Origin of the sequence: Gluconobacter sphaericus NBRC 12467, assembly GCF_006539125.1 — a bacterium.
Taxonomy (GTDB): Bacteria; Pseudomonadota; Alphaproteobacteria; order Acetobacterales; family Acetobacteraceae; genus Gluconobacter; species Gluconobacter sphaericus.
Map to the genome: position 1 here is coordinate 1 of NZ_BJMK01000005.1, position 190,258 is coordinate 190,258.

Sequence of the window (190,258 nt, forward strand, 5' to 3'; positions counted from 1 at the left end):
AATGCAGAGTGTCAAACAGAATTCACAAGGCACTTATCAACAGGGAAAATGCCGGTTTTCTGGGACAAAAGAGACTAACCCCCGTTATTCATTGCGAATCGCACTCGAAAAAAGGCGGTTTTTTCTCAATTTTTCTGCTCTTCTCAGAAGTCCGGCCAGTTGGGAGCCAGGTGCCCACCCATCCGCAGCGGAGCGACCTTCCGGGCCAGGCCGGTTGCGTCATCTGTCTCCACCATCAGCCCACAAACCGTCGCCTCCCCTTCTGCCGGCTGCGGCCGATCCCCGGGAATCTTGCGAACTAGTCTGTGCAATGAGGCGGGCTTCCCCATTCCGATCACGCTATCGTAGTCGCCGCACATTCCAGCATCCGTCTGATACGCCGTGCCCGCAGGCAGAATACGGTGATCGGCTGTTGGAACATGCGTATGCGTCCCCACCACGACAGAAGCCTTGCCGTCGAAATAAGCCCCGAAGCCCATTTTCTCGCTGGTGGCTTCTGCATGAACATCGATCAGGATCGCATGGACCGTCACTCCCAGACGATGCCGGGAGAGGATTTCGCTGACGACGCGGAAGGGGTCATCCAGCGGATCCATGAAGATGCGACCCATCACATTAATGACCAGTGCCCGGCGCCCACGGCTGATTTCGACGATATGACTCCCCTGCCCCGGTGTTCCGGCAGGATAATTGGCAGGTCTGACGATGTGGGGGGCCTGATTGATGTAGCCGATCATGTCCCGCCGATCCCACGCATGGTTGCCCAGCGTGATCACATCGATACCGGCATTGTGCAGGTTCTTGGCAATATCGGGAGACAGGCCATATCCGTGTGACGCGTTCTCTCCATTGGCGACCACCAGATCAAGCGAGAGTTTCTGGCGCCAGTCGGCCAGGTTCCGGATAATGGCTTCACGCCCGCTACGCCCGATAATGTCGCCAAGAAACAACAGTCTCAACAGTCAGTCTTTCATAGTGATTTTGGAAAAATCGGTCCTGATGATTCCGCGCTCGGTCACGATCGTCGGGATCGGAATATCGTAAGGACCTCTGGGAACACGATCGACCTGTTGTCCGGCAAAACCGAAACCGATTGCCGTTACATCCAGCATGGCCAGAGTACGATCATAGTAGCCGCCCCCATATCCGAGCCGATAGCCAAAAACATCGAAGGCCAGAAACGGCACCAGAACCAAATCCGGAATATCGATTTCACCCTCGGGATGCGATGTACCAAAGCGACCTGCCACCATGATGCTGGCAGGCGTCCATCGCCGGAAGATCAGGGGGGAGCCTTTGCGCGTGGTTTCCGGCAGCAAAACCTGCCGTCCGGACACAGAAAGAGCATGGCAGAGGGGGCGGAGATCCACTTCTCCGGCCAGTGGCCAGACCGCCGCGATCTTGCGAGCCGGTCGTGCCCGAATTTCTCTCAAGAGGAATTTCTGCAATACCGCCTCGTCATCAGGAGAAGCGGCCTGCCGCAACTGGGCCATTTTCAGGCGCAGGTCTTTTTTTAAAAGGTCGAGGTCAGAAATCTGTGGAGCCGCCAAAGCCGTTGGTCTTTTCAGCCCTCCTAGACCTGCAAGTGCAGGTGGGCACCGGTTAACGTGACCAGGGCCACGACAGAGCCAGTTCCCTAAGGAATGCTTATCGGCCCGGGGGATGATTTGCCTGACGCACCAGGCAGCTCCACCACCTATATTAGACTGTCCAGCCCGATATTCAATGTAAAGGTTGCAGAATTAGGGGGTGCGCTCGAGTTCCGCAGCCAGAAGCTCCGCCTGCCCCGCCAGACGTGCCAGACGGTCCTGCCTTGCCCCTTCAAGCCGAAGGAACTGCTTGGCCTGCTGGATCTGCGCCTCAGCCTGGGGTGAGATCTGCCGACGTTTCAGCTCAAAGATCTCATCGGCCATCAGCAGGGCGGCCATCATGAGCGTCTTGGATTCGCTTGCGGCCCCACCCAGAGTCCGCGCCCGCTGAAGCCAGCCTTCTACATGACGAGCCATGTCATAAAGATGCGCTTCCTCGCCATCCTGACACCCGACATTATAGACGTAGCCATTGAGACGAATGGATACCTGTCCCATCGGTCAGTCCTCCTTCCTGTCAAGCACGCCCTGAATGCGGGCGCACAACGCATCGATATTGGCCGCGAATTCCGAAAGATCCGGAGCAGAATGCAGCGCACGCTCGCAGGCTTCCTTTGCCAGCACATGACGCTCGGATGCAGCGGCGATCCGCATCATCGCTTCCTCAAGACGTTCAACCGTCTTATCGTCCTGCACACTATCTGTCTCTGTCTCGTTTACCGCCACGATCTTTCCGTTCATGCACTCATTCTGCCAGTAAATGCCCGATTAAAATGCCCAATACAGATCCGCTCCGGCAAGACCATCAGGAAAGACCCGATCCCGGCATGGGGTCAAGGACATCACTACCTGCTCACTACCCTGTTTTCATAATTCCGTCCCGTCAGGAGATGGATCAACTTCTTCTGTCCTGGGATAAACCGTTTCTTGCCCTCTCCGCTGAAAGTGCGGGTAACGCGTTCGGCATCCGATGGTGGCTTGAAGTTGTGAGATCATGGGCCGGACGATCCATTCTGGACTGCGGCGCATCACCCACAATTGCCCGGCAGGCACTGGATGCAGGAATTGGCTGGGCCATCTGCCGGGTCAGCGCTGCCCAGTTCCGGGCCTTGGAAACATATAATGATTATCGCGGACGTATCCTGCCTCTCCGTCCGCCTAGCTCCTGCCGCCACAATCTGCGAGAACGTCCCCATGACAGCTTGTGATCTCTACCCCGTTCTGCCCGCTGGTTTTAAGACGGACGCTGCCCTTGAGGTACTCCGCGACATCCTCGGGCTGCCCACAATAACGGCTCTTCGCATCCCCGCCGGATGGACCCCGGAGGCAACACAGCTTTCACAGCTCGTGGACCTACTCCATGCTAATGGTGTCGCCATGATCCTGGAAGTCGCGGGATCGCTGGCTGACACACCAAAATCTCTTCTGGGGATCTGTGACGGACTCCATGCAGCCAACGTCGAAGAGCTTGTAAACCTGCGTAAGACGGTTGGAAGCGACATGCCTGTTGGCTGTCTGTGCACCAATCGCGACGACGCCATGAAGTCTGGCGAATCGGGGGCCGATTACGTCGCATTTCCGCCCGGCGATCTGGAGCTAGTGAAATGGTGGAGCTCCGTCATGGAGCTACCAGTCATCGCCGAAAATATCCGAAATACGGAAGACGCCTCGTCTGCCATTACGGCAGGCGCCGACTTCCTTGCCATCCCACTTCAGTTCGATGGCAAGGATGCGGAGCGTTTTTCAGCGATGACCCTTCTTGCTGCCGGCTGACGCCGGTTTCAGCACCGGCACAGGCAGAAGTGTATCCTGCGTGAAGTAGAGAACGCCGTTGGATTGGGGGAAAGACCTACTCCCCAGACGATTGGTCTGACCTGCCGTATTTTCAAGGATCAATTCGCCCGTCTGCGGGGAACGCAGCACGCCCAGCAGATCACCATACAGGGTCTTCAGCCCGATAGCGCGACCATGATTGCGTTGGATGGCCTTGCGCAGAGCCGCCTCATCCCATTTCCCATATGCAATCGTATAGCCCAAAATGTGAGCGAGCTGCCCACGATTGGCGGGCGCAAGCAGTCCACCCGGCCAGCGGGCGCTCAGACGCTCCATGGCGGCGTTGGGAATGGCAAAGAGCGTGTAGGGGCCCGGACCACTGATCCAAGGATCGAGTTTCGCAACCTGCATGGCCTTGACGTAATCGGAAAGTTCCAGCGATCCCGCAATGTTTTCATTGAGCGGCCGGTCCTCATAGGACAGCATCGGCGGCGAATGATAGGCAACCGGGCTGTTGGGAGCGCCGTCCGGGCTGGGCTGATATGCTTGGACGGCGCTCCCAGGCATGAGGGCCGCGCGAGCACTGATCTGGGCCTCGAAGCTATCCTGGTAGTTCTTCGTCCAGTCGGTACCCTGCCAGTCAGGATCGCCGCAAGCGGAGAGCGAGACCCCCAAAAGAAGCCCCACGCCGAGTTTCAGTCCCTTCCCCCAGCGCGGAAACCATCCTGACGAGAAAACATCGAGTCGCACATCCATGCCTGATCGCACCATCCTGTGAGCGGGAGAAACGACCATAGAGCAGGTTGGCCGAATCAGCACCCATCCCCGCGCATGGTCCATCCGACGACCTTGCCGCTGACCAGCTCAAATGTCGTCTGACAGCTGGTGTTGTAATAGGTCGCCGGGAAACCGCCGCCCCATCCACCCATGCCACCCCAGCCGCCACCCCAGCCGCCCATACCACCCCAGCCGCCGCCCCAGCCGCCCATGCCGCCTCCCCAGCCATCCCAGCCCCAGCCACCACCGCCGGAATACTGGGTCTGGTTATCAATATAGGCGAGGAACGTATGGCCCTGGGCGTCGTAGTTACGGGTGGGCACACCGAACTGACGCAGCACGTCCACTTCGGACTTGCCAACCATGGAATCCAGAACCTTGCGCTGCTGAAGGGTGGGGACTTCACAGGCCGAAAGGCCCAGCAGCGCCAGGACGGACAGCAATCCAATTTTTTTCATCATCATTTTCCCCGACTGTGCCGCGGCAATGCGGTCATGTTCCTCTTTCGACACGTTCTAGCCCTTCTGACGCAAAAGAAGGATTAAAACTCCTGCAAGTTCTGAAAAGATCAGGCCAACCACAAAATGTCACTGATCCGCGGCGCTCCGGTTGCCAGCATGACCAACCGGTCAAACCCGAGCGCAATCCCTGAACAGGGCGGCAGATCCGGCAAAGCCGCCAGAAACGCCTCGTCCACTGCCCAGTCCTGATCCGGCGACAGTTCCATACGACGCTTACGATCCGTTGCAAAACGCTCCCGTTGTTCCACCGGATCGGTGAGCTCTTCAAAAGCGTTCGCCAACTCCAGCCCGCCCACATAAAGCTCGAACCGCAGAGCCGCACGCCCGTCTTCGGGGTCCCGGCGTGCAAGCGCCGCCTGTTCCGCAGGCCAGTGCGTCAGGAACGTCGGACGCGTGCGCCCGATCGCGGGCTCGACACGCTCCAGAAGAAGCCGGAAAAACAGGTCCTCCCAGCTCTCCCCGTTCCGCAGGCCAACACGCGCCTGCCTGGCGAGAGCTTCGGCATTTCCCGCTGTCCCCAGCAAATCCGCCCCCACATAGCGGGCGAATGCAGCCTGCATCGTCAAACGCTCGAAGGGGAGTGACAGATCAATGACATCCATCCCCCGATGCACCACGGGCGGCAGAAGCACGCGCAGGAAGGATTCGGTTTCATCCATGAGAGACGACAAATCCGCGCCCGGACGATACCATTCGAGCATCGTGAACTCCGGGGCATGCGTATTGCTGGCCTCACCGTTGCGCCAGACGCGCGCCATCTGGAACACCGGCCGCCCCGTCGCCGCGACAATCCGCTTCATCGCGAATTCCGGACTCGTATGCAGGAAACGCGCCTCACGGGAGCCGTCCGGCCCTTCAAGCTCCGTCCTAAAACAGCGCAGATGGACTTCTTCGCCCGGAACAGGAACCGCGAACGGCGTTTCCACTTCCAGGTATCCGCGCTCTTCAAAGAAGGTCCGGACCGATCTGACCATCAGCGTACGGCGCTCAAGCAGGGGCAGGCGCTCGGCAATCCGGCCCGGATCAGCAGACAATACGGTCATGACGTCTCTCGCTCCTGTTGCAAAACCGGGACCCGCACCGCTAGAGGCATCACATGGATGACATGGTCAAGACAGCCCCACAACATTCCGCGAAACGTTCTGCAAAACGTCACACACTTCGCACACCGTCCGACCTGATCGAGGCAGGGCTGGCGGCGGAAGCCGACCGCGCAACGCTCGAAGCGGTGGGCGAACGCTTCACAATGGCCATTCCCCCCGCCTTTCATGACCTGATCACGCATCCGGACGATCCCATCGCCCGACAGGTCATTCCCGATGCGCGCGAACTCGTCACGCTACCTCACGAAGACGCGGACCCGATTGGCGATGACGCCCTGTCCCCCGTCCCCGGCATCGTGCACCGCTATGCAGATCGTGCCCTGCTCAAGCCTTTGCTGGTCTGTCCACTTTACTGTCGGTTCTGTTTCAGGCGCGAACATGTCGGCCCCGGCGGTGGACTGCTTAGCGATACACAGCTTGAAGCCGCACTCGACTGGGTGCGACAGCATCCCGATATCCGCGAAATCATCCTGACAGGCGGCGATCCACTCATGCTGGCTCCACGCCGACTAAAGCATATCGTGCAGTCCCTGTCCTGCATCCCGCACATCGAAACCATCCGCATCCATTCCCGCGTTCCCGTCGCCGACCCGGCCCGTATGACAGAAGACCTTCTAGATGCGATGGAAACCGATCGCGCCATGTGGCTGGTCGTTCACGCCAACCATGCCAGCGAGCTGACTCCGCAGGCGGCAAAGGCGATCCGCGCCGTCCTGTCCCGGGCCATTCCGGTGCTCTCGCAATCCGTCCTGCTGCGCGGGGTCAACGATACGGTTGAAAGTCTGGAAGCCCTACTGCGGGCATTCCTGAAAGCGCGGGTAAAACCCTATTACCTGCACCATCTCGATGCCGCCGCAGGAACAGGACATTTCCACGTTCCCGTCGCGGAAGGGCAAGCTCTGCTGAGGCAGCTACGCGGGCGCGTGACTGGCCCAGCCTGGCCGACCTACGTCCTCGATATTCCTGGTGGCCGGGGCAAAGTTCCGATCGGGCCGGAATATCTGGACTCTGCATCTCCGGGCACGGTCTCAACGCCTGACGGAGAGGCATGCAGCTTCACCTGACACACCTCATAAAATGAAGCCGCCTTATTTGGCGTCGAACATGTGAGTGGCATGGGTGATGGCCCCACCCGCACGGATGGCGGCGGCCACAAGGGCGATCTCGGAGAGCTGCGCATCTGTTGCGCCGGCCTCGCGGGCTGCCTTGACGTGAAGCTCGATACAATAAGGGCACTGCGTCGTCAGAGCGACGGCCACGGCGGCGAGCTGCTTGGTCAGTGCGCTCACTGCACCTTCCGCGAAGGCCGCACGGTCGAACTGCCAGAACGCATCCATACCCTTCGAGGCATTGGCTTCAAGATCGGAAATACGCGAGAGGTTCTTCATATCATACATGCGGCTTCTCCTTGCCTTTCGCTCTGAGCATCAGGGCAGCGACATATTCTGACATGACCTATCCGGAGCCCGGCCCCAAGCCCCCTACCCTTCACACTTTCCTGAAGACACAAACCGTCCAGCGCCCCTTGGCCTTGCTTCCAGCCCCCGTGCAGCGCTAGAAGCCCACAAGACGTGACAGAAAATCCCTTACCCAGGGTCATCAGGACACAAGCATGAAACAGCAAGCCAACCTTATCCGGGCCGGCCAGGTCATCGAGCATGACGGTCGCCGCTGGACGGTTCTCAAGCAGCAGATCATCACCCCGGGCAAGGGTGGCGCCTTCATTCAGGTCGAAATGCGCGACCTCAAGACGGGCAACAAGACCAACGAGCGTTGGAGAACGGCTGACTCCGTCGAGCGTCTGATGACGGAAGACAAGGACTACACCTATTCCTACATGGATGGTGACAATGTCGTCCTGATGGACCCGGAGACGTTCGAGCAGCTGATCCTCGCCAAGGACATCTTCGGCGACCAGTTCGCCTTCCTTCAGGACAACATGCCGCTGAACGTCAAGCTGGTCGAAGGCGACCCGGTTGGCGTGGAACTGCCGCCTCATGTGACCCTGGAAATCACGGAAGCTGATCCGGTGGTCAAAGGTCAGACGGCCAGCTCGTCCTACAAGCCCGCCGTCCTGTCCAATGGCGTCAAGACGCTGGTCCCCCCGTTCATCGAAGCCGGTGAGCGCATTGTTGTCCGCACGGAAGACGCCTCCTACGTCGAACGCGCGAAGGACTGATCCACCATGCGTCTCTCCCCGCACATGGCCGTCATGCAGGGCGCGGCACAGAAGGCTTCACGCCGTCTGCTCCGTGATTTTGCAGAGGTCGAACAGCTTCAGGTCAGCATCAAGGGCCCAGGAGATTTCGTCTCCCAGGCTGATCTGCGCGCCGAAACCATCCTCCGCGAGGAACTGAGCCGTGCGCGGCCGGGCTACGCCTTCCTGATGGAAGAAAGCGGCGCTTCGGGCGGGGACAACTGGACCTGGCGCTGGATCGTCGACCCGCTGGACGGCACGACGAACTTCCTCCATGGCATTCCGCACTGGGCCATTTCCATCGGCCTTCAGCGCAGATTGCCGGACGGATCAGTCGAACTGGTCGCGGCGGTTGTCTACAACCCGGCTGCCAACGAAATGTTCTGGGCCGAAAAGGGCGTGGGCGCGTTCCTTAACGAGCGTCGCCTCCGCGTCTCCGGTCGCCGCAACATGCTGGAAGCCGTTTTCGCAACGGGCATTCCCTTTGCGAAGGTCCCTAGCAGCAGCCGTCTGCCGTTCGCCCGCGTTCTTGGTGCCCTGATGCCGCAAGTCGCGGGGATTCGCCGCTTCGGTGCCGCTGCCCTCGATCTCGCATGGGTGGCAGCAGGCCGCTACGAAGGCTACTGGGAATTCGGCATCAAACCATGGGACTGCGCAGCCGGTCTGCTTCTCGTCCGCGAAGCAGGTGGTTATGCGACCGACCCGGATGGCAACGAACTCCATGATTTGCCGGATGACGTGAATGTCGTTGCCGGAAACACCAACCTGCACGGCACCCTGCGCGCGCTCGTGCATGAGGCCCTGAACCGGGGTTGATCTACCGGAGCTGACGAAACTGCCCTCACGCCCCATTGCGGGAGTCGTGAGGCGTCGTCTAGGATCGGCCTGACATGAACAGGCCGATCCTCTCCTCCCTTTCTCTGGCGGCCTTTCTGGCCTGCCTCTCGCTGCCCGCCGCACAGGCACAGGTCACCAGCAATCTGGATGATCTGCCTCAGGGCAAGCCAGCTCCCACAGCAAAAAAACCGGCTGCGGCGCTACAGACGGCCCACACCTCGGCCGCACACAGCAACACGAAGCCGGTCTCGCAGAAACCTGCCCCGACAGCCACTCCGGTCAAATCTGCTCCGGCGCATGAGACGGTTCCAGGCGTTCCCCCCGCTCCGCCGCCGCCCGTCGTGCTGCCCCCGCCATTCGTTCCAGTCCAGCTCCATCCGCCCGCTCCTCCGGCGGACGTGACAGCTGTCGCCGATGCCGCAAGCCATACGGAATCGCTGCCTGACGGTGGATTGCGGGTTCTGTTCGCATCCGGAAGCGACGCGCTGAACGCCGACAGCCTCAAAACGCTGCAGACCTATGGAACCGAACTCTCCCATCACCCGGAAGAGCGGGTGGTGCTGATCGCTCATGCTACCCTGCCGGGCGATGACGTCTCCATGCCACGTCGCATCGCGCTGGCCCGTGCGCTCACCGTTCGTTCGATCTTCATTCACGCAGGCGTGGCCACGACCCGTCTCTATCCCCGCGCGCTGGGACGTCCGGACGCCGGAGACAGCGCACCTGCCGACCGGCTGGATATTGTCATCGAGACAAATCCCGCAGCCCCCTCACCTTCCGCAAACGGCCTGCCAAAATAACATCAGGAAAGACACGCCGTGACACGTCCTACGACCTATCTGCTCCGAATGGCCGTTTTCCTTGTCGCGGTCGGCCTTCTGGCCGCGACAATGGGCACGACCCTGCTTCATGCTTTCAACGCGAACCCCAAACTTGATGCCATCATCCTCGGCGTACTCCTGCTGGGCATCCTGTGGAACCTGCATGTCGTCCAACGCCTCATGCCGGAAGTGCACTGGGTTGAGCTCCTGCGTCAGCCCCGCGCCGGTCTGGCCGCTCCCAAGGCGCCGCGCCTGCTCGCCCCCATGGCCAGCATGCTGGCGGCCCGCAACCGCACGGACCGCCTGACGCTTTCCACCCAGACGACGCAGGCCATGCTCGACAGCCTATCTTCGCGTCTGGATGAAAGCCGGGAAATCTCCCGCTACATGACGCAGCTCCTGATTTTTCTGGGACTTCTGGGGACGTTCTACGGTCTTCTGCTGACGGTCAGCTCCATCGCATCCGTCATCGGCGGCATGTCCGCAGGCGGCGGCGATATGGACGTCATGTTCAACCAGCTCAAGACCGGATTGGCCGGACCGCTGGCAGGTATGTCTACAGCGTTCTCAGGTTCGATGTTCGGTCTGGCCGGCGCACTGGTTCTCGGCTTTCTGGATCTGACGGCCGGTCAGGCCCAGACACGCTTCTTCAACGAGCTGGAAGAATGGCTGGCCGGTGTAACGCGCGTCAGCGGCAGCACGGCCATCGACAGCGACGGCGCACCTGTCCCGGCCTATGTTCAGGCCCTGCTCGAACAGACCGCCGAAAATCTGGAAACGCTCCAGAACGCCGTCTCCCGCAGCGAGGAAAACCGCGTCCGCGAACTACACATGCTCGACAGCCTCCAGGAGCGCCTGCGCGGCATGACGGATCTTCTGGCTGCAAACCAGACGCTCATGACTCGCACCGCCGAAACCCAGACTGCGCTCCTGCGCCATATGGGCGATGACGGTCCGGGCTCGCAGGGCACAGCGCTCATACGAATTGAAACGCATCTCAGCCGACTGATCCAGGAACTGCATGAAGGCCGCGCCCAGACGATCGGAGAGCTCCGCAACGATCTCCGTGTTCTAGCCCGCACGATCGCCGCGGCTTCTGGCAGCGCAACGCCCCCCCCCGGCAGGCAGGACTGATCCATGGCCCGGCGCAGACGCGGATCTCACAACGCCCTCGATGCTTGGCCCGGCTATGTGGACGCTCTGTCCACCCTGCTGATGGTCGTGACATTCGTCCTGCTGGTGTTCGTCGTGGGGCAGCAGTTCCTTTCGGTCTCGCTGTCACGACGCGAACACACGCTTGACGCCCTGCAAAAGCAGCTGGCCGAGCTGTCTCACATGCTGTCGATGACAGAAGACAAAAACAAAAGCCTCTCCTCGACCGTTGCCACCCTATCGGACGAAAAGCAGCACAATCAGGTCCAGCTCCAGACTCTCTCGACCCAGATCGCCGCCCTAACAGGGCAACTTCAGTCAAAAGATCAGGCTCTGGCCTCGGCTGATGACACGAGCAAACAGCAGAATAGCAAGATCTCTGACCTGCAGGCCCAGATCGAGGAACTGACCCGTCAGCTTCAGGCGATCAGTAACGCTCTCGATATTGAAAAGAAGGCCGAACAGGGCAAGGACGCCCAGATTGCAGACCTTGGCAACAAGCTCAATCTTGCACTTGCCGACAAGGTCAATCAACTCAAGCGCTACCGCTCGGAGTTCTTCGGGCGCCTGCGCGACCTTCTGAAAAACCAGAAGGGCGTAAACGTCGTGGGAGATCGCTTCGTTTTCCAGTCGGAAATCCTGTTCCCGCAGGGCAGTGCCGATCTGACGCCGGAAGGCCGCAAGGAAATCACGACGCTTGCCCATACCTTCAAACAGGTCGCCTCAACGATTCCGACAGATCTTCCGTGGATTCTGCGTGTGGACGGTCACGCCGACCGCCAGCCGATCCACAGCGCCTTTCCCAGCAACTGGGAGCTGTCTTCCGAACGTGCCATCACCGTGGTCAAGCTGCTCATTGCCGAAGGTGTGGACCCGCACCATCTGGCCGCGACAGGCTTTGCCGACTACCAGCCTCTGGACGCTGCCAGCACACCGGCGGCCTATGCCAGAAACCGCAGGATCGAATTCCGTCTGACGGACCGCTGATCCCACTCCCGCCTGTCTTGTCACAAAGGCAGGCTTTTACGCAGATCTACTGACATTTCTGCGATAATCCCTTATGTAGCACCCATGACCGATACCCCGCTCTCTCTTATCCGCAATTTCTCGATCATCGCCCACATCGATCACGGTAAATCGACGCTGGCCGATCGCCTGATTCAGGCCTGTGGTGCCCTGACCGCGCGTGAGATGAAAAACCAGGTCCTCGATTCGATGGAACTCGAGCAGGAGCGCGGGATCACCATCAAGGCGCAGACCGTCCGCCTGACCTATCCGGCCAAGGACGGCAAGGTTTACACGCTGAATCTCATGGACACGCCGGGCCATGTCGACTTCGCCTACGAAGTCAGCCGCTCGCTCGCTGCCTGTGAAGGCTCGCTTCTGGTGGTCGATGCCTCTCAGGGCGTGGAAGCCCAGACGCTGGCGAACGTCTATCAGGCCCTCGACGCCAACCATGAAATCGTCCCGGTCCTGAACAAGATCGACCTTCCGGCTGCTGAGCCCGAGCGCGTCCGCGCCCAGATCGAAGACGTAGTTGGCATTCCTGCCGATGACGCCGTCGAAATCAGCGCCAAGACCGGCATCAATATCGAAGGCGTACTCGAAGCCCTTGTCCAGCGCCTCCCTGCCCCTACGGGTGATGCCGAAGCCCCGCTTCAGGCCCTGCTGGTCGATAGCTGGTACGATGCCTATCTTGGCGTCATCATTCTCGTCCGTATCAAGGATGGTCGCCTCAAACGTGGTGACCGCATCCGCATGATGCAGACCGGCGCAACCTATCATGTCGATCAGGTCGGCGTGTTCCTGCCCAAAATGCAGTCGGTCGATAGCCTCGGTCCGGGCGAAATGGGCTACATCAACGCTGCCATCAAGACCGTCGCGGACTGCAATGTCGGCGACACTGTCACCCTTGACCGCCGCCCAGCCGAAAAAGCTCTGCCGGGCTTCAAGCCCTCCATTCCCGTAGTGTGGTGTGGCCTGTTCCCGATTGATGCCGACGATTTCGAAAAGCTGCGCGACAGTCTTGCGAAACTGCGCCTGAACGATGCGTCATTCCACTTCGAAGCCGAGACCTCTGCGGCGCTGGGCTTCGGTTTCCGCTGCGGCTTCCTTGGTCTGCTGCATCTGGAAATCATCCAGGAGCGTCTGTCCCGCGAGTTCAATCTGGACCTGATCGCAACAGCCCCGTCCGTAGTTTACAAGATGCACATGACGGATGGCACGGTCGAAGATCTGCACAACCCGGCCGACATGCCGGAACTGAGCAAGATCGAAACCATTGATGAGCCGTGGATCAAAGCCACCATCATGGTGCAAGACGAGTATCTCGGTCCTGTCCTGACGCTGTGCTCCGAGCGCCGTGGCATCCAGGTCGATCTGACCTATGTCGGCAACCGCGCCATGGCCGTCTACCGCCTGCCGCTGAACGAAGTGGTGTTCGATTTCTACGATCGCCTAAAATCCATCAGCCGCGGCTATGCCTCGTTCGACTACCAGATGGATGGCTACGAAGAGAGCGATCTCGTCCGCATTTCCATCCTCGTAAACCACGAACCGGTCGATGCACTGTCCTTCATCTCGCACCGCACCGTCGCAGAACAGCGCGGACGCTCCATCTGTGCGAAGCTCAAGGACCTGATCCCCAAGCAGCTGTTCAAGATCGCCATTCAGGCCGCCATCGGCTCCAAGGTCATTGCCCGTGAGACCATTGGCGCGCTGTCCAAGGATGTGACGGCCAAGTGTTATGGCGGTGACATTTCCCGCAAGCGCAAACTTCTGGATAAGCAGAAGGAAGGCAAAAAGCGCATGCGCCAATTCGGTAAAGTCGAAATCCCCCAGAGCGCCTTCCTCGCTGCCCTGAAGATGGACTGATCCCTGCCTTATGTCGAAAAGCGCTGCCATCCTGTTCGTTCACAATGAAGTCGACACGATCGGATGGTGGCTCGCACATCATGCGACCATCGGATTTTCAACACTGATCGTCTGTGACGACAATTCGACTGACGGAACAGCCGCGATTTTGTCTAACGCGGCCACACTCTACGACATCCGCGTCCATTCTTCCGATACGACCCTGACCGAACGGCTGGACCGTCAGACCCGCTTCCACGCAATGGCTCTGGAACAGGGCAAAAACGAATTCGACTGGATGATGATCCTGGCGGCGGATGAATATCTGCATTTTGAAACCGCCAGGTCCGTCGCCGAGTTCACTGCCGCCGCATCTGCCACCATGCTTCCGATAAACTGGTGCCTGTTTGGCTCGTCAGGCCGCACGGTTCCATCCCCCTTCTCTCCGGTTGAAACCTTTACACGGCATGGTCTGCTGAGCCTGCCTGATCATCGCATCGTTCGGCACCTCGTTCAGCCCCGCCAAATCGGCAACAATCTGCCCGACCCGTTTTCAGCACTTGAGAAAAGTGCAACCTGGGCCGACAGTCGTATCCTTCATTTCGCCGCTGGCGATCATGAAAGCTTCCTGCGGCGCAACTCCAGCACCACGCCGGACAAAGCCTGGCAGAATTTCGACCGCAACGACGCCGAATATACAGGCGCGAGCCGCTGGCTGCCGGAAAGCCGCCGAATTGCCTCTTCCGTCGTACAGGCGTCGCTGACGGATCTTTACTGGCACCTCAAGGCCACCGTTACTCATGCAGATCGGTCCGTTTTGCAGGATCTCGGCCTAACACCGGCACAATTTTCCACGCCATCATCCCGCCAGCCCCCTCCGCAGTTCCATTTCTGCACACTCGGCCAGACGAAGCAGCTGATGAAGGACATGCAGACGGGATCTCTCGTGTCTGTCGGGGCGGGAGATATGAATTTCGGCCGTTACAACCCCCTGATCATGGCCCTCGAAGTATCGGATGGAGATGTCTGGAACGCTTGCCTCTTCACGGAGAACCCACTCCCCGGGCGCTACCTTTCCCTTCCCGGTTCGCCCACGCTTCTGCCGATGGTGCCGCTTCATGTCATGATCGCAGAAAATAAGGTCCTGTCGCCCATCAGTGGCGCAGAAATCCGGATTGCCATTCCCGACCATGCTCTGACCAAAATCGACGCCACTACGGCACTCTACACGCGGATGACATCATTCATGGTGCTGACGGCGGAAGGTCATGGTCTTGCCGATCTTTTGCGGGGGATCGACCGGCTGCCAGCGCCAGACGCCAGCGCGCTGGGCTGTGCCATTGCGATGCTTGCCCCCGACGACGCCGAACGCCTCGCGCAGGCCTTCCCTGGCCTGATCCCACGAAGCCTCATGCCGCTGCGTCCCCCTCAGCCCTGAAGCGACACTCTTCCGGAACAGCGCAAACATGATGAGGCGGCGCATGTTGTAAAATATACATGCTGGCCCGGGTGATACCGACAGTTTGGACGACCAATTCCGTCTATGATTTCTAGTCGGCAAAGACATACTCGACACGCGAGCAGATCACCAAGCTCGTTCAATCGAGCGAGCCACTCTTCAACAGCAAAAAAAACCAGAGAGCTCTTCGAACCCTCCAGAACCGAAAAAAAATCGAATCCGAAATGAAAAGATATGATCCGGCCCGTGGCAGGAACGGCTTTTTTGACTATAGCTTGGCCCAGCCATTACCTGCCCCCGGAGCGTCCGCTTGCTACTACCCAGACTCGACCGCTGGTTTCATATCACGGCCCGCGGTTCAACGATCCCACGTGAGATCATTGCCGGACTGACGGTTTTCGGGGCCATGGCCTATATCGTGGCCGTCAATCCCGCCATCCTTTCGGCAGCGGGTCTGGACCGCCATGACATGGTCATGACGACCATCGCCGGCGCAGTCGCCGGCACACTCCTGATGGCTCTCTGGGCCAGACTGCCCATCGCCCTCGCTCCCGCCATGAGCAGCAACGTCCTGTTCGCACAGGTCGTCGTCCAGCAGGCCCATGTCAGCCCGCGCACGGCCTTCACGGTCGTTCTGTTCAGCGGCCTGTGCTTCACAGCTCTTTCCCTCAGCCAGATCCGCCAGCGCATCATCCGCGGATTCCCGCCTTCAATCGTCCTCGGCATCCAGATCGCCCTCGGCGCTTTCATTGCCCGGATCGGCCTGACAACAGGCGGGATCGCCGTCCCCTCATCTGAAGGCCTGACATTTGGATCCCTGCACAACCCGTCCGTTCTACTCAGCATGGCAGGTGTTGCCCTAAGCGCCATCCTCGTGGTGCTGCGCATTCCGGCAGGTCTGCTCATCGCCATTCTGACCATCACCATGGCCGGCCTTTTCATCCAGACACCTTCCGGCCCGATCACTCATCTACCCGCCCAGCTTCTGGACTGGCCGCACTACCCGACCAACCTCTTCCTTCCATTCGATTTCCACGAATATTTTTCCCATCTCGGACTGCTCGTCCCCATCACCCTGTACTTCCTGCTAAGTGATTTCTTCGACGCAACCGCAACCATGATGAGCGTCGCCCATCGCGCCGGTCTGGACGGAACAGTCGAAAAACCCGCTCTGGACCATCGCGCCTTCGGTTCCGACGGTGCCGCAAGTATCATTGGTGCCTCGCTCGGAACATGCACAGTCTCCGCCTATGTCGAGAGCCTTGCAGGCGTTGAAGCCGGTGGTCGCACAGGCCTGAGCGCACTGGTCGTCGCCGTCCTGTTCGCCCTGTCTTCGGTATTCTGGCCGCTCATCACCGCTATTCCGGCCATTGCCACGGCCCCCGTGCTCATTCTTGTGGGCCTGAACATGCTCGGCAGCCTCAGTCGGGTCGCCGAAACACCCTCAGAAGCCATCCCGCCTCTGACCATGCTGCTCATCGCAGGTGTGACGGGGAATTTCATGCTGAGCCTGTCATGTGGCCTGCTGATCTACACCGCGCTCGCTATCGCCACGCGCCGGTTCCAACGCCTGACGCCCATCGTTCTCGGCCTGGATGCCGCCTTCGTCTTCTACATGATCCTTCAGGCCCACATGGGCGCATGACTACTTTCGAGATGCAGTTTTAACTCTTTCTTTATGACTTCCGGGCAGGCTGTCTGTCATGACTTCCTGCCCCGCCGCCCCCCGCCACGTCTTCATTGCCACACCCTGCTTCGGTGGCACCGTCACACTAAACTACATGCAGTCCCTGATCAGCTGCATGGCCGCAGCCCCAGCCCATAACCTGCAACTGACGCTCTCGACCATCGGAAGTGATGCCCTTATCACACGGGCCCGAAACACACTGCTGCATCAGTTCGTAACCATGACCGATGCGTCCCATCTTCTCTTCATCGACAGTGATATCGGCTTTTCCATCACCGATATTCTCGCCCTTCTGGATGCAGATCGTCCCCTGATCGGCGGGACTTACCCTCTGAAATCCCATTACTGGGACAATGATACGGACCGTTTCATCGCCGCTGGAGAACCCGCCGCCACGGCCAGCTTACGTTATGTCGGCGACTGCACTGCGCTTCACGACGGCAGTGCACCAAGCGAAATAGCGCCCGTCTCTTATATTGGCACCGGCTTCATGCTCATGACGCGCCAGATGGTGCGCGACATGATCACCCATTATCCGGAAACGCGTTACAGCCGCATCGACGCCAGAACCGAAGGCAGCAGTCCGGACGTCCCCTCCTCAGACGCCTACGCCCTTTTCGACTGCCTGATCGATCCTGAAACCCGTACCTATCTTTCCGAAGATTTCGCGTTCTGCCGACGCTGGATCACGATGGGCGGAAGCGTCTCTCTACACCGCCGCCTTTCCCTGACACATACCGGCAGCACGACGTTCAAGGGCAACCTGGCCATCCGAACCCTATCCCTTTCCTAACCCCCCAACCGACCCAATCCGATTTCCCACGCCCCTTGCCACTATTCGGTCATATTGAAACGATTTAAGTACTCATGCGGTGTCGGGAGCGTGATGCATACATTCCCCGACACCGCTCCCCCATATTCAGACCATAGCCGCCTGCCGGAAATACGGAATATTACTTAGCGGGTCCGCCGCACCCGCAGCCGTATTGTAATACTGCTTGTGAAAACGGCTGAGAGCGGCCGGATCACTCGTCGCCGGCAAGGCCGCTGAAACCCTATAATACCGGATACGCGCCATCGCAGACGCATATCTCAGGTTTGAAACCAACTGTGCACTCCTCGGCAGATCCTGCGAAAGCATCCCCTGTAGAATCCGTCCAAACCGCTTTCCGGCCGGATAACACAGAAAATTGACCCAGCAATCGTCATGCGTCGCGGGCTCCATCTGCCACAGTCCCAGAGCCGGTCCCCCACCAATCTGTCTTACATAAGTGCCCCGACTCTCCGCCAGAGCCGTTCCCGTCACCAGATTGACCGCAACATCCCCATCAAGCCCCAGCGCCGCCAATGCCGGAGCAACCACCAGATGCTTGAGCTGGCCCACATCAATTCCGCTCATGCCGCCCCCTCACTTCGTGCTCAGGGACAAGGCAAAATGCACCATACCCGTTCCCAGAATGGATGTTACCAACGTGATGATCCCGGTAATGACCGCCCGCCCCCCGATCAGGCGGTCCAGTTTGCCGTTGACGACACGATTCCCCTCGTCAACCTTCGCTTCCAGCAACTTCATCTGATCCCGCAACGACGAAATTTCCTGCCGCATCTCAGTACGCAGTTCCTCGTATCGATCCGACAGCCCTCCTGCGATCGTCTCCAGCCGCAGCACCCGATCCTCAAGCATCCGAAGCGTATAAGCCCGTCTCTCATTTCCATCAGCCAGACTGATTGCCAGGCCTTCCCTGTCCGACATGCCGTCCCCCAAATAAAAAAAGCGCTCCCCGAGGGGAACGCTTTTGTGGCATTAAGCCATTAATATAGAAACAAACATGCCGTTTATCAACGAAAACCTAAAACCCACCATCTGACACAGGAAAAGCCGCCTTGGCCCTCCTGCCAGATAGGCGCATAATAGTGCCCCATGAGCGTTCCCACGACAGAAACACTCCTTGATCTGCGCGGTCTGGCCTGTCCGATGCCCGTCCTTAAGGCTAACCGCGCCCTGCGCGACATGCCGCCAGGTGCGAAGCTCCGTATCCTCGCGACAGACCGCGCATCCGTGGCAGATTTCCAATCCTACTGCCGCGAAACCGGCCACGCGCTCATTGCGTTTACAGACACCGCAGGCGTTCTTTCCTTCATGATCCGGCGACGTGCAGAAACGTCACCGCCCTGAAGAAACTCCAGCGTTCCCATGCTCGGGGCTGGCAAAACCTGTCTTCTGCCTGTAATCCCCTCGCTACCTTGTTCCAAAGTGTGCCTTGAGGCTTTTCATGCCCGAACCCATTGATGCCATGTCTTTCGAGGATGCTCTCTCCGAACTGGAGCGGATTGTCCGCGGCCTTGAAGGCGGCCAGATGAAACTCGAGGACGCTATTTCCGCCTATGAACGCGGTGCTGCCCTGCGCAAACACTGTGATGCGAAGCTGGGAGAGGCCGAGATGCGTGTCCGCGCCATCGTGCAAAACGATGACGGCACGACAGGCACGGAGCCTCTTGCCGATACCGGAGAGTCCGGCCGATGAATGCCCCTACCACGTCTGTTTCCCTGAAGGACGCGCTCGCCCGCGCCTGTTCCGAGATCGAAAACACGATCGAAAACCTGCTGCCTATGGTGCCGGGAGACGAGTCCATTCTTATTGAAGCCATGCGCTACGCAGCCCTCGGCGGCGGCAAGCGTCTGCGTGGTTTCCTGGCTGTCGAAGTGGCCACTCTGTTTGGCGCCGACCGCCAGGCCGCCCTGCGTGTCGCTGCATCGGTCGAACTACTTCACGCCTACTCGTTGGTACATGATGACCTGCCGTCCATGGACGATGACGACCTGCGACGTGGACAGCCGTCCACGCACAAGCAGTTTGACGAAGCCATCGCGATTCTGGCCGGTGACGCCCTTCAAACCCGCGCTTTTGAAATTCTCGTCGAGCCTGAAACCAGCCCCAACGCGACCGTTCGCGCCAATCTGGCGCTTGCGCTTGCACAGGCTTCCGGATCGGCCGGTATGGTCGGCGGTCAGGTCATCGACATCCGTGGCGAAGGCCGTGCCCTCCCGCTGGACCAGGTCCGTCGTCTGCACGCCCTGAAGACCGGTGCCCTCATCCGCTATGCCGCCGAGTCTGGTGCCATTCTCGCCGATGTGGACGACGCCCGTCGCGCCGCCATCGTCGCCTATGGGCGTGATCTCGGGACCGCCTTCCAGGTTGCAGACGACGTACTGGATTCCACAGCAACCGCCGAGGAACTCGGCAAAACCGCGGGCAAAGACGAAGCCAGCGGCAAATCAACCTACGTCTCCCTGCTCGGCATTGATGGTGCCCGTGCCGAAGCCCGTCGCCTGAGCGACCGGGCCCGGGAGGCCCTTTCATCTTTCGGTGCACAAGCCGACGCCCTCAGGGCTCTGGCAGATTATGTCGTCGAGCGCAGGAACTGATCCCATGAGCAAGAATTCCTCTACGATTCCTACCTATGGCCGCTATCCCGAACTGGATCGCGTCCGTTTCCCTGCCGACATGCGGAACCTGTCCGTCGATCAGCTCAAGCAGCTTGCCGAAGAACTGCGCTCTGAAACCGTTGACGCCGTATCCACCACGGGTGGCCATCTCGGCGCCTCTCTCGGCGTAGTCGAGCTGACCGTCGCCCTGCACGCCGTTTTCAACACACCCGACGATCGCATCATCTGGGACGTCGGCCATCAGGCTTATCCGCACAAGATCCTGACCGGCCGTCGCGACCGGATCCGCACCCTGCGTCAGCCCGAGGGCCTATCGGGCTTTACCCGTCGTTCGGAAAGCGAATACGACCCGTTCGGCGCTGCCCACTCCTCCACCTCGATTTCAGCTGGCCTCGGCATGGCCGTTGCGCACCATCTGCGTGCGGAAGAAGACCCGAGCTATCACGAACGCAACGTCATCGCTGTCATCGGCGACGGCTCGATTTCGGCTGGCATGGCCTATGAAGCCATGAACAACGCCGCAGTCGCAGGCCCCGGCGCAAACCGCCTGATCGTGGTGCTGAACGACAACGAAATGTCGATCGCTCCCCCGGTCGGTTCGATGTCGGACTACCTGTCGCGTCTGATGTCCTCCCGCCAGTTCTTCAGCCTCCGCGATCTCGCTGGCAAGGTCGCCAAGCGCCTTCCGGGTAAAATCGAGCGCACCGCCAAGCGCGCCGAAGAGTATGCCCGCGGCCTGATTACAGGCGGCACGTTGTTTGAAGAGCTTGGCTTCTACTATGTTGGCCCGGTCAACGGCCACGACATGAGCCAGCTCGTGCCGATCCTGCGCAACCTGCGCGACGCCGACGATCAGGGTCCGATCCTGCTGCACATCATCACCGAGAAAGGCCGCGGCTACAAACCCGCCGAAGCCGCCGGTGACAAGTATCACGCCGTCAGCAAGTTTAACGTCGTCACGGGCGAGCAGAAGAAGGCCCCGGCCGGACCGCCGAGCTATACGTCCATCTTCAGCCGCGAACTGATGCGCCGTGCCAAAACCGACGATAAGCTGATCACGATCACGGCCGCCATGCCGTCCGGCACAGGCCTGAGCGCCTTCGCCAAGGCCTATCCGGACCGCTTCTTCGACGTCGGCATTGCCGAACAGCACGCTGTCACCTTCGCGGCCGGTATCGCGTCCGAAGGTCTGCGCCCATTCTGTGCAATTTACTCGACCTTCCTGCAGCGCGCCTACGATCAAGTCGTCCATGACGTCGCGCTTCAGAACCTGCCAGTCCGTTTCGCCATTGACCGCGCCGGCCTGGTCGGTGCCGATGGCGCCACCCATGCCGGTTCGTTCGACCTCAACTACCTGTGCTGCCTGCCGAACATGGTGGTAATGGCACCGTGCGACGAAATCGAACTGCTGCACGCCACAGCGACGGCCTGTGAATATGACGCCGGACCGATCGCCTTCCGCTACCCGCGTGGCAACGGCATCGGCCTTGATCTGCCTGAAAAGGGCGAAGTTCTGGAAATCGGCAAAGGGCGCATCGTCCGCGAAGCCCGTCGCGCGCCGAACGCTCGCGGTGGCGTCGCCATCCTGTCGCTTGGCCCGCGCCTGCATGAATCCCTGCGCGCCGCTGACCAACTGGCCGCACAGGGTGTTCCAGTCACGGTTGCCGATGCCCGCTTCGCCAAACCGATCGACAAGGGTCTAGTGGAAGATCTGGCAAACCAGCACGAAGTCTTCATCACGCTTGAAGAAGGTGCCATTGGTGGCTTCAGCAGCCTCGTCGTTCAGCACCTTGCCGAAACCGGTCTGCTCGACAAGGTGAAGTTCCGTCCGATGGCCCTGCCGGATCGTTACATCGATCACAACACGCAGGACGCACAGTACGAAGAAGCCGGCCTGACCGCACCGCATATCGTACGCACCGCGGCAGACGCCCTTGGCGTCGAAGTCGCCCAGCAGTCCGCCTGAACGACTGATGGCTAAACGCCGTGCCGACCAGCTCCTCGTTGACCGGGGACTGGTCGAAAGCCGGACACGGGCACAGGCCCTGATCATGGCGGGCCTCGTCTATACGAGTGACCGCCGGATCGCGAAAGCCGGCGACCAACTCCCCGAAGACGCGCCCCTCGCCCTCAAGGGGCAGGACCACCCTTGGGTGTCGCGTGGCGGGCTCAAGCTGATCCACGCGATTGAACATTTCGGGCTGGCCCCGAAAGGCCGCGTCGCCATCGACGTTGGCGCTTCGACCGGCGGCTTTACGGACGTCCTGCTCACGCATGGGGCTGCGAAGGTCTATGCCGTGGACGTCGGACATGGGCAGCTTGCCTGGAAAATCCGCTCGGACGAACGCGTCGTCGTTATGGAAAAGACGAATGCCCGCGCCCTGACGGCCGCACAGATTCCCGAACCAGTAGGGATCGTGGTCTGCGATGCCAGCTTCATCGGCCTGCGCACCGTCCTGCCTGCCGCCCTTGAGCTCACGACGCCGGATGCCTGGGCCGTAGCCCTCATCAAGCCCCAGTTCGAAGCAGGCCGCGGGGAAGTCGGCGCAAAAGGCGTCGTCCGGGACCCGGCTGTCCACGACCGTGTCTGCGAAGAAATCCGGGAGTGGTTCGCAGCCCTCCCCGGCTGGGAAATCCTCGGGATCGAAGCCAGCCCCATTACCGGTCCGGAAGGCAACCGTGAGTTTCTGATCGCAGCCAGAAAAACCGGCACGGCACAGGCTACTGCAGAATAGTTTGCTAAAATAGTTTTCCGGGGAAGACCGCGCTTTTCCTTTGGAACTGCAGGTCTCCCCCGTGCTATGGCTCCGCCGCCATGACAGCCGTAATCCATCCCGATATCCGCCCCCGAATCAATTCCGTCGCGTCCGACGATCTGAACGCTGCCGAGCGCGAGCGCATTCACGCGAAATCCGCCCTGTTCGCACCGCCCGAAGCACGTCTCACGGACGGGAGGCGCGATCTAGTAGGCCTGTCGCGCGAAGAATTGGCCGCACTCATGACGGAAATCGGCGAGAAGCCCTTCCGCGCCAAACAGCTCTGGCACTGGATCTACCATCAGGGCGCAACCGATTTCTCGGCGATGACAACCATCGCCAAGCCCATGCAGGCCAAGCTCGCGGAACATTTCGTCGTCAGCCGCCCCACGACCGCGACCGAACAAACCTCCGTGGACGAGACGCGCAAGTTCCTCTTCCGCTTCCGCGACGGCCAGGAAGCCGAAACCGTCTACATCCCGGATCGCCGGGAAGACCGGGGCGCTGTCTGCATTTCCTCGCAGGTCGGCTGCACCCTGTCCTGCACCTTCTGCCATACCGGCACCCAGAAGCTCGTCCGCAACCTCGGCCCTGCCGAGATCGTCGGCCAGTTCATGGCAGCCCGCGATAGCTACGGCGAATGGCCCAGCCCGAGCGCAGACATGCCGCGCTACCTGTCCACCATCGTACTGATGGGCATGGGCGAGCCGCTCTACAATTACGAAAACGTCGCCAAAGCCATGCGGATCATCATGGACGGCGAAGGCATCGCCCTATCTCGCCGCCGCATCACCCTTTCGACGTCCGGTGTGGTCCCGATGATGGATCGTTGCGGCGATGAACTTGGCATCAACCTGGCCATCTCGCTGCATGCCGTAACTAACGAACTGCGCGACCAGATCGTGCCGCTCAACCGCAAATACCCGATCGAGGAACTAATCGCCGCCTGCCGACGCTATCCGGCCGCATCCAACTCACGCCGCATTACTTTCGAATACATCATGCTCCGTGGCGTGAACGACAGCGAAGCCGATGCCCGCGAACTCGTGCGTCTGATCCGTGACTTACCGGCCAAGGTGAACCTGATCCCGTTCAACCCCTGGCCCGGCTCGGATTTCCAACCCTCGACCCGCCAACAGCTCACGAAATTCGCCAACATCGTGATGGGCGCCGGCTTCGCCTCGCCCATCCGCACTCCGCGCGGTCAGGACATCCTTGCGGCCTGCGGTCAGCTCAAGACCGAAAGTGAGCGCCAGCGCCGTTCCGCCCCCCCCGAAGCCTGACATTCGCCCGGTTTCCCTCTTCTCCCCGAGATGCTAGAAACGCTTCTCAAACGAAACACACCAAGGACCACGCAGTTATGAGCGCCCACCAGGACGTCAAGAAAGTTGTGCTCGCCTATTCTGGCGGCCTGGACACTTCGGTAATCCTCCGCTGGCTCCAGAAGACCTATAACTGCGAGGTCGTCACCTTCACCGCCGACCTCGGCCAGGGTGAAGAACTCGAACCTGCCCGCAAGAAGGCCGAAATGTTCGGCGTCAAGGAGATCTTCGTCGAGGATCTGCGCGAAACCTTCGTCAAGGATTTCGTGTTCCCGATGTTCCGGGCCAACACGCTCTATGAAGGCCAGTACCTGCTGGGCACCTCCATCGCCCGTCCGCTGATCGCACAGCGCCAGATCGAGATCGCCGAAGCCGTCGGCGCCGACGCCGTGGCGCATGGTGCAACCGGCAAGGGCAACGACCAGGTCCGCTTCGAACTCGGCTATTATTCGCTCAAGCCGGACGTAAAAGTCATCGCCCCCTGGCGCGAGTGGAACCTGACGTCTCGCACGAAGCTTCTTGCTTTCGCCGAAGAAAACCAGATCCCCGTCACGAAGGACAAGCGCGGCGAAGCTCCGTTCTCCGTGGACGCGAACCTCCTGCACTCCTCTTCCGAAGGCAAGCTGCTTGAGGATCCGTCGATCGGCGCGGAAGAAATCGTCTTCCAGCGTACGATTTCACCGGAAGCCGCACCCGACGTCGCAACCGAAATCACCATTGATTTCGTCAGCGGTGACCCGGTCGCCATCAACGGCGTGGAGATGACCCCGGCAACCCTGCTGACCCGCCTCAACGAACTGGGCCGTGACAACGGCATCGGCCGTCTCGATATCGTGGAAAACCGCTTCGTGGGCATGAAGTCCCGCGGCATCTACGAGACGCCGGGTGGCACGATCTTGCTGGCTGCCCACCGCTCGATCGAAAGCATCACGCTCGACCGTGAAGCTGCCCATCTCAAGGACAGCATCATGCCGCGCTATGCCGAGATCATCTATAACGGTTTCTGGTTCTCGCCCGAGCGTCGAATGCTTCAGGCCCTCATCGACACCAGCCAACATTCCGTGACCGGCCGTGTCCGCATGCGCTTGTACAAGGGCAATGTAACCTGCGTGGGTCGTGAAAGTCCGCACAGCCTGTATGATACCCGCGTCGTGACTTTCGAGGACGACGAAGGCGCCTATAATCAACAGGATGCCCAGGGCTTCATCAAGCTCAACGCCCTGCGCCTGCGGCTTGGCGGCCAGATCGGCCGTCGCGGCGGTACGCTCTGATTTCTCAACAGACTCCCCGGGGGACCATGACCAGTCTGATCCGTCTTACATCCGCTTTCGCCCTGTGTGGCGCCCTCGCCCTGACAGGGTGCGCCGGTGGCCGCAAGCAAGTGGATGATTCCGACCTGACGCCCGAACAGTTTATGGCGAAAATCCATGCTGAACCCGGCGTCAAGACCCTGCCGGACGGCCTGTCCTACAAGGTTCTCCAGTCGGGTCCCAAGGATGGTGAAAGCCCGCATCATGGCTCCACCATCATGGTCATCTATGAAGGCCGTCTCCCCGATGGTGGCATCTTCGACAGCTCTGACCAGCACGGTAACGGCGCCTATATGGAAATGCCGCTCGACGGCCTCGTACAGGGCTGGCTTGAAGCGCTGCCCATGATGCATGTCGGTGACGAATGGATGCTCTACCTTCCGCCGAACCTCGGCTACGGCAAGCGCTCCATGGGCATTATCCCGCCCAACAGCCCGCTGATTTTCAAGATCCGCCTTCTGGGCGTCAATAACGGCGGCGGTCAGCAGTAAAAGCCGTCACCTCTGCCGGAGCAGCATTCAGGACTGTTCCGGCAGAGTCCAATGCGCCTCGCAACGCGCTTCATAAAGCTCCTGGTCCCCCGTCTCCAGAAGATGACCGGTGTCATGGGTTTTCGCGGTCCAGACGGCAGGCGCGCCACAAACATGACAGCGCGCCGTCAGGACAATAACCTCGTCCGCATCTTCCCTTAGCCGCTCCATGACGTCGAACGGAACGCGCCGGTAATCGGTATCCAGCCCCCCGACGGTCACATCCACGCCCCGCGCCCGAACATCCCGGATATCCTCAACGATATCGCCCTGATAATGCGGCGCAACCCAGAATTGCCCCTCATCCAGAACGATATGACCGTACAGGTCCGCATCTTCGGGCCATGTGTTCACCGACATCGCAGCGAGATGAGATCCATCCCGGCTAACGAGCTCTGCGCCATCGCGCGTATCAAAGCCGGGCTTGAGGGCCAGAACATCCGTCTGCTTTTTCGCGGCAGCAATCAGATGCGCGGATTTCCCCGCAAACATCGGCCCCACATACAATACAAGACGGCCTCTAACGGTCATGGCTTCTCCTTCCGATAGCGCCATGAGCCCTATTACAGCCGATTTGCCAAGCCCCGGACTTGCTGAAACGGCTCTGAAAATGCGACAACGACGCTGTGATCAGAATTGACCCAGCCGTCCGACTGCCTCTGTTTCTCGCCATTTTCATGGTGGCGGTCTTCGTTGTCGGTCACGCTTGGGAAAATCGCGCTCAGGCCCCGCGCGAATACGCCAATGAATGCAGCACCTGCCACCACGGCGGTCATGGTCAGGTTTCTGAAGTCGCCCCGATTTTTGGCCGCGTTGGCCCGATCGCACAAACTCCTGCCGGGCATCACTACCTGGCCGACGTCCTGCTTTACGGACTAAACGGCCCCATTACGGCGGGAGATGGCCATTACAACAGTTCCATGCCGTCTTTTCACCGCCTCTCCAACGACGAGATCGCCCGCATCCTGACATTCGTCGCAAGTCAAGAAATACCCGCAGACGCCCCGACATTCACCGCCGCTGACGTCGCAGCCGCACGGGCTCATCCGATGTCGGCGACGGAAGTTTTGCAAGAACGGCAGAAGCTCGACCTGCAAACACCCGTTCATTGAAGCCGTTCGCTTCCCCTTTCCCAACAAATGAAGACAGAACCCATGCAGCGCGTATTTTCCGGCATTCAGCCAACCGGCATTCCCCATCTGGGCAATTATCTCGGAGCAATCCGCAACTGGGTTACGCTGCAGGAAGACCATGACTGCGTCTTCTGTCTGGTGGACCTGCATTCCATCACCATGCCCTGGGACCCGCAAACCCTGCGTGAACAGACGCTCGGTTCGACAGCCTGCCTTCTGGCGGCCGGAATCGAACCCACACGCCTGTACAACCAGTCTGCCGTCAGCGCGCATGCCCGCCTCGGTTGGATTTTCAACTGCGTCTCGCGCCTCGGCTGGCTCAACCGCATGACCCAGTTCAAGGACAAGGCCGGCAAGAACCGCGAGAACCATTCGGCGGGCCTGTATGTCTATCCGAACCTGATGGCCGCCGACATTCTGGCCTTCCACGCAACCCGCGTCCCCGTCGGCGAAGACCAGCGCCAGCATATCGAGCTCACCAACGACATCGGCCAGAAGTTCAATCACGACATGGGCGTGGAGTTCTTCCCGCAGGTGGAGGCCTTCATCCCTCCCGCCGCAGCCCGCGTCATGAGCCTGCGCGATGGCAGCAAGAAGATGTCCAAGTCCGACCCGTCAGAACAGAGCCGCATTGTCCTGACCGACACCGCAGACGACATCGCCCTGAAAATCCGCCGCGCCAAGACCGATTCCGAACCGCTCCCCAGCGAAACGGACGGTCTGAGCGAACGTCCGGAAGCCCGAAACCTCGTCTCCATCTATGCAGCTATGTCGGATGAAACACCGGCAGACATTCTGGCCCGCTTCAGCGGTCAGGGCTTTGGCCCGTTCAAGAATGCTCTCGCCGATCTTCTGGTGGAACGTCTGGCCCCGGTCGCCAGCGAAACGCAGCGCCTGCTTCAGGACGAAACGCATCTGCTCTCGGTCCTGCGTGCCGGTGCCGAACGTGCAAACAGCGTTTCGGAACCGATCGTTCAGGAAGCCGAACGCCTCGTCGGCTTCCTGCGCTAGGATTTCAAATGCTGGACGACCGGGAAACCGGCTCGTTCAGCAAATCCATGATCTCCGCAGCAGCTGCATCAGCGGGCGTCCCCACAGGCGGTGCGAGCATCTCAAGCACGTCAGCAAACGCCATACGCTGCTTTTCCACCATCTGCGGATCACTCAACAGCTTCGAGACCATCTCGGTCAGTTTCTTTGGCGTGCAATCTTCCTGAAGCAGTTCCGGCACCACTTCTCGTCCGGCCAGCAGATTGACCATCGCCACATGCGGCACTTTGATCAGACGCCGCGCAATCGTCGCCGTCACCGGGTTGACGCGATACGTCACCGCCATCGGCACATTACCCATCGCAAGCTCCAATGTGGATGTCCCTGACTTGGTCAGGGCGCACTGCGCTGCCGCAAAGGCGTCGTGCTTGTCATGGATATCCGTGACGATATGGGGCTGAACCGGCCATTTACGGATCAACTGACGGATCGTCGGCGCAATCACAGGCGCAACCGGGATCACAGGACAGATATCCGGATACTGCACCCGCAACAGATCCAACATCTTGCGAAAAACAGGCAGAAGCCGGGGGGCTTCCGAACGCCGGCTACCCGGCATCAGGATCACAACGGGCGCATTGGCCGGAATATTGTGCCTCAGCCTGAAGCGCTGCGCATTCCCCTGCCGCACGCCCGACTGAAGCACCGGATGCCCGACAAACCGCCCCTCAAGCCCGCGCTTTGCAAACCACTCAGGCTCAAAAGGCAGGAGGCAAAGCAGCCTGTCCCAGAGCCCCGGAAACTCCTTGACCCGGTTTTCGCGCCAAGCCCAGACCTGAGGCGCCACATAATGAACGCGCTTAATCCCGGAACGCTCAATCTTTTGCAACAGACGCAGAGCAAAACCTGGGCTGTCGATCGTCACAACAAGATCCGGCTTACGCAACTCAATATCCTGAACGGCCTCCAGAAGCCGCTGCGACAGATGCCGCAGACGGGGCAGCACTTCGACAAGCCCCATGACCGCCAGATCGCTCATGGGAAACAGGCTGTGCAGCCCGAGCGCTTCCATACGCCCGCCCCCGACACCAGCAAAAACCAGCGAAGGGTCCTGCGCATGGAGTGCCTGCATAAGACGTGCACCGATCACGTCTCCACTGGCCTCACCCGCCAGAATCCAGATTACCCGCCCGTAACGGGGCAAAAGCGTGGCTTTTTGGGAAGGGTCCGTCGAGGACTGTCCGTCAGATCCGGATTCTGGAAGAGAGTTCATCGACGCAGCACAGCCCCTGTTGCCTTGAGCACCGCAGCTTCCACCGATTTGGAAACCGCTTCAAGCTGCGCATCCGTAAGACTCTCGCTCTGTGGCTGCAAGACCACTTCCACCCCGAGCGAACGATGTCCTTCCGGCAGACTGCCGCCCTCAAACACATCAAACAGCCGGACATCCTGCACCAGATTGCGATCCGCCATCCGCGCGGCCTTCAGAACAGCCTGAATTTCCACATCCGATCCCGCCACGAAAGCGAAATCACGGCGGACAGGCTGCAGCGGAGACAGAACAGGCGCAGCTTTGCGCTTAGCCTTTGGCAGCGGTACCTGATCCAGATAGGCTTCGAACGCCACCACGGTTCCGCTCAGTCCCAGCGCCCGCGCGACACGCGGATGCAGTTCACCAAACGTCCCCAGCACCATCTTCGGACCCTGCCGTACCTGGCCAGACCGGCCCGGATGATAGAAACCCGGAGCATCAGCCGTGACCGACAGCGCTGCTTCCGGCACTCCCAGTGCCACCAGAGCGGCAGTCAGATCCGCCTTCGCCTCCCAAAGCGTTGCTTCATGCGCCGCAACACCAGGCTCACGCGCCGTCAGACCAGCCCGCAGACCCGCCAGGCGCAGATGCTGTCCGGTTGCATCGAAGCTCGGTCCAACCTCGAACAGCGCCCCTTCACCCGACAGACCCAGACCGCGGGCCAGATTACGTGAAAGAGCCCGCGCCAGATTGATCAGTGGGGTCGGACGGAGCTGGTCCAGATCAGTGGCAATCGGATTCAGCAGATGATGCGCTTCCGACACGTCACCGAACAGAGCCGCATCATCCTGCGCCACGAACGAGAAGCCAACCGTCTCGGTCAACCCGCGTGCCGCACAGACACGACGCAACAGGGCCGCACGCGCCTGAAGCGGCGTTACAGCCGGAGCCGGCACAACCGTCGTCTGCGGCAACGCAACCGCCGGAACATTGTCCAGCCCGTAAAGCCGCAGCACTTCCTCAAGCAGATCGCATTCCGCTTCCATTGCCTGCACATGGCTGGCAGCCCGACCCGCCACGTCTTCATCCAGCGTCGGGGCCTGCGCCAGAACCTGTCCCGAGGCAATGTCATTGCGCCAGGACGGCACCAGGAACGTCGCGGCGTCTTCCGTCCGTTCCGTCACCTCAAAGCCCAGATGCTCAAGGGAGCGGACGGCATCGTCAGCCGCGATATCTACACCGCCCAGCGTCTTCAGACGCTCGAACCGCAACGTCGCCGTCCGTTCCCAGTCCGGCAGAGCACCAGCCTCGGTGATCTCGCTGACTTCACCGCCACACAGATCGCGGATCATGATCGTAGCGGCTTCAAGTCCATTGAGAACCTGTGCCGGATCGATCCCGCGCTCGAACCGCTGCCGCGCGTCGGTGTGAATGGCCAGACGACGTCCTGTCAGAGCAATCCGTACAGGATCAAAGAGAGCGGATTCTACAAACACATCAGTCGTGTTTTCATCCACGCCACTGCTTTCACCGCCAATCAGACCGGCAAGCGACTGCACACCGGCTTCATCGACAATGACCATATCCTCGGTGCCGAGCACATATTCGCGCCCATCAAGGCCCGTAAAGGTCTCTCGAGCCGCAGGCGTCACCGTAAGCGTATCGCCTTTAAGTTTTGCAACATCAAAGACATGCAGCGGACGGCCGAGATCATAAGTGAGGTAGTTCGTAACATCGACAAGCGCCGAAATCGGCTTGACCCCGACAGCCTCCAGACGACGCTGCAGCCAATCCGGGCTCGGCCCGTTCTTCACGCCCCGGATCACACGCCCAACAATATACGTGCAAGCCGGATGTTCGGTCTTCCACGCCAGCGGAGACGGAAAATCCCCTTCCACGGCTTCCGTAAGCCAGGACTTGAGACGTCCGATGCCTCCCGCGGCCAAATCGCGCGCAATGCCACGAATGCTCAGCGCATCGCCGCGGTTGGGCGTAATCGCGATTTCGATAACCGGATCATCCAGTTCCGCATAGGCCGCATAGGACTCCCCGATCGGAGCTGCTTCGGAAAGCTCGGCAATCCCGTTACTTTCCTCACCCAGTCCCAATTCCTTCAGAGAGCACAGCATTCCGTTGCTGTCCTGCCCGCGGATTTTGCCCTTCTTGATGGTGATATCAAGCCCCGGGACATAGGTTCCCGGCGTCGCGAAAATCACATGCAGACCCGCACGCGCATTTGGTGCGCCGCACACGACCTGCACGTCTTCAAAACCAGCGCCAGCCGCCACACGACAGACCTGAAGGCGGTCTGCATCAGGATGACGATGCGCTTCGACAATCTTGGCCGTCCGGAAACCCACCAGACGGTCGGCAGGGTTCTCAACGCCTTCAACCTCAAGCCCGATGACATTCAGCCGGGCGCAGATGTCTTCAACAGAAGCTGTAAAATCAAGATGTTCACGCAGCCATGAGAGAGAGAACTTCATGTCACACGCCCTCCGTCAGCGTAGCAGGCGAAAATGCCGAAAATCCGTAATGACGCAGCCAGCGCAGATCGCTTTCGTAGAAAGACCGCAGATCGGGGATGCCGTTCTTCAGCATCGCCAGACGCTCGATCCCCATTCCAAACGCAAATCCCTGCCATTCGGCCGGATCAAGCCCACAGTTCGCCAGAACCCGTGGATGGATCATCCCCGATCCCAAAACTTCCAGCCAGTCAGAGCCAGCACCGATCTCGCCAGTCGCCTTCGACCAGCCGATATCAACTTCCATGGAAGGCTCGGTGAACGGAAAGTAAGACGCACGAAACCGCACAGGCAGGTTCGGCTTGTCGAAATAGACGCGCAGGAATTCGATCAAGCAGCCCTTAAGGTGGCCAAGCGTGATGTTGCGATCGACTACAAGACCTTCACACTGATGGAACATCGGCGAATGGGTCGCATCATGATCAGCGCGATAGGTACGGCCGGGTGCAATGATGCGGACCGGAGGCTGTGAACCGAGCATTGTACGGATCTGCACACCCGAGGTCTGTGTGCGCAGCACCCGTGGCTCCCCACCCTCATTCTTCGGAGGCAAATAGAACGTATCGTGTTCGGTCCGGGCGGGATGATGCTCGGGCGTATTCAGGGCCGAGAAATTATGCCACTGGCTTTCGATATCCGGCCCTTCGGCGACGGAGAAGCCCATTGCGCCGAAAATGGCCGTCATTTCCTCAATGGTCCGGCTGATGGGATGGATGGTGCCTGTCACAACTGCGGGCGCCGGCATCGTCACATCCACGCGCTCAGAGCGCAGACGCGCCTGAAGCGCCTCTTCCTCGATATCGCGACCACGGGCCTCAATAGCTGCCGTCAGTTCATCGCGCAGACCATTCAGCGCCTGACCGCGCTCTTTGCGCTCCTGCGGCTCCAGCTTGCCCAACTGTTTAAGCAGAGCCGTCAGCGCACCAGACTTCCCCAGCGTCCCGACGCGGATCGCGTCCCACTGGACGCGGTCCTGCGCTCCGGCCAGCGCAGCCAGCGTGTCATTCCTGAGTATATCGAGATCGTCAGCCATACCGCCCATCCCCTGCAGCACAAAACAAAACGGGCCGTCCTGATAACAGGACGGCCCGCCAGTCACCAGACCCCCGAAGGGATCAAGCCGGAAAAGCTCAGCCGAGAGCGGCCTGGGCCTTCTTCACGATTTCACCGAAAGCAGCGCTATCGTCAAAAGCGATGGCGGCGAGGACCTTACGGTCGATCTCGATGCCAGCCTTGTCCAGACCATTGATGAAGCGGCTGTACGTCAGACCATGCTCGCGGACAGCAGCGTTGATACGCTGGATCCACAGGGCGCGGAAATCACGCTTCTTGTTGCGACGGTCACGATACGCATAACGCAGCGCCTTCTCGACGCGCTCCAGAGCAATACGGTAGTTCGTGGACGAACGGCCGCGATAGCCCTTGGCGAGCTCGAGAACCTTCTTGTGACGGGCGTGCGACGTTACGCCCCGCTTGACACGTGCCATTTACCTTATCTCCTCAGAGCCCGTAGGGCGCCCACTGCTTGATTGTCTTCGCATCCATGTCCGTCATGGTCTGAGGACCGCGGTTGGTGCGCTTCATCTTCTGCGGACGGTTGATAAGGCCATGGCGCTTGTTGCCCGGGCCGCACATCACTTTGCCGGTCGCGGTGATCTTGAACCGCTTCTTGACCGACGACTTGGTCTTCATCTTGGGCATTTCGGTCTCCCTCGCCGTAAACGATTGGTCCTGCACACAGTAAGGACTCTGCACGGCCGGGCATGCCACTCGTGGCCCGGACGCGTGCGCGGAAGCGGTGTCCTTATCGGAGACCAAAGTATTCTGCAAGCGCATTATTTTCTTGAACGCTCAATCATAAGTTCCCCCTTTCCTCAAGTCACGACGACGTGAATGCCCTCACAGTGACGTGAGCGAGATGAACCTTCTGACATCTTGACCCTTGATATCCTTCCATGTGCTTTGTCCGGAAGTCACCGTGCTGCACCAGAACAACATCTTCAGGAACATCATGAGTACAACATCCCGGCCAGGGCTCTGGGCCCTGATAACGGCCGCGGTCTTCGCGCTTTGCGGCGCGATCCTTACCGTTGGCGGCGCATGGGTCGCTGCCATCGGCGGCCCTCTTTATTATGTCCTCCTCGGTCTGGCGCTCCTCGCCACGGCTTTCCTCTCATTCCGGCGCAATCCAGCTGCCCTTTACCTGTTCGCAGTTGCCGTTTTCGCAACGGTCATCTGGGAACTCACGGTTGTCGGTCTCGACATCTGGGCCCTGATCCCGCGCTCGGACATCGTCATCATCCTCGGCATCTGGCTGCTGCTGCCGTTCGTCTCCCGCCAGATCGGTGGTACGCGGACGACCGTTCTGCCGCTCGCCGGCGCCGTTGGCGTTGCGGTTCTGGCCCTATTCGCCAGCCTCTTCACCGACCCGCATGACATCAGCGGCGAACTGCCGACGCAGATCGCAAACGCCTCCCCCGCCGACCCGGACAACGTCCCGGCCAGCGAATGGCACGCCTATGGTCGTACGCAAGCCGGTGACCGCTGGTCCCCACTGAACCAGATCAACGCATCCAACGTCAGCAACCTCAAGGTCGCATGGCATATCCACACCAAGGATATGATGAACTCCAACGACCCCGGCGAAGCGACGAACGAAGCGACCCCGATCGAGTTCAACAACACGCTTTACATGTGCTCCCTGCACCAGAAGCTGTTTGCGATTGATGGTGCCACCGGCAACGTCAAGTGGGTCTACGATCCGCATCTCCAGATCAATCCGGGCTTCCAGCATCTGACCTGCCGTGGCGTCAGCTTCCACGAAACGCCGGCCAATGCCACGGATTCCGATGGCAACCCTGCTCCGACGGACTGCGCCAAGCGCATCATCCTTCCGGTCAATGATGGCCGTCTGGTTGAAGTCGATGCCGACACAGGCAAGACCTGCTCCGGCTTCGGCAACAACGGCGAAATCAATCTGCGCCTTCCAAACCAGCCTTACACGACGCCCGGCCAGTACGAGCCGACGTCTCCGCCGGTTATCACGGACAAGCTGATCATCGCCAACAGCGCCATCACCGATAACGGCTCGGTCAAGCAGGCTTCAGGCGCCACGCAGGCATTCGACGTCTACACCGGCAAGCGCGTCTGGGTGTTCGATGCGTCCAACCCGGATCCGAACCAGCTTCCGGATGACAGCCACCCTGTCTTCCACCCGAACTCCCCGAACTCCTGGATCGTGTCGTCCTACGACAAGAATCTGAACCTCGTGTACATCCCGATGGGCGTGGGTACTCCCGACCAGTGGGGCGGTGACCGCACGAAGGATTCCGAGCGTTTCGCTCCAGGTATCGTTGCGCTGAACGCAGACACGGGCAAGCTCGCCTGGTTCTATCAGACCGTTCATCATGATCTGTGGGACATGGACGTTCCGTCCCAGCCGAGCCTCGTGGACGTAACACAGAAGGACGGCACGCTTGTTCCGGCCATCTACGCTCCGACCAAGACCGGCGACATCTTCGTCCTCGACCGTCGTACCGGCAAGGAAATCGTCCCGGCTCCGGAAACCCCGGTTCCCCAGGGCGCTGCTCCGGGCGATCACACCAGCCCGACCCAGCGGATGTCTCAGCTGACCCTGCGTCCGAAGAACCCGCTGAACGATTCCGATATCTGGGGCGGCACGATCTTCGACCAGATGTTCTGCAGCATCTATTTCCACACCCTGCGCTACGAAGGCCCCTTCACGCCGCCGTCGCTCAAGGGCTCGCTCATCTTCCCGGGCGATCTGGGCATGTTCGAGTGGGGCGGTCTGTCCGTCGATCCGCAGCGTCAGGTGGCTTTCGCCAACCCGATCTCCCTGCCGTTCGTCTCCCAGCTCGTTCCCCGCGGACCGGGCAACCCGCTCTGGCCCGACGAAAACGCCAAGGGTACAGGTGGTGAAACCGGACTGCAGCACAACTATGGCATTCCGTATGCCGTCAACCTGCATCCTTTCCTGGATCCGGTGCTGCTGCCGTTCGGCATCAAGATGCCCTGCCGCACGCCGCCCTGGGGCTATGTCGCCGGTATTGACCTGAAGACCAACAAGGTCGTCTGGCAGCACCGCAACGGCACACTGCGTGACTCGATGTACGGAAGCTCCCTGCCGATCCCGCTGCCACCGATCAAGATCGGTGTCCCGAGCCTTGGTGGCCCGCTCTCCACGGCTGGCAACATCGGCATCCTGACGTCGTCCATGGATTACTACATCCGGGCTTACAACCTGACGACGGGTAAGGTCCTCTGGCAGGATCGCCTGCCGGCTGGCGCCCAGAACACTCCGATGACCTATGCCATCAACGGCAAGCAGTACATCGTAACCTATGCAGGCGGACACAACTCGTTCCCGACCCGCATGGGCGACGACATCATCGCCTACGCCCTGCCCGATCAGAAATGATCTGACAGGACCCTTTGGGCTATAGAAAAGGGGAGATGCCATTAGGCATCTCCCCTTTTTTCATTCCGGCAGACTGGCGGAAGATACAATAGTTACATATAGTAACAAATTCATTTCCCGATGAGAGACATATCTTGAGACTGTCCGTCATCCACCCACTTCTGACTCTTACCCTTTTCTTTGCGGGCAGCAGCCTGCCCGCAAAGGCCGAAGACCATCCTCTCGGCGCGATGCTGGATCCCCACCATCACAGCACCCTCATTTACCCGCCCGCCGAACTTGAATTTCACAGAAGTGGAACGGCCCATGTCCGCTGCGTCATCAGCGCTTCCGGAATAGCCACCGACTGCCAGTCTTCCGCCTCACAACCGGATTTCGGCCTCGCAGCCGAGCAGATGACCTACAGCTCAACGTTCCTGCCCGCATACCAGAACAACGTGGCCACTCCCGGCACCTGGGAGAAAACCTACACCTTCCATGCCTCGCCTGACTTAACGACACCGATGCTCGACAAGGCCCATACGCCCCCACCCCATTATCCCGAAGCCGCCGACGCTGCCGGAATTAGCGGTCACATCACTGTCCTCTGTCAGATCGACCAAATAGGCGCCGCACATGACTGCATAGTCAGCGACGGCCCACCCATCCTAAAACGCGCTTCGCTCGCCTATTTCAGCCTTGCCAGATACTACCCGGCCCTCAGGGACGGAAAACCCGTCACAGCACAGTACCGGGGGAACATCACCTGGGACACGACTCATCCCGTGGACCAGCAAGGCTTCCATTAGCCTGCCAGTACAAGACAGCTTGCACGCCGCTCTCAACATATGCATGCTTTTCCGAGAACCGGGCTTCGTTCCCCGTAACCCGGCACCGCTCTGGAGATCATACCCCATGCTGTTCCGTCGTCTCTCCGTTGCCTCACTCGCCGTTCTGGCGCTCGGTACCCAGATAGCCCATTCCAAGCCCTGTCGCGACGACAAAGGCAAATTCACAAAATGCGAAGCTCCCCAGAAGCCGAAGCCCTGCCGGGACGCAAAAGGGAAATTCACGAAGTGCCCGACGACTGCCAATGGCACAGCAGCTGCGACCAGTACCGCTCCGTCGGTAAGTCACCCGCAGTAAGATTATAATTTCTGCATAAAAAACCCCGCTGGCGTTGAGCCTGCGGGGTTTTTGCTTTCTAGTGTGATGCGCGCTTTTGAATGGCTTGCGCCATGGCCTCAACCCCATTACCGCGGTTCGTTGACAGCGCCTTAACCAGCCCCATATCATGCAAAAACACCGGTCTTGTTCCCAAAATTTCCGATTTCGGGCGGCCGGAATAAACCCTTAGCAAAAGGGCCACGAGCCCCTGAACGATCGCGGCATCCGACGCCCCGGCGAAAAACAGCTTTCCATCCCGTTCGACCGCTTCAAGCCAGACCTGGCTCTGACAGCCCGGAACACGATGGGCATCATCCTGCCATTTTTCCGGAAATGGCGGCAGCTTGCGTCCCATCTCAATGATGTACTGATACCGTTCCATCCAGTCATCAAACAGACCCAACTCAGCCTCGATCTCCTCGATAGCCGCAGCAGCCGTGTCCTCCTGGGGAACAAGATAGGCATCACTCACGTGTCACAATCTCCAATTCACAGACTCATTGCCGCCAACCCATGCAAAACCGGCTTCTTATGACGCGCCAGCGTCAACAGAACGCATGGTTTCAGCCACAGCCCTCTGCAGGCTTTCCTGCGTAAAGGGCTTCGGCAAAAGAAGCCCGTTTTCAGGGGCCGGCATATCATCTGTGTGCCCGCTGATAAACAGCACCCTCAATCCGGGCAGGGCCTTCAACAATGCTTCCGCACAGGCCAGACCATCATGATCCGGCATCCTCATATCAATGATCGCCAGCGCGAAAGGGGACGCCGGATCAACACGCTTCAGCGCATCTGCCAACGAGGCAACAGCCGTCACCTCATGGCCATCCTGGGCCAGGAATCCGGCTGTCACCATTCGCACTGGCGCTTCATCATCCAAAACCAGAACTTTCAGGCGCTGTTCAAGCTTCACACCCTGAAGCGGCCGCACAGAAACCCGCTCCTGGCTATCCCGCGCCACGGGAAGCAGCAGCGTCATGCGCGTCCCCTTGCCCACGACACTGTCAACAACGATTTCGCCATAACTCCGACTCAGAAAACCATACACACTGGACAGACCCAGCCCGGTCCCACGCCCGACATCCTTGGTCGTAAAGAAGGGATCAAAAATTCTTGCCACAACCTCCGGCGGCATACCTTCGCCTTCATCAACGATCTCCAGCGCTACGGCCCGGTCCGGACAGCATTCCGCGGGAAGACCCGTCCGCTTCTGCTCGACGACATGTGCACTGACTCGCACCGTGCCACCATCCGCCATGGCATCCCGTGCATTCACACACAGGTTCAAGAGCGCCATTTCAAGCTGGTCTGCATCAGACCAGACCAGCGGCAGATCCGACGGCACATCTTCCACACACAGCGCGCACGGAGCCGCCGATGCCGATACACCCCGCTTTTTGAGGCTCTGGCGCAAAAGATCCGTCAGCCCCGGCAGCAACTGCCCCAACGACACCGCCGACAAACGCGCCTCACGCGGGCGTCCGAACTGAAGCAACCGCCGCGTCAGAACGGCCCCGCGCTGGGCAGAATCCGTGGCATTGCGAAGCAGCGCCATAGATGCCTCATCAAACTCCGCAATATCTTCCAGAAGTTCGAGAGACCCTGAAATCGCCGCCAGCAGATTATTGAAATCATGCGCGATACCGCCAGCCAGCGTCCCAAGCGACTGCAGCTTTTCAGCCTGACGCAGTCGTGATTCCATAGCGACACGGGCCGTCACATCCCGGTCCATGCTGACCTGCCAGGCATCCGCCCTGGAAGCACCTTCCGGCCAGGCAAGAGCCAACCGCGTCAGCTCATGCCAGCGCACAACAGAACGCCCCTCTCCTTCCGTAAGAACCTCGCTGACCAAACGCTCTTCCTGCCCGGAAACACGGACATCTTCACGCATGGCGGTGATCTCGGGCCATAGCTTTTCAGGAAAATGAGCCTGCTCGTTCTCAGCCCCGCTCTCGGATTCATTCCGGACATTGCTGCGGATGCACCGCCCGTCCCTATCCGAAAAAACAAGCCCGATTGGAAGAGCTTCCATCAGTCCACGCAGCAACGCCTGCTCGGTCTTCAATGCTCGCTGCGCCAGACAGTGCTGCGTGACCTCGCCCACCAGAGAGCGCAGCGCATCCGAATCCCACGGCTTATGCACATAAGCCTGTACCTGGCCCTGATTCAGCGCAGATACGACGGCCTCCAGATCCGCATATCCCGTCAGCAGAATACTACGCGCGTCCGAAAAAGCCCGCGCCTGCATCAGCAACTGGTCCCCGGTCAGGCCAGGCATCCGCTGATCAGAAATAATGGTCGCAACATCCCGATATTCCCGCAACAGATCCAGCGCCCGCAGCGGGTCCGTCGTGGACAGGATTTCATACTGGTCTTCCAACAGATCCGTCAGGGCAACGAGGATTTCCTCCTCATCATCCACCAGCAGAATTAGAGGACGCGACGGCCCTTTTGCGCTCCAGAAAGTCATGCTGCGCGGCCAGTCGCCACCGGCCCCTCCTCGGTCATGCGAACGGGCAAACTCATCCGGAAACACGCTCCGACCCCGCGCCCGTCCGGCAGATTGGCGTCCGTTACCTCAATCACCCCGTCATGCGCCTCCATAACGCTATAAGCAATGGCCAGCCCCAGACCTGTCCCGGTTCCAACGGGCTTGGTCGTGAAGAACGGATCGAAAATTCGCGTCCGCAAGTCAGGCGGCAACCCCGATCCGTCGTCACTCACACTCATTTCGTAGCGCCCGTTTTCCAGCCGCGAGGCAATGACGATCCTGCCCCGCACGATATCTCCATCCGTAGACATGTCCGCCATCGCATCAGCCGCATTGGAAATGATGTTCATGACAGCCTGATTGAGAAACGCTGGCTGACAGACCAGTTCGGCCGGCGCCTGAAGATCTTTCTGCACGATGATCCCCGGCCCCAACTTGTGCGCCAGAAGAGCCAGCGCCGTTTCCAACGCTGCCGGAACATCGACCTTCTGGAAGGAGCTCTCATCCAGCCGTGAAAAGCGGCGCAGACTCAAAACAAGGTTCTGGATCCGCTGCAAGCCGAGCTTCATCGAGTCCAGACGCGACATACCTTTTTTCGTCAATGACATCGCCTCGTCGGACGCATTGACACCCTGCAGGCGTTTGAGCGTCCGCGCTACCGTATCGGCATGTGCAATCGTGAAAGCGAGCGGGTTGTTGATCTCATGCGCAATCCCCGCCACCAGTTCACCCAGCGAGGCCATTTTTGCCGTCTGAACGAGCTTGGACTGCGCCTGAAGAAGCCGCTCATTCGTCCGCGCCAGTTCCATGTTGGCCTGCGCCAAAGCTTCGGCCATTTCCGCCTTGGCTCGCGCCGCTTCCAATGTCAGCGCGTTCTGCTGACGCTCGATTTCCTGCTGGCGGAACTCGTCCTGCGCCATCCTGCGCTGGGCCAACGTACGGATTCGCATCGCGAGCGCTTCAAGCGCGATATCACTCGGTACCAGATCGTCGATTCCTGCTTCGAAGAACTCGCCGGAAGACTGCCGCCTGAACCGTGATGCTTCCACGATCCCAAGGGTCCGGAACGGAATGCCACCGGCCTCCAGAACAGCCTGCCGCCGCGCATCCAGAAGCCGGCAGAACTTCAGATCCTCGTCCCCGCTGCCCAGTTCCAACACCAGACAGTCCGGACTGTCCGCCCCCCGAAGCCACCCTCCCTCAATCAGATCGTCGGACCGCTCGATCGAGGTGACAGTATGCCCATCACGCCAGAGCAGTTCTCCCAAAGTAGTCTCGGGAACATCCTCGACAACTTCTTCCCCCTCTTCATCATCACGCGGAGAATTAACGATCACGATCCGCGCCCGGCGCAGACGGGATGCCTCATCGACCTGAAGGAGTTCCGGCCCTTCGCGAAGAAGAGCGCGCATCCGCAGCACCATGAGATCCGGATGGGCTGACTTGGAAATATAGGCGTCCGCACCACTCTCCAGCCCCTCACGCTCCACACCTGGTGACGCATCTTCCGTCAGCATCAGGATCGGGATGTTCCTGGTCAGCGCATCCAGACGCAACCGCCGCGCAAGCTGGCCACCACTCATGCCCGGCAGTTCGGTACAGGCAACCACCAGATCCGGCATGGCCTCCTCGATCGTGCCCAGCGCCTCTTCGCCACTCATGGCGCAGGTCAGCGCAAACCCCTCCTTAACCAGAACCTGGGCAATCTGTCTGGCATGGTCACAGTCGGGTTCCACAAGGACCACCCGAGGCATGTTGGACGTCACCATAGGCATCTCGAACTCAGGAAAAGGCATGACAGCACGGGAAAGTTTGCATTGGCGTTCTCTTGCAGCTAGTCCGAAGTGAACCATTCGTCCGTTTTCAGGGGCGAAGACTAACTCCCGTTGCCGGACCACTGGAAGCCATATCTATGGACATGCAGCCCCCATCCCATATCACGGACCGCCTTCTGGGCCGCAGCAGCCGCAGCGATTCATCGCTCACCACGTCCTCCATGATCAGGACGGGCATCTGGTCGGTCTGCTATTTCGCCTTCTACCTGGCCCAGCAGATCGCCGAACTTCTGGCGCCTCTCCTTCTGATTCTCGGAGCGGGCTGGTACATCCTGCCACATATCGTCAATGCGATCACCACGAGCGCTGCTACAGCAGATCCACAAGCGCGTGACATCATGAACCATGTCGCCGGGACTCTCCCGGACCATCTGCAGATCGGTTCTCACCTCGTTACGCCGGGCTCCCTGATTTTCGACGGTATCCTCCTCATGGCCATCGCCGCGATCGGAGCCACGGTCTCGGCCCTCGCCGCCCGCAACATGTAAGATGCGTAGGGGTCAGGAAAAATGTCCGACCCCAGGCAGAAAGCCGAAAACTCCTGCGCCCTTGCAGTACCACAGTGCAGCCACCCCAGATCCTGCCAACACAAGACTGGCGCCCCAGGCCGCAATCCAAGCTCCCGTAGACCCGATCATCGACAAAGCAGCCGTGTCCGTGGGCGTCTGTACCTCTCCGGTCGAGCGCGAATGCAGAACCGCGGAACGGCGGCCATCGCTGCGACTGGCCATCGCCCCGGTCGCCCGGAACGCGCCTTCGCCCCCTGAAGCCGGCGACTCCGCAACGAAAGGCGCAGCCTCCTCTTCGGGCACCTCGAAAGCTTCAGGCGCGGCAACAGCCCCTGAGGGCGCCTCTTCCGGTTTCGAAGCTACGGTCACGCTCAGCTCCCAGCTCTCTCCGCAGTTGGCACAACGCAGACGTTTGACTCCTTTTGTCAGCGCCTCCGGAACCTCAAAGACTGCATGGCAGTGGGGGCATTCAATGCGCATTCAATCAATCCCTTCGACAGCCGGCTCCGATCCGGCCTAGCCTGATCCGTGTGCTTGCCTGTTATGACGAAATGATCGTTATTAAATGGTTAATAAATTACCTACCTTTTCAATGAAGGCATCATGATTCGCCTCCTGAATGTCTCGATGATGCCCCCCGACGTAGGACAGCCCGTTCTGCGAAATCTGACGCTCACCGTCCCGCAGGGAGAATTCCGCTGGCTCCTCGGGGCGTCCGGAGCAGGAAAGTCGAGTCTACTGCGCCTCCTGACACTCGAAACACGCCCTTCGGCCGGTCAGATGGACCTGCTTGGCGTGTCCATCAGTCAGGCCAGCCGGACCACGTTACGAAACCTGCGGCGAAGGATCGGGTTTGTTCCCCAGGACTATCGCCTGATCGGGGAATGGACTGTGTTCGACAACGTGGCTCTCCCGCTGAGACTGCGCGGCGCCTCCGAACGCGACACCAGACGCGAGGCCTTCGCCGTTCTGGAATGGCTGGACGTTGCGCATCTCGCTGACAAGCGCCCTGGGACCCTTTCCGGCGGTGAACAGCAGCGCGCCGCCATCGCCCGCGCCCTGATTGGCCGTCCGGAAGTCCTGCTGGCTGACGAACCCACCAACGCCCTCGAGGACGCGCAGGCCCGTCGCTTGCTGGCCACGTTTCAGGAACTGGTGGAAATGGGCACGACTGTCATCGTTGCCACCCATAATGAAGCGCTGATCCGCGAAACTCCGGCCGCGTCCATCATCCTCCAGGACGGCACACTCGCAGGAACCGATATTCAGGACGGAATTGCCGCACTCCGGAGCAATAAAGCATGAGCGCGCCTGTCTCCCCCGGCCTGCGCTCCGGCAGCCTGCCGCTTCTGGTCGCACTCATGACCCTACTAGGCGGACTTTCGCTCGCCGGACTGACAGGCGTTCAAACTCTGGCCGAAGGCTGGGCCGGCGCCGCGCGCAACGCCACCACAATCGAGATCCCGTCCGATACGCCCCAGCTTGAAGACCGCACCCGCACGCTCATCCAGACGCTCCATAAGACACCAGATGTCACCACCGTTCGAGAACTTTCTCCGCAGCAGGTACAGACCCTTCTCGCCCCCTGGCTCGGGCAGATCTCGGACAGCGGACATCTCCCCGGCCTTTCCCTGCCCGTCGTTCTGATCATCGCCCATACCGGAACACCTGATTTGGGTAAGATCGTCCATGAGACCCTGCCAGAAGCCGTTGTGGAAGAAGACCGTCGCTGGGGAGAGCGCCTTAACGGTCTGGGAATCAGCCTCGTCGCCTGCGCCTGGCTTGCGGTCAGCCTTATCGCCGCCATCGCAATCCTTTCAGTCGGCATGACCGTCCGCCGCTCCGTAATGGCCCAGCGCAAGGCCGTCGAGATCGTCCATTTCCTCGGTGCCGGAGATATGATGATCTCCAGTCGCATTGCTGGCAGGGCCGCCCTTCTGAGCCTCGCCGGGGGCCTCACTGGATTGTTCTTCCTGAGCCCGGTCATCACCATGCTCGCTCGAAAACTGGCACCCTTCTCACGTGACGCTGGACCAATCGCGCTGCCTGCAACAACATGGCAGAGCATGCTGGTCAGCGAGTGGAACACCCTGCACGTCCTACCCCACCTTCTACTCGAAGAGCTTGGCGCCCTGCCTCTGATTGCCGCCTGCCTGGGCTGGCTTACCGCTCAGACCGTCGTGCTCGTCTGGCTCCGGCGGCTGCCATGAAGCGCCTGTTTCTGACATGCCTGGCTCTAGGCGGGCTCTGGCTTGCAGGATTCACTTGGTTCATTCAGGACGCGAGCAAGGCTTCCGTCACGGCCCCCGTCTGCGACGGCATCGTCGCCCTGACCGGTGGAGAGCAGCGCGTCGATACGGGCATCACGCTCCTGCGGGGCGGATACGGGCACCTGCTCCTGATCTCAGGAGTCGGCCCCCATGTCACGTTGCAGCACATCCTGCATCTCCAGCAGGAGTCTCTTTCCTCCCCCCTGGCAGAGCGAATCACGCTCGGCCGCCGTGCCACCAGCACGATCGGCAACGCCCACGAAACCGCCCAGTGGGCCCGTGACAATCACCTCCACCGCCTGCTGATCGTCACAGCCGGCTACCATATCCGCCGAGCGGTTCTCGAAATCCATCGCGTGGCTCCGGATCTAGCCCTCGTACCCTATCCGGTCGTGCCCCTTGCCCTTCAGGCGCCCCTTTCCCGCCGGATCCTGTTCTTGATGTTCCGCGAGTACAACAAATTCATCGGCGCGGAAATCTGCGTCCTCACCGGCCTTCCGGATGGCCGGGAAGGACTGGATGGCGCCTGACAGCCCTTGTGTCCGAACCGCTTTTCTGGTGTGCAGAACACCATGATGAGCATTCTTCGCGGCGTCCTTTTCAATCTCTATCTTTTCTGGATCACCCTGTTCATGGGCCTCGGCACCGTTCCGATCCGCCTCATGAAAAATCAGGATCTGGCCCTGTCCTACGCGAAACTTTGGGCACGGGCCATTCTGGCCGGATTTACTCGGATCTGCTCGGTCCGCATCGAAGTCACGGGGCGCGAGAACCTGCCTTCCGGTCCGCTGCTGATCGCCTCGCAGCACCAGTCCTTCTTCGACGGCTTCATCTGGATGACTCTTGTCGACCGGCCCGACTACATCATCAAGTCCGAACTGACCCGTATCCCCGTCGTAGGCCCGATGCTGCTCCTGACCGGCATGATCGCCATCGACCGGAAGGCCGGCTCAAAAGCCCTCCGCAACATGATGCGGGACAGCAAGGCAGCCCATGCCGACGATCGTCAGATCATCATTTTTCCCGAAGGAACCCGTACCCTTCCCGGAGAGCGTCATCCGATCCAACCCGGCATCGTCGCCCTGGCACGACAGACAGACGTTCCCATCGTGCCCGTCGCAACCGATTCAGGTCTATTCTGGGACCGCAATGCCTGGTTCAAGCGTCCGGGAACCCTGCACGTCGTCATCGGTCACCCCCTGCCGCCCCAGCAGGAGCGCAAGGCCTTCACCCAGGCTCTGGAGAGCGCGTGGGATGAACTGTGCACAACCCATACCCTTCCCCGCGATCCTGTGGATAACTCTGTGGACCCAGAAAATGCATGACCAGGCTGCAAAAAACTGAAATTTTTCAGAAGTATTCCAGACCCGACGCCTTCCTGACGCCCTACCTCTGACAGAATCTCCGAATTCCTTGATTTTCTGACACTTTCAGCATTTCACGCTTCCAGAAGCCCCGTTTAAAATCACACGTTCGTGAGCTTTTTCCAACGCTTTGGAGCTTCTTTCAATGGTTGGGGATAAAACAGATGGGACTTGACCAATCCCGCAGCCACACCTGAAAAGATATGCTCAATGGCTCGTCCATTCTTTACTGTGCGTTACGGTCGATCTGCTGTGGTATTGATTGCCGTACTCGCAATAGCTGCAGTGCTGGATACAGTCTTCTGGCTCTGTACGATCCACAGGCTGGACGTTACGGCCCAAACCACTCTGACTTCCGCGCACGAAAATGGCTGGAGGGTTGAGACGACTCCTCTGCGTAAGGGCGGCTGGCCCTTCGGGGCCTGGGTGGAAATCGACCGCCTGAACGGTACACACCCAGCCTCGGCCGCATCGCCTTATGATGCGGGATGGGCCGGTGAGAAAATCCGTCTGGGCGGATCATGGCTCTCCCTGCTCCATGCAGGGCTTCTGCTCTCCCTGACAGGACATCAGGCCGCCCGCCTCGTTGTGAATAAGAATGTTCTGACCGTGCTGACGTCTGGCCTTCAGATCGGCTTCCGCACTCCGGAACACCTGATCTTTTCGGCGCCCCGGCTTCAACTGGCCTTTTCCGGCAGATGGCCGGGCAGACAATTCTCCGTACAGACCCTCTCCGGACGCCTCATCCGGTTTCCCGCTGCCCGTCCGGATGCCACACGCCTCGGCCTCATCGCGGATGCCGCCACAGTTAATGGTTTTCCCCTGCCCTATGGCCTCTCCAGCGATCTGCGCAACGGACGTCTGGCAATCGCCCTGACAGCATCGCAGTCATCACCCAGCCTTTCACTGCTCGATCCCACCTCTTACGGACGCTTCATCCTTCAGGATGCATCCGCGTCTCCCGTTCCGGCCTCCTCAGACAACCGGATCACCCTGACAGGCGCCATCTCCCTGCCAGAACAGAATGGCACGCTCACCCTCACCATGACCCACTGGCAGGAACTGGCGGCCCGGCTGCTTAATCGTCCGGAAATAGAGTCACATCTTGCTCCTGACCTTCAGTCGGTACTGCAAAAATTGCTGCAAAAAACATCCAGTATCCCGACCATGAAGCAGCGCGCCCTTTCTCTCTCCATGCCAGTCATCAATGGTCAAATCCTTCCGGATGCGCAGACAGTTTCAGCGCTTATCAGTCATGGCTTCAGAGCCCCCTGAACGCCTTGGAAAATTCTGGATGCCGCATTGATTTTTATCAAAATAATGCTCAGCGCATCAAACTTTTCTGGCAAAATACGTTTAAAGGGTTCAAAAGACGGCAACACACGAAGAAATCACAACTTCGTTACCCTGTTGTGTGTGCGTGAGGCCCCTGAGGAGCCGACATCCTTCCTCCTGGCCTTTGCGTTTCGCCATCTACCCAGAAGGTAATCGACATGTTTGGCTTGTCGGCTCTATTCTTGGCGCGTTTCCAGTTCGCATTTACGGTCGGGTTCCATATTGTATTCCCGGCTTTCTCGATCGGTCTCGCAGCCTATCTCGCAGTCCTCGAAGGCCTGTGGCTCAAAACGGGGCGCAGCGCCTATCTGGACCTCTTCAAATACTGGCTGAAGGTCTTTTCCGTCGTCTTCGGCATGGGTGTGGTCTCCGGCCTCGTCATGTCCTACGAATTCGGAACGAATTGGTCGGCCTTCTCGCAGAAAGCCGGTCCAATCCTCGGTCCAATGCTGGCCTATGAGGTCATGACGGCCTTCTTCCTTGAAGCCGGCTTCCTCGGCGTCATGATGTTCGGCCTCAACCGCGTCGGCAAGGGCCTGCATTTCGCAGCCACCTGCATGGTCTCGATCGGCACGCTGATTTCCATGAGCTGGATCCTGTCCTCCAATTCCTGGATGCAGACACCCCGCGGCTACCGCATCGACGAGGCGACCGGCCGTTTCCTACCTGTTGACTGGTGGCAGATCGTCTTCAACCCGTCCTTTCCGTACCGCATCGTGCACATGGGCCTCGCAGCCTTCCTGTGCGTGGCCTTCATTGTGGCAGGTGTGGCCGGATGGCATCTGCTCAAGGCCCGTCGTGAAGGCCGTCAGGCGTCCGAACAAGTCCGCTTGATGTTCTCCATGGCCATGTGGATGGCCGCCATCGTCTCCCCGATCCAGGTTCTGGCGGGTGATACGCAGGGCCTGAATACGCTTGAATATCAGCCTGCCAAGATTGCCGCGCTCGAAGGGGACTGGGAATCCGAAAGCCGGGCACCAGAGATCCTGTTCGGCATTCCGGACATGGAAAACGAGACCACGCATTACAAAATTTCCATTCCCTACATGGGTTCGCTGATCCTGACGCACAGCCTGAATGGCAAGGTCCCGGGCCTGAAGGACTTCCCGAAGGAAGACCGCGCCTATTCCCCACTGCTGTTCTTCTCCTTCCGCATCATGGTCGCCCTTGGCATGCTGATGGTGCTGGTTGGTCTGTGGTCGCTGTATCTGCGTTGGAAAGGCAAGCTGTACGATACGCCGCTTCTGCACCGTATCGCGCTGTTCATGTCGCCTGCGGGCTTCCTCGCCCTGCTCTGCGGCTGGATCACGACTGAAGTCGGTCGCCAGCCCTTCACGGTCTACGGCCTGCTGCGGACCTCCGACAGCGTCTCCCCGATCGCTCTGCCGAGCATCGCAACGTCGATGATTGCCTTCATCGTCGTCTATTTCATCGTGTTCATGGGTGGCATCACCATCCTGCTGCGGACCTTCGCCGAAGAACCCCATCCAGGCGAACACGGCCCCGCTGAAGACCAGCCCCAGCGTGCCGCAGGTACAACACAGGTCTCCCATCAGCCCCCGTCCAGCCCGACGGCCGGCGCTGGCATGGCGGAGTAAGAACCATGACAGAAACAGCCGGCTTCTGGCTCCCGGTGGTCTGGGCGCTGCTCGCAGCAACCGCCATCTTCCTCTATGTCTGCCTTGATGGTTTCGACCTCGGTATCGGCATCCTGTTCCTCAAGGAAAAGGACCACGATCACCGTAACCTCATGGTCAACACCGTCGCTCCAGTCTGGGACGGCAACGAAACCTGGATGATCTTTGGCGGAGCCGCACTCTATGGCGTCTTCCCCGTCGCCTACGGCACGATCCTCCCGGCCCTTTACCTGCCGATCCTGTTCATGCTGCTGGCCCTGATCCTGCGCGGCGTGTCATTCGAGTTCCGCTTCAAGTCGGAATCGCCCATGAGCCAGTTCTTCTGGGACATTTCCTTCTGCGGCGGCTCCATCGTGGCGGCCTTCATGCAGGGCATCATTCTCGGAACGCTCGTCCAGGGCATCAAGGTCGAGAACAACGTGTTCGTCGGTTCCAGCTTCGACTGGTTCTCACCGTTCTCCCTGTTCTGCGGCCTTGCCGTGGTCATCGGCTACGCACTTCTCGGGGCGACCTGGCTGCTATGGCGCTGTGAAGGCGAACTGCACGACACGATGCGCAGGATTTCCTTCACTCTTGCCGGTCTGATGCTGGTCACGATCGCCCTGGTCTCCGTCTGGACGCCGATGCTCCACGCCACATACATGCAGCACTGGCTGGACATGCCGCAGCTCGCTCTGGTGGCGCCGGTTCCGGTTGCAGTCGTCGTTCTCGCAGCAACGCTATTCCTCGGACTGCGGAACCCGCGCTCGCACCTGCTGCCGTTCATCGCGACGCTGGGCCTGTTCTTCCTGTGCTTCAGCGGTCTGGGCATCAATGTGTGGCCCTATATCGTACCGCCGACCATCACCATCTGGCAGGCCTCCTCTCCGCCGGAGAGCCAGACCTTCCTGCTGGTCGGTACGATGTTCCTTTTGCCGCTGATCCTGTCCTACACGGCCTATTCGTACTACGTGTTCCGCGGAAAAATGTCCGCCGAGCATCACTACCACTAAGAACAGGGAGTCCGGCCCATGCGGATCGAATACGGACAGCCCGACCAAAAACCGGGTTTCCTGAACTGGATGAAACGTGTGGGCTGGTTCATAGCGATCTGGGCCGGCGGCGTTATCGTCGTCGGCCTCGGAGCCGAACTGCTCAAGAAGATCATCTTCGGCTGGTAACGGTCGGACGACCTTTCAAAAAAGCCCCGCCTCTTTCGAGCGGGGCTTTTTTTTGTGTGTGCCTTCAGAACGTATCCTTTTCCCTGCGCAAGCGCGCAAACGTCGCCACATCCGGCGCAAGCAGAAACGGATTTGTCTGGCGCTCCACTCCGAGTGTCACCGGCAACGTCGGCCGCCCGGCTTCCAGCAGACGCTCGACTTCCCCGGCCCGCGCCTTCAGGGCTGCGTTGTCCGGCTCGACATGAAGCGCAAAGGCCAGATTGGAGCGGGTATATTCATGTCCCGCACAGACAAGCGTCTGATTCGGCAGACTGTCATAACGACGCAAACTGTCGAACAACTCTTGCGCTGTCCCTTCCAGCAACCGCCCGCATCCCAGACTAAACAGCACATCCCCGCAAAAGAGCGCCGGAACCTCGGGCACGACATACGACACATGCCCTACAGCATGGCCCGGCGTGGACAGAACCCGGATCTTCACACTCTCCAACGAGAAACTGTCTCCATCTTCCAGGTCATGATCCAGCGGGGGCAGCCATTCCTTTTTCTGCCGGGGTCCATAGACCTTTGCGCCATAGCGCTCCCGCAAAGCATTCGTGCCCGCCGTATGGTCGGCGTGATGATGGGTCAGCAGGATCATGTCGAGCCGCCCTTCCCCGATTTCGTCCATGATCGGCCCCGCTTCACCGGGGTCGACGACGGCGCGCTGACCTGCTGTCGCGGTCAGAAGCCACGCATAATTGTCAGAGAGAACCGGAATCGGCTTGATATCGAGTGGCATGACTGTTCCCCTTGGAGTGTCCTGCTGATGAGGTAGCTGCATGCTGACGTCCCTGGCCCGCATCCGTTCCGATGATGCCGCCACTTTCTACGAAAGCCGACAGGGCCAGCGCACGGCGCTGCTTCTCAACGACCGCCTGCAGAGCATCATGCCCCCCATGCGCGGCCGAAGGATCCTCGGGATAGGCTATACAGCCCCCTATCTTCCGGAAAGTGCGGAATTCGCCGTTTCGGGTCGCCTCCTGCATCCACAGACGCAGAGAACCAGCCGAAGCAACATCCCCTGGGCGGACTGCATCGTCAGCAGCGGACGTCTGCCCTTCGACGACCTCTCGATGAACGCCGTCCTCGTGGTCCACGGTCTCGAATTCACCCGCTTCGCTCCAGATTTCCTCCGCGCCATCTGGCGCACCCTCAACGATGACGGGGTCCTGACGCTGGTCGTTCCCAACCGCTCCGGCTATTGGGCCCACACGGATGCCACACCCTTCGGTCATGGCATCCCATACAGCAGCGGCCAACTAACGCGCCTGCTCGATCAGGCCCTGTTCCGGATCGAACACCATTCCTCTGCGTTGATGCCTCCGCCCGCCGCGCTGTCAGTCACGCAGGGGCGCCTGATAGAACGGGCGGGCCATACACTTCGCCTCCCCTGCGGCGGAGTGCACGTCGTCACGGCCCGCAAGAACGTCTATGCGGGAACGCCTCTGATCGACGAAAAACTGCGCACCCCGCTCCCCCGACAGATAGCCAAGCCCGCCTGAAGACGGAGAAAGCAGAAAACCTGCCCGAAAAACGCCTTCTTTGTGGCGAATTCTTGACCCTCCCGCCGTGTGCCGTAAGAGTGCGTTCCATGTCGCTGATCCAGTCCTTCAAGCTTGTCCTGTCGCCGCCGCACCGTGCCGCGACTCCCTTCCTCCTCGCGGGCTCGCTCGTCGGGCTGCTCGGACGGGCCACGCCCTGGCGCGCCACCCGTCTACTGGGCAACGCAGGCATCGCCTTCACGGCTTTCTGCCTCTATTTTTTCCGCGACCCCAAGCGCACGCCGCCGCCACGCACTGATCTGGTGCTGGCCTCCGCTGACGGTCGCGTTACATCCGTCGCGCTGGTCACCCCGCCTGCCGCTCTGGAAATGGGTCACACTCCGGTCTGGCGCGTCTCAACGTTCCTCTCCGTGCTGAACGTCCACATCAACCGCATGCCCGCCGCTGGTGAAGTCACAAAGATCGCCTATCACGCCGGCAAATTCCTCAATGCCAGCCTCGACAAGGCTTCCGAGCACAACGAACGCAACGAACTGCGCCTGACGCTGCCAGACGGTCGCAACATCGGCGTTGTCCAGATCGCCGGGCTGATCGCACGCCGCATCCTGTGCTTTGTCGAAGAAGGCGACCGCGTAGAAGCCGGCGAGCGTTTCGGCCTGATCCGCTTTGGCTCGCGCACCGATGTCTACCTGCCGCCTGGCGTCGAACCCCTGGTTGTGGAAGGGCAGACCATGGTCGGTGGCGAAACTGTCCTGGCGAAGCTCTGAGCCAGACGCCGTTCATGACCACACCGCCAACGGTTGAACCCATCCGCCCCACCAAAAGACGCCGCATCCGACGCAGGCTCCGACGCATGGGGCGCAATCCCCGCACTCGCGTGCGTGGGCCGTCGTTCAACCGCCTCATCCCCAACATCATGACGATGCTCGGCCTCTGCGCCGGGCTCAGCGGCATGCGTTTCGCGCTCGAACACCAGTTTGAGCCTGCGGCCGTAGCCCTACTGATCGCCGCCTGCATCGACGGTCTGGACGGGCGGATCGCACGGTTACTCAAGGGAGCCACCCGCTTTGGCGCGGAGTTCGACAGCCTGTCCGACTTCGTATGCTTCGGTGTGGCCCCCTCCTTCGTGTTGCTGATGTGGTCGCTCGAACATGCCGGACGCTATTCTTTCGTCCCGTGCATTCTGTTCACGGTCTGCATGGCGCTGCGTCTGGCCCGCTTCAACGCGAGCCTCGATGACGACGACAAGCCAGAATATTCCTATAGCTTCTTCACAGGCGTTCCCGCCCCTGCCGGAGCCGGACTGGTGCTGTTTCCGGTTTTTTTGGGACTTGAGGCCGATCGTCTCCACGCCGAAGGTTTAGCTACCTTTGCCCGCCTGCCCCTCGTCTCAGCTGTCTGCCTGATTTTTACCGGACTACTTCTTGTCTCAACGCTGCCAGTCTGGTCGTTCAAGAACTTCAAGGTTCCGGCGCGCTACGTCCTGCCCCTGATGCTCGGAACAGGACTATATGCCGCCCTTCTGGTCGCTGACCCCTGGGGTGCCCTCGCAGGTGCGGGATTACTCTATATCGCAATCCTCCCTTTCTCCCGCCGCTCTTACCATCGCCTGAAATTGGCGGCGGAAGAAATGTCGGAAACGGTTGAAGAAGAACCTGCCTGAGAGCAGGAAATGCCAACAAAAAAGGCCGCCCGGAAAACCGGGCGGCCTTTTTCATATCCAATTACGCGACAGACTTATTCCGTCACGTCCCACAACCATGCCGCGCCACGCACGCCAGAGCTGTCACCATGCTTGTTCTTAACGATCGGCGTCGTGCAGACCGGCGTAATGACATGCTTGGCCAGAAGCGGCGGCACGCGCTCATACAGCGTATGAATATTGGAGACGCCACCACCCAGAACAATCACATCCGGATCAAGGAAGTTGATGACCATGGCACAGGCCCGGGCAAAACGCTCAGTGTAACGGCCTAAAGCCGCAATCGCCGCCTGATCACCATTGGCCGCAGCCTCTTCGATCCCGGCCGTATTACGGTTACCCGGCCCTTTCCAGTCCGCGGCAAGTGCCGGCCCCGAAAGGTAGCGCTCCATGCAGCCCTTGTTCCCACAGAAGCACTCGCGCGCCGGCGCATCTTCTTCCGTCGGCCAAGGCAGCGGCAGATGCCCCCATTCGCCAGCAATATGATGACGCCCTTCAAGAACGCGGCCGTTATTGACAATGCCCGCACCCATGCCGGTCCCGATGATGACACCAAACACCGTCAGCATACCCTTGGCCGCGCCATCGGCCGCTTCGGACAAAGCAAAGCAGTTCGCGTCATTTTCCGTCCGGACCGGGCGCGCCAGAGCGGATTCCAGATCATGACCGAAAGGCTGGTTGTTCAGCCAGGTCGCATTGGCGTTCTTGATCAGCCCGGTTTCCGGGGAGATCGATCCCGGAATGCCGATGCCCAGCGTAGACGTATGCTGCCCGGCCGACACACGGTGGCTCGGCACCGCACCCAGACGGCGGTCCACATCCGTCACCAGATCACGCATAGCCAGAACGGCTTCATTATAGATACCGGGATTGGGAATGCGTTCGCGCAGGACGAGATCGCCCGAACGGTTCAGAACGGCAATTTCGATCTTCGTGCCACCAAGATCAATTCCAAGGCGATAATCAGCCATCTCTAGCCCTGTGCTCTATACGGTGACCTGAACGACAGGCGACCGAACCTCATGGGAAACGCATCCAGTGCGTCCGTCTGCTTTAACGCGAAACCGTGTCACGACAAGCCGTCCGAAGACAAAACTTCGTTGTTTCAGGCAATTTCCAGTTTCAGAATATCGCGATCAGACCCGCGCCAGTTCCTCAAGCGCGTGCAGGATCTCCTGCGGCGCTGGTGGACAGCCCGGAATCGCACGCCGCACCGGCGTCAGGGCCTGCAAGCCTCCCAACGTCGCATAACCGGCCGGAAACGGCCCTCCATCGACTGCACAAGCCCCAACCGCAATCAGGCTCCGGCCCGGCGGCATAGCCCGCCACACCCGGTCTAACATTTCAGCACAGACCCGCGTCACCGCCCCGGTCAGCAGCAACCAGTCCGCATCCGCCGGATCGCTCACACAAACAAAACCCGCCTGCTCCAGCGCGAACGCACTGCCATTGAGGGACTCGACCTCCATGAAGCATCCCTCGCAGCCACCGGTCTCAAGAATATACAGCCCGATCGGACGCTCCCGCCGCGGAATTTCCCCGTTCACAGACGCCCGCCCACGCGTTGCATCCATGAAAGCGTAAAGCAGGCTCAGAGGCCCCGTCCGTTGTACAGCCTTCACAGCGCAATCCCCGCCGGTGAAATCCCGATCGAACCCAGAGCCGCCGGCACCCGGCTGATGGGATAACCCCGCAGCATCGCGCCCAGAACCGGCAGAAGCGATACACCCGGATCCCTCACATGCAGGCTCTCGATCCGCCCGTCTTTCAAACGCACCCAGTACCACACATCTCCGCGCGCGCCCTCGGCCACGCCAATGCCCTCATCCGTCCGGTCCGGCGCGGGCTCGTCGTCTTCCAGACCGATACTCCCCAGAATCCGCTCCAGCAGCTTGAGAGAGTCGCGGATTTCGGCAAGCCGCAGCCCTTCTCGCGCCCGAGCATCCCCCTGGCTCGATCCTGTCGCCCGCAATGCCTCCAGCCGCATCCCGGCCTCCCGCCGCCGCATGTCCATGCTGCGGCCACTCGCCCGCCCGCTCACGCCACCCACGGCAAAGCGTTCGGCCAGCCTCACATCCAGAACCGCAAATCCGTCCAGCCGCGATGCAAAAACCCGATGAAGCTCTTCCAGCGCTGCAAGACGCGGTTGCATTACCGCATGAACGGCCTGAGCCAGCGGCACGATCTCGAGCCCATCCCGAAACCCGTCACAAGTCACCATATCCATCAGACGTCGCGAAACACCCTGCTCCGCACAGGCCCGCGCGATGGCTTCCCGCGCATGATCGCAATGCGTCGCGAGCAACTCCGCATCCACACCCCGCGCCGTCCTAGCCATGTCGAACAGATGGAGCGACATCCGCTCGATCTCCAGCAACACCATCCAGACATCCCGAATGCCGGGCCCCGGAACCAGCCCGCGCGCCTGCGCCACAGCCCGCGCGAAAGCCAGAGGATGCGCCACGAATCCACCCGCCGTCATCCGAGACACCAGCGGCATGGCCTCTTCCGGCGTCCGCCCCAGCAGGCGCGACACAACTCCGCGATGCGCGCCTCCCGCACAAACCTCCACACTCCGGACTTTGCCCTTCCGAACCTCAAAGGACAGTTCCAGCGGTCCGCTCAGCCCCGTCTGCTCAGGACGCAATAGATGACTTCCCGCCAGCGGCCGCAATCCTCCTGCCGCTGGCCCCGGACGGGACGACAGCGGCCAAGTGGACGTCCAACCGCCTTCATCCAGCGCCGACGCTCCATTCCCATGGGCATCCATCGCTTCCACGCCATACAGATCATACGCCACGCGTTCGCCCCACTCGGCCCCGGCAAAACGCGAGGACGGCGCAAGATAACGCCGCTCTTCCACTGCCGTGCTCGTCAGAAGCGGACGATCCCCCTCCAACAGCAGCACGTAGGCACGGGCATCATCCGCCCAGCAGGATATTAATGGCAACGTCGCGCCCGGCGCCGACAGCATTGCGCTCCACTGTTCGGCATCAAGATGATAATGCGACAACGCAACCCGCTCGCCGCTGCGGATGATCCGTCCCATCCCCATCATGGCCGCCACCCCGTCACCGGATGCCAGGCCAAAAACAGCGGACCACACAGCCCCCCCAGAAGCAAAACTGCCTGCATTACGACCACCATGCCCCGCTCTCCCCGAGCAAACGCTGGCAGAAGCGTCCTGTGCCTCACAGACCACAAAGCAGGCAGCAGACACACCATCAGCAGAACCAGCTGCCCGGTTTCAAGCGACCGCCCGATCCCGACAAGCGCACAAAACACCGGCCAAGGCGCAGCCCCGGCCGCAATTCCATCCTCGCCCTCTGCACCGCGCAGGTCCAGAACCGCAAGCCCAAGCGCCGCAAGCAGCAGCAGGATCAGCGCCGTGCCTTCCGCAGTCGCAGCCGCCAGAGCCCCGAAGGCAGACAGCATCGGCAGGGACATATTCCGGCCTGAGGAGCGTGACGAGACGAGCATGATGATCGTCCCGAACCCCGCGATCAGCATCAGCAGATGAACCAGCGGATACGCACTCAGCCGGAACATCAGCATGAGTGCCGAAAACCGCAGCCCCGTATCCAGAAGCGCTGCCTCAGGCGCCGAAGTCGGCGAGGGCCCAAGCCCTGCCAACATGCACAGCCCCACTGTCAGCAGCACCGCACCAAGCGACGACTGTTGCATCGGCAGAAGCGAAGCCCCCAGAAGCCCCAGCACCACACCGCCCAGCCGGCTGCGCGCCATATCCCAGACAACAAGCGCCTTGCGAGGCCCACGCCCCTCACGCCAGGCCAGCAGAACCGTTCCCGCACCACACAGAACCGTCACGGCAAAAGCGGAGTGAATGTTGAGTGCCAGAAGCGCACAGCCAGTCACCAGAAACGGCAGGATGCGCCCGGTCCGGTCCTGAGCCTGCGGCAGAAGCAGCGGAATTGCCGTCACGATACAGGAACACGCTGCTGCCAGCGCATCCGTGCCCGGCATGAGCCAGACAGCCAGCGGCGTAATGACGAGCCCGGCCACAGCGAAAGTCAGACTACTGGCAGGCTGGCGGTTTTCTGGCGTCAGAAGAAGCAGCAATGCCGCCAGAAGCGGCCAGACCGTTACGGCAAACAGGGTTCCAACAGGAGCAAGCGGATGCATCAGACGTCCTCCACCCTGCGCCACGCCAAACGCGGCAGAAGCGTCACACCGAGCGCCGCCAAAACACCCCACAGGCTCAGCGCCGCTGCAAAAAGCGGCCATGAATGAAGCACGCAGGCCACGACGACCAGCCCGTCCGCAGCCCGTAAAAGTCCCGTGAACTGAACCAGCGGCGCCCCCCATGCCGCACCGCAAAGACCGGCCAGAACCGCTCCAGCCCCCAGAACAGGCGCAAGTCCCAGACCCGCACCCGATAGTCCGAGCGCGAGCAGCAACACAAGCGTCCCGACAACCGGCAGAACAGCCGCCCGATCCGGCGCTTCCGGCGCAAAGCGCCGCAGCCAGACCCAGGCAAGAAAATTCAGCCCGACCAGGGCCGCAGACGTCAGAAGCGCCATCACCCCCGAACAAACCGTCGCCCCCGCAAAGGCACAGACCGCCCCATAGAGCGGCAACCCCCGCCCGTCCTTGCCCAGACCCGCCAGCGCCAGAAGCAGCAGTAATCCAAACCCCACGATCATGTGCCAAACCTCCCCGCCAGAGCCAGAAGGAGCGCCACACCCGCAAACAACGCCGTCAGCCGCGCACTCCGCTCCTGCGCCATCAGACGCAGCCCGACCGCCACAGCAACCGTCAGCGCCAACCTTCCCCCCAATGCCAGAAACCCGAGCCACCAGCCCTGCACACCGCCCTGCGCAAGTCCGACACTCACCGGCAACGCCAGATCCGCCAGCAGCAGCAGCCAGCCACAATTCAGCACATCGGCAATACTGCGCGTGGCCTCACGTTCATGACGATCCTGAAGGCCGGACAGCATCTGCGTCACATCATCCGAGCGCAAAGGCGGACATGCAATTCCAAGCGCCAGCGCACAGGCTGCAAGCGCACCCTCCAGGCCCGGCTCAGGCTCGATATGCAGCATCGCGCACAGGCCCGACAAACCGTCCGTCCCCGGTGCGGCCAGAGCAATGAGGGCCTCGGTCAGACACAGGAGCAGAACTGCAGGCACCAGACGGCCCCCTTCACCCTGCACCAGGCCCGGCCCCAGGAATCCGCGCCCCAGCAGCACGACCAGCCCGACAACAAGCGGATCAGCCAGCGACGACAACGCCGAGCCCGTTGTAACTGTCGGCAGACACACAAGCGTCAACACACCCGCCGTCAACGCCATCGCCGGACGTCCGCCTAGTGGAGCCTGAAACAGCGCTCTCCAGACACGCGCCGCCTGTAACAGACGGAACCGCACGCTCCCGACTGACCGTCCCGCCAGCCAGAGCGGCAGGCTGTCCAAACACCAGCCCATCACCGGCGCCAGAACGAGAAGCAGCCCCACTTGAAACAGCGCTTCCAACACGGACAGCAGGATCAGTCCGATCTCATGCCCCATCACGCCATCACTCCCAGTACCGCCAGAACGAGACCAAGAAGCACAAGCCAAAGCCCCACCGCGCCCTGACGCAAATCGGGAAGAACAGGAGCCTTTACGTTTCGAAGCACTCTGAGCCGGCGCCGCCCTGCCACGATGACGCTACGCATTTTCCACCCCAGGGAGGGTGCTTCCTCAAACAGACCGTCCCCGACCGAAAGCAGATTTCCCAGCGCAGGAAGAAGCGTGGAGGCCGCCTGCACAATCCCTCCGACAACCCGCCAGGGACGCACCAGAACACACCACAGAATAGCCCCTGTAAGCACGAAAGCTGGCAACCGCAGAGAGGCGCCATCCCCACCGCCCATGCGCCAGACAGGCCAGACCCACTCTCCACTTATGAAATGCAGAACCGGACTCGCCATCCCAAACACCAACGCAGGCAACAGCAGACTTGCCGCCCCTATGAAGAGAACAGAGGTGCCCGGAACAGTCCCCTGCCACGCCCGCAAAACCCGTCCCACAATGAGAATATCCGAGAGAGACAGCAGCCCCAGCAGCAGGGCAACTACGACACCCAGCACGCTCCAGCCCTCGACCCCTGCCGCCATACCGAGCGCGGCATGAATCCCAAGCCATAGGACAACGAGTCCGGGCAAAGGTGGAAACGGCAGCCGTAACACCGACAACGCCGGAAACACGCGTCCCAGTACGGCCGTCAAAACCAGCAGTGACAGATCAAGAAGTGTGGCTTCCAGCGCAATCCGGGCACAAACCGCCAGACCTTCCGCCTGCGCTGCCACGACCAGAACCATCAGCAGAACAGGCCGCAAAAGCCCCAGATCTCCCGGACGACAGGCCCCAAGGACAGACCGGCCCAGCAATGCGATCACAGCCGCCCCAAGCCCTGCGACGAGCTCAGCCGGAACCGACACAGGCGCATGCCAGACCAGCGATACGCCCAGAATGCCCATCACGGCGGGAAATGCCCCGCCTTCCTTCTCCTCGTCAGGCTGGCGCACCAGCGCAGACCAGAACAGGACTGGCAACACTGCCAGCACCAAGAATGTCTGGGCCGGAAACAGCACAGAAAGCAGCAGAGCCGGAACACTCCACACTGCCGGACAGGCCTCCCGGTCCTGAGCCGCAATCACGCCCAGCGCGACAGCCTGAACGGCTGGCGACAGGCCCAGAACCGTAGCCAGCGCCGCCACACAGAGAACCGCGGCTCTCCCTGCACGCCCCGGCTGTATCGCCTGCACACAGGCAGGAACGACCAGAAACGCCAGGCAGAGAGAAACCGGATCAACATGAAAAAGGGAGTCGAAAATATGCAGGGCGCGGTCCGAACAAGAAGTGAAAACGGACCGCAATCATCACGACCGTCAGATCATGGCGAGAGATACCTTGCGTTTCGGCGGAGGGAAAGCACTGTCCAGCGTTTTGAGATCCGCATCCGTCAGACTGATCTCCAGACTGGCCAGATTTCCGGCAACATGCTTCGGCGATCCGGCCTTCGGAATGGCCATCACATTCGGCCGGCGCAGCACCCAGGCCAGCGCAATCTGCGCCGGATCAGCAGGCCCCAGGGACGTCTCATGGCGCGACGCCACATCCTTCAGTGCCGGATGCTCCAGCAGCGCTCCGCCCTGCCCGAGCGGCGAATATGCCATCGTGACCGTATCGGTACTCAAATCATGATCCAGAAGATCGAACTCTGTCCCGCGATGCTCAAGATTATACAACACCTGATTGACCAGACAGTTTCCCGACAGGCTCTCAACTTCCTCCATGTCATCGACATCAAAGTTCGAAACACCCCAGCCCCGGATCAACCCGTCATCCTTCAGGTCTTCGAACGCGCGGATCGTCTCCTCAAGCGGCGTGCCCCCGCGCCAGTGCAACAAGTACAGATCCAGCCAGTCCGTATCGAGATGCTTCAGTGAACGCCGGCAGGCCTTGCGCACACCATCATACGACGCATTGGACGGCACCACCTTACTGACGAGGTAAACGTCATCGCGCACATCCGAGATGGCCTCGCCCACAAGCTTTTCTGAACGACCATTGCCGTACATCTCGGCCGTATCAATAACCCGCAAACCAGCCTCAAGCCCCTTGCGCAGGCTCTCAACCTCATGCGTATGCCGGGCCGCACTGTCGCCGACATTCCAGGTCCCCATTCCAAGCGCGGGAACTGTGACACCGTTCCTGAGCGTGACTGTTTTCATGATTATTTCCTGTCTGTGTCTTCAGACAACGATAGGATCAGCCGGCTGTTCCCTCGAAACTTCAGTCTGCGCCCCCATATCCGTCTTCGGCGCTACACCATTTTGCGCCAGAAGACCCCGCAGTTTCCGCACGATCGGGAAGACCTCGACGTTATGATCACCGCCGAGTTCGCACCAGGCGTTCTGCTCCAGTTCCATGATTTCGCGGTCTTCTTCAAAGATCCGGTGCGTGAAGATACCCAGCGCAGGCCAGATTATGTCGATCAGGAACGGCGTTTTAGGCCGCAGCACCGACAGTAGGCCGAAACACTGCGTACTCATGCCATCCGCCGTATTCGGCACATAAACGCTGAACAATTCCATGATCAGGTCGCCATCCTTGTCATGGATTTTCAGGCTCTGATACGGATAGGCCGTGCGGATACTGACGATTTCCTCGACCGGCTGCTCCCGGTTCGGATCATCATGATGCTTACCAAAAATCAGACGTTCCGCCAGTGGCTGCTGATTTCCACTGCGCGCAAAGCTGTAGCGTGCCTCGATGAAGCCCTCACCGGCATCCTGCCCCAGAAAACGTGCCCTGATCTGCCCCATCTGACGGCGGTGCAGGAACTGATGGTTCATGTCCATCAGGTTCTCATGCATGAACGTGTAATGGCACTTCACGACAGGGCTGAAGCGCCGTGTTTTGAAGGCCGGATTGTCCACCTGAGCCAGAGACGGCAACGGCACGCTCTCCGCCTTTTTTGCATCGCCCGGAAAAATGAAGATCATCCCACCGGCCTCACGACAGGGATACGTCTTCACGCCATTCGGCAATTTGCCTTTACCCAGATACGGCACATCAATGCACCGCCCGGACCGGCCATAAGCCCAGCCGTGATAGCAGCACTGGACCACCTCACCGCTAACCTTCCCCAAACTGAGCGGAACCTGCCGGTGCGCACAGCGGTCCTCGAGCGCGAAGACACGTCCTTCTTCGGGCCGCACCAATGCAACAGGAAAGCGCCCGAACCGTCGTCCGATCGTCTTGCCGCGCTTGAGATCCTTTGACCAAGCCAGAGGATACCAGAAGTCGGGATTAATATCGACGCGACGAAGATCAGTCTTCAAAGGCGCAGGGGAAGAATTCGCGGGCTCTGTCACAGTCAGGTATCCTCTCCAGTGGAATGAACAGCACCCCGGTTACGGAGCGTCTTCCATCAAGGGAAACGGATACAATTTGAAACCTTACCCCGCCTTTTTCCAACCCCGCTCTTCCTGTTTCCAATACACGAGATTGTGACCGGAAGATTTCATCGCCACCCAGCGTTGTCTTGCCCGCTGAACGGATTGTGGATTTCCGCCATCGAACAGATCAAAAACCCGCGTAAAAGACGCAAACTCATCGCTCCCCGCACCATCCACACGGAACAGGAACCGAGCCTCGTTCGGCACATCCTCACCCTCGGTCAACCAGATCGGCTGCCGAGCCGCATGACTGCTCTTTGCAGTGCCATGTGGCAACCAGACCGGGTCCCGGCATGCCCACAACGCCGCATCCAGCGCCATGACCGCAGCCGCATCGGGACAACGCACAACCGCACGCTCCCCCGCATCCAGCGTCCGACCCAAAAGAGCCGGAAGCGCTTCTTCAAGCGGCGTACGAGTCAGATGATAGAACCCGACATCCACAGCGTGATCCTGCTCCTCAGGCGCTGGCTTCATGCACCTTCACGAACCGGTCCAGCAGACGCACACCAAAGCCCGTCGCACCCTTCGGCGCGATAGCGGACGCCTTGGTCTTCCAAGCCGTCCCCGCGATATCCAAGTGCGCCCAGTCCGTGTCACCCACGAAGCGCTTGAGGAATTCCGCGGCAAGGATCGCACTGCCCGGACGCCCACCGATATTCTTCATGTCGGCAATATCGGAATCGATTTCGCGGTTATAGGCCTCGCCCATCGGCATCCGCCACAGGCCTTCGCCCACCTGAGCCCCAGCCTCGGCCAGCCCCTTCGCCAGCGCATCGCTATTGCTGAACAGACCGGCATTTTCATAGCCCAAGCTGACCACGATCGCGCCTGTGAGCGTGGCGAGATTGACCATCAGCTTCGGGCTGAACCGCTTGCGCGTGTAAGACAGCACATCCGCCAGAACGAGACGCCCTTCCGCATCGGTATTGAGGACTTCGATCGTCTGCCCATCATAAGCCCGCACGATATCACCCGGACGCTGCGCCCCGCCGGACACCATGTTCTCAACCAGCCCGACCACACCGATCGCATTAACCGGTGCCTTACGACGGGCCAGCGCACTCATGAGGCCAATCACAGTCGCGGCCCCGCCCATGTCGGTCTTCATCTCGTCCATGCCAGCCGCAGGCTTGATGGAAATGCCACCGCTATCGAATGTGACACCCTTACCGATGAACGCCAGAGGCGCCTCGCTGCCACCGCCATCGTGACGGACAATCACCGTCCGGGGCTTGTGAACGCTACCCTGTGCTACGCCCAGAAGCGCGCCAAAACCCAGCTCCGTCATGGCCTTCTCGTCGAGAACCTCAACCGTGAGGCCAAGTTCCCGCAGTTCCTCAATACGCTGCGTAAAGGTCTGGGGATAAAGCACATTCGGCGGCTCGCTCACGAGGTTCCGCGTCAGGATCACACCCTGCGAGACCGCATCCAGAGCCACCCACCGCGCCTGCGCTGCCGCGACGTCGGAAACCGCAACATGCAGCGTTTTCAGAACCGGCCGGCTGTCGGATTTTTTCGTGCGATACAGGTCGAAATCATAGGATGCCAGACGCGCTCCCAAAGCCGCGTCCGGAGCAAACTGCTCCAGCCCTTCAGAAAGGGCCAGCACCGCGCTCTCAACACCATCCAGCAAACGAACGGCCCGACCGGCCGCATTTTCGATAGACACGGCATCAATCGCCGCACCACCATTGGGTTTCACGCCCGCAAGTACGACCTGCGCCAGCCCCTCGGCTGGAGCAGGGAGCACCACGCTCTGCCCGGCCTCACCCTTGAAACCTTTCAACGCAGCAGCGCGCGAAACCGCCCCGGCTGAAGCCTTGTCCAGTGCGGCAAACGTCTCGCCAGATGCCGCAGCGCACAGCAGGACAACAGCTCTGGGCGCATCCACAGAAAAAGCTGGAAGGGAATCGAAAATCACTGAAAGCATGATGGTCCTGTCGTCTGGAACATGAAGTCGTTGCCTCCGTTATCGGGAACACCAGCCGCCCATACAAGTCCTCCCCTCACCCGACATGAAGAAAGACCACGTGATGCGCCGTTCTATCCTGACGCTGATGCTCTGCTCCGGCCTCACTTTCGTACCCCCACAGGGACATGCCAGCCCTGCCAGTACCAAACCGACCTCAAAAATTACGAACATCCAACCGATCCTGATCGGCAACAGACCCGTCACAGTTCACCCCACAGGGTTTCCCCCTATGACAGTCACCCCGTTCTGGCGGGAAAACGGCAACGCATGGGGCTATACCCTGTATGCCGTCAGCATCCCCGAAGCTGAGGAACCGTACCGCACGGCCCTCGTGGATACGGAGGACGCAGACCATAATGGCCAACTTCTCGACATGTTGCAGGACATTCCACACACCGGCGAAGACGCGCTCCAGACCATCCATTTCGCGTCTGCTCGCATGGACGGAAAACCGGCCTTCCTGCTGTTCATAAGCACCCGCGACAACGGCACCAATCCAGCCCCCCAGCTGAGCCCGGCACATATCCGCGTCTATCAGTTGACGGCAGGAGACGGAGAACCGGGCAGCACGCTGTTCTATTTCGCGCTCCGCACCACGCTCCGGCCCCCCGTGACGACATGCCACGCGGATATCGCCCTGAGTGCGGCAACAAAAATCCCGTTTGCAAAATGGAACGGAGATCAGGAGCCTGTCCCGACCTGCCTGCAATAACGGGTGTATCAGCACATGACGCAAAAGCCATCTTGGAGTAGTCTGGGCAAATGACTTCTGCCTCCCCCATCATCGTCCGTGCGGACGATGACCGTGCCCTTTTGGCCCTGGCATTCCGGCTTGCATCCGAAGCCTCGGACATCATCAACGCCATCCGCGAACGCGGCTTCCGGACAGACATCAAGGACGATGCCTCCCCGGTTACGGAAGCGGACCATGCCTCCGAGCAGCATATCCTGTCCGGCCTGCGCGCGGCCTGCCCGTCCATTCCCGCCATTGGTGAAGAAGAAATGTCGGCCGGCATCCGGGTGAGCGCGGAAGACTCCTACTGGCTGGTCGACCCGTTGGACGGAACGCGCGGCTTTGCATCGGGGGGAAAGGACTTCACCGTCAATATCGGCCTGATCCGTCATGACAGGCCGATTCTGGGCGTGGTCGCCCTTCCCGGTTACGGCCTGATCTACAGCGGCGGTCAGGGCCTCGGCGCGCACCGTTCAGACGGCACCAATAGTACTCCAATCCACACCGCTACGCCCTCTGAAGAAGGCCTGCGCGTGTTGGCCTCCAGCCATCACGGCAATTCTGAACTACTGGAACGCTGGCTCGCGGGACGCAAGGTCGCCTCGATCGACAAGCTGTCGTCATCGGTAAAGTTCATGCGGGTCGCCGAAGGGGCTGCGGATTTTTATCCCCGTTTTGGTCCCACGATGGAATGGGATACGGCCGCCCCCCAGGCCATTCTTGAAGCCGCAGGCGGTGCCCTGCTCGACGAGACCGGCGCGCCCCTGCGCTACGGCAAACCCGATCGGCTGAACGGCTCCTTCTACTGCACGGGAGGTGCATTTTGAGCGACACACGCCACACCGAACGCCTGACCGCCACACCTGAAGGCATCCGCCGCGCCGCCGAACTTCTGAAAGCTGGCAAACTGGTCGCATTCGGAACCGAGACCGTCTACGGCCTTGGGGCCATCGCCTCGTCCGACACCGCTGTCGCAAGAATTTTCGCCGCCAAGGGGCGCCCGCGTTTCAACCCGCTCATCAGCCATCTCCCCGATGCTGAAAGCGCCTTCGCGCAGGCCTCGCTGAGCGGCAGGATGGAAGAAATCGCGCACGCACTGGCCAAACGTTTCTGGCCCGGCCCGCTGACCATGGTGCTTCCCCGCTCACCGAATTCAACCGTGTCCGATCTTGCTGCTGCAGGCCTGTCCACGCTGGCGCTGCGTGTTCCACGCGGCAAAACGGCTCTGGCCCTGCTCCGCGAAGTCGGCGCCCCTGTTGCTGCACCATCAGCGAATGTCTCGGGCACGGTCAGCCCGTCCGATGCGTTCCACGTCCTGCGCTCGCTGGACGGACGGATCGACGCGGTTCTGGATTCCGGGCCTTGCTCCATCGGCGTGGAAAGCACCGTGCTGGACCTGACCCGTGAGGTACCTGTTCTCCTACGTCCCGGCGGTGTAACGCTTGAAGACCTCACCGAACTGTGCGGCCCCATCCGCCATCCGGACGATTTTTCCGAAATCGCCCCGGCCTCGCCCGGCCGGCTGGCATCGCATTACGCTCCGAACCTGCCCGTCAGACTGGACGCGGCCTCAATCGCGCCCGACGAAGCCCAGCTTGCCTTCGGCACGCCTCTTCCCGGCGCCGGACTGACATGGAACCTGAGCGAAAGCGGCAATCTTGAAGAAGCCGCAGCCCGCCTCTTCGCCGGACTGCGCTTTCTGGATGCGGAAGGCACCCGTCGTGGACTGAAAGCCATCGCCGCCCAGCCGATCCCCCGTCACGGGCTTGGCCTCGCCATTCGGGACCGTCTTCGCCGCGCCGCCGAACCGCGCACCCATAACGCAACCCTAACCTGAGCATGACCCGCGCCCCGGACCCTAAGGAAATCAAGATTCTGTCGGACATTCTGGCGCTGGTGCTGGATGAACAGCCGGGGCATGCGGCGACCGCTCTGGAACGGGTCCGTCAGATGGCCCGACGCGACGGCGTTACGGGCGGCGCGCTGAAAAACCTGTTCACCACCCGCATCGGAACAATATCCGGCAACAACGAAACCGAGCGCGAAAAACGTCTCCGGGAGCAGATATCCAGGCTGGAACGCCGCCTTGGCCAAAGCGAGTCCGACACCCGCACGGCACAGGCGCGCCTGGGACGCTGCCAAACGGATCTGGGGCTGATCCAACTGGAACTGGCAACCCTGCGTATGCAACGCCCCTGGCGCTACATCGCCATCATCTTCGCTGCCGCTGCGGGTCTTCTGGTCGGTATTGCCGGAACACAATTCTATCACAGCCTGTCCGTTACAAGGGCGCCCATCGACCGGGCCTCCTATCTGCGATAGAAACTGTTTCGTTTTTTCGCCTTCCTCCCGCCACGCGCTAGGGATAGATGAAGGACCATGGCCTCATCCTCCGGAACCTCCGGGCGGCAGATCCTGCCTCTGCTCGACCGCTACATTCTCCGCCAGCTTCTCATCGCCCTGCTGGCGCTGACGGGAGGGGCAACGGCACTGATCTGGCTGACCCAGTCCCTGCACTTCGTCTCAATGGTGGTCCAGCACGGCCTTTCACTGCGGGTTTTCATCCAGCTCACCTCGCTGATGCTACCATCCTTCATCGCCGTTATCCTGCCGATCACGACCTTCCTTGTAGTACTTTTCATCTATCAGCGGATGGTCGGTGACCGGGAACTCACGGTCATGCGCGCAGCCGGCCGCTCCCCGCTGGAACTGGCAAGGCCCGGACTGCTCTGCGCGTTCTTCTCTGTGATCCTGTGCTACGTCCTGACCCTGTGGCTCGCGCCCGTCTCGTATCATGCGTTCCATCGCTACGAATTCCAGATCCGCAACCGTATGGCGGCCTTCCTGCTTCAGGACGGCGTCTTCACCAGCCTGTCCAACGACATGACGGTGTATGTGCGCGGCCGCACCAGCGACGGTCAGCTGCATGGTGTGCTGGTCGAAGACGACCGCGACCCCGTTTCCCACACCACGATCCTCGCGGAACGCGGCACTATGGTCGTAGTCAACGACCAGCCGCGCGTCGTCCTGTATGACGGCTCACGCGAGGAAATCGACCGCCATACAGGACGATTGAATGTCCTGACCTTCGGACGCAACACAATCGATCTCACCTCATCGCGCCAGCACAACCATGAAGACCGGGATCCGGACGAAATGTCCCTGCGCGAGTTGTTCCATCCTGACCCCCACGAAGTCTCAGAGCGCGACCGTGGCAAGAACATCGTCGTAGGATGGCGTCGGCTAACCTCGCCACTGACGGCATTGTCCTTTGCGATGATCGGTCTGGTCACCGTTCTCAGGGGCGCCTTCTCCCGTCACGGCAACATCACACGCCCCCTGATCGCCATCCTCACGGTCGTCGGGCTGCTGGCCGTCTCACTCATGCTCCAGAACCTGGCCGGACGGCACCTCGCGCTGGTGCCCCTCATCTGGCTTGAGGCCATTCTCCCAGCCTTCGTCTGCGCCGCCATGCTGTTTCTCGAACAATGGACAGGCACTGCGCGCCAGACCGCCCCGGCCTCCGTGCCTTCCGCAGGGTCCGCCCGATGAAAGCCATTCCGTCTACTCGCCGAAGCCCTTGGCTGACATCCCTGTTCCAGGCACTCAGCACCCGCGACGAACATGCCGGGTTTTCCACGACTCTGGCGATCTACATCGCGCGGCAGTTCATGCTCAGCACCCTGTCCATGGTGCTGGCCCTGACCGGACTGGTCTCCCTGTTCGACTTCATCGACCTGCTACGTCGCGCGGCAACACGACCCAACGTCCCGACCAGCCTCATCGTCAAGATCGCAGCCCTGCACGTTCCGTACTACATCATCTACGTCCTGCCCTTCGGCATCCTGCTGGGCGGGATTGTATGCTTCTCCCGACTGACACGCTCCTCCGAGCTCATCGTGGCGCGTGCTGCCGGCATTTCTGCCTGGCAGTTCCTCGCAAGCCCGCTGGCCTGCGCCCTGCTAACTGGCCTGCTGACGACAACCGGCATTTCGGCTCTGTCTTCAACCATGTTCCGAAGCGCAGAAATGCTCGACCAGACCTATCTGCGTACCGGCGGCGGCCCCCTGACGCTCAATGGCGGCGCGTTGTGGCTTAGACAGTCTGATGACGGGCTGGTGCCTCACGGTGTAGCAATCCTGCATGCTCAGGATGTCCATCTCATCCACGGCGAACTGAAAGTTTCAGGCGTCTCGATCTTCCGCCTTGACGACCGGGACCGCCTGATAGTCCGCGTCGAAGCCCCCGAGGGTGCGCTGGGCGATCACCAATGGATCCTGCACGGAACCTCAGTGCTCCACCCCGATCATCTACCGCAGCAGATCGGGGACATGACCCTGCCATCCGATCTGTCGGTCGGACGCGTTCAGGAAAGTTTCGCATCGCCGGATACCCTCTCCGTCTTCGCACTTCCGGGCTTTATCAACCTTCTGGAGCGCTCGGGATTCCCCTCGATCCGGCACAGACTTCACTTCCAGTCGCTACTGGCCCTTCCCATTCTGGCCGGGACCATGGCATTGGTATCTGCAGGCTTCTCGATGCGCCCCACACGGCGCGGCGGCGTAGCCCGGATGCTGGGATCGGGAATCGCCGCAGGCTTTGCGCTGTTCACCATCTCGAAAGTGGCCGAACAGTTTGGTGAATCCGGCGCCCTGCCGCCGGTTCTTGCTGCATGGGCGCCGACAGGTGCGGGGCTCTGCCTCGCGGTGGCCCTTTTGCTGCACATGGAGGATGGTTGATGACGGTGCCCCTGTGGCTTCCAATGCGCGCCCGCAGACGCGCTTCGCTCGTCAGTGCCACGCTGATGGCTGGAACCGCGCTCGTGGCACCGCAAAAGGTGTCTGCCAACACGATGCAGCGCGACAACTCTCATATCATCGTCATCGGCAAACCAACATCGCAGACCGATCCCCTGACCTATCTTGCGGATAGCGAAAGCTATGCCAAAAACGGCCTGATCACATGGGAAGGCAATGTCCGCGTCTGGCAGGGCGATCACGCCATGCGCGCCGACCGCGTGACCTATGACCGCAGCACCGGCATCCTGTCAGCCAAAGGCCATGTCGCCGTCGTCGAACCCGATGGCAGCACGACCTATGCCGATTATGTCGAATTCAGCCATGGCATGCATGATGGCATCGGCAGCGGCATCTACATCCGCATGCAAGACAATGCCAAGCTCGCCGGCAACGGCATGCGCCGCACGAACGGAATGCTTAACGATCTGACGCATGCCGTCTATACGGCATGCAAGATCTGCGAGAAGAACCCCGACCTCCCCCCCTTCTGGCAGTTTCAGGCCTTCGATGCGACACAGGACGTCCAGCACAAACGCCTCGAATTCGATCATGCCTGGCTGAAAATTCTTGGCCTTCCCGTATTCTATTTCCCGTTCTTCTCCATGACCGATCCGTCCGTCAAACGGCAGAGCGGCTTCCTGATGCCGGGCATCAGCCCGCATGACCGCTATCTCGGCACCTATTTCACGCTCCCCTATTTCTGGGCCATTGACGAGCAGCAGGACCTGACCGTCCGCGGCCTCGTCTCCACCAAGACCGGCCCTGAACTGACGGCGCAATACCGCAACCGCATGAACTTCGGCTCCGTCGATGTCACAGGCGGCGTGGCCTACGACACCAATAACGAAAGCAGGTATACCAATACCTTCGGAGACAATGTCGGCTCATCCAGCGAATATGGCGTGCAGGGCTATGTGTTCGGTCGCGCCAATTTCGCCCTGGATCGCAACTGGCAACTTGGCGCCAACATCAACGTCGCCAGTTCCGCCAACTACATGCGCGACTACCGCGTCCCCGGTTACGGTCAGGAAATACTGAATTCCAACCTGTTCCTCGAAGGATACGGCATTGGCTCCTATATGCGTCTCGACGGACAGGCCTATCAGGGCCTGAACCAGGGCACCATCCGCAACTCGGACCTGCCCTGGGCACTTCCGCGGTTGACCTATGCCTTCCAGGGACAGCCCGACATGTTCGGCGGCCGTCTCAGCGTCCAGACAACGGACTTCAACCTGTACCGCAAGAACGGCATCAACGATCAGCGCGGCGAAGCGGCCATCCAGTGGGACCGTCCGTTCCACAACAAGCTCGGCCAGCAGTTCCTGCTGACGGCCCGACTTGATTCCATGGTCTATCACGCTACCCGAGCCTACCAGCAGCCGACCTACTATACGAATGCCGGCGGCAACCATCTCGTCGGGCAGGTCCAGCCGACCATCGCCCTGAAAATGAGCTGGCCGTTCCTGCGTGGCTTCGCCAAAGGACATGGCTCGCAGCTCCTGGAACCAATCGCCCAGATCATTGCTGCTCCCAACACCGGTAACTCGCAAAACCGCAACATCCCCAACGAAGACAGCCTGGCCTACGAATTCACCGACACCACGCTGTTTTCCCTCAACCGTTATCTCGGTACGGATCGTCTCGACGGTGGCCTCCGCGCAAATGTGGGCATCCATCAGAACTGGTCCTGGAACGGCCACGCCATCGACATGCTTGTCGGCGAAAGCTTCCAGGAACATATCGACCACAACCGCCTGCCCTATTCCGGCCTCGACCATCACCTGTCGGACCCGGTGGGTCGCTTGCGCGTCAGCCCGAACCAGTATGTGGATGTCACGGCCCGAGGCCGCTTCAACCCGTGGACCCACCAGTTCGATTACGGCGAAGGCCTCATCAGCACCGGCGTTCCCATGTTCCGCCTGACCGGTGGCTACGTCTTCGCGCCCGTGACACCGTATTATTACTATGCAACGAACTTCCGCGAATCCGGTCCGAACGCGCCATATCTGGTCAAGACCAGCGAAGTGACAGGCGGATTTTCAACCCACTGGCGCAATTACCATGCGTCCGGTTTCTTCCGTCGCAGCCTGTCCAGGAAACAGTTCGTCGCAAACGGTGGCACGATCGGCTATTCCAATGACTGTTTCGGGCTGGATATCATGTATATCAAGCAATACACCCGTATCGGCGGCGAACAACGTAACGAGACGATCCTATTCAACTTCACGTTCAAGACGATCGGCACCTTCGGAATCAACGGTTGAGCATGTCCAAGACCCACTGCATCGCCTCTACGGCCCTGGCTGCCCTTCTCGCCTTCTCGGCAGCCCTCCCCGCCACGGCAGCCCCGCATCACAAGGCAGACCCGAAAGCGGCTTCGAAAACTGCGGCGACCAAGCAGGACGCTCCTCCAGCCAAGCCGCCCGAGGATCAGATCCTGGCTGTCATCAACGGACAGGTCCTCACGCAGCGTGACGTGGACAACCGTGCAAAGCTCTTCGTGCTTTCGACCGGCCTGCCCATAAGCCCGGAAATCATGAAGCGCATGCGCGGCCAGATCATCCACCAGTTGATCGACGAGCGCCTGAAAACGCAGGAAATTCTGAAGCTCCACATCAACGTGGAGCCGGATCAGATCGCAGGCGCCATCTCGAACATCGAACAGCGCAACGGCATGCCCAAGAATGCCCTGCGGAGCCGTCTGGCCTCGGATGGCGTGTCACTGACGACGCTGATCGACCAGATTCGGGTGCAGATCGGCTGGATGCAGGTCCTGCGTGAGAAGCTGGGAGAAGAAGGCCGGATCACAGCCACCCAGATCAGCCAGCGCGAGCAGGCCCTTCAGGCCGAGCAGGGTCGCCCCCAATATTTCATGAGCGAAATCTTCGTGCCCGTGGCCGACCCACGTCATGACGAAAACGAACTCGCCTTCACCAAGACGATCATTTCCCAGCTCCGTGAAGGCGCGCCATTCCCGATCGTAGCCGCCCAGTTCTCGCAGGCCCAGTCGGCTCTCGATGGCGGCTCCATGGGCTGGATGCAGGAGGACAATCTTGATCCGCAGGTCGTCAACATCGTCCGCCAGATGCCGATCGGTGCCATTTCCAACCCGATCCAGGTTGCAGGCGGGTTCGTGATCGCGACCGTTCAATCAAAGCGCGTGGTTGGAAAACAGATGGGCACCCAGCTCGACCTGCGGCAGGCTTTCTTCCCGTTCGATACGCCCCTGAACCCGCAGAACCCGACCGAACAGCAGCGTGCTGCCTTGCAGAAAGCCACAGCAGCCGTGCAGACGGTTCATAGCTGTGACGCCATGGAAGCGCTTAACAAATCTCTTGGCGAAAAACGTCCCAGCAATCCGGGTTCGCAGATCCTCGAGCGCCTGATGCCCCAGATGAAAGCAGTTCTCGACGCACTCCCCCCCAACAAGGTCAGCCGTCCCCTGGTCTCGATGGACGGTATTGCCCTGCTCATGATCTGCAACCGGCAACAGAAAAACCTGGCCCAGCAGAGCCCGAGCGAAATCGCTGATCAGCTTATGAATGAGCGTGTCGAGCAGGCCTCCCGCCAGCTTCAGCGCGACCTTCAGCGCCGTGCGATCATCGAGATGCGTCCCGCTGCCAAGACGGCCTTCAACTGACGTGTCCCTTCCTTCACTGCGTGACACCATCCAGGCCCATGGCCTTGATGCAAAGAAATCCCTCGGCCAGCACTTCCTGCTCGATCCGGGCATCTGCGCCCGGATCGCAGCTCTTGGCGGCGATCTGACAGGACGCAGCGTCGTCGAAATCGGCCCCGGTCCCGGCGGCCTGACCCGCGCCCTGCTGGACACCCCTGCCAGCCGTGTCGATGTCGTAGAAATCGACGAACGCGCCTGGCCCCTGCTGGACGAACTGGCCACCTACTACCCGGACCGCCTGCACGTCGTCCGTCAGGACGCCCTGAAGCTGGACGCTGCGGCTCTGGCCCCTGCTCCACGCCAGATCATTGCGAACCTGCCCTATAACGTTGCCACCCCCCTGCTCGTGGGCTGGTTGCGTCAGGCCTCGCAGTGGGAACGACTCTCGCTGATGTTCCAGCTCGAAGTCGCGGAACGTATTTGCGCAGCTCCGGGAAGCTCGGCTTACGGACGCCTCGCAGTACTCTCTCAATGGTGCGCCTCGTGCTCGGTTGCCCTGCGCATCCCTCCGGCCGCGTTCTCACCACCGCCCAAGGTCCATTCCGCAGTCGCCGTCATCATACCCCATGCCGAACAGCCTTCTCCGCAGTTGTTCCGCGCCATGGAGCAGGTCACGGCAGCAGCCTTCGGCCAACGTCGCAAAATGCTGCGCTCTTCACTGAAATCCATCGGCGGCGAACGCCTGCTGGAACAGGCCGAAATCGAACCAACCCGCCGGGCCGAAACGCTTTCGGTCGCCGAATTCGCGCGACTGGCGGAACTGAATCTCGCCAGCCGCTGAAGGCTCTTACGACTTCGCGCTTTCCCGTTCACGCTCGAACATGTAGTCCCGCGTGAACGGCACAGCGTCGATCGACCTGGTCAACTGAAGCTGGAAGTTCATGTGCCCCTGCACGCGGAACGCCAGCTCGGCCCCTACGAGATAGAACTCGAACATCCGGACAAATCGCTCGTCATAAAGTGACTGGATCTTATCGCGGTTGGCGTCAAAACGCTTGCGCCATTCCGCCAGCGTGCGTGCGTAATGCAGGCGCAGCACTTCGCAGTCCGTCATCCACAGCCCCGACCGCTCAATCGCCGCCAGCGTCTCGCTCAGCGCAGGCGAATATCCACCCGGGAAAATATATTTCTGGATCCAGGGATTGGTCGTCCCCGGCCCGTCCATACGCCCGATGGAATGGATCAGCGCCACGCCATCCGGCTTGAGGCAGGCTTTCAGCTGTTTGAAAAATGCCTCAAACTGTGGCGGCCCAACATGCTCAAACATTCCCACCGAGACGATCCGGTCGAACTGCTGATGCAGGTTGCGGTAGTCGATCAGTTCGAAGCGCACCTGATCCTCAAGCCCCTCGTCCTTCGCCCGCTTCCGCGCCACCTCGAGCTGCTCGCGTGACAGCGTGATACCCAGAACCTTCGCGCCATAATCCTTCGCCAGCGTCAGAGCCATGCCACCCCATCCACAGCCGATATCAAGCACCGCGAGCCCCGGACGATCCAGATTAAGCTTGGACGCAATATGCCGCTTCTTGGCGACCTGCGCTTCTTCCAGCGTCATATCCTCGCGCGCAAAATAGGCGCAGGAATACTGCCGGTCCTTGTCCAGGAACAGATCGTACAGTGCCCCGTTCAGATCATAGTGGTGAGCGACATTACTGCGGGATTTCTTGAGAGAATTGAGCGTCTTCCACGCCCGCGTCACATAGCGCAGACGGTCTTCAATTTCTTCGAAGACATGCCCGTGCCCGTTGATGTTTTCCATCAGGACCGTCAGCAGCGTCTCAAGCGTACAGCCGTCAGGCACGATACTGCCCGCCATGTATTCCTCGCCGAACGCCAGACCGGAATTGATGATCAGGGCCCGCTCCGCCTGTTTGGTGAGTAGATGAAGTCCGGCTTCAAGTCCCGGCTTGCGGCCACGATAGGTACGGACAGTCCCGTCACTGAACGTGACCCTCAGGCTTCCTGTCTGGATGAACTTCCTCAAGACAAAACCAAGAATCCGTCTCATTCCGATCTCCTGTTTCCAATACTGGGAAAAAACCCGAACAGGTCTGAAGTTGTACTCCTCCGGAAGAACAGAGACAAAAAAACCCGGCCGGGAAGAATCCCGGCCGGGTTTTTCAGGACAAGGTCCTCGGTAAAAGCCTCAGGCTTCTTCCGATGCCTCGGCAGCTTCAGCAGCAGCCTCTTCGGCGGCATTCTCAGCCTGCAGTTCGCCAAGGATATTCTCATCCTCGTCCTGCTCGCCAATGGCTTCGCCACGAGCCTGACGCTCCGCTTCTTCACCGGAACGGGCAACGTTGACCGTCAGCGGGATGGACACTTCCGGATGCAGCACGATACGTGCTTCCGTCAGGCCAAGATGCTTGATCGGGTGTGCCAGGACAACCTGCTGACGCGAAATCGTCAGACCGGCTTCCGTAGCGGCCGCCGCGATATCGCGGGTGCTTACGGAGCCGTACAGGCTTCCGCTGTCACCAGCCTGACGGATGATAACGACGGACAGTTCATGCATGCGCTCAGCAAGACGCTCGGCCTCTTCACGCTTCTTGAGGTTCTGGGCCTCAAGCTGGGCGCGCTCGGTCTCGAAACGCTTCTTGTTGGCAACCGTGGCGCGCATGGCCTTGGCCTGGGGCAGCAGGAAGTTACGGGCATAACCCGGCTTCACGTGCACCAGGTCGCCCATCTGGCCGAGATGCTCGACCCGCTGCAGCAGGATCAGTGCGGTCTGGGACATGGTGCGCTCCTCAGCTTACGACGTAGGGGAGCAGGGCGAGGAAACGGGCACGCTTGATCGCCTGTGCCAGCTCACGCTGCTTCTTGGCCGAAACGGCCGTGATGCGGCTCGGCACGATCTTGCCACGCTCCGAAAGGAAGCGGCTCAGCAGACGCACGTCCTTGTAGTCGATCTTCGGCGCGTTGGGGCCGGAGAACGGGCAGGACTTGCGACGACGGTAGAACGGACGACGTGCGCCAACTGCCGTGCGACGAGCAGCCGGGTTCACTTCGTTGACGTCGGGAGTGATGGTCTCGGACATGTTTCTTACTCCGCTCCGGCCGTCTCACGAGCATCGTCCTGCTCGCCACGTGCACGATATTCCTCACGGTCTTCGCTGCTGCGACGGGGACCGCCACGGCCGCTCTCGAAACGACCGGCCGGCTTGGAGCCGCCACGGAAGTTGCCGCGGTCACCACGGTCGTCGCTCTTGCGAGCCAGAACCGGAGACGGGTTCTCGTCGATCTCGTCAACGCGCAGCGTCAGAACGCGCAGCACGTCTTCGTTCAGGCCCAGCTGACGCTCCAGCTCGCGCAGCGTGTCAGGGGTGCAGTCAAGACCCAGCAGGACGTAATGGCCCTTGCGGTTCTTCTTGATGCGGTATGCGAGCGAACGCAGGCCCCAGAACTCACGCTTCTGGATGGAACCGCCGTTGTCCGTGAGCAGGGTTTCGATGGTCTCGACCAGGGTTTCCACCTGAGCCTGCGACACATCATTACGTGCGATAAGCACGCTTTCATACAATGGCATGAATACTCCCTTCGGATGAGGTCAACCCGAGACTGGCTCCGGCCCATGCCGGAAACAGGGCCCATGTTTCAGGGCGCGGGTATAGCCGGCGCGATGCCACATCGCCCGGCAGGGAAAGGCGGCATTAATCACACCATGCGTCTCAAGGCAAGTCCTGCCTCAGAGTCGCTTCAGCTTTTGCGGCACATATTCGTCGGGAACGTCCCAGCTTTCCGGCACGATATACCGGAGTTCAAATCCTGCCCGCCGGTAATTCGGCAGCGCGTGAGGATGATCGAGCGTGCAGGTATTAACCCGCAGACGCCAACTTCCGGCCCCAAAGGCCCGGGCCACGGCATGATCCAGAAGCGCACGCCCCAGACCGCGCCCCATCCCCTGCGACAAAAGGCCGAAATAGGCCAGATTGGCATCCCCGCCCTGCCTCAGATCCAGTTCGTAAAACCCGAGCGGCTCACCGGAGCCATCACGCAGGACCATGAACTGAACGGCAGGATCATAAAGAATTTCTGCCAGTTCAGCATCTGGCATCGACCGCCGCATCCACCAGCAGTAATCCTGCCCCACCCCCGCATACAGAACGCGATAAAGCGGCACGGCCTCATCCCCGGTTACACGGGACAGAGAATATCCTGCCGGCAAAACAGGCGACGGACGGGGCGAGCGTGTTTCCAGAAAGATGACATCCACCGCAAGACGGGTGGATGTCCCTTTCGGCTTAAGCCAGTCCGGCAGCATCGCTCCGGTCCCGCGCCCGGCGTTCAGTTGTCGTCGAGGAAGGAGCGCAGCTTGCGCGAGCGGCTCGGGTGCTTGAGCTTGCGCAGCGCCTTCGCCTCGATCTGACGGATACGCTCACGGGTCACGTTGAACTGCTGGCCCACTTCCTCAAGGGTGTGGTCCGTATTCATACCAATACCAAAGCGCATCCGCAGCACGCGCTCTTCACGCGGCGTCAAGGACGCCAGAACGCGCGTCGTGGCTTCACGCAGGTTCGTCTGAATCGCAGCATCCAGCGGAATGACGGCCGTCTTGTCCTCGATGAAATCACCGAGATGGCTGTCCTCCTCGTCACCAATCGGCGTTTCGAGAGAGATCGGCTCCTTGGCGATCTTCAGGACCTTACGGACCTTCTCCAGCGGCATGCCGAGCTTCTCGGCCAGCTCTTCCGGAGCCGGTTCACGCCCGATCTCATGCAGCATCTGGCGCGACGTCCGGACGAGCTTGTTGATCGTCTCGATCATATGGACCGGAATACGGATCGTCTTGGCCTGATCCGCGATGGAACGCGTAATCGCCTGACGGATCCACCAAGTCGCATAGGTCGAGAACTTATAACCGCGACGGTACTCAAACTTGTCCACGGCCTTCATCAGGCCGATGTTGCCTTCCTGGATCAGATCCAGAAACTGCAGTCCACGGTTCGTGTATTTCTTGGCGATCGAAATCACCAGACGCAGATTCGCCTCAATCATTTCCTTCTTGGCACGCGTGGAATCACGCTCGCCACGGGAAACGGTTGCATAAACGCGGCGGAACTCACCAACCGGAAGGCCCGTCTCGTGCGACAGAGCCGCAATCTCGCCACGCAGATTGCGCAACTGGTCCATGTGCTTGGTCGTCAAGTTCTTCCAGCCCTTGCCCGGCAGCGCAGAAATGCTGTCCAGCCAGGTCGGATCAAGTTCGCGGCTGCGATACTTGATGAGGAAGTCATCACGCGAGATCTTGCAGCTCTCGGCCAGACGCATCATCCGGCCTTCGACATTGTTCAGCTTCTGAACCTGCATCTTGATCTGCGCGACCAGCTCTTCAATCCGGTTGTTGTGCAGATGCACCTGCTCGACGATGCTAACCAGTTCATCGCGCAGCTTCTCGTAGGTCTGTTCAGACTTGTCCGAATGATCCTCACCACCCGTCAGGGCCTCGATGCGCTTGATCTGAAGCTTGCGAAGCTTGTGATACAGCGGCTCGATGGCTTCGAAACGCGCCAGGATTTCCGGCTTCAGCTTCTCTTCCAGAGCGGACAGGGACAGGCCGCTACCTTCCTGCTGGTCGCCTTCACCTTCTTCGTTCTCGTCCTCAGCCGTATCGTCCTCTTCGGACGCCTCGTCATCTTCCTCGCCCTCGACCGCCTCAGGGTCCGGACCACCGCCCTGGCTGGCCTCAAGATCCACGATGTCACGCAGGAGCATCTCGCCGTCCTTGAGGCGCTCATGCCAGGAGATGATGGCGCGAATCGTCAGCGGGCTCTCGCACAGGCCGCCGATCATCTCGTCGCGACCAGCTTCGATCCGCTTGGCAATCGCAATCTCGCCCTCGCGCGACAACAGCTCGACCGACCCCATCTCGCGCAAATACATGCGGACCGGATCATCCGTGCGGCTGGCAGCCTCGGCATCGACGTTACCGCCCTGCGGACCTTCGGCCTCCTCGGACTCGCCTTCGGCTTCCTTTTCCGCAGGAGCTTCGGCGTCATCCTGCTCTTCGTTTTCGAGGACCTGAATGCCCATTTCGGACAGCGCCGCCATAACGTCCTCGATCTGCTCGGAAGACATCTGGTCCTGCGGAAGGACAGCGTTCAGTTCGTCAAAAGTGATATGCCCGCGTTCACGCCCTTTGGCGATCAGCCGCTTGACGGCAGCGGACTGCGTATCGAGGAGAGTGGTATCCCCCTCCTGCTCCTGCGCGTTCCGATCCGTTCCAGAGGCTGTTTTCGTCGCCATTCGTCTCTCCGTCAACTCCGCCGCGAGTTAGCAATCCGGCAGCGTGCAGGTGGTCGATCCTGCGCCCGAAGTCAAGATTGGCACCCCAAAGAATACAACCTTTCGGGAATAAAATTCATTCCGGAATCATTCCTTCCCATATGACGGAGCAATCTCCGGGGCCCCTTATTCGCCAACCCTCTCTCCGCTTTTCAGGGCATCGCGAACCCGCAGACGGGTCATGAGTGCATTGGGAAAGCGAAGACCGCTCTGCCCGTTTTCATCCACGAAAGACTCCATATCCCCTTCAATCACGGCCCGGGTCACGTCCTCCTCCAGGGTCCGCTCGAAGGTCTGGAAATTGACCAGGGCATAAAAATGCCACCAGCTTTCAATGACATCCACTTTCAGGATCTCATCTTTGACCTTCCCGTCGCCCACACCGCGCGGCAACGGACCGCCTTTCACCCTTCCCGCCAGATCTGCCAGCCCATGCTCTTCCAGCCAGGACATGCAGCCCTCTTCCGTCAAGGCATCCCGCTCCTCTTCCTGACAGGACCAGTCCAGCAGCGCCGAACGCAGATGATCCAGTTCAGACGGTAGATGCAAACCGCTATACGCCTGTTCCACCTCCGGAAGGATATCGGGATGGTGAAGCAGCATCGCCGTCATGATGTTCAGCCTCTCCAGATTTCCCGACTCCACATCACGCATCGCTCCGGGCGCCTGCGTGGACAGCCGCAGGCTCTCGCCCCCCTTGCGCTGAAAGTTTTTTTTCCGCCGGAAACGCGCAAAGAACATGTCCAGCAACGTACTGCGATATTCCGACGCCAGAGCCTTGTCCGGAATAAGCCGCGACAGCGCCACCAGCTTTTCGCGCAAGGCCGCCCTCTGGTCCGGCCCCGGGTCCACCAGCCCCGCTGTCAGCAGCCCGAACAACTCCTCCGCCATCGACGTCGCGCCGGACAGTGCCTCCTGCATAGCCCGCGGCCCGCGGCTTCGGATCAAACTGTCCGGATCATCCTTCGCATCCAGCCGACAGAACCGGATCGTCCGCTCGGGCGACAGAAGCGGCAGCGAAACTTCACAGACCCGCAATGCCGCCCGCGCGCCCGCCGCATCACCATCAAGACACAGGATCGGCGACGGCGACATGCGCCACAGCAGTTCAAGCTGCTCCTCACCCATCGCCGTACCCAGAGGCGCCACAGCCCCACCAAATCCCGCCTGATCCATGGCGATGACGTCCATGTACCCTTCGACCACCACAAGATCCGCCCCGCGATGCACCGCCTCTCGCGCCAGGTCGAGATTGAACAACGTCCGCCGCTTGGAGAACAGGGCCGTCTCCGGGCCATTGAGATATTTGGGCTGCCCATCCCCGAGCGTCCGGGCGCCAAAGGACATCATGCGCCCCCGCCGGTCCCGGATCGGAAACGTCACACGATTGAAGAACAGCTCCCCTTTCGGAGCCCCCTGCTCATCCACGCGTATGACCCCAGCGCGGATCAGCATCTCGACCGTCACGCCATGCGGGCGCAATTCGTCCAGCAGCTGCCGCCCGTCGCCGGACCAGCCCAGACCGAACCGCTCGATCGTTTCTTCCGTCAGCCCGCGTCCCCGCAGATAGGCCAGCCCTTCGCGTCCTTCCGGACGATACAACCGGCGGCGATAGCTCTCCTGCACGAGGTTGAGAACGTCACCCAGCGACTGTGCTTCCCGGGCACGAGCTTCCGACCGCGGGTCGGCTTTCGGAACCTCGAGTCCCGCCTCAGACGCAAGCTGTTCAACGGCTTCAGGGAAACTGCGCCCCTCGCTCTGCATCACGTAACTGATGGCATCGCCGTGTACGCCGCAACCGAAGCAATGAAAATGATCGTCGTAAATGTAGAAAGATGGCGTTTTTTCGCCATGGAACGGACAGCAGGTTTTCCAGTTCCGACCGGACCTCACCAGCTTGTTGCGCCGCCCGATCAGCGACGGCAGCGGCGTCCGGTTCCGCAGTTCGTCGAGAAAAGCAGCATCAATTGCCATGGGCAGGAAGAGCCTTTCATGCGGGTTGGTAAGAAGGTCCACGAGCGCATACAGCGCCAGCCCTTCTGTTTAAAGGAAACTTTTTCCCGAAATCCACCATGTGCCCCTTCATGACGGAGCACAGACAAGTGACCGATAAGTCAATTCGAATAATTCCCATTTAGATATAATTTTTTCCTTTTAATATCCCATCAATGGTTTCCACCCCGAAGAAGCGTCATGGTGACGCTGAACGGGACATGGCTTCTCTTTCTCTTAACCTACCCTTGGGCAACAAGCCGCACCCGACGTACAAACACAGGGTCGCAGCCAATAACTGTTAAAACTTCAGTGCTGAAAGAACGCGGGGAAGGTGGAAAGCGCCACGTCGTCCTCATTCTTCAAGTCGCTGAGACACTGGCCTCGCCAGGGATCGCCTTCGCCATAAAGACACGTCGAGGCGTCGCATCATCCTGTCCCGACAGTACCTACAAGGACGTGGCTTTCTCGCCAGCCCCCAGCACCCTCGTCGCCGCTACCGACATCGTTCCTCATCGTCCTGCCGTTGACGCTGAAAACAGTGGAGGACATGAAACTCGGCGCCCGTCATCATCGATCGCGGCGCCGAAGGTGGCGACAACTATGAAGGCACGTAGGCCAGACAGAGCGTGCAGGTCGGCCCCACGACCATCATCGGCCCCGTCGACGTCCTGTCCACGCTCACCGAACAAGCCAGCGAACTCTATTCCAAGCACGTCATGCATCTGCTCCAGCAGATCATCACCAAAAACAAGGGGCTGGTACCTCTGCTCTTCGCCGGAATGATCGACTGACGCTACATGAACAAGGCTGGTAACGGCAAAAAATCGGGCTCTACAACTTCGACGCCGCCGCCCATATCATTACATTCGACGATGCCGCCGTATTGCTGCCCTGATCTGCGCTAAAAGCAGGTTTCAGAAAGGTGAATTTTCAGGATATATTATTACGCAGCGCGACAGAAAATATCGCGCATGGATCCTGAAACCATCGCAATACTACGCGCTACTATCAGAATAGAGATATGGGACAGACACAGACCGCCCCACCTGATATTTTCTGCACCGCCTTCGACCTGCTGCCTGATCTGATCTGCATGGAGCCTGGCAGCAGCCCAGGCACCATGCACTTCAACATGGCCTGGAAACAGCAGGCCGCTGCGCTTGGTGTGCCGCTCGCTTTTTCAGAATGGCTTCCGATCGTTGTCCCCGCCGATCAGGCGGAGATCACCCGCATCCTCCGCGATACCACCCCCTCAGATCAACTCCGGAGCATAAGCTTCCGCATTCTGAATCCTGACGGACACACCCGCTGGTTCCTCCTGCGCCTTGTCCAGCGCCTGCCCACCAACGGCGAGGACACCATTCGCCTCCTCATCCTGACCAATATCCACGAACAGAAACGCCACGAGGAAGATCTTCTCCAAAAAGCCGATATCCGTGACCGCATGCTCAATGTCAGCGTGGACTGCATCAAGGAAATTGCAAAAGACGGCACGCTGGTTCACATGAATACCGCAGGCTGCAGTGCCCTCGGCGTGGACAGCACCTCAGGCTTCGGCATGCGCTGGCTCGGCCTGCTCCCGCCGGAAGCTCATACCCCAGGCCGCGAGGCCCTGAAGGACGCCACCAAAGGACGGAACGCCCGCTTCATGGGCGTCAGTCAACTCCCCGGCCAGCCCATCCGGCATTGGGACAACATGCTGACCCCGCTTCTGAATCCCGATCAGAGCGTCGAAGCCATTCTCTGCGTCTCGCGCGATGTAACGACCCAGCACGAAAATGAGCAGCGGATCGCCCTGTTGCTCAACGAACTGAACCACCGCTCCAAAAATATGCTCGCGATCTTTCAGGCCCTGATCCGACGCACCGTCCCCGACCCCACAGCTCCTTTCGTCAAGGTTCTGGAAGAGCGCATCACCTCCATCGCCAGAAGTCAGGATCTTCTGATCCACGGCGAATGGACAGGTGCCACAGTCTGGGACGTCGTCACGTCCCAGACTGTTGTCGCCGGCGATTTTCCAGCCACACGCCTGCGGATCGAAGGCGATCCGGAGCTTCAGTTCATCCCCGACACCGCCGATCGCATCGGCCTGGCCATTTACGAGCTGACCACCAACGCCATCAAATATGGCGCCCTGTCGAACGACACCGGAACCGTGACCGTCAGCTGGGGTCTGCACGACGAAGAGGACAAGCCAATCTTCCGGATGCACTGGAAGGAGACCGGAGGCCCCACCGTCGCCAGACCCGAACGCCGCGGTTTCGGCTCGATCGTCATCGAACACAATCCCCGCTCGATCCCAGGCGCCAGTAGTGCCTGCTCCCATGAACCAGACGGCACCGTCTGGACCTTCTGCGCCCCAGCCGAAAATGTCGTACGCTGCCCCCTCCGATTGTTCTGAACGCAGGATTGGGGCATGCTCGGCTCCGTCTCTCTGCTACCGGGTGCCCCGGCAGCTTTGGAAAACAGGAAGCGTTAATGAAAAAGTACCTGATGCTTGCCGCCGCAGCCGGTCTGCTGGCGACATCGATCACAACGGCAGAAGCAGAACCGGGTGGCTGCCTTAAATACGGCGCTGCCGGCGCCGTCGGTGGACACGTCGCCAACCATCATGGTTTCCTCGGCGCCATGGGCGGCTGCGTGACCGGCATGTATGTCCGTCACCGTTACCGCAAGGAAGCCCGCGCAAAGGCTGCCCTGTACGACAAAGAACATCCTGGCGCGAAGGGCACCTACAGCGAGAAGGCCACTGCCTACGATGTCGAGCACTCAACCTCACCTGGCCAGATGAACAGCACGACCCCTGCTACGCCGGCCACCACCCCGGAAGCCACTCCGGCCCAGCCCCAGTAAGACCGGAGCCATCATCTTCCGATAATGACACCCATGCCGGGCTCCCTCACGGGAGCCCGGTTTGCGTTCAGACTTGTTTCAGATCGGAAGCGGCACACCATCCTTACGATCCTGCGCCTCGACATACATCCGCAGCACCGACGGATACCGCGCCCGCGTCACCCGCTCCAGCGCCGAAACCCCCTGCTCCACCTGCCCGGCGGTCAGCGTATCGTCCCAGTCCAGCGACACCAGGACAATGATACTCCCCGGCCCCCGCGTCTCAGTCACGACCTCGTTGACTCCGACTACACCTGACAGCTTCACCGCTTCGGCCCGCACGAAAGCGTCGATTTCCGGACTACTCTCCCCAACCAGCAGGGAGCGCGTCTCGTTCGTCAGCAGTACCGCAACAATCACCAGAACAAGCCCGATCAACAGCGATGCCACACCGTCCAGAATATGCCATCCCGTCACGACGGACAGAACGGTAAAGACCAGCGCGATCATCAGACTAACCAGCGCCGCGCCATCTTCGAACAGCACGACAAACAGTCCCGGATCAGTACTGCGGCGGATCATAGTCCACAGGGAACCCTTCCCGGACGGTAGGGACTTCATGGCCGCCAGAAACCCGTAGCCCTCCATGCTTCCCGAAATCCCAAGAATGGCGACATTCAGCCACCAGCCGGGAAAAACATGTCCCTGCACATGGATCGGCTCCATCGCCGCCGGATGCCAGACCTTTTCCCACCCCTCATGCAGCGACGCGACCCCGCCGCCAATGAACAGCGCGCCCGCTACCACCAGCGTCCAGAAATAAAGCTCCCGATGATGCCCCAGCGGATGCTCCTTCGTCGCCGGAGCCGCCGCGCGCTTCATGCCCACCAACAGCAGAATCTGGTTGCCGCAGTCGACAAAGGAATGAACCGTCTCCGCCAGCATCGCGGCCGAGCCGGTGAGCAGAGCCGCCACACCCTTCACGCAGGCAATCGCGAGATTGACCCCCAGCGCAATGAAAACGACCTTCGTTGAACCACCTGCCGACATTCTGGCCTCATCCGTAACAAGCGGATTTCAGAGTGGGGACCTCGGCGCGACCCTGTCAAACACTGCCGCACGCTATTGCCGGCTTCCAAGCGCACCATGGCCCTGCTGAACACGCGTCAGTTCATCCACAAACTAGCAATAATCGGACGTCATGAACGCAATCAACGCGTCCAGATCGGACCCCGACACCTATTTCAGCCCGCTGTCCTGCCGAGCCCGCTCCAGCAGCACGACAAAATCGCGCTCGGCATCCCCCGCACTGATCGCACTCAGCAACCGATCCCGCACTACCGAGGCATAAGGCAGCGGCACAGCATTTTCTCCACCGGCCTTAAGAAACATCTCGATATCCTTAAGCCCCAGCGTCACCGGCGCGCCCGGATGGTCGTATTCATGATCGACCATCAGTTTCCCGTAGTTCTTATGAACCGGTGCGGTGTAAAAACTGCCCGTCATGATCTCAAAAATCTTATGCGGATCCGTGCCGACCTTTTCATTCAACGCAAAAACTTCCGCCATCTGCTCAATCGTCGAATAGATCATGAAGTTCAGAGACAGCTTGGCCAGATTGGCCTGAACCGGATCCTGCCCCACTTCGAAAATGCGGGATCCGAAACACTCCAGCAAAGGCCGCAGACGCTTCAGAGCCTCTTCCGCTCCTGCCGTCACCACAAACAATTCGCCAGCCTTCGCTGCCGGAGGCCGCCCCAGCACATTGGCGCTGACATAACCCTGCCCGCGTTCTGCATGCCCGTCCCGCAAACGACGCGCCTGCTCCAGAGACAGCGTACTGCTGCACGCATGAATGGCGCCCGGCACCAAGGCCCTCGCGATGCCATGCTCTCCGAACACAGCCTCTTCCGTGCTGGCATCATCGAACAGCATAGAGAACACAACCTCCACCTGGCGCGCCACGTCCGCAGGCGTCTCGGCAAAAACCGCCCCCTGCGCCACCAGATCATCCGCCTTCGCGCGTGTCCTGTTGGTCACGACAAGCTCATGCCCTCCCTTGAGAAGACGCTCCGCCATTGCATGTCCCATGGCCCCGAGGCCGACAAAACCGACTTTCATGATCCTGATCTCCCGCTGAACACTCCGCTCAGGGCTTCAAACCCGTCCGGAGAAGACAGTTCTAGCGAAAGCAATTTTGGCGTTCTCACGCTCTCAGGCCATAGTTCGACTCATGCACGCCAATTCCTTCATAACCCCCGCCGCCGCAGACCGTCCAAACGCCGGAACGCCATGGCTTCTCGGCGGCCACATGAAACAGGACACACGCCGGGTTGCAGACCGGCACGCCCATGAACGCGGCCAGATTCTCGGCATTGAAAGCGGCGTCATGGCCATCCGCACCGAGCACGCCTACTGGTTGATCGGCCCCGGCCAGTGCCTTTGGCTCCCACCCCATATCCTGCATGAAGCCCGCTCGCACGGCGCCGTCTCAGGATGCAGCCTCTATGCCCATAAAGCGCGATGCACCACTCTGCCGGACGAACCCTTTATCGCTGGCGGAACACGTCTCCTTACCGCTTTAGCGGACCGCCTCTCCCGCGATGCCTACGAAGCCAGATGGGACGCGCATATCGCCCGCCTCGCAGAATGCTTCTGGCACGAGTTCCTCGCTGCCCCACGCGCCTCCGTGTCCCTGCCTTTCCCAAAAAGCGAACAACTCTGCCGCGTCGCCAACAGCCTGAGCGACAACCCGGCAGACCCCCGCGCCCAGAAAGACTGGGCCAGACTGGCCGCCATGTCGCTACGCTCCTTCGTCCGCCATTTTACTCTTGAGACGGGACTGCCGTTCTCAGTCTGGCGGCAACGCCTGCGCATCCTGAACGCACAGGAAAAACTGGCCCGCGGCGAAAGCGTGGCCAGCGTCGCCCTGGATGTGGGCTACGAAAGCCTCGGCGCCTTCGCCACAACCTTCCATAAAAACACCGGCTACCGGCCCAGCGATTACGCCAAACTCTGCCGGACAGCGTGAAAACAAAAAAAGCCGCCCCCGAAGGAGCGGCTTTTTATCCTGCAACTGATCGACAGATCAGGCCGAGAGATGCGCCTTCACCAGCGCACTGGCCTTCGCCGGGTCCAGATCCGCGCCGAAGCGCTCCTTCAGAGCCGCCATGACCTTGCCCATATCCTTCATACCAGCCGCTTCGGTCTTCTGCACCGCTTCGACAATCCCGGCCTTCAGCGCAGACTCATCAAGTTCCGGCGGCAGGTACGACTTGATCGTGGCGATCTCGCCTTCTTCCTTTTCCGCCAGCTCCGGACGGCCACCCTCACGATACATCGTAGCAGATTCCGTGCGGGACTTGATCATGGAACGCAGGGCGGAAATGATGTCCGTATCCGTTACCTCGGCGCTCTTGGCGCGAGCGGCAACGTCCAGATCCTTGATCTTGGCCGTGATCCCGCGGATCTGAGCCACCGTATCGGACTGACCGGCCTTCATGGCTGTCTTGAGGTCGTCCATGATCTGCTTGCGAAGCGACATCGCCGTTCTCCTTCATCGGACAGCCCGCCGGAAATTCCCTCGGCGAGCCGTCCCTCATTCTTTGAATAGCGGCAAAATCGCACAAAAGCCGGTTTGCAACAATCCGGCAGCCCCCTGTGGCCGCCAAACAAGTCATTCGGAAAAAACTTCCCACCCCTTCCGAGAACGCAAAACAGATAGTGGGAAAAAACTTCCCATTCTGTTTCTGATCCCTTATTCAGAGGTCCCAGAAGTACATCCGGCAGCCAGAAACGGGGCGACCATGGACATCGACAGAATCATTGAAAAAGCCGGAGGCGCGGACGAAATCGCCGCTCTCGCCGGTGTCGGGCTGGAAGCCGTGCGCAAGTGGCGCCAGTCCCGCATGGTCCCCACCAAACACTGGCCGGCCCTGCTGCGCGTGCCGGGAATCGCCCTTCAGGATCTGACAGCGGATCTCACCGCACCTCAAACCCCACAAGAACAAGAAAGAGAGACGGACGTGTCCAATCCCTGCCCTCCCGGCGCCAACGCCGCCCTTGTCCTTGCAGACGGGACAGTCCTGTGGGGCCGCGGCTTCGGCGCCCATACGGAAGGCGCCGTCGGTGAACTGTGCTTCTCCACCGGCATGACCGGCTACCAGGAAACCCTGACAGACCCGTCCTTCGCCGGACAGATCGTGACCTTCACCTTCCCCCATATCGGCAATGTCGGCACCAATGCCGATGACAACGAGGCCCCGAAAATGGCCGCCCTCGGTGCCGTCGTGAAGGAAGACATCACCGCCCCGGCAAGCTGGCGCTCCCACGAGCCCCTCGCGGCATGGCTCAGCAAACATGGCCGTGCAGGCATCAGCGGCGTTGACACCCGCGCCATCACCCGCACCCTGCGCGACAGCGGCCCACAGACCGCCATCCTCGCCTTCCCGGAAAACGGCCGCATCGACACGGACAGCCTGCTGAACCGTGCCCGCCAGTGGCCCGGCCTCGAAGGCATGGACCTCGCCAAAGAGGTGACGCAGCCCAAGCGGATCTGGACCGAAGGCGTGTGGGAAACCACCCGCCCGGCCCGGACCGAAAACCGTCGCCGCGTGGTCGCCATGGATTACGGCGCCAAGGACAACATCCTGCGCTGCCTCGTGACCGCCGGCTGTGACGTCACCGTCCTGCCCGCCACGGCCACCGCCGAAGAAATTCTGGAACTCAAGCCCGAAGGCGTGTTCCTCTCCAACGGCCCCGGCGATCCGGCCGCAACCGGCACCTATGCCGTCCCCGCCATTCGCACAGTGCTCGACGCGAACGTCCCCGTCTTCGGCATCTGCCTCGGCCACCAGCTTCTCGCACAGGCGCTGGGCGGCAAGACCTACAAGCTGGAGCGTGGCCATCGCGGCGCCAACCAGCCGGTCAAGGACGTCGAAACCGGCCGCGTGGAAATCACCAGCCAGAATCACGGCTTCGCCGTGGACGAAAAGTCCCTGCCCGCCGACGTAAAAGTGACGCATGTGAGCCTGTTCGACGGCTCCAACGAAGGCATCGCTTCGACCACGAAGGACGCCTTCTCCGTCCAGTACCACCCCGAGGCGAGCCCCGGCCCGTCCGACAGTTTCTATCTTTTTGAGCGTTTCGTCGCGATCATGGACCGTCGCGCTAAAGCAGGAGCCTGAGCCATGCCAAAACGGACAGACATCAAGTCCATCCTGATCATCGGCGCTGGCCCGATCGTCATCGGACAGGCCTGCGAATTCGACTATTCCGGCGCACAGGCCTGCAAGGCCCTGCGTGAGGAAGGCTATCGCGTCATCCTGATCAACTCGAACCCCGCCACCATCATGACCGACCCCGGTCTGGCGGATGCGACCTATATCGAGCCGATCACCCCGGAATTCGTCGAACGCATCATCCTCAAGGAAAAGCCCGACGCCGTCCTGCCGACGATGGGCGGCCAGACAGCCCTGAACGCCGCCATGGCGCTCGACAAGTCCGGCTTCCTCAAAAAGCACAACGTGGAACTGATCGGCGCCGACGCAGAGGTCATCGACCGCGCGGAAGACCGCCAGAAATTCCGTGAAGCCATGGACGAGATCGGGATCGAAAGCCCCCGCAGCACCATCGCACACACGTTGGAAGAAGCCCGCGCGGCGCTGGCCGATGTCGGTCTGCCCGCCATCATCCGCCCGTCCTTCACCATGGGCGGCGCAGGTGGCGGCATCGCGTATAACCGCGAGGAATTCGACCAGATCGTCACGGGCGGCCTCGATGCCTCCCCCACGACAGAAGTCCTGATCGAAGAGTCCGTTCTCGGCTGGAAAGAATACGAGATGGAAGTGGTCCGCGACACTGCGGATAACTGCATCATCATCTGCTCCATCGAAAACATCGACCCAATGGGCGTCCATACCGGTGACTCCATCACCGTTGCTCCCGCCCTGACGCTGACCGACAAGGAATACCAGCGCATGCGGGACGCCTCGATCGCGTGCTTGCGCAAAATCGGCGTCGAGACCGGCGGCTCCAACGTGCAGTTCGGCGTCAATCCCGCCGATGGCCGTCTGGTCGTCATCGAGATGAACCCGCGCGTGTCGCGTTCCTCCGCACTTGCCTCGAAAGCCACCGGCTTCCCGATCGCCAAGATCGCTGCCAAACTGGCCGTCGGCTACACGCTGGACGAACTCAAAAACGACATCACCAAAACGACCCCGGCCTCCTTCGAACCGACGATCGACTATGTCGTCGCCAAGATCCCCCGCTTCACCTTCGAGAAGTTCCCCGGCTCCCCGGCGCTCCTCTCGACATCCATGAAGTCGGTCGGTGAAGCCATGTCGGTGGGCCGCTCCTTCGCCGAAGCCATCCAGAAGGGCCTGCGCTCGATGGAGACGGGCCTCACCGGGCTCGACCCGGTCGAAGCTCCCGGCGACGGTTCGCACAACGCCTATCTCGCCGCTCTGGCCGAACCGCGCCCCGAGCGCATCCTGATGGCCGCACAGGCCCTGCGCGCCGGACTTTCGGTCGAACAGGTCAACGCAGCCTGCAAGTTCGAGCCGTGGTTCCTCCGCCAACTTGAAGACATCGTGGCCTCCGAGCGCGAGATCGAAAAGAACGGCCTGCCCACGGACGCCTACAACCTGCGCCGCCTCAAGGCCCAGGGCTTCTCCGACGCCCAACTTGCCCGCCTTTCCGGCCAGAGCATCACGGATGTCGCAGCTCTACGTGAAAAACTGGCTGTAACGCCGGCCTACCGCCGCATCGACACCTGCGCCGCCGAATTCGCTTCCGACACGCCCTATCTGTACTCCACCTATGAAGGCGGCTTCGGCACGCCGGAATGCGAAAGCCGTCCGACGAACCGCGACAAGATCATCATTCTTGGTGGTGGCCCGAACCGCATCGGTCAGGGCATCGAGTTCGACTATTGCTGCGTCCACGCCGCCTACGCCCTGCGCGAAGCCGGTTTCGAGACGGTCATGGTCAACTGCAACCCCGAGACAGTCTCCACCGATTACGACACCTCGGACCGCCTGTATTTCGAGCCCCTGACCGCCGAGGACGTGATCGCTCTGATCCGCACAGAAGCAAAAGGCGGCAAGGTGCTGGGCTGCATCGTTCAGTATGGCGGCCAGACCCCGCTCAAGCTGTCCCGCGCCTTGGAAGACGCTGGCATCCCCCTGCTCGGCACACCTGCGGACGCGATCGACCGCGCCGAAGACCGCGAGCGCTTCCAGACCATGCTCCGCAAGCTCGGCCTGCGCCAGCCCCGCAACGGCATCGCCCGCAGCCCGGCGGAAGCCGAGAAGATCGCAGAAGAAGTCGGCTACCCGGTCGTCGCCCGCCCGTCCTACGTTCTGGGCGGCCGTGCGATGGAAATCGTCTATGACAAGCCGGGCCTCAAGCGCTACCTCAACGAAGTCCTGCGCGCCGCCGGTCCGGAAGTCTCAACCGGCCCCGTCCTGCTCGACCACTACCTCAACGACGCCATCGAAGCGGACGTGGACTGCATCTGCGATGGCGAGAACGTCTATGTCGCAGGTGTCATGGAGCACATCGAGGAAGCCGGCATCCATTCCGGTGACTCCGCCTGCTCCCTGCCGCCCTATACGCTCTCCCCGGCACTGGTGACGGAACTGCGCTCACAGACCGAAGCCATGGCCCGCGAACTGGGCATCCGCGGCCTGATGAACGTCCAGTACGCCATCAAGGATCAGGAAGTCTTCGTTCTCGAAGTGAACCCGCGCGCATCGCGGACCGTACCGTTCGTCGCCAAGGCCACTGGTGTTCCGGTTGCCAAGATCGGCGCGCGCGTCATGGCGGGTGCGAAGCTAACCGAGTTCCAGCTTGATGGCGGTGCGGTTTCTCCGCATGTCGCGGTCAAGGAAGCCGTGTTCCCCTTCCATCGCTTCGCCAATGCCGACACGATCCTTGGTCCGGAAATGCGGTCCACGGGTGAAGTCATGGGGCTGGATTCCAGCTTCGAGCGCGCCTTTGCCAAGTCGCAGCTTGCAGCCGGTGTGACACTGCCACTTTCGGGTACGGTGTTCCTCTCCGTCCGCGACAGCGACAAGGCGCATGTCCAGCTGCTGGCCCGCAAGCTGGTCGCCATGGGCTTCACGATCCTTGCCACCAGTGGCACGGCCTCCCGCCTGGAAGACGCAGACATTCCCGTAAAGCGCGTGAACAAGGTGATGCAGGGTCGTCCGAACTGCGTGGATTCCATCCGTTCAGGCGACGTGCAGATGGTCATCAACACGTCACAGGGCGGTCAGGCCGCGCAGGACAGCTATGAGATCCGTCGCAGTGCCCTGACCATGGGCATCCCGCATTACACCACAATCGCAGGTGCCCGTGCGGCGACCTACGCCATCGCGGTCCTCAAGGAAGACGATCTGGGCGTCGCCCCGCTCCAGTCCTACTTCAAGGGTAAGTTCTGACCTTATCAAGACTCTTCCGGTTAGGCTGTCCCGCAAAAGGATCACAGCCTAACCGGAAAGGAGCATCGGACTTGTCGCACAAAGGAGAGAGCGGATAGTCTGGATGCCCCGGAACTCCACTCTCCATGCAGGACATCACGATGCTCAGGCGCGCCATCAGCGGTTTTCCGCTTCGGATCGATCTTATGGTCTATCTAGCGGTTGCGGCCCTGGCGGCCATCGAGATCGGGCTGTGGCTGACGCTGCCCACACCGATGCTCTGGATCTTCTTTATCGGCGCCCTCTTCATCCAGTTCAGACTGCTGAAGCGCTGCCTTACAGGCGACCATTTCGTCGCTGGTCCCGCCGGACTGTCGTTTCTGGTCATCGTCCTGATCCTCAATCATTTTCATCAGGGCGTGATTTCGTCGCATGAACTGATGCGACACTATCTGTCTCATGGCGTCATCCACAGCAACAATCCCCATGCTTATGGCGTTCCCGACCTGTGGGATACCGATGAGACATCCGTACATATCGGGATGGGACAGCGGTTTCTCATCAGCCTGAAAATGGCCGCTTTCTTTGCAGCCGGGCTCACAACCTGCTTTGGCTGGCTTGTCCTGAGCGAACGCCAGAAGAAAGCCTAATCTTACACAGGCTACCTCCTACCAAACCTGCATTTTCACGCAGCTCAGCCCATGAGCCGCCCCGGCTTGCGGGAACAGCACCAAGCCTGACACACACAGGCCTCATGCCGCCCCACCTTGCAAAAAACCCCGGCAAACCCTAGGCTGTCTGGCTTCATCATAATTTCAGTCACGCTTTTTCGAGGATTTCAGAGTGCAGAAGATCCCCATGACCGCGAAGGGACAGCAGCGTCTCGAAGACGAGCTGCGGACCCTCAAGAGCGTTGACCGCCCGGCCGTCATCCGTGCCATTGCAGAAGCCCGCGAACATGGTGACCTGTCCGAAAACGCCGAGTATCATGCCGCCCGTGACCGCCAGTCATTCATCGAAGGCCGCGTCCTGGAGCTGGAAGGCATCATCTCCAATGCCGAGGTAATCGATCCGTCGGCGCTGACCGGAACGCGCGTCCGTTTTGGCGCACATATCGAACTCGTCGACGAAGAGACCGACAAGGAAGCCCTGTACCAGATCGTTGGCGTTCATGAGGCCGACATCAAGCAGGGTCTGATCTCGATTTCCTCGCCTCTGGCCAAGGCCCTGATTGGCAAGGATGTCGGTGACTCCGTTTCCGTTCCCGCCCCTGGCGGAGACCGGACCTATGAAATCCTCAAGGTCACATATCGCTGATGTCTGACGTCCTGACGTCCCTCCCCCCTGTCGTGACCATCGCGGATATCGAGAGCGCCCATGAGCGCATCGCGTCCACGGTGGTTCGCACGCCGACCATCGCCTGCCCAGCCCTTTCCCGGCTGACGGGCGCGGAGATTACGCTCAAGCTCGAAAACCTTCAGGCGATCGGCTCCTTCAAGGAGCGCGGAGCGGCCAACAAGATGGCCCTCCTGACACCTGAAGAGCGGGCGCGCGGCGTGATTACCGTCTCGGCTGGCAATCACGCACAGGGTGTAGCCCGTCAGGCCAGCCTTCTCGGCATTGACGCAACCATCGTCATGCCCCGCTTCACGCCAGCCACCAAGGTCGCGGCGACGCGGGCCTGGGGTGCGACTGTTGTGCTCGCAGGAGACGATTTTGCACAGGCCAGCGAGACTGCAGCCGAGCTTCAGAAGCAGGACGGGCGCGTCCTCGTGCATCCATTCAATGATCCGGCCGTCATCGCCGGCCAGGGTACGGCAGCACTTGAGCTCCTGCAGGACGCCCCGGATATCGACACAGTCGTCGTGCCCGTCGGTGGCGGTGGACTGATCGGCGGATTTGCGACCGTCATGTCGGCCCTTCGCCCGGACGTCGAGGTTATTGGCGTGCAGGTCGAGGCCTATGCTTCACTGTCAAACTATCCGCAGGAAGACGGCCCGACTAAGGGCGGCTCAACCATCGCGGAAGGCATTGCCGTCACTCAGCTTGGCGATCACTGCCTGAGCGCATTCCGCAACAAGATTTCAAAGATCCTTGTCGTCAGTGAACTTCAGGTCGAAAGCGCTGTCACGACACTGGCTGAAAAGGCCAAGCAGATCTGTGAGGGCGCTGGGGCCACGGGTCTGGCTGCCGTTCTTGCTTATCCGGATTTGTTCAAGGGACGACGCGTAGCCCTCCCCCTTTCGGGCGGGAACATCAACGCGCGCATTCTTGCAAACACGATCCTGCGCTCTCTTCTACGGGATGGGCGTATTCTGCGGTTGATCTTCCAGATCCCCGACCGTCCGGGCATGCTGGCGGACATCTCCACGCGCATCGGCAATTACGGCGGGAACATCATCGAAGTCTCCCATCACCGCTTGTTCGCCTCCCCGTCTGTCCAGACGGCCGAGCTTCTGGTGATGGTGGAAGCCCGCGACACCGAGCATGCCCACCAGATCGAGACCGATCTGGCACGGCATTACATCGTCCGGCGCGACTGACGCTCAGACCCCGTCTACGATCACGACATTGTAAGGTCCGGCTTTCCAGCGATGCTCGGCAGCCTTCTGATAGGCCGGACTTTCATACCAGGCCCGGGCTGAAGCCGCGTCCGGGAACTCAATGATCACCACACCATCAGGCTCGGTGCCTTCGAGTTTTTGCTGCTTGCCATAAGCAGCCAGGATTTTGGCCGGAAATCCCTTGAAGGTTTCCCCAACCACTTCCGAATATTTTTTGAATTCGGCCGGATCGGCCAGCTTTTCACGAATAAACAGGGCATAGGCAGGCATGGAACGCTCTCCTCAGAATAAGCCTCCATACCCGCCACAAAACCACTAAAATTTCAGCACACAAGAGCGTGTGCCGCAGCCTTAGCGCGTGCCGAACAGACGATCGCCCGCATCGCCAAGGCCGGGAACGATATAACCATGCTCGTCCAGATGACTGTCGATGGAGCAGGTTACGATCTGCACATCGGGATGCAGCTCAGCCATATGGGCGATGCCTTCGGGAACCGCCAGTAGGCAGGCAAAAATCGGGTTCGTGGCCCCGGCAGCCTTCACACGGGTCAGTGCGGCAGCGGCGGAGTGTCCCGTCGCCAGCATCGGGTCGAGCACAATGCAGGTCCGTCCCGGAATGTCGCTTGGCATATTGAAATAGTATTCACTGACTTCCAGCGTCTCGTGGTCCCGGCGCAGGCCGATATGGCCAACACGCGCGGACGGCACCAGATCCAGCATGCCATCCAACAGACCATTACCGGCGCGCAGGATAGAGACGAAACAAAGCTTCTTACCGTCCAGTTCCTCGCCTTCCATCGAGCCGCTCGGTGCCTCGATATGCCGCGGTGCCAGCGACAGATTGCGCGTGGCTTCATAGGCCAGAAGCAGACTAAGCTCACGCGTCAGGCGGCGGAAACCGGCCGTGGATGTATTACGGTCACGCAGACGGGTCAGCTTGTGGCGCACCAGCGGATGGTCGAGAACGATAGGCGGCAGCGCCTGACTCATGCTTTTTCTCCTTCGGCCGGGCGAAAATCGAGCGCCAGACCGTTCATACAATAACGAAGCCCCGTAGGCGGCGGACCATCGGGAAAGACGTGCCCCAGATGACCCTTGCAGTTCGCGCAGTGGACTTCGGTGCGGACCATGCCATAGCGGCTGTCCTGCGTAGTTTCGACACCATCCGGCAGAGCCTGGAAAAACGAAGGCCAACCACTGCCGCTATTATATTTCGTTTCCGAGTCAAAAAGCGGCCGCCCGCAGGCCGCACAGGCATAAATCCCCGCGCGTTTTTCATCGTTGAGGGGGCTGGAGCCAGGACGTTCGGTTCCGTGTTCATGAAGGATACGCCGCTGCTCCGGTGTCAGGCCAACACCGCAACCGCCACCGGTCTGCCCGTTCGGGTCGCAACTCTGGGTCATGCTGGTTCTCCGGAAAATCTGAAAGGCGTCTTCTGACGATGTATGAAAGCGCGGCCGTATTTTGTCACGCATCTTAAGCTGTCATGACGCAACCCAACAGAGAGACGCCCGTTAGGGATTGCACAACATCAAGACGGAAGGAGCCGGTCATGAGTTCCATCGAAGACAAGATCAAGGGCGTTGCCAATCAGGTTGTCGGCAAGGTCAAGGAAGAAGTCGGCCACATAACGAACGACAAAAAACTTGAAGGCGAAGGCGTAGCCCAGAACCTCAAAGGCAAGGTCCAGAAGGCAACAGGCGATGCCAAGGATGCAGTCAAAAGCGGCATCGATAAGCTCTGAATCCTGTTCCCCGGATCACAATGCAACGCCCGCCACATGGCGGGCGTTCGCATTTGTGGGGAATGATGGCATGATGGGAAACAGTCCCATTCCTCCTTTCCTGCAGGAGACATCCCATGTCCACATCCTCAACACCCCGCCCCGTCATGCTCGTCATTCTCGACGGCTTCGGCTGGCGCGAGGATGAATCCGACAATGCGGTCCGTCTTGCAAACACTCCGACTTTCGACACCCTCTGGGCTACGAGCCCCCACGCCTTCTTGAAAACCTCGGGCGAGGATGTCGGGCTCCCGGACGGGCAGATGGGCAATTCCGAAGTCGGACATCTGAATATCGGCGCCGGTCGTGTCGTGATGCAGGAACTCCCCCGCATCTCCCGCAGCGCCCGGGACGGCTCCCTGTCACAGAACCCCGCTCTGCTGGAATTCATCGCAGCCCTGAAAGCATCAGGCGGAACCTGCCATCTCATGGGCCTGATCTCACCTGGCGGTGTGCATGCCCATCAGGATCATGTGGTCGCATTGGCAAAAATCGTCAGCGCGACGGGTGTGCCCGTAGCCGTTCACATTTTCAGCGATGGCCGCGATACAGCGCCGCGCTCGGGTGAGGACTTCATCGGGAAATTCCTGAAGGACCTGCCTGACAGCGTGCAAATCGCCACTCTGAGCGGTCGCTATTATGCCATGGACAGGGATCACCGCTGGGAGCGCGTCGCCCTCGCCGTCGAGGCCATACGCGACGCAAAAGGCCCCCATGCGAAGGATGCCCTCTCGGCCCTTCAGGCCAGCTACGCCAACGACAAGGGAGACGAATTCGTTCTTCCGACCGTTCTGGGCGATTATGCCGGCATGAAAGACGGAGACGGTATTCTGGCCTGCAACTTCCGCGCAGATCGCATCCGCCAGCTTCTGGACGTCCTAGTCCTGCCGGATTTTGCGGAGTATGACAGCGGCCGGAAAGTGAAATTCGCAACCGTCTGCGGCATGTCTCGCTATTCCGATCATCTGGCACCTTACATGAGTATCCTGTTCCCCAAGGTGCCGCTTGATGATCTGCTGGGAGACGTGGTGGCCAAGGCCGGCAGGACCCAGCTCCGCATGGCCGAAACAGAAAAATATCCGCACGTCACCTACTTCCTGAACGGTGGCCGCGAAGTGCAGTTTGACGGTGAAGATCGCATTCTGGTTCCCTCACCCAAAGTCGCGACTTACGATCTTCAACCCGAAATGTCCGCCCCTGAACTGACGGACAAGGCGGTCACCGCCATCGAAAGCGGCAAATTCGACATGATTGTCCTGAACTTCGCCAATCCGGACATGGTCGGCCATACCGGCTCCCTGTCCGCGGCCATCAAAGCCTGCGAGACAGTCGATCAGGGGCTGGGCCGCATCAATGACGCCATCATCAAAGCGGGTGGCGTTCTGCTCGTCACCGCCGATCACGGCAACTGCGAAACCATGCGTGACCCCGTAACGGGCGGCGCGCATACGTCCCACACGCTCAACGTGGTGCCCGTCATCCTGGCGCATGCCAAAGGGGAGACCATCCATGACGGCCGTCTGGCCGATCTGGCACCGACCATGCTGGCGCTGATGGGCGTGAAACAGCCTGACGCGATGACGGGTGTCTCCCTGCTTGAAAGCGCCTGATCCGCTTTATCTCCTGCCGCTCGCCCTGCTCCTGTCGCCTGCCTGGGCGACAGCACGGCATGCGTCTCATCATCACCTCCCGCATACGGGAAAACCGGCGGCAGCCGCGCCCAGCGAGGGCCAGAAAGCCCTCGCTCGTGCTCAGGCCGCGCGACGATCTCTGGAAAAACGGCAGGCGGATGAAGCAGCAGCGCTGAAAGCAAAACAGCTCGCCTCGGCACAGGCCGAAGCAAAGGCGCGGCAGGACAGTGTACGCACTCTCGCCTTCACGGCCCAGACCCACACGGCACAGTCCGCCGTAGATACGACCCAGAACCACATTCTGGCACTCAAGACCAGTATTGCGGAGCTGATGGACAAGCGGACGGCTGTCGAAGCGGATATCCGCCAGCAGAATGCCGCCCTGCAACCTCTACTTCCCATCGCAGCACGCCTGTCCATCGCGCCGGATGCCGCGCTGCTGGCCTCTCCGGAAACAGCGTCCGAAAGCGTCACCGCCCTCTCCGTCCTCGGAGGTTTCTCCCGTTTGACGCAGCAACGCGCCCAAGCGCTTCAGTCCCGCGAAGACGAACTGCATGCAATCGGCACTGATCTGGACAACCGACAAAAAGAACTCGCGAACCTGCTCGCACAGCAGACGCGGCAGCGCAATGCCGCCGCCGCCCGGACCCGGGTTGCGGCACGGCAGGAAGCCGTCGCGGATCAAGGCGCCCAGAAAGCCCGCAAGGCCGTGGCTGACGCCATGCAGGCCGCAGCGGATCTGTCTGCTGAAATCAACGCACTTGTCCAGCAAGAAACCCAGGCCCGCGCCGAGCTGGAAAAGGAAGCCGCCGCCCTGACCCGTCAGCACCAGCTCAAACGCGCCCGCCATGCACGCTCGCAGGCCCAGGCGCTCGCCTCGGCCGGACAGGGTGTCTCCAGTGGCAGTGGCCACGCCCCCGTCTCAGGCCATATCGCCGTCCGCTGGGGCCAGACGACCGAAGCCGGCCCTGCAACCGGCATCACCTATGCCGCCCTCTCTTCTGCTCCCGTACAGGCCCCCTGCTCGGGCCGAGTCGAATTTGCAGGCCCCTTCCGCTCCTTCGGACAGATGCTGATCCTCGACTGCGGACGCAATTACCGCTTTGTGCTTTCCGGACTGGGACAGCTGAATGTTTCGGGTGGCCAAAGCATCAGGAAAGCTGCCACACTGGGCCAGATGCCCGCTTCCGATGGGATGCTTTTTGTCCAGTTGCGGCATGGTACGCAGGTTGTCAGTCCCGCTCCTTTCCTCTGATCCTTTGCCGAGCGCGTCTGACCTTGTAGGATCGTTTCTTAATAATTTGGCAACCCGAACCGGCCTAGTCTGCCTCCGAGGCGACGACGGTCAGTACGTTCCTTCGTTCCCGAGGATGGAGATCACATGAAGTTTCGCAGTGGCCTGTTGCTGGGCACCGCCTTTCTGGCCGGACTGGCCGTCGGACCGGGAGCCCTGCGTCTTGCTGGCTCCGGCGACTTTCCGGGTGCAGCCCTCGCCCGTGAAATCTCCCATGACAACAGTGCGGAAACCGTCCGTCTGCTGACGCTGCTGGGAACGGTCATGGACGTGGTGAAGGCGGAATACGTCCACCCTGTCTCCGACAAGGACCTGATCAATAACGCGCTTGACGGGATGGTCGGCAATCTCGATCCACATTCGTCCTACATGACGGCGGCGCAGTTCCACGACATGCAGACCGAGATTTCCGGCAAGTTCGGCGGTCTGGGCCTTCAGGTTCAGGGTGAGTCCGGACATGTCCGCGTGGTCTCCCCGATCGATGGCACTCCTGCCGCGCGCGCTGGCATCCAGCCCGGCGATTTCATCACGATGGTCGACCACAAGAGCATCGATGACCTGACGCTCGATCAGGCCGTCCGCAAGATGCGTGGTGATCCGGGCACGAAAATCAGCCTGACGATCGTCCGCCCCAAGACCGGCAAGACGCTCACCTTCGACCTGACACGCGAAATCGTGCACGTCCAGATCGTGAAGTCTGCGCTGTATGGCAGCACGGGCTATATCCGCCTGACCGAGTTCGATGACGATCTCGAAAGCGCCATGCATGCCGCATTTGACAAGCTCAAGGCACAGGCCACCAAAGCGCCGGGCGGAAAGCTGACCGGTATCATCCTTGACCTGCGCTCCAATCCGGGCGGCAAGCTCGATCAGGCCATTGCCGTTTCGGACGATTTCATCAAGGAAGGTGAAATCGTCTCGATCCGTGGCCGTCATGCGGAGAACAACCAGCGCTGGGATGCAAAGGGCACGGACATCACCAATGGCCTGCCGATTGTCGTCCTGACAAATGGCGGCTCAGCCTCGGCCAGTGAAATCGTGGCTGGTGCCCTGAAGGATCATCGCCGCGCAATTATTCTTGGCGAAAAGACCTTCGGAAAAGGCTCGGTCCAGACTCTTATCCCCATCGGCGATCAAGGGGCGGTGCGCCTGACGACAGCGCGCTATTACACGCCGTCCGGCCGCTCCATTCAGGGTCTGGGCATTACGCCTGATATTCCCGTTGCCGAGACGAAGGATGACGATGCCTATGGTTATCGTGAAGCCGACCTCTCTCACATTCTGACAAATATCGGCGGCAACCGAACGAACGAAACCCCGCGCACCGATATCCCGCCGATCGCAAAATCCATTCCAAAGATGCCGGATGCCAGCTGGCCCGCGTTCGATGCCACGAAGCCCGCAACCGATTTCCAGCTTCAGCAGGCGATCAAAGTGATCAATGCCATGGCGGGCCTCTCAAATCCTGCGCCGGCCACCACTCCGGCAACAGAGGTCAAAGCTGCCGCGCCGACTGCTCCCAAACCGCCTGAAGCCCACCACTGACAAGGACATCCCGGATCGTGCAGAACCGTCCAGCCTCCAGCCGACCAGGGCTCTGGCAACGACTCCCCGTTATTGGACGCCTTCTGATCGCGTTCTGGGCCGTTCTGCTGGCCGCTGGAGCCGGCGCGACGGCATTTCTGTTGCACCAGCAGAAACCCATTGTCGTCGCTACAGTCAGTCCGCAGTCCAAACCGCATCTGCCTGCGCAGCCCACTTCCCCGGCCAATTCTTCGATTGTTTCTACTCCGGCACAAAAAGAGACAACCGTAACAGCTGCTGGGGCGCAGACGGCCGCAGCGCCGGTTCCGGCAAAGCCAGCTGACGTGACGTTACCGACGGCGGCGACCACCATTTCCGCCAAGGCTGCCCCGCCTTCACCAGCGGGATCTTCAGCCGCTGTGACACAACAGACCCTGCCCCCGATCGTATCCTCTGCTGCTTCATCTTCTCCACCAGCATCGGCGCCCCTCCCGACCGACAAAACCGCCATCGCAATCGTGCTGCAGGGATTTGGCTATTCCGATGCTCTGACCTACGATGTTCTTTCGCGTATTCCCGCGCCTGTCGCGGTTGGGATTTCGCCTTATGTCAGCAATATCCGCGACATTATTGCGCGGGCCCATGCCAGCCACAGGGAAGTTTATGTCACCCTTCCCATGCAAAGCGCCCATCCCGAGCGGGCCGATGAAGGCCCACATGCGCTGGGATATGGAAATTCGGCTGCTGACGATCAGCGTGAACTGGAATGGTGCCTCACCCGTGCCGCGGGCGCGGAAGGACTGACGGATGCGTCTGAAAACGGGGACGACCAGCCGGGCGGTGGCTATGCGACTTCTCCCGATTTCTCCCCGATTGCGAGTGCCATCAGCAGCCGGGGCCTGCTCTATCTGACGGGATCCGCGCAGGATGGCCGTCGCACCCGCGGAATGACGGCAACTGCCTGGATCGACGGAGATGCGGACGCCGCCACTCTGGACAGCCGTCTCGCCGCACTACTGCCTCAGGATGGAAAGCCGGCAAAAATTCTGCTGATGGTCGGGCCGATCACGCCTGTCATGATCGACCGTCTCGCAAATTGGCTTAAAGGTCCGGCAGCGCAGAACTTTGTCGTTGTACCACCATCGGCTTTTGCGGATAGCGGCGTCAGCAATGATCAGGCCGCCAATCTTTCACCTTCCAATCCAATAGCGCCCCTATGACTAATCCCATGACCCTTCCCTACCGCCCGAATGTGGGACTTGCGCTCTTCAACCGTGACGGCAAACTGTTCATCGCCCGGCGCACAGACCTTCCGGGAGACGTCTGGCAGTGCCCACAGGGCGGCATTGATGAAGATGAGACACCACAGGTCGCCGCCCTGCGCGAAATGGAAGAAGAAATTGGAACCCGGAACGCGAAAATTCTTGCCGAACGGAGTGGCTGGCTTTCCTATGATCTGCCGTCCGACCTGATCGGAAAGGCCCTGGGAGGACGTTTCCGGGGGCAGACCCAGAAATGGTTCGTGATGGGTTACGAAGGACAGGATTCCGATATTCAACTGGATCTTCATGACCCGGCCGAATTCGACGCCTGGGAATGGGTCGAGCCGCAGGAGCTTCTGAAACGCAATCTGGGCTTCAAGAAAACCCTCTACACCGATCTGATTCCCGAACTGGCAGCACTTTTTCAGGCTGCTGCCAGAGACTGGGTTCGCACCAACCGAGCATAAAGGCCGTCCTTGCGGAGAAGTTCAGCATGGGTGCCGGCTTCGGCGACAGCACCCTGATCCATCACAACGATCAGATCAGCAGCCTGCACGGTGGAAAGACGGTGCGCGACAATAACCGTCGTACGGCCTGAACGCAGATTTGCCAGCGCATTCTGAACCCGCGCCTCACTTTCAGAATCAAGCGCACTCGTTGCTTCATCCAGCAGCAGGATGCGTGGATTACGAAGCAGAGCGCGGGCCAGAGCCACGCGCTGGCGCTGACCGCCGGACAGTCGACGTCCTCCCGGCCCGACCCGGGTTTCCAGACCGGCCGGCAGGTTATCGAGGAAATCGACCGCAGCCATGGCGCAGGTTTTTTCGACTTCGCTGCGTGAGGCTGAAGGCCTCCCGATCCAGATATTTTCAAGCACGGACATGTCGAACAGGGTCGTATCCTGACTGACATATGCAATGGCGTCCCGAAGGGAAGACAGGGTCAGATCCCGCAGATCCACGCCTTCAAGACGGATGCTGCCCGCGCTGACATCGTGCAGACGTGGGATCAAGGAAAGTGCCGTGGATTTTCCGGCGCCACTCGGCCCCACGAGCGCGACGGTTTTTCCAGGTTGAACTTCGAAGGTCAGGTTCTGCAGACCGACCCTGCCATCTTCGTATCGATAACTGGCCTGCTGAAACGCCAGATGTCCTTTTCCGGACGGAAGGGGTTTCGCGTTCGGACGTTCCACAACGGCCGGGGGTTCATCGATCACGGCAAAGACCCGCGACAGACCGGCCAGCCCTTCCTGCAGAGCCGTATTGAGCGAACCCAGCGCCCGGATCGGCCGGGCGGCAGTCAGAAGAGCAGCAATAAAGGCAGTAAAGTCCCCTAGTGTCGCACCGCCCTGGGCCGCGCGCCAGCCTGCAAAGCCCAGCACCGCAGCCACAGCAGCGCCACCCAGAACCTCCAAAACCGGATCGACACGCGCACGCCCTTTAGCAATTCGCAGGAAGGCCGAATGCAGCAAATCCAGCGAATGATCGACGCGCGTACTTTCCCGCTCTTCCATCCGGTAGATGCGGACCTGCCGAGCTAGGGCAAAACTTTCGTTAAGCATGGCGGAGGTCTCGCCGATCTGCTCCTGCATGCCACCCGAGGCCCGGCGCACTTTCTTGCCCAGCTTCTGGATAGGCACCGCCGCAACCGGGTAAAGCACGAGCGCGATCAGGCTCAGTTCCCAGTCCGTGACGATCATGGAAATAACAAGCCCCACCACCGTCACCGCATCACCGAGCGCGTTGACCACACGGATCATGGCCTCGCGGATCGAAATGGCATCCGTGGTAAAACGGGCAGCCCATTTGGCGGGTGCGTCCTTTTCAATAGTCGAGACGTCCGCCTGAAGCGCATGGGCGAACATACGCGACTGCAACCCACGGATCACGGCCAGAACCAGTCCCTGCACGGCAATCGTCTGCCCGTACTGGGACGCAGCCTTCAGGCCAGTCACAATTACGACCAGAGCCGGCACCTGATAGAGGATCCGGGAATCATGCGCCGCGAACATGTCCACGGCCCGCTTGATGACCGCAGGATAAAGCGCGGTAAGCCCTGCCATCAGGACCGTCAGAACAATGACGGAGATGATCCGTCCCACATGCTGACGCATTTCCTCGCGCCAGATGCGTTTCATCAGGACGCGGCTGTCCGTATCAAGAGCTGTCGTTTTCGTCATACTGGGGGTTTAGCAGGCCTTGCGAAAAGGGCGAAACCACCGCTTCATTTCTGCGTGGCAAGATAGGCCAGACATGCGCTCCGGTCTGGCAGGCATCCCTGCGCCATCCACCAGTCCCGCCCCGTTTTCAGCCATTCCCCCATACCCGGCCCCGGCCGAACACCCTGTACAATGGCATCTTTGCCCGATAGCGGGAATTCGGGCCGCGGCATGACCCGCAACCGTGAACGGAACCGGTCCCACGCGCTGTCAGGCTTGCCCACAAGCTGGGCCTGAAGCAACCAGCTCCGCTCTACAAGCCGCTCCATATCCTGCAATACCCGCAGGCGACGGAGGTCATCATCGGACAGTTCCGGATGCAAGACCGGCTGAGCTGACGCCCAGGCCTCGATCTTCATGCCATCCGCGTTGGACAGTTTCAGGCGACCAGCCAGTTCCAAACTGTTCCGGTGACACAGCGCAAACAACCTGAGCAAGGAGGACACCGGGGCCTCACAGGCCAGAAGACGGTTCAGGAAATTCTGGTCCGGTTCTGGCAGAAGTACCTGCAGCAGACCGACCGATACCATTGCCTCGATCGTTTTATTCAGGCGCGGGCCGGACAAAATTCTCAGCAGCTCTGAGGCGACCCGCTCGGCCGAGAGCGTGCCAATCAGTCCAAGCTGCTCCGAGACGGCCTGACACGCCTCCCGATCGGGGACGCCATGCCCGTATCGCGCATTGAACCGAAAGAAACGAAGGGCTCTCAGCGCATCTTCCGCAATCCGACGCGAGGCGTCTCCGACGAACCGCACCCGATGATCCCGAAGATCTTCCCGACCGCCGAAATAGTCATGCAGGCCATCATGGCGATCCAGCGACATCGCATTGATCGTGAAATCCCGCCGGGCCGCATCTTCCGCCCAGTCCTGCGTCCAGGCCACGATCGCGTGGCGCCCGTCCGTTTCCTCGTCGCGACGCAGGGTCGTGATTTCGTAGGGCACATTGTCCAGCAATGCCGTGACGGTCCCATGAGCCAAGCCCGTGGGAATCACGCGGATGCCGACTTCTTTTAAGTGACGCTGCACATCGTCTGGCGGTTCCGGAGTCGCGAGATCCAGATCATGGACGGCAACATTGGCGAGCAGATCTCGCACCGATCCGCCCACAAGTCGTGCCTCAGGCAGGACAGACCAGATGCGATCCAGCCCCGTACGATCTGGCAACCGCTCCAGCAGACCGGAGATCTGCATCATGCAGGACGCGAAAGCGGGAAGAAACAGTCCTGGCTCCAGACGCCTAGACAGGTCTGACCCTTCACATGCCCAGGAACCGCAAGTGCGGCGAGTTCGTAATGCACCGAACGTGTCACCCGTGCGAGGATAGGGAAAGCCCCCTCACCATCACGAACATGAACATAAGGTACGCTGGCGCACTCCTCCGACGGACGGTCCCAGTCACAAGAGAGGGGATGTTCGGGGCCGATACAGATCAACTCATCCATATTGGTGCGGAAACAGAGATTCTGCTGCCGACCGCAAGTGCCACGGAAGTCCAGCTCGACCGCCACGAACGGCACATCCTCGACCTGAATGATCCCCTGTTCCATCTGCGTTTTCAGCCAGTAGGTTCCTTCAGGATCGCGGGTCAGCATCGAAGAGAAAATGCATAGCATAGCTTTGCGTTTGATCTCCGAGCCCCGGTAGAGCCAGGTTCCATCGCGCTGAATAAGAAAAGGCAGCAGCCGGGGGGCTGCATCAGGTGTTCCGGGAAAGGAAGACGGAGGAATCAGGGAATCTGGAGACAGGGCGGCGTCAGGTCGGGCCGCCTGCCGGAACTGATGATCGCTCAATTTTCCCTCCAACTGCATAAAAACTCTCTTCTCACACCAACTTGGGTGCAATCGAGCCTTGATGAAACCCCCACACCTGTCAGACTGGCGTCATGAGCGAGCTGCAATATTCTTCCGGCATTTCCGCCGGCACCCTGCAAGGCGAGGCGGACGTGGCTGAAGCCGACCGCCTCGCCCCGGTTCTCCGTCATGTCCGCCAGGCTATCGGCGGAATTGTTCTGGGCCAGGACAGCGTCATTGAACAGGTTCTGGTCACGATCCTGTCCGGTGGTCACGCGCTTCTGATGGGCGCGCCCGGTCTGGGCAAGACGCTTCTGGTCAACACGGCATCGCGCGTGTTGGGCCTGGATGCCACACGCATTCAGTTCACACCCGATCTGATGCCGTCAGACATCACAGGCGCCGAGATCCTCGATCAGGATGCCGACGGGCGACGGGCCTTTCGCTTCCTGCCCGGCCCGATTTTCGGTCAGCTTGTTCTGGCGGATGAAATCAACCGTGCCAGCCCCCGCACCCAGTCCGCCCTTCTGCAGGCCATGGCAGAGCATCGCGTGACGCAGGGCGGCAAGGACTATGCGCTTCCACGCCCCTTCCATGTGCTCGCAACCCAGAACCCGATCGAGCAGGAAGGCACCTACCCCCTGCCCGAAGCCCAACTCGACCGCTTCATGCTCCAGATCAGCCTCGGCTTTCCGAACCGGGACGCGGAACGGCAGATGCTGCTTCAGACGACAGGCGCCATGACCCCGACGGTCTCTGCCCTGATGGATGCCGAAAGTCTGCTCGCGGCCCAGAACCTCGTCCGGCGCCTGCCAGTCGGCGATCAGATCGTGGATGCAATCCTGACGCTGACACGCTCTCTGCGTCCGGAAGATCCATCCGCCTCACCGGAAGTACGGGAAACGGTCTCCTACGGTCCGGGCCCCCGTGCAGCACAGGCCCTGATGGTCGCAACCCGTGCCCGTGCGCTGCTGGACGGTCGTCTGGCTCCGAGCCTTGATGACGTCGTGGCTCTTGCGGGCCCGGTCCTGTCCCATCGTATCGGCCTGGGCTTTGGCGCCCGCGCATCGGGGACGGATCGGGAAGTCCTGATCCGCAAACAGGCACAGACCCTCCTCTGATCGCCGTGAAAAGTCCGTCCGATACCCTGCGCAGCCTCTTCCGCCGCAATCGGGGGGCTGCTTCCAGCGCTCCGGCCGTGCAGGCAGAAAGCCTGGCCCTGCCCGCACTTCTTCTTGAAGCCGAAAAGATTGCCGCGAGCCTGCAAAGCGGCGCTCATGGCCGCAGGCGTTCAGGCCCAGGTGAGGATTTCTGGCAGTTCCGTCCCTATCACGCTGGCGAACCCGCAACGTCCATCGACTGGCGGCAGTCTGCCCGTTCTCCGGTCGAGGACACGTTTTGGGTCCGCGAGCGCGAGCGGGAAAATGCCCAGTCGCTGATGTTGTGGTGCGACCCGTCGCCCTCCATGCAGTGGCGCTCGTCCGATACCCTGCCAACCAAGGCAGAACGGGCACAGCTCTGCACGCTGGCACTGGCTTCCGCGTCCCTGCGAGGCGGTGAACGCGCCGGGTTACTGACCGGGATCGAAGCGGGGCGCGCACTAGCCGGTCGGCAGGTCCTGCCGCGGCTGGCCGCCTCCCTTCTGCATCCCGCTACGGACGAACCCGAGTTCCCTCACATGGCACTCGTTCCCGCCCGGTCCGATCTGGTCGTGATTAGCGATTTCCTGTGGGACGAAAAGCGGATCGACACATTTCTCAAGACCTGCGCCAGCCGCCCCGTGCGAACGCATCTTCTCTGCGTTCTCGATCCTGCGGAGCGGGAACTGAAACGCTCCGGACGAATCCGGTTTGAAGGGCTGGAAGGGGGCGTTCTGACTCTTCCCGCTATGGAAAGTCTTGGTCCAGCCTATGCACAGGCCATGAATGCCCATCTGGCAGCCCTGAAGCAAAGTGCGACCTCGCTACGTGCCGACTGCATCTTGCAGGACACGTCGCAGAACCCGCTTCCGGCCCTGTTGGCACTTCACATGGCGTTGGGAGGCGGCCGATGATCCTTCTCGCCCCGCTCCTGCTGCTTGGCCTTCTCACGCTACCCGCCCTGTGGTGGCTGGTCCGTGCCACTCCGCCTGCCCCCCAGGATCAGCGCTTTCCGTCCCTGCTGATCCTGAACCGGCTGACCGCCCGGCGTGAAGATGCGGCCCGCTCCCCGCTCTGGCTCCTGCTTCTGCGCACGGCCGCCGTGGCCCTCGTCATTTTCGGACTGGCCCGGCCTGTCCTGACCCCGCGTCAGGCCGAAACCGGAAACGGCCCACTGACGCTCGTTCTTGATGACGGCTGGGCCGCCATTCCGCACTGGAACGAGCGTATTTCCGCGGCTCTGGCGCTTGGTGAAACTGCGATCCGCAATGGTCAGGACGTGACGCTGCTTCATACTGCCCGCGCGCCTGATGGCGCGATGCCCGAAGCGTTCACGACACATGATGCGCATGCTTTGTCAGAGCATCTCTCCCGCCTGCGGCCTCAGCCCTGGCCAACGGACCGTCAGGCTCTGGCAAACCTGCTCCAGCACCGGGACATGTCTGATCAGCGCGTGATGATGCTGTCTGACGGCTTGGCGGCGGACGGTGACACAGCCCTGCATGACGCGCTCGCAAAAGCCCGTTCCGTGCAAGACATGCGCTGGAATGACTGTGACATTCTGCGTCTTGCCGCATCTACCGGTCAGGACGGCGCTCTTCATGCCCGAGTGGACACGCCGTCCTGCCCGACCCGGACCGTGACGCTGCATGCTGCCAATGCCAATGGCGGAACGCTCGCGGCCTATCCCATCAGAACCGGGCAGGATCAGACCATTTCGCTCCCAGCTCTGCTGCGGAACCAACTCGATCATCTGACGCTGGAAGGCGCCACCGGTCCCGCTGCGATCCATCTGATGGGACAGGCCGATCACCGCCGCCCCGTTGGCATTCTTCAGACGCCCGGCGATGCGACACCGCTCGTCGGTTCGGCGTTCTTCCTGAACCGCGCATTGCAACCCATTTCAGACCTGCATAGCGGGGATGCGACGGCCCTGCTGGGTGCTCCCCTGTCTGTCCTGATCGCAACGGATGGCGCGCTTTCCGGCGATCAGACGCGCAGCCGTGTCCTGAACTGGGTCCGTCATGGCGGCATGCTCGTCCGCTTTGCCGGTCCCGGCCTCGCCGCCGATCAGGAGGCGGCTTCCGACACCACATCTGACGCGCTCCTGCCCGTCCATCTCACGAGCGGCATGCGACAGCTCGGCGGTCCCATGTCCTGGGGCAAGCCGCAGACGCTGGCGCCCTTCCCCGAGACTTCGCCCTTCTCCGACCTGACGATCCCACCCGATGTCACGGTCTCCCGGCAGGTTCTGGCCAAGCCCGAAACGGGCCTCACGGATCACGTCTGGGCGGCCCTGAGCGACGGCACGCCCCTTGTGACCGCCCGGGCGGAAGGCAATGGCGAAATCGTCCTGTTCCATGTCACGGCCTCGCCGGACTGGTCCAATGTCCCGCTGTCGGGGCTGTTCCCCGACATGCTGGAGCGCCTGATCGAACGTTCGGCCGGCGTTGCGGGCGGTGGACCTTCGGAGCTTGCCCCTTGGCGTATTGTTGGAAGTGACGGTGGGCTCATCATGCCGCCACAGGCTGCACGCTCCATCCGCGTCTCGGATCTGACGCATACAGCCGTGTCCGTTGCCCATCCCGCCGGGCTTTACGGTCCGGCCCACGGAACGCATGCCCTGAACCTTTCCGATTCTGCGCCTGCAATGAAGGAAGAACCCCTGCTCGGAACCCGGATTTCACCGGACGGTGCCCATGCGGACCGTCCGCTTGGACCTGCGTTGATGACAGCGGGCCTGATCCTTTTGCTGCTGGATCTGATCCTGTCTCTGCGGCGTCGTGGGCTACTGGGAGCTCTGGGCGTGGCCTGCCTGCTGATCCTGCCCGTGGCCCATGCCCAGCCCCCGACGCAGCTGCCTCCTCTACCGGCAACAGTGCCTCAGGCTGCGCTCGATACACGGCTGGCCTATGTCATCACCGGCCATGACGATATCGATACCGTCTCCCGCGAGGGGCTTCAGGGCCTGTCCGACTTTACGACTGCACGCAGTTCCGCAACACTCGGCCACCCGGATGGTGTCGTTCCGGGCAAGGACGATCTGGCGTTCTATCCACTTCTGTACTGGCCGATTACACCCGATGCCCAGCCCGATCCCGAGCGCACGAAAGCCCTCAATGCGTTCATGGATCACGGCGGCATCCTGCTGATCGACGAACAGGGCGCGGGCACCGATACGGATTCCGGAACCAGTTCCGCTGCCCGGGCCGCGCTTCAGCGCGTGACTGATGGTCTCGTCATCCCGCCGCTCACCAAGCTGACGGAAAAGCACGTTCTGGCTCACACTTTCTATCTGCTGCACAGCGGCTTTCCCGGCCGCGTTGCCGGGCAGCCGGTCTATGTCGCGCGCAATGGCGATGAGGCAAATGATGACGTCAGTCCGGTCATCATCGGTAATGGCGACTGGGCGCATGCCTGGGCCGTGGACGGATCGGGCAACCATCCCTTCGCCGTCATTCCCGGTGGCGAGGAACAGCGCACACAGGCCTATCGTTTTGGCATGAACATGGTGCTGTACGCCCTGACCGGAAACTACAAGAACGATCAGGCGCAGTACCCGGAAATGCTCCGCCGCCTCGGCACACCACACTCCGGAGCCTCCACAACCCGTCCCGACAGCGTTGACGAGGAGGACGCACCATGATGTTCGACCTGTCTCCCATGCTGCCGGTCTGGCTGCTGGCGACGCTGGCAATCCTGACTGTTGCCGGCGCGATTTACGGTACTATCCGTGGCGCACGCGGCATGCTCTGGCGGGCTCTCGCTGTGCTGGCCCTGCTGGGCTGGCTGTCCGGACCACGTTCACTGCATCCGGTGCTGCGCCCCGTGCCACAGGATGCACTTCTGGTCGTGGACCGCTCGGCCTCCATGCAGGTCGGCCACCGGACTGCCATCGCTGACCACGCTGCCGAACAGATCATGCAGGACGCCGCCCATCTTCCTGGCCTGACTCTGCACCGTGTCGATGTCCCGGGCGGTACCGGTCACGGAACGCGCCTGTTCGAAGCTCTCGACCACGCCGATCTGCCGCAGGGTCGCTTCGCGGGCGCCATTGTCGTGACGGATGGCATGGATCATGACGTTCCACCCCATCTGCCGCCCCGCTTTCATGGCGCAAACGGCCAGACACTTCCTCTGCATCTTCTGCTGACGGCGCATGGCGAAGAACAGGACCGGCGCCTGCGTATCCTGAGCACACCGCCCTATGCGATCGTCGGGCAGAACGCCACGATCCGCGTGCAGGTGGACGATCTGGGCACCACGAGTGCTTCAAACGCCATTCTCACAATTCGCTCCGGTGACGCCCCGCCGCAGACACGCTCCATCCAGACCGGCACGCCGCAGGACATCACGTTGCCCGTCCAGCATCCCGGCGAGACGCTGGTTGGGTTGTCCGTATCCCCTCTGGCCGGAGAAGCGTCCACCGAGAATAACAGTGAAGTCGTCCGCATTCGGGGTGTTCGCGACCGGTTGCGCGTCCTTCTGGTTTCGGGTGTCCCCAATCAGGGTGAACGCGTCTGGCGCCGCCTGCTAAAGGCCGATCCGTCCGTCGATCTCGTACACTTCACCATCCTGCGCTCCCCCAATACCGATGACGGCACGCCGCTGTCGGATCTGGCGCTGATCCCGTTCCCGATCCGCGAACTGTTTCAGGAGAAAATCCGCAGCTTCGACCTCATTATTCTGGACGGCTTTCGCAACAGCAACATTCTCCCCGATGAATACCTGACCAATATCGCCGATTATGTCCGTAACGGCGGCGGACTGTTGGTAACGGCCGGTCCTGAATTCACGCAGGACGGCACGCTTCAGGATACAAGCCTCGCGCAGGTTCTCCCCGCGCATGTCAGCACAGACGGAATCGTCACCCACGCCTTCCGCCCTGCCCTGACAGATCTTGGCAAAACCCACCCCGTAACTGCAGGCCTGACAGAAGACTGGGGGCCCTGGTACCGGGCCCTTCGTCCGGACCAGTCACACGGCGAAGACCTGATGCATGGCCCCGATGGCGCGCCGCTTCTGCTGCTGGACCGGGTAGGTCAGGGACGCGTGGCCATGCTGCTATCGGACCAGCTCTGGCTCTGGTCGCGTGGTGAAGGTGGCGGCGGACCGCAGGCCGAGCTTCTGCGTCGCCTGTCACACTGGCTGATGAAGGAGCCGGACCTTGAAGAAAACCGCCTCACCGCCCGGATCGAAAGCGGTCAGTTGGATATCGAGCGCCACGCCGCGGGACAGGCCGTTTCGCCTGAGGCTTTCGTCACGGCGCCGGACGGAAAACGCACGCCCGTTACCCTGAAACAGACGGATGGCGTCTGGCACGCCACGCTCGCCGCCACGATGCCCGGAATCTGGAGCGTCCGGCAGGATGGTCTCGTCGCCTTTGCCAGCCCGGTCTCGCATGATCCGATCGAACGGCAGGACCTGCGCGCCACCGCGACCGTCATGGACGGCAGTGCCAAAGCCTCCGGCGGGTCAGTCTCCTGGATCGCGGATCATACGCCGCATCTGAAACAGGTTCCCACCGGTTCGGCCATGAGCGGTTCGGACTGGATGGGCCTGCCCGTCACGACCGCCGCCGTCGCGGGTGAGACACGCACCAAAGACCTCATTCCCGCTTGGGCAGCCCTGATTGCGGCGCTGATTTTCCTCGCAGTCGGCTGGTGGCGGGAAGGTCATTGAAAAAATGTCACAATCCGGCACGCCCAAGAGGCATCTGCAGACTCGCACAGGACGCTCGATCACAGTATATTGGCATTATGCGACTGCTCCCCACCCTGCCCCGCCTGCTGCTCATTGCTGCTCTGGCAATGACGCCGACGATTCTCGTACCTTGGCATCATGCCCAGGCTCAGGATGCCGACGACGCCGAGGCTGAACAGGAAGCCGAAGCCAACCAGAAGAAGGCCGAGGCCCGCAAAGCCGCCCGCCGCGCCGCGCCGCCTTCCGCCCTCCCCGGAGCAGAAGCATCCGATGACGATGCCGGTCATGCCCGTTCCGACGTAAATCCGACCACCGCGCTGTTCGATGCCATCAACCGTGGCTCGCTCAACGCTGCGAAAGAGGCCCTCAATCGCGGTGCAGATATGGGCGGTCACAACGTTTTGGATCAGACCCCGCTGGACATGGCCATCGACCTAAACCGCAAGGATATCATGTTCCTGCTCCTGTCGATGCGGACCTACAACCCGGATGGCAAGATCGAGAACAGCGTCTCTGACGGGGGCGTCGAAATGAAGAACGGCAGCGGCCATCTCACGATCGGCGGCAAATCCGTCACCCCGAAGCGCTCTCTCGTCGCAGCATCATCGCATTTCGATACGAGCGGCGGAAAACCGGACCCATCAGTCGGCTTCCTTGGTTTTGCAGGCCACTAATACTTCTGCACACCAAACACAAAAAAAGCCGGAGACCAGTCTCCGGCTTTTTTTATGAGCACTACCCCAGGCGTCAGCCGACGTTGCGGAGCGCCTGGCCTTCCTGACGCAGCACATCGATCTGGACGTACTGGCCGTCCCGCTCGAAATACCAGAATGTCCAGCCATTGCAGGATGGCGCATTGGTCAGCATCGCACCAAGCTTGTGGATCGACCCGCGCTGATTGCCCGACACGAGTGTGCCATCAGGCGTGACGGTTGCTTTGAGGCGCTTCTGCCGGTCATAGAGCAGCGTCCCGGCCGGCAGAATGCCGGTTTCCACGAAACTGCCGAACGGAATGCGCGGCATTTCGCGCTTGGCGGGCGTTGTTGCCAGCTGCTCGGAGGTCAGGCGTTCTTCACCCGCCACACGTTCCCGGGCTGCCTTGACGTAGTCAGGGTGACGTTCAATGGCGATGTAATGACGCCCAAGGCGCTTGGCCATCGCTGGCGTCGTACCACTTCCACAGAACGGATCAAGCACCACATCATTGGCATTGGTCGAAGCCACCAGCACACGATGCAGCAGGCTTTCCGGCTTCTGCGTCGGATGAAGTTTCAGGCCATGTTCGTTTTTCAGACGTTCATTGCCCGTGCACAGCGGCAGGTACCAGTCCGAACGCATCTGAAGATCGTCGTTCAGGGCCTTCATGGCCTGATAGTTGAAGCGATACTTGCTCTGCGGACCGCGCGCCGCCCAGATCAGAGTTTCATGCGCATTCGTAAAGCGACGTCCGCGGAAATTGGGCATCGGGTTGGACTTGCGCCAGACGATGTCATTCAGGATCCAGAACCCCAGATCCTGCATGATCGCGCCCAGGCGGAAGACGTTGTGATACGATCCGATAACCCAGATCGTGCCGTCCTTGTGCAGGATACGGCGCGCTTCACTTAGCCATTCGCGCGTAAAATTATCGTAGGTCGCGTAATCCGCGAACTTGTCCCAGTCATCGTCCACACCATCCACTACAGTTTCGTCTGGACGGCGCAGCTCACCACGCAGCTGAAGGTTGTACGGAGGGTCGGCGAAAATGCAGTCCACACTCCCATCAGGAAGCGTCTTCATCGTTTCGATGCACTCTCCACGCAGGATCTGGTCGACGGGAAATTCACCGCTCATGCTGCGTGTGCCTCTGCTTCAATCATGTTTCGTATCGGCGCAAACCCGCGCCTGTGATGGGGGGTCACTCCCCGGAGCCTCAGTCCCTGCATGTGCGCGGCCGTGCCGTAACCGGCATTGCGCTCCCACCCATAAGCATCATGCCGCATGGCCAGACGGGTCATCAGTCGATCCCGCGTCACTTTTGCGATGATAGAGGCTGCGGCAATGGACAGGCTGATACCGTCTCCACCGATCACCATTTTTATGGGGCATGGCAGCTTCGGAGCATGTTTGCCGTCCACAAGCGCCAAATCGGGAGTGCGTCCCAGACGGGACAGCGCACGCCGCATGGCCAGATAGCAGGCCTGGGCGATGTTGATCCGTTCGATTTCCGCGACCGAGGCGGCACCAATACCGATCAGCGCCTGCTCATCGGCCATCAGGGCCTCATAGGCCAGCATCCGGCGACGAGCCGTCAGTTTCTTGGAATCATCAAGGAGGGAAGATAGGGTTTCTGACGGGGGAGCAGTAAATGCTACGGCAGAAGCCACTACCGGCCCTGCCAGAGGACCACGCCCAACCTCGTCGATCCCGACGACCAGCCCCCCATGGGCAGCTTCCAGGGCGTAATCCGGCATTTCTGAGCATTCTCCCCGACAGACACCCCGAAATCAGGTGACCGAATCGGTTTTGAATCATGGCGACTCGAAAGGGAAGCCCCAAAATGCATGTTCTCTAAGTTTAATCTGTCAAGTGTGGTGGGAAAGACTCTTTCCCACTACCGTCAGAGTTCTTCCTGTTCGTTGTTCTGACCCGAGGCTGGCGGGGTTGAGGGAGCAGACTGATTCAGCTGTCCCTGCCGGGTTTGAAGCTCGGTTTCGATCTGTGGCAACTGGTAGATTTTTTCTGTCACGTTGGCCACCAACAGCACGAGACTCACGATCAGGAGCGACAGCCCGCGTCCGACAATCTGCCGGCGCCGCCAGAAATATCCAGGCAGGAACAGCCACCACCAGAAGCCCGGCGGCGTCTGTCCGCTTTCACGGATGGAGTTCCGGTCCAGCATAAATGCCGTAAAGAACAGGACCAGCGACATCATTCCGACAATGGAGAAAGTCCCTACCCGCTCGCTGTCAGGGATCTGGCGCCAGTCCAGAACGAGAAGCACCAGACGCTGGATCAGCCACGGCCCAACCAGCAGAACCCAGGCCCAGTGCTCCGAGATCCCAGCCGACATACGCAGCAGCCCCGTCAGCGGAGACACCAGTCCCGCCGCGCTGGCTGGCTTCCAGACGTCACCAAATTCCGACGTCCAGACAAGCGTCTCAGGTCTGATGCGCTGCTGCATGATCAGACGCAGAATTTCCTCACGGGAGACGGGACCGGCCTGCTGCCCGTTATTCTCGTAAAACCATTCCATGCAAAAAGCCTCTCGGATTACTCCGGGAGGCTTCTAGCACAAAGACGCTGCTGTGGTCGAAGCGCCTCTTGCTCCCTCAGGAGCTTTTGCGACCGAACATCAGCCCGCCCACGATCATTCCCACAACCGTCGCGATCACCAGCGAGATCAGAGGGCGGTCCTGAACGAATGCCGTCGCGGCTTCGAGCTTGGTTTCACCCTCGTCGTACAGGTCAGCGAAGTCCTGCTGCGCCATGCCGGAAAGCTGATCGAACTTGCCTTCGGCCTGCAGCTTCGCATCGCCCGTCAGACCGCCGAAACCATCCTTAACCTTCCCCTTGGCTTCGTCCAGGAGGCCCTCGGCCTTCATCTCAGTTGTATCAGCCATCTTGTTCTCCTCTTTCCGGATAGACCTGTGCCCGCATTCAAACGCGCGACAGGAGCATCCGGTTCCTGTTCGATATGATCCCTGAGCGCAGAAGAGACAAGCCCCGGGGATAAGGTAACGAAGGGTATCATTTACCCTGTTTTTGATTTTCGTTGTCAAAACTGAACAGGATTTAAGGTCGTGTCATGGCAGGCGCTGGTTTCCTGCCGTATAGTTATAGAAACACACAGCATCGCCGCCTGAGAGCCCTGTGCTCTGGTATACGGGAAAGACAGAACCATCATGGATCAGCAGACGGCCGGCCCAAACGACCGCCTTACGAACAGCACAGCTCAGTCCTCCTCCCCCCCCGCACGCGCCCGTCGGCGCTGGATCCTGTGGGGAATTGTGCTTCTGGTCGCTCTTCTGGTCCTGTTCGCAGTTTTCCGCCCCCATGGCGCAACGCACAAGCATAGCCGCGGGGCAGCAGCTGACGGAAGCGTGCAGCCCGTCGCAGTCGCAACCGCCCATATCGGCGACATGCCTGTCATTTTCCAGGAAATCGGCACGGTCGTCCCGGTCACCAACGTAACGATCACACCGCGCGTCAACGGCCATATCGCCGCCGTCTATTATCAGGAAGGCCAGCACGTTCATAAGGGGGACGAGCTCGAACTGATCGATCCACGTCCCTACGAGGCCACGCTCGCGCAGTATCGTGGCACGCTTGCCGCCGACATTGCGCAGCTTGAAAAGGCCCGCGTGGACAATGCCCGTTACCAGCGCCTGATCAAGCAGAACTCGACCTCGGCCATGACTGCCCGGGATCAGGAATTCACGGTACAGCAGCTTGAAGGACAGGTCGAATACGATCGCGCGAATGTCCGCAATGCCGAACTGAACGTGATGTACTGCCACATCACCGCGCCGGTCGATGGCCGCGTCGGTATCCGCGTGCTCGACATGGGCAACTATGTCACCGCAGGTCAGTCCGGCGGCCTGACGATCCTGACACAGATGCAACCGATCTCCGTGATTTTCACGGTCCCGCAGAACCAGCTTGACGAAGTCGCAACCCATCTGCGGGAATCCGGCGAACTGACAGTTGAAGCCTGGAACAGCGACAACACCCAGAAACTCGCTACCGGCACGGTGAAGGCTCTCGACAGCCAGATCGACACCTCGACCGGAACGGTCCGGATGCGTGGCATTTTCCCGAACGAGGATGAACGCCTCTTCCCGAACCAGTTCGTCAATCCGCATCTGCTGGTCACGACGCTGCATAATGCCCTGCTCATCCCCGGCAATGCGCTACAGACCGGCCCGGACGGACGCTTCGTCTATCGCGTCAAGTCTGACATGACTGTAGAAACCGTCCCCGTCACCGTGGGGGCCACCAACAACGCGAACGCCGTGATCCAGAAAGGCCTGAACGACGGTGACCGTGTCGTGACAGATGGCGTCAGCCATCTGCGTCCCGGCCAGAAGGTCTCGATCCCCGACACGTCTTCGGCAGCAAAGCAGACCTCGGAAGCCGAGCAGCAGACCGCAGGTCAGCACCGCCGTCACCGCAACGGGCAGCAGAGCTCCGACGCACCGCAGAAAACCAACGATCCGTCCTCGCCCGCCGATACCGGCAACCACTGATCGCCGCCCAGAACAGCAAGATTAGGGAACAGCAAGACCGTGAATCCGTCCCGCCTGTTCATCGAGCGCCCGGTTGCCACCAGCCTCCTGATGTTCGCCATTCTGCTGAGCGGTCTGCTCGGCTATCACTTCCTGGCCGTGTCAGCCCTGCCGCAGGTCGAATATCCAACGATCACGGTCTCGACATTCTATCCGGGCGCTGGCCCGGACGTGATGAGTACGTCCGTCACCGCCCCTCTGGAAACACAGCTTGGCCAGATGGCCGGACTGGACCAGATGACGTCCCAGTCCTCGGGTGGCGCGTCGGTCGTGACATTGCGCTTCGGGCTCGACATGTCGATGGACGTGGCCGAGCAGGAAGTCCAGGCCGCGATCAACAACGCCACCTCCCTGCTGCCGAGCGATCTGCCCGCGCCCCCGATCTATGCGAAGGTCAATCCGGCGGACACACCCGTCCTGACGCTCGGCATTACGTCGAAAACGCTGCCGCTTCCTGAAGTCGAAGATTACGTCAACACGCGGCTTGAGCAGAAGATCAGCCAGATTTCCGGCGTCGGTCTTGTCACCCTATCGGGCGGCAACCGCAAGGCGTACCGGATTCAGGTCAACATCCCGAAGCTGACATCTTACGGCATCGCGATCGACACCCTGCGCACCATCATCAGCACAGTGAACGTTAATTCCCCGACCGGTACGTTCGACGGCCCCAAACGCTCCACCTCCCTGCGCATCGATGGTCAGATCCAGTCCGTCGAACAGCTCATGAACCAGGTGATCGCGTACCAGAACAACGGTCCGATCCGCGTGCGCGACATCGCGACCGTCATCGAAGGCGCAGAAAACGCACAGCTCGCCGCCTGGGCCAACCGCACACCTGCGCTGATCCTGAACGTGCAGCGCCAGCCCGGCGCGAACGTCATCGGCGTTGTGGACAACGTGCTGCGTGTCCTGCCGCAACTCAAACTCGACCTTCCGCCTGGCATCGACGTCACTCCTTTGACTGACCGGACCACAACGATCCGCGCCTCGGTCAATGACGTGGAATACGAACTCGCACTGGCCATGCTGCTGGTCGTGGGCGTAATCTTCGTGTTCCTACGGAATGTTCCAGCGACGATCATTCCCAGCCTCTCCGTTCCGCTGTCGCTGATCGGTACTCTGGCGGCGATGTATCTGCTGGGCTTCTCGCTCGACAATCTGTCGCTGATGTCCCTGACCATCGCGACCGGCTTCGTCGTCGATGACGCCATCGTCGTGATCGAGAACATCGCGCGTTACGTTGAGGCCGGCGAGGACCGCTACACCGCCGCTCTCAAAGGTGCAGGCGAAATCGGCTTTACCATCATCTCACTGACGGTCTCGCTGATCGCTGTGCTGATCCCGCTGCTGTTCATGAAGGATGTCGTCGGGCGTCTCTTCCATGAATTCGCGATGACGTTGTCCATCACCATCATCATTTCCGCCATTGTCGCCCTGACGCTGGTGCCGATGATGTGTGCGCGACTGCTCTCCGATACGCACGCGCCCTCCACGAAAAATACGGTTTGGAGCCGCCTGTCCAACAGCACTGAGCATGGCCTCAATGCGCTGATCGCGGGCTATGGCCGCTGGCTCGATGTCGTGCTGCGCTTCCGTGTCACAACCCTTCTGGTCACACTCGGCACGATCGTCCTGACGGGCGTTCTTGCCTGGACCATTCCCAAGGGCTTTTTCCCGACACAGGATACCGGCGTCATCCAGGGCATTTCCGTGATGTCGCAGGCGATTTCCTTCGAAGGCATGAAAGATCGTCAGGCCGCCCTTGGAAACGTCATCCTCAAGGACCCGGACGTCGCCAGCATCTCGTCCTTCGTCGGCATCGACGGCCAGAACATGACGCTGAATGTCGGTCGCTTCCTGATCAACCTCAAGCCGCGTGAACAACGGACGAGCGACCTTCAGACGATCCTGCGCCGCCTGTCGTCCGTCGGGCAGCAGGTGACCGGTACCGAACTTTATGTTCAGCCGATCCAGGATCTGTCGCTGGATTCCTCGATTTCTGCCACGCAATACCAGTTCATGCTGGAAAACCCGGATTACAACACCTTCAAAACCTGGGTGCCGAAATTCGTGGACGCTCTGCGCAAGGAGCCGTCCCTGACGGATGTAACGTCCGATCTTCAGGCCGAGGGACTGGTCGCCCAGCTTTCGCTCGACCGTCCGACCGGCGCGCGATACTCCATCACGCCGCAGACGATCGACAATCTTCTGTATGACAGCTACGGCCAGCGTCAGATCACCACGATCTACACGCAGTCCAACCAGTACCGCGTCATTCTGGAAGCCGATCCGAAACTCCAGACCGATCTGACATCCCTGAGCCAGCTTTACCTGCCGGGCATCTCCTCCGAAGCCGGCGCCAGCACATCCGGCCCGACACGACAGCCGACGTCCGGTCTCGTACCACTGTCGCAGGTGACAACGATCACCCACGCGCTTTCTCCCCTGCTGATCAGCCATTACGGACAATTCCCCGCCACGACCGTCTCGTTCAACGTGGCCAATGGCTATTCGCTGGGCACCGCGACCAACGCGATCGAACGCGTGGAAAAGCAGATCGGCCTGCCGCCCGAGTTCCAGACTGCCTTCCAGGGCACAGCCGCAGCCTTCCGCTCGTCACTGTCGAACGAGGTCTGGCTGGTCATGGCGGCTGTGATCGCAGTCTATATCGTGCTGGGCATTCTCTATGAGAGCTATATCCACCCGATCACGATCCTCTCCACCCTGCCTTCCGCCGCCATCGGTGCGCTGATCGGTCTCTATCTGTTCGGGATGGATCTCGACATCATGGGCATCATCGGCATCGTGCTGCTGATCGGTATCGTGAAGAAGAACGCCATCATGATGATCGACTTCGCGCTCGAAGCCGAACGTCTGGAAGGCCATACGCCCCTTGAGTCCATCAAGCGCGCGGCCATGCTCCGTTTCCGTCCGATCCTGATGACCACGCTGGCCGCCCTGTTCGGCGCCCTACCCCTGCTGCTTGGCACGGGTGTCGGTTCCGAACTGCGCCGTCCGCTGGGTGTGGCCATCGTCTTCGGCCTGATGATGTCGCAGCTCCTGACCCTGTTCACCACGCCTGTCATCTATCTGTTCATGGATGAACTCGGCACGAAAACCCGCGCCTTCCTCAAGCGCCACCGTCGCAGCGGTCCACCTTCGAAGCCCCAGACCTCCAACCCTCAGACAGGCGCTCCGTGAATCTGGTTCGCCTCTTCGTCCTGAGGCCCGTCGGCACGACGCTGCTGGCCGTCGCTCTCGTGATAGGCGGCATCATGGGGTATTTCGCCCTGCCAGTCGCCGATCTTCCGAACGTGGATTTCCCGGTCATCATGGTGACCGCGAACCAGCCCGGCGGCTCCCCGTCCGAAATCGCAAGCACGATCGCCGGACCTCTGGAGCGGCATCTGGGCGCGATTTCCGGCGTGACCGAAATGACGTCGGAATCCACGGTCAACCAGACGCGCATCACGCTGCAGTTCGACTTGTCGCGGAACATCAATGGCGCAGCACGTGACGTGGAAGCAGCATTGCAGGGTGCGCGACAGGATCTGCCCACGACCCTGCGCAGCAATCCGACCTACATGAAGGCCAACTCGAACGGCCCCCCCGTTCTTGCGCTGACACTAACATCCAGCACCCGAACGCCGCAGGAACTCTACGACTTCGCCAGTAATATCCTGATCCCGCAGCTCAGCCAGATCGAAGGCGTGGGCGATGTGGACATCCGGGGCGCCTCCCTGCCGGCCGTGCGCGTCGAAATCAATCCGCTTCGACTGTTCCGTTACGGGATCGGATTCGAGGATCTTCGCGCGGCCCTGGCGTCTGCCAACGCACACACCCCCAAGGGCTTTCTGGACGCCAATGGAGCGCGCATGATGCTCTCCACCAACGACCAGGCCACGAAGGCCGAAGAATACCGCGACCTGATCATCGCCTACCGTAATAGCCAGCCCGTCCGTCTCACAGACGTTGCGGAGGTCAATGACAGCGTCGAGGATCTCCGTCAGGCTGGCTACCTGAATGGTCAGGCGGCCATCATCTGTACCGTGTTCACCCAGGGCGGGGCCAATGTCATCAAAACAATCGACGGCATCCGCAGCCGCCTGCCTGTCCTGCAGTCCGCCCTGCCCGGCAACACCAATATCTCGATCCTGATCGATCGCTCCAAGACAATCCGGGCCTCGCTGGACGACACGAAACAGACGCTCATCATTGCCGTTGTGCTCGTGGTGGCGGTCGTCCTGCTATTCCTGCGCAGCCTGTCGGCCATCATGGTGCCGGCCATCGTAGTTCCGGTCTCGATCATTGGCACTTTCGGCGCGATGTCGCTGATGGGATACCAGCTCGACAACATGTCGCTGATGGCCCTGACAATCTCAACCGGCTTCGTGGTCGATGATGCCATCGTCGTTCTGGAAAACATCGCCCGCTACATGGAAATGGGGTACGAACGGCAGGAAGCCGCCATTAAGGGCACGACGGAAGTGGCTTTCACCGTCGTCTCGATCACCGTCTCGCTGATTGTCGTCTTCGCGCCGATCATGCTGATGGGCGGCATTGCCGGGCGCCTGTTCCATGAATTCGCGATGACCATGGTCATCACGCTCTGCATCTCGCTGATCCTGTCCCTGACGCTGACGCCCATGATCAGCGCCCAACTCCTGACCCATACGGACGATCAGGGTCCGGGCCTGTGGAAAAAAATCGGCCGCTTCCTCGAACGCGTCATCAGCGGCATTACCGCAGGTTACGGGCGCTCCCTCGATTGGGCGCTGAGGCACCAGTTCCTGATCGCGATGTCTCTGCCCGCCACGCTGGTTCTTGCAGGTGTGTTGTATGTGAAGATGCCCAAGGGCTTCTTTCCGTCCGAAGATACCGGACAGATCATGGGTCGCGTCGTCGCCGACCAGTCGATTTCGTTTCAGGCGCTCCAGAAAATCGTAGTCAAGGCCATGAAAACCGTCGCATCCGATCGTGATGTCGTGGGCGTCATGGGCGGTGTAGGCGGGCGTTCGGCCAACTCCGCCAACATGTTCGTCGCCCTCAAGCCCAAATCAGAACGCACGGACGATCTCGCCACGACCATCCAGCGCCTGACCCGCCGGTTCTCCCACATCCCTGGCGCGCAACTCCGCCTGATGGCACCGGGCAGCGTCCGGACGGGTGCGCGTCCCGGCGATGCCGCCTATCAGTATTCTCTGGAAGGGCCTTCGGCCGAGGACCTGTTCGAATGGACGCCGAAGATCGTGGCTGCACTCTCGAAGCTACCGGAACTCATGGACGTTACCTCGGACGTGGAACAGGGGGGACAGGGCATCAACATCGCGATCAACCGCGATACGGAAGCCCGCTACTCCGTCACTCCACAGCTGATTTCCAACACGCTCTATGATGCATTCGGCCAGCGCTCGGCCTCCATCATCTACGGCAATCTCAACCAGTACCGCGTCGTCATGGAAGCGGCCCCCCGCTACTGGCAGGACCCGTCGATGCTGGATCAGATGTGGATCAGCATTTCAGGCGGGACAGCCGCAGGCGGAACGGCGTCCAACAACATCCGCGTCAAAGTTACAAATACGACGACGACCTTGTCCGAGAGCGAAATCTCCTATCAGAACTCGGTGGCCAACGCGCTCGCCGGCGGCAAATCAGCCTCAAGCGGTTCTGCCGTGACCACAAGCGCATCTACGATGGTGCCGCTCTCCGTCGTCTCACGCCAGCGCAACACCAACACGGCCCTGACCGTCAGCCATGAAGGACAATCCGTCGCGACGACCATCTCCTTCAATCTTGCCCCGGGTGTCTCACTTGGTCCCGCTGTCGATGCCGTTCAGGCCGCCATGGTCAAGCTGCATGTTCCTGCGGACATTCATGGCGGGTTTGCCGGTAACGCGGCGGCCTTCCAGAAGTCCGTCGGCAGCGAGGCCCTACTGATCCTCGCGGCACTCGCGGCCGTCTATATCGTGCTGGGCATTCTCTATGAGAGCCTGATCCACCCCCTGACGATCCTTTCGACCCTGCCATCTGCGGGTGTGGGCGCCATCCTGGCCCTTCAGGTCTGCGGTGAAGAGTTTTCTCTCATGGCGATGATCGGCGTGATCCTGCTGATCGGTATCGTCAAGAAGAATGCGATCATGCTGATCGACTTCGCCCTGGTGGCACAGCGTGAAGGCCTGTCCCCCACAAATGCCATTCGCCAGGCGAGCCATCTTCGCTTCCGTCCGATCCTCATGACATCGCTGGCAGCCGCGTTCGGCGCCGTACCCCTGATCATCGGCAACGGGTATGGTTGTGAACTGCGGCGCCCGCTGGGCATCGCCATCCTGGGCGGCCTCGTGGTCAGCCAGCTTCTGACGCTCTACAGCACGCCCGTCATTTTCCTGTATCTCGACCGGTTCGGGCGCGCCATGGGCCGTCTGCGGGCCCATATTGCCTCCTTCTTCCATCTTTCTTCCCGGGAAACACAGTCCTGATGACCGCCCTCCGTAAGTCTACCCTGCGCACTGCCCTGCTGGGGGCAGCGACCCTGCCTTTCCTGAGCGGCTGCATCGGCGGCATGGTCGGGCCGAACTATCATCGCCCGAAGGCCATCATCTCTGCCAAATTCAAAGAAGCGCCCCCGCCTCCCGGTTGGCAGGCTGCCGCGCCGGATCTTGCAAAGATGCCCAAAGGAGACTGGTGGACGATCTTCAACGATCCCGTCCTGAACGACCTAGAAGAGCGGGTTGCCAAATCCAATCAAAGCCTGAAGGAATACGAGGCGCAGTACCGCAAGGCTGCTGCCACGATTGACTCGATCCGTGCCCAGCTTTTCCCGACCCTGAGCGGCAAGTTCAGCTTCAGCCGCAACTCGGAGGGCAGCAGCACTTCGAATACCAGCAGCGGCGTCGCCTACTCGGTCAGCCGGTCCTATACGTCCAACACATGGACGACCGGCCCCTCGGCAAGCTGGACCGTGGACGTCTGGGGCATGATCCGCCGTCAGGTGCAGGAACAGGTCGCAGCAACCCAGGCCGACGCCGCACTGGTTGCGAACATGCGCCTGTCTTATCAGCTCCAGCTGGCTCAGGATTATTTCGATCTGCGTTATCAGGACAGCCTGATTGCGCTCTACGCCCGCAACGTGGACCTGTATCGCCACAACCTGGAGATCCTCCAGAACCAGCTCGATGCCGGTGTCGCCGACCCCACAAGTGTGCTTCAGGCACGGTATCTCCTGCAATCGACACAGGCCAGCCTTTCCAACGCGCATATTGCCCGTTCGCAATATGAGCATGCCATCGCAATGCTGACGGGCCGCGCTCCGGCAGAGCTCACGCTGGCGCCCTCTCCTCTACCAGAGACGATTCCCTCAGCGCCTGTGGCGGTCCCGTCTATGCTGCTTCAGCGCCGTCCGGACGTGGCGGAGGCCGAGCGGAACATGGAAGCCTATAATGCCGAAATCGGATACGAGATCGGGGCTTTCTTCCCGCAGGTCACCCTCTCCGCATCCTACGGCTACAGCGGCAATCCGCTCCAGCAGCTGATCCAGACCGCTACCCGAACCTGGAGCCTTGGTGCTGCGGCATCGGAAACCATCTTCGAGGGCGGCTCGCGCTCCGCTGCAGTTCGCAGTGCGGAAGCCGATTACGACAACGCTGTTGCCACTTACCGTCAGACAGTCCTGGCCGCACTGCAGGATACCGAGGATCAGATGTCAGGCCTGCATTATCTTGATCAGCAGTTGGCACTGCAGAATGCTGCCGTCAAATCCGCCGAGACTGCGGTTCAGGTTTCGATGAACGAATATCTTGCCGGGACGCAGATCTATACGACGGTCATCACAGCCGAGCAAAACGCCCTGCAGTATCAGGAGACCCAGCTCAGCGTACGGCAGCAACAGTTCCTTGCCGAAGTAAAGCTCATAACGGATCTTGGCGGCGGCTGGACCACACAGCAACTTCCCAGCAAAAATTCGCTCCAGACGGACAATCCACTGCTTCCGTCTTTCATCCAGAAGGACAAGAACGGAAACTGAAGCACAGAAAAAGGGCGGGGCCATCGGCACCCGCCCTTTTCATATCCGCCTCGCCTTACGGAATCAGAGAGCCTGCAGTCCCGCAACACCTGCGAGAATGGCCAGAACTGCCAGCACAAGGAAGATGATGAAGAACAGCTTGGCGATCCCAGCCGTTGCGGCCGAAATACCAGAAAAGCCAAAAACACCGGCAATGATGGAAATGATAAAGAAAACAATCGCATAGTGCAGCATGACGCAGGCTCCTCGCCCAAGAGTTCGTGGTCATGTCGTAACGTGATGAGCTTGCGGAAGTTTAATTTTTCCGAAAAAGACCTTTTCCCAACAAAATCCCTATAAAAAACGAGACCATCAACCAGAACACTGGCTGATCCACCATCAAATCACTGACAAGTGCCTCAGTTTCTCTTGCAGCACTGGAAACTTTTTTCTCAAAACCGTTCATCCAGGGACAGGCGCTGGCATCGTCCTGCAACCGCCCTACTCCTGCCTCCAGATACTGTTCCAGATCGGCGTCCATAATTCTTCTCCTTGACATGACGAGCTCCCAACGCGGAAGGGGGCAGCCCGCCCCCGGACTGCCCCCTTCTTTTACAGCGTCAGGGCGATGACGGAATGCCCTGAACTCAGTGCCCAACCACTGGAGCGCTCTCGCCCCGTGCTGCAGCTTCTTCGCTATAGCGACGTGCTTCCGGCGAGATGGTCAGAGCCATCGTCATGCCAGCAGAGGCCAGGTAAATCACGGCAAAGGTCCAGATCACATACTGCATCCCCGGACCAAAGACAGCTTCACAGCCGGCCACGACTGCCGGACCAACCCAGGTAGACGCGCCAGCACCCAGACCCAGAATGGAGAGGGCAGCCGCTTTCTCGCGCGGGCAGATCTGCGGCATCAGGCCGGAGAGCGGAACGAAGGCCGCAACGGTCGCACCATAAAAAATGCCTGCAGCGGCCACAGCCCAGAAGTTTCCGGGGAACCACAGCGGCACATAATAGAACAACGGAATGGCGATAAAGCCGCCGATACCACCGAACACGGAGACAACCAAACGGTGCCCAAGGCTATCGGCAACCATCCCCGAAACGAGATTGAACAGGATGTTGCTCAGAAAAATAAGCGACAGCAGGTTCAGCCACTGCCCAAGAGAAAAGCCGAGATGGTCGACAAAAAACGCCGGCATGATCGCCAGGAACGCATATTCCGAAGACGTATCGATCACACGGACGATACCGGCAATCAGTGTCTTGGGCTCACGCCACATGATGCTCATGGAGCCAAAGAAAATGTCCTTGGTCGGAACATGGTCGGGCAGAAGGCGCTTCTTGCCGGTCGGCTCATGCGTAAACAACAGAGCAACAAGACCACCGATGATTACCAGCCCGAGGGAGCACCAGAAGGTTCGAAGCTCACCGATTTGCGGAATGGCAAAACGTGCGAACTGTGAACCAAGCGTCGGCAGGCCAGCGGAGAAGGAAAACCAAAACCAGCCTGCAGCTGAACCCAACATGGCGGTCGGCGTGGCGGCGGCGATCCAGACAAGGAAACCATACGCAAAGAGCGGATAGGCAAAACCACGAAGTGTATAGAAAAGCAGGATCATCGGTCCGCTGTTGGGTCCAAGACCCAGAGACAGGAAGCCCACTTCAAGAATGGTCCACAGGATGAGACCAAGCCACATGACTTTCTTCGGCCCCATGAGATCGGAAAGAGGCCCGGAGAACCAGGCGGCGATCATCACGGTAATGCCGTAGAAAGTAAACATTTCGTTCACGAAACCCTGCGTATGGCCGTGATGAAGCATGTAGGTATCGAGATACCCCGCCTCCACGCCATCACCGACCATAAACAGGAGCTGTCCCACAAATGCCCAGAACAGAGCTCTGGGTATCCCAAGGGCTTCCGCAAGCCCGTGCTTGGGGGGGGAAGATTCGGACATTATAACGCTCTCCAAACGCTTGACGCATCACGAACCCATCCAGGCCTCATTGCCAGGATACATATTCGATGCGTCGTGGCAGGCCCTACGAGAGTGCTCGGACCTGTTTCTCAGAATTGTGCAGCCCCACCGCAAAGAACGACGAACGTTCTCCAAAAAGGGCGGGAACCATTCCCGTAAGGAAACGGAATTTCACGCTGTCCCGACAAAGGACAGGAATGGGTCTGCAAAGAGTGAGGACTGCATATCACACAACATCGCGGGAAAGAAACCACGAATCAAAAAAGGCCGGGGCATTCCTGCCCCGGCCTTTTTTCAAAGCTTCGAAAACAGGAGCCTTAGGCGGCTTCCTGCTCCTCTGCAACGTTCTGTTTCGGTCCGCTATCCTGGCCCTTTGCAGCGACATCACGATCAATCAGTTCGATCACGGCCATATCGGCATTGTCGCCATAACGAACGCCAGCCTTCAGAACGCGGGAGTAACCACCGGCACGTCCCTTGTAGCGCTCAGCAACAGCCGAGAACAGCTTCGTCACTACAGCGTCGTCACGAAGCTGTGCGAAAGCCTGACGACGGGCGTGCAGATCGCCACGCTTGCCGAGCGTGATCAGCTTCTCGACCACCGGGCGAAGTTCCTTCGCCTTCGGCAGCGTCGTCGTGATCTGCTCGTGCTTGATGAGAGCCACGGCCATGTTGCGGAACATGGCAGCGCGGTGAGAAGAGGTGACATTGAGCTTACGCCCGCTCACACCATGACGCATTGCTAGTTTTCCTTACCTTGAAAGTTCTCAGAACGTCTCGTCGAGACGCTTGGCCAGATCCTCGATGTTCTCGGGCGGCCAGGCCGGGACGCTCATGCCGAGCGACAGCCCCATACCGGTGAGAACTTCCTTGATCTCGTTGAGCGACTTGCGCCCGAAATTAGGCGTGCGGAGCATTTCCTGTTCGGACTTCTGCACCAGATCGCCAATATAGACAATGTTGTCGTTCTTGAGGCAGTTGGCGCTACGCACCGACAGCTCGAGCTCGTCAACCTTGCGAAGAAGATTGCGGTTGAACGGCAGGTCATCCTGCGGCTCTTCATGCTGGACCGGACGCGGCTCATCGAAGTTGATGAACAGCTGCAGCTGGTCCTGAAGAATCCGGGCTGCGAGAGCCAGGCTGTCTTCCGGAGTCACCGCACCGTTGGTCTCGACCGTCAGCAGCAGCTTGTCATAGTCAGTAACCTGACCGACACGCGTCTGCTCGATCTTGTAGGAAACCCGACGCACCGGCGAATAGATCGCGTCGATGGGAATCAGGCCAATCGGGGCATCTTCCGGACGGTTTGCTGCTGCTGCAACATAGCCCTTGCCCATATTGACTGTGAATTCCATGCCGAGCTTCACACCGTCATCAAGCGTGCAGATCACGAGATCAGGATTCATGATCTCGATGTCATGACCCGCCTGGATCTGGCCAGCCGTCACTTCACCTGGGCCCGTAGCCGTCAGGATCATGCGCTTGGGGCCTTCACCATGCATGCGCAGAGCAAGCTGCTTGACGTTCAGGACGATGTCCGTGACGTCTTCGCGAACACCCGGCACGGCAGAGAACTCGTGCAGCACGCCATCGATCTGAATGGCGGTCACGGCAGCGCCCTGCAGCGACGACAGCAGAATACGACGCAATGCGTTACCGAGCGTCATGCCGAAGCCGCGTTCCAGAGGCTCGGCCACGACAGTGGCGATGCGCGAGGCAACCGGTCCGGGCTCGACTTCAAGCTTCTCCGGCTTGATGAGGGACTGCCAGTTTTTCTGGAGAACCAAGGTCGTGGCCTTTCAAACAACGAAGCACGCCAAGGGAAATTGGCGGCACCTGGGCCCGCACCAGAGGTGCGGCAAAAGATGCAATCACTTACAAATGCTGCGTATCGCGCGCGATACGCAGCAAAGCATCACTCAGACGCGACGACGCTTCCGGGGACGGCAGCCATTGTGCGGCACGGGCGTCATGTCGCGGATGGACGTAATGTTGAACCCTACGGCCTGAAGGGCACGGAGAGCGCTTTCACGCCCCGAACCCGGACCGGAGACCTCGATCTCAAGCGTTTCCATGCCATGCTCGCGTGCCTTGCGGCCGGCGTCTTCTGCAGCAACCTGAGCAGCATACGGCGTGGACTTACGGGAGCCTTTGAAGCCCTGCGCACCCGACGACGACCAGGCAATCGCGTTGCCCTGTGCGTCAGAAATGGTGATCATGGTATTGTTGAACGTGGAAAGCACGTGAGCAACACCGGAAATGATATTTTTGCGTTCCTTTTTACGGATACGCGGAGCAGCGGCCTTGGCCATGAGAGAGGTCGTCCTAAAAGTTTAACGAAAAACGTCGATAAAGATGTCAGACGCAGATTAGCGTGTGACCTTCTTCTTGCCGGCAATCGCCACTGCCTTGCCCTTGCGGGTACGGGCATTGGTGTGCGTGCGCTGACCGCGGACCGGCAGGCCACGACGGTGACGAAGGCCACGGTAGCAACCGAGGTCCATCAGACGCTTGATGTTCATTGCGGTCTCGCGACGGAGGTCGCCTTCAACGCGCAGTTCGGAATCGATCAGCTCGCGGATCTTCACGATTTCATCGTCAGACAGCTCGTTGACGCGCTTAGCATCGGGGATTTCGAGCTTGCTGCAGATGGACTGCGCTGTCGACGGGCCGATGCCGTAGACATAACGCAGGGCAATGACGACCCGCTTGTTGGTCGGAATGTTTACGCCGGCAATACGTGCCACGCCTGTTACTCCCATTGGAACGGCTCAAGGCCGTACCAGACTGTTACGTGCCCGGCCATGGCCAGGTCGATTATCTCGCAGCCGGACCTGTCACCTGCCGATTCCGGCAAGCTCACAGACGGTCTGACTGCACCTGTGTCGAGGGCGCGCAATATACTGCCCACCCTACCTGAGTCAAATGATAGGGATCACTTTTTCGTGATTCTATCAGAATGGTCAGTGTTTCTGTACTGTCGCGACGATGGCATCGATCTCTTTACCAACGCTCTCAACATCTTTCATGCCGTCGACATGCAACAGGCGCCCGGCCTTCTCATAATAAGGAAGGATGGGAGCGGTCTGCTTGCGATAGACATCCAGCCGGGCACGGACCACATCGGGATTGTCATCCGGACGTCTCGTACCATCTTCGCCGCGACGGCTGGCGATCCGCTCCACGAGTTCTTCTTCGTTGACGTCTAGAAGGATAACGGCATCGATCGTCAGACCGCGCTGAGACAGCATGGCATCCAGCGCCTCAGCCTGACTTTCGGTTCGCGGGAAACCATCGAGAATAAAGCCCTGCTCGCAGTCCGGCTGTGCAATCCGGTTCTCGATCATGGCGACAATAATCGGATCTGGAACAAACTGCCCCTTCTCCATGATTGCCTTGGCTTCGTTGCCAATCGCCGAACCCGCAGCAACTTCCGCCCGCAGCATATCGCCAGTGGAAATCTGCTTAAAGCCATAGAAAGCTTCAAGACGTTTGGCCTGGGTTCCCTTGCCTGCTCCCGGGGGACCAAGAAGAATGATGTTCATCGACGCTTTGAGCCTCCCGGAATGCCACCACGGGAACCGCGGCTACGCTGTTTGCGGATCAAGCCCGAATACTGGTGTGCCACCAGATGGGACTGAACCTGTGTTACCGTATCAATCGTGACTGACACGATAATGATCAGACTGGTTCCACCAAAATAGAACGGCACGTTATATTTGCTGATCAAAATCTGCGGCAACAGACAGACCACCACGAGGTACATTGCACCGATCGCCGTCAGACGGGACAAGATCTTGTCGAAATACGTTGCGGTGCTTGCGCCTGGGCGAATACCTGGAATGAAGCCTCCTTGCTTGCGCAGGTTTTCCGCCGTTTCCTCGGGATTGAACGTGATCGCCGCATAGAAATAAGAGAAGAACAGGATCATCGCTGCATAGAACAGCATGTACAGAGGCTGTCCCTGCCCCAGCTGCTGACCAAGAACCGAAAGCCATCCCGGCATCGAATGCCCGTTCATGAAGCCGGAGATAGTCACCGGAATCAGAAGAACGGAAGACGCAAAAATCGGTGGAATGACACCGGCCGTATTGACCTTCAGTGGCATGTGAGTGGAGTCACCACCAAAAATACGGTTTCCAACCTGGCGTTTCGGATACTGGATCACGACGCGACGCTGTGCCTGTTCCATAAAGACGATGAAGCCAATAACAGCAATCGCCAGAACAAGGAAGATCACAACGAAAATGGGCGAAAGCGCCCCCGTCCGGCCAAGCTCAAAAAGACTGGCAAGAGCATGCGGCAGATTCGCCACGATACCGGCGAAAATGATGAGGGAAATCCCGTTCCCAACACCTCGGGACGTGATCTGCTCTCCAAGCCACATCAGGAACATCGTGCCGCCCACAAGCGTCACGACACAGGATGCAATAAAGAACATCCCCGGGGCCACCACAGCATTCGCACCATGCGCCGTCATATTCTCAAGCCCTACGGCAATGCCATAGGCCTGAAAAAGAGCGATGAAAACCGTAAGATAGCGCGTGTACTGATTGAGCTTCTTACGACCCGCCTCACCTTCCTTCTTCATTGCTTCCATGGACGGAAGCGCCGTGGAAAGAAGCTGGATGATGATCGAGGCACTGATATACGGCATAATGTTCAGCGCGAACACGGTCATACGCCCAAGCGCACCACCCGTGAACATGTCAAACATTCCTAGGATACCACCCTGATGCTGGGCCAGAAGCTGCCCCATCACAGTCGCATCAACGCCAGGAACCGGAATATACGTACCAAGCCGATAGACGATCAGCGCACCCAAGGTAAACCAGATGCGCTTCTTGAGTTCGATCGCCTTGGAAAACGAACTCATATTGAGATTGGCGGCGAGCTGCTCTGCTGCGGAAGCCATCCACCTGTCCTTTCATGAAAACAGCGTCGCCGCACGAGAGCACGGGACGCTGTTCACTATCCAACCCTATTCCAGGCCGAAGCCCGGAGAAGAAATATCAGGCGTCAGCCTGAGCTTCCTTCTTGGTTTCGAGCACCTTGACGGTACCGCCAGCCTTCTCAACCGCAGCCAAAGCCGCAGCGGAAGCGCTAGCCACTTCGATGGTCACGCCATGCGAAAGCTCACCATGGGCAAGAAGACGGACACCGGCCAGCTTGCTGCCGTTAACGAGACCAGCCTTGCGCAGGGCCTCCTCATTGACGGTTGCAGCCTTGTCCAGCTTTCCGCTTTCGATGGCCTTGGAGATCGCACCGAGGTTCACCGGAGCATATTCCTTGCGGAAAATGTTCACGAAGCCACGCTTCGGCATACGACGATACAGCGGAAGCTGACCACCCTCGAAGCCGTTGAGGGAGACACCCTCACGAGCTTTCTGACCCTTGACGCCACGGCCAGACGTCTTGCCCTTACCGGACCCGATGCCGCGTCCGAGACGCTTCTTGCGGTAACGAGAGCCCTCGTTATCGCGCAGTTCGTTGAGGTTCATTTCAACCCTCCACCTTGATGAGGTGGGCAACCTTGCGGATCATTCCACGCACGGCCGGAGTATCCTCCAGCGTACGCGTGGAACCAATTCCACGCAGGCCAAGACCGGTGATGGTCTCAGCCTGGCCCGGTTTACGACCGATGACCGATGCGATCTGCGTAACCTGGACGGTCTTGCCATTCTCAGCCATTTGTCACCTCCGCTTCTGTCTGACCCTGCTCGCGCTTGCCAAACAGTTCTGCAGCCTTCTTGCCGCGACGGGAAGCAACATGACGCGGGCTACTGGCCTTCTCAAGCGCAGCGAAGGTCGCCTTGATCATATTGTGCGGGTTCCGCGTGCCGAGGCTCTTGGCCACAACGTCGTTGACGCCGAGGCTTTCAAACACTGCACGCATCGGGCCACCAGCAATGATACCCGTACCAGCTTCAGCCGCACGAACAACAACCTTGCCGGCACCGTAGTGACCGAACGTATCATGATGAAGGGTACGCCCTTCCTTCATCGGTACGCGGATCATCGTGCGCTTTGCGCGCTCGGTTGCCTTGCGGATTGCCTCGGGAACTTCACGGGCTTTGCCCGCACCGTAACCAACGCGCCCCTTCTGGTCACCAACAACCACGAGGGCGGCGAACGCAAAACGGCGACCACCCTTCACAACTTTGGCGACACGGTTGATGGTTACGAGCTTATCGACCAGATCATCGCCCTGCTCGCGCTCACGACCACCACGGCCGCCTTCTCTTGGCTCACGTGCCATGTGTGATCCTCCTTAGAACGAGAGTCCGCCCTCACGGGCAGCCTCTGCCAGGGCTTTGACCCGGCCATGATACAGATAAGAGCCGCGGTCGAACACGACGGTCTTGACGCCAGCTGCAACGCCGCGCTCGGCAATCAGCTTACCGATAACCGTAGCCGCAGACACGTCGGCGCCGGTCTTGCCAGCGTCGCGGAGCGTCTTTTCCAGCGTGGAAGCACTGGCAAGTGTGCGGCCCTGTGCATCGTCGATGATCTGGGCGTGAATGTGCTTGCTAGAACGGAAGACCGACAAACGCGGCCGGCCGCCGCTCTTGCGACGAAGCTGGAAGCGAAGCCGCTGACGGCGACGTTCCTGCAATCCTTGCTGCGATGCCATTACTTCTTCTTACCTTCCTTACGACGCAGAACCTCGGTCTCGTACCGAACACCCTTGCCCTTGTAAGGCTCGGGCTTGCGGAAGCTGCGGATATCGAGCGCAACCTGACCAACGCGCTGCTTATCGTTACCTTCAACAACGATTGCGGTCGGACGCGGAGTGGTGATCTTGATGCCTGCCGGAATCGGATAGACAACATCGTGTGAGAAACCGAGATTCATCACCAGGTTAGAGCCCTGAACAGCAGCACGGAAACCCGTACCCTGAATTTCAAGCCCCTTGGAGAAGCCATCGGACACGCCCTTGACCGTATTGGCGATCAGAGCGCGGGTCGTTCCCCACATGGTCCAGTTTTCACGAGAGCGACGACCGATAGGAGCAACGGAAACGTTGCTGCCCTCAATCTTGACTTCCACGTGACGGGACACCGGAACGGTCAGTTCGCCGAGCTTACCCTTGGCCTTAAAAAAGCCATCAGCCACGGAAACCTGCACGCCAGCCGGAACTTCGACGGGATATTTACCTACGCGAGACATGCGACCCTCCTTAGAAGACGCGGCAGAGGACCTCGCCGCCAACGTTGGCAGCGCGAGCCTCGACGTCCGACAGGACGCCACGCGGGGTGGACAGGATCGACACACCAAGGCCGGCATAAACGCGCGGAAGTTCCTTGATCTTCGAGTAGACGCGACGGCCGGGCTTGGAAACGCGATGGATTTCCTTAATGACCGGCTGGCCTTCTACATACTTCAGCTCGATACGGAGCTGCGCAACACCCTTGCGGAGCTCTTCAGCAGCGAAGCCACGGATGTAGCCTTCACGCTTCAGTGCCTCCAAAACGCTTGCGCGCAGCTTGGATGCAGGCGCAACGCAGACAGCATGACGGGCACGCTGCGCATTGCGGATCCGGGTCAGCATATCGCCCAGTGGATCAGACAAAGACATTCGATCTACCCTTTACCAGCTCGACTTAACCATGCCAGGAATCTGGCCGGCGGAGGCAAGATCACGCAGAGCAATACGGCTCAGTTCGAACTTGCGATAGTTGGCACGAGGGCGACCAGAAAGCTTACAACGCAAACGGACGCGGGTCGCAGATCCATTCCGCGGCATCTGGGCCAGCTTAAGAGTCGCATCAAAGCGGTCTTCAACCGACAGTGTACGATCCTTGATGATGTTCTTGAGAGCGGTCCGCTTTTCCTTATCGCGCTTCACCAGGGCAGCGCGATGGTTATTACGGTTTACCGCTGAGACCTTCGCCATCTCGAATTTTCTCCCGGAACCTGTCAGGCCTATCCCGACGGTTTTCCAATCAGCGTGTCTATAAAGGAAAGCGGCCTTCCAATGGAAGGCCGAATCCTGATTTTAACCGTGATCGGTCTGAAAAATTATGGATCAGCCGTTGAACGGCAGATCAAAGGCCTTCAGCAGGGCCTTTGCTTCAGCATCAGACTTGGCGCTGGTCACGAAAATGATGTCCATACCGCGAACGGCATCGATCTTGTCATACTCGATCTCAGGAAACACGATCTGTTCCTTGATGCCCATGGCAAAATTGCCATGCCCATCAAAGCCCTTGTTTGCCGGCAGGCCGCGGAAATCGCGGATACGCGGCATAGCGATCGTCACCAGACGGTCAAGAAACTCGTACATGCGGGCACGACGAAGCGTGACCTTGCAGCCAATGGGGAGACCTTCACGGATCTTGAAGCCGGCAATAGCCTTGCGAGCAAGGGTCTTGACAGGCTTCTGACCCGAAATCACGGTCATTTCCGCAAAAGCAGCATCAAGCTTCTTCTGGTCACCAGCGGCTTCACCAACACCCATGTTCAGCACGATCTTCTCGAGCTTAGGAACCTGGAGTTCATTGGCATAGCCAAACTGCTCACGAAGCTGCTTCTTCAGCACTTCTTCGTAGCGCTGGTGCAGACGCGGCAAGGCGTTCTTCTGTTCGCTCATTGTTGCGTTCCTCAGCCTTCGATCACTTCGCCGGTTGCCTTGGCAACACGAACCTTGCGACCGTCTTCCAGAATACGGAAGCCAACACGCGTCGGCTTGCCGCTCTTCGGATCAACCAGCTTCAGGTTCGAAAGATGAATCGGCATTTCACGCTCGACGATTCCACCTTCTCCGCCAGCACGGTTGGGCTTCGTGTGACGCTTTGCAATAGCTACGCCGCGCACAACAGCCTTCTCGGCCTTCGGCATAACAGCGAGAACTTCACCACGAACACCACGGGACTTGCCGGAGAGGACCAGAACCTGGTCACCCTTCTTGATACGAGCAGCCATTACAGCACCTCCGGAGCCAGCGAGATGATCTTCATGAACTTGCGCGCACGCAGCTCACGAACCACCGGGCCAAAGATACGCGTACCAATCGGCTCCTGCTGCTTGTTCAGAAGAACAGCGGCATTCTTGTCGAAACGAATGGCGGAGCCATCTGCGCGACGAACCGGGTAAGAGGTGCGGACGATAACGGCCTGATGGACGTCACCCTTCTTCACCTTGCCGCGGGGAATTGCTTCCTTGACGGACACGACAATGACGTCGCCGACCGAGGCAGTCTTCCGCTTGGAGCCGCCCAGCACCTTGATGCACTGCACCCGACGTGCCCCCGAATTATCGGCGACGTCCAGGTTGGTCTCGGGATGAATCATGTGCCTACCCCCTTATGCGCTAACGGAAGAGGATGCTGAAGCCAGCTCCTCACCGTTGCGCGACACGACAGACCACGTCTTGCGCTTAGAGATCGGTGCGCATTCTTCGATGCGAACCAGATCACCCGTCTGGCAGACGTTTTCTTCGTCATGAGCCGCGTACTTCTTGGAGCGGCGAATAAACTTTTTGTAGAGCGGGTGCATGATGCGACGATCAACAAGAACGGTAACCGTCTTGTCCATCTTGTCGCTCGTGACCCGACCCGTCAGGACGCGCCTTGGCATCGTCCGTCTCCTCTCAGGACTTAGCGGCGGACGTTTTGGCGCCCGCACGGTTCTTCGATGTGTGAGCCAGTGTCTTGATACGTGCAACTGCACGACGCACGACCTTGACGCGGCTTGTGTTCTCCGACTGCCCGGTGGCAGCTGAAAAACGATAGTTGATCTGTTCGCGCTTGAGATCGAGCAGAAGAGCGTTCAGCTCGTCCTCGCTCTTCGCGCGCAGATCGGCAGGCTTGTACGTGTCGGCCATTACGCGTCTCCGATACGCTGAACGAACTTGGTCTTGATCGGAAGCTTTGCAGCACCCAGGCTCAGGGCCAACTTAGCGACCTCAGGCGGAACGCCTTCGATCTCGAACAGGATACGACCCGGCTTGACACGTGCGGCCCAGTACTCGGGGTTACCCTTACCGGAGCCCATACGCACTTCTGCAGGCTTTGTCGAGACCGGAGTATCCGGAAAAATACGAATCCACACACGACCAGCACGCTTCATGGCACGCGTGATCGCACGACGGGAGGCTTCGATCTGGCGAGCGGTGATCCGCTCCGGCTCCAGCGCCTTCAGGCCGAAGGCACCGAAGTTGAGCTGGGTTCCGCTTTTCGCCAGACCGTGAATGCGGCCCTTGTGGGCCTTACGAAACTTTGTCCGCTTCGGGGAAAGCATGTTGTTAAATCCTCAAATCAGCACCAGCAATGAAACTGTGAGCTTTCGCTCACAGTCTCTTAGCGCTGGGGAGCCTGCTCCGCAGCACGACGATCCTGTGCCAGCGGGTCATGAGCCAGGATCTCACCCTTGAAGATCCATACCTTCACACCGCAGGTACCATACGTTGTCTTGGCAGTTGCCGTACCGTAATCGATGTCGGCGCGAAGCGTATGCAGGGGAACGCGTCCCTCACGATACTTTTCGGCACGAGCAATTTCAGCACCACCCAGACGACCACCACAGGTGATCCGAATGCCCTGGGCACCAAGACGCATTGCCGACTGAATTGCGCGCTTCATGGCACGACGGAAAGCAACACGACGTTCCAGCTGCTGAGCGATGTTCTCGGCAACGAGAGTCGCATCGATTTCGGGCTTGCGGATCTCGACGATGTTCAGCGCCACATCGGTCTTCGCCATACGGCTCAGTTCCTTGCGGAGCGCGTCGATGTCTTGACCCTTCTTGCCGATCACGACGCCCGGACGGGCGGCGTAGATGGTCACGCGGGGCTTCTTGGCCGGACGCTCGATAACAACGCGGGACACGCCTGCGCCGGAGAGCTTGCGACGCAGGAATGCACGAAGCTTCAGGTCTTCATGCAGCAGACGTGCGTAATCTTGACCGGCGTACCAGCGGCTGTCCCAGGTACGGTTGACGCCGAGCCGAAGCCCGATCGGATTGACCTTGTGTCCCATGGATCAGGCTGCCTTCTGCTCTTTGTTGGTTCCGCGAGACGGCTTCGTCTCTTCCGGTGCTTCTGCACGCTCGGCAACAACAATCTTCAGGTGGCTGAAGAACTTCTCGACGCGAGCGGAACGGCCACGGCCACGGGCGTGGAAACGCTTCATGACGATGGACTTGCCCACTTCTGCCGTCTTGACCACCAGCTGATCGACATCGAGCTGGTGGTTATTCTCAGCGTTGGCCACAGCGCTCTCAAGAGTCTTCTTGACCTGCTGCGCGATACGACGACGCGAGAAGGTCAGAGCGGCGATAGCCTTGTCAGCCGGCTGGTTGCGGATCATTGCGGCGACCAGGTTCAGCTTACGCGGGCTGACGCGGATATTGCGGGCAACTGCCTGCGCTTCCGTATCAGCGAGCGTGCGGATGTGCTTCGGCTTGCTCATTTTCAGCCCCGCTTCGACTTCTTGTCAGAGCCATGACCGGTGTAGGTCCGCGTAGGTGAAAACTCACCAAACTTGTGACCGACCATGTTCTCCGTGACCTGCACTGGCAGGAACTTGTGACCATTATAGACGCCGAACGTAAGTCCAACGAACTGCGGAAGGATCGTCGAACGACGCGACCAGATTTTGATCACTTCATTACGACCAGAAGCGCGGGACGCTTCAGCCTTACCGAACAGATACCCGTCAACGAACGGGCCCTTCCAGACGGAACGTGCCATCTCTGTTTGCCCCCTCTTACTTGCCGGACTTACGGCGACGGATGATCAAACTATCCGTCTTTTTGTTAACACGCGTCTTGTAACCCTTGGTCGGAACACCCCACGGGGTAACCGGATGGCGGCCACCAGAGGTACGACCTTCACCACCACCATGCGGATGGTCGACCGGGTTCATGACAACGCCACGGTTGTGCGGACGACGCCCAAGCCAGCGGGAACGACCGGCCTTGCCCATGTGCTGGTTCATGTTGTCCGGGTTGGACACCGCACCAACAGTTGCCATACATTCACCGCGAACAAGACGCAGCTCACCAGACTGCAGCTTGATCTGAGCGTAACCGGCGTCTTTGCCAACCAGCTGGGCATAGGTGCCCGCGGAGCGTGCCAGCTTGCCACCAGCGCCCTGCTTCAGCTCGATGTTATGCACGATCGTTCCGACCGGCATTGCACCCAGCGGCATGGCGTTGCCGGGCTTGACGTCGGTGTGAGCGCCGGAGATGACGCGATCGCCAACCTTCACGCGCTGCGGAGCAAGAATGTAGGCGAGTTCGCCATCTTCATACTTGATCAGCGCGATAAACGCCGTGCGGTTCGGGTCGTATTCGAGACGCTCGACCGTTGCGGCCACATCGAACTTGCGACGCTTGAAGTCAACATAACGATAGGACTGCTTGTGCCCGCCGCCACGGAAACGAACCGTGGTACGACCATGATTGTTACGGCCGCCAGACTTATTCTTGCCTTCCGTAAGCTGCTTGACCGGCTTGCCCTTGAAGAGTTCGCTGCGATCAATCAGCACGGTGCCGCGTGTGCTTGGCGTCGTGGGATTAAAGTGCTTGAGTGCCATGGTATCCTACCCCGCGTCAGCCCAGCTTGGCTGTAAGGTCAATGGATTGACCTTCAGCAAGCTGTACATACGCCTTCTTGATGTCCGAGCGACGGCCGGGACGACCCTTGACGCGCTTGACCTTACCCTTCTGGACCAGCGTGTTCACGCCGGCAACCTTTACATTGAAGAGCTTTTCAACCGCAGCCTTGATCTGAGGCTTCGTCGCACCGAGAGCGACCTTGAACACCACCTGGTTACGCTCGGAAAGAAGCGTCGCCTTTTCGGTGATCAGCGGTGCACGGACCACGTCGTACAGGGCTTCCTGCGACATGTTCTGTGCCGTCTTGTGTGCGTTCATGACGGTATTGGTGGTCATGCCAGACGCTCCTTAAGACCCTCAAGACCTGCGCGGGTGATGACCAGCACGTCGTGGTTGAGGATGTCATAGACGTTTGCACCAATGGTCGGCAGAACGTCGATCTTAGGCAGATTAGCGATTGCGCGAGCGAACTGCTCATCAACAGCGCCATCAACGATCAGCGCGGACGTCCAACCCAGGGCCTTGATCTTCGCTGCGGCTTCACGGGTCTTGGTGACACCGTTGGCTGCATCGAGAACGATCAGCTTGCCCTCGGCTGCCTTCTGCGACAGGGCACAGATCAGGCCAAGACGACGGACCTTCTTGGGAAGATCATAGCCGTGGTCGCGAACGACCGGGCCATGGACAACACCGCCCGTACGGAACTGCGGCGCACGCAGGGAGCCCTGACGGGCAGAACCCGTGCCCTTCTGGCGATAAGGCTTCTTGGTCGTGCCAGAAATCTCACCCATGCCCTTCGTACGGTGCGTACCGGCGCGGCGCTTTGCGAGCTGCCAGTGCACAACACGTGCCATGATGTCAGAGCGCGGAGTGACCGCGAAAATCTCTTCCGGAAGCGCGACAGAGCCTGCGCTACCGTTATCGAGGGTCTTGATATCGTATTCCATGCCCCTCGTCCTCAACCGGCGGCCGCCACTGTTGCTGCCGGGTACGGCGCATCAGCATGGCGAGCCTTCTTGATTGCATCGCGAATCAGCACAAGGCCGTTCTTCGCACCAGGAATTGCACCCCTGACCATGATCAGGTTGCGCTCTTCATCCACGGCAGCGATCTCAAGGTTCAGCGTGGTAACACGCTCGTCACCCATGTGACCTGCCATCTTCTTTCCCTTGAAGACCTTGCCAGGATCCTGGCGCTGGCCCGTAGAACCATGGGAACGGTGGCTGATGGAGACGCCGTGGGACGCTTCAAGACCTGCGAAGTTATGACGCTTCATAACACCCGCAAAACCCTTGCCCTTGCTCTGGCCCGTGACGTCAACTTTCTGCCCCACAACGAAGTGAGCAGCGGACAGCTTGGTTCCAGCTTCCAGCAGGGCGTCTTCAGAGACGCGGAACTCTGCCAGATGCTTCTTTGGCTCGACCTTGGTCCGGGCGAAATGGCCACGGTTCGCCTTGGTGACATTCTTCACCTTGGCATTACCAAGTCCGAGCTGAATGGCGGTATAGCCATCACGCTCGTTCGTGCGGGCATCCACAACCTCGACATTGTCAAGGTGAAGGACCGTCACAGGCACATGCGTGCCATCTTCCTTAAACAGCCGGGTCATTCCCAGCTTCTTTGCAATCAATCCGGTTCGCATCGTCTGGACCTTAGAGTTTGATCTCGACGTCCACGCCAGCGGCGAGGTCGAGCTTCATGAGGGCGTCCACGGTCTGCGGGGTCGGCTCGACGATGTCGAGCAGCCGGCGGTGAGTCCGAATTTCGAACTGTTCGCGGCTTTTCTTATCCACGTGTGGCGAGCGGTTCACCGTGAACCGTTCGATATGCGTCGGCAGCGGGATCGGACCCCGAACCCGCGCACCCGTACGCTTCGCCGTGTTTACGATTTCCTTCGTGCTGTTGTCGAGCACGCGATGATCGTACGCCTTAAGGCGAATGCGGATGTTCTGGTTGTCCATGTTCTTAATCGTCCAACTCAAAAATTCGGGTGTCGTCCTACTACCATTGCCCCTGAAAGGGAACCCCGGCCAGATAAAATCTGACCGGGGCTGTCAAAGCCAACGGCTAAACGCAGGACTTAGGCGGTGATGGCGGAAACCACACCTGCACCCACGGTACGGCCACCTTCGCGAATAGCGAAGCGCAGGCCTTCGTCCATGGCGATCGGAGCAATCAGCTCGACGTCCATAGCGATGTTATCACCCGGCATGACCATTTCCGTACCTTCCGGCAGGGTGACAACACCCGTGACGTCTGTCGTACGGAAATAGAACTGAGGGCGATAGTTCGTGAAGAACGGCGTGTGACGACCGCCCTCTTCCTTCGTGAGGATATAAGCCTCAGCCTTGAAGTTTTTGTGCGGCGTAATGGAGCCGGGCTTTGCCAGAACCTGACCACGCTCGACTTCTTCACGCTTCGTACCACGGATCAGCGCACCAATGTTGTCGCCAGCCTCACCGCGATCAAGAAGCTTACGGAACATCTCAACGCCCGTGCAGGTCGTCTTAATGGTGTCCTTAAGACCAACAATCTCAACTTCGTCACCGACGTTGATCACGCCGCGCTCAACACGCCCCGTGACCACCGTACCACGACCCGAGATCGAGAACACGTCTTCGATCGGCATCAGGAACGGACGATCAACCGGACGCTCCGGCTGCGGGATGTAAGCGTCGACCTGCGTCATCAGCTCGAGAACGCGATCTTCACCAATTGCTGCGTCGCCATCTTCCAGCGTAACAAGGGCGGAACCCTTGACGATGGGGATATCGTCACCCGGGAACTGATAGGAAGACAGGAGCTCACGAACTTCCATCTCCACGAGCTCAAGCAGCTCCGGATCATCAACCTGGTCAACCTTGTTCAGGAACACAACCAGAGCCGGAACGCCGACCTGACGAGCAAGCAGGATATGCTCACGCGTCTGCGGCATCGGGCCATCAGCAGCGGAAACGACGAGAATCGCGCCGTCCATCTGTGCTGCACCCGTGATCATGTTCTTCACGTAGTCAGCATGACCCGGGCAGTCGACGTGAGCATAGTGACGGTTGGCCGTCTCATACTCAACGTGAGCCGTAGAAATGGTAATGCCACGAGCACGCTCTTCAGGAGCCTTGTCGATCTGATCGTAGGCGCTGAACGTTGCGCCACCGGACTTTGCCAGCACCTTGGTGATTGCAGCAGTCAGCGAGGTCTTGCCGTGATCGACGTGACCGATGGTGCCGATGTTGCAGTGCGGCTTCGTCCGCTCGAATTTAGCCTTTGCCATCGTCTTTCTCCAAAACCCCGCCCCACCTGGAACGGGAGTAAGACTGAAAGTTCAAACCAGTCAGTGCACGATCCTGAGATCGACACACCGCCGGAAGCCCTTTAACCGGTTCTGATTACCAGCGATAGTGGCTGAATGCCTTGTTGGCTTCAGCCATGCGATGCGTGTCTTCGCGCTTCTTGACAGCGGAGCCACGGTTGTTGACCGCATCCATCAGTTCGTTAGACAGACGCTCCTGCATCGTGTTCTCGCCACGCTTGCGGGAGGCATCGATCAGCCAGCGGATCGCAAGAGCCTGACGGCGCTCGGCGCGGACCTCAACCGGAACCTGATAGGTTGCACCACCGACGCGACGCGAGCGGACTTCAACCGCAGGCTTCACGTTGTCCAGAGCCGAGTGGAACATGGCCACCGGATCTGCAGTCGTGCCACCGCGACGGCGCATGACTTCGAGAGCACCGTAAACGATGCCCTCGGCAGTGGATTTTTTACCATCGTACATCAGCGCATTCATGAAGCGCGTAATAACGACGTCTCCGAACTTCGGATCGGGAAGGATCTCGCGCTTTACAGCGCGGTGACGGCGACTCATTCCAAATACCTCTTACTTCGGACGCTTCGCGCCATACAGCGAACGGCGCTGACGACGCTTGGCGAGACCCTGTGTATCAAGCACACCACGTAGGATGTGATAACGGACACCAGGAAGATCCTTCACGCGGCCACCACGGATCAGAACAACACTGTGCTCCTGAAGGTTGTGGCCTTCACCCGGAATGTAGCTCACGACCTCATACCCGTTGGTCAGACGCACCTTGGCGACCTTACGCAGAGCGGAGTTCGGCTTCTTCGGCGTTACGGTATACACACGCGTGCAAACGCCGCGCTTCTGCGGGCAGCCCTGCAGTGCGGGGACCTTGTTCCGCTTTGCGGCCGGCTCACGGCCGTTCGCGATCAACTGGTTGATGGTCGGCATGCGCCCTTCCCAATCCTTGTCCTATTTCAGACAGCAACATTACTGTTTCTGTCGTGACATTTGTTCCAACCGACATGCGGTAGGACCGCCTGCCATTTCCACATCGTGAAAAAGAAACAGCGTAAACTGCTCCCTTCTCTCTTTAGCGTGCGGCCTTGGCATTTCCTCCTAAAGAGGATAGCGGCACCGCATGCGATTCTTTAAACTTCGACGGCTTTTTCAGCCTTCCAAGAAGGCAGGAGCCGAGGGCGCGGAACCTACGAAGGGTTCGACGCTAAGTCAAGTGGTTCAGCCGAAATGACCCGATTCTGCAAAGAAAGTTTCCGGAATCGGGCGGCTCGAATCCCCGCTTCATTCAAAAGCGGGGATTCCTTTCTCATTCCGCTGCGTCTTCGACGGCCTTCGGAGACGCTCCACCAACACGCTGACGGTCCTGACTGGCAGCAATGCTCCGGAGACGGTTCATCACACTGCCGGTTCCTGCCGGGATCAAACGTCCGACAATCACGTTCTCCTTAAGACCATTGAGCGTATCCACCTTACCTGACGTTGCCGCATCCGTAAGGACACGCGTTGTCTCCTGGAAGGAGGCCGCCGAGATGAAGGACTGCGTCTGCAGGGACGCCTTGGTGATACCTTGCAGAACCGGCATAGCCTTTGCCGGCGTATCCCCGTTCTCCATGAGACGCTGGTTTTCACCCTCGTACTCGATACGGTCCACCGTCTCACCGATCAGGTAGGTTGAGTCACCCGGCTCAAGGATTTCCACCTTCTGCAGCATCTGGCGAACAATGACTTCGATGTGCTTGTCATTAATTTTCACGCCCTGCAGTCGATAGACATCCTGGATCTCGTTGACGAGATAGTCGGACAGCGCCTCGACGCCCATGACCTTGAGAATGTCATGCGGCACGCGCGGACCATCGACCAGCGGATCGCCCTTCTGGACAAAGTCGCCTTCCTGAACAGAAACGTGCTTGCCCTTCGGAATGAGATACTGGGTCTCTTCACCCGTCTCGTCGTTCTTGACGATGACGCAGCGCTTGGACTTGTAATCCTTCCCGAATTCGATACGGCCTTCGCCTTCGGCGATGATCGCATGATCCTTCGGACGACGTGCTTCAAACAGTTCTGCCACGCGCGGCAGACCACCTGTAATATCACGCGTCTTGGAGCCTTCACGAGGAATACGAGCCAGAACGTCACCGGCGTTGACCTCCGCTCCGTTCTCCACCGACAGAATACTGTCCGGAGAGAGGAAGTAACGGGCGTCATTGCCATTGGCCAGCTTGACCACGTTGCCGGAAGCATCCTTGAGCTGCAGGCGCGGACGCAGATCTACACCCTTTGCAGCCTGCTTGTAGTCAACAACGACCTTCGAGCTCAAGCCCGTGACTTCATCCATGCGCTCCACGAGCGTGATGCTATCGATCAGGTCGAGATACTCGACGGTACCAGCCTGCTCAGTGATGATCGGCAGGGTGTACGGGTCCCACTCGGCCATCTTTTGTGCCCGCGTCACCGCTTCGCCTTCCGAGACCATCAGACGCGCACCGTAAGGCACACGGTAGCGGGCACGTTCCACACCGTTTTCGTCGGTCAGCAGGATCTCGCAGTTACGCGACATCACGACCAGAACCTTCTGCGAGTTCTCAACGACGTTGCGGTTCTTGATCGTCACGATGCCATCGCGTGACGCTTCGACCATAGACTGCTCGGCACCACGCGTTGCCGCACCACCAATATGGAAGGTACGCATTGTCAGCTGGGTACCCGGCTCACCGATGGACTGGGCAGCGATAACGCCGACAGCCTCACCGATGTTAACCGGAGTACCTCGGGCCAGATCACGCCCATAGCAGTGACCGCAGATGCCGACACGACTATCACAAGTCAGGACAGAGCGGATATCGACACTTTCCACACCAGCCTTTTCGATGAGCTCGGCCTCGGCTTCCTCGATCAGCGTATTACGCGGCAGGATGACATCCTGCGTCACCGGATGGACCACATCCTTGGACAAGGTACGACCCAGAATACGCTCGGACAGAGAAGCAACGACTTCGCCGCTATCCATAACTGCACGGACTGTCAGACCACGTTCCGTACCGCAATCCGGCTCCACAATGATGCAGTCCTGAGCCACATCGACGAGACGACGCGTCAGATAACCCGAATTCGCGGTCTTCAGCGCCGTATCGGCGAGGCCCTTACGGGCACCATGGCTGGACGTAAAGTAATCAAGAACCGACAGACCTTCCTTGAAGTTCGCGATAATCGGCTGCTCGATGATCTCGCCCGAAGGCTTCACCATCAGACCGCGCATACCGGCGAGCTGCTTCATCTGGGCCGGCGACCCACGAGCACCGGAGTGGCTCATCATCCAGACCGAGTTCGTCGGCTTACCGATAACCTGCTTGGAGATCTCCTTGAGCATCGCAGCCTGAACTTCGTCCGTGCAGCGTGACCAGGCATCAACCACCTTGTTGTAGCGCTCACCAGCCGTGATCAGACCATCCTGATACTGCTGCTCGAACTCCTTGACCTCCTCCGAAGTCTTGCCAACCAGAGTTGCCTTAGCTTCAGGAATGATCATGTCATCCTTGCCAAAGGAAATGCCGGCGCGAGCCGCGTGACGGAAACCAAGCCCCATCAGGCGGTCACAGAAAATCACGGCTTCCTTCTGACCACAGTGACGATAGACCGTGTCAATCACGTCGGACACGTTCTTCTTCGTCAACTGCTTGTTGATCAGGCTGAAAGGAATGGCCTGGTGTTTCGGCAAAATCTGCGCAATCAACGCGCGACCCGGCGTCGTCACGATCGTCTGACGGACCGACTTGCCGTCTGCATCGATCGTCTGCAGACGCAGACGGATCTTGTCATGCAGCTTCAACGAATCCGAAAGCATAGCGCTCTCGATTTCAGCAACATCCGAGTAAGCCGGCGGAGCTGCCGTGACGATCTTACCATCCTTGATGACAGCTTCGTCAGGTGCCTCGCGATATTCCGGCACTTCGAGGCTTAGGTAATACAGACCCAGAACAATATCCTGAGACGGCACGATGATCGGCTTACCGTTCGCCGGGCTGAGGATGTTGTTCGTGGACATCATCAACACGCGGGCTTCAAGCTGAGCTTCAAGCGACAGCGGCACGTGAACGGCCATCTGGTCACCATCGAAGTCGGCGTTAAACGCGGTGCAGACCAGCGGATGAAGCTGGATGGCCTTGCCTTCGATCAGCGTCGGCTCAAACGCCTGAATACCGAGACGGTGGAGCGTCGGCGCACGGTTCAGCATGACCGGATGCTCGCGGATCACCTCTTCGAGGATATCCCAGACTTCCGGACGCTCTTTCTCCACCATGCGCTTTGCAGCCTTAATGGTGGTGGCGTGACCATACTTTTCGAGCTTCGAATAGATGAACGGCTTGAACAGCTCCAGCGCCATCTTCTTCGGAAGACCACACTGATGCAGCTTCAGTTCCGGACCGACCACGATCACCGAACGGCCAGAATAGTCGACGCGCTTTCCGAGCAGGTTCTGACGGAAACGTCCCTGCTTGCCCTTCAGCATGTCGGACAGCGACTTCAACGGACGCTTGTTGGCACCCGTGATGGCGCGGCCACGACGGCCGTTATCGAACAGGGCGTCAACAGCTTCCTGCAGCATGCGCTTTTCATTGCGAACAATGATGTCCGGCGCACGCAACTCGATCAGCCGCTTGAGACGGTTGTTACGGTTGATGACACGACGATACAGGTCGTTCAGATCGGACGTCGCGAAACGACCGCCATCCAGTGGCACCAGCGGACGCAGCTCCGGCGGGATGACCGGAACGATGTCCATGATCATCCAGTCCGGACGCGAACCGCTTTCCACGAAGGCTTCAACCAACTTCAGACGCTTGACGAGCTTCTTGCGCGCAGCTTCCGAAGTGGCTTTGCGCAGCTTCTTGCGCATCATGGTCTTTTCGGAATCGCCCTCCATGACGTCAGCATCATAGTCGAACGGATCCGGCAGGCCCTTTTCCTTTGCTGCGAGGCTCAGGTCGCGTTCCTGGTCGTTCGGAATACCCCAGTCATAGCTGGACAGAGCACGCTTGATGGCTTCCGCACCGATTCCAACATCGATACCCGCGTCGGGATATTCATCAAGCAAGTCTTCGCAGCGGATTTCATCCAGCAGGTACTGATCGCGCTTCTTGCCGTTCTTGTACGAGTCGATCTGATCGGATTCACAGACACCCTTGTCGAGCACCAGGAACTTCTCGAAATATAGAACCGGCTCTACGTCCTTGAGCGGCAAATCCAGCATCGTGGCGATGCGGCTCGGCAGGGACTTCAGGAACCAGATATGTGCAACAGGGGAAGCCAGTTCGATATGGCCCATGCGCTCACGGCGCACCTTCGCCAGCGTGACTTCCACACCGCATTTTTCGCAAACAATACCACGGAACTTCATCCGCTTGTACTTGCCGCAAAGGCACTCGTAATCCTTGATCGGACCAAAGATACGAGCACAGAACAGACCGTCACGCTCAGGTTTGAACGTCCGGTAGTTGATGGTCTCCGGCTTCTTGATTTCGCCGTAAGACCATGACCGCACCTGCTCGCTGGAGGCAAGCTGGATCTTGATCTGGTCGAAGGTCACCGACTGGCCGGTCTGACCCAGGATCTTCATGAGTTCGTTCATGCGCCGAAACCCCAATGTGTACCGCGGCGTACCGCGGACACCTTAAAAATGAACCGTGACGAATAAGGAGGGAGCAGGCAATTAAAGCCCGCTCTGCTCGAGTTCGACGTTCAGGCCGAGCGACTTCAGTTCCTTGATCAGAACATTGAAGCTCTCCGGAATGCCGGCTTCGAAATCATCCTGCTCGCGAACGATTGCCTCGTAGACCTTGGTACGGCCGGACACGTCATCCGACTTTACCGTCAGCATTTCCTGCAGCGTATAGGCTGCACCGTATGCCTCAAGCGCCCACACTTCCATTTCACCAAAGCGCTGACCACCGAACTGCGCCTTACCACCCAGCGGCTGCTGCGTGACTAGCGAGTAAGGACCAATCGAACGAGCATGAATCTTGTCGTCGACAAGGTGATGCAGCTTCAGCATGTAGATGTAGCCAACCGTCGTCTGGCGCTCGAACACCTCACCTGTACGACCGTCGATCAGCTGCGACTGGCCCGACTTGTTGACGCCAGCCTTCTCGAGCATCTCTTCGATATCCGGGATGGAGGCACCGTCGAACACCGGCGTTGCGATCGGCAATCCCTTGCGAAGGTTGTTCGCAAGCTCGATCAGTTGTTCGTTCGGCAGGGTCGCCACATCTTCGTTGAAGACAACATCGCCATAGACTTCATGAAGGCGATCCAGCAATTCCTGCTTGCGCTCACCGGTCCGCTGATACTCGTCCACCATATCGCCGATGCTTGCGCCGATATTGGCACAGGCCCAGCCCAGATGAGTCTCAAGAATCTGACCGATGTTCATGCGCGACGGCACACCCAGCGGATTCAACACGATGTCGACAGCCTGACCATTTTCAAGGAACGGCATGTCCTCGACAGGAACGACGCGGGAAACCACACCCTTGTTACCGTGACGACCAGCCATCTTGTCACCCGGCTGAAGCTTACGCTTCACGGCAACGAAGACCTTGACCATTTTCATCACGCCAGGCGGCAGTTCATCACCGCGCTGCAGCTTCTCGACCTTGCTGTCGAAACGCGCATCGATCCGGCGGGTCGCTTCCTTGAACTCACCGCGCAGCTTTTCAAGCTCCGCCATGACTTCGTCGGACGTGACCGTGATGCTTGCCCAGGTTGCGCGATGATGCTCGTCCAGAACCTCTTCCGTGATCGGCGTGCCGGAGCGGATGCCCTTGAAGCCGGCACCGGCCGTCTGGCCAACCAGACGCTCACGAAGGCGGTTGTAGAAGCTGCGCTCCTGGATGCCACGCTCGTCGTCACGGTCCTTGGTGAGACGCTCGATTTCGGCGCGCTCGATGGCCATGGCACGCTCGTCCTTGTCCACGCCGCGGCGGGAGAAAACGCGAACGTCGACGATCGTACCCGTTGTACCGGGCGGCAGCTTCAGGGACGTGTCACGGACATCGGATGCCTTTTCACCGAAGATGGCGCGCAGAAGCTTCTCTTCTGGCGTCATCGGGCTTTCACCCTTCGGCGTCACCTTGCCAACGAGAATATCCCCCGGATTCACCTCGGCACCGACATAGACGATACCGGCTTCGTCGAGGTTACGCAGGGCTTCCTCACCGACATTCGGAATGTCGCGCGTGATTTCTTCCTGACCCAGCTTCGTATCACGGGCCATGACTTCGAACTCTTCGATATGGATCGAAGTGAACACGTCATCACGGGCAATACGCTCGGAGATCAAAATGGAATCTTCAAAGTTGTAACCGTTCCAGGGCATGAACGCGACGAGCACGTTACGACCCAGAGCCAGTTCACCCAGCTCGGTGGACGGACCGTCGGCGATGATGTCACCGGCATGAACCGTGTCACCGACCTTCACTAGCGGACGCTGGTTGATGCAGGTGGACTGGTTGGAGCGCATATACTTGCGCAGACGATAGATATCCACGCCCTGCGTGGCACCGGCCTCGTCCGTCGCACGAACCACGATACGGGCACCATCGATCTGGTCGATGACACCACTGCGTTTGGCAACGATAGTCGCACCGGAATCATGCGCAACAGCGGCTTCCATGCCGGTACCAACCAGCGGGGCATCAGCCTTCACCAGTGGCACAGCCTGACGCTGCATGTTCGCCCCCATCAGGGCGCGGTTGGCGTCATCGTTCTCAAGGAACGGAATGAGCGCGGCAGCGACAGACACGAGCTGCTTCGGCGAAACGTCACAGGCCGTGACCTGTTCCGGCGGAACAACACGGAAGTCACCGGAACGACGGACGGAAACAAGTTCATCCGTCAGGCGGCCCTGATCATCCTGCTTGGCATCAGCCTGGGCAACGACAAGCTTCTCTTCTTCCATGGCAGAAAGATATTTCCAGCCATCTTGAAGAACGCCCTCTTCTACCAGACGATACGGCGTCTCGATGAAGCCATACTTATTCACCTTGGCATAGGTCGACAGCGAGTTGATCAGACCAATGTTCGGACCTTCCGGCGTCTCGATCGGGCAGATACGGCCGTAATGCGTCGGATGAACGTCACGGACTTCAAAGCCTGCACGTTCGCGCGTCAAACCACCCGGGCCAAGCGCCGAAAGACGACGCTTGTGCGTCACTTCGGAGAGCGGGTTGGTCTGGTCCATGAACTGGCTGAGCTGCGAAGATCCGAAGAACTCACGCACAGCAGCAGCAGCCGGCTTCGCGTTAATCAGATCATGCGGCATGACTGTGTCGATGTCGACGGAACCCATACGCTCACGGATGGCACGCTCCATGCGGAGCAGGCCGACGCGATACTGATTCTCCATCAGTTCGCCGACAGAGCGGACACGACGGTTACCAAGGTTGTCGATATCGTCGATCTGGCCGCGACCGTCCTTGAGTTCGCACATAATCTTGATCGTGCGCAGGATATCTTCCTTACGCAGGACACGCAGGGTATCCGGCGCATCGACATCAAGACGCATATTCATCTTCACACGGCCGACCGCAGATAGATCGTAACGACCCTGGTCGAAGAAGAGACCATGGAACATGGCTTCCGCCGTTTCCTTGGTCGGCGGCTCACCCGGACGCATGATGCGATAAATATCGATCAGGGCTTCATCACGGCAGCTGTTCTTGTCGGCAGCCAGCGTATTACGGATCCAAGGGCCATGTGAGCCATCCACAGACAACAGCGGAAGCTCTGTGATACCCATTTCCTCAAGCGCAGCGAGACGATCTTCCGTCAGCTCCTCACCCGCTTCGCCATAAATCTCACCCGTGTTCTCGTTGACGAGATCATAGGCCAGGAAACGACCGAGGATATCGAGACGACCAACCTGCACGACACGGGTCTTCTCAGCGATCTTGCGAACCATGCGCGCAGTCAGCTTCGCATCGGCTTCGGCAACCACCTCACCCGTATCGGCATCAACCAGCGGGCTGAGCAGCTTCAAACCACGGAACGCATCGGGGTCGAACGGACGGGCCCATTCGCCACCCAGGCGAGTGAACGGAACCGTCTGATAGAAGTAGGACAGGATTTCATCCTGATCCATACCACGAACATCAAGACTGTCGACGTCGCCGCCTTCTGCAATTTTCTGGGCACGCTGAGCCAGATAATTAGCCCCTTCCAACGCATACAGAAGCGTCGTAACGGGCAGCTTGCGCTTGCGGTCAATACGGACATAGATCAAGTCCTTGGCATCGAATTCGAAATCGAGCCAGGAACCACGATACGGAATAACACGGGCAGCAAAGAGATATTTACCCGAAGAATGCGTCTTGCCCTTATCGTGATCGAAGAACACGCCCGGGCTACGATGCATCTGCGAGACAATGACACGCTCGGTACCATTAATGATGAAGGTGCCGTTATCAGTCATGAGCGGCATGTCGCCCATGTAAACCGGCTGCTCCTTCATGTCGTGAATCGAGCGCGAGCCTGTATCCTCGTCAATATCCCACGTCGTCAGACGAAGAATGACCTTCAGCGGCGCTGCATAGGTCAGACCGCGCTGGATGCACTCTTCGACATCATATTTCGGATCTTCGAATTCGTAGGACATGAAGTCCAGACGACCGCGACCCGCAAAATCGTTGATCGGAAAAACCGAACGGAAGACTTCCTGCAACCCGGCATCCTGCCGACTGTCAGGGCTCACGTTCATCTGCAGGAATGCCTCATAGGAGGCGCGCTGCACGTCGATCAAATTGGGCATCGGCGCAATTTCGGGAATACGCCCGAAACTTTTGCGGATCCTTTTGCGTCCCGTGAACGATTTGGTGATCGCGTTCATCTCTTCTGCCCTCTGCACCAGACCTTCGAGTCGCCCGTAAACGGCACTGGGAAACTAACCCCAGCATTGCGGACGACCGGAACGACCGGCCATTATGAAATTTTCAGTACGTGGCGAGCCGCGCACTATACGCCCGTTTTGCTCCAACGGCAAATCGGGCGGGAACCGCATGCGATCCCCGCCCCATCTGTCTGCCAGGCAGAAGCCACTTCGCGAGCGAAGCAGCCTGAAGTCAGTAAATTACTTGACTTCGACCTTGGCGCCGGCGTCTTCAAGAGCCTTCTTGATCTTGGCGGCTTCGTCCTTAGACACGCCTTCCTTGACAGTCTTCGGCGCACCTTCGACCAGGTCCTTGGCTTCCTTCAGACCCAGGCCCGTGATGCCACGGACTTCCTTAATCACGTTGATCTTCTTGTCGCCAGCGTCAGCCAGGACAACCGTGAATTCGGTCTGCTCTTCAGCAGGTGCAGCAGCAGCGCCACCGGCAGCAGCAGCAACCGCAACCGGAGCAGCAGCAGAAACGCCCCACTTCTCTTCGAGCATCTTGGAGAGTTCTGCAGCTTCCAGAACGGTCAGAGCGGACAGCTCTTCAACAATCTTTGCCAGATCGGCCATGGTTTTATCCTAAATTGATGTACTGTTGATCAGATTCAAGGCCTACGCCGCAGCGCGGACCCTCATTCTCAGGCAGCTTCTGCTTCGCCGGCCTTGGCATAGGCACCCAAGACGCGAGCAAGCTGGCCAGCCGGCGCCTGGACAACACCTGCGATACGCGTGGCCGGGGTATTGATCATACCCACCAGCTTTGCGCGCAGCTCGTCCAGCGACGGCAGCTCGGCAAGGGCCTTGATTCCGTCGACGCCAAGCGTCTGGGAACCGAGGGCGCCACCAAGCACCACCAGTTTGTCGTTCGTCTTGGCGAACTCGACGATCACCTTTGCCACCGATGCCGGGTCCTCGGACCACGCAAGCGCGGTCGGCCCCTTGAGCAGCGGCGCGATGCCGTCGAATTGGGTCCCATCCAGAGCGCGGCTGGCCAGCCGGTTCTTCGCAACCTTGTATGTCGCTCCTGCCGCACGAATGCGTCGACGCAGTTCCGTCACATCAGCAACCGTCAGACCCTTGTTCTGGGTGACGACAACCATGGACGTGCTGCCAAACACATCGGCGAGGAACTCAACAAAGGCCCGTTTTTCCGTACGGTCCAAAACCTGTCTCCTCGTCAGCCCGGCTCTCACCGGACCAGGTTACCCATGGAGCCACTTCTTTCGAAATAACTCCGCTCGCCTGTCCACAGAAGTGAGCGAACCCAGTACATCGCAGCAGAGCCACTTAATACCGCCGCCCCGTCTGACGCCCGCGATCCCGAAGGATCCTTAAAGACCCAAAGGCCCACGTGCGGTCTTGGACAGGTTTGGAAGCGACCTGCAAGCAGGCCACCCCTCAGCCATCACCCCCGAAGGCGTGACGTCATTTCGTGGCGGTCTTTCCCAGAAGGAAGACCGCCTGTCAATCAGGCTTCGAAGCTCGAAACATCAACGCGAACGCCCGGCCCCATCGTGGAAGACAAAGCCGCCTTCTTCAGATACGTACCCTTGGCACCCGTCGGACGAGCCTTCTGCACAGCATCGACCAGAGCATTGATGTTCTCGACCAGCTTGGCTTCATCGAAAGAAGCCTTACCAACACCTGCATGGATGATACCAGCCTTCTCAGCGCGGTATTCAACCTGACCGGACTTGGCTGCCGTGATGGCACCCTTGACATCCATGGTCACCGTCCCGAGACGCGGGTTCGGCATCAGACCGCGCGGGCCGAGGATCTTACCCAGGCGGCCCACGAGAGCCATCATGTCCGGCGTCGCGATGCAACGGTCGAAGTTGATTTCGCCAGCCTGGATCTTTTCAGCCAGATCTTCCGCACCGACGACTTCCGCACCAGCAGCCAGGGCCTCTTCAGCCTTCGGACCACGGGCGAACACGCCGACACGCAGAGTCTTGCCTGTGCCGTTCGGCAGGGAGATCAGACCACGGACCATCTGGTCAGCGTGACGCGGGTCGATGCCGAGGTTCAGCGAGATTTCGATCGTCTCGTCGAACTTTGCCTTGGCGTTGCTCTTCACGAGTGCCACAGCCTCGGTCAGACCATAGGGCTTGTTACGCTCGACAGTTGCCTGTGCGGCGTTCAGACGCTTGTTCTTAGCCATGGGATCAGCCCTCCACCACGTTCAGGCCCATCGACTTGGCAGAACCGGCGAGCATGCGCACGGCGCCATCAATGTCGTTGGCGTTCATGTCCTTGAACTTCGTCTCAGCGATTTCGCGAAGCTGAGCCGTCGTCACAGAACCAACCGCAGCAGACTTACCAACCGTCTGGCTACCCTTGGAAATCTTGGCGGCCTTCAGGAGGAAGTACGTGTTCGGCGGCGTCTTCGTGATGAAGGAGAACGTGCGATCCGCATAGGCGGTGATGACCACCGGGATCGGCATACCGGGCTCGAGCTGCTGCGTCTTGGCGTTGAACTCCTTGCAGAACTGCATGATGTTCAGGCCGCGCTGACCCAGAGCCGGACCAACCGGCGGAGAAGGATTGGCTTTACCAGCCGGAATCTGAAGCTTGATGTAGCCAACAACTTTTTTGGCCATATCCGGGACTCCCCTGTTTGTAGTTCCCGAACCGCGGTTCTACGGAGTCGGCTAAGCCTCCCCCTCCCGCGTCCGAAGTGAGGCGGACCCCTAGACCAGTCAGGGGCGCCCCGTCAAGCCTTGCGAGACATTATCCGACACGTGATCGCCACGAAGATCATTGTCCAGCGGGGACGCATGATTGTCGATACCGTTCACGGCCTTCGGCGTTCGCAGATCCCCATACTGAAGCGGGCCAAACGGATCGATCTGCTTGATGCCTGGCAAATCACTGGCATTCCAGCCGCCGCCCAGAGCACGCACCAGACGCACGGAGGACTGGACCTGTGCCGTCTGCACCTCGACCTCTGCCAGACGCGCCTGCAGGGCATCCTGCTGGGCCACAAGAGCATCAAGATAGTTCGACAGGCCACCCGTATAGAGCGCCATAGTCATGCTCTGCGTGCGCAGCGCCGCATCCACGGCCTTCTGCTGCTGATCCTGCGCGACTTTAAACTGACGTGTCTGCGTCAGCCCATCTTCGACATCCTGGAACGCGGACAGGACAACAGAGCGATAGTTGTCCACCATACCCCGGTATTGCGACCAGGAGCGCTGCAGCGCTGCACGCCGCAGACCACCGGTAAAGGCCGGCTCGACCGCCTGAACCGCAATTTTCCAGAATGCCCGGGAGATGCTGGCGAGATCGAAGCCACCATCCTCGAAACCACCGTCGGCACTGAAAGTGATATGCGGGTAGAAGGCGGCGCGTGACACACCGATGGCCCGGGCCGAAGCAGCCATCTGCCGCTCGGCAATGGCGATATCCGGACGGCGCTCCAGAAGCGATGCAGGCAATCCCGCATTGATCTTCAAGACCCCGAAATGCATTTTCACGTCCTTGACGGGCGCAATATGAAAACCTGCGGGGGCCGTATTGAGCAGGACCGCAATCGCATGCTCCATGACGTTGCGACTGGCGATCAGATTGCTCTTGCTCGCCTGCGCAGAATAGAGCTGTGTCTCGGCGCGCGAGACATCCAAACCAGCACCGATCGAACCCGCCTGACGCAGTTCCGTGATCTCAACAGCAGCCCGGAAGTAGCGGATGGAATCATCATAAACTGCGTTCTGAGCATCAAGCCCACGCAAGGCAATATAGTCGGACGCCAGTTCCGCTTCCAGACTCAGCCTGGCGAGTGCGTACTGACCTGCCGAAGCCTGCGCCAGGTTTTTCTGCATCCGCGTAGTGTTACGGATCGAGTTCCAGAAATCCGGCTCCCAGGTCGCAGCACCACTATAGGCCTGATTAGACTCATAAACGAGACTGGTGCTCCTGGCCGGGTTGTTATAGAGCCGGCCGATGGAGCCCTTATTGTCGCTCATATGAGCCCCGCCAGTCACCTGCGGGTACAGACGGCTTTCCGTCTCGCGGGCCACATCACGGGCCTGCGTGAAGGCTTCCGCCTCGGCCTGCAGATCGGGATTGACGGCCAACATACGCTTTTCGAGCCCATCGAGAATGGGATCGTTGAACATGGTCCACCAGTCACTGCGGACAACGCCATCCGCAGGCTGCGCATTGCCCATCATCCCCTGTCCTTCCCACCCTTTCGGATAGAGGAACTTCTGGGGGTGATATTCAGGCGACAGATCACATGACGCCAGCCCGATCGAGAGCACACCAGCCAGAGCCGTCGTGATCCGCCACCTGGAACGGTTACGTCTGGAAGGAACCGTTACGGACGGAGATGACGGGAGCGGGGATGACTGAGAACATTCCGGTTTCATCAGCGAGATCCGGCCTCTTCAGGGTTTGCATCATGCTGACGGACAGGTTTCTGATCCGAATCCTGCTGCACTTTGCTCGGCGTGTTGTATCCCGGTGTAGTCGGGACGATCTTGACTTCGTCCCCTTCCAGCAGATCAGCAGTAGGGTTGGCAACCACACGGTCGTCTTGTGTAAGGCCGCTGAGAATCTGGACCGTCGTGCCAAAGTTGATGCCGACTTTCACATTCACCAGATGGGCGTGGTTATTAATAACCTTGGCCACCTGCGTCCCTTCGGCCCGAAAGATGATCGCGCCTACCGGCAGGATCAGGATATTCGGATTTCCAGGAGCCGAAATATGCGCCGTCGCATAGGAGTTCGGCCACAGCAGATTATCGCTGTTATCCAGTGTCAGCTCAGTCGTGACCGTACGGGTCGCGGCATTAAAGGCGTTAGCTGTTGCAAGGAACGTCGCGCGAAAACGGCTCCCCGGATACTGCGGCACCGTCAGCTCAGCTTCAATTTTCGGAGAAATGACGCTGGCGAAATCCTGCGGAACCGACACAAACACGCGCATGCGGTGCACATCAGCGACCGAGAACAGTTCGGACGCCGCACCCCGTGAATTAAGATTGCCTCCACCCGCGTTCACATAGTCACCCACGTTCACCAGACGCGACGTCACGATCCCGTCGAACGGCGCAACGATCCTCTTGAAGTCCTCCAGGGCCTGAAAACGGTCCACGTCATGGAGCGCAGCTTCGAGCTCGGCTTTCTGGGCGGCGGCATTGGCGGCCTGCACGTCCACTTCCTGACGCGACACAGCCTGCGTTCCCTTCAGGGCCGTCCAACGCTTGGTCGTGATCAGAGCCAGATTGTACCGCGCCAGAATGACGTTGTAATGCGCCTTGGCCGCCTCGTACTGGGCGTCGATGCTGGGGGTACTGATTTCCGCCAGAACATCACCGCGCTTCACATGCGCGCCATAGTCCTTGTACCACATTTTCACATAGCCCGAGACCTGCGCGTAGATCGGCGCTTCATACCAGGCTGCTAGATTGGCAGGCAGATCGACCTGACGCGTCTTCGGACCTGGCTGCGGTGCAATCAGAGTGACAGGCGGAATGGCCGCTTCATCTGTCGCGCCAGCCAGGGAATGATAATGCGCTCCCCGCTGCACAATCCCCCAGGCTGCCAGGGCGATCGCCAGCAGGATCACTACCAGCAGGACAAGCTTGCCGCGTGTTCCAGACCCCGTGCGTGCCGGATGGTTTGTCGGAGGCACCTGCCCCTGATCCGTAGAATGGCTCACGCGCGGTCTCCTTCAGGCCCAGCAGGCCGCTTGTAATGAATAAGGGCAAAAACGCAGGGAACAAAAAGCAGGGTGGCAACGGTTGCCACAAGAAGCCCGCCGATCACCGCCTTGCCCAGCGGCGCATTGTCGGAATTGCTGATGGACATCGGGATCATGCCGATCATCATCGCCAGCGCTGTCATCAGAACCGGACGGATACGTTCATAACCCGCTTCCAGCGCTGCCGTGATAGCATCACCATGATGATCCATCCGTTCACGGGCAAACGACACCACGAGGATAGCATTAGCCGTAGCCGTACCCATACACATGATCGCACCCGTCAAAGCCGGGACCGACATAGAGGTATGGGTCAGGAACAGGCTCCAGGAGATACCCCCCAAGGCACCCGGCAGAGCGGTAATGATGACGAAAGGATCAAGCCAGGACTGAAAGTTCACGACGATGATCAGATAGACCAGAATGATTGAGAGCGCGAGGCCACCAATCAGCTGGACATAGGCGTCATTCATCGTCACGGCCTGACCTCGGACCACCATGCTCGATCCATGCGGTAGCAGCTTGCGCTCATTGTTCACGATCCGGTTCACCGCCCTCGAGAGAGTTCCCAGATCTATGTCTTCAGGCGCTGCATAGATATCAAAGACCGGCATGATGTTATAATGCGCGACTTCCGCCGGCGTCCCGGTCTGCACGAGTTCACTCAGACCACCCAGGAGCTGCGGAGCTTGGTTGGTCGGGTTTCCGTCCCCCTTATCGATCGGGAGGATCTCCAGATCGTTCATGGTCTGCAGATAGTTCGCAGGCGTCTGAACGTCGATCAGCTGCGACGTACCCTGCGCATTCAGGTAATAAGTCTGGCCGACCTGGCCACTACCGGACAGCGTAACCAGCGCATTCAGCGCTACGTCCCGCTCGGTGATTCCAGTTCCCAGCGCAAAGCTTCGGCGGTTATTCACCATGATGGTCGGCTGCGTCATCGGCTCCTGGATGGAGACATCCGTAATACCCGGAATACGGCGCAGTTTCTTGGCGAGCTGTCTGGCAAAGCGGAAGTTATCATTCAGATTACGCCCCACCACCTGCACGTCAATCGGTGACGGCAGACCGAAATTCAGGATCTTGGCCGTGAGATCACCCGGCTGGAACGTGAAGATGGTTCCCGGGAAATCATTGGTCAGCCCCTTGCGGAGAGTCCTGCGATATTCGGCGATCGGACTTTCGGAATTGCGAAGCTGAAGCGTGATGTCGCAGTCCTGTGCCCCCACGGTCGGAGATGGGATCATGGCCTGGTTCAACTGACTGAACGGCAAACCACAGTTGTTCACCACATTGACTACCTGACCAGGCAACAGGCTGCGTATCCGGCGCTCGACCAGTCCGGCGATCTTGCCGCTTTCTTCAAGCCGGGTACCGATCGGGGCACGCATATGCATCTGCAGCGTACCGGATTTGATTTCCGGGAAGAAGTCCTGCCCGATGAACAGCAGCAGCGCCATGGACGAAACCGCCGCAAGCAGGAACAGTGTCACGAAACGGCCACGGATCGAGATCAGGGTCTCGAGAATCACTTTGTAGTGCTCGCGGAAGCTGGTGAACCGCGCCTCGAAACCCCTCTGGAAACGGCCAAAAATGCTTAGCTTGCGGTTATGCCATTCCGGGTCGCGATGCATCCGGACCTGCGCTGCCAGCATCCAGTTCGCCATGGTTGGAACCAGTGTTCGCGACAGAATAAAAGACGCGATCATCGCGAAAATGATGGCTTCGGCCATCGGCATGAACAGCCAGCCAGAAATACCCGTCAACTCGAACAGCGGCAGCCACACGATGCAGATACAGGTTGTGGATACGAAGGTCGGAATGACGATCTGGTTCGCCGCATCGATAATAGCATCCTCGAGGTCCTTGCCGGTCTCGAGATGAGCATCGATATTCTCGATCATGACGGTCGCGTCATCCACGAGAATACCGACCGCCAGCGCCAGACCGCCCAGCGTCATCACATTAATGGACTGTCCGGCAATACTCAGCCCGATGATCGAGCACAGCATCGCCAACGGAATGGAGGTCGCTACGATCACGGTCGAGCGCCACGAACCCAGGAACAACATGACCGTCAGACTGGTCAGGATCGCGGCGGTGATCATCTCACGCACCACATCCACGACTGATTCCTTCACGAAGCTCGACGCATCGGTCAGGACATTCACCGTCGTTCCGGCCGGCAGCGTCGCCTCGATCTGTGGCAGGAGTTTCTTGATGCCACTCACAACGGAAAGCGTGGAGGCGTCACCGCTCTTGAGAACAACGATCAGGACCGCCTGCTGCCCCTTCACAAGGACTGCATTAATCTGCGGAGGGCCTCCACGGTGCACCCATGCGACGTCGCGCAGATAAATCACGGAATTACCAACCTGTTTGATCGGCATTTTATTGAAATTCGCCAGATCAAGAGGTGCTGAGTTCGTCTTCACCATCCAGTCCAGCTGCCCGATGCGCTGATCACCTGCCGGAAGAACAATATTTTGCAGGTTCAGCGCTGTCGCCACATCTTCTGGAGAGAGTCTGTGAGCCAGCAACTTGATCGGATCAATATCCACCATGATGTCCGGAGCCAGACCACCATAGGGATTGGGGATCGCCGCCCCAGGCACAGAAATCAGTTCCGGCCGGATCAGGTTGGACGCCATGTTGTAGATTTCCGACCCGGACATAGTCGGGTTGTTCACCTGCAACGTCAGAACCGGAACCGACGACGCATCCATTGCCAGAATTAAGGGTGGCGTCGAGCCGGTCGGCAACTGCTTGATAACAGTCTGGGACACTGACGTGATCTGCGTCTGCGCAACCGCCGTATTGGTTCCAGGCTGAAAGAACACCTTCACAATACCACGGCCATAATAGGACGAGCTTTCGATATGCTCGATATTGCTGACCGTTGCTGTCAGGGAACGCTCGTAATAGTAGACAATACGCCCCGACATGTCTTCGGGCATTAAACCCGTATAGGACCAGACGATAGCCACGATCGGAATCTTGATCGATGGAAACACGTCCGTAGGCGTCGCAACAATGGCCCGTATCCCGAAGATCAGGATCATGATCGACAGAACCACGAAAGTATAAGGCCGCTTCAGCGCGGTAACGACAATGGCATTCATACGGTCAGACAACCCCTTGGGGCTCTTCCTGGTCCGGTCATTCTCAACGGGTGTCCCCTTGCAAACTGATCCGATTCATATCCATCGAGCCTCAGACGACAAGGAAAATTCTGTTTAAATATCAAGATACACGGAAAATATTGACACAATGCGACACATATGGGCGCTTTTCAGACAGCGACGGACGGCGCGAAGTGAATGGTGAAAACTGCTCCGGGCAACGTCTGGCCTGGATGGGCGGACACGATATCCACTGACGCTCCGTGCAGCCGCAGGATCGCCGAGACAAGACTTAGTCCCAGTCCGCTGCCCGGAACATGCCGGCTTTTATCCGAACGATAGAAGCGGCCCATGACGGCTTTGCGCTCATCCTCGGCAATGCCGATGCCCGTATCTGCAACCTGAAGCCATGTCGCCCCGTCAGCCCCCTGCCCCGCACTCAGCCGGACGGTTCCCGGATCAGGTGTAAACTTGATCGCATTGTCTACGAGATTGACCAGAACCTCGTTCAGCAGATCCTTATCTCCAAAAAGCGGTAACGGCTCATCCGAATCCACAACTTCCAGCATGACCCCTTCGGTCTCGGCGATGGGCTCATACAGATCCACCACACCGGCCATTAGTTCGCGCAGATCCAACATGGCAAATCCCGCCCGGCGGCGACCATTCTCGATTTCGCCAATCCGCAGCAGAGCCGTAATGACGGAAAAACACTGTTCCAGATCCAAAATCGCCCGCTCGATCGCCCCCTGCAGCGCGGCCGGGTCATTCGTAATGGCCGAAACACGCTCCAGCCTGGCCTTCACCCGTGCCAAAGGGGTCCGCAGGTCATGGGCGATATCATTACCCACATCCCGGATCTCGTCGAGCAGATGTTCCAGCCGGTCCAACATCCGGTTGACCGATACCGCAAGACGCTCGATGTCGTCCCGCTCGCGACCAGCCGGCAGACGCTCGTGCAGATCACCATCCATAATGCGATCGATCGCCTCATGCATGTCCTTGATCCGCCCCAGGGCACGATGGCTCAGGAAAATCCCAGCCATAAGGGCAAACACCACAACCGGTACCACGGACATCAGGGCCGCACGCTTGGTGATGTAACGCAGTTCATTGGCCATATGCAGCGACCGAGCCAGAACGAGAATACGGTCGCGGTTGCCGTTCGTCCCCTCAACCTCGACGGCCAGATAGCGCATTTCGTAAGGAGTATCCCCCAACGGCGCATCCCACAGACGCTGCGTCTGGGGAGAGACCTCAAGCCCGACCGGCCATTTCTTGATGTCACCCGCGATCCGATTGCGGCTCATATCGAACAGAGCTGCGCCGTTCAGGATCACGCGCAGATCGGTCTTGCTGCGCTCCCGGACTTCATATTCAAGCTGGGCCGGTGTTTCATGAACCAGCAGCGCCGCCTCACGCTGAAGCAGATCGGTCGACCGCTGCTGTTCGTATCCGCTCATCTGGCCGTAAACGAGCCCGAACTGCAGCGCCATCCCCGCGATAATCGCCACAACAAAGGCCAGTGTCAGCCGGAACGTGGCCGTTCGGAAAAGATCAGCCCGGAAGGGTTCGGAAAAGCGCAGGTCAGCCCGGGACACGCAGACTGAACCCAGCACCGCGAATGCTGTGAATGAGCGGCGGCTCGCCGGGCACGTCGATCTTGCGACGCAGTTTCCCGATATGAACATCCACCAGGTTCGTCTGAGGAACGAACCGGTAATTCCACACATCCTCAAGCAGCATGGTACGCGTCAACACGGTGTCGGGACGGCGCATCATGTATTCCAGCAGCCGGAATTCGCGCGGCAGGAGATCGATTTCCTGCCCACTGCGAAACACCCGCCGCTCGATCAGGTCCATTTCAAGCGGACCGACCCTGAGCATCGTCACACGACTGTCCGTCGGGCGACGCAGCAGCGCTTCCAGACGGGCCGCCAGTTCTTCCATGGCAAAGGGCTTTGTCAGGTAGTCATCCCCCCCTGCCTTGAGGCCGCTCACCCGATCATCCACCGCAGAAAGCGCGGAGAGCACCAGAACGGGAATGTTGATCCGCTGGGTCCGCACGCTTTCAATGACGGTCAGCCCGTCCAGTTCTGGCAGCATGCGGTCCACGATCATCAGATCGAACTGGCCCGTGCAGGCATGATCCAGCCCTTCGACACCTGTCGCGGCGCGCGTGACCTCATAGCCACGGGTCGTGAGTTCTTCGGCGACCTCGGCCGCAATACTCTCATCATCCTCAATCAGCAGGAGCCGGAGAGAGGATCCGACAGTGCGCTCGGGCGCCCCATGTTCTTGTACGGACGTCATGGTCATGATCCTCACATGAGATACTCCCCGATGTCATCCCATTAAAATCGGTCTTAAAGGAGTAAAATGTTCAAAGGCCCGCTGGTTCGTCCAGAGCTTCTTCCATTTCATCGGCGGTTCCGTCCAGCGCCCGCAACCGCCGCCCAAGCACGCGGGTGCGACGCCGGGCCTCCTCAATCGTGTTGCCCATGGTCCCGGCATTGCGATGCAGCTTTTCAAGAACCTGGTCCATTCGCAGCATCTCCTGCCGCGTCGCCCCCAACAGCCCGGCAATCGCCTCCGTCCGCTCCTCAAGTGTCAACGTGACATACCCCAGATGCACGGTCCGAAGCATCGCAGGCAACAGCGACGGCCCCATCACCATAACCCGGTACAGCCGGCCAATCTCATCAATCACGCCAGGCATCCGGGCAATTTCGGCATAAAGCCCGTCCGTCGGCAGATAGAGTACGGCAAATTCGACCGTCAGCGGCGGCAGGATATATTTGGACGCAATCTTCTTCGCCTCAAAGCGGATGACGTTTTCCAGCTCCCGCCTGGCCTGACGTTCAGCCAGTGCATCACCTGCTTCGGCGGCATTCAGCAAGCGCTCATAGGCTTCGGTCGGAAACTTGCTATCGATCGCAAGCCGCGGCGGCACCTCCGTTCCACGTACCGGCATCTTCACCGCAAATTCGACATTCTCGCCTGCCACCCCGAGGCGGAAATTCGTATCGTAACTGCCTTCGGGAAGAATATCGTCCAGAATGGCCCGGCACTGCGCTTCGCCCCAGCCGCCACGCGTCTTCACATTAGAAAACAGACGCTTCAGATCTCCGATCTGCGCCGTAACGCTCGTAACCTCGCCCAGCGCCTTCTGCATGGCGCTGAACTGCTCCACCACGCGCTGAAAGCTGGTCTGCATCTGCTTTTCGACAGCGCCATGAAGCTGTTCGTTCACAGTCGCACGAATACGCTCGATCTGTTCGTTCTGACTCTGCGCCATTTCCCGCAAGGCATCGGACAGCAGGAGCCGTCCCTCGACCTGATCCTGACCCAGATTTCGCGCCAGCGTGCTCAAACGCTCACTGGTCTCCAGCCGGAACTGATCCAGCCGCCCCGACAGCACCCGCTCGACTTCCGACAGATGCGCCCGGTGATATTCAACGTCCTGTGAGCGCTCCTGCGCCTCACGCTCCAACAGACGCTCGAACCGGCCACTGCCATTGCCGCCTCGCAGAACAGTCAGAGCTGCGACCAGCAGCGCTACAACCGCCACGATCCAGGGAAGAAACTGCACCATTCCGGAAATATTCTCCTGCATGGCGCAGTCCTACCCCCTCAGCACAACTGGGCCAATGGCCAGCGCCTCAGGGTTGATGGATATTGCCGTAAGACGCAGCACCAAGACCCGGGCACGAGCATGGCGCACCAAGCGGAACCTGCGTCGGCATCTTGCAGGTATAGATCCCCGCCTTGCAGGTATAGCCATACCCCGCGATCGGCGTTCCCGGCGGAACAGGACCAGACGCCGCGGTACCGACGCAGGCGCCAAGCCCCAGAAAGGACAGGCCGGCAGCAGCACGCAGAACATGACGGAAAACGGAACGAGACATTTTGATGTGTCCTTAATCGGCCAGTTTCAGAAAACCGGAATTGGAAAAGCAGAAACGGATCGCCACCTCATCGGTTGCCGCGTGATCGGACGTCAGGATGGCAATCCTGTGGCAAAGACACGCTGACGCCCCAAACTGGCTGGTGAGCGACTAGGAATGGCCAGCCGCCGCCTGCCCTGCGGCAACACCACTCGCCCAGGCCCACTGGAAATTATGGCCACCCAGCCAACCCGTCACATCCACGGCCTCACCAATCGCATAAAGCCCCGGAACATCACGGGCTCCGAGTGTCTGGGATGACAGGTCCCGCGTATCAATCCCGCCCCGCATGACCTCCGCCTTGGCATAACCTTCCGTACCGGCGGGGCGAAGCTGCCAGTTGGACACACGCTCGGCCAATGCCTTGATTGCGCGGTCCGACTGGTTCGCCAGCATCGTATCCCCCAGCCCGGCAGCCAGAACACGGGCCAGCCGCTGGGGCAGCGCTTCCAGCAGGCTCGGCGGCAGGGCCTTCGGACGGTCTTTCTTGACCTTCAGAAGCACATTCAGCGCATTCTGCCCGGGCAGAAGATCGATCTGCGCCGCATCCCCGGCTTCAAGATAGGATGAAATCTGCAGGATCGCCGGGCCGGATACACCCCGATGAGTAAAAACCATTCCGTCTTCAAAGCGCGGGCCCTTCTTGCCCACGCGCGCCACGATCGGCAGCGACACGCCAGCGAGCTCCGGATCGGCATCCGCCAAAACCAGCGGCACGAGTGCCGGGGCTGGCGGCACGACCCGCAGACCAAATTTCCGCGCCAGTCGCAACGACAGGTCGGATGCTCCGAGCTTGGGAATGGACAGGCCGCCCGTTGCAAGGATCACCGCCCCGGCCCGGATCTCGCCCCCATCCGTGACGACGATGAAGCCGTGTTCCGCCTGCCGCACATCCAGAATACGGGTCTGCATCCGCAGCTCACAGCCAACGGTCCGGCACTCCGAGACCAGCATGTCCACGATCTGCCCGGCTGAACCATCACAGAACAGCTGACCCCGCGCCTTCTCATGCCAGGCAATGCCGTAGCGGTTCACCAGCTTGAGAAAATCCTGCGGTGTGTATCGCGCCAGTGCGGAACGCGCGAAATGGCGGTTCTGCGAGATGAAACAGTTAGGCCCGGTCTCAAGATGCGTAAAATTGCATCGTCCCCCGCCTGATATCAGGATCTTGCGCCCCGGCTCCGGACCGTGATCCAGAACCAGGACCCGTGCCCCGTTCTGACCGGCCGTCGCCGCAGCCATCAGCCCCGCTGCACCAGCTCCGAGCACAATCACATCGGGGTTCATCATGGCGGCTCTCAGAAATCCAGATTGGCGTAATGCGCCGGCGGCGTGATGCCGCTGACCTTGTCTGACAGCAGCCCCCGGAAACAGGGGCGCGACTTCACCCGCGCATACCAGTCCTTCGCCGCAGGCGCCTTGGACCAGTTCACATCCCCGATAAAATCGAGCGCCGACAGATGGGCTGCGGCCGCGAAATCGGCGAGCGACAGCGCAGGCCCCGCAAGCCAGGAGCGCGTCTCCGCAAGCCAGCCGATATAATCAAGGTGAAAGCGCATGTTCGCATAACCGGCCCGCAGCGCATTGCCATCCGGATGACCACGTCCGAACTGGCGCTTGTCGACCTTTTCGCCAAGCAGGTTCCGGGTGACCTCCTGCGCGAAGCGGGTGTCGAACCAGTCCACGAGCCGTCGCGTCTCGACACGATCAGCGAAAGTACGCCCCAGAAGCGGGGTATCCGGATAGGCGTCCTCGAGATATTCGCAAATGACGCGTCCGCCCGGCACGGCCAGACCATTTTCCTCAACCAGCACGGGAACCTCGCCCGCGGGATTGAGATGCAAAAATTCCTCACGCTGTTCCCAGACCCGCTCAATGACGGGTTCGAACGGGAGTCGCTTCTCGCTGAGGGCAAGCCTCACGAGACGGCATTGCGGAGAAAGTGGAAGGTGATGCAGGATACGCATTACCACTTTCTAAGTCAGCCGATACCCGCTCACAAGAGCCTCACCGACTGCCCGACACAGGTCCAACGATTTTCACGATGCCCGATCTCGTTTCCGCTACCTCTTCGAACACGCCCATGCGCATCCGTGCGCGCGGCCGTTCCTTCCTGGCGCTCGTCCTGTCCCCCGAAGCGCCCCTCCCCCTCTGGCTGGACGGTCTCGACCATCAGATCGCCCGTTCAGGCGGACTTTTTACCGGAAAACCGGTCATTTTGGACCTCGGCCTCCTCAGCGAAACCACACCAAGCCTGGCAACGCTACTGGACGATATCCGCAAAAGAGGTGTCCGGATCATCGGCATCGAGGGCGGCAGCCGTCACTGGCCGGCCGTCGCGCACTGGGACTGGCCGGAGACGCTCGACGGTGGGCGTCCGGCTGGGGAAGTCGAGATTCCGGAAGATCCTGCTGCCCGTGCGGCAGAACCGGTATCAGGTGGGGGGACGCTCATTATCGAACAGACCGTCCGTTCAGGGCAAAGCATCCAGCACATGCAGGGCGACGTGATCATCCTCGGATCGGTCTCGTCCGGCGCAGAGATCGTGGCCGCGGGGTCCATCCATGTGTACGGAACGTTGCGAGGCCGGGCGATCGCCGGAGTGGGTGGACAGTCCCAGAGCCGGATTTTCGCAAGCCGAATGCTGGCTGAGCTACTGGCCCTGGACGGGTATTATGCCGTGACGGAAGACATCGATCCCGCGATCCTCGGGCAGGCCGCACAGGCCACTTTGAACGAAGACCGCGTCCGGGTCCTGCCCCTGACGCCGTGAACTGAACTGCAAATTGATGGAGTCTGCCACAAAAGCGCCCCTATTCGCAGGTTGCCGCAGGGTATAAAACGTTCATAGAATGGGAAACCGGTTGCGGTGACCCGTCACAGGCAGACGCGTTCCGCAGAGACGTTTTTTGGAGTATTCATGGCCAAGGTTCTGGTTGTCACTTCCGGCAAGGGTGGCGTCGGCAAGACGACATCGACCGCCGCACTCGGCGCCGCTCTCGCTCAGAGCGGACAGAATGTGGTTGTGGTTGATTTCGATGTCGGGCTTCGGAACCTCGACCTGGTCATGGGTGCCGAGCGCCGGGTGGTTTTCGATCTCATCAATGTTGTGCAGGGCGATGCCCGCCTGTCGCAGGCCCTGATCCGCGACAAGCGCTGCGAGACTCTGTCGATCCTTCCGGCCTCCCAGACACGAGACAAGGATGCTCTGACCTCCGAGGGTGTTGCCCGCGTGATGGACGAGCTTCGCGAGAAGTTTGACTGGGTGATCTGCGACAGCCCGGCTGGAATCGAACGTGGTGCGCAGCTTGCCATGTATCACGCCGATATGGCCGTGATTGTCACCAATCCCGAAGTCAGCTCAGTCCGTGACTCCGACCGGATCATCGGCCTGCTCGACAGCAAGACCAAAAAGGCCGAACAGGGCGAGAAGGTCGACAAGCACCTGCTTCTTACACGTTATGACCCTGCCCGCGCTGCGCGCAAGGAAATGCTGAGTGTCGAAGACGTTCTCGAAATCCTGTCTATCCCGCTGCTCGGCATCGTGCCCGAAAGCGAGGATGTGCTGAAGTCCTCCAATGTCGGTGCGCCCGTCACACTGGCTGCGCCTGCAAGCCTTCCCGCCCGCGCCTATTTTGAAGCAGCCCGCCGCCTGAGCGGCGAGAAGCTCGAAGTCTCGGTCCCAGTCGAGAAGCGCGGTTTCTTTGACTGGCTCTTCAAGAGGGACGCATGAGTTCATGAGTTTTCTCTCAAATATCTTCGCCCGGCGCCAACAGTCCAGCAGTGTCGCCAAGGACCGTCTGCAGATCCTGCTGGCGCATGAGCGCAGTGCGGGCGAGGGCGGCGAGTCCGATCTGATCCGCCAGCTTCATAAGGAAATCATGGAAGTGATTGCCCGTCATGTCGCCGTTGATCAGGACAAGGTCCAGATCAAGGTCGACCGTGGCAGCGGATGCTCCATGCTCGAAATCGACGTCGAGGTTCCGCAGGAACTCAACGGCAAGCGGGGTGCGTGATCCAGAGCCTTTTCCGGACACAATCCAGTTTTAGAGATATTTGATGCGGCTCTGATGCCGCATCTACAAGAGACGGAACAATACGGATGAGCGGCTTTCTCGGAAACCTCATGAATCAGGCTGTCGGTGCCATCGGCGGGCAGCTGGGTGAAAAATTTGGCGGCAGTATTGGCGATTTCCTCAAAGGAGATGGCCTGAACATGCTGCTCAGCCAGGCTCAAAGCGCTGGCCTGACCGACAAGATTCATTCCTGGATCGGTAATGGCGAGAACCTGCCCATCACGGCGGATGAAGTGCGCAGCCTCCTGACGGACCAGCAGATCCAGATGATCGTCAGCAAAACAGGTCTGCCCGCCAACACCATCCTGCCGGCACTGGCACAGCTGCTTCCCGCCGCCGTGGACAAGCACACGCCGGACGGTCAGGCACCGTCTACGACGGCCTGAAGCACAGTTTTACACAGAAGCTACAGAAAGCCCCGGTGGAGTAATCCACCGGGGCTTTTTCATATCCTCGGTCAGGTTTTCTGCCCCTCCGACAAAGCATTGTAAGGCTGTGGCTGTTCGATCGGAAAGCGGATCAGAAGATAAGGCGCTACCCTGCGATCGGTCCCCCCATTAAATGATGCGAGGCGGTTCCACTGCCCGAACGTGCAATAGACATGATCCGCTGTCGCAAAGATCCCGTCCGGAGACAGGGCACGAGGATCGCGGAGCATCATTTTGAACGATCCATCCGGATCGCGCCGCAGAATACAGTCATGCTCATAATTCGTCGTATAGAGCCGGTTCTGGTCATCCAAGGTCAGACCATCCGCCACTCCCTTTTCGCCTTCATCGCGGATTGCAGGGCCAAGAACGACATCATCCGACGCCGGATCTGCGAGAAGATCCACCGACAGGCTGTAAAGCCGACGGCTGGTCAGAGGCGCGAAATAAAGGCGTTTTTCGTCTTTCGTCAGCGCGATCGCATCCACGCCGCCCGAGACCAATTGCGGATGGCCGGGGATATAGCGGCGGGGTTCGCCTTCCACGATGGCCAGAAATCCGGTTTCCGGAAGGATTGCGGGATGCTTCGTCAGCACACGACGGGCTTGCTGGGTCGCGACATCAACAATCACCAGTCCGGGGCTTGTTCCGAACGATGAATCGGTCACGAAGACAGTCCCCTGTGCACCATGCGACAACGACACCCGCAGATCGTTCATGTGGCTGTCCGGCAGAAGCACTGGCTCTTTGAGGATAATCTTATGCGCGACCCGGTTCGTTGCCGGATCAATGCAGACGATCTTTGCTGCTCCTGGCTGCAGGGGATGCCCGGCGCGCTTGCCGTCATCGATCATCCAGAGCCTACCGCTCCGGTCCATGGTCATGCCGTGAACGGAAACAAGACACTCCTCCGGAACATTCCCGGGTAGACTCATTTCGGAACTAGGATAAGGTACAACCTTTCCATGCACCAGTTCACCGAGAGTTGCTCCCTTATGATCCACGGCATGACGTGGAAAACCGACAAAGGTTCTACCATTCGGCAAAACAACGATCCCTGAGGGGCCAGGACCGTCGAATTCGGCAACAATATCTAGCTCTCCGTAGGGACCTGTGCCGTTATCCTCGTTTCCGGCTGCGCGCGCCCGAGCAACCGGCAGCGCCGCAGAAGCCACAAGAGAGGCTGGAGCCGCCGAGGCCGCCCGCAGGAAATGACGTCGCTTCATTCACAAACTCCCGAAATTCATTTGCAAAACATACCATTTCCATAACGCCCCAACCGTGTAAGGATCGCCACAGCCCCTTACAAAATGTGATCGGAATTTTCCCGAACCGGAAAATGATGTTGACGTTTCGCAAATACGAAACGATTTTGTATTTCGTATAAAATACTAACTTATCGCGTGGTAACAGTGCTGACCCAGTTTTCTCTTCGTCATGTAACCCTTCTGGGGACTTCTCTTCTTGGCTCTGCATTTGTCCTGATGATGGACGAGGGCCGGGCTGCAACAACGCAATCGGTCCCAGTTCAGCATAAACAGGCCCATGCAACCCCTGCGTCCCGGAAGACCATTTCCCGACCGGCTCCGAAACTGCCCGTAGAAGTGTCAGGGGGCAGTGAAGCGGTCGTTGTGACGGGAACGCGTGAGTTCGGAAAGAAGGCGCGAGACTCGATTGCTCCTGTCGACGTCGTGACGAATCGTCAGCTAACAGGCACAGGCCAGCCCACACTCCGCGACTCTCTGGCGCTGTTGCTGCCATCCCTCACTGTTCCCACAGGCGGTTTTGATGCGGGCGCTCTGACTGACAGCATTTCGCTCCGTGGGCTCAACCCTAACGAAACGCTCGTTCTGGTGGACGGCAAGCGGCGCCATACCACGGCGAATATCTATGCAGATGGCGGACCGTCGCAGGGGGCCACGCCTGTCGATATCGACATGATTCCCATGTCCATGATCGACCATATCGAGGTCCTGCGTGACGGTGCGTCCGCCCAGTATGGTTCGGACGCCATTGCGGGGGTGGTCAATATCATTCTCAAGAAACAGAATCATGGTCTGACCATGCGTTCAAACACCGGGATCACAAGCGAAGGCGATGGTTTCCAGCAGGGCGTGTTCATCGATGGCGGCCTGAACCTGAACAATCGCGGCTTTGTTCACATCGGCGGCGATTTCGTTCATCAGGACCATACCTTCCGCTCGGGGAACGACAACCGCACCAACACCAATGTCAACCAGCTTCTGGGACAGCCTGAACAGACGCGCGAGAGCGTCGCCATCAATGCGGGCTATGACATCACTGATAATATCCAGGCCTATGCCGGTGCGACCTATGCGCATCGTCATGCGGAATCCTATCAGAACTACCGCTTGCCCTCTTCGCTCGCCAAATATCCCGGCTACGCGGCGATCTACCCTTATGGCTATTCCCCCATCGAGGCTCTGGAAGAAAACGACTACGAATTGACGGCTGGCCTAAAAGGCACACTGGCGGGCTGGCACTGGGACGTATCGTCAGTTTTCGGTCGGGATTATGATGCTGTAAACGCCGACAGCACCACGAATGTGGGGCTGTACACAGCTACAGGCGAAACCCCGACATCATTTGCCGCGCAGTCCTATAACAACACGCAGTGGACAAACAGCGTGGATCTAAGCCGCAAGTTCCGTACGTCGTTCTGGCCCTATGCCATCAACGTCGCAGGTGGTGCGTCCTATCGCTACGAAGCCTATGCAATCGGAACCGGCTCTCCGGCCAGCTATAGCTATTCCAGCTCAGACGGCTTTCCCGGCACCAACCCGGCCAATGCCGGAAAGTGGTCTCGTGACGTTGCGGCAGGATATCTCGACATCTCCACGAACCTGATGAAGCACTGGCAGGTCGATCTGGCCGGACGGATCGAGCATTACACGGATGTCGGCAACACGAAGACCGGCAAGATCTCGACTCGTTACGATTTCAGCCCACGCTTTGCGGTCCGCGGTACGTTCAGCAATGGCTTCCACGCCCCGACGCTGGCGCAGGAACATTACTCCGCGCTGTCCGTCTCGCCGACCGCTGCCAGTGGCATCATTGCGGCGAATTCCGCCGGCGCACTCGCCAACGGCGCCTCGGCCCTGAAGCCGGAATCTTCCACGAGCGCCGAAGGTGGCATCATCGTTGAACCGATCAAGAAGCTGCATGTCACCGTCGACGTATATCAGATAGACCTGCGTGACCGGATCATGCCAGGGGGTACGATTTATGGCTCGCAGGCTTACAGCGCGCTCCAGGCGGATGGCTTCAACCTACCCACAGGATCTGAAAACTGGACTGGAAGCCAGCTCGCCACGCACTGGTTTGCCAATGTCGCTAACACCCGCACGCAGGGCCTCGATCTGACGGCGACCTATCCGACCGATTTCGGGCGTTATGGTCATGCGGACTGGGATGTTGCGATCAACCTTAACCGCACGCGCCTGCGCCATCAGGCCACCAGCTCGAATGGCACGCCGCTTCTGACGGCCCAGTCCATCGCTTACATCACCACGGCGTATCCGCGTAGCAAGATCATCTTCGGCGGTACCTGGCATTCCGCGCGCAACAAATGGGCCGTCTCCGTCCACGAGATCCGTTATGGCGAAACGACGTCCCAGCTCACCTATTATACGGGACCTTACGCCTACTCCACGAGCCACTATCTGGAGTTCCAGAATGTGCCGAAATGGACGACGAACGCTTCCGTTACCTATAACATCACGCCCAAGTGGAGCGCCACGATCGGGGGCAACAACATCTTCGCCAAGTTCCCGTCCGTTGTTCCTGAAGGGAACCGCTATCTTGGCGTACCCAAATATTACATGAGCACGTCCCAGCTCGGCATGAATGGCGGATATTATTATCTGGACGTTTCAGCCCGCTTTTGAGGCATCAAAACGGCAAGGTGGAGGAGAACTCCTGCACCTTGCTTCCCAAAACCTACAACTGTTACGATAAAAACAGCATTTTTCGTCCTGTCGCGCCAGGATGAAAAAATACTATTCTTAAAGCAGTGAGTTTTTTGGTGTCCGCGAGAGGATTCGAACCTCCGGCCCCAGGATTCATACCACTTCGGCTTTCACCGCCATGCCCGCAAGCATGTTCGTGGTCTGGACTGTCTCTTCACCACGGCTCGGAAGCCAAGGTGTCGCCCGTACAGTCTCTACACCTTCTTGCCGGCACGCCGGAAAGCTTGGCTCGGGATTGGCACGATCAAGATGATCAGAGCGTTCCCCGAATTTGAGCGAATCCACCATGCAGTTTCCCATCATGGCGCCCAATTCAAAACCTTAGGAATCCTGTGCTCTATCCTGCTGAGCTACGCGGACAAACAAGTTGACCGTATCTCAGTTACGGTGCCGCTGCAACCGTACCCCCGCCATATCAGATAGTGTAAAGATACCGGGAATTCCCCATACAAACCAGTGCGCCCAGGGAAAAGCCAGGAAAACGGGGCCTCTCGACGGACATATCATCGAGGATAAAGATTACCTGCCCTGTTTATGCTATCTCAACTTTTTCCGGTTAGTCTTTTAAGCGAGACTTCTGCTAAGGCCTTGCATGACACCTCTTTTCCATCAAAAGGTGATCTGTTTTTTCTGGTAGTACCAAATCCTGAGTAGGATAGAGCGCGTTCACAGCTGGCATCCTACACAATACCTCTTTGTGGGGGGTTTTGCAGGTTTGACTGGATTGAGAATTGCCATGATCTACGTTGCGGACAAAGATTTACTGGAACAGTCTGAAATTTACATGCCTGTCGGCAGGGTATCCTGATCGTGGAGGCAGCGAAGATTGTGGACTGTTCACCCCGTCATATCCGCGAAACCGATCCCACCCTTCTGCGCGTGCGACTGATCGGACAGATGGAAGCAAGAACCCTTACAGGTGAAAGTGTGCTTCCGGTAGGAGGTAAAACACGGGCTCTTCTTGCTATTCTGGCTCTTTCCGACCGAAAACCTGTCCTGCGATCACGGCTGGCAGAACTGCTGTGGAGCCAGCGACCTGAAGAAATGGCACGCGCATCCCTCCGCCAGGAAATTCATCGCCTCTTGGATGCGCTAAGTCCTCTGGGCGCGGACGTCATCGATGTTCAGCGACACGCGCTGGCCCTGAAACCGGCCCTCACTTCGGTAGACGCCGAGAGGCTGCTTACCATCAGCGTCCGGACGATCGACAGCGTAACCCTGCCTGACGAACTGCTCCTCGGTGAGCTGACAGGAGTGGATCCGGCGCTGGACGAGTGGCTTATTCAGCAGAGGGAACGCCTATCAACGCATCTCCGGCAGGTTTATGAAAGTGCCGTCCGGGAATTGACCGATCCGGATCAGGTCGACAACGTAGCCGAGCGGCTGCTGAAATTTGACGACCTGAACGAAGTTGCCTGGCAGGCCAGGGTTCAGATGGCCCTGCATCGTGGTGACACGGGGCGGGCAATCGCACTCGCTGAGCAGATGACAAATCTTTTCAGAGACGCCGAAAGACACACACTTACTCCGGCCACACAAGCGCTCATCAGAAGTATTCCGACTGAAAACAACTGCAAGGATCTGGCTCACGACTTGTCTCAGGCGCCACCGGCTGCGGGAACTCCTGAAGCGTCTTTCACAGCGCCAGTACAGCGCCCCGATCCGATGCTTGCCCTGCCGCTGCATTACGCATCGCAACACGCAGCTGCGGCAGAACCACGGAAAATCTCACTGGTTTTTCTGACCCCGTCATCCACGGATGAAACGCTTGCCGAACACGGCCAAAACTTACGGGATCAGCTGGAACTCCTGTTCGTCAACATGGGGATTTTCGACATTCTTGCACTTCCCGAAACGTCCCTACCCGACCCTGTGAGCGCGACTGCGGCTTACCGGGCCTGGGGCATGGACTATATCATTTCCGCCAATCTGCGGGCAGGGCCTGAGGGGAGTGAAAACCGGCTGATCCTCCGGGTTCTGGACGCTCGGCACGGGGGCGTCATCATCTGGGGAACGCATTATGATTTCCCGCGCTCCGGGCCGGATACGGCAAAAAACAGCCTCCTCGCGCCCGCCCAGGCAATGCAGTGGAGCATCTTCGTCACCGAAGCCCGGCGCATTGCAGCTCGCCCAGATACAGAACTTTCAGCGCTCGGAATGGCGCTGCGGGCTTTCACCCTGCTCATGCGGCATGATTCTTCGCTTTTCAGCCGCATTGGATTTCTACTGGAACAGGCCGACGCACTGGACAGAGACGACGGTGCGATTGCACTTATTGATGCCCTGCACTGCTATATTCGCTTCCTGAATGAATGGAGCCCTGAAACCGAAGCTGTTTTTGCCCGAGGTCTTCGCAGCGTTAGAGCCGCCATTTCGCTGATGCCAGATCTGCATGCTGTCGAAGTTCTTCTCGCTGCCTACCTGATGTACGAGCCTACCATGCACAGTACGGCTCTCTCGGTTGCCCAGTCCGCGGCCGAGGGAATCTTGCGGATCGAGGGATATCACAAGGATTCTCCTGATCTTCTGATGGCAGAGATTGTTCTGGCCCTGCTAGACGAAAAGATGACGACAGCAGCAGAAAAGGTAAAGATTCTGCTGAAAAACGGGTATCGCTCACAGTTGCTTGAACTCCTGCGTCCGGTTTTCATGATGATCCTGCTACTGGGAGAAGACTATCAGGAAGTCATCTCGATGGGGCGGTTGATGTCCGGCCTTTATCCGTCCTGCCCAAGTTCGCTGCTTTATTATCTCATTGCCCTGGTTGAAGTGGGTGACTGCACCGAAGAGATGCATCAGGTCTGTCGCCACCTTCTTCGTCTGGTGCCAGATCTGACCATTTCCAAAGCTGTCAGCCGCTTTCCTTACGCGGGAAAAACACGACTGACGAGGCTGGCTGAAGCGTTGGGCAAGGCTGGCTTGGCCGAAGGATAAGAACATCTTCCTTCAGGTGCTTGGCCTCTTGCCGCCGGCACGATATGAACACTTAAACAGAAGTTGCCGGCTGCAGGCCTCGCCAGTCTGCATCCTTGCTTGTGACCGGCCCTGGCGCGGCCCGCAGGACCACACATGATGTCTCGCATCCAGTTGACCGTTCTTCGCCCCCCTCACCGACCGACAATCCGGCTTGCCTTGGGTTTTCTGGCGCTCGGCGCTCTTGCCGCCTGTGGCAGCGGACGTGACCCCAGCACCCTGACCGCACCCCGCAATCATCTTCTTGGGGTGGATCGCGGTGCCGAAGGTGGCGCTGACGAGCTTCGCGGCGGTGTGAACGCATATCTGTGGCGTGGAGCGATCGACACCCTGTCCTTCATGCCGCTGGCCTCTGCCGATGCCGTGGGCGGTGTCATTCTGACGGACTGGTATCAGCCATCCACCAGCCAGAACGAGCGGTTCAAGATCGCGGCCTATGTGCTGGACCGTCGCCTGCGTTCGGACGCCCTGCGGGTCTCTGTGTTCCGGCAGGTTCTACAGGACGGGCAGTGGGAAGACACTCCCGTTTCCGCCACCACCACTTCCGATATCACCACCCGTATCCTGACACGCGCACGTCAGCTGCGTGCTGAAAATGGCGAGCGGGACAACTGAGTCAGACATGAGCGATACCACAGCCCCCGCATTCGATTTCCAGAACCGCGAACCGTTCTGGCAGAACGAATGGAAGCGGCGGAATACCTTTGCGGTTCCGGATGTTCCCCCGGCCGATCGTCCGAAATACTATGTGCTGGAAATGTTCCCGTACCCGTCGGGGCAGCTTCATGTCGGACATGTCCGAAACTATACGCTCGGGGATGTGGTCGCGCGCTACAAGCGGGCCCGTGGTTTCGCAGTCATGCACCCCATGGGGTGGGACGCGTTCGGTCTGCCGGCGGAAAATGCCGCCCGTGAACGCAATGTCCATCCTGGCAAGTGGACTATGGACAACATTGCCACCATGCGGGGCACGCTGCAGCGCCTGGGTTTCTCGCTGGACTGGGACCGCGAGATCGCAACCTGCCTGCCAGAATATTACGGCAAGCAGCAGAAGCTGTTCACCGACATGCTGGCCGCCGGTCTCGTCGAGCGGCGGGATTCTCTGGTCAACTGGGATCCTGTCGACGAGACGGTTCTTGCGAACGAGCAGGTCGTGGACGGGCGCGGCTGGCGTTCGGGAGCGCTGATCGAGAAGAAGAAGCTCTCCCAGTGGTTCCTAAAAATCACGAAGTTCGCTCAGCCCCTGCTTGATGATCTGAAGACACTTGATCGTTGGCCCGAACGCGTCCGGACGATGCAGGAACGCTGGATCGGCCGTTCGGAAGGTGCACGGGTCCGCTTTGCACTACATCAACCGCCCGCAGGCTACGACGAGGATCTCGATAGCGTCGAAGTTTTCACGACGCGTCCCGATACCCTGTTCGGCCTGAGCTTCATCGGGATTTCAGCGGAACATCCGCTGGCCCGCAAGGTGGCGGAAAGCAACCCCGAGGCTGCTGCTTTCATTGAGGAATGTCGCCGTCTCGGAACATCCGAGGAGGTGATCGAAGCTGCCGAAAAGCGCGGATTCGACACGGGTCTGCGGGTGGCCAATCCACTTGATCCCGAAAAGACTGCGCCTGTCTGGATCGCCAATTTCGTGCTGATGGATTACGGCACAGGCGCCGTTTTTGGCTGCCCGTGCGGCGATCAACGCGACCTCGACTTTGCCCGCAAGTACGACCTGCCGGTTCCGCAGGTTCTGCTGCCCCCAGGCCAGGATGCCGAGACTTTTGTCTTGGGCAAAAAAGCAGTTTCAGGGGATGCGACCCTGTTCAATTCGGGTTTCCTGGATGGGCTGGATCCTGCTGCTGCGCGAACGAAAGTCATTGAGCGTCTTGAGGGTCTGGGGGCTGGCAAGGGCGTCGTGAACTGGCGTCTGCGCGACTGGGGCATTTCCCGGCAGCGCTACTGGGGCTGCCCTATTCCCATCATCCATTGCGACGCCTGCGGCCCTGTTCCGGTGCCTGATGAGCAGCTTCCCGTCATCCTACCGGAAGACGTAACATTCGATCGCCCCGGTAATCCGCTCGATCACCATCCGACCTGGAAACACGTCAACTGCCCGCATTGCGGCAAGCCTGCGGTTCGTGAGACCGATACGTTCGACACGTTCGTTGACAGTTCCTGGTATTTCGCCCGTTTCACCAGTCCACACGCCGAGACCCCGACGGTTCCGGCGGCTGCCAATGGCTGGCTGCCGGTGGACCAGTATATCGGCGGCATCGAGCACGCGATCCTGCATCTGCTCTATGCGCGTTTCTTCACCCGGGCGATGCACGAAACCGGACATCTGGATGTCGACGAGCCGTTTGCCGGCCTCTTCACCCAGGGTATGGTGACGCACGAGAGCTACCGCGACGACAGCGGCTGGCTGTACCCCGAAGAGGTCGAGCGGCAGGGTGATCAAGTCGTACGCCGTGAGACGGGAACGCCGGTTCAGGTCGGCCGCTCGGAAAAGATGTCCAAGTCCAAGCGCAACACGGTGTCTCCGGTCGACATCATCGAGCGTTATGGCGCGGATACGGCCCGTTGGTTCGTTCTCTCCGACAGCCCGCCCGAGCGGGACATGGAATGGACAGCCGCAGGCGTTACCGCGGCTGCCCGCTTTGGCCAGAGACTGCATCGTCTCGTGGCCTCCGTAGCTGCACGGGATACAGCCGACAGTGCGCATGGTTCGGCGGGGGATGACCTGCGTCGCGTCACGCACCGAACCATTGCCGCCGTCGGTGAGGCTCTCGAGGCCTTCACACCGAATGTCGCCGTGGCCCGTCTGCACGAGTTGACCTCGGCTCTGGCAGAGGCTGAACGCATCGAAGGCGCCGGCATTGCCGCTGCGCGCCGTGAGGCGGCCCGCGTGCTGTGTCTGCTGACTGCTCCGATGATGCCCCATCTTGCTGAAGACATGATGGCGGTTCTGGAACCGGGCAGTGCGCTGGTTGTGGAACGTCCCTGGCCGGAAGCCGAAGAAGAGTGGCTGGCCGTGCAGAGTGTGACGATCGGTGTGCAGATTCTTGGCAAACTGCGCGGAACCATTGAGGTTCCGCCCAATGCGCCGAGGGAAGAGGTGCTGGCCGCAGCGAAAAGCGAGCCGAACGTGGCCCGTCTGCTTGAAGGAAAACGGCTGGTGAAGGAAATCCATGTTCCGAACCGGATCGTCAATTTCGTGGTGGCAGGCTGATGTCTGACCGGCGCGGCGCCTTTCTGCTCACGGCTTTCCTTCTGCTGGGGGGGTGTGGTTTTTCCCCCCTCTATGGAAAGCTGACCCCGAAAACCGACATGTCGGAAGAGTTGGCACAGATTTATGTGGATAACATTCCGGGGCGTTATGGCCAGGAACTTCGTCTGGCTCTGCAGAAAAACCTGGCTGGCGCCGGGCCGGAAGATCCTCATAAATACATGCTGAAAGTTTCTTCCGGCATGAATGAAGAAGCGGTCGACATCCATCAGGACAATACGTCCGGCCGCACCCGGAGCACGGGATCGGCGCACTGGATGCTCATCACGGTCGAACAGAATCCGCGTCTTCTGGCGCAGGGGGATGCAACGACGCTGGATGGTTTCAACACCACATTCGAGCAGTATTTCGCCCAAACGCTGAATGATGAAACGCTTCAGGCGCGCGTCTCGGACACGCTGGCGCAAACCATGACACAGCAGATCGCGATCTGGTTCCGCAATCACAACATGCCCGAGAAAGCCGCGCCTGATGAACTGCCGCGCTATCTGAACACGGACCGCATGCCGGATGACAACGGCAATGCTGCAACTGACCGGACGGGTGTCGATGGCTTCCCGGCTTCCGCAACAGGCCGTCTGTCCAGAAGCACGACCAGCACATCTGCGCAGTAAAGTGGTGAAGATCGACGCACGAAGCATCAGTCGGACACTGTCTGATGCCGGGTCCTGGCGGGCCATCGTGCTTCATGGCGAAGATACGGGCCTTATTCGTGAGCGTGCCGCGCGGGCAGTCAAACTGGTTGCCGGGACGACCGATGATCCGTTCCAGGTGGCACAGCTGGATCGGGAAACGCAGGACCGGCTCGAAGAAGAGGCCACCGCGCTGTCCCTGATCGGCGGGCGACGGGTGGTCTGGGTGCGTGAGGGACAGGATAGTCTGGCCCCCCTGTTCAAACGGGCGCTTGAAACCGACACAGAAACCCTGATCGTTATCGAGGCTCCGGGAATTACGGCACGCTCGAAACTACGTACGCTGGCCGAAGCCCACAAGCAGGTCGCGTCCATCGCCTGTTATCCCGAAGAAGGACGCGTCCTTTCCCAAACCGTGACGGATGCTCTCGGCCAGGCCGGTGTGACGATCGACCGCGATGCCCTGACCTGGCTGATGGGCGTGCTTGGCTCCGACCGTAGTGGCGTACGCGGCGAAATCGAAAAGCTTGTTCTATATGCGGGCGAAAATAGCCGCCTCGATCTGCAGGCCGTTCAGGACTGTGTTGGCGATGCGGGCGGTAATTCCTTGGAAGATGCCGCTTTTGCCGCACTGTGCGGAAACCGCCTGATGGCCGATCAGGCGCTTGAACGGGCTCTGGCCGATGGTGCCAACCCCGTAGCCGTGGCACGGACCGTTCTGGGCATCCTGGTACGGCTCCAGAAGGTCGCCCAGGGCGTGCAGGATGGTCAGGGACGAGCAGAATCCATAAAGACTCTCCGGCCGCCTGTATTCTTCAAGCGGACAGCGGCTTTCAATCAGGCGCTTGACCGCTGGCCTCTTGCGGCCCTGAATACCGCGGCCCGGGAAACGCAAGCGTTTGAGCTGGCCTGCAAGCAAAGCGCGTCCCCAGACATGGCGCTGTGCAGACGACACATCGCCTCTCTCTGCACCGTCAGAAAAGCCTGAACGGTTCCAGTCAAGCGGGGATAAGAGCAATTTACCTCTGTTTCCGATCCTGCAAGCCAAATATAACAATGCCCCGCTATATGGCGTTCGTCTTTCGTGCGTAAGGTTTCAGGCCCATGTCTCTTTCCTCCCAACCTCATACATTTCACCTGAATCCGGAGGACTATGGCCATCTGGTGGAACAGGCCACTATCGCACCCGAACAATACTGGGAACGCGAAAGCACACGGCTAACTTGGAATACAACGCCCCATCAGCCTTATTGCACTAAACGCGGCTGGTTTCCGGATGGGGTGCTCAATGCGAGCGTCAACTGCCTGGACCGGCATCTTGAGACACGCGGCGATCAGAATGCCCTGGTCTGGCAAGCTGAAGAGAGCGATCGTGTTTTGGCCTTCACCTACCGGACACTCCACGAGCGCGTCTGTCGCATGGCGAATGTTCTGCGTGAACAGGGCGTGCAGACCGGGGACCGGGTTGCCATTCACCTGCCGTCCGTTCCGGAGGGCCTGATTGCCATGCTCGCCTGCGCGCGGATCGGAGCCATCCACGTGGTTCTTTTCGGCGGATTTTCTCCGGAAGCGATTGCCGACCGGCTGGCTGACAGTAGCGCAGTGCTGGTCATTACCGCCAATATGGGACGCCGCGGCCCCAAACTGATCCCGTTCAAGACAACGCTGGACGCCGCTCTAAACCTCCGTCCGGAAGCTCTCGCTGTCAGGCATGTCCTGATTGTGAGCGTGACGCAGGACGAGGTTGATCTGACGGAGGGACGGGACCTGTGGCTGACACCCCTTCTGAATGAGGCATCCGCCGACTGCGCTGCGCAGGACATGCCGGCCTCAGCCCCACTGTTCCTGCTGTACACATCGGGCAGCACCGGCAAGCCCAAGGGGGTCGTGCATGGCACGGGCGGCTATCTGGTCTGGGCATCCTACACCCATGAACTGGTTTTCGATCATCAGGAAGGCGATATTTTCTGGTGCACCGCCGATATCGGCTGGATCACCGGGCATACCTATGGCGTTTACGGCCCCCTGCTGAATGGTGGGACGATTCTGCTGTTCGAGGGCATGCCGTCCTATCCCGGCCCCGGCCGCTGGTGGAGCGTCATACAGGACCATAAGGTCACGACATTCTATACCTCCCCTACCGCGATCCGGGCCCTCATGCGCGAAGGCGATGAGGTTGTGCAGCGTCATGATCTCTCCTCCCTGCGGGTTCTGGGGACTGTCGGCGAGCCTATCAGCCAGGAGGCCTGGTCCTGGTTCAACGACCATGTCGGTGGCGGGCGCTGCGCTTTCGTTGATACATGGTGGCAGACGGAAAGCGGCGGGATCATAATTTCGCCCGTTCCCGGCGCCGTCCGGGAGAAGCCTGCTTCTGCCACGCTCCCCCTGCCCGGTGTCCATCCGGTTCTTCTGGACGAACGCGGCGCTCCTAAAGAAGGCGCAACGGAAGGTGTACTCTGCCTCAAAGGGTCCTGGCCCGGCCGGGCCCTCACGATCTGGAATGATGCCGCCCTTTTCGAGCGCACCTATCTTCAGCCCTATCCCGGCTACTATTTCACGGGTGACGGGGCGCGACGTGACGAAGACGGGTATTACTGGATTACCGGGCGAGTTGACGACGTGATCAACGTCTCCGGACACCGGATCGGTTCTGCCGAAATCGAAGACGCTCTGGCGACTGAGCCTGCTATCGCGGAAAGTGCAGCAATCGGCGTGCCGCATGACCTCAAGGGGCAGGGAATCGTCGTCTATGTCGTCCCGCGTGATAACGCACCAGAGGATCTTCACGTCCGAGCTGCAAAGGCCATTACGTCAAAAGTGGGCCGCTATGCGGTGCCGGAACGCATCCATGTCGTACCGGACCTTCCCAAGACCCGCTCAGGGAAAAGCGTTCGTCGCCTGCTTCGCAAGATTGCCTGCGGAGAGACCGAAGGGTTTGGTGATCTCTCCACCCTCGCTGATCCTGAAATCGTCGCGACGCTGATTACACTGATCCAGGTGCAAAAAAACTGACCTGTCAGCCCTGACAGGGTTCAGACATCGGTCGTGCCACCCGATGTCTGAACCGGGATAAGAGCATCGCTCAGGAACCCGAAGACGACATGCATGAAATAGACGGAAAAAGCCGCAACCAGCAGCACGGCAAACAACCGCCCAAAAATCCTGAACGACGCCACAATCAACGCTCCCAGAAGCAGGAAAAGCAACACCGTCTGTGAATTTCCCTGTATCCCGAGGCTGGCCAAAACGCTGCGGGCCATGACCTCGATGATCGCCACACCGGCCACAACCACGCCCAGCAGTCCGAGGATCAGACCCCACAACGTATCGAGTATGGATTGCATCACGTGGTCTGACACCAATTAAAAGAGGACAAGATCGCTCCACAAAGCCATTCTCCGCAGCTCCGGTCAACTGTCATCTGGCATGGGGATAGACGAATGTAGGAGCGGCCGTTACGAAAGGTGATCCTTTCCTGACCGGATTTTCTGACATGGATCATAAATGACGAATTCGCCTGCCCTGCTGCTGACGATCGTGCAGTCCATTCTCCCGATTCTCGTAACGCTGGGATTTGGATATTTCGCGGCATACCGAAAGGATTTCGATGCACAGCAGGCTGGTGTTCTGACACGTCTAGTCATGCTCTACGCTCTGCCGCTAGAACTGCTGGCGTCCATCCTCAGTACGCCCCGCAACCAGGTTCTGGCAGCAGGTCCGGTTGCAGCTCTGATCCTGCTGGCCATGATCGGTGGCTACGGCCTGATCTTCGCCATTCTTCGCGTACTGCTCAAACGCCGTCTGGGCGAGGCAGCACTGATCGCAATGACCATCACGGGGCCATCCGTTCCCTTCATTGGTATTCCTGTGTTGGGACAGATCTTCGGGCCGGCCAGTTCGGTGCCGATTTCAATCGCGTCCTTGGCCATGAATCTGGTTCAGCTTCCCATTACCCTGATCCTGATGGGACATGACCGTGGCACCCGCCATCGGGTCGAGAGTGACGGGGAAAACCGGAACGAACTCCGCGAACTTCTGGGGCACCTGATGCATTCCTGTCGGGAGCCGGTCGTCTGGGTTCCGATGATGGCCCTTGTCTTGGTTAGTGCCGGCGCCTTCCTGCCACAGTTTCTGAAGGGCTCACTTCAACTGCTTGGCCGCACGACAGGTGGCGCGGCACTGTTCGCGTCGGGTGTGGTGCTCTTCACGCGCCAGGTGAAATTCAGCCCTCTGGTCGGCGTGATCGTCAGCGTGCGAAATATCATTATTCCCGGAATCATCTATACGCTGGCCCGTCTGTGGCATCTTCCCCTGCCTGCACTTCAGGAGAGCGTCCTGACGATGGCGATTCCCAGTGCGTCGATCAACGTCATCCTTGCCATGCGCTATCATGTGCTGGAACGTGAAATTGCATCCGTTCTGTTCTTTGGAACGTTAAGTTCAATCTTCACGATGGCATTTTTCATTTGGCTGACAGGCGCATGACCAGTTTTCTTTTTGTGTGTACAGGCAATATCTGCCGCTCACCTCTGGCCGAACTGGCCATGCGCCGCGAGGCCAGCCTTCGCGGAATGACCCTCGATATCGACTCTGCGGCAACTGGACGCTGGAACCTCGGCGAGGCTCCTGACCCGCGTGCCCGTGTTGTCGCGTCCAGACAGGGTCTGGATGCATCACTGCTTCGGGCACGCCTGGTCACCAAAGAAGACTTCGATCGGTTTGATCACATCATTGCGATGGACCGTTCCCATCTCGCCATCCTCAAGCAGATGCGTCCTCACCACTCAAAAGCACGTCTTTCCCTGATGCTGGACCATATTCCCACCCGTACCGGACAGGATGTCATCGACCCCTATTACGGACCGGATGAAGGATTCATCAAAACATGGGAGGACGTCGAGGGCGCCTGCGCTGCCCTTGCGAGAACAGTTCTTGGTCCCCGCCCCTGAAGCTTCTAACTTGAGCGGAACAGAAATGGAGAATTTCATGTCATCCAAACCTGATATTCTAACGATTGATCCCCTCGTGCCGCTCATGAAGGAAAGGCTGGAGAAGTCATTTACACTCCACCCCTATACATCACTGGAAAATCTGAAAAACATTGCTCCTGCCATCCGCGGGATCACCACAGGTGGCGGCTCCGGGGTTCCTTCGGAAATCATGGACGCCCTACCCAATCTTGAAGTCATATCGGTTAACGGTGTGGGTACGGACCGCATCAATCTGGATGAGGCAAGACGCCGCGACATCAGGGTCGCCACAACCCAAAACACCCTGACGGACGATGTGGCCGACATGGCCGTGGCGCTAATGATGGGTGTAATGCGGGGCATCGTGACGAATGATGCCTTCGTGCGTGCTGAAGAATGGCCGTCCACCACGCCTTCCCTCGGACGAAGCCTGACCCGGAAAAAAGTGGGCATCGCAGGATTTGGACATATCGGCCAAGCAATTGCCAAACGCGTCTCGGCATTCGGAATGGAAGTGGCATACTTCAACTCACACTCCCGGCCTGAAAGTACTTATCACTTCGAGCCTGATCTGAAGACGCTGGCAACCTGGTGCGACGTCCTGATCCTGGCAGTCTCAGGCGGTCCACGCTCCGCAAATATGATCGACAGGGACATCCTAGATGCTTTGGGCAAAGACGGTTTCCTGATCAATATCGCCCGCGGAACAGTGGTGGACGAGCCAGAACTGTTGAGCGCCTTGCAGGAAAAACGTATCGCTGGCGCCGGCCTGGACGTTTTCCAGAACGAGCCCAATATCAATCCGGCTTTTCTAAGCCTGCCAAACACCGTTCTGCAGGCCCATCAGGCGTCGTCCACAGTCGAAACCAGAACGGCCATGGCTAATCTGGTTGTGGACAACCTGATCGCCTATTTCACTGACAAAACCCTGCTGACACCCGTAATCTAAGACCTATGCCACGAACTGTTCGGCAATAATCCGCTCTGAAAGACCGTGATCGGGATCGAACAGGATCGTGGCCTTACGGGAGCGATCTTCCCGGACAACTACCTCCGCCACATCACGAATTTCTGTAAAATCCGCTACCGCGGCTGTTGCTCTCTTTTCGGTATCAAGCAGTGTTAATTTCACGACTGCACTCGACGGCAGCAGAGCCCCCCGCCAACGACGAGGCCGAAAAGCGGAAATCGGAGTCAGAGGAAGAATATTAGCGCTCAAAGGTACAATAGGTCCATGAGCCGAAAGGTTGTAAGCTGTTGAACCGGCCGGCGTGGAGACAATTATTCCGTCGCAGATCAGTTCCTCAAGCCTCAAGCGGCCATCTATTTCTATCTGGATACGGGACGTCTGCCGTGTCTGACGGAAAAGAAACACATCATTGAATGCCAGTGCGCTCTTGACTTTCCCACCTACTGTCGTGGCAGTCATATGCAGCGGATGAAGAACCGAAGGCTGGGCATTTTCGAGACGCTGAAAAAGGTCCCCCTCATCAACAGCATTCATCAAGAACCCAACCGTCCCATAATTCATACCGTAAATGGCAATGCTTTTATCCAGAACCTTGTGCAGGGCCTCAAGCATAAAGCCGTCCCCCCCCAAACAGACAACAACATCTGCCTCGTAAAGCCGTACATTTCCGTATTTCTGTGAAAGTCTTACCAGCGCAGCCTGTGCGCTGTCAGTGGAAGAGGCAACAAAATGAATTTTCATAAAAATCGCATCAGCCTGAAATCAGCAGAGATCATTTTTCCCTATTTCCGGCCTCCTTAGCAGATGAACAGCTTAAGAGAGCATTATTTTTTTGAACCAAAAGAGGCTCAAAAATCGAATACCAGACCTGAGAACGCTAACACACACGCCATTGATCGCACTTTACAGTCGAGTGACAACAGAAGTGTATATATTTTCCGAAAGCAGATCGACGGCGGAAATTCCGGAGACCATAAAAAAAATTCAAACCTAAAGGAATAAAAGAAATTTTTACGGATTTTGGAGCAGTCGGCTAGGATCAAAGTTCTGGATGATGATTTT

186 protein-coding genes, 1 other RNA gene and 3 pseudogenes are annotated in these 190,258 nt (G+C 59.7%); 83 read left to right on the forward strand and 107 right to left on the reverse strand.

Going from position 1 to position 190,258, the window contains the following annotated elements; translation table 11 throughout:
• Positions 1-143: 143 nt before the first annotated feature.
• The 5 genes from GSP01_RS04905 to GSP01_RS04925 all read right to left on the reverse strand — a co-directional run bounded on the left by GSP01_RS04905 (position 144) and on the right by GSP01_RS04925 (position 2,330).
• Positions 144-959, reverse strand: coding sequence for a TIGR00282 family metallophosphoesterase (locus GSP01_RS04905; protein WP_141351349.1), 816 nt, complete (start codon positions 957-959; stop codon positions 144-146).
• Between the two features lie 3 nt (positions 960-962).
• Positions 963-1,550 (reverse strand): 5-formyltetrahydrofolate cyclo-ligase, encoded by a 588-nt coding sequence (locus GSP01_RS04910; RefSeq protein ID WP_141351352.1) that lies wholly within the window; start codon positions 1,548-1,550, stop codon positions 963-965.
• Positions 1,537-1,693: non-coding RNA, 6S RNA (gene ssrS, locus GSP01_RS04915), on the reverse strand. The genes GSP01_RS04910 and ssrS overlap by 14 nt, the downstream gene beginning before the upstream one ends.
• A 49-nt stretch (positions 1,694-1,742) precedes the next feature.
• Positions 1,743-2,087, reverse strand: coding sequence for a cell division protein ZapA (locus GSP01_RS04920; protein WP_141351354.1), 345 nt, complete (start codon positions 2,085-2,087; stop codon positions 1,743-1,745).
• A 3-nt stretch (positions 2,088-2,090) separates the two neighbouring features.
• Positions 2,091-2,330, reverse strand: a complete 240-nt coding sequence (locus GSP01_RS04925; RefSeq protein WP_141351357.1) for a hypothetical protein — start codon at positions 2,328-2,330, stop codon at positions 2,091-2,093.
• A gap of 381 nt (positions 2,331-2,711) precedes the next feature.
• Between GSP01_RS04925 and GSP01_RS04930 the strand changes: the two genes are divergently transcribed.
• On the forward strand, positions 2,712-3,362 hold the full coding sequence (locus GSP01_RS04930; protein WP_249201219.1) for a thiamine phosphate synthase: 651 nt from the start codon (positions 2,712-2,714) through the stop codon (positions 3,360-3,362).
• Here the strand turns inward: GSP01_RS04930 and GSP01_RS04935 are convergent.
• The 3 genes from GSP01_RS04935 to epmA all read right to left on the reverse strand — a co-directional run bounded on the left by GSP01_RS04935 (position 3,333) and on the right by epmA (position 5,703).
• The gene (locus GSP01_RS04935) at positions 3,333-4,118 is read right to left on the reverse strand and encodes a fasciclin domain-containing protein (RefSeq protein ID WP_141351359.1); all 786 of its coding nucleotides are present in this window, start codon (positions 4,116-4,118) and stop codon (positions 3,333-3,335) included. The two genes, GSP01_RS04930 and GSP01_RS04935, sit on opposite strands and share 30 nt — an antisense overlap.
• A gap of 56 nt (positions 4,119-4,174) precedes the next feature.
• A complete protein-coding gene (locus GSP01_RS14895) occupies positions 4,175-4,603 on the reverse strand; it encodes a hypothetical protein (protein ID WP_176582808.1) in 429 nt (142 codons plus the stop codon).
• A 104-nt stretch (positions 4,604-4,707) separates the two neighbouring features.
• Positions 4,708-5,703, reverse strand: coding sequence for an EF-P lysine aminoacylase EpmA (epmA, locus tag GSP01_RS04945; protein ID WP_141351361.1), 996 nt, complete (start codon positions 5,701-5,703; stop codon positions 4,708-4,710).
• A 53-nt stretch (positions 5,704-5,756) separates the two neighbouring features.
• On the opposite strand from epmA, the gene GSP01_RS04950 reads away from it, so the two are divergent.
• Complete coding sequence (locus GSP01_RS04950; RefSeq protein ID WP_141351363.1) at positions 5,757-6,827, forward strand: lysine-2,3-aminomutase-like protein; 1,071 nt, start codon at positions 5,757-5,759, stop codon at positions 6,825-6,827.
• A gap of 24 nt (positions 6,828-6,851) precedes the next feature.
• On the opposite strand, the gene GSP01_RS04955 is transcribed toward GSP01_RS04950, so the two are convergent.
• Positions 6,852-7,160, reverse strand: coding sequence for a carboxymuconolactone decarboxylase family protein (locus GSP01_RS04955; RefSeq protein ID WP_141351365.1), 309 nt, complete (start codon positions 7,158-7,160; stop codon positions 6,852-6,854).
• Between the two features lie 215 nt (positions 7,161-7,375).
• Here GSP01_RS04955 and efp point away from each other — a divergent pair, with 215 nt between their 5' ends.
• From efp to GSP01_RS05000, 9 genes are all read left to right on the forward strand, one after another.
• On the forward strand, positions 7,376-7,942 hold the full coding sequence (gene efp, locus GSP01_RS04960) for an elongation factor P (RefSeq protein ID WP_062032946.1): 567 nt from the start codon (positions 7,376-7,378) through the stop codon (positions 7,940-7,942).
• Positions 7,943-7,948: 6 nt separating this feature from the next.
• Positions 7,949-8,776, forward strand: coding sequence for an inositol monophosphatase family protein (locus GSP01_RS04965; RefSeq protein WP_141351367.1), 828 nt, complete (start codon positions 7,949-7,951; stop codon positions 8,774-8,776).
• A 74-nt stretch (positions 8,777-8,850) separates the two neighbouring features.
• Complete coding sequence (locus GSP01_RS04970; RefSeq protein ID WP_174787546.1) at positions 8,851-9,597, forward strand: OmpA family protein; 747 nt, start codon at positions 8,851-8,853, stop codon at positions 9,595-9,597.
• A gap of 18 nt (positions 9,598-9,615) precedes the next feature.
• Positions 9,616-10,752, forward strand: coding sequence for a flagellar motor protein MotA (locus GSP01_RS04975; RefSeq protein WP_141351369.1), 1,137 nt, complete (start codon positions 9,616-9,618; stop codon positions 10,750-10,752).
• Positions 10,753-10,755: 3 nt separating this feature from the next.
• Positions 10,756-11,757 carry a peptidoglycan -binding protein gene (locus GSP01_RS04980; protein ID WP_141351371.1) on the forward strand — a complete coding sequence of 334 codons (1,002 nt, stop codon included), beginning with the start codon at positions 10,756-10,758 and terminating at the stop codon, positions 11,755-11,757.
• Between the two features lie 84 nt (positions 11,758-11,841).
• Positions 11,842-13,644 carry a translation elongation factor 4 gene (lepA, locus tag GSP01_RS04985; protein WP_141351373.1) on the forward strand — a complete coding sequence of 601 codons (1,803 nt, stop codon included), beginning with the start codon at positions 11,842-11,844 and terminating at the stop codon, positions 13,642-13,644.
• A 10-nt stretch (positions 13,645-13,654) separates the two neighbouring features.
• Positions 13,655-15,061, forward strand: a complete 1,407-nt coding sequence (locus GSP01_RS04990) for a glycosyltransferase family 2 protein (protein ID WP_141351375.1) — start codon at positions 13,655-13,657, stop codon at positions 15,059-15,061.
• Positions 15,062-15,392: 331 nt separating this feature from the next.
• Entirely contained in the window at positions 15,393-16,727 is a 1,335-nt protein-coding gene (locus GSP01_RS04995) for an NCS2 family permease (RefSeq protein ID WP_141351377.1), read from the forward strand.
• 58 nt (positions 16,728-16,785) lie between these two features.
• Complete coding sequence (locus GSP01_RS05000) at positions 16,786-17,562, forward strand: hypothetical protein (protein ID WP_141351379.1); 777 nt, start codon at positions 16,786-16,788, stop codon at positions 17,560-17,562.
• Between the two features lie 126 nt (positions 17,563-17,688).
• Here GSP01_RS05000 and GSP01_RS05005 read toward each other — a convergent pair whose 3' ends face one another.
• Both GSP01_RS05005 and GSP01_RS05010 read right to left on the reverse strand, forming a co-directional pair.
• Positions 17,689-18,168 (reverse strand): hypothetical protein, encoded by a 480-nt coding sequence (locus tag GSP01_RS05005; protein WP_141351381.1) that lies wholly within the window; start codon positions 18,166-18,168, stop codon positions 17,689-17,691.
• A gap of 9 nt (positions 18,169-18,177) precedes the next feature.
• Positions 18,178-18,522: a hypothetical protein gene (locus GSP01_RS05010; protein ID WP_141351383.1), complete on the reverse strand. Its 345-nt coding sequence runs from the start codon at positions 18,520-18,522 to the stop codon at positions 18,178-18,180.
• 168 nt (positions 18,523-18,690) lie between these two features.
• Between GSP01_RS05010 and GSP01_RS05015 the strand changes: the two genes are divergently transcribed.
• From GSP01_RS05015 to GSP01_RS05050, 8 genes are all read left to right on the forward strand, one after another.
• Positions 18,691-18,945: a sulfurtransferase TusA family protein gene (locus GSP01_RS05015; protein ID WP_141351386.1), complete on the forward strand. Its 255-nt coding sequence runs from the start codon at positions 18,691-18,693 to the stop codon at positions 18,943-18,945.
• Between the two features lie 97 nt (positions 18,946-19,042).
• Entirely contained in the window at positions 19,043-19,294 is a 252-nt protein-coding gene (locus GSP01_RS05020; protein WP_141351388.1) for an exodeoxyribonuclease VII small subunit, read from the forward strand.
• Positions 19,291-20,196, forward strand: coding sequence for a polyprenyl synthetase family protein (locus GSP01_RS05025; RefSeq protein ID WP_141351390.1), 906 nt, complete (start codon positions 19,291-19,293; stop codon positions 20,194-20,196). The genes GSP01_RS05020 and GSP01_RS05025 overlap by 4 nt, the downstream gene beginning before the upstream one ends.
• Positions 20,197-20,200: 4 nt before the next feature.
• Positions 20,201-22,183 carry a 1-deoxy-D-xylulose-5-phosphate synthase gene (gene dxs / locus GSP01_RS05030; RefSeq protein ID WP_141351392.1) on the forward strand — a complete coding sequence of 661 codons (1,983 nt, stop codon included), beginning with the start codon at positions 20,201-20,203 and terminating at the stop codon, positions 22,181-22,183.
• A gap of 7 nt (positions 22,184-22,190) precedes the next feature.
• Positions 22,191-22,952, forward strand: a complete 762-nt coding sequence (locus GSP01_RS05035) for a TlyA family RNA methyltransferase (RefSeq protein WP_141351394.1) — start codon at positions 22,191-22,193, stop codon at positions 22,950-22,952.
• Between the two features lie 80 nt (positions 22,953-23,032).
• Complete coding sequence (gene rlmN, locus GSP01_RS05040) at positions 23,033-24,256, forward strand: 23S rRNA (adenine(2503)-C(2))-methyltransferase RlmN (protein WP_141351396.1); 1,224 nt, start codon at positions 23,033-23,035, stop codon at positions 24,254-24,256.
• A gap of 77 nt (positions 24,257-24,333) precedes the next feature.
• Positions 24,334-25,566: an argininosuccinate synthase gene (locus tag GSP01_RS05045; RefSeq protein WP_141351398.1), complete on the forward strand. Its 1,233-nt coding sequence runs from the start codon at positions 24,334-24,336 to the stop codon at positions 25,564-25,566.
• 26 nt (positions 25,567-25,592) lie between these two features.
• A complete protein-coding gene (locus GSP01_RS05050) occupies positions 25,593-26,096 on the forward strand; it encodes an FKBP-type peptidyl-prolyl cis-trans isomerase (RefSeq protein WP_141351400.1) in 504 nt (167 codons plus the stop codon).
• 27 nt (positions 26,097-26,123) lie between these two features.
• On the opposite strand, the gene GSP01_RS05055 is transcribed toward GSP01_RS05050, so the two are convergent.
• Positions 26,124-26,666: a thymidine kinase gene (locus tag GSP01_RS05055; protein ID WP_141351402.1), complete on the reverse strand. Its 543-nt coding sequence runs from the start codon at positions 26,664-26,666 to the stop codon at positions 26,124-26,126.
• A 95-nt stretch (positions 26,667-26,761) separates the two neighbouring features.
• On the opposite strand from GSP01_RS05055, the gene GSP01_RS05060 reads away from it, so the two are divergent.
• Together GSP01_RS05060 and trpS are read left to right on the forward strand one after the other, a co-directional pair.
• The gene (locus GSP01_RS05060) at positions 26,762-27,247 is read left to right on the forward strand and encodes a c-type cytochrome (RefSeq protein WP_255320866.1); all 486 of its coding nucleotides are present in this window, start codon (positions 26,762-26,764) and stop codon (positions 27,245-27,247) included.
• 42 nt (positions 27,248-27,289) lie between these two features.
• Positions 27,290-28,279, forward strand: coding sequence for a tryptophan--tRNA ligase (gene trpS / locus GSP01_RS05065; RefSeq protein WP_141351405.1), 990 nt, complete (start codon positions 27,290-27,292; stop codon positions 28,277-28,279).
• Positions 28,280-28,283: 4 nt separating this feature from the next.
• Here trpS and lpxB read toward each other — a convergent pair whose 3' ends face one another.
• The 5 genes from lpxB to rpmI all read right to left on the reverse strand — a co-directional run bounded on the left by lpxB (position 28,284) and on the right by rpmI (position 33,736).
• Positions 28,284-29,531 carry a lipid-A-disaccharide synthase gene (gene lpxB, locus GSP01_RS05070; RefSeq protein WP_141351407.1) on the reverse strand — a complete coding sequence of 416 codons (1,248 nt, stop codon included), beginning with the start codon at positions 29,529-29,531 and terminating at the stop codon, positions 28,284-28,286.
• On the reverse strand, positions 29,528-31,996 hold the full coding sequence (pheT, locus tag GSP01_RS05075) for a phenylalanine--tRNA ligase subunit beta (protein WP_141351409.1): 2,469 nt from the start codon (positions 31,994-31,996) through the stop codon (positions 29,528-29,530). Before pheT ends, lpxB begins: the two co-directional genes overlap by 4 nt.
• Position 31,997: 1 nt before the next feature.
• Positions 31,998-33,068 (reverse strand): phenylalanine--tRNA ligase subunit alpha, encoded by a 1,071-nt coding sequence (gene pheS / locus GSP01_RS05080; RefSeq protein ID WP_141351411.1) that lies wholly within the window; start codon positions 33,066-33,068, stop codon positions 31,998-32,000.
• A 97-nt stretch (positions 33,069-33,165) separates the two neighbouring features.
• Positions 33,166-33,522, reverse strand: a complete 357-nt coding sequence (gene rplT, locus GSP01_RS05085; protein ID WP_011251849.1) for a 50S ribosomal protein L20 — start codon at positions 33,520-33,522, stop codon at positions 33,166-33,168.
• A 13-nt stretch (positions 33,523-33,535) separates the two neighbouring features.
• Positions 33,536-33,736: a 50S ribosomal protein L35 gene (rpmI, locus tag GSP01_RS05090; protein WP_046901279.1), complete on the reverse strand. Its 201-nt coding sequence runs from the start codon at positions 33,734-33,736 to the stop codon at positions 33,536-33,538.
• Between the two features lie 310 nt (positions 33,737-34,046).
• Between rpmI and GSP01_RS05095 the strand changes: the two genes are divergently transcribed.
• From GSP01_RS05095 to GSP01_RS05105, 3 genes are all read left to right on the forward strand, one after another.
• On the forward strand, positions 34,047-36,473 hold the full coding sequence (locus tag GSP01_RS05095) for a glucose/quinate/shikimate family membrane-bound PQQ-dependent dehydrogenase (protein WP_141351413.1): 2,427 nt from the start codon (positions 34,047-34,049) through the stop codon (positions 36,471-36,473).
• Positions 36,474-36,607: 134 nt separating this feature from the next.
• Positions 36,608-37,261, forward strand: a complete 654-nt coding sequence (locus GSP01_RS05100) for an energy transducer TonB (RefSeq protein WP_228123823.1) — start codon at positions 36,608-36,610, stop codon at positions 37,259-37,261.
• Between the two features lie 106 nt (positions 37,262-37,367).
• Positions 37,368-37,598, forward strand: a complete 231-nt coding sequence (locus GSP01_RS05105) for a hypothetical protein (RefSeq protein WP_141351415.1) — start codon at positions 37,368-37,370, stop codon at positions 37,596-37,598.
• Between the two features lie 58 nt (positions 37,599-37,656).
• On the opposite strand, the gene GSP01_RS05110 is transcribed toward GSP01_RS05105, so the two are convergent.
• From GSP01_RS05110 to GSP01_RS05120, 3 genes are read right to left on the reverse strand one after another with little or no spacing between them, the layout of a single operon-like run.
• Positions 37,657-38,091: a SufE family protein gene (locus tag GSP01_RS05110; RefSeq protein WP_141351417.1), complete on the reverse strand. Its 435-nt coding sequence runs from the start codon at positions 38,089-38,091 to the stop codon at positions 37,657-37,659.
• A gap of 57 nt (positions 38,092-38,148) precedes the next feature.
• Positions 38,149-40,086: an ATP-binding response regulator gene (locus tag GSP01_RS05115; protein ID WP_141351419.1), complete on the reverse strand. Its 1,938-nt coding sequence runs from the start codon at positions 40,084-40,086 to the stop codon at positions 38,149-38,151.
• Complete coding sequence (locus tag GSP01_RS05120; RefSeq protein ID WP_174787547.1) at positions 40,083-41,861, reverse strand: ATP-binding protein; 1,779 nt, start codon at positions 41,859-41,861, stop codon at positions 40,083-40,085. The genes GSP01_RS05115 and GSP01_RS05120 overlap by 4 nt, the downstream gene beginning before the upstream one ends.
• Positions 41,862-42,019: 158 nt before the next feature.
• Between GSP01_RS05120 and GSP01_RS05125 the strand changes: the two genes are divergently transcribed.
• Positions 42,020-42,430 carry a hypothetical protein gene (locus GSP01_RS05125; protein WP_141351423.1) on the forward strand — a complete coding sequence of 137 codons (411 nt, stop codon included), beginning with the start codon at positions 42,020-42,022 and terminating at the stop codon, positions 42,428-42,430.
• 12 nt (positions 42,431-42,442) lie between these two features.
• Here GSP01_RS05125 and GSP01_RS05130 read toward each other — a convergent pair whose 3' ends face one another.
• Positions 42,443-42,820, reverse strand: a complete 378-nt coding sequence (locus tag GSP01_RS05130) for a hypothetical protein (protein ID WP_255320867.1) — start codon at positions 42,818-42,820, stop codon at positions 42,443-42,445.
• 18 nt (positions 42,821-42,838) lie between these two features.
• Positions 42,839-42,931: pseudogene (locus GSP01_RS15410) on the reverse strand (zinc-ribbon domain-containing protein); the annotation flags it as partial.
• A gap of 123 nt (positions 42,932-43,054) precedes the next feature.
• Here GSP01_RS15410 and GSP01_RS05135 point away from each other — a divergent pair.
• The 8 genes from GSP01_RS05135 to GSP01_RS05170 all read left to right on the forward strand — a co-directional run bounded on the left by GSP01_RS05135 (position 43,055) and on the right by GSP01_RS05170 (position 50,217).
• The gene (locus GSP01_RS05135) at positions 43,055-43,756 is read left to right on the forward strand and encodes a cell division ATP-binding protein FtsE (protein ID WP_141351427.1); all 702 of its coding nucleotides are present in this window, start codon (positions 43,055-43,057) and stop codon (positions 43,754-43,756) included.
• On the forward strand, positions 43,753-44,661 hold the full coding sequence (locus GSP01_RS05140) for a cell division protein FtsX (RefSeq protein ID WP_141351429.1): 909 nt from the start codon (positions 43,753-43,755) through the stop codon (positions 44,659-44,661). The genes GSP01_RS05135 and GSP01_RS05140 overlap by 4 nt, the downstream gene beginning before the upstream one ends.
• Positions 44,658-45,251, forward strand: a complete 594-nt coding sequence (locus GSP01_RS05145; RefSeq protein ID WP_141351431.1) for a YdcF family protein — start codon at positions 44,658-44,660, stop codon at positions 45,249-45,251. Before GSP01_RS05140 ends, GSP01_RS05145 begins: the two co-directional genes overlap by 4 nt.
• A 45-nt stretch (positions 45,252-45,296) precedes the next feature.
• The gene (locus GSP01_RS05150) at positions 45,297-46,046 is read left to right on the forward strand and encodes a lysophospholipid acyltransferase family protein (RefSeq protein ID WP_141351646.1); all 750 of its coding nucleotides are present in this window, start codon (positions 45,297-45,299) and stop codon (positions 46,044-46,046) included.
• A 249-nt stretch (positions 46,047-46,295) separates the two neighbouring features.
• The gene (locus GSP01_RS05155) at positions 46,296-47,360 is read left to right on the forward strand and encodes a DUF2125 domain-containing protein (RefSeq protein WP_141351433.1); all 1,065 of its coding nucleotides are present in this window, start codon (positions 46,296-46,298) and stop codon (positions 47,358-47,360) included.
• A gap of 218 nt (positions 47,361-47,578) precedes the next feature.
• Positions 47,579-49,018, forward strand: coding sequence for a cytochrome ubiquinol oxidase subunit I (locus tag GSP01_RS05160; protein ID WP_141351435.1), 1,440 nt, complete (start codon positions 47,579-47,581; stop codon positions 49,016-49,018).
• 5 nt (positions 49,019-49,023) lie between these two features.
• Positions 49,024-50,049 (forward strand): cytochrome d ubiquinol oxidase subunit II, encoded by a 1,026-nt coding sequence (gene cydB, locus GSP01_RS05165; protein ID WP_141351437.1) that lies wholly within the window; start codon positions 49,024-49,026, stop codon positions 50,047-50,049.
• An 18-nt stretch (positions 50,050-50,067) separates the two neighbouring features.
• Complete coding sequence (locus GSP01_RS05170; RefSeq protein ID WP_141351439.1) at positions 50,068-50,217, forward strand: DUF2474 domain-containing protein; 150 nt, start codon at positions 50,068-50,070, stop codon at positions 50,215-50,217.
• A gap of 64 nt (positions 50,218-50,281) precedes the next feature.
• On the opposite strand, the gene gloB is transcribed toward GSP01_RS05170, so the two are convergent.
• Positions 50,282-50,998, reverse strand: coding sequence for a hydroxyacylglutathione hydrolase (gene gloB / locus GSP01_RS05175; RefSeq protein ID WP_141351648.1), 717 nt, complete (start codon positions 50,996-50,998; stop codon positions 50,282-50,284).
• Between the two features lie 40 nt (positions 50,999-51,038).
• Between gloB and GSP01_RS05180 the strand changes: the two genes are divergently transcribed.
• The 3 genes from GSP01_RS05180 to GSP01_RS05190 all read left to right on the forward strand — a co-directional run bounded on the left by GSP01_RS05180 (position 51,039) and on the right by GSP01_RS05190 (position 53,424).
• Complete coding sequence (locus GSP01_RS05180; protein WP_141351441.1) at positions 51,039-51,761, forward strand: class I SAM-dependent methyltransferase; 723 nt, start codon at positions 51,039-51,041, stop codon at positions 51,759-51,761.
• An 89-nt stretch (positions 51,762-51,850) separates the two neighbouring features.
• On the forward strand, positions 51,851-52,528 hold the full coding sequence (locus GSP01_RS05185) for a phosphatidylserine decarboxylase (RefSeq protein WP_141351650.1): 678 nt from the start codon (positions 51,851-51,853) through the stop codon (positions 52,526-52,528).
• A gap of 14 nt (positions 52,529-52,542) precedes the next feature.
• Positions 52,543-53,424 carry a CDP-alcohol phosphatidyltransferase family protein gene (locus GSP01_RS05190; RefSeq protein WP_141351443.1) on the forward strand — a complete coding sequence of 294 codons (882 nt, stop codon included), beginning with the start codon at positions 52,543-52,545 and terminating at the stop codon, positions 53,422-53,424.
• A 74-nt stretch (positions 53,425-53,498) separates the two neighbouring features.
• On the opposite strand, the gene GSP01_RS05195 is transcribed toward GSP01_RS05190, so the two are convergent.
• From GSP01_RS05195 to GSP01_RS05245, 11 genes are all read right to left on the reverse strand, one after another.
• Positions 53,499-54,434, reverse strand: coding sequence for an ROK family protein (locus tag GSP01_RS05195; protein WP_141351445.1), 936 nt, complete (start codon positions 54,432-54,434; stop codon positions 53,499-53,501).
• Positions 54,435-54,599: 165 nt separating this feature from the next.
• Complete coding sequence (locus GSP01_RS05200; protein ID WP_141351652.1) at positions 54,600-55,037, reverse strand: NADH-quinone oxidoreductase subunit B family protein; 438 nt, start codon at positions 55,035-55,037, stop codon at positions 54,600-54,602.
• 44 nt (positions 55,038-55,081) lie between these two features.
• Positions 55,082-56,521: an NADH-quinone oxidoreductase subunit D-related protein gene (locus tag GSP01_RS05205; protein WP_174787549.1), complete on the reverse strand. Its 1,440-nt coding sequence runs from the start codon at positions 56,519-56,521 to the stop codon at positions 55,082-55,084.
• On the reverse strand, positions 56,518-57,606 hold the full coding sequence (locus GSP01_RS05210) for a hypothetical protein (protein ID WP_141351447.1): 1,089 nt from the start codon (positions 57,604-57,606) through the stop codon (positions 56,518-56,520). The genes GSP01_RS05205 and GSP01_RS05210 overlap by 4 nt, the downstream gene beginning before the upstream one ends.
• Positions 57,606-58,127: a hypothetical protein gene (locus tag GSP01_RS05215; RefSeq protein WP_141351449.1), complete on the reverse strand. Its 522-nt coding sequence runs from the start codon at positions 58,125-58,127 to the stop codon at positions 57,606-57,608. The genes GSP01_RS05210 and GSP01_RS05215 overlap by 1 nt, the downstream gene beginning before the upstream one ends.
• Positions 58,124-58,993: a hypothetical protein gene (locus GSP01_RS05220; protein WP_141351451.1), complete on the reverse strand. Its 870-nt coding sequence runs from the start codon at positions 58,991-58,993 to the stop codon at positions 58,124-58,126. Before GSP01_RS05220 ends, GSP01_RS05215 begins: the two co-directional genes overlap by 4 nt.
• Positions 58,993-60,345, reverse strand: a complete 1,353-nt coding sequence (locus GSP01_RS05225) for a hypothetical protein (protein WP_141351453.1) — start codon at positions 60,343-60,345, stop codon at positions 58,993-58,995. Before GSP01_RS05225 ends, GSP01_RS05220 begins: the two co-directional genes overlap by 1 nt.
• A 12-nt stretch (positions 60,346-60,357) precedes the next feature.
• Positions 60,358-61,203: an aldo/keto reductase gene (locus GSP01_RS05230; RefSeq protein WP_141351455.1), complete on the reverse strand. Its 846-nt coding sequence runs from the start codon at positions 61,201-61,203 to the stop codon at positions 60,358-60,360.
• A 21-nt stretch (positions 61,204-61,224) separates the two neighbouring features.
• The gene (locus GSP01_RS05235; RefSeq protein ID WP_141351457.1) at positions 61,225-62,349 is read right to left on the reverse strand and encodes an aromatic ring-hydroxylating oxygenase subunit alpha; all 1,125 of its coding nucleotides are present in this window, start codon (positions 62,347-62,349) and stop codon (positions 61,225-61,227) included.
• Between the two features lie 84 nt (positions 62,350-62,433).
• Positions 62,434-62,910, reverse strand: a complete 477-nt coding sequence (locus GSP01_RS05240) for a DNA polymerase III subunit chi (RefSeq protein WP_167495477.1) — start codon at positions 62,908-62,910, stop codon at positions 62,434-62,436.
• Positions 62,894-64,366 carry a leucyl aminopeptidase gene (locus GSP01_RS05245; RefSeq protein WP_141351459.1) on the reverse strand — a complete coding sequence of 491 codons (1,473 nt, stop codon included), beginning with the start codon at positions 64,364-64,366 and terminating at the stop codon, positions 62,894-62,896. The genes GSP01_RS05240 and GSP01_RS05245 overlap by 17 nt, the downstream gene beginning before the upstream one ends.
• A 100-nt stretch (positions 64,367-64,466) precedes the next feature.
• Here GSP01_RS05245 and GSP01_RS05250 point away from each other — a divergent pair, with 100 nt between their 5' ends.
• Genes GSP01_RS05250 through rsmA form a run of 9 tightly spaced genes read left to right on the forward strand, consistent with a single transcriptional unit; the run spans position 64,467 to position 74,400 of the window.
• Entirely contained in the window at positions 64,467-65,120 is a 654-nt protein-coding gene (locus GSP01_RS05250) for a hypothetical protein (protein ID WP_141351461.1), read from the forward strand.
• A gap of 50 nt (positions 65,121-65,170) precedes the next feature.
• Complete coding sequence (locus GSP01_RS05255; protein WP_141351463.1) at positions 65,171-65,968, forward strand: 3'(2'),5'-bisphosphate nucleotidase CysQ family protein; 798 nt, start codon at positions 65,171-65,173, stop codon at positions 65,966-65,968.
• Positions 65,965-66,978, forward strand: coding sequence for an L-threonylcarbamoyladenylate synthase (locus GSP01_RS05260; protein ID WP_141351465.1), 1,014 nt, complete (start codon positions 65,965-65,967; stop codon positions 66,976-66,978). The genes GSP01_RS05255 and GSP01_RS05260 overlap by 4 nt, the downstream gene beginning before the upstream one ends.
• Before the next feature lie 2 nt (positions 66,979-66,980).
• Positions 66,981-67,463, forward strand: a complete 483-nt coding sequence (locus GSP01_RS05265) for a hypothetical protein (protein ID WP_141351467.1) — start codon at positions 66,981-66,983, stop codon at positions 67,461-67,463.
• A gap of 57 nt (positions 67,464-67,520) precedes the next feature.
• Entirely contained in the window at positions 67,521-68,693 is a 1,173-nt protein-coding gene (lptF, locus tag GSP01_RS05270) for an LPS export ABC transporter permease LptF (RefSeq protein WP_141351469.1), read from the forward strand.
• Positions 68,690-69,880, forward strand: a complete 1,191-nt coding sequence (gene lptG, locus GSP01_RS05275; RefSeq protein WP_141351471.1) for an LPS export ABC transporter permease LptG — start codon at positions 68,690-68,692, stop codon at positions 69,878-69,880. The genes lptF and lptG overlap by 4 nt, the downstream gene beginning before the upstream one ends.
• The gene (locus tag GSP01_RS05280; RefSeq protein WP_141351473.1) at positions 69,880-72,204 is read left to right on the forward strand and encodes an LPS-assembly protein LptD; all 2,325 of its coding nucleotides are present in this window, start codon (positions 69,880-69,882) and stop codon (positions 72,202-72,204) included. The genes lptG and GSP01_RS05280 overlap by 1 nt, the downstream gene beginning before the upstream one ends.
• Before the next feature lie 2 nt (positions 72,205-72,206).
• On the forward strand, positions 72,207-73,580 hold the full coding sequence (locus GSP01_RS05285) for a peptidylprolyl isomerase (RefSeq protein ID WP_141351475.1): 1,374 nt from the start codon (positions 72,207-72,209) through the stop codon (positions 73,578-73,580).
• 1 nt (position 73,581) lies between these two features.
• Positions 73,582-74,400: a 16S rRNA (adenine(1518)-N(6)/adenine(1519)-N(6))-dimethyltransferase RsmA gene (gene rsmA / locus GSP01_RS05290; protein WP_062501895.1), complete on the forward strand. Its 819-nt coding sequence runs from the start codon at positions 73,582-73,584 to the stop codon at positions 74,398-74,400.
• Positions 74,401-74,406: 6 nt separating this feature from the next.
• Here rsmA and GSP01_RS05295 read toward each other — a convergent pair whose 3' ends face one another.
• From GSP01_RS05295 to dnaG, 7 genes are all read right to left on the reverse strand, one after another.
• Positions 74,407-75,627 (reverse strand): SAM-dependent methyltransferase, encoded by a 1,221-nt coding sequence (locus tag GSP01_RS05295; RefSeq protein WP_141351477.1) that lies wholly within the window; start codon positions 75,625-75,627, stop codon positions 74,407-74,409.
• A gap of 138 nt (positions 75,628-75,765) precedes the next feature.
• A complete protein-coding gene (gene rplI / locus GSP01_RS05300) occupies positions 75,766-76,356 on the reverse strand; it encodes a 50S ribosomal protein L9 (protein ID WP_141351479.1) in 591 nt (196 codons plus the stop codon).
• 10 nt (positions 76,357-76,366) lie between these two features.
• Positions 76,367-76,657 (reverse strand): 30S ribosomal protein S18, encoded by a 291-nt coding sequence (gene rpsR / locus GSP01_RS05305; RefSeq protein WP_141351481.1) that lies wholly within the window; start codon positions 76,655-76,657, stop codon positions 76,367-76,369.
• 5 nt (positions 76,658-76,662) lie between these two features.
• Positions 76,663-77,145 (reverse strand): 30S ribosomal protein S6, encoded by a 483-nt coding sequence (gene rpsF, locus GSP01_RS05310; protein ID WP_141351483.1) that lies wholly within the window; start codon positions 77,143-77,145, stop codon positions 76,663-76,665.
• 159 nt (positions 77,146-77,304) lie between these two features.
• Positions 77,305-77,880 (reverse strand): GNAT family N-acetyltransferase, encoded by a 576-nt coding sequence (locus GSP01_RS05315; RefSeq protein WP_174787550.1) that lies wholly within the window; start codon positions 77,878-77,880, stop codon positions 77,305-77,307.
• 23 nt (positions 77,881-77,903) lie between these two features.
• The gene (gene rpoD, locus GSP01_RS05320; protein ID WP_141351485.1) at positions 77,904-79,862 is read right to left on the reverse strand and encodes an RNA polymerase sigma factor RpoD; all 1,959 of its coding nucleotides are present in this window, start codon (positions 79,860-79,862) and stop codon (positions 77,904-77,906) included.
• A gap of 165 nt (positions 79,863-80,027) precedes the next feature.
• The gene (gene dnaG / locus GSP01_RS05325) at positions 80,028-81,875 is read right to left on the reverse strand and encodes a DNA primase (RefSeq protein WP_141351487.1); all 1,848 of its coding nucleotides are present in this window, start codon (positions 81,873-81,875) and stop codon (positions 80,028-80,030) included.
• A gap of 647 nt (positions 81,876-82,522) precedes the next feature.
• Here dnaG and GSP01_RS15090 point away from each other — a divergent pair.
• From GSP01_RS15090 to GSP01_RS05340, 3 genes are all read left to right on the forward strand, one after another.
• Positions 82,523-82,687 (forward strand): hypothetical protein, encoded by a 165-nt coding sequence (locus GSP01_RS15090; RefSeq protein ID WP_202257452.1) that lies wholly within the window; start codon positions 82,523-82,525, stop codon positions 82,685-82,687.
• 230 nt (positions 82,688-82,917) lie between these two features.
• On the forward strand, positions 82,918-84,297 hold the full coding sequence (locus GSP01_RS05335; RefSeq protein ID WP_141351489.1) for a sensor histidine kinase: 1,380 nt from the start codon (positions 82,918-82,920) through the stop codon (positions 84,295-84,297).
• 77 nt (positions 84,298-84,374) lie between these two features.
• Positions 84,375-84,749 (forward strand): hypothetical protein, encoded by a 375-nt coding sequence (locus tag GSP01_RS05340; protein WP_141351491.1) that lies wholly within the window; start codon positions 84,375-84,377, stop codon positions 84,747-84,749.
• A gap of 78 nt (positions 84,750-84,827) precedes the next feature.
• On the opposite strand, the gene GSP01_RS05345 is transcribed toward GSP01_RS05340, so the two are convergent.
• From GSP01_RS05345 to GSP01_RS15420, 3 genes and pseudogenes are all read right to left on the reverse strand, one after another.
• Positions 84,828-85,778 carry a cation diffusion facilitator family transporter gene (locus tag GSP01_RS05345; RefSeq protein WP_141351493.1) on the reverse strand — a complete coding sequence of 317 codons (951 nt, stop codon included), beginning with the start codon at positions 85,776-85,778 and terminating at the stop codon, positions 84,828-84,830.
• A gap of 189 nt (positions 85,779-85,967) precedes the next feature.
• Positions 85,968-86,372, reverse strand: coding sequence for an NAD-binding protein (locus GSP01_RS15415; protein ID WP_348536414.1), 405 nt, complete (start codon positions 86,370-86,372; stop codon positions 85,968-85,970).
• Positions 86,373-86,378: 6 nt separating this feature from the next.
• Positions 86,379-86,864 (reverse strand): annotated as a pseudogene (locus GSP01_RS15420) (NAD(P)-dependent oxidoreductase); the annotation flags it as partial.
• A gap of 97 nt (positions 86,865-86,961) precedes the next feature.
• On the opposite strand from GSP01_RS15420, the gene GSP01_RS05355 reads away from it, so the two are divergent.
• Positions 86,962-87,759 carry an AraC family transcriptional regulator gene (locus GSP01_RS05355; protein WP_141351497.1) on the forward strand — a complete coding sequence of 266 codons (798 nt, stop codon included), beginning with the start codon at positions 86,962-86,964 and terminating at the stop codon, positions 87,757-87,759.
• 57 nt (positions 87,760-87,816) lie between these two features.
• Here GSP01_RS05355 and GSP01_RS05360 read toward each other — a convergent pair whose 3' ends face one another.
• Positions 87,817-88,272 carry a GatB/YqeY domain-containing protein gene (locus tag GSP01_RS05360; protein WP_141351499.1) on the reverse strand — a complete coding sequence of 152 codons (456 nt, stop codon included), beginning with the start codon at positions 88,270-88,272 and terminating at the stop codon, positions 87,817-87,819.
• A gap of 262 nt (positions 88,273-88,534) precedes the next feature.
• Here GSP01_RS05360 and carA point away from each other — a divergent pair, with 262 nt between their 5' ends.
• The 5 genes from carA to GSP01_RS05385 all read left to right on the forward strand — a co-directional run bounded on the left by carA (position 88,535) and on the right by GSP01_RS05385 (position 95,694).
• On the forward strand, positions 88,535-89,914 hold the full coding sequence (gene carA / locus GSP01_RS05365; RefSeq protein ID WP_141351501.1) for a glutamine-hydrolyzing carbamoyl-phosphate synthase small subunit: 1,380 nt from the start codon (positions 88,535-88,537) through the stop codon (positions 89,912-89,914).
• 3 nt (positions 89,915-89,917) lie between these two features.
• Positions 89,918-93,172, forward strand: a complete 3,255-nt coding sequence (carB, locus tag GSP01_RS05370; RefSeq protein WP_141351503.1) for a carbamoyl-phosphate synthase large subunit — start codon at positions 89,918-89,920, stop codon at positions 93,170-93,172.
• A gap of 125 nt (positions 93,173-93,297) precedes the next feature.
• Positions 93,298-93,801, forward strand: a complete 504-nt coding sequence (locus GSP01_RS05375; RefSeq protein ID WP_141351505.1) for a hypothetical protein — start codon at positions 93,298-93,300, stop codon at positions 93,799-93,801.
• Positions 93,802-93,994: 193 nt separating this feature from the next.
• Complete coding sequence (gene greA / locus GSP01_RS05380; protein ID WP_141351507.1) at positions 93,995-94,468, forward strand: transcription elongation factor GreA; 474 nt, start codon at positions 93,995-93,997, stop codon at positions 94,466-94,468.
• Positions 94,468-95,694, forward strand: coding sequence for a threonine ammonia-lyase (locus GSP01_RS05385; RefSeq protein WP_141351509.1), 1,227 nt, complete (start codon positions 94,468-94,470; stop codon positions 95,692-95,694). Before greA ends, GSP01_RS05385 begins: the two co-directional genes overlap by 1 nt.
• A gap of 3 nt (positions 95,695-95,697) precedes the next feature.
• On the opposite strand, the gene GSP01_RS05390 is transcribed toward GSP01_RS05385, so the two are convergent.
• The 3 genes from GSP01_RS05390 to msrB form a co-directional block, all read right to left on the reverse strand.
• Positions 95,698-95,985, reverse strand: coding sequence for a DUF1330 domain-containing protein (locus GSP01_RS05390; protein WP_141351511.1), 288 nt, complete (start codon positions 95,983-95,985; stop codon positions 95,698-95,700).
• A gap of 81 nt (positions 95,986-96,066) precedes the next feature.
• Positions 96,067-96,705 (reverse strand): uracil phosphoribosyltransferase, encoded by a 639-nt coding sequence (gene upp, locus GSP01_RS05395; RefSeq protein WP_141351513.1) that lies wholly within the window; start codon positions 96,703-96,705, stop codon positions 96,067-96,069.
• The gene (msrB, locus tag GSP01_RS05400; RefSeq protein ID WP_141351515.1) at positions 96,702-97,118 is read right to left on the reverse strand and encodes a peptide-methionine (R)-S-oxide reductase MsrB; all 417 of its coding nucleotides are present in this window, start codon (positions 97,116-97,118) and stop codon (positions 96,702-96,704) included. The genes upp and msrB overlap by 4 nt, the downstream gene beginning before the upstream one ends.
• 149 nt (positions 97,119-97,267) lie before the next feature.
• Between msrB and GSP01_RS05405 the strand changes: the two genes are divergently transcribed.
• From GSP01_RS05405 to GSP01_RS05430, 6 genes are all read left to right on the forward strand, one after another.
• Positions 97,268-97,459 (forward strand): CsbD family protein, encoded by a 192-nt coding sequence (locus GSP01_RS05405; protein ID WP_141351517.1) that lies wholly within the window; start codon positions 97,268-97,270, stop codon positions 97,457-97,459.
• A 116-nt stretch (positions 97,460-97,575) separates the two neighbouring features.
• Positions 97,576-99,108, forward strand: coding sequence for a 2,3-bisphosphoglycerate-independent phosphoglycerate mutase (gene gpmI, locus GSP01_RS05410; RefSeq protein WP_141351519.1), 1,533 nt, complete (start codon positions 97,576-97,578; stop codon positions 99,106-99,108).
• Positions 99,095-100,384: a murein hydrolase activator EnvC family protein gene (locus GSP01_RS05415; RefSeq protein ID WP_141351520.1), complete on the forward strand. Its 1,290-nt coding sequence runs from the start codon at positions 99,095-99,097 to the stop codon at positions 100,382-100,384. Before gpmI ends, GSP01_RS05415 begins: the two co-directional genes overlap by 14 nt.
• A gap of 126 nt (positions 100,385-100,510) precedes the next feature.
• Positions 100,511-101,968, forward strand: coding sequence for a S41 family peptidase (locus GSP01_RS05420; RefSeq protein WP_141351523.1), 1,458 nt, complete (start codon positions 100,511-100,513; stop codon positions 101,966-101,968).
• A 17-nt stretch (positions 101,969-101,985) separates the two neighbouring features.
• A complete protein-coding gene (locus GSP01_RS05425; protein WP_141351525.1) occupies positions 101,986-103,167 on the forward strand; it encodes a divergent polysaccharide deacetylase family protein in 1,182 nt (393 codons plus the stop codon).
• Positions 103,164-103,676 (forward strand): RNA pyrophosphohydrolase, encoded by a 513-nt coding sequence (locus GSP01_RS05430; RefSeq protein WP_141351527.1) that lies wholly within the window; start codon positions 103,164-103,166, stop codon positions 103,674-103,676. Before GSP01_RS05425 ends, GSP01_RS05430 begins: the two co-directional genes overlap by 4 nt.
• Here the strand turns inward: GSP01_RS05430 and GSP01_RS05435 are convergent.
• The 3 genes from GSP01_RS05435 to GSP01_RS05445 are packed head-to-tail and all read right to left on the reverse strand — an operon-like array spanning position 103,634 to position 107,219.
• A complete protein-coding gene (locus GSP01_RS05435) occupies positions 103,634-105,388 on the reverse strand; it encodes an ABC transporter ATP-binding protein (RefSeq protein WP_141351529.1) in 1,755 nt (584 codons plus the stop codon). The genes GSP01_RS05430 and GSP01_RS05435 overlap by 43 nt on opposite strands.
• 44 nt (positions 105,389-105,432) lie before the next feature.
• A complete protein-coding gene (locus GSP01_RS05440) occupies positions 105,433-106,623 on the reverse strand; it encodes a CCA tRNA nucleotidyltransferase (protein WP_141351531.1) in 1,191 nt (396 codons plus the stop codon).
• Positions 106,620-107,219, reverse strand: coding sequence for a DUF1285 domain-containing protein (locus GSP01_RS05445; protein ID WP_373320115.1), 600 nt, complete (start codon positions 107,217-107,219; stop codon positions 106,620-106,622). Before GSP01_RS05445 ends, GSP01_RS05440 begins: the two co-directional genes overlap by 4 nt.
• 92 nt (positions 107,220-107,311) lie before the next feature.
• Between GSP01_RS05445 and GSP01_RS05450 the strand changes: the two genes are divergently transcribed.
• The 5 genes from GSP01_RS05450 (at position 107,312) to GSP01_RS05470 (ending at position 114,735) form a co-directional block, all read left to right on the forward strand.
• Positions 107,312-108,340, forward strand: coding sequence for an AAA family ATPase (locus tag GSP01_RS05450; RefSeq protein WP_141351533.1), 1,029 nt, complete (start codon positions 107,312-107,314; stop codon positions 108,338-108,340).
• 5 nt (positions 108,341-108,345) lie between these two features.
• Positions 108,346-109,272: a DUF58 domain-containing protein gene (locus tag GSP01_RS05455; RefSeq protein ID WP_141351535.1), complete on the forward strand. Its 927-nt coding sequence runs from the start codon at positions 108,346-108,348 to the stop codon at positions 109,270-109,272.
• Complete coding sequence (locus GSP01_RS05460) at positions 109,269-112,004, forward strand: DUF4159 domain-containing protein (RefSeq protein ID WP_141351536.1); 2,736 nt, start codon at positions 109,269-109,271, stop codon at positions 112,002-112,004. Before GSP01_RS05455 ends, GSP01_RS05460 begins: the two co-directional genes overlap by 4 nt.
• On the forward strand, positions 112,001-114,040 hold the full coding sequence (locus GSP01_RS05465) for a DUF7408 domain-containing protein (protein ID WP_141351537.1): 2,040 nt from the start codon (positions 112,001-112,003) through the stop codon (positions 114,038-114,040). The genes GSP01_RS05460 and GSP01_RS05465 overlap by 4 nt, the downstream gene beginning before the upstream one ends.
• 77 nt (positions 114,041-114,117) lie before the next feature.
• The gene (locus tag GSP01_RS05470) at positions 114,118-114,735 is read left to right on the forward strand and encodes an ankyrin repeat domain-containing protein (RefSeq protein ID WP_141351539.1); all 618 of its coding nucleotides are present in this window, start codon (positions 114,118-114,120) and stop codon (positions 114,733-114,735) included.
• Positions 114,736-114,808: 73 nt separating this feature from the next.
• Here the strand turns inward: GSP01_RS05470 and GSP01_RS05475 are convergent, their stop codons facing one another.
• The 4 genes from GSP01_RS05475 to GSP01_RS05490 form a co-directional block, all read right to left on the reverse strand.
• Positions 114,809-115,894 (reverse strand): site-specific DNA-methyltransferase, encoded by a 1,086-nt coding sequence (locus GSP01_RS05475; RefSeq protein ID WP_141351541.1) that lies wholly within the window; start codon positions 115,892-115,894, stop codon positions 114,809-114,811.
• The gene (locus GSP01_RS05480) at positions 115,891-116,514 is read right to left on the reverse strand and encodes a ribonuclease HII (RefSeq protein WP_141351543.1); all 624 of its coding nucleotides are present in this window, start codon (positions 116,512-116,514) and stop codon (positions 115,891-115,893) included. Before GSP01_RS05480 ends, GSP01_RS05475 begins: the two co-directional genes overlap by 4 nt.
• A gap of 146 nt (positions 116,515-116,660) precedes the next feature.
• Positions 116,661-117,296: a DUF4339 domain-containing protein gene (locus GSP01_RS05485; RefSeq protein WP_141351545.1), complete on the reverse strand. Its 636-nt coding sequence runs from the start codon at positions 117,294-117,296 to the stop codon at positions 116,661-116,663.
• Between the two features lie 76 nt (positions 117,297-117,372).
• Entirely contained in the window at positions 117,373-117,663 is a 291-nt protein-coding gene (locus GSP01_RS05490) for a CsbD family protein (protein WP_141351547.1), read from the reverse strand.
• Between the two features lie 282 nt (positions 117,664-117,945).
• Here GSP01_RS05490 and GSP01_RS05495 point away from each other — a divergent pair, with 282 nt between their 5' ends.
• Genes GSP01_RS05495 through GSP01_RS05510 form a run of 4 tightly spaced genes read left to right on the forward strand, consistent with a single transcriptional unit; the run spans position 117,946 to position 127,348 of the window.
• On the forward strand, positions 117,946-119,289 hold the full coding sequence (locus GSP01_RS05495) for an efflux RND transporter periplasmic adaptor subunit (RefSeq protein ID WP_141351550.1): 1,344 nt from the start codon (positions 117,946-117,948) through the stop codon (positions 119,287-119,289).
• A 39-nt stretch (positions 119,290-119,328) separates the two neighbouring features.
• On the forward strand, positions 119,329-122,529 hold the full coding sequence (locus tag GSP01_RS05500; protein ID WP_141351552.1) for an efflux RND transporter permease subunit: 3,201 nt from the start codon (positions 119,329-119,331) through the stop codon (positions 122,527-122,529).
• Positions 122,526-125,804 (forward strand): efflux RND transporter permease subunit, encoded by a 3,279-nt coding sequence (locus GSP01_RS05505; RefSeq protein ID WP_141351554.1) that lies wholly within the window; start codon positions 122,526-122,528, stop codon positions 125,802-125,804. Before GSP01_RS05500 ends, GSP01_RS05505 begins: the two co-directional genes overlap by 4 nt.
• A complete protein-coding gene (locus tag GSP01_RS05510; RefSeq protein ID WP_141351556.1) occupies positions 125,804-127,348 on the forward strand; it encodes an efflux transporter outer membrane subunit in 1,545 nt (514 codons plus the stop codon). Before GSP01_RS05505 ends, GSP01_RS05510 begins: the two co-directional genes overlap by 1 nt.
• 63 nt (positions 127,349-127,411) lie before the next feature.
• On the opposite strand, the gene GSP01_RS05515 is transcribed toward GSP01_RS05510, so the two are convergent.
• The 48 genes from GSP01_RS05515 to fzlA all read right to left on the reverse strand — a co-directional run bounded on the left by GSP01_RS05515 (position 127,412) and on the right by fzlA (position 169,848).
• Positions 127,412-127,582: a DUF1328 domain-containing protein gene (locus tag GSP01_RS05515; protein ID WP_141351558.1), complete on the reverse strand. Its 171-nt coding sequence runs from the start codon at positions 127,580-127,582 to the stop codon at positions 127,412-127,414.
• 61 nt (positions 127,583-127,643) lie between these two features.
• On the reverse strand, positions 127,644-127,868 hold the full coding sequence (locus GSP01_RS05520; protein WP_141351560.1) for a hypothetical protein: 225 nt from the start codon (positions 127,866-127,868) through the stop codon (positions 127,644-127,646).
• 106 nt (positions 127,869-127,974) lie between these two features.
• Positions 127,975-129,285 (reverse strand): MFS transporter, encoded by a 1,311-nt coding sequence (locus tag GSP01_RS05525; RefSeq protein ID WP_141351561.1) that lies wholly within the window; start codon positions 129,283-129,285, stop codon positions 127,975-127,977.
• A 338-nt stretch (positions 129,286-129,623) separates the two neighbouring features.
• Complete coding sequence (gene rplQ, locus GSP01_RS05530; RefSeq protein WP_062496108.1) at positions 129,624-130,046, reverse strand: 50S ribosomal protein L17; 423 nt, start codon at positions 130,044-130,046, stop codon at positions 129,624-129,626.
• Between the two features lie 27 nt (positions 130,047-130,073).
• Positions 130,074-131,093, reverse strand: a complete 1,020-nt coding sequence (locus tag GSP01_RS05535; protein WP_011251942.1) for a DNA-directed RNA polymerase subunit alpha — start codon at positions 131,091-131,093, stop codon at positions 130,074-130,076.
• Between the two features lie 132 nt (positions 131,094-131,225).
• Positions 131,226-131,618: a 30S ribosomal protein S11 gene (rpsK, locus tag GSP01_RS05540; protein ID WP_011251943.1), complete on the reverse strand. Its 393-nt coding sequence runs from the start codon at positions 131,616-131,618 to the stop codon at positions 131,226-131,228.
• 57 nt (positions 131,619-131,675) lie between these two features.
• Positions 131,676-132,053: a 30S ribosomal protein S13 gene (gene rpsM, locus GSP01_RS05545; RefSeq protein WP_141351563.1), complete on the reverse strand. Its 378-nt coding sequence runs from the start codon at positions 132,051-132,053 to the stop codon at positions 131,676-131,678.
• 216 nt (positions 132,054-132,269) lie between these two features.
• On the reverse strand, positions 132,270-132,851 hold the full coding sequence (locus tag GSP01_RS05550; protein WP_141351565.1) for an adenylate kinase: 582 nt from the start codon (positions 132,849-132,851) through the stop codon (positions 132,270-132,272).
• Complete coding sequence (secY, locus tag GSP01_RS05555) at positions 132,848-134,221, reverse strand: preprotein translocase subunit SecY (protein ID WP_141351568.1); 1,374 nt, start codon at positions 134,219-134,221, stop codon at positions 132,848-132,850. The genes GSP01_RS05550 and secY overlap by 4 nt, the downstream gene beginning before the upstream one ends.
• A gap of 97 nt (positions 134,222-134,318) precedes the next feature.
• Positions 134,319-134,807, reverse strand: coding sequence for a 50S ribosomal protein L15 (gene rplO, locus GSP01_RS05560; protein ID WP_141351570.1), 489 nt, complete (start codon positions 134,805-134,807; stop codon positions 134,319-134,321).
• Position 134,808: 1 nt separating this feature from the next.
• Positions 134,809-134,997 (reverse strand): 50S ribosomal protein L30, encoded by a 189-nt coding sequence (rpmD, locus tag GSP01_RS05565; RefSeq protein WP_011251948.1) that lies wholly within the window; start codon positions 134,995-134,997, stop codon positions 134,809-134,811.
• Complete coding sequence (rpsE, locus tag GSP01_RS05570; protein WP_011251949.1) at positions 134,990-135,565, reverse strand: 30S ribosomal protein S5; 576 nt, start codon at positions 135,563-135,565, stop codon at positions 134,990-134,992. Before rpsE ends, rpmD begins: the two co-directional genes overlap by 8 nt.
• Before the next feature lie 12 nt (positions 135,566-135,577).
• Positions 135,578-135,940 (reverse strand): 50S ribosomal protein L18, encoded by a 363-nt coding sequence (rplR, locus tag GSP01_RS05575; protein ID WP_011251950.1) that lies wholly within the window; start codon positions 135,938-135,940, stop codon positions 135,578-135,580.
• The gene (gene rplF, locus GSP01_RS05580) at positions 135,940-136,476 is read right to left on the reverse strand and encodes a 50S ribosomal protein L6 (protein ID WP_141351572.1); all 537 of its coding nucleotides are present in this window, start codon (positions 136,474-136,476) and stop codon (positions 135,940-135,942) included. Before rplF ends, rplR begins: the two co-directional genes overlap by 1 nt.
• A gap of 10 nt (positions 136,477-136,486) precedes the next feature.
• Positions 136,487-136,885: a 30S ribosomal protein S8 gene (gene rpsH / locus GSP01_RS05585; protein WP_011251952.1), complete on the reverse strand. Its 399-nt coding sequence runs from the start codon at positions 136,883-136,885 to the stop codon at positions 136,487-136,489.
• 12 nt (positions 136,886-136,897) lie between these two features.
• Positions 136,898-137,203 (reverse strand): 30S ribosomal protein S14, encoded by a 306-nt coding sequence (rpsN, locus tag GSP01_RS05590; RefSeq protein ID WP_011251953.1) that lies wholly within the window; start codon positions 137,201-137,203, stop codon positions 136,898-136,900.
• Positions 137,204-137,335: 132 nt separating this feature from the next.
• Complete coding sequence (gene rplE, locus GSP01_RS05595; RefSeq protein WP_062029307.1) at positions 137,336-137,899, reverse strand: 50S ribosomal protein L5; 564 nt, start codon at positions 137,897-137,899, stop codon at positions 137,336-137,338.
• Positions 137,900-137,910: 11 nt separating this feature from the next.
• A complete protein-coding gene (rplX, locus tag GSP01_RS05600) occupies positions 137,911-138,231 on the reverse strand; it encodes a 50S ribosomal protein L24 (protein WP_141351575.1) in 321 nt (106 codons plus the stop codon).
• A complete protein-coding gene (gene rplN, locus GSP01_RS05605) occupies positions 138,231-138,599 on the reverse strand; it encodes a 50S ribosomal protein L14 (protein WP_011251956.1) in 369 nt (122 codons plus the stop codon). Before rplN ends, rplX begins: the two co-directional genes overlap by 1 nt.
• Positions 138,600-138,611: 12 nt before the next feature.
• The gene (rpsQ, locus tag GSP01_RS05610; protein WP_062029305.1) at positions 138,612-138,884 is read right to left on the reverse strand and encodes a 30S ribosomal protein S17; all 273 of its coding nucleotides are present in this window, start codon (positions 138,882-138,884) and stop codon (positions 138,612-138,614) included.
• Positions 138,885-138,897: 13 nt separating this feature from the next.
• Positions 138,898-139,131 carry a 50S ribosomal protein L29 gene (gene rpmC, locus GSP01_RS05615; RefSeq protein ID WP_141351577.1) on the reverse strand — a complete coding sequence of 78 codons (234 nt, stop codon included), beginning with the start codon at positions 139,129-139,131 and terminating at the stop codon, positions 138,898-138,900.
• Entirely contained in the window at positions 139,131-139,547 is a 417-nt protein-coding gene (gene rplP, locus GSP01_RS05620) for a 50S ribosomal protein L16 (protein ID WP_011251959.1), read from the reverse strand. The genes rpmC and rplP overlap by 1 nt, the downstream gene beginning before the upstream one ends.
• A gap of 59 nt (positions 139,548-139,606) precedes the next feature.
• Entirely contained in the window at positions 139,607-140,284 is a 678-nt protein-coding gene (rpsC, locus tag GSP01_RS05625; RefSeq protein ID WP_011251960.1) for a 30S ribosomal protein S3, read from the reverse strand.
• A 3-nt stretch (positions 140,285-140,287) separates the two neighbouring features.
• Entirely contained in the window at positions 140,288-140,716 is a 429-nt protein-coding gene (gene rplV, locus GSP01_RS05630; RefSeq protein WP_011251961.1) for a 50S ribosomal protein L22, read from the reverse strand.
• A gap of 2 nt (positions 140,717-140,718) precedes the next feature.
• Positions 140,719-140,997: a 30S ribosomal protein S19 gene (rpsS, locus tag GSP01_RS05635; RefSeq protein WP_011251962.1), complete on the reverse strand. Its 279-nt coding sequence runs from the start codon at positions 140,995-140,997 to the stop codon at positions 140,719-140,721.
• Between the two features lie 16 nt (positions 140,998-141,013).
• Positions 141,014-141,844 carry a 50S ribosomal protein L2 gene (gene rplB, locus GSP01_RS05640; RefSeq protein ID WP_141351579.1) on the reverse strand — a complete coding sequence of 277 codons (831 nt, stop codon included), beginning with the start codon at positions 141,842-141,844 and terminating at the stop codon, positions 141,014-141,016.
• A gap of 16 nt (positions 141,845-141,860) precedes the next feature.
• Positions 141,861-142,157 (reverse strand): 50S ribosomal protein L23, encoded by a 297-nt coding sequence (locus tag GSP01_RS05645; protein WP_174787554.1) that lies wholly within the window; start codon positions 142,155-142,157, stop codon positions 141,861-141,863.
• A gap of 41 nt (positions 142,158-142,198) precedes the next feature.
• Complete coding sequence (gene rplD, locus GSP01_RS05650; RefSeq protein ID WP_011251965.1) at positions 142,199-142,813, reverse strand: 50S ribosomal protein L4; 615 nt, start codon at positions 142,811-142,813, stop codon at positions 142,199-142,201.
• Between the two features lie 11 nt (positions 142,814-142,824).
• Positions 142,825-143,508 (reverse strand): 50S ribosomal protein L3, encoded by a 684-nt coding sequence (rplC, locus tag GSP01_RS05655; RefSeq protein WP_041110841.1) that lies wholly within the window; start codon positions 143,506-143,508, stop codon positions 142,825-142,827.
• A gap of 10 nt (positions 143,509-143,518) precedes the next feature.
• Entirely contained in the window at positions 143,519-143,827 is a 309-nt protein-coding gene (rpsJ, locus tag GSP01_RS05660; RefSeq protein ID WP_007282720.1) for a 30S ribosomal protein S10, read from the reverse strand.
• 119 nt (positions 143,828-143,946) lie between these two features.
• Complete coding sequence (gene tuf, locus GSP01_RS05665) at positions 143,947-145,137, reverse strand: elongation factor Tu (protein WP_141351583.1); 1,191 nt, start codon at positions 145,135-145,137, stop codon at positions 143,947-143,949.
• A 115-nt stretch (positions 145,138-145,252) separates the two neighbouring features.
• Positions 145,253-145,729, reverse strand: coding sequence for a 30S ribosomal protein S7 (rpsG, locus tag GSP01_RS05670; protein ID WP_011251968.1), 477 nt, complete (start codon positions 145,727-145,729; stop codon positions 145,253-145,255).
• Between the two features lie 12 nt (positions 145,730-145,741).
• On the reverse strand, positions 145,742-146,113 hold the full coding sequence (gene rpsL / locus GSP01_RS05675) for a 30S ribosomal protein S12 (protein WP_011251969.1): 372 nt from the start codon (positions 146,111-146,113) through the stop codon (positions 145,742-145,744).
• A gap of 376 nt (positions 146,114-146,489) precedes the next feature.
• Entirely contained in the window at positions 146,490-150,809 is a 4,320-nt protein-coding gene (gene rpoC / locus GSP01_RS05680; RefSeq protein WP_141351586.1) for a DNA-directed RNA polymerase subunit beta', read from the reverse strand.
• A gap of 81 nt (positions 150,810-150,890) precedes the next feature.
• Entirely contained in the window at positions 150,891-155,063 is a 4,173-nt protein-coding gene (gene rpoB / locus GSP01_RS05685; protein WP_141351588.1) for a DNA-directed RNA polymerase subunit beta, read from the reverse strand.
• Between the two features lie 240 nt (positions 155,064-155,303).
• Positions 155,304-155,678 (reverse strand): 50S ribosomal protein L7/L12, encoded by a 375-nt coding sequence (rplL, locus tag GSP01_RS05690; RefSeq protein ID WP_141351590.1) that lies wholly within the window; start codon positions 155,676-155,678, stop codon positions 155,304-155,306.
• 68 nt (positions 155,679-155,746) lie between these two features.
• Positions 155,747-156,271: a 50S ribosomal protein L10 gene (gene rplJ, locus GSP01_RS05695; protein ID WP_141351592.1), complete on the reverse strand. Its 525-nt coding sequence runs from the start codon at positions 156,269-156,271 to the stop codon at positions 155,747-155,749.
• A 305-nt stretch (positions 156,272-156,576) separates the two neighbouring features.
• Complete coding sequence (gene rplA, locus GSP01_RS05700; RefSeq protein WP_062110027.1) at positions 156,577-157,269, reverse strand: 50S ribosomal protein L1; 693 nt, start codon at positions 157,267-157,269, stop codon at positions 156,577-156,579.
• A gap of 4 nt (positions 157,270-157,273) precedes the next feature.
• On the reverse strand, positions 157,274-157,708 hold the full coding sequence (rplK, locus tag GSP01_RS05705; RefSeq protein WP_008852418.1) for a 50S ribosomal protein L11: 435 nt from the start codon (positions 157,706-157,708) through the stop codon (positions 157,274-157,276).
• A gap of 99 nt (positions 157,709-157,807) precedes the next feature.
• Complete coding sequence (locus tag GSP01_RS05710; RefSeq protein WP_228123826.1) at positions 157,808-159,478, reverse strand: efflux transporter outer membrane subunit; 1,671 nt, start codon at positions 159,476-159,478, stop codon at positions 157,808-157,810.
• Positions 159,478-160,770 (reverse strand): efflux RND transporter periplasmic adaptor subunit, encoded by a 1,293-nt coding sequence (locus GSP01_RS05715; protein WP_174787551.1) that lies wholly within the window; start codon positions 160,768-160,770, stop codon positions 159,478-159,480. Before GSP01_RS05715 ends, GSP01_RS05710 begins: the two co-directional genes overlap by 1 nt.
• The gene (locus tag GSP01_RS05720) at positions 160,767-163,934 is read right to left on the reverse strand and encodes an efflux RND transporter permease subunit (RefSeq protein ID WP_141351667.1); all 3,168 of its coding nucleotides are present in this window, start codon (positions 163,932-163,934) and stop codon (positions 160,767-160,769) included. The genes GSP01_RS05715 and GSP01_RS05720 overlap by 4 nt, the downstream gene beginning before the upstream one ends.
• A gap of 170 nt (positions 163,935-164,104) precedes the next feature.
• A complete protein-coding gene (locus tag GSP01_RS05725) occupies positions 164,105-165,535 on the reverse strand; it encodes a sensor histidine kinase (protein ID WP_141351594.1) in 1,431 nt (476 codons plus the stop codon).
• Positions 165,522-166,253, reverse strand: coding sequence for a response regulator transcription factor (locus GSP01_RS05730; protein WP_141351596.1), 732 nt, complete (start codon positions 166,251-166,253; stop codon positions 165,522-165,524). The genes GSP01_RS05725 and GSP01_RS05730 overlap by 14 nt, the downstream gene beginning before the upstream one ends.
• Before the next feature lie 64 nt (positions 166,254-166,317).
• Positions 166,318-167,550: a DNA recombination protein RmuC gene (locus tag GSP01_RS05735; RefSeq protein WP_141351598.1), complete on the reverse strand. Its 1,233-nt coding sequence runs from the start codon at positions 167,548-167,550 to the stop codon at positions 166,318-166,320.
• Positions 167,551-167,596: 46 nt separating this feature from the next.
• Positions 167,597-167,842 (reverse strand): hypothetical protein, encoded by a 246-nt coding sequence (locus GSP01_RS05740; RefSeq protein ID WP_141351600.1) that lies wholly within the window; start codon positions 167,840-167,842, stop codon positions 167,597-167,599.
• A 150-nt stretch (positions 167,843-167,992) separates the two neighbouring features.
• On the reverse strand, positions 167,993-169,168 hold the full coding sequence (locus tag GSP01_RS05745) for a BaiN/RdsA family NAD(P)/FAD-dependent oxidoreductase (RefSeq protein WP_141351669.1): 1,176 nt from the start codon (positions 169,166-169,168) through the stop codon (positions 167,993-167,995).
• A gap of 11 nt (positions 169,169-169,179) precedes the next feature.
• On the reverse strand, positions 169,180-169,848 hold the full coding sequence (gene fzlA / locus GSP01_RS05750) for an FtsZ-binding protein FzlA (protein ID WP_041110865.1): 669 nt from the start codon (positions 169,846-169,848) through the stop codon (positions 169,180-169,182).
• A gap of 77 nt (positions 169,849-169,925) precedes the next feature.
• Between fzlA and minC the strand changes: the two genes are divergently transcribed.
• The 4 genes and pseudogenes from minC to GSP01_RS05770 form a co-directional block, all read left to right on the forward strand.
• On the forward strand, positions 169,926-170,654 hold the full coding sequence (gene minC / locus GSP01_RS05755; protein WP_141351602.1) for a septum site-determining protein MinC: 729 nt from the start codon (positions 169,926-169,928) through the stop codon (positions 170,652-170,654).
• A gap of 147 nt (positions 170,655-170,801) precedes the next feature.
• Positions 170,802-171,614 carry a septum site-determining protein MinD gene (minD, locus tag GSP01_RS05760; protein ID WP_141351604.1) on the forward strand — a complete coding sequence of 271 codons (813 nt, stop codon included), beginning with the start codon at positions 170,802-170,804 and terminating at the stop codon, positions 171,612-171,614.
• A 4-nt stretch (positions 171,615-171,618) separates the two neighbouring features.
• Positions 171,619-171,897, forward strand: a complete 279-nt coding sequence (gene minE / locus GSP01_RS05765; RefSeq protein ID WP_141351606.1) for a cell division topological specificity factor MinE — start codon at positions 171,619-171,621, stop codon at positions 171,895-171,897.
• A 71-nt stretch (positions 171,898-171,968) separates the two neighbouring features.
• Positions 171,969-172,343 (forward strand): annotated as a pseudogene (locus GSP01_RS05770) (YidB family protein); the annotation flags it as partial.
• 71 nt (positions 172,344-172,414) lie between these two features.
• On the opposite strand, the gene GSP01_RS05775 reads toward GSP01_RS05770, so the two are convergent.
• Positions 172,415-173,611, reverse strand: a complete 1,197-nt coding sequence (locus GSP01_RS05775; protein ID WP_141351611.1) for an SMP-30/gluconolactonase/LRE family protein — start codon at positions 173,609-173,611, stop codon at positions 172,415-172,417.
• A 258-nt stretch (positions 173,612-173,869) separates the two neighbouring features.
• Between GSP01_RS05775 and GSP01_RS05780 the strand changes: the two genes are divergently transcribed.
• A complete protein-coding gene (locus GSP01_RS05780; RefSeq protein WP_228123827.1) occupies positions 173,870-176,293 on the forward strand; it encodes a TonB-dependent receptor plug domain-containing protein in 2,424 nt (807 codons plus the stop codon).
• Between the two features lie 174 nt (positions 176,294-176,467).
• Here the strand turns inward: GSP01_RS05780 and GSP01_RS05785 are convergent, their stop codons facing one another.
• Positions 176,468-176,662: a hypothetical protein gene (locus GSP01_RS05785; RefSeq protein ID WP_141351615.1), complete on the reverse strand. Its 195-nt coding sequence runs from the start codon at positions 176,660-176,662 to the stop codon at positions 176,468-176,470.
• 522 nt (positions 176,663-177,184) lie between these two features.
• On the opposite strand from GSP01_RS05785, the gene GSP01_RS05790 reads away from it, so the two are divergent.
• The 6 genes from GSP01_RS05790 to acs all read left to right on the forward strand — a co-directional run bounded on the left by GSP01_RS05790 (position 177,185) and on the right by acs (position 186,268).
• Positions 177,185-179,308, forward strand: coding sequence for an AfsR/SARP family transcriptional regulator (locus GSP01_RS05790; RefSeq protein WP_141351617.1), 2,124 nt, complete (start codon positions 177,185-177,187; stop codon positions 179,306-179,308).
• A 135-nt stretch (positions 179,309-179,443) separates the two neighbouring features.
• Positions 179,444-179,962 (forward strand): DUF3576 domain-containing protein, encoded by a 519-nt coding sequence (locus GSP01_RS05795; protein WP_141351620.1) that lies wholly within the window; start codon positions 179,444-179,446, stop codon positions 179,960-179,962.
• A gap of 7 nt (positions 179,963-179,969) precedes the next feature.
• The gene (gene leuS, locus GSP01_RS05800; protein ID WP_141351622.1) at positions 179,970-182,567 is read left to right on the forward strand and encodes a leucine--tRNA ligase; all 2,598 of its coding nucleotides are present in this window, start codon (positions 179,970-179,972) and stop codon (positions 182,565-182,567) included.
• Positions 182,567-183,238, forward strand: a complete 672-nt coding sequence (locus tag GSP01_RS05805) for a hypothetical protein (protein WP_141351624.1) — start codon at positions 182,567-182,569, stop codon at positions 183,236-183,238. Before leuS ends, GSP01_RS05805 begins: the two co-directional genes overlap by 1 nt.
• Before the next feature lie 4 nt (positions 183,239-183,242).
• Complete coding sequence (gene holA, locus GSP01_RS05810) at positions 183,243-184,244, forward strand: DNA polymerase III subunit delta (RefSeq protein WP_141351671.1); 1,002 nt, start codon at positions 183,243-183,245, stop codon at positions 184,242-184,244.
• Positions 184,245-184,360: 116 nt separating this feature from the next.
• Entirely contained in the window at positions 184,361-186,268 is a 1,908-nt protein-coding gene (gene acs / locus GSP01_RS05815) for an acetate--CoA ligase (RefSeq protein ID WP_141351626.1), read from the forward strand.
• A 20-nt stretch (positions 186,269-186,288) separates the two neighbouring features.
• On the opposite strand, the gene GSP01_RS05820 is transcribed toward acs, so the two are convergent.
• A complete protein-coding gene (locus GSP01_RS05820; protein ID WP_141351673.1) occupies positions 186,289-186,600 on the reverse strand; it encodes a hypothetical protein in 312 nt (103 codons plus the stop codon).
• A gap of 160 nt (positions 186,601-186,760) precedes the next feature.
• Between GSP01_RS05820 and GSP01_RS05825 the strand changes: the two genes are divergently transcribed.
• The 3 genes from GSP01_RS05825 to GSP01_RS05835 are packed head-to-tail and all read left to right on the forward strand — an operon-like array spanning position 186,761 to position 189,175.
• A complete protein-coding gene (locus GSP01_RS05825) occupies positions 186,761-187,741 on the forward strand; it encodes an AEC family transporter (protein WP_141351628.1) in 981 nt (326 codons plus the stop codon).
• Positions 187,738-188,205 carry a low molecular weight protein-tyrosine-phosphatase gene (locus GSP01_RS05830; protein WP_141351630.1) on the forward strand — a complete coding sequence of 156 codons (468 nt, stop codon included), beginning with the start codon at positions 187,738-187,740 and terminating at the stop codon, positions 188,203-188,205. Before GSP01_RS05825 ends, GSP01_RS05830 begins: the two co-directional genes overlap by 4 nt.
• Before the next feature lie 37 nt (positions 188,206-188,242).
• The gene (locus GSP01_RS05835; protein ID WP_141351632.1) at positions 188,243-189,175 is read left to right on the forward strand and encodes a 2-hydroxyacid dehydrogenase; all 933 of its coding nucleotides are present in this window, start codon (positions 188,243-188,245) and stop codon (positions 189,173-189,175) included.
• A 3-nt stretch (positions 189,176-189,178) separates the two neighbouring features.
• Here the strand turns inward: GSP01_RS05835 and GSP01_RS05840 are convergent, their stop codons facing one another.
• Positions 189,179-189,937, reverse strand: a complete 759-nt coding sequence (locus tag GSP01_RS05840; protein WP_141351634.1) for an NAD kinase — start codon at positions 189,935-189,937, stop codon at positions 189,179-189,181.
• Between the last annotated feature and the right edge of the window lie 321 nt (positions 189,938-190,258).

What these genes read in the sequence shown, in the direction of transcription:
- GSP01_RS04920 (WP_141351354.1), bottom strand. Translation starts at nt 2,087, where the DNA reads ATGGGACAGGTATCCATTCGTCTCAATGGCTACGTCTATAATGTCGGG.
- GSP01_RS04925 (WP_141351357.1), bottom strand. Translation starts at nt 2,330, where the DNA reads ATGAACGGAAAGATCGTGGCGGTAAACGAGACAGAGACAGATAGTGTG.
- GSP01_RS04930 (WP_249201219.1), top strand. Translation starts at nt 2,712, where the DNA reads ATGATTATCGCGGACGTATCCTGCCTCTCCGTCCGCCTAGCTCCTGCC.
- GSP01_RS04935 (WP_141351359.1), bottom strand. Translation starts at nt 4,118, where the DNA reads ATGGATGTGCGACTCGATGTTTTCTCGTCAGGATGGTTTCCGCGCTGG.
- GSP01_RS14895 (WP_176582808.1), bottom strand. Translation starts at nt 4,603, where the DNA reads ATGATGATGAAAAAAATTGGATTGCTGTCCGTCCTGGCGCTGCTGGGC.
- epmA (WP_141351361.1), bottom strand. Translation starts at nt 5,703, where the DNA reads ATGACCGTATTGTCTGCTGATCCGGGCCGGATTGCCGAGCGCCTGCCC.
- GSP01_RS04950 (WP_141351363.1), top strand. Translation starts at nt 5,757, where the DNA reads ATGGATGACATGGTCAAGACAGCCCCACAACATTCCGCGAAACGTTCT.
- GSP01_RS04955 (WP_141351365.1), bottom strand. Translation starts at nt 7,160, where the DNA reads ATGTATGATATGAAGAACCTCTCGCGTATTTCCGATCTTGAAGCCAAT.
- efp (WP_062032946.1), top strand. Translation starts at nt 7,376, where the DNA reads ATGAAACAGCAAGCCAACCTTATCCGGGCCGGCCAGGTCATCGAGCAT.
- GSP01_RS04965 (WP_141351367.1), top strand. Translation starts at nt 7,949, where the DNA reads ATGCGTCTCTCCCCGCACATGGCCGTCATGCAGGGCGCGGCACAGAAG.
- GSP01_RS04970 (WP_174787546.1), top strand. Translation starts at nt 8,851, where the DNA reads ATGAACAGGCCGATCCTCTCCTCCCTTTCTCTGGCGGCCTTTCTGGCC.
- GSP01_RS04980 (WP_141351371.1), top strand. Translation starts at nt 10,756, where the DNA reads ATGGCCCGGCGCAGACGCGGATCTCACAACGCCCTCGATGCTTGGCCC.
- lepA (WP_141351373.1), top strand. Translation starts at nt 11,842, where the DNA reads ATGACCGATACCCCGCTCTCTCTTATCCGCAATTTCTCGATCATCGCC.
- GSP01_RS04990 (WP_141351375.1), top strand. Translation starts at nt 13,655, where the DNA reads ATGTCGAAAAGCGCTGCCATCCTGTTCGTTCACAATGAAGTCGACACG.
- GSP01_RS05000 (WP_141351379.1), top strand. Translation starts at nt 16,786, where the DNA reads ATGACTTCCTGCCCCGCCGCCCCCCGCCACGTCTTCATTGCCACACCC.
- GSP01_RS05005 (WP_141351381.1), bottom strand. Translation starts at nt 18,168, where the DNA reads ATGAGCGGAATTGATGTGGGCCAGCTCAAGCATCTGGTGGTTGCTCCG.
- GSP01_RS05010 (WP_141351383.1), bottom strand. Translation starts at nt 18,522, where the DNA reads ATGTCGGACAGGGAAGGCCTGGCAATCAGTCTGGCTGATGGAAATGAG.
- GSP01_RS05015 (WP_141351386.1), top strand. Translation starts at nt 18,691, where the DNA reads ATGAGCGTTCCCACGACAGAAACACTCCTTGATCTGCGCGGTCTGGCC.
- GSP01_RS05020 (WP_141351388.1), top strand. Translation starts at nt 19,043, where the DNA reads ATGCCCGAACCCATTGATGCCATGTCTTTCGAGGATGCTCTCTCCGAA.
- GSP01_RS05025 (WP_141351390.1), top strand. Translation starts at nt 19,291, where the DNA reads ATGAATGCCCCTACCACGTCTGTTTCCCTGAAGGACGCGCTCGCCCGC.
- dxs (WP_141351392.1), top strand. Translation starts at nt 20,201, where the DNA reads ATGAGCAAGAATTCCTCTACGATTCCTACCTATGGCCGCTATCCCGAA.
- GSP01_RS05035 (WP_141351394.1), top strand. Translation starts at nt 22,191, where the DNA reads ATGGCTAAACGCCGTGCCGACCAGCTCCTCGTTGACCGGGGACTGGTC.
- rlmN (WP_141351396.1), top strand. Translation starts at nt 23,033, where the DNA reads ATGACAGCCGTAATCCATCCCGATATCCGCCCCCGAATCAATTCCGTC.
- GSP01_RS05045 (WP_141351398.1), top strand. Translation starts at nt 24,334, where the DNA reads ATGAGCGCCCACCAGGACGTCAAGAAAGTTGTGCTCGCCTATTCTGGC.
- GSP01_RS05050 (WP_141351400.1), top strand. Translation starts at nt 25,593, where the DNA reads ATGACCAGTCTGATCCGTCTTACATCCGCTTTCGCCCTGTGTGGCGCC.
- GSP01_RS05055 (WP_141351402.1), bottom strand. Translation starts at nt 26,666, where the DNA reads ATGACCGTTAGAGGCCGTCTTGTATTGTATGTGGGGCCGATGTTTGCG.
- trpS (WP_141351405.1), top strand. Translation starts at nt 27,290, where the DNA reads ATGCAGCGCGTATTTTCCGGCATTCAGCCAACCGGCATTCCCCATCTG.
- lpxB (WP_141351407.1), bottom strand. Translation starts at nt 29,531, where the DNA reads ATGAACTCTCTTCCAGAATCCGGATCTGACGGACAGTCCTCGACGGAC.
- pheT (WP_141351409.1), bottom strand. Translation starts at nt 31,996, where the DNA reads ATGAAGTTCTCTCTCTCATGGCTGCGTGAACATCTTGATTTTACAGCT.
- pheS (WP_141351411.1), bottom strand. Translation starts at nt 33,068, where the DNA reads ATGGCTGACGATCTCGATATACTCAGGAATGACACGCTGGCTGCGCTG.
- rplT (WP_011251849.1), bottom strand. Translation starts at nt 33,522, where the DNA reads ATGGCACGTGTCAAGCGGGGCGTAACGTCGCACGCCCGTCACAAGAAG.
- rpmI (WP_046901279.1), bottom strand. Translation starts at nt 33,736, where the DNA reads ATGCCCAAGATGAAGACCAAGTCGTCGGTCAAGAAGCGGTTCAAGATC.
- GSP01_RS05095 (WP_141351413.1), top strand. Translation starts at nt 34,047, where the DNA reads ATGAGTACAACATCCCGGCCAGGGCTCTGGGCCCTGATAACGGCCGCG.
- GSP01_RS05105 (WP_141351415.1), top strand. Translation starts at nt 37,368, where the DNA reads ATGCTGTTCCGTCGTCTCTCCGTTGCCTCACTCGCCGTTCTGGCGCTC.
- GSP01_RS05115 (WP_141351419.1), bottom strand. Translation starts at nt 40,086, where the DNA reads ATGACTTTCTGGAGCGCAAAAGGGCCGTCGCGTCCTCTAATTCTGCTG.
- GSP01_RS05120 (WP_174787547.1), bottom strand. Translation starts at nt 41,861, where the DNA reads ATGCCTCGGGTGGTCCTTGTGGAACCCGACTGTGACCATGCCAGACAG.
- GSP01_RS05125 (WP_141351423.1), top strand. Translation starts at nt 42,020, where the DNA reads ATGGACATGCAGCCCCCATCCCATATCACGGACCGCCTTCTGGGCCGC.
- GSP01_RS05135 (WP_141351427.1), top strand. Translation starts at nt 43,055, where the DNA reads ATGATTCGCCTCCTGAATGTCTCGATGATGCCCCCCGACGTAGGACAG.
- GSP01_RS05140 (WP_141351429.1), top strand. Translation starts at nt 43,753, where the DNA reads ATGAGCGCGCCTGTCTCCCCCGGCCTGCGCTCCGGCAGCCTGCCGCTT.
- GSP01_RS05145 (WP_141351431.1), top strand. Translation starts at nt 44,658, where the DNA reads ATGAAGCGCCTGTTTCTGACATGCCTGGCTCTAGGCGGGCTCTGGCTT.
- GSP01_RS05150 (WP_141351646.1), top strand. Translation starts at nt 45,297, where the DNA reads ATGAGCATTCTTCGCGGCGTCCTTTTCAATCTCTATCTTTTCTGGATC.
- GSP01_RS05155 (WP_141351433.1), top strand. Translation starts at nt 46,296, where the DNA reads ATGGCTCGTCCATTCTTTACTGTGCGTTACGGTCGATCTGCTGTGGTA.
- GSP01_RS05160 (WP_141351435.1), top strand. Translation starts at nt 47,579, where the DNA reads ATGTTTGGCTTGTCGGCTCTATTCTTGGCGCGTTTCCAGTTCGCATTT.
- cydB (WP_141351437.1), top strand. Translation starts at nt 49,024, where the DNA reads ATGACAGAAACAGCCGGCTTCTGGCTCCCGGTGGTCTGGGCGCTGCTC.
- GSP01_RS05170 (WP_141351439.1), top strand. Translation starts at nt 50,068, where the DNA reads ATGCGGATCGAATACGGACAGCCCGACCAAAAACCGGGTTTCCTGAAC.
- gloB (WP_141351648.1), bottom strand. Translation starts at nt 50,998, where the DNA reads ATGCCACTCGATATCAAGCCGATTCCGGTTCTCTCTGACAATTATGCG.
- GSP01_RS05180 (WP_141351441.1), top strand. Translation starts at nt 51,039, where the DNA reads ATGCTGACGTCCCTGGCCCGCATCCGTTCCGATGATGCCGCCACTTTC.
- GSP01_RS05185 (WP_141351650.1), top strand. Translation starts at nt 51,851, where the DNA reads ATGTCGCTGATCCAGTCCTTCAAGCTTGTCCTGTCGCCGCCGCACCGT.
- GSP01_RS05190 (WP_141351443.1), top strand. Translation starts at nt 52,543, where the DNA reads ATGACCACACCGCCAACGGTTGAACCCATCCGCCCCACCAAAAGACGC.
- GSP01_RS05195 (WP_141351445.1), bottom strand. Translation starts at nt 54,434, where the DNA reads ATGGCTGATTATCGCCTTGGAATTGATCTTGGTGGCACGAAGATCGAA.
- GSP01_RS05200 (WP_141351652.1), bottom strand. Translation starts at nt 55,037, where the DNA reads ATGGATGCAACGCGTGGGCGGGCGTCTGTGAACGGGGAAATTCCGCGG.
- GSP01_RS05205 (WP_174787549.1), bottom strand. Translation starts at nt 56,521, where the DNA reads ATGATGGGGATGGGACGGATCATCCGCAGCGGCGAGCGGGTTGCGTTG.
- GSP01_RS05210 (WP_141351447.1), bottom strand. Translation starts at nt 57,606, where the DNA reads ATGCATCCGCTTGCTCCTGTTGGAACCCTGTTTGCCGTAACGGTCTGG.
- GSP01_RS05215 (WP_141351449.1), bottom strand. Translation starts at nt 58,127, where the DNA reads ATGATCGTGGGGTTTGGATTACTGCTGCTTCTGGCGCTGGCGGGTCTG.
- GSP01_RS05220 (WP_141351451.1), bottom strand. Translation starts at nt 58,993, where the DNA reads ATGGGGCATGAGATCGGACTGATCCTGCTGTCCGTGTTGGAAGCGCTG.
- GSP01_RS05230 (WP_141351455.1), bottom strand. Translation starts at nt 61,203, where the DNA reads ATGAAAACAGTCACGCTCAGGAACGGTGTCACAGTTCCCGCGCTTGGA.
- GSP01_RS05240 (WP_167495477.1), bottom strand. Translation starts at nt 62,910, where the DNA reads ATGAAGCCAGCGCCTGAGGAGCAGGATCACGCTGTGGATGTCGGGTTC.
- GSP01_RS05245 (WP_141351459.1), bottom strand. Translation starts at nt 64,366, where the DNA reads ATGCTTTCAGTGATTTTCGATTCCCTTCCAGCTTTTTCTGTGGATGCG.
- GSP01_RS05255 (WP_141351463.1), top strand. Translation starts at nt 65,171, where the DNA reads ATGACTTCTGCCTCCCCCATCATCGTCCGTGCGGACGATGACCGTGCC.
- GSP01_RS05265 (WP_141351467.1), top strand. Translation starts at nt 66,981, where the DNA reads ATGACCCGCGCCCCGGACCCTAAGGAAATCAAGATTCTGTCGGACATT.
- lptF (WP_141351469.1), top strand. Translation starts at nt 67,521, where the DNA reads ATGGCCTCATCCTCCGGAACCTCCGGGCGGCAGATCCTGCCTCTGCTC.
- lptG (WP_141351471.1), top strand. Translation starts at nt 68,690, where the DNA reads ATGAAAGCCATTCCGTCTACTCGCCGAAGCCCTTGGCTGACATCCCTG.
- GSP01_RS05280 (WP_141351473.1), top strand. Translation starts at nt 69,880, where the DNA reads ATGACGGTGCCCCTGTGGCTTCCAATGCGCGCCCGCAGACGCGCTTCG.
- GSP01_RS05285 (WP_141351475.1), top strand. Translation starts at nt 72,207, where the DNA reads ATGTCCAAGACCCACTGCATCGCCTCTACGGCCCTGGCTGCCCTTCTC.
- GSP01_RS05295 (WP_141351477.1), bottom strand. Translation starts at nt 75,627, where the DNA reads ATGAGACGGATTCTTGGTTTTGTCTTGAGGAAGTTCATCCAGACAGGA.
- rplI (WP_141351479.1), bottom strand. Translation starts at nt 76,356, where the DNA reads ATGTCCCAGACCGCACTGATCCTGCTGCAGCGGGTCGAGCATCTCGGC.
- rpsR (WP_141351481.1), bottom strand. Translation starts at nt 76,657, where the DNA reads ATGTCCGAGACCATCACTCCCGACGTCAACGAAGTGAACCCGGCTGCT.
- rpsF (WP_141351483.1), bottom strand. Translation starts at nt 77,145, where the DNA reads ATGCCATTGTATGAAAGCGTGCTTATCGCACGTAATGATGTGTCGCAG.
- GSP01_RS05315 (WP_174787550.1), bottom strand. Translation starts at nt 77,880, where the DNA reads ATGCTGCCGGACTGGCTTAAGCCGAAAGGGACATCCACCCGTCTTGCG.
- rpoD (WP_141351485.1), bottom strand. Translation starts at nt 79,862, where the DNA reads ATGGCGACGAAAACAGCCTCTGGAACGGATCGGAACGCGCAGGAGCAG.
- dnaG (WP_141351487.1), bottom strand. Translation starts at nt 81,875, where the DNA reads ATGGCAATTGATGCTGCTTTTCTCGACGAACTGCGGAACCGGACGCCG.
- GSP01_RS05335 (WP_141351489.1), top strand. Translation starts at nt 82,918, where the DNA reads ATGGGACAGACACAGACCGCCCCACCTGATATTTTCTGCACCGCCTTC.
- GSP01_RS05340 (WP_141351491.1), top strand. Translation starts at nt 84,375, where the DNA reads ATGAAAAAGTACCTGATGCTTGCCGCCGCAGCCGGTCTGCTGGCGACA.
- GSP01_RS05345 (WP_141351493.1), bottom strand. Translation starts at nt 85,778, where the DNA reads ATGTCGGCAGGTGGTTCAACGAAGGTCGTTTTCATTGCGCTGGGGGTC.
- GSP01_RS05355 (WP_141351497.1), top strand. Translation starts at nt 86,962, where the DNA reads ATGCACGCCAATTCCTTCATAACCCCCGCCGCCGCAGACCGTCCAAAC.
- GSP01_RS05360 (WP_141351499.1), bottom strand. Translation starts at nt 88,272, where the DNA reads ATGTCGCTTCGCAAGCAGATCATGGACGACCTCAAGACAGCCATGAAG.
- carA (WP_141351501.1), top strand. Translation starts at nt 88,535, where the DNA reads ATGGACATCGACAGAATCATTGAAAAAGCCGGAGGCGCGGACGAAATC.
- carB (WP_141351503.1), top strand. Translation starts at nt 89,918, where the DNA reads ATGCCAAAACGGACAGACATCAAGTCCATCCTGATCATCGGCGCTGGC.
- GSP01_RS05375 (WP_141351505.1), top strand. Translation starts at nt 93,298, where the DNA reads ATGCAGGACATCACGATGCTCAGGCGCGCCATCAGCGGTTTTCCGCTT.
- GSP01_RS05385 (WP_141351509.1), top strand. Translation starts at nt 94,468, where the DNA reads ATGTCTGACGTCCTGACGTCCCTCCCCCCTGTCGTGACCATCGCGGAT.
- GSP01_RS05390 (WP_141351511.1), bottom strand. Translation starts at nt 95,985, where the DNA reads ATGCCTGCCTATGCCCTGTTTATTCGTGAAAAGCTGGCCGATCCGGCC.
- upp (WP_141351513.1), bottom strand. Translation starts at nt 96,705, where the DNA reads ATGAGTCAGGCGCTGCCGCCTATCGTTCTCGACCATCCGCTGGTGCGC.
- msrB (WP_141351515.1), bottom strand. Translation starts at nt 97,118, where the DNA reads ATGACCCAGAGTTGCGACCCGAACGGGCAGACCGGTGGCGGTTGCGGT.
- GSP01_RS05405 (WP_141351517.1), top strand. Translation starts at nt 97,268, where the DNA reads ATGAGTTCCATCGAAGACAAGATCAAGGGCGTTGCCAATCAGGTTGTC.
- gpmI (WP_141351519.1), top strand. Translation starts at nt 97,576, where the DNA reads ATGTCCACATCCTCAACACCCCGCCCCGTCATGCTCGTCATTCTCGAC.
- GSP01_RS05420 (WP_141351523.1), top strand. Translation starts at nt 100,511, where the DNA reads ATGAAGTTTCGCAGTGGCCTGTTGCTGGGCACCGCCTTTCTGGCCGGA.
- GSP01_RS05430 (WP_141351527.1), top strand. Translation starts at nt 103,164, where the DNA reads ATGACTAATCCCATGACCCTTCCCTACCGCCCGAATGTGGGACTTGCG.
- GSP01_RS05435 (WP_141351529.1), bottom strand. Translation starts at nt 105,388, where the DNA reads ATGACGAAAACGACAGCTCTTGATACGGACAGCCGCGTCCTGATGAAA.
- GSP01_RS05440 (WP_141351531.1), bottom strand. Translation starts at nt 106,623, where the DNA reads ATGATGCAGATCTCCGGTCTGCTGGAGCGGTTGCCAGATCGTACGGGG.
- GSP01_RS05450 (WP_141351533.1), top strand. Translation starts at nt 107,312, where the DNA reads ATGAGCGAGCTGCAATATTCTTCCGGCATTTCCGCCGGCACCCTGCAA.
- GSP01_RS05460 (WP_141351536.1), top strand. Translation starts at nt 109,269, where the DNA reads ATGATCCTTCTCGCCCCGCTCCTGCTGCTTGGCCTTCTCACGCTACCC.
- GSP01_RS05465 (WP_141351537.1), top strand. Translation starts at nt 112,001, where the DNA reads ATGATGTTCGACCTGTCTCCCATGCTGCCGGTCTGGCTGCTGGCGACG.
- GSP01_RS05470 (WP_141351539.1), top strand. Translation starts at nt 114,118, where the DNA reads ATGCGACTGCTCCCCACCCTGCCCCGCCTGCTGCTCATTGCTGCTCTG.
- GSP01_RS05475 (WP_141351541.1), bottom strand. Translation starts at nt 115,894, where the DNA reads ATGAGCGGTGAATTTCCCGTCGACCAGATCCTGCGTGGAGAGTGCATC.
- GSP01_RS05480 (WP_141351543.1), bottom strand. Translation starts at nt 116,514, where the DNA reads ATGCCGGATTACGCCCTGGAAGCTGCCCATGGGGGGCTGGTCGTCGGG.
- GSP01_RS05485 (WP_141351545.1), bottom strand. Translation starts at nt 117,296, where the DNA reads ATGGAATGGTTTTACGAGAATAACGGGCAGCAGGCCGGTCCCGTCTCC.
- GSP01_RS05490 (WP_141351547.1), bottom strand. Translation starts at nt 117,663, where the DNA reads ATGGCTGATACAACTGAGATGAAGGCCGAGGGCCTCCTGGACGAAGCC.
- GSP01_RS05495 (WP_141351550.1), top strand. Translation starts at nt 117,946, where the DNA reads ATGGATCAGCAGACGGCCGGCCCAAACGACCGCCTTACGAACAGCACA.
- GSP01_RS05510 (WP_141351556.1), top strand. Translation starts at nt 125,804, where the DNA reads ATGACCGCCCTCCGTAAGTCTACCCTGCGCACTGCCCTGCTGGGGGCA.
- GSP01_RS05515 (WP_141351558.1), bottom strand. Translation starts at nt 127,582, where the DNA reads ATGCTGCACTATGCGATTGTTTTCTTTATCATTTCCATCATTGCCGGT.
- GSP01_RS05520 (WP_141351560.1), bottom strand. Translation starts at nt 127,868, where the DNA reads ATGGACGCCGATCTGGAACAGTATCTGGAGGCAGGAGTAGGGCGGTTG.
- GSP01_RS05525 (WP_141351561.1), bottom strand. Translation starts at nt 129,285, where the DNA reads ATGTCCGAATCTTCCCCCCCCAAGCACGGGCTTGCGGAAGCCCTTGGG.
- rplQ (WP_062496108.1), bottom strand. Translation starts at nt 130,046, where the DNA reads ATGCGTCATGGTGTGAGCGGGCGTAAGCTCAATGTCACCTCTTCTCAC.
- rpsK (WP_011251943.1), bottom strand. Translation starts at nt 131,618, where the DNA reads ATGGCCAAGGCCGCTGCTCCGCGTATCCGTAAAAAGGAACGCAAAAAT.
- GSP01_RS05550 (WP_141351565.1), bottom strand. Translation starts at nt 132,851, where the DNA reads ATGAACATCATTCTTCTTGGTCCCCCGGGAGCAGGCAAGGGAACCCAG.
- secY (WP_141351568.1), bottom strand. Translation starts at nt 134,221, where the DNA reads ATGGCTTCCGCAGCAGAGCAGCTCGCCGCCAATCTCAATATGAGTTCG.
- rplO (WP_141351570.1), bottom strand. Translation starts at nt 134,807, where the DNA reads ATGAACCTCAACGAACTGCGCGATAACGAGGGCTCTCGTTACCGCAAG.
- rpmD (WP_011251948.1), bottom strand. Translation starts at nt 134,997, where the DNA reads ATGGCTGAGAATGGCAAGACCGTCCAGGTTACGCAGATCGCATCGGTC.
- rpsE (WP_011251949.1), bottom strand. Translation starts at nt 135,565, where the DNA reads ATGGCACGTGAGCCAAGAGAAGGCGGCCGTGGTGGTCGTGAGCGCGAG.
- rplR (WP_011251950.1), bottom strand. Translation starts at nt 135,940, where the DNA reads ATGGCATCGCAGCAAGGATTGCAGGAACGTCGCCGTCAGCGGCTTCGC.
- rplF (WP_141351572.1), bottom strand. Translation starts at nt 136,476, where the DNA reads ATGTCTCGCGTAGGTAAATATCCCGTCGAAGTTCCGGCTGGCGTGCAG.
- rpsH (WP_011251952.1), bottom strand. Translation starts at nt 136,885, where the DNA reads ATGTCTTTGTCTGATCCACTGGGCGATATGCTGACCCGGATCCGCAAT.
- rpsN (WP_011251953.1), bottom strand. Translation starts at nt 137,203, where the DNA reads ATGGCGAAGGTCTCAGCGGTAAACCGTAATAACCATCGCGCTGCCCTG.
- rplE (WP_062029307.1), bottom strand. Translation starts at nt 137,899, where the DNA reads ATGAGCGAACAGAAGAACGCCTTGCCGCGTCTGCACCAGCGCTACGAA.
- rplX (WP_141351575.1), bottom strand. Translation starts at nt 138,231, where the DNA reads ATGGCTGCTCGTATCAAGAAGGGTGACCAGGTTCTGGTCCTCTCCGGC.
- rplN (WP_011251956.1), bottom strand. Translation starts at nt 138,599, where the DNA reads ATGATTCATCCCGAGACCAACCTGGACGTCGCCGATAATTCGGGGGCA.
- rpsQ (WP_062029305.1), bottom strand. Translation starts at nt 138,884, where the DNA reads ATGCCAAGGCGCGTCCTGACGGGTCGGGTCACGAGCGACAAGATGGAC.
- rpmC (WP_141351577.1), bottom strand. Translation starts at nt 139,131, where the DNA reads ATGGCCGACACGTACAAGCCTGCCGATCTGCGCGCGAAGAGCGAGGAC.
- rplP (WP_011251959.1), bottom strand. Translation starts at nt 139,547, where the DNA reads ATGCTTTCCCCGAAGCGGACAAAGTTTCGTAAGGCCCACAAGGGCCGC.
- rpsC (WP_011251960.1), bottom strand. Translation starts at nt 140,284, where the DNA reads ATGGGACACAAGGTCAATCCGATCGGGCTTCGGCTCGGCGTCAACCGT.
- rplV (WP_011251961.1), bottom strand. Translation starts at nt 140,716, where the DNA reads ATGAGCAAGCCGAAGCACATCCGCACGCTCGCTGATACGGAAGCGCAG.
- rpsS (WP_011251962.1), bottom strand. Translation starts at nt 140,997, where the DNA reads ATGGCACGTTCCGTCTGGAAGGGCCCGTTCGTTGACGGGTATCTGTTC.
- rplB (WP_141351579.1), bottom strand. Translation starts at nt 141,844, where the DNA reads ATGGCACTCAAGCACTTTAATCCCACGACGCCAAGCACACGCGGCACC.
- GSP01_RS05645 (WP_174787554.1), bottom strand. Translation starts at nt 142,157, where the DNA reads ATGTCGCAGGAAGCCCTGTACGACGTGGTCCGTGCACCGCTGATCACC.
- rplD (WP_011251965.1), bottom strand. Translation starts at nt 142,813, where the DNA reads ATGGAATACGATATCAAGACCCTCGATAACGGTAGCGCAGGCTCTGTC.
- rplC (WP_041110841.1), bottom strand. Translation starts at nt 143,508, where the DNA reads ATGCGAACCGGATTGATTGCAAAGAAGCTGGGAATGACCCGGCTGTTT.
- rpsJ (WP_007282720.1), bottom strand. Translation starts at nt 143,827, where the DNA reads ATGGACAACCAGAACATCCGCATTCGCCTTAAGGCGTACGATCATCGC.
- tuf (WP_141351583.1), bottom strand. Translation starts at nt 145,137, where the DNA reads ATGGCAAAGGCTAAATTCGAGCGGACGAAGCCGCACTGCAACATCGGC.
- rpsG (WP_011251968.1), bottom strand. Translation starts at nt 145,729, where the DNA reads ATGAGTCGCCGTCACCGCGCTGTAAAGCGCGAGATCCTTCCCGATCCG.
- rpsL (WP_011251969.1), bottom strand. Translation starts at nt 146,113, where the DNA reads ATGCCGACCATCAACCAGTTGATCGCGAACGGCCGTGAGCCGGCCGCA.
- rpoC (WP_141351586.1), bottom strand. Translation starts at nt 150,809, where the DNA reads ATGAACGAACTCATGAAGATCCTGGGTCAGACCGGCCAGTCGGTGACC.
- rpoB (WP_141351588.1), bottom strand. Translation starts at nt 155,063, where the DNA reads ATGAACGCGATCACCAAATCGTTCACGGGACGCAAAAGGATCCGCAAA.
- rplL (WP_141351590.1), bottom strand. Translation starts at nt 155,678, where the DNA reads ATGGCCGATCTGGCAAAGATTGTTGAAGAGCTGTCCGCTCTGACCGTT.
- rplA (WP_062110027.1), bottom strand. Translation starts at nt 157,269, where the DNA reads ATGGCTAAGAACAAGCGTCTGAACGCCGCACAGGCAACTGTCGAGCGT.
- rplK (WP_008852418.1), bottom strand. Translation starts at nt 157,708, where the DNA reads ATGGCCAAAAAAGTTGTTGGCTACATCAAGCTTCAGATTCCGGCTGGT.
- GSP01_RS05710 (WP_228123826.1), bottom strand. Translation starts at nt 159,478, where the DNA reads ATGAAACCGGAATGTTCTCAGTCATCCCCGCTCCCGTCATCTCCGTCC.
- GSP01_RS05720 (WP_141351667.1), bottom strand. Translation starts at nt 163,934, where the DNA reads ATGAATGCCATTGTCGTTACCGCGCTGAAGCGGCCTTATACTTTCGTG.
- GSP01_RS05730 (WP_141351596.1), bottom strand. Translation starts at nt 166,253, where the DNA reads ATGACCATGACGTCCGTACAAGAACATGGGGCGCCCGAGCGCACTGTC.
- GSP01_RS05735 (WP_141351598.1), bottom strand. Translation starts at nt 167,550, where the DNA reads ATGCAGGAGAATATTTCCGGAATGGTGCAGTTTCTTCCCTGGATCGTG.
- GSP01_RS05740 (WP_141351600.1), bottom strand. Translation starts at nt 167,842, where the DNA reads ATGTCTCGTTCCGTTTTCCGTCATGTTCTGCGTGCTGCTGCCGGCCTG.
- GSP01_RS05745 (WP_141351669.1), bottom strand. Translation starts at nt 169,168, where the DNA reads ATGAACCCCGATGTGATTGTGCTCGGAGCTGGTGCAGCGGGGCTGATG.
- fzlA (WP_041110865.1), bottom strand. Translation starts at nt 169,848, where the DNA reads ATGCGTATCCTGCATCACCTTCCACTTTCTCCGCAATGCCGTCTCGTG.
- minC (WP_141351602.1), top strand. Translation starts at nt 169,926, where the DNA reads ATGCCCGATCTCGTTTCCGCTACCTCTTCGAACACGCCCATGCGCATC.
- minD (WP_141351604.1), top strand. Translation starts at nt 170,802, where the DNA reads ATGGCCAAGGTTCTGGTTGTCACTTCCGGCAAGGGTGGCGTCGGCAAG.
- minE (WP_141351606.1), top strand. Translation starts at nt 171,619, where the DNA reads ATGAGTTTTCTCTCAAATATCTTCGCCCGGCGCCAACAGTCCAGCAGT.
- GSP01_RS05775 (WP_141351611.1), bottom strand. Translation starts at nt 173,611, where the DNA reads ATGAAGCGACGTCATTTCCTGCGGGCGGCCTCGGCGGCTCCAGCCTCT.
- GSP01_RS05780 (WP_228123827.1), top strand. Translation starts at nt 173,870, where the DNA reads ATGATGGACGAGGGCCGGGCTGCAACAACGCAATCGGTCCCAGTTCAG.
- GSP01_RS05785 (WP_141351615.1), bottom strand. Translation starts at nt 176,662, where the DNA reads ATGGTGGATTCGCTCAAATTCGGGGAACGCTCTGATCATCTTGATCGT.
- GSP01_RS05795 (WP_141351620.1), top strand. Translation starts at nt 179,444, where the DNA reads ATGATGTCTCGCATCCAGTTGACCGTTCTTCGCCCCCCTCACCGACCG.
- leuS (WP_141351622.1), top strand. Translation starts at nt 179,970, where the DNA reads ATGAGCGATACCACAGCCCCCGCATTCGATTTCCAGAACCGCGAACCG.
- GSP01_RS05805 (WP_141351624.1), top strand. Translation starts at nt 182,567, where the DNA reads ATGTCTGACCGGCGCGGCGCCTTTCTGCTCACGGCTTTCCTTCTGCTG.
- acs (WP_141351626.1), top strand. Translation starts at nt 184,361, where the DNA reads ATGTCTCTTTCCTCCCAACCTCATACATTTCACCTGAATCCGGAGGAC.
- GSP01_RS05820 (WP_141351673.1), bottom strand. Translation starts at nt 186,600, where the DNA reads ATGCAATCCATACTCGATACGTTGTGGGGTCTGATCCTCGGACTGCTG.
- GSP01_RS05825 (WP_141351628.1), top strand. Translation starts at nt 186,761, where the DNA reads ATGACGAATTCGCCTGCCCTGCTGCTGACGATCGTGCAGTCCATTCTC.
- GSP01_RS05830 (WP_141351630.1), top strand. Translation starts at nt 187,738, where the DNA reads ATGACCAGTTTTCTTTTTGTGTGTACAGGCAATATCTGCCGCTCACCT.
- GSP01_RS05835 (WP_141351632.1), top strand. Translation starts at nt 188,243, where the DNA reads ATGTCATCCAAACCTGATATTCTAACGATTGATCCCCTCGTGCCGCTC.
- GSP01_RS05840 (WP_141351634.1), bottom strand. Translation starts at nt 189,937, where the DNA reads ATGAAAATTCATTTTGTTGCCTCTTCCACTGACAGCGCACAGGCTGCG.